Origin of the sequence: Rhizobium sp. BK512 (assembly GCF_014194915.1) — a bacterium.
Lineage (GTDB): Bacteria > Pseudomonadota > Alphaproteobacteria > Rhizobiales > Rhizobiaceae > Rhizobium.
In genome coordinates this window covers 169,698-351,918 of sequence record NZ_JACIAS010000008.1, presented here as the reverse complement: position 1 = coordinate 351,918, position 182,221 = coordinate 169,698, and the positions used below count along the sequence as shown (strand labels likewise).

Sequence of the window (182,221 nt, the reverse complement as noted above, 5' to 3'; positions counted from 1 at the left end):
CGCTGCCGTCAGAGACGTCTTGCCGTGGTCAACGTGGCCGATCGTGCCAATGTTGACGTGCGGCTTGTTGCGCTCAAACTTACTCTTTGCCATTTGAATGCTTCCTGTGGACGTAAAATGGGTGACCCCGGCGAACCGGTTTAGTGCCGCCGTTTAAGGCTTTCGGCGAAATTGCGCAAGACTTAATTGCAGACGCCATTCTTGGCGTGCCAGCGCATATGGGAGATAATTCGCAACCCGCAAGGCGATTCGCCCGCACTCTCCCGAAAACGCCTGAAATCCAAGGCAAAATCGAGAGGTATTGCCGCTTCCGGCTTTATTGAGGCAGGTGCCGACCGGTGCTTCCGCGAGCGATGCCCGGATGCCTTTCAATACCGGCGGCGCAATGCCTGCCAACAAGATTAGCTTACATTTTACCAATTGATTTCACGGAACGGGAAAACTTTCATGATATCCCTCTAATATACGGAGGAACACTCAATGCAATCGGAGAGCTATAGCAACCACTATTCGGCATTCACGGAAGATCATCGTGCGTTCGGCTATCCGCGTGACGACGACGATACGGATACGAACACGAGCATCAAAAGGAACACGGGCCAGTCGTCGGTCTTCATCGCCGGCATTGCCATAGGGGTGCTCGGCTACTGGATGATCGGCAATTTCATGAACCTCGTTTTCGAGTTCTGAAAGCCGGCGCGATCCTGCGATGGTATCAGAGAAGTTGGAGCGGGTAGCGGGAATCGAACCCGCGTATTCAGCTTGGAAGGCTGCTGCTCTACCATTGAGCTATACCCGCGGGGTTGGTCCGATCCAATGACGAATGGTGGAGAGAGTTGGATTTGAACCAACGTAGGCTGAGCCAACGGATTTACAGTCCGTCCCCTTTAACCACTCGGGCATCTCTCCAGTTTTTCGTCCGGATCTTGAAGACCAAGTTTGTCAGACGTTGAAGCGTTGCCGCCCCGTCGTCTGCGCCGCGTATATGACCGGACGATTTCAGTCTGTCAACACGATGACAATGGAAAAGACAGGAAAAATTTCATCGCCTGTTGAAAGCCGGCACATGAAAGAAAGCCTATGCGGCAACAGGCGCCATCGTTATAAAGCCGCATGAGCAAAGATAACAAATCCGGCGACAAGCCCGCCAACGACAAGTCCGCAAAGGACACGCATTACGCAACCTTGCGACGCGCGCATCGCGACGGCAAGCGCGAACGCGGTGAAATCCCGACACCCGCGCCACAGAAACGCAAGCGTGGTGGAGACGACTGGAAACCGCCCGCATTGGCTCCCGACCAGGTCTTCCTCTACGGCCTTCATACCGTTCGCGCCGCGCTCGAAAACCCTGAACGCAAGAACATCAAGCTGTCGGTGACACAGAATGCTCTGGCACGGCTGGAGATCGATCCGGATACGATCGGCATCCCGCTCGAAATGGTTTCTCCTCAAGATATCGACAAGGTGCTCGGCCCGGAGGCGATCCATCAGGGGGTAATGCTCGAAACACGCCCCCTGCCCGTCCGACGATTGGAAGCACTGAAAAACAGCCCATTGCTTCTCGTGCTCGATCAGGTGACCGATCCGCACAATGTCGGCGCCATCATGCGTTCGGCCGTCGCCTTCAATGCAGGTGCCGTTATCACCACCCAGAGACACAGCCCCACCGAATCGGGCGTGCTCGCCAAATCGGCTTCCGGCGCGCTGGAGCTCATACCTTATATACAGATCACCAATCTCTCGGATGCGCTCGGCGAGTTGCACAAGCTCGGCTTCTTCACGATCGGGCTCGATTCGGAAGGACCGGCAGCGCTAGAAGGCACTTTTTCGGGCGACAGAATCGCGCTGGTTCTCGGCTCGGAAGGTAAGGGCCTGCGGCAGAAGACGCGGGAGACGGTCAACGCGCTCGCACGGCTCGATATGCCCGGCGCCATCAAATCGCTGAACGTATCGAATGCCGCGGCGATTGCCCTTTATGCGGCAAGGCTGCACGTGAAAGCGTAGGCGGCAGCCGACGGGTTTCCGTTGTATCACGCGCAGTCAATTGAGAGCGGAGGCCTGCTTGGCGGCCATCGCGGTTGAACACCTGCCCTCATGGTCCATATTGGGCCTTGGAAAGAGCGCGCCGGTCGCTAAGATCGGCGACGCATTTTACCCTCGGGGCGTCGGTAAAAAGGAAATCCGCATTATGGCATTTCGACCGCTGATCTTCGGCGTTCTCTTCATCGCGGTCTTCGTCATGGTCATTTTGAGCATCATCTGGGTGGACAAGTCGCACCCTATCCGCCAGCCCGATCCCCTGGCACCATCGACGACGCCATCCAATCCTCCTCCATCCGTGCAATAGCAGATCCGGAACCGGTAAAGCGGTCAGACGTTAATCCCCGCAGACAAACAGGGATTCAATGTCCATGCGCCTGATGATTGCCGTCGTTGTCGTCATGATTGCCTCCGTTCTCAGCATCGCAATGATGTCACCGTCCGGTGCGGGGCAGACCGGCAACGGGACGAAGATCGAATCGAGCGTGAACGAACCCGCGCAAAAGTGACTGCGCATCGCCTCATCGGACAAGGCGCAGACAATGCGTCTGAACCGATCAAGCAAAAATCCCGCCGCGAGAAATTGCGGCGGGATTTTTCTGGAGCTGGAATTACTTTCTCGGTTAGCGATCAGCTCCGGTAGAGCCAATAGGGTCCACCATGGTGGCGCCGCCACTCGTGACGCTCGCGCCAACGCTCTTCCCGCCATGGGTTCCAGCGGCGTTCATAGCCCCAGGCCGGGCGCCAGTAGCGACGCTCACGCCACTCACGGCGCTCTCGCCAGTCACGGCGATCGCCCCAATCGCGATCACCCCGATCGCGGTCACCCCAATCCCGATCGCCGCCGCGGACCTGGATAATATCGCCCTGTTGAGCGACTTCCGAACGGTCGAGAGGGATGGCCGCAGCCGGGGCTACAGCGGAAAACAAAGTACCGGCCGAAAGGGCGGCTGCTAGGAGAAGACTGGAGATCCTCATGGCTCACTTCCTCGTTTCTGATGAAGCGAGAATGGCCTGATGCCCCTGAATTGCTGCTGAAGCGAGCCTTCAGTCTCCGTTCATGTAGTGGAATGGCCTTTTAAAGCCGGTGCCCCCGCGCTTGTTTGTTGATAGGCCGCCGTTAGAAGCTGTTGAAGCGAAATGGAGCGGTCAATTGTGCGCCACGCCCCTTGCCTATGTCCGGTATAGCGACATTTTCCATTCCGGTGCGTTGTCAGGGAAGGTGATCATGAAGAGTAGGCTCCGGACACTCATAGTTAGCGCCGCACTGATCGGCGTGAGCATACTCGCTTCGTCCTGCACGACACACCCGGCTACAAATCGCCCCGATTTCCAATATCAGCCCAGGACTTCCGTCAATCCCGCCTGCGGACACGGGTTCAGGCCCACCAACGCGCTGTCTTGCAGCTACTGAAGTGTTCAAGTCGCATCGCGAAACTTGACGCCAGTACCGTTTCCGTTCGAATCGATAAAGCAGGGCCACCTGCGACCACATCCCTCGTTCCTGAGGAATCACAGCTGCATCGGCGAAAGCCCGGAAAACACGGTAACCCTCGAAATAATTTGCGCACAAAAAAACCGCCTCAGACGGGCGGGTTCTGATTAAGCGCTTGATATCGCTTGCGATTGTATGGTGCCCCCGGCAGGGTTCGAACCCGCGACCCCCTGATTACAAATCAGGTGCTCTACCAACTGAGCTACAAGGGCAATGCGTGCGAAGTAGCAGATTCTGATCTTTTGTAAAGAAAATTTGCCCTTTCCGGCTGTCCATTGACGCTATCCACAGCGGCTGCCGATCAATGCACTGGTTGGGAAAAGCCTGCGAGGCTTGGATATGGACCTGTTGGTCCTTCGAATCGTCCGGCGATTTACGGGAGCCCAAGATCATCCGAACTTCGCCCGCAACGCAAAACGTCTTGTCGTACAAGCCCTTTATCCTTTAGCTAGAGCAGCATAACAAAGGGCATTGCATGGGCCGTTCATTTCAGACGCTTTCTTTTATCGCCTCGCCGACCACGGAAGCACTCGCCGCGCGAGACGAATTGATTCGCCTTTATGGCGACGTGCCTGCGAACGAGGCCGATGTCATCGTTGCGCTCGGCGGCGACGGCTTCATGCTTCAGACGCTGCACAGCACGATGAACAGCGGCAAACTCGTCTACGGCATGAATTGCGGCTCGGTCGGCTTTCTTATGAACGACTACAAGACTTCCGACCTGCATGACCGCATCTGTGCCGCTGTCGAGAATGCCTTTCATCCGCTGAAGATGACGACATCCAATGCCGACGGCAGCAAGTCCTCGGCGCTTGCAATCAACGAGGTCTATCTTTTCCGGCAATCCTATCAGGCAGCGAAGCTCAGGGTGGAAATCGACGGACACGTGCGATTGGAGGAATTAATCTGCGATGGGTTGATGGTGGCAACGCCCGCGGGCTCGACGGCCTACAATCTTTCTGCCCACGGCCCGATCCTGCCGCTTGACGCGCCTCTTCTCGCCATGACGCCCGTGAGCGCCTTTCGGCCGCGGCGCTGGCGCGGAGCGCTGCTTCCCAACCGGGTAACCGTCGACATCCATATTTTGGAAGCCGAGAAGCGGCCGGTGAACGCGGTCGCAGACAATACGGAGATCAAATCCATACTCCAGGTGCGCATCGCCCAGTCCGAAGATATGACGGCACGCATCCTTTCCGATCCTGACCGCTCTTGGTCCGACCGGATTCTGGCAGAACAGTTCGAGGATTGAAATGATGGCGATGCGGCAAGCAGTGATAATGGCACTCCTCGTTTCGGGATGGTCGGTCGCCGCCGAGGCGGAGACCGTTCATGACGATATCCTACCGGCCTCGATCATCTTCGCGACCAGTACCGGCTATTGGGAAGATGACGGCAATTCGCTGCCGGTGGAACGTGCCCCGACAACCACGCAAAGCGTCAGCGCACAAAATGTGAGCGGCGAGGCTGCCAAGCCGGAGCAGCGGCACGGCTATTACAAGCTTTTTGCCGTGCGTCAGGCGGACAAGACCTCAAGGGTCTTTCTGCAGCAGATCGCGCAGATAGACGACGGACCTGCCATTCTCTCGACGGTCGAACTGCAGGAAATCAGCGATCTCAAGCCCTATATCACTGACATCCGGCCCGAAAATTCGAGCGGCTTCATCAAGGAACCTGGCCTTTTCGCCACCGTCTATCTGAAGACCGATCCGGCTGCCGAGCCCGACGGCTGGACAGTGGTGATCGACGAGTTTGGGGACATTACCGTGGAGAAGGCGACCAACTGAGCGCCAGGGGCCTATTCATCGGGGCTAAGCCATGAAACTCGGCTTTCGCGAAGGTGTTCTCTACGACGAGACGCGGCCGGACTGGGACGAGACGGGCCCAAGACCTGTTCGCTGGTCTCTCTGGTATCCGGCAGCCGCGGGGTCGATCGAAACCGAAATCTCGGGACGAAGCTGGTTCCGAAGGACCGCGGTCGCCCGCGATGCACCCGTTCAGCCGACGACCAAGCCCTACCCGCTGGTCCTGCTGTCGCATGGCACCGGCGGCTCGGCCGCAGGGTTGGAATGGCTCGCTCGCCGCCTGGTCAATCGTGGATTTATCGCTGTCGGTGTCAACCACCACGGCAATACCGGCGGCGAAGCCTATCGCGCCGAGGGCTTCGCCTGCCTTTGGGAGCGCGCGCCCGATCTGAGCCTCATGCTCGATCGCCGAAAAGACTGGCAGGGTGATCTTGCCGGGCATATCGATAGCAGGAGCGTATTCGCCGCCGGCTTTTCAGCAGGAGCCTATACGGTGATGCTGCTCCTCGGCGCAGTCGCGCAATTCTCACAATTCGAACAATCCAGATTGAAGCCTGGGGGCCCGCGTGGGCCGAGGGAATTTCCTGACCTCGCCGATCATATTCCGTCGCTGCTTCGCACGAGTAAGGCATTTCGCGATTCATGGTCGCGGATGTCGCGATCCTATCGCGATGACAGGATCAAGGCCGCGCTGATCTGCGCGCCCGGTCGATCTATCCGCGGCTTCAGCGAACAGAGCCTGAAAGCCATCGATAAGCCTGCCCTCATTCTGGTTGGTGATGCCGACAACACGGCCCCAGTCGAAGAATGTTCGTCATGGCTGCATGCGCAGCTTGATCGCAGCACCTTCAAGATACTCCAGGGCGGTCTTGGGCATTATATCTTCGTGCCCGAGGGGACGGCATTGGGGCTTTCCTTCGCAGAGCATCTCTTCACCGACCCGGCGGGCGTAGAACGTGCTGACGTCCACGAGGAGATTGCCGAACTATCGGGTGTGTTCTTTCACGCAATAGACATTCCAGTGGACACCTGAAAAAGAAAAGCCCCGTTTCCGGGGCTTCTATCCAAGGTCTGTCTTCACCGCTCAGTCGACGTCGTCGACGACCGCATCGGCTGCCCCGCTGATGCGGTGAGCGAGTGCTGCTTCCATGAACTCGTTCAGATCGCCATCGAGCACGTCATCGGGAGCGGTGCTCGCAACGCCGGTGCGCAAGTCCTTGACGAGCTGGTAGGGCTGCAGAACGTAGGAGCGGATCTGGTGGCCCCAGCCGATATCCGTCTTGGAAGCGGCTTCGGCGTTGGCGGCGTCCTCGCGTTTCTTCAGCTCCGCTTCGTACATGCGGGCGCGCAGCATGTCCCAGGCCTTGGCGCGATTCTTGTGCTGCGAACGCTCCTGCTGGCACTGCACGACGATGCCTGTCGGTATATGCGTGATACGCACGGCCGAGTCTGTCGTGTTGACGTGCTGGCCGCCAGCGCCGGACGAACGGTAGGTGTCGATACGGCAATCACTTTCGTTGATCTCGATCTGGATCGAGTCATCAACGACGGGGTAGACCCAAATCGACGAGAAGGAGGTGTGGCGACGCGCATTGCTGTCGTAAGGCGAGATGCGCACCAGACGGTGCACGCCCGATTCGGTCTTCAGCCAGCCATAGGCGTTGTGGCCCTTTACGAGCAGCGTTGCGGACTTGATGCCGGCCTCTTCGCCGTCATGCACTTCCAAAAGCTCGACCTTGAAGCGCTGGCGCTCGGCCCAGCGAGTGTACATGCGCAGAAGCATGTTCGCCCAGTCCTGGCTTTCCGTGCCGCCTGCGCCGGAATGGACTTCCAGATAGGTGTCGTTGCCATCGGCCTCGCCTGACAGCATGGCTTCGACCTGTCGGCGGGCCGCCTCGGCCTGCAAGCTTTTCAGCGCGGCCTCAGCTTCCTTGACGATGCTTTCGTCGCCTTCTTCTTCCCCGAGATCGATGAGCTCGACATTGTCGGAAAGCTGCTGTTCCAGCGCCTTGACGCCATTGATGCCGTCATCGAGCTGCTGACGCTCGCGCATCAGCTTCTGGGCTTCCTGCGCATCGTTCCAGAGGTTGGGATCCTCTGCCTTGTTATTCAACCAGTCCAGTCGTCTTACCGCCTGGTCCCAGTCAAAGATGCCTCCTCAGCAGGGTGATAGCCTGCTTGGTTTCATCGACTACGTTCTGGATTTCCGCTCGCATTTTCCTGCTTCTTTGCTTCGGTATTCTGTGAGTGCCGGGGTATTCTGCAAGGCCCGTGACATAGAGACGCCCGCCGCGGATGTAAAGAGCCGTGGCGGGCGCAAAGGCAATCGGTCTCGATCAGAACAGGCCGGGTGTGTTGGTCTGGACCGCCTGGTTTGCCTGGGGCGACGTGCGCAGGATTTCTTCCGGCGCCATCGTGCCGTCCATGCCGATGACGGAGAAGCTGTCGGCCGGCCCGGTGCCCGGCTTGAAGGCTTCGATGATGGTGCCCGGCTCGCCATCGGCAGCAGCCATGCCGGTCTTGCGGTTGATCGCGATCATGTTCATGCCGGCCGGGACCACGAATTTGGATTCCGGCATGTCCTTGACTGCCGCCTGCATGAATTCATTGAAGATCGGTGCCGAGAGAACGCCACCCGTACCGCCGCGTCCGAGCGGTGCCGGCGTATCGAAGCCGAGATAGAGGCCCGCCACCAGATCCGGCGTGAAGCCGACGAACCAGGCGTCCTTTTCATCGTTGGTCGTACCGGTCTTGCCGGCGACGTCACGGCCGGAGAGATCGACCTTGCCAGCAGCCGTACCGCGCTGGATGACGCCCTGCATCATCGAGGTGATCTGGTAGGAGGTCATCGGATCGAGAACTTGCTCGCGGTTGTCGACGATGTTGGGTTCTTCCTGGTTCTGCCAGTCGCCGGCATTGCAGCCTTCGCAGAGACGCTCTTCATGCTTGAAGATCGTCTTGCCGTAACGGTCCTGGATGCGGTCGATCAGGGTCGGCTTGATCTGCTTGCCGCCATTGGCAATGACCGAGTAAGCCGAGACCATGCGCAGCACCGTCGTTTCGCCCGAGCCGAGCGACATGGCGAGCAGCGGCGGCATCTTGTCGTAGACGCCGAAGCGTTCGGCATATTCGGCAACGATATTCATGCCGAGGTCATTGGCGAGGCGCACCGTCATCAGGTTGCGCGAATTCTCGATACCGGAGCGCAGCGTCGAGGGGCCGCCGACTTCGCCGCCGTAGTTTTCCGGCTTCCAGACCTGACCGCCCGAAACGATCTCGATCGGCGCGTCCATGATGACCGAGGCCGGCGTGTAGCCGTTGTCCATGGCAGCGGCATAAACGAAGGGCTTGAAGGAGGACCCCGGCTGGCGCATCGCCTGCGTGGCGCGGTTGAATTCCGACTGCGCATAGGAGAAGCCGCCGACCATGGCAAGAACGCGGCCGGTCTTCGGATCCATGGCGACAAGACCACCCTGCACCTTTGGCGGCTGGCGCAGACGATAGGAGGTCGAATTGTCGCCGCCGAGGCGCTCGACGTAGACGACATCTCCGGCCGAGACGGCGCCGACCGGCGACTTCGTCGTCTTGCGGTCGCCGGCGGCGGAGCGGAATGCCCACTGCATATCCTTGGCTGCAATCGAACCACGCTCGCGTTGGGCTGCGACCTTGCCGCCGCCGTCCTTGGGCGGCTGAAGGCCGATATCGACGCTGTCACTGGAAACAGCGAGCACGACTGCCAGGCGCCATTCCGGCACGTCCGAGAGAGCGGGCACTTCGGCGAGCGCCGGACCCCAATCACCCGATATGCTGATCTGTTTGACCGGTCCATGGAAACCGCGACGCTCGTCGTAATTGGTCAGGCCGTCCTGCAGCGCCTTGCGCGCAAAGAGCTGCATCTGCGGATCGAGCGACGTGCGCACCGAGAGGCCGCCCTCGTAGAGCGACTTCTCGCCGTACTGGTCGATGAGCTGGCGACGGACAGCCTCGGCGAAATAATCGGAAGCAAAAAGAGACGGTCCGCTATTGCGGGCGGTGACGCCGAGCGGCTGCTTCTTGGCATCCTCGCCGTCGCTCTGGCTCACATAACCATTCTCGACCATGCGATCGATGACCCAGTTGCGGCGCTCAAGTGCTGCATCCGGATGGCGGAAGGGATGATAATTTGCCGGGCCCTTCGGCAGCGATGCAAGATAGGCAGATTCGGCGATCGTCAGTTCGGTGACGGACTTGTTGAAATAGGTGAGCGAGGCACTGCCGATACCGTAGGAGTTCAGACCGAAAAAGATCTCGTTGAGGTAAAGCTCGAGGATCTTGTCCTTGCTGTAGGCCTGCTCGATGCGGAAGGACAGGATCGCTTCCTTGATCTTGCGGTCGATCGTCTGATCGGAGGTCAGAAGGAAGTTCTTTGCGACCTGCTGGGTAATCGTCGATGCACCGACCGGGCGGCGGCCAGAGCCGAAATTCTGAAGGTTGACGAGGATGGCACGGCCAAGACCGGTCAGATCGACGCCGGGATGGTTGTAGAAGTTCTTGTCTTCGGCCGACAGGAAAGCAGCCTTGACGCGGTCCGGGATAGCCTGGATCGGCAGGAAGAGGCGCTTTTCCTTGGCGTATTCGGCCATGAGCGCACCGTTACCCGCGTGGACGCGGGTGGTGACCGGCGGGGCATAGCTGTTGAGCACAGCATAGTCAGGAAGATCCTTCGCGACATTCGCAATGTAGACGGCAACAACCGCCGCAGCGCCCAGGAACAGGACGCATGCTATCCCGAAGAAATATCCAAGAAGTCTAACCATATTTTTCAGCTACCGGTATTTCTAATCATTAGATCGGCGCAGCCGCACAATCGCACAGATCATGTCTCTTTGCACGTTGCGCGGCTTACTCCATGCGCGCTGGCGCTACAAGCCGATTTCGTCTCACTTGCGCGAAACATATAGATCGGAGTAACGGCGCGAATGTGAGCAAAATAGGGCCCGTCCTGCCACTTTCCGCTCCCCTTTCCGCAAGGGCTCCGGTTTAGGCGCGAGTGTCACTTCCAGGCAACGCCCGGTTTACCCGCCATTCGCCATCAGGCCCGTGCGGTAGCGCTTCACCGCATCGGCCAAGAGATCGGCCATCTTCAACCGCCAGGCATCATCGAGCAGACGTTTTTCGTCCTCAACATTGGAGAGGAAGCCGAGCTCGAGCAGGATCGACGGAACGTCCGGCGCCTGCAGCACCCGAAAGCCCGCGTGACGGTGCGGATTGTTGATCGTGCCAACCTGATCCTTGAAAGAGGCAAGCACGCTTTCGGCGAGCGAAATCGAAAAGGCCTGCGTCTCACGCCGCGTCAGGTCCAGCAGAATATCGGCGACCTCAGGCGGTTCGGTGGTCGTTTCCTTGCCGGCGATCTGGTCCGACAGGTTTTCGCGTTCGGCAAGATCGGCGGCGAGCTTATCCGAAGCCTTGTCTGAAATCGTGTAGACCGTCGCGCCGCGAATATCCTTCTGCTTCAGCGTATCTGCGTGCAGCGAAATGAAAAGGCCCGCATGGTTCTGCCGGGCAATCAGCACACGCTGCGAGAGCGACAGGAATTCGTCGTCGTCGCGCGTCAGGAAAGCCTTGATGCCCGGCTCCTTGTTCAGGCGATCAGCCAGCGCCTTGGCGAAGGCAAGCGTCACCTGCTTTTCCTCTGTCTTCGTATCGACGCCGATGGCGCCGGTGTCGATGCCGCCGTGGCCGGCATCGACGGCGATGACGAAATCACCGGGTGCAGCCTTTTCCGGCTGGGGAATGGCACTCGTCGTCTCCGCCCCATCCGCCTTGTCACTCCAGGACTGGGTCTTCACAAGCTCGGCGAATTTCTGCTTGTCGATCATCTCGGCATCGAGAACGAGCCTGTGACCATTGCCGCTCTCATCCGTCTGCACCTTGGCAAGGGCGAGTTGGACCGGGCGTGCCGCCGTCAACACGATGCGGGCGCTGCCTTCATCCATAGCGCCATAACGGATGTCCTTGAAGAGGCCGCGCGCCTCGAGATCTTTGGCCGGAAAGCCGAAAGCGGTTGCCGGCAGGTCGACGACGATGCGCTCAGGATTGGCAATATAATGGACGGAAAAACGGGGCTCGCGGTCGAAATCGATGACGATGCGGGTTCTGGCATCGTCGCCGACGATACGCGCTCCGTAGGCCAGCAAGGGATTCTTCGCGTCGGCGGCACTTCCAGGAACCGCGCAAAGCACTGCGAAGCCGAAAAGCCCCGCTGCAAAACCCAATTTTCGCCCTGCGGACAACTTCGCCGCGATCCGAAACCTCTTAAACAATAGCCCGCCACACCCTATTTACTCTGCGATGGACCTTACACCGTCCCCGCTGACGCCCGCTAGAGGCGAGCGCATACGCACCGACCCATGAATCGGGATCGTTTATCCCCGACAAGTTTATGCGATACGAAATCCATCAATATTATGGCACATTTGGCTTTTCCCTTGCTATTGTGACAGAGAAAACATACAACGAATTTTAGGGTAGAAGTGTTGACGGGATAGAGTCGCCGCAAGGCAGCCAGCCGGCCCCCGGACCTGGCGCCACAACCGGTAATCGTCCGCCGTCTAACGCATTTCCACTCGAGAACTGGATCCTGATTTTCCGGCTTCGCGCTGGGATTTCATCGGTGGATCAGCCACCACGCTCTCAGGGAGCAAACTCATCGGACCCGAAACGGGTCTTTGTCATTGTCGATCACGCTTGGTTGTTGATGGTTTCGCAGCAGGTTTTATCTGAAGTGTACAGGCCCCGGAACGAAATCGTTCCGGCTGCGGTCTGGCTGCTGCCTTCTCCCTCGCACCAATCGCGACTTTCATTATCCGGCGCGGCCACGGCGGACCGCATTCTTCCTGTGTCAACAGCAGTCGGGAATGCGCTCTCGCGGCCTCGCCGAGGAGCTCAGCTTACATGGCAGACAAAATGCTTATCGATGCGTCTCACGAGGAAGAGACGCGCGTCGTTGTCGTTCGCGGGAACCGCATAGAAGAATTTGACTTCGAGTCCCAGCACAAGAAGCAAATTCGCGGCAACATCTATCTTGCAAAGGTAACGAGGGTCGAACCCTCGCTGCAGGCAGCCTTCGTCGATTACGGCGGCAACCGGCACGGCTTCCTGGCCTTCGCCGAAATCCACCCTGATTATTACCAGATACCGCTGGCAGATCGCCAGGCCCTGCTTCGCGCCGAAGCGGAGGAGCATCGCCGCGACGAAGATGTCGAGCATGTCGAGACTGCCCCGCTCGTCGATCTCTCGACGCAGGATCAGCCCGATATCGGCATCGTTCCGGTCGAGCAGCCCGAGGCAGTTGCTGCAGAAGAAGTAGCTGCACCCGCCGAAGAGGCTGCACCCGTCGCCGAAGAAGCGCCGGCCAAGAAGCCCCGCGCCCGCCGCAGCCGCAAGAAGGCAGCCGAGCCGGTTACAGAAGAAGCAGCGGCGCCGGAAGCATCGGTCGTCGACAACGATGACGAAGGTTCGACCGGCGGCGAGATGGCTGCGATGGTTGAAACGGACACCATCTCCGAGGATGTCGACGTTTCCAAGCGTCGTCATGACGACGACGATGATGACGACGATCATGGCGAAGAGGAAGTCATCGAATCCGTCGGCGCCGAAGACGCGATGGAAGAGGTTCCGGATCGTGTTCAGCGCAAGCCGCGCAAGCAATACCGCATCCAGGAAGTCATCAAGCGCCGCCAGATCCTGCTGGTGCAGGTCGCCAAGGAAGAGCGCGGCAACAAGGGTGCTGCCCTCACCACCTATCTCTCGCTCGCAGGCCGCTATTCGGTTCTGATGCCGAACACGGCGCGCGGCGGCGGCATTTCCCGCAAGATCACCAACCCGCAGGACCGCAAGCGGCTGAAGGAAATCGCCCGCATGCTGGAAGTGCCGCAGGGCATGGGCGTGATCCTGCGCACGGCCGGTGCCAACCGTACCAAGGTCGAGGTCAAGCGCGACTTCGAATATCTGATGCGCCTGTGGGAGAACGTCCGCACGCTGACGCTCGCCTCGACGGCTCCCTGCCTCGTCTACGAGGAAGGTTCGCTCATCAAGCGCTCGATCCGTGACCTCTACAACAAGGATATCGGCGAGATCATCGTCTCCGGCGAAGAAGGCTATCGCGAAGCGAAAGACTTCATGAAGATGCTGATGCCGAGCCACGCCAAGGTGGTTCAGCCTTATCGCGATCTCCACCCGATTTTCTCGCGCTCCGGCATCGAGGCGCAGCTCGACCGCATGCTGCAGCCGCAGGTGACGCTGAAGTCCGGCGGCTACCTGATCATGAACCAGACGGAAGCGCTGGTTTCGATCGACGTCAACTCCGGCCGTTCGACCCGCGAACACTCGATCGAGGACACCGCCCTCCAGACGAACCTCGAAGCAGCGGACGAAGTCGCCCGCCAGCTTCGTCTGCGCGACCTTGCCGGTCTCATCGTCATCGACTTCATCGACATGGAAGAGAAGCGCAACAACCGCGCTGTCGAGAAGAAGCTGAAGGAATGCCTGAAGAACGACCGCGCCCGCATCCAGGTCGGCCGTATCTCGCATTTCGGCCTTCTGGAAATGTCGCGCCAGCGCATCCGCGCTTCCGTTCTTGAATCCACGACGCAGGTCTGCTCGCATTGCGGCGGCACCGGCCACGTTCGTTCGCAGTCTTCCGTTGCGCTTCATGTGCTGCGCGGCGTCGAGGAGTATCTGCTCAAGAACACGACGCACAATATCACCGTTCGCACGACGCCCGATATCGCGCTCTACCTGCTCAACCACAAGCGCCAGACGATCGTCGATTATGAAGCCCGCTTCGGTGTGGCGATCATCATCGATGCTGACGGTTCGGTCGGCGCGCAGCATTTCGCGATCGATCGCGGCGAGCCGGTCGAAAACCCTGTCAAGATCGAAAGCCTCTTCAACTTCGCAGCCATCCCCGATGACGATGATGACGATGTCGTTATCGAGCACGACGAGGAGGAAGACGAAGAGTTGGAAGAAAAGCCTGCCGCCGCCGAACGTCCTGCTGCCCGTGCAGAGGCCGAAGGCGAAGGTGGACGCAAGCGCAAGCGCCGCCGCCGTCGTCGCGGCCGCAACGGCAATGCCGAGCAGCAGGTTGCTGCAGATGCAGTTTCCGGCGAAGCTGACGATGGCGATGAGGGCGAGGACGAGGGCAGCGAGGGCGACAGTGATGCCGCCGAAGGTGCTGCGGAGGACCGCGCCGAAGGTGATGACTCCCAGCGCCGCAAGCGCCGCCGTCGCGGCAAGCGTGGCGGTCGTCGCAACCGTGGTGAGGAAGGCGCCGAGACGAGCGCTGCTTCCGAGGGCGGCGATGCCGACGAAGGCGATGATACCGCAGCCGAGGAAAGCGCGGAGACCGAAGCCGAAGTAATCGAAGTCGCCACGGTCGACGTTGTCGATGCTCAGCCGGCCATGGCGGCTATCGAAGGCAGCGAGAGCGTTGCCGAAGAGGTCAAGCCGGCACGTGGCCGTGGCCGCGGTCGCCGCAAGGCTGCTGCCGCGCCTTCGCCGGTCGAGGAGCCTGTGATCGAAGCGCCGGCTGTGGAAGCAGAAGCCGAGCCGGAAGTGACAGAAGCGTCTGCAGATCTTGCCGAGCCTGTTCAGGAAGAGGCCAAGCCGGCTCGCGCTAACCGCGGATCCAATATCTCGTCTTCCGAGCCGACGGTCACCTCGAACCGCACCGATAACGGTGAAGCCGAAGGTGAAGGCAAGCCGAAGAAGGCAGGCTGGTGGCAGCGCCGCGGCTTCTTCTGAAAGATGATTTTTGGCGATAAGTGACATGATCCGGCTGTGGCGACGCAGCCGGATTTTTTGTGCCACAGATGACGAATACTCAGCCTGTGGCCAAAGGGAAAAGGCTTAGAGTGTGCGGCCGAGCCAGACAGAGGCTTCCGATGCCGGGATGAGCGGCGGGATCAGACGCTCGAAGCCGCGGGAGGACCAGAAGCGCAGGCCGCTCTGGTTGTCGGCGTTGACGCCGAGGTGAATGCCGCGCACGCCTGCCTGACGCGCTTCAGATATCCACTGCTCCAGAAGACGGCTTCCGCCCCCCTGCCCCTGCAGGCGTGGCATCAGGTTCATATGGATATGAGCCGGGTAGGCCGTGACGATCTCAGCCCACATGGTGCGCGGATGATGGATCGCAAAGCTGCGGCGCTCGTCGGCCATCCATCCAGAGGGATCGCCGGCCGGATCGGCATATTGATCGCGCAGGGCGGGCCACCAGTCACGTTCAAGGCGCGTTTCGAAGGCGGCTGTATCGTAGGTGCCGACGATGTAGCCGGCGATTCCGAACGCATCCTCCGCAACGAGGGTCGCTTGCGGGTTGAGCACGACATAGGGCGCAGAATAGATATGGCCGATCAGGCGGCCATCACGGTAGAGGTGGCTCGCATCCTGACCGCCATTGCCGGTCGCAAGCGAAATGCCGTAGATCTGATCGAGATCGTCCCGCCGTGCGTTCCGAAACACCTGCATCAGGCCGCTGGCGGGTAAAGCAGATCGACGATGTAGCTGGCGTCGAAACGGGAATCGAGCATGCCGTAGGTCGACCGCCAGCCGCCCGCCAGACGGGTCTCGATGAAAGCGTCGGCAATGCGCCCTGCCCCGAGCCGATAGAGCTCGGCGGCGCCGGCAACGAGCGCCAGCTGCTCGACGAGCAGGCGGGCAGCGCCCTCATCCTGTTCGCAAAGCGCGATTGCGGCGCGCAGCACATCGATCGTCTTCTTTCCGGCCGGTCCAAGATCGCGCGCAAAACCTGCAAACACCGTCTCGAACAGATCCTTGCCGCGGTTCAGCACACGCAGCACATCGAGCGCCATGACGTTGCCCGAACCTTCCCAGATCGCATTGACCGGCGCTTCGCGGTAGTGGCGGGCGATCGGGCGTTCTTCGATGTAACCGCTGCCGCCGATGCATTCCATCGCCTCGTAGATCAGCGACGGGGCAATCTTGCAGCACCAGTATTTGGCGACCGGTGTCATGACGCGGGCATAGGCGGCATCTTCGGCATTGCCGCGCGCCTTGTCGAAGGCGTCGGCCAGGCGGAAGGAAAGAGCCGTGGCGGCGGCAACATCGAGCGCCATGTCGGCGAGCACGCGCGTCATGATCGGCTGGTTGACCAGCATCTTGCCGAAAACGCTGCGGCCGCGGGTGTGATGAACGGCTTCGGCCAGCGATGCGCGCATGATGCCCGAGGAGGCAAGCGCGCAATCGAGCCGCGTCAGCGTCACCATATCGAGGATAGTCCGGATGCCGGCATCAGGACCGCCGAGCAGGAAACCGAACGTATCAGTGAACTCCACTTCGGACGAAGCATTCGAGCGGTTGCCGACCTTGTCCTTCAGGCGCTGGAATTGCAGGCCGTTGGCGGAACCATCTTCCAGCAGCCGCGGCACTAGGAAGCAGCCCATGCCTTCCTTGGTCTGCGCCAGCATGATGAAGGCGTCGCTCATCGGCGCGGACATGAACCATTTATGGCCGGAGAGCCGGTAAATGCCTTCGCTCACCTTTTCCGCGGCGGTCTTGTTGGCCCGAACATCCGTGCCGCCCTGTTTCTCCGTCATGCCCATGCCGATCGTCACGGCGGACTTCTGCATGGCCGGACGGTTCGACGAGTCATATTTGCGCGACAGGATCTTGGGCGCCCAGTCCTTCTGCACCGCAGGCGAGGCCGAGAGAGCGGCAACGGATGCGCTCGTCATCGTCAACGGGCAAAGATGGCCGGATTCAAGCTGCGCCGTCAGGTAGAAACGGGCTGCGCGAATATGGTGGGCCTGATCCTTGGCCTCCGTATCGGCCTGCGGATCCCAGACGGAAGAATGCAGGCCGGATGCCATGGAACGGCGCATCAGCGCATGCCAGGCGGGGTGGAATTCGACGATATCAAGACGTTCGCCGCGCGGGCCATGGGTGCGAAGCTGCGGCGTGCCCTGGTTTGCCATGCGCGCCAGCTCCTGCGCTTCCGGCGAGGTCACGAAACGACCCATGTTTTCAAGGTCTTCACGGATGGTGCGCGGCAGCGTGGCAGTCAGATCGACGATCAGCGGATCGGATCTATAGGCATTGATTCCCGACCAGAGGCTTGGCTGGTTGAGTTCGGCGAGTTTGTCTTCAGTCCGGTTTGCGGAGGTCATTGTTCGCTTCTATTTCATGGACCCGGAAAAAGGAAACCGGAAGTTCGTGATTCGCAGATTTCTGCTCTACAGCGCCGCGCCTCTTTTCAGACGCGCAAAGGACGCTGTAGCACCTTAAATTGCTGCATAATTTTATCCATAAATCGATTCCGATTTAAGGAATCATGCAGTAGCGGGATTCGACGGAAAATGCATGGGGAACATGGGATTTGCGCACAGCACGCGCTTGCCCCTTCCCCCCGCACTCTTTATAGACCCCGCGAAGACAAGAAGAGGCAGGGTCATGGTCTTTTTCCCCCACCGCCACCTCATTGGCATCAAGGGCCTCACCGAGCAGGATATTACCTATCTTCTCGACAAGGCTGACGAAGCCGTCAAGATCAGCCGACAGAGAGAAAAAAAGACGTCGACCCTTCGGGGACTGACGCAGATCAACCTCTTCTTCGAGGCATCGACACGAACGCAAGCCTCCTTCGAACTCGCAGGCAAGCGCCTCGGCGCCGACGTGATGAACATGTCGGTCGGCAATTCCTCGGTGAAGAAGGGCGAAACGCTGATCGACACGGCGATGACGCTGAACGCGATGCGGCCGGACGTCCTGATCATCCGCCACTCCAGCGCCGGTGCCGCAGCGCTTCTCGCCCAGAAGGTCTCCTGCTCCGTCGTCAACGCCGGCGATGGCCAGCACGAGCACCCGACACAGGCGCTGCTCGACGCGCTGACGATCCGCCGCGCCAAAGGCCGGCTGTCGCGTATCATCGTGGCAATCTGCGGCGACGTCCTGCATTCGCGCGTGGCGCGCTCCAACATCCTGCTTCTGAACGCCATGGGCGCCAGGGTGCGTGTTGTCGCTCCTGCCACGCTGCTTCCGGCCGGCATTGCCGAGATGGGCGTCGAGGTCTTCCATTCGATGAAGGAAGGGCTGAAGGACGCGGATGTGGTGATGATGCTGCGGCTGCAGCGCGAGCGCATGTCCGGCTCCTTCGTGCCGTCGGTGCGCGAATATTATCACTTCTACGGCCTCGACGCGGAAACGCTGAAGGCGGCGAAGGAAGATGCGCTCGTCATGCATCCAGGACCGATGAACCGCGGCGTGGAAATCGCCTCCGAAGTCGCGGACGGCCCGCAGAGCGTGATTGCCGAACAGGTGGAAATGGGGGTCGCAGTACGCATGGCCGTCATGGAGACGCTGCTGGTTTCCCAGAACCAGGGACCCCGCACCGATGGAGTGGGCGCATGAGCAATCTCGTCCTCAAGAATGTCCGCATCGTTGATCCCTCCCGAAATCTCGATGAAGTCGGCACCATCATCGTCAAGGACGGCCTGATCCTCGCAGCCGGCAAGGAGGCGCAGAACCAGGGTGCCTCCGAAGGTGCTACCGTTCGCGATTGCACCGGCCTCGTCGCCACGCCTGGCCTCGTCGATGCCCGCGTCCACATCGGCGAACCGGGCGGCGAGCATCGCGAGACGATCGCTTCGGCAAGCCGCGCTGCGGCAGCGGGCGGCGTGACATCCATCATCATGATGCCGGATACCCATCCCGTCATCGACGACATCGCGCTCGTCGAGTTCGTCAAGAAGACGGCGCGGGATACGGCCATAATCAACGTCTATCCGGCAGCGGCCATCACCAAGGGTCTTTCCGGCGAGGAGATGACGGAATTCGGTCTGCTGATGGAGGCAGGCGCCGTCGCCTTCACCGATGCGCATTCCAGTATCTCCGATACGCAGGTTCTGCGCCGGGTGATGACCTATGCCCGCGAATTCGGCGCCGTCATTTCCTGCGCCACGCGTGACAAATATCTTGGCGCCAACGGTGTCATGCATGAAGGCCTGCTTGCGAGCTGGCTCGGCCTCTCCGGCATTCCGAAGGAAGCGGAGGTGATCCCGCTCGAACGCGATCTGCGCATCGCCCAACTGACGCGCGGCAATTACCATGCGGCCATGATCTCCGTTCCGGAATCGGTCGAGGCGATCGAGCTTGCCCGCTCGCGCGGCGTCAAGGTCACATGCGGCGTCTCGATCAACAATCTGGCGCTGAACGAGAACGACATCGGCGAGTACCGCACCTTCTTCAAGCTCTATCCGCCGTTGCGCTCCGAGGACGACCGCGTTGCCATGGCAGACGCGCTGGCCAGGGGGGCGATCGATATCATCGTCTCCTCGCACGACCCGCAGGATGTCGACACCAAGCGTCTGCCCTTCGGCGAAGCGGAGGATGGCGCTGTCGGGCTCGAAACCATGCTCGCGGCGGCCTTGCGCCTGTATCACAGCGAGCAGGTCAGCCTGATGCGGCTGATCGATGCGATGTCGACGCGCCCGGCGCAGATCTTCGGTCTTGATGCCGGCACCCTGAAACCAGGCGCCAAGGCGGATATCGCTCTCATCGACATCGAGGAGCCTTGGCTTGTCGCCAAGGACATGCTTCTTTCCCGCTCGAAGAACACGCCTTTCGAGGATGCGCGATTCAGCGGACGGGCGATTGCGACCTACGTCGCGGGCAAGCTGGTTTACGAATTGCAGAACTGAGGGCGGCCTTTAAGGGCAGATTCTCGTCAGAAGATTGGGAAACAAAATGATATCTGATCTTGTCACCTGGCAGATTACGCTGCCTCTTGCACTTGCCGCCGTCGTGGTCGGCTACCTGCTCGGCTCCATCCCGTTCGGTCTCATCCTCACACGCGCTGCCGGCCTTGGCGACGTGCGCAGCATCGGCTCCGGCAACATCGGCGCCACGAATGTTCTGCGTACCGGCAACAAGAAGCTCGCGGCGGCGACCTTGCTGCTCGACGCGCTGAAGGCTGCCGCTGCGGCCTGGATCATGGCCTATTTCGCGGGAGAGGAAGCGGGCATCATCGCCGGTTTCTTTGCCTTCATAGGCCATCTCTTCCCGGTCTGGATCGGCTTCAAGGGCGGCAAGGGCGTCGCCACCTATATCGGCACATTGCTTGGCGTAGCACCGCTCATGGTTCTTCTCTTTGCCGCCGTCTGGCTGGGAACGGCCTTTATCAGCCGCTACTCCTCACTTTCCGCTCTGCTTGCGATGCTTGTCATTCCGGTTGCATTGTGGATATTGGGCGACGAAAAGGTTGCGGCGATCATGGCGATCATGAGCGTCATCTCCTACTGGAAGCACAAGGCCAATATCTCCCGCCTGATGAGCGGGACGGAAAGCAAGATCGGGGCTAAGGGGTAATGGACGCACTCAGCGCAAAGCCAAGAGGAATTGCGCTGACGGAGAGACAGAGGATCGCCTGGCTGCGGCTGATCCGTTCCGACAATGTCGGACCTGCAACCTTTCGCGATCTCATCAATCATTTCGGTTCGGCGGAAGCAGCACTTTCCATGCTGCCGGAACTGTCGGCACGCGGCGGCGCGACGCGCTCGATCCGTATTGCCGCTGAGGCTGAAGCATATCGCGAGCTTGAGGCGGCGCAGCGCTTCGGCGCCCGCTTCGTCGGCATCGGCGAACCTGATTATCCGCAGGCACTGCGCCAGATTGACGGCGCACCGCCGCTGCTCGCGGTCAAGGGTGATCTTTCCATATTGAACAGGCCTGCGGTCGGCATCGTCGGTTCGCGCAATGCCTCCATCAGCGGCGCAAAGTTCGCGGCGATGATTGCCAGAGACTGCGGCCGGGCCGGCTATACGGTCGTCTCCGGCCTTGCGCGTGGCATCGATACGGCCGCCCACCGGGCGAGCCTCAATACCGGCACCATCGCCGCAATGGCAGGAGGGCTGGACCAGCCCTACCCGCCTGAAAATGTTGGGCTGCTGGACGAGATATGGAATGGCTATGGGCTTGCCGTCAGCGAGATGCCTTTCGGCTGGGAGCCGCGTGCGCGTGATTTCCCTCGCCGCAACCGGCTGATTGCGGGCATTTCGCTCGGCGTCGCCGTCGTGGAGGCAGCATTCCGTTCAGGTTCGCTTATCACGGCGCGGATGGCCGGCGAATTCGGGCGGCTGGTCTTTGCCGTACCGGGTTCGCCGCTCGATCCGCGATGTCACGGCACGAATGGCCTTCTGAAGGACGGCGCGATGATCGTCACTTCGCCTGACGATGTCGTGGAAGCGCTGGCGCCACTCGCTCAGCCCGATCTCTTTTCGCTGCCGTCTGCCGAGGAACCGAAACGCGAAAGTGGCAGGATAGTGCTTCCGCCAGACGAGTCGGACCGCACGCTCGTCATCGATGCGCTCGGTCCGACGCCGGTGGAGGTCGACGATATCATTCGTCACACCGGTCTTTCGGCTTCTGCCGTCTATCTTGTTCTTCTGGAGCTGGATATGGCCGGTCGGCTGCATCGTCATGCAGGCGGACAGGTTTCAATTTCCATGACCGACTGAGTTGTCATCGATGCGTGACTGCAGGTCTCCGGCTTCCACATAGGCCATTTCGATGAGATAGCAGAGCATCTCCGCATTTTCATGTTCGGCCACCTTCTGCAATTCTCGGAGCATCTGGCGGATGAAAGCGATGTTTTCGAGCGATTTGGAGCGAGCGGTGTCTTTTCCTGCAACCTTGGGCGCCATAATTGTCTCTCTGAAAACGGAGAGGGCTGCCTTACCAAAGAGCCCGAACCACACTTCAAAAACGATAGCTCAATCATCTTGAATTGCAATAGTCTATAAATCTCGCAATGGTTGCGATGCCCGGCAAAGAGGTAAAATTGAAGCAAACCTCTTGACCGGAGCGAATTCCCTGTCCATGTCGGAGGGCCGGTATTCATGTTGCAGTGCGTGTTGCGCCTGCTTCTTCGCCGGATCGACATCTTTTTTAGAGAATCATCATGAATGTTGTAGTGGTGGAATCGCCTGCCAAGGCCAAGACGATCAATAAGTATCTGGGTCCAGGATACAAAGTGCTCGCCTCTTTCGGCCATGTGCGCGATCTGCCTGCCAAGGACGGCTCCGTCCTTCCGGATCAGGATTTCGAAATGCTGTGGGAGGTGGATGGCGCCTCTTCCAAGCGCATGAAGGATATTGCCGATGCGGTGAAATCCTCCGATGCCCTGTTTCTTGCAACCGACCCTGATCGCGAAGGTGAGGCTATCTCCTGGCACGTGCTGGACCTTCTGAACAAGAAGCGGGTCATCAACGGCAAGCCGGTCAAGCGCGTCGTCTTCAACGCCATTACCAAGAAGGCCGTGCTCGATGCGATGGCCGATCCGCGCGATATCGATGTTCCGCTGGTCGATGCCTATCTGGCACGCCGCGCACTCGACTATCTTGTCGGCTTCAACCTCTCGCCGGTTCTGTGGCGCAAGCTGCCCGGCGCACGTTCGGCCGGCCGCGTGCAGTCGGTCGCTCTCCGCCTTGTCTGCGACCGTGAATCCGAGATCGAACGTTTCATCTCGGAGGAATACTGGAATCTTTCGGCGCTCCTGAAGACGCCGCGCGGAGACGAGTTCGAAGCAAGGCTCGTTGCCGCCAATGGCAAGCGGCTGCAGCCGCGCTCGATCGGCAACGGCGAGGAGGCCGGCAAGCTGAAAGTGCTGCTGGAAGGCGCCAGCTATTTCGTCGAAAGCGTCGAGGCAAAGCCCGTCAAGCGTAATCCGGCACCGCCGTTTACGACTTCGACGCTGCAGCAGGCCGCCTCTTCCAAGCTCGGCTTCTCGGCCTCGCGCACCATGCAGATCGCGCAGAAGCTTTACGAGGGCGTCGACATTGGCGGCGAGACCGTCGGTCTGATCACCTATATGCGTACAGACGGCGTGCAGATGGCGCCGGAAGCGATCGATGCGGCGCGAAGCGCCATCGGTGAACAATTCGGCAACCGCTACCTGCCGGAAAAGGCACGTTTCTACTCGACCAAGGCGAAGAACGCCCAGGAAGCGCACGAAGCGATCCGCCCGACCGACTTCAACCGTTCGCCGGATCGCGTCCGCAAGTTCCTGGATGCCGACCAGATCCGTCTCTACGATCTGATCTGGAAGCGCGGCATTGCCAGCCAGATGGCATCGGCCGAAATCGAGCGTACGACAGCTGAAATCATTGCCGACAACAACGGGCAGAAGGCCGGCCTGCGCGCCGTCGGGTCCGTCATCCGCTTTGATGGCTTTATCGCCGCCTATACCGACCAGAAGGAAGATGGCGAGCAGAGCGACGACGCAGATGACGAGGATGGCCGCCTGCCGGAGATCAATGCACGCGAAAATCTCGCCAAGCAGAAGATCAACTCGACACAGCACTTTACCGAGCCGCCGCCGCGTTACTCCGAAGCCTCGCTCATCAAGAAGATGGAAGAGCTCGGCATCGGTCGCCCATCCACCTATGCCGCAACGCTCGCGACCTTGCGCGACCGCGACTATGTGACGATCGACAAGCGCAAGCTGATCCCGCAGGCGAAGGGACGTCTCGTTACCGCCTTCCTCGAAAGCTTCTTCACCAAGTATGTCGAATATGACTTCACGGCGGACCTCGAGGAGAAGCTCGACCGGATCTCCGCCGGGGAACTGAACTGGAAGCAGGTTCTTCGCGATTTCTGGAAGGATTTCTTCTCGCAGATCGAAGACACCAAGGAACTGCGCGTCACCAATGTTCTGGATTCGCTCAACGAAGCCCTGGCGCCGCTGGTCTTCCCGAAGCGCGAGGACGGCAGTGATCCGCGCATCTGCCAGGTCTGCGGCACCGGCAACCTGTCGCTGAAACTCGGCAAGTACGGCGCCTTCGTCGGCTGCTCGAACTATCCGGAATGCAATTACACCCGCCAGCTTTCCTCCGAAAATGGCGGCGAGGCTGAAGGCGCGGCGCTGAATGAGCCCAAGAACCTCGGCACCGACCCGACCACCGGCGAGGAACTGACGCTGCGTTCGGGCCGTTTCGGCCCCTATATCCAGCGTGGCGATGGCAAGGATGCCAAGCGCTCGTCGCTCCCCAAGGGCTGGAAGCCGGAAGATATCGACTACGAGAAGGCGATGGCGCTGATCTCGCTGCCGCGTGATATCGGTAAACATCCGGAAACCGGCAAGATGATCTCTTCCGGGCTCGGCCGCTACGGACCATTCCTGCTGCATGACGGCACCTATGCCAATCTGGAAAGCATTGAGGATGTTTTCTCGGTCGGTCTCAACCGCGCCGTGACGCTGATTGCCGAAAAGCAGGCCAAGGCGCCGGGAGGAGGCCGCGGCACACCGGCGGCGCTGAAGGAACTGGGCGATCATCCTGACGGTGGTGCGATCACCGTTCGCGACGGACGCTACGGCCCCTATGTCAACTGGGGCAAGGTCAATGCGACGCTGCCGAAGGGCAAGGATCCGCAGGCCATTACCGTCGAGGAAGCGCTGGCCCTGATTGCGGAAAAGGCCGGTAAGGCTCCCGCAGGCAAGACCAAGGCCAAAACAGCTGCGAAGGCTAAGCCAGCCGCGAAGCCGAAGGCCGCGGCGGCCGAAGCAAAGACGACAAAGACTGCCGCAAAGCCGAAAGCAACCAAGGCAAAGGCACCGGCGAAAACGAAAAAGAGCTGAGAGTGGCGAGAGAACCGCGCGAGACTACGAGAGCCATGGGCAAGCGCCCGGGAAAATTCGGACGCGCGAGCAAGGAACCTGCGCCTGAGCCGCTGAACATCGTGCACGGCATCCTGCCGCCGCGAGACGTCATCCTGCGTTTCATCGCCGAGCATCCGCAGAAAGCCTCCAAGCGCGAGCTCGCGAAGGCCTTCGGGCTGAAGGGCGAAAGCCGCGTCGAACTCAAGCGCCTGCTGCAGGAGCTGGAGCAGGAAGGCATGCTGCAGAAGACGCGCAAGTCGCTGATCCGGCCGGGTGCGCTGCCACCCGTCACCGTGCTCGACATCACCACGCGCGACAAGGATGGCGAGCTGATCGGCCGCCCGGCGGAATGGCCGGAAGACCAGGGCGTGGCGCCAGCCGTTGCCATTCGCCAGCAATCGCCGGCGGGCCGTCAGGGCAAGAGCAAGGCACCGGTTGCCGGCATGGGTGACCGCATCCTTGCCAAGATATTCCCGGCAGTCGATCGTGGCGGCCCGGCCTATACCGCACGCATCATCAAGGTGATCGACAAGCGTCGGGGCGCCACCATGGGTGTCTTCAAGGACGCGCCGGGTGGTGCCGGACGCCTTCTGCCGATCGACCGGCGCGGCGAGGAAATGGTTATCGACCCCGACTATAAGGGCGATGCCAAGGACGGGGATCTCGTCGAGGTGGAAGTTGCGCGTCTCGGCCGCTTCGGCCTGGCTCGTGCCAAGGTGCTTTCTGTCATCGGCTCCGTCGGTTCGGAAAAGGCGATCTCGATGATCGCAATCCACGCGCACGGCATTCCGCATGTCTTCCCGCCGGCAGCCGTCGCAGAGGCGGATGACGCCAAGCCCGCCACGATGTCGCATCGGGAAGACTGGCGTGACCTGCCGCTGATCACCATCGACCCGGCCGATGCCAAGGACCATGACGACGCCGTTTATGCCGAGGATGATCCATCGGAAGACAATGCGGGCGGCGTCATCGTCACGGTCGCGATTGCCGATGTCTCCTGGTATGTGCGGCCGAATTCGCCGCTCGACAGGGAAGCGTTGAAGCGGGGCAACTCCGTCTATTTTCCGGATCGGGTCGTGCCGATGCTGCCGGAACGAATTTCCAACGATCTCTGCTCGCTGAAGGAAGGCGTGGACCGCCCTGCCCTTGCCGTGCGCATGGTCTTCTCGAAGGACGGCCGCAAGATCGGCCATACCTTCCACCGCATCATGATGAAGAGTGCGGCGAAGCTCTCCTACCAGCAGGCACAGGCGGCAATCGACGGCAAGCCCGACGACAAGACCGGGCCGATGCTTGAGCCGATCCTCAAGCCACTCTGGCACGCCTACGAGACGATGAAGCGCGGCCGCGAACGTCGACAGCCGCTTGAGCTCGACATGCCCGAGCGCAAGATCCTGCTGAAGCCCGATGGTACCGTCGACCGGGTCCACGTGCCGCCTCGTCTCGACGCACACAAGCTGATCGAAGAGATGATGATCCAGGCGAACGTCTCGGCTGCAGAGACGCTGGAGAAAAAGCGCCAGCCGCTGATCTACCGCATCCACGATGGGCCGACGCTTGCCAAACAGGAAGTGCTGCGCGAATTCCTCGCCACGCTCGGCATATCACTTGCCAAGGGCGGCAACATGCGCGCCAACAACTTCAACGGCATCCTCGCCAAGGCAGATGGCACGCCGCACCAGACCATGGTCAACGAAATGGTGCTGCGCTCGCAGAGTCAGGCCATCTACAGTCCCGAGAATATCGGCCACTTCGGCCTGAACCTGATGAAATACGCGCACTTCACCTCGCCGATCCGGCGCTATGCCGACCTTATCGTGCATCGCGCGCTGGTTGGCTCACTCGGCTTCGGCGAAGGCGGCATCACGCCGGAAGAGGAAGCGACGCTCGACGACATCGCCGCCGAAATCTCCACTTTCGAGCGCCGCGCCATGGCTGCCGAACGCGAGACCGTCGATCGCCTCATCGCTCATCACCTTGCCGGACGTGTCGGCCAGGAATTTGAGGGGCGCGTTTCAGGCGTTACCAAGTCAGGCCTGTTTATCCTGCTGCCGGACTACGGTGCGGACGGCTTCATCCCTATATCTACGCTCGGCACCGACTACTTCATCTATGACGAGGCACATCAGGCGTTATCAGGTGAAAAGACAGGTCTCGGCTATCGTCTCGGCGACGATGTGACCGTGCGCCTGGCCGAGGCGATCCCGCTTGCGGGCGCCCTGCGCTTCGAGATGCTGAGCGAAGGACGCAAGATGCCGACGGCTGTGCGCTCCTTCCACAAGGCAGGGAAACGCGATGCAAATCGCGCCCGCAAGAAGATCGGAACGCGTCCGCCGCGCGGGCGGCGCTAGTTCCGGAAAGGAAAGATCGTGAGCACACCGACAAACGAGGTCGTCCGCTATGGGGATACGCCCGATGTCGAGCGCCCGCTCGGACGCTCCATCATGCGCGGCCTGCTGAACCGCTGTCCGGCCTGCGGCAGCGGCAAACTGTTCCGCGCATTCCTCAAGCCGGTCGACCATTGCGCCGCCTGCGGCGAGGCAATGTATCACCAGCGCGCCGACGACCTGCCCCCCTATCTCGTCATCCTGGTGCTCGGCCACGTCGTCATTGGGGGCTTCATGCTGACTGACATGGTCTTCGTGCTGCCGGTCTGGGTGCATCTTGCCATCTGGGCACCGATCACCGTCATCACGGCGCTTGTCTCGATCCAGCCTATCAAAGGCGGCGTCATAGGCTTGCAGTGGGCGTTGAAGATGCATGGTTTCGGCGGCCATGATGATGAACCCGACGATTACGACACGCCCGGCCGCCAAGCTTGAACACCTTCACCTTCCAGACATATTTCGCGTGTAGTGGCAGCGGCCAGAGCGTCAGGGCTTGTAGCCGACTATCTGCAGAGGAACGATACGCTCATCATTTCTTGTATGGGGAAAGCTTACACTCAAGAAATCGCCGGCGGATGCCAGAACTATTGTGAAACCCTGCCCGTCACTTGGATTTGGCATGCCTATGTCTTTCTATGTGGCACCAGACGGACGATTCGTCCGCACACTTCTCTAAGGATGGATAAATGTCTCAGCCGAGGAACGGCACACCGGGCGATGTCGAGGAAATCCATTGGCCTTCTCTGGTGGCAGCCGTCTCGTCCATCTCCGCCGTGGGCATCGCGATCGGCCTGGGACTTCCCCTGCTCAGCATCATCCTCGAAAAGCGCGGCATTTCCTCCACCCTCATCGGCCTCAACACCGCGATGGCCGGTATCGCGGCGATGGTAGCAGCGCCCATCACCACCAAGCTTGCCCACAAATACGGTGTAGCGCCGACAATGATGTGGGCGGTGCTGATCTCGGCGCTCAGCGCACTCGGTTTTTACTATGCGCAGGACTTCTGGATGTGGTTCCCGCTGCGCTTCGCCTTCCACGGCGCGACGACCACGCTCTTCATCCTCTCGGAATTCTGGATCAACGCCGCGTCACCGCCGTCCAAGCGCGGATTCGTGCTCGGCATCTATGCAACGGTCTTGTCCATCGGCTTTGCAGCAGGACCGCTGATCTTCTCGTTGCTCGGTAGTGACGGCATCCTCCCCTTCCTCGTCGGTGCCGGCGCGATCCTGCTTGCCGCCATCCCGATCTTCATCGCCCGCGATGAGAGCCCCGTTCTGGACGAGAAGCCGGAACTGCACTTCATGCGCTACGTCTTTCTGGTGCCAACCGCAACGGCCGCCGTCTTCATCTTCGGCGCGGTCGAGGCCGGCGGTCTCTCGCTCTTTCCGATCTTTGCGGTGCGCGCGCATTTCACCGAATCGCAAGCCGCCCTGCTCCTCACCATGATGGGTGTCGGCAATGTCATCTTCCAGATTCCGCTTGGCCTGCTTTCTGACCGCATAAAGGACAAGCGTCCCCTGCTGGCGCTGATGGCCCTGACCGGTTTCGTCGGCACGATGATGCTGCCGATCCTCGTCAACAACTGGCTTCTCATGGCCGGCATCCTGCTTTTCTGGGGCGGCTGCGTCTCCGGCCTCTACACTGTCGGTCTCAGCCATCTCGGTTCGCGGCTGACAGGTTCGGACCTTGCGGCGGCTAATGCGGCCTTCGTTTTCTGTTATGCAGTCGGTACCGTTGCAGGCCCGCAGGTGATCGGCGCTGCCATCGACGTTGCCGGAAACAACGGTTTTGCCTATGCAATTGCCGGTTTCTTCGGGCTTTACGCCCTGCTCGCAGGCATAAGACTGCTTTTCCTCGGAAAGCGGGCTTGACTTTTCGGGCTAGATTCGTAGTTTCGCGCCAGAATTTGCCGTGGAGCCTATCCGGCTTTCCACGGCTTTCATTTTCTTAAAGGCAGGACGACCATGGCCAAGGCTACCACTATCAAGATCAAGCTTCTGTCGACGGCCGACACCGGTTTCTTCTACGTCACGACGAAGAACAGCCGTACGATGACGGACAAGATGACGAAGACCAAGTATGACCCGATCGCTAAGAAGCACGTCGAGTTCAAGGAAACCAAGATCAAGTAATCACTGATCTTACGGGTTTTGGAAAAGCGCGCGCCTTCGGGTGCGCGCTTTTTTGTTTGTACTGGGTTCGCCTGACATCAATGTTAGCGCAAACACGAAAAACGCCGCCCTTCCATCTTCGGGAAGTGACGGCGTTTTTTCGAAAAGGGGGTCGGCCAGCATGCAAAACGGCACGAGGAACCGTTTAAGATTGCGTACCAGCCGACCGACCCCACGACCCAGGAGATGCGGCGGACCTGAGCATCATGGGGTATCGACAACTCCTCCACGGGAGCGTTTTCTGTTCTGAGCCGATAATTTGCTCAAAAACGAAAGAAAATCAACAAATTCTTAATGGTAAAATTTCCGAGTATGATTCTATGGTTAAAAGTCCAGTTTTGGAACGTGTAAAGAGGCACCCAATTCCGCTTTACCAAAAGGACAATATTTTAGCCTATCAAGAATATTAGAAATATATCTCAATAATACCACCGCCCCTCCCCTTACGTAAGGCGCCGGCGTTACGTTTTCTGAAATACGATTTACGGGAAGGGGTCATTCTGAAGGCAATTATAGTCCGCTCTTCTTGCCTCGTCCACGGCCTCTAGCTTTTTGGATCAGCTGGCACGTGTTATCGAAAGAAACACGCTTTAAAGTCCATTTTTGGGCTAGCGGGTTGAAAAACCAACCTCTTCATTGCAGCCATCAACATTAAATATCCGTAAGGTCCAGCCACTGCCGGTGGATAACCCAATGCGATGCATCTCGAAAAGCCGTGCCTTCAGGCGGCCGAGGCCACGACGCGGTTCCGCCCGGTATTTTTCGCCTGATAGAGAGCAAGGTCCGCCTGCTTCATCAGCTGGTCGGGCGTTATGACCGAGGATATGCGCGAGGATATGCCGAAAGAGGCCGTAATATTCAGCGTTTCGCCTGAGGACTTCAACAGGAACGGGGTGCTTTCGATGGCCGCGCGCAGGCGCTCGGCAACGGCCGCGGCAACCTCCGGCGAGGTGTCGGGCATGACGACGACAAATTCCTCCCCGCCGTAACGGCAGGCGAGATCAGCGCCGCGGACGGTCGAGCGCACCCGGGTCGCGAATTCCTTCAGCACCTGATCGCCACCGTCATGGCCATAGGTATCGTTGACCTGTTTGAAGCGGTCGATATCGGTGATCAGCACCGAGAGGGGCCGGCCGCGCGCCATCGATCGATTGAAGAGCACATTGAGATGGTTGTCGAGATAACGGCGGTTGTTCAGGCCGGTCAACGGATCGGTGACGGCAAGTTCGATCGTCTGCTTGACGCTGGCGCGCAGGCGATCGTTGTAGCGCTTGCGGCGGAGCTGCGTCAGGCTGCGCGCGACCAGTTCGTTCGGATCGACAGGGCGCACAATATAGTCGTTGACGCCGAGATCGAGTGCCCGGATGACCATGTCGTCTGCGCCCTGTTCCGTGATGATCAGGATCGGCAGAAAACGGGTTCGTTCTAGCGACCGGAACTGCGAGCAGAGCCGCAGCGGGTCGTAATCGTCGAAATTGGCGTTGACGATGACGAGTTCGAAGGCGTTCTCGGCGGCTTCGAAAAGAGCGGCCTGCGGATCGGAAAGGGCAACCACATCGGCAACAGGCTTCAGCGTCTTGATGATACGCTCCTGCGAGTTGGCACGGCCATCGACCAGCAACACCTGTCCCACCTCCTCGGTGCGTCCGTCGCCGATGCGCATCAACTCATCCATGCCCATCGTATGGGCGGTCTCGGCGCGCACGCGCAGTTCGTCGCTCAGGGTCTTCAGGCGCAGCAGGCTTTTTACGCGGGAAATCAGTTGCAGATCGTTGACGGGCTTCGTCAGGAAGTCATCGGCGCCGGCTTTGAGGCCACGCACCCGGTCGGCAGGCTGGTCGAGCGCGGTGACCATGACGACGGGAATATGGTTGGTCTTCGGATTGGCTTTCAGCCGCTCGCAGACTTCGAACCCGTCAATGCCAGGCATCATGATGTCGAGCAGGATGAGATCGACCTGGTTGCGATCGCAAATCGCCAGTGCCTCGTGGCCGTCGGCAGCTGTCAACACGTCGAAATATTCGGCGAGCAACCGCGCTTCGAGCAGCTTCACATTTGCCGGAATATCATCAACAACCAGTATTCGCGCAGTCATGAATCTTTTCCGATGCCTCAGGCGTCGCCCAAATAAGTCTTGATCGTCTCAATAAATTTCGGAACGGAGATCGGCTTGGAGACATAGGCTTCGCAACCGCCCTGTCTGATCCGCTCCTCGTCGCCCTTCATGGCAAAGGCAGTGACGGCGATGACCGGGATCACATGCAGATCGTCGTCTTCCTTCAGCCACTTGGTGACTTCGAGGCCGGAAACTTCCGGAAGCTGAATGTCCATCAGAATAAGATCGGGCCGATGTTTGCGCGCAAGATCAAGCGCTTCCATGCCATTGCGGGTCTGGATCGTGGTATAACCCGAGGCCTCGATAAGGTCTCGAAAGAGCTTCATGTTGAGCTCGTTATCTTCTACAATCATCACCTGTTTGGGCATGATCAGCTGTCCCTACGTCCGCTCTTGAAGCCAAATGTCCACAATAAAGACATTAGCTGACAAATGGCTCCATGAAACCGATAGTGCAAGCTACCGGTATTTGGTTGAAGAAAAGGTAACTCGACCACCGCAATGCAAAGCAATTTCAAGACTTCGAAACAACTTGCGGCGACAGCCGATCCGCAAGAAACGGCCATCGCCGTCCTTGGCTGGCTTGCAAACGACCCGGATCTCTTCGGTCGCTTCCTGGCATTGACAGGTGTCGAGCCGCAGCAAGTGCGCGACGCGATCAACGATCCCGGCTTCCTTGCCGGCATGCTCGATTTCCTCATGAACCATGAGCCGACGGCGGTCGCCTTCTGCGAGGCGACGAACACGACGCCGGAAGCGTTGACCGCGGCATGGCGCCACTTCTCGCCGCCCGGCCTCGACTCCGGGGAATACTGATCGTGAGCGCCGAACTCGACATTTCGCACATCCGCCTTGGCGACAGGCCGCTAATCGTCTGCGATGTCGATGATGTGGTGCTGCAATTCATCGATCCTTTTCAGCTCTACCTCAAAAGTCTCGGCCACGAATTCCTGCCGCGCTCCTTCCGCCTTCACGGCAACATCGTGTCGCTGGCGGATGGGCTCGCGCTTGACGATCAGCATGTCAGCCGGCTGATCCTTGATTTCTTCGAAGCCCAGGAAAGCTGGCAGACGCCTGTCGACCCGGTCGTTTCGACGCTCGAACGCCTGTCTGACGATGCTGACGTCCTCTTCCTCACCGCGATGCCGCCGCAGTTTTCCGCCCATCGCCGCCGCCTCCTCGACAGGACGGGCCTCACCTTCCCGCTGCTTGCCAGCGAACAGCCGAAGGGACCGATCGTGCAGGCGCTGCATGGCGGCCGCGACCTTCCCGTCGTCTTCATCGACGATATGGCGCGCAACCTGCATTCCGTGAAGGAGCACGTGGCAGATTGCCTGCTCATCCATCTCATGCCGGATTCGCCCGTTCACCGCTTCGCGCCGACGGCGGCCGCCGATATCGCGCGAGCGAGAGACTGGGGCCATGCCACCGAGCTCATCGACGAACATCTTACAGCGCACACGATCAGGCGTGCAAATCCAGCCGCATGAGCGGCCGGCCGTCCTTGCGCCGTGCAATCGTCTCGAAACCGGCTGTGTCGAAAATCGCCGTCGAGCCGATACAGAGCGTGACCGATTTCGACTGTTTCACCTGGTCGATCGGACAGGCTTCCAGCAATCGCGCACCCTGGCTGCGGGCGTAGTCGACGGCGCCGGCGAGCAGTCTGTGGCTCAAGCCTTTGCCGCGCAGTTTCGGCAGCAGGAAAAAGCAACTGACCGCCCAGATCGAGGGATCATGTGCATCACCCTCCTCCAACGGCCGCGAGACCGTTCGTGGTGAATTGAACTGCGGCACGTCGTGGCGCGGCCCCACCTGCACCCAGGCTACCGGCTCACCCTCGGCATAACAGAGAATACCCGGCGGCGGTCCGGCCGAAATGCGCTGCTGCATGTGGGCCTTGCGCTCCGAAGGTTCCATCTTCGTTCGGACAGCATGTGGAAGGCGCAGCGCCACGCACCAGCAATTGTAAAAGGCGCCCTGCGGGCCGAACAGCGTTTCGAAGTCTCCCCAGCGGCCGGCCGTGACAGGTTCGAAACGAAGATCGATATCCACGGCCAAGCTTTCCTCCCACTCTTGAGACTCAAGAGCTTAGGGCGTAGTGTTGCAATGTTCAACCTTTGTTCCAGCCATGACGCCTGCATCTGACAAGACACCCGGCTTCTGTCGCGACTGCCTTGCCGAGCAGAAGGCAGACCTGCGCCGCTGCCATGTTTGCGGCAGCCCTCGCCTCGCGCGCCACAAAGAGCTTTATGACCTGACGCTCGCGCATATCGACTGTGACGCCTTTTACGCCGCCGTGGAAAAACGCGACAATCCGGAGCTTGCCGACAAGCCCGTGATCATCGGCGGCGGCAAACGTGGCGTCGTCTCCACCGCCTGTTACATTGCCCGCATCCACGGCGTCCGCTCCGCCATGCCGATGTTCAAGGCGCTGGAAGCCTGCCCGCAGGCGGTCGTCATCCGCCCCGACATGGAAAAATATGTAAAGGTCGGGCGGCAGGTCCGCGCGCTGATGCAGGAACTGACGCCGCTTGTGCAGCCACTCTCCATCGATGAGGCCTTCCTGGAACTCGGCGGCACCGAACGGCTGCATCACGATCCTCCGGCCCGCACGCTGGCGAAGTTCGCCCGCCGCATCGAGAAGGAGATCGGTATCACCGTCTCGGTCGGGCTGTCCTATTGCAAGTTCCTCGCCAAAGTCGCGTCCGACCTGCAGAAGCCGCGCGGCTTTTCCGTCATCGGGCGCGAAGAGGCCGTGGAGTTTCTGGCGCCTCGTCCCGTGACGACCATTTGGGGCGTCGGCAAGGCTTTTGCCGCAACACTCGAAGCCGACGGTATCCGAACGATCGGCCAGCTGCAGCAGATGGAAGAGAACGATCTGATGCGCCGCTACGGCAGCATCGGCCAGCGGCTTTCCCGCCTGTCGCGTGGCGTCGACGACCGCCAAGTGCATATCAACGATGCCGCCAAGAGCGTGTCGGCCGAAACCACCTTCTTCGACGATATCTCGCGTTATGACGATCTGGTGCCGATCCTGCGCAATCTCTCGGAAAAGGTCTCGTGGCGGCTGAAGAAGAACGACATTGCGGGCCAGACCGTGGTGTTGAAAATGAAGACCGCCGATTTCAAGTCACGCACCCGCAACCGTCGCCTCGAAGACCCGACGCAGCTGGCCGACAAGATCTTCCGCACCGGACTCGACCTACTGGAAAAGGAAACGGACGGCACGAAATTCCGTCTGATCGGCATCGGCGTCACGGACCTCGGTGATGCCGGCCGCGCTGACCCGCCCGATCTCATCGACCAGCAGTCCGGCCGGCGCGCGGCGGCGGAGGCGGCCATGGACAAGTTGCGCGACAAATTCGGCAAGGGCACTGTTGAAACCGGCTATACTTTCGGCGGCAAGGGGAACCGATAGGCCTTGTTTGACGCATGTCGTGATCGCAAATCCCCGCATGCATGGCGCAACTGGCGTTAAGCCGGTACGGTCTCCATCTCTCGCAGTGCCGCATCGCGGTTTTTCACTGCCTGGGCATAGCCGGGCTCGGTCGCGACGGCCTTCTCGTAGCTTTCCAATGCCTCAGCGTGGCGTCCCAGGCGTCGCAGAACGTTGCCGCGATTGTTGAGGGCGATGGCATGGTGTGTATCAAGCGCAATCGCCCGGTCATAGCTTCTGAGAGCCTCTTCGAAATTCGACAGCTGCGCGAGAATATTACCGCGATTGCAATAGGCTGAGGCGGAAGCCGGTCTCACGTCGATCGCCCTGTCGACGCAGACCTTGGCGTCGTTGAAAGCGCCTTTCTGCAACAGCAATAGTGCCAGATGCTGAAGGGCGTCGAAGTGATCCGGCACGACGGCAATCACTTCGCGGTAGCCAGCCTCCGCGGTGGCAAGATTACCGGCACGGTGCCGTTCGGCAGCGGCGGCGAAATGAGCGGCAGGGTCGGCGATAGGCTTGGGCGGGTGCGTCGCCTCGATCTTCGCCAGCAAAGCGGTTGCCGGCCCGTAGGCGTTGTCGGCGGCAAGAATCTGCCGACAGCAGAGTTCGGCAGCATTCGGGTTGTCGTTTCTGACGAAATACACTGCCTGATGCATGGCTAGATCGAGCGAGTGCGGATCGAGCCGATCGCCGATATTTTGGCCCGAAAGCGTGGAGACCTGCAGCTTCTCAACGATGTGGTGCTCGGAACCGAAAAGATCCTTGTAGCCATAGTTGCCGGTACCGAGATCGTATATCCGGTATCCGTTCTCGATGCCCCAGCGCATATTGTAGCAATGGAGCATGAAGCCGGGGCTGATTGAGTGGCGAAAGCTCAGGTCACGGCTCCCGAGGAAGCACATCATCGACTTGCGATAGGGATCCAGGAACATGATGAAGGTAGCCACCGGCTTATCCCGGTGCCAAAGGATCGGCATGAAAACCGAACCGTCCTTGATACAGGCCGGCAACATATGCCGGCTGTTGTCGAGGATGAATTTGCCGTAGCGCGGCTGGCGTTCACCCCATTGGACGTTCCACATGTCGTAGAAGATGTCGAGGTCGCGCTCCATCGTCTCCGGGGTGACATGGGTAATGCGCAGCTCGTTTTCCGGTACGACCAGATCGCGCAGCGCCTTTCGCGCATTGCGCCGCGTCTTGGGGCCGATGCGCTCGTCCAGGAAGGTTTCGAAACTCTCGCCAAGCGGCACGTAGACATAGACATCATGATCGATGTTCTCACCATCAGCCGTGATATGCGGCCTGCGTGGAACCTTGCGCTTCGAGAATTCCGAGGCAGGAAAAGCCGCCAGAAAAGTCTTCAGCCTCTCGCTGGACACATAGACATCGTCGAGATCGAGATGTTTCCAATTGAATGTCATCAGGCAATCAGCGAAGGCGGCGAGTGCTGCCTCTGCATCGTCGGAGAATGTGAGAAGGCCGTTATAGCCGGCATAGGGGGTGCCCCCCAGCCGCACGATATTGCCGAGGCCCTGCCCTTCCTCGAAATCGACATGAAGTTGAATGGGCAGGAAAGCGACATAGCGGTCGTCCTCCTTCTGTCGCTTGGCGGCAAGAACGAACCATCGCGAGCGCTGCTCCAGCCACCGGACGATCCAGTGCCAGGACAGGAAATAATGCCCTTCCGGATCGGCGGCATAGACCTCGTTCCAATTATCCTTCAGGGCATGCAGATCATCGAACGCAGAAACAATATCGACATGCATTTCCAAGTCTCCCCCAAGACTTCCAGTATTTTAGATTTGCATAAAATTGAATATCCCACAATCTTGTGATCAAAGCGCGGCCGCGTATTCAAGCCTTCGTTAAACTTCGCATGCTTAAATCCCGTCGTTTTTGTGCATGTGGTGTATTGCGTCATGTCTGTGCGTGTAGGTGTTCTTATCGGGTTGCTGTCGGCGACCGCTCTCGTCGATCCGGCTTTTGCTGCCGATGCGCGCACGCTGCAGATATTCGTGTCCAAGGATAAGCAGTCGCTGGCGGTCTATGACGGTGCGGAGGTCGTGGCGACTTCAAAGATCTCGAGCGGCAAGGACGGGCACACGACGCCGAGCGGCATCTTCTCCGTCATCGAGAAGCAGAAGTACCACGAATCCAATATCTATTCGAACGCGCCGATGCCCTTCATGCAGCGGCTGACATGGTCCGGCATTGCGCTGCACGAGTCCAACTCCGTGCCGCGTTATCCGGCCTCGCACGGCTGCGTGCGCATGCCCGGCGCCTTTGCGAAATCGCTCTACAAGATGACCGAGATGGGCGTGCCGGTCGTTATCACCGACAGCGAGCTGACACCGGAGCCTATCGACCATCCGACCCTGTTCCGCCCCGACCGGCCCGAACCGGCGCCCCTGCTTACGGACGTGGAACTGCGGCCTGCCATCGGTGATGCGAAGACGCAGGTGCAGGTCGCCATGAACGAGACGACGGCTGCCCTGCCGATACCGCAGTTTCAGCTGCAGGCACCGGCTGCCGAAACCTCACCGATCAGCATCCTGATGACGCGCCGGACGCTGCGTGAAAATGTCGTCGATATCCAGACCCTGCTGAACCAACTCGGCTTTGCCGCCGGCGAGCCTGACGGGCTGGCCGGTTCCGCGACCGTTCAGGCCATCAATGCTTTCAAAGCGCTGCGGCCAAAGGAATTTGCCCGTGACAAGGGCCTGATCACGGATACTCTCCTCAGGGAAGTTTACGCAGCGGCAGGCCGGGGCGAACCACCGAATGGCGTCATCATGGTGCGGAAGGATTTCAAGCCGCTCTTCGAGGCACCCATTACCATCGCCGATCCGGCCCTTGCTCTCGGCACGCATTTCTTCTCGCTACATTCAGTCGATGAGGCAGCTGGCACGGCGGATTGGCTGGGCGTGACGCTGGAAAACAATCTTTCTCGCGAAACGGTGAAGCGGCTCGGCATCGCCAACCAGGAAAGCTCCATCATCAGCGGCCGTCCAATCGCCAGAGCACTCAGCCGCATCTCAATGTCTGAAGAGACCCGCCACCGGATCGATGCGCTGATCTCGCCCGGCTCGACGCTGACAATATCAGATACAGGGGTCGGTCCCGAAACCGGTAACGGTACGGAATTCATCACCATCACGCGCGAGAGCTGAGACCTACCAAGGCTTCTCGCTGGCACGCTCGTCGTAGCTTCGGCGGGCCGCGATGATCTTTGTCTGGTTCGTCTCGGTCCAGACGACAAGCGCCTTGATCGTGTCATGCAACGTGCAACCGAGCTCCGTCAGCGCATATTCGACCCTTGGCGGCACCACGGGATAGACCGTTCGCTCGATCAGACCGTCTCGCTCGAGCTGACGCAGTGTCGTCGTCAACATTCGCTGGCTGATGCCGTCGATGCTCCTGCGCAATTCGGTAAAGCGCAAGGTGCGCTTTTCCAGCAGGGCGATAACCAGAAGCGACCATTTATCGGCGATGCGATCCAGAATCTGCCGCACCTCGCACTCCTGTCGCGCATCCCATTGATGGATGTCGTAATCGCGGTCGGTGCTGCAGCAGTCACTCGGTGAGTTTGAAGTGCCTTCTTCCATGGGTTCGAACAATGCCCTACCTTTTCCTTGGTTACAATAGGGAACCGAGGATCAATATGTAACCATCTTCGCTCTTCCCTGCCCTCTACCGACAAGGAATCCATGATGTCTACAAGTCCTCCCCTGACAGCGGAGCGTGGAAGAATGAGCGCCGGTGCCGCCGGCATGCTCGCGGTACTCTGCGGAGCGATCTTCCTCGAAGGCGTCGATGCGGCCATGCTCAATGTCGCGCTGCCCTCGATCCGGGCCGATCTCGGTCTTTCGACCACGACGCTCAGCGCCGTGGTTTCTGCCTATGTGCTTGCCTATGCCGGGCTGATGCTGCTCGGCGGGCGCGTCGCGGATATGTACGGGAAGCGCAAGGTCTTCCTGACGGCGCTGACCGTCTTCCTGCTCTTCTCCGGCCTCGGAGGCTTTGCGAGCGAAGGATGGATGCTGCTGACGGCCCGCTTCGTGACGGGTGCCGCCGCCGCCTTCATGACACCTGCCGGCCTTGCACTCATCAATGGCAGCTTTCCCGAGGGACCGCAGCGCAACCGGGCGGTGCTGATCTATGCCGGCACGGCATCGGCCGGCTTCTCCCTCGGCCTCGTCATCGGCGGGCTTCTATCCGCAATCGGCTGGCGATGGGTGTTCTTCGCACCGGTGATCTTCTCCGCCATTCTGCTCGCTGCCGGTATCAAGCTGATCGCGGAGGACAAGGAGGTTACAGCCCCGCGCCAGAGGTTCGATGTTGCCGGCGCGGTCACCCTGACCGGCGCCATGCTGCTCGCCGCCTACGCGCTGACCCGGCTCGAGCATGCGACGAGCGACCTCACCTGGACACTTGCGGCAGCAGGGGCGAGCGCTGTGCTCTGGCTCGCCTTCATCCTCATCGAACGCAATTCACGGGCGCCGCTGGTCCGCCTCGGGATCTTCCGGTCATCGGCATTGCTGCAATCCAACCTAGGAGCGATGCTCTTCACCGGCGCCTTCTTCGGCTTCCAGTTCATCGTCTCGCTCTACCTGCAGGAATTGCTCGGCTGGTCCGCCTTCGAAACCAGCCTCGCCCTCATCGTCATCGGCATGGATGCCATCCTGGCACCGTTGCTGACGCCCTTGCTCGTGGAGCGCTTCGGCAATGGACGTGTCGTGCTCGGCGGCTTCGCCCTTGCCGTCGCAGGCTACGCGCTCTTCCTCGACATGGGGCTCGACTGGACCTACGCAGCGATGCTGCCCTCGACAATCCTGCTCGGCCTCGCCTTCTCGCTCGGCTATGGGCCGCTGACGATCATCGCAACCGACGGCATTGCCGAAAACGAACAGGGACTGGCGAGCGGGCTGGTGAATACGTCCTTCCAGTTCGGTGCGGCACTCGGCCTTTCCGCCGTCAGCGCCGTCGGCACTCTGGCGCTCGGCGACGGCGAAAGCCCATCCGAACGGCTGGACGCGCTGCGCACCGCACTTCTGGTGCCGGTCGGAGGCACGCTGATCGGTACGGCAATCATGGGCTTCGGCAGGTGGCGCTGCTCCGGTCTATCCGGCCGGCCGCAAACCGGCTGACAAACAAGGGCGGCCGGCGCATGCCGGTCGCCCTTTTCATTAGACGAGTTCGACGTCGACGATGCCGGGAGCGGCCCGCAATGCGGCGGCGATCTCAGGCGTGATGCGGTATTTGTCCTGCAGTACGACTTCGACCTCGCGCTTGCCCTCCTCCTTGATCACGATGAAGGAGACCAGGCCATCGCCCCTGGCGTTCAGATGCGCAGCAACGGCGCGCAGCGGGCCGGAATCGCGCACATAGACGCGCAGCGCCTTCTGCATCTGCAGCGATTTTTCCTCCAGCGACTGGACGGTCTGCAGACGCAGGCTGACGCCTTCCGGCCGCTCTTCGCCAATAGCGGTAATGACGAAGGATTTTCCGGGCTCCAGCACGTCACGATACTGGTTCAGCATTTCGGAGAAGAGGACGGCTTCGTACTGACCCGAGGAATCCGAAAAGACGATGATGCCCATCTTGTTGCCGGTGCGCGTCTTGCGCTCCTGCTTGGAAATCACCGTCCCTGCCAAGCGCCCGTTCGCAGCACCCTGCTTCACCGCCGTGGAGAAATCCGCGAAAGTCTGCACGCGCATCTTCTGCAGGATGTTGTTGTAGCTGTCGAGCGGATGGGCAGTCAGGTAGAAGCCCAGCACCTGGAATTCCTTGAGCAGCCGCTCGGAGGCGAGCCAGGGCGAGAACGGCGGCAAGGCGATCTTTTCCGGACCTGAAGAGAGCGCTCCGCCGAAGATATCGGACTGGCCGCTGAGCTTGTTTTCCTGGGCGCGCTGCGCATAGCCGAGCACACGGTCGAGACCAGCCGAAAGCTGGGCGCGATCCAGATTGAAGCAGTCGAAGGCGCCAGCATAGATCAGGCTTTCCAGCACGCGGCGGTTTACCTGACGCGGATCGATGCGCAAGCAGAAATCCTCGATGCTGGCAAAGGGCTTGTCACCGCGCATTTCGACGATGTGATCGACGGCGGATTCGCCGACGCCCTTGAGGGCCGCAAGCGCGTAGTAGATCCGGTTATCACCCGTCTCGAACTGGCGGAAGGACGTCTGGACAGAGGGCGCGATGACCTCGATGCCGAGGCGCTTGGCATCCTGGCGGAAGTCGTTGACCTTTTCGGTGTTCGACATATCGAGCGTCATCGAGGCGGCCAGGAACTCGACCGGATAATGCGCCTTCATATAGGCCGTCTGGTAGGAGACGATGGCGTAGGCGGCGGCGTGCGATTTGTTGAAGCCGTAGTTTGCGAACTTCGCCAAGAGTTCGAAGATATTGTCGGCCTGCGGCTTCGACACGCCGTTCTTGACCGCGCCGACGACGAAACGTTCGCGCTGCTGGTCCATTTCGGCCTTGATCTTCTTGCCCATGGCGCGACGCAGAAGATCGGCCTCGCCGAGCGAATAGCCCGATAGGACCTGGGCGATCTGCATCACCTGTTCCTGGTAGACGATAACGCCCTGCGTTTCCTTGAGCAGATGGTCGATCGTCGGATGGATCGATTCCAGCTCTTCGTCGCCATGCTTGCGGGCATTGTAGGTCGGGATGTTTTCCATCGGACCCGGACGATAGAGCGCGACCAGCGCGATGATATCCTCGATGCAGTCCGGCTTCATGCCGATCAGCGCCTTGCGCATGCCGGCGCTTTCCACCTGGAACACGCCGACCGTTTCACCGCGCGACAGCATCTCGTAGGTCTTCTTGTCGTCGAGCGGGATCTTGGCGAGATCGACCTCAATGCCGCGCTTCCTGCAGAAATCGACGGCGACCTTGAGCACGGTCAGCGTCTTCAGGCCGAGGAAGTCGAACTTCACGAGGCCGGCCTGCTCCACCCACTTCATGTTGAACTGCGTGACCGGCATGTCCGATCGCGGATCGCGATACATCGGCACGAGTTTCGACAGCGGGCGATCGCCGATCACGATACCGGCGGCGTGGGTCGAGGCGTGGCGATAGAGGCCTTCGATCTTCTGGGCGATATCGAGCAGTCGGGCGACGACAGGCTCCTTGGCGGCCTCTTCCTGCAGCTTCGGCTCTTCCTCGATCGCCTTGGAAAGCGGCGTGGGGTTTGCCGGATTGTTCGGCACGAGCTTGCAGATCTTGTCGACCTGGCCGTAGGGCATTTCCAACACGCGGCCGACGTCGCGAAGGGCGGCGCGTGCCTGCAGCGAACCGAAGGTGATGATCTGCGCCACCTGCTCGCGACCATACTTCTGCTGCACGTAGCGGATCACCTCTTCACGGCGATCCTGGCAGAAGTCGATATCGAAGTCCGGCATCGAAACGCGTTCCGGATTGAGGAAGCGTTCGAAGAGCAGTGAGAAGCGTAGCGGATCGACGTCGGTGATCGTCAGCGCATAGGCGACCAGCGAACCTGCACCCGAACCACGGCCCGGGCCGACCGGAATGTCATGCTGCTTGGCCCATTTGATGAAGTCAGCAACGATCAGGAAGTAGCCGGGGAATTTCATGCGCTCGATGACGCTCAATTCGAATTCCAGCCGCTCGCGGTAATCCTTCTCTTCGTAACCTGCCGACATGCCAAGCTCGGCGAGGCGCATGTCGAGCCCCTCTTCCGCCTGCCGGCGAAGCTCCAGCGCCTCGGCGCGTTCGGCCTCTTCAGGATCGGCGGTGGCGCCGGTGAAGCGCGGCAGGATCGGCTTGCGGGTCTTCAGAATGAAGGAGCAGCGTCGAGCGATCTCGACCGTATTCTCCAGCGCTTCCGGCAGATCGGCGAAGAGCTTTTCCATCTCCGCGCGGCTCTTCAGGTAGTGATCCGGGGAGAGTCGGAAACGGCTGTCGTCGGAGACAATGGCGTTGTGGGCGACCGCCATCAGCGCGTCGTGGGCATCATAATCGTCGCGCGTCGGGAAGAAGGCTTCATTGGTCGCGACCAGCGGAAGATCATGCTTGTAGGCAAGGCCGATGATCTTCTGTTCGTGCCGCTTGTCGTAAGTGCCGTGCCGCTGCAGCTCGACATAAAGCCGGTCCCCGAAGATGCGCTTCAGCGTCAGCAGCCGCGTCTCCGCCGCGGCGGCGTGGCCGTCCTTGAGCGGCATGTCGATCGGCCCGGTCGAGGCGCCCGTCAGCGCTATCAGGCCTTCCGTCCCGATCTCATCCAGCCATGAGGCACGGATATGTATTGTCGAATTGCCTTCGCCGCCGAGATAGGCACGGCTGACGAGATCGACCAGCCGTTCATAGCCCGCATCCGTCGCAGACAGAAGCACGATGGACGGCAGCTTGACCAGCGCCTGCTGGCCTCCCCGCTTTTCGGTTTCGAGGCCGTCTTCCATGTCGATCGACACCTGACAGCCGATGATCGGCTGCAACCCGTCATCCATCGCCTTCTGGGAAAACTCCAGGGCGACGAAGAGATTGTTGGTATCTGTGATGGCAATGGCCGGCTGGCTGTCGCCGGCCGCCTTGTAGAGGATCTTCTTGAGAGGCAATGCGCCTTCGAGAAGTGAATAGGCGGAATGCACCCTCAGATGGACGAAGCCCGGCGTTTCGCCGATCGCACCCTGTTCCGCATCCGCCATGACATGCCCTTCCAACTGCATCAATGAAGAATGCGCATTGTCGGCATTGAAGGCGATTCTGTCCAGAAAAAGTCCCGCTTCAGGACCGCATGGCAGCCATGCGGTCCCCTGAAATCTTACATTGCCATGACAATCAGCGAGAAGCTGGCAACGAACATTGCGATGGAGGTGAATGCTGCGATATCACGGATCATGTCAGTCATTTGGCTCTCCTTTGCTCTTATGTTTTTAATTTGTTCCATGTATGTTCTATTGTCAACAGGTTTACCCCCCGCTTCTGCGGGACATGGTTAACATCGGAGCAGAGGGACTATGGACGTTCTGGAACTCAATAGCTTCATTGTCGAAGCCAAATCGCAGACATATGTCGCCGGCGCCAAGTCGCAGCCGTCCTATCGGATCGGTGCCCACGATATCGGTTACAAGCGCGGCATCTGGCGTTATCTCGACAGCTATTTTGGCGGTACGGACTTTGCCGGCCAGGAAGTGGTGTGGCTGGAGGAAAAGCCGGTGTGGGCGATGAACTATTTCGGGCGCATCATCGAACCGGGAATCATCGACTCGACCATTGCCGGCACTGTCATCTGCGCCGCGCTGTCACAGCTCTACAGGCAAGGCCGCTTTCTCGGCGGAATGGTTCTCCATCACGCGCTGGGACACTATGTCGATAGTAGCGAAGGCGATTGCACACATTTCCGCGGCCACGAATTTATTCTCGTGGACGGCCTGAAGGCCTACGAGCTCGATTATCGCGGCGGGCTGATTATCCCCTGAGAATCAGAAATCCACGACCTTGCCGTCGGCGATCGTCACGCGTCGGTCCATGCGCCGGGCGAGCTCGTGGTTGTGGGTGGCGATCAGCGCGGCAAGGCCGGACTGTCGCACCAGCGCCTCAAGAGCGTCGAAGACATAGCTGGCGGTTTCCGGGTCGAGATTACCGGTCGGCTCGTCGGCCAGAAGCAGGCTCGGCGCATTGGCAACGGCGCGCGCGATTGCCACGCGCTGCTGCTCACCGCCGGAAAGCTCGCCCGGGCGATGCACGCCGCGATGGCCGATGCGCATGTAATCCAAAAGCATCTTTGCCCGTTCGCTCGCTTCCTTCCATGAGAGGCCGGCGATGAGCTGCGGCATCATGATGTTCTCCTGTGCCGAGAATTCCGGCAGCAGGTGATGGAACTGGTAAACAAAGCCGATCTCGCCGCGGCGGATGGCGGTGCGCTTGTCATCGGAAAGGCCATCACAGGGGCGGCCGTTGACCACTACCTCGCCGCCGTCTGGATGCTCCAGCAGCCCTGCGACATGCAAAAGCGTCGACTTGCCGGTGCCTGACGGCGCCACCAGCGCCACCATCTCACCGCTCGACAGGGTGAAATCCGCACCCTTGAGGATGGTCAGCAGCGTTTCGCCCTGTCCGTAATGGCGCTCAACGCCCGAAAGCTTGAGAACGACGTTGCGTTTCATGAATGCGGCATTCCTTGGATTGGGCCTTGGATCGTGCATGATCTTGACTCGGGCCTTATTCGTAGCGGAGGGCCTGGACGGGGTCGAGGCGGGAGGCGCGCCAGGCCGGGAAGATCGTCGCGATGAAAGAGAGCGTCAGCGCCATGACGACGACGGAGATCGTTTCACTCACATCCATTTCCGCCGGCAGCTGGCTGAGGAAATAGAGCTGCGGATCGAAGAGCACCGTGCCCGAAACCCAGGAGAAAAACTGACGGATGGATTCGATGTTGATGCAGACGAACACGCCGAGCAGCACGCCGGCGATCGTGCCGACAATGCCGATAGCAGCCCCCGTCATGAAGAAGATCCGCATGATGGCGCCTGAACTTGCGCCCATGGTGCGCAGGATCGCGATATCGCTGCCCTTGTCCTTCACCAGCATGATGAGACCGGAGATGATGTTGAGCGCAGCGACGAGCACGATCAGCGTCAGGATCATGAACATCACGTTCCGCTCTACCTGCAAGGCGGAGAAAAAGGTCTGGTTGCGCTGGCGCCAGTCGGTGATGGCGATCTGCCGGCCGGCTGCCTCCTCGACCTTCGGCCTCAGATTGTCGATATCGTCGGGATTGTTGACGAAGAGCTCGATCGACTGCACCAGCCCGTCGGCATTGAAATAAAGCTGCGATTCCTCGAGCGGCATGTAAATGATCGAAGCATCGTATTCCGACATGCCGATCTCGAAGATCCCGGAAATCTTGTAGGATTTGATCCGCGGATTGACGCCCATCGGCGTCACGTCACCTTCCGGTGACGTGAGTGTAATCAGGTCTCCGACTCGCAGCCCGAGCTGATCGGCCATACGGCTTCCGACGAGAACGCCATCGCCAGCGGCAAATCCCACCATGTCGCCGGACTTGATGTTGTCGGAAACCGTCTTCAGCTTGGTCAGATCTTCAGCCCGCGTTCCACGCACCAGCGCGCCTGTGCTGCCGCCGGTCTGCGAGGAAGCCAGCACCTGGCCTTCCACCAATGGCAGCGCCATCTTGACGCCGGGTACGGCTTCGAATTTCTTCACGAGATCGGCGTAGTCGGTGAAGGGACCGTCGACCGGCTGGATGATCATGTGGCCGTTGATGCCGAGGATGCGGGAGACCAGTTCCGTGCGGAACCCGTTCATGACGGCCATGACGATGATCAGCGTCGCAACGCCCAGCATGATGCCGACGAAGGAGAAGCCGGCAATGACTGAGATGAACGCCTCCTTGCGGCGGGCGCGCAGATAACGCCACGCCACAAGGCGTTCGAAGGTGGAGAATGGCTTGCCAGCCGGACCCAAGCCGGATTTGGAACTCCGGTCCACTGCTGCCTCTGCCATTTCGCCTCCGTCTTTCCTAGGCCACGAACCTGTTGATCGCCGCTTCGATGGTCATCGTTTCGCGGGCGCCGGTCTTGCGGTCCTTCACTTCCACCTCGCCGTTCGCGACCGCACGCGGACCGGCAATGATCTGGTACGGCACGCCGATCAGGTCGGCGGTCGCGAATTTGGTGCCGGCACGGTCATCCGTGTCGTCATAGAGCACGTCCTTGCCCGCCTTGGTCAGCGCCGCGTAGATCAGCTCGCAGGTGCCGTCACAGGCCTCGTCACCGGCCTTCATGTTGATGACCACGACATCGAAGGGTGCGACCGACTCCGGCCAGATGATTCCGTTCTCATCATGCGATGCTTCGATGATGGCGGGAACAAGGCGTGTCGGGCCAATACCGTAGGAACCCATGTGAACGAAGTGTTCCTTACCGTCAGGACCCTGCACCTTTGCACCCATCGGCTCGGAATACTTGGTACCGAAGTAGAAAATATGGCCGACCTCGATACCGCGAGCAGAAAGGCGCTCGCCTTCCGGAATGGCGTTGAAGGCCGCCTCGTCGTGCATTTCCGAGGTCGCGGCATAAAGCGACGTCCACTTGTCGAAAACTCCCTTCAGGCCTTCGACGCTGTCGAAATCGGTGCTTTCGGCGGGAATGTCGAAATTGACGAAATCCTTGTGGCAGAAAACTTCGGACTCGCCGGTATCAGCCAGAATGATGAATTCATGGCTGAGATTGCCGCCGATCGGGCCGGTATCGGCGCGCATCGGAATGGCGCGCAGGCCGAGACGATCGAAGGTGCGCAGATAGGCAGCGAACATCTTGTTGTAGGAATGTTCCGCACCTTCACGTGTCAGGTCGAAGGAATAGGCGTCCTTCATCATGAACTCGCGTGAACGCATCGTGCCGAAGCGCGGACGGATCTCGTCACGGAACTTCAGCTGGATGTGATAGAGATTAAGGGGCAAGTCCTTGTAGGACTTGACCGAAGACCGGAAAATATCCGTGACCATTTCTTCGTTCGTCGGGCCGTAGAGCATCGGACGGTCCTGGCGGTCCTTGATGCGCAGCATCTCCTTGCCATAGGCGTCGTAACGGCCACTCTCCTGCCAGAGCTCGGCCGACTGCAACGTCGGCATCGAAAGCTCTATGGCACCTGCGCGGTTCTGCTCTTCGCGGATGATGTTGTTGACCTTGTCCAGCACCTTCTTGCCCAGCGGCAGCCAGGAGTAGATGCCCTGCGATTGCTGGCGGATCATGCCGGCGCGCAACATCAGCCGATGGGAGACGATTTCCGCCTCCTTGGGATTTTCCTTGAGGATGGGTACGAAGAAGCGGGACAGACGCATGGCGGATTCCGGTACAGTTGAGACGCCGCTTACCCAAGCGGAATCGACGGTCTTTGTTAAAGATGGGAGCGTTCATAGCCGCTTCGAGGCAGGAAAGAAACCCGCGACCGACGTGAGCCGCCTCCCGCTGACGCATGTTAGCGCCTACAAATTCAGTAGACGTGAAAAAGCGCGTATTTATAAGGGCTTGAAGGTAAATCTTGTCAACAGAAAAATTTTGCGTGACTGTAGCAAAAATGCAAAAAAACCTAATGACAAAGCACAATCTTTGAGCTAGTTTTAGCTCACAAAACAGGCAGGAAGGTTAAATTCTTGCCGAACTCGCGGTCAAGTCTTGGGAGGATCAGATCTTAGGCGCGCTTGTCGCTGCCCCGGTAACGGTTAAGGATCACGCGATAATTAAAACAAGGCTTTTAGCCTTGTTTTTTTTTGCTTTTTCGGCTTCCCACAACTCACAAAAATCAGGCCTGACTTTCGTTAGGTAAGCCCGCCTTCCGTTACGCAAGCTCTTTGCCTCACTTGCATGACGTGCGTATGACAGATTTTTCGCGGTTGCATTTACATCTGCTCAAAGATTGAGCAAAAGCCATTCCTAATAGAAGCTAGGCCCTATTTGTGGAAGCGCATCGAAGCCGAAGCCGAAATAGGTCGAACAGATATACCAGAAGCCGTAAATTGCGCCGGAAACGAGCGTCGTCAGCGAAAAGACGAAGGCCGGGCGGAAACGGGTCGGTGCGCTTGGCACGGTGCCCAGCACAACATCATTGTCTTCCGCCTGGGTGCGCAGGCCGATCGGCAGCACGGCGAAAAGCGTGATCCACCAGATGATGAAATAAACTGCGAACCCCTGGAGGAAGGCCTGAAACATTTTGGTTCCCGTCGATATGGTGCCTTGGCGGCAGGTTTTGGCTGCTTATAAGCCGGAATGGCGGCCAGTTCAAAGGGAGCAGACTGCTTAGGTCACTCTGACGCAGAGCTTCAGACCTGTTCCAGCTCGATTAACGTACCGAAGAAGTCCTTCGGATGGAGGAAAAGCACCGGCTTGCCGTGAGCGCCGATCTTCGGCTCACCATTGCCAAGCACCCTGGCGCCGGATGCTTTGAGCCGGTCGCGGGCGGCAAGGATATCGTCTACCTCGTAGCAAATATGGTGCATGCCGCCGGAGGGGTTCTTTTCCAGGAAGGCTGCGATCGGCGAGGCTTCACCAAGCGGTTCCAGCAGTTCCACCTTGGTGTTCGGCAGTTCGACGAAAACCACAGTGACGCCATGCTCCGGCAGGGATTGCGGCTCGGAGATCGCCGCACCCAGCGTGTCGCGATAGCTTGCAGCGGCGGCAGCCAGGTCGGGCACGGCGATGGCGATATGGTTCACCCGGCCGAGCATCACTCAGACCCTGGTGATGAAGACGGTGACGACAGGCTTCTTGCCCCAGGCATTGTTGGCAGCGGCGCGCACGGCGCGGCGCGCGGCCTCCTGCACCATGTCGATATCCTTGCGGCGGGCGCGCGGAATACTCTCGATCGCGCTGATTGCCGCATCGAACAGGGTATCTTCCATATCCTCACCCTCGTCGTCATAGGCAGGCAGGCCAATCGCCACGAGATCGGGCTCGCCGATAATGTCGTAGCGATTGTCGAGCACGATGCTGACGGCGACATGGCCGACATAGGCGAGCTTCTTGCGCTCGCCGATGCCCATTTCGTCGAAGTCACCGATCAGTGACCCGTCCTTGTAGATGCGGCCATGCGGCGCTTCATCGATCACCTCGACCGGTCCTGGCGCAAGCCGCAGCACATCGCCGTTGCGCACGCGCGGCACAGTCGGAATGCCGGACTGTTCTGCCAGTTCCTTGTGCGCCGTCAGATGTGTTGCCTCGCCATGCACGGGCACGACGATCTTCGGCCGCGTCCACTCGTACATCTTCTGCAACTCGTTGCGGCGCGGATGGCCGGAGACATGCACCAGCGCCTCCGTGTCGGTGATGATATGGACCCCCTGCTCGACGAGACCATTCTTGATGTCCTGGATCGCCTTCTCATTGCCGGGAATGGCGCGCGAAGAGAAGACGACGATGTCGCCGGCGGCAAAGGCTACATTGCGCATCTCATCGCGGGAAAGTTTGGCGAGGGCAGCGCGGGGCTCGCCCTGGCTGCCGGTGAGAATGACCACGACCTTGTCACGCGGGATGAAGCCGTAATCCTCCTCCGAGATGAAGGGTTTTACGCCTTCCAGCAGACCGATATCCTGGGCAACATCGCACACGCGCTTCAGCGAGCTTCCGAGCAGCAGCACTTCACGGCCAGCGGCTTCGGCGGCTTCGGCGACGGTGCGGATACGGCCTACATTCGACGAGAAGGTGGTGATCGCCACACGTCCCTCGGCATTCTCGATGATCTTGCGCAGGCTTTCGGAGACATCCTTCTCCGAAGGCGAGACGCCGTCGCGCAGTGCATTGGTGGAGTCGCAGAGCAGCGCCAGCACGCCTTCATCACCCAATTGGCGGAAGCGCGTCTCGTCGGTCAGCGGCCCGAGCGAAGGTTCGTGGTCGATCTTCCAGTCGCCCGTGTGGATGACATTGCCGAGCGGCGTGCGGATCATCAGCGACATCGGCTCGGGGATCGAATGATTGACAGCCACGCCCTCGATGCTGAAGGGGCCGGCATTGATCTTATCGCCGGCCTTGAAAATGGTCACCGGCACCTCGCCGATCGCGTCCTTCTCGAAATTGCGCTTGGCTTCCAGCAGGCCCGCAGTGAAGGGCGAGGCATAGACCGGAACATTGAGGCCCGGCCAGAGATCGGCGAGCGCTCCGTAGTGATCCTCATGGGCGTGGGTGATGATGATCGCCTTGAGGTTCTTTCGCTCATTGGCGAGGAAGCGGATATCCGGCAGGACGAGATCGACACCCGGCAGATCCGGGCCCGGAAAGGTGACGCCGCAATCCACCATGATCCACTGGCGATGATCCGCCGGGCCGTAGCCGTACAGCGCGAGATTCATGCCAATCTCTCCAACGCCGCCCAGGGGCAGAAATACCAGTTCGTCCTGTTTCGCCATAATGTTTGTTTTTTCCACTATCCAAAGAATACATCGCCGGCCGCAATCGGCATCATCCTGCCCGTGCCGGTATCGAGCATCAACAGGCCATTATCATCTATTCCGGCGAAATATCCGGAAATCGACCTGTCCGGCAGATTAACGGTTATCTTTTCGCCAATACCGCAGGCGACAGCGCGCCATCGGGCCGTGACCTCGGCAATGCCTTGCCCTCCATCCCAGATATCCAGCGTCTCGGCCATGGATGCAAACAGATGGGCGAAGAGCTCCTCGGGCGAAGCAGCACTTCCCTGATCGCGCAGGCAGGTGACGGGATAGATGGGATTGTCGGGCATGACCGATACATTGATGCCGATGCCGATCACGACAGCATGGCGGCCGTCCGCCAGCCGTTCGCCTTCCACGAGGATGCCGCAGGTCTTCTTGCGTCCGATCAGGATATCATTCGGCCACTTCACCTCCAGCGGCTCCGCACCTGGCGGCAAGACGCTGCGGATCGCCTGATGCACGGCAACCGCGACTGCCAGCGGCAGGGAGGCAAGGCGCTCCATCGGCGCCGGATCGATAAGGAGAAGCGAGGCATAGAGATTGCCGCGCTCTGAAACCCAGGGACGGCCCCGGCGGCCCCGGCCGCCGGTCTGTCGTTCAGCGGTCACCCAGAGCAGACCGCTGTCCCCTGCCCGAGCCCGGGCAAGGCATTCCGTGTTGGTCGACGCAGTATCCGACAAGGCCTCGTGCCTGATATCGCCGAGCGATATCCGGCGCCGCTTGTCGGAAGCCATCAAAAGAGCGTCGCCGCAGCAAGCTCGGCCGCGCCGCCGATCGGACCACCGATGAGAACATAGGCTGCAACGAAGAGGCCGGAAAGACCGAAGACGAGACGCAGCGATCCGGAGACGCGAGCGAATTCACCGGTCGCCTCATCGAACCACATCAGCTTAATGACGCGCAGGTAGTAGTAAGCGCCGACGACAGACGCAAGAACACCGATGACGGCGAGCGCATAGAGCTTGGCCTCGATGGCGGCAACGAAGACGAAGTACTTCGCGAAGAAGCCGGCAAGCGGCGGGATACCGGCAAGCGAGAACATCAGCGCGGTCAGCACCACCGCCATGAAGGGGTTCGTTGCGGACAAGCCGGCGAGATCGCTGACGTTCTCGACGACGGTGCCATCCTTGCGGCGCATCGACATGATGATCGCGAAGGAGCCGAGGGTCATGACCATGTAGATCGCCATATAGAGCATGACGCCGGTGACGCCCGTCTGGTTTCCGGCTGCAAGGCCGACCAGCGCGTACCCCATGTGACCGATCGAGGAATAGGCCATCAGTCGCTTGATGTTCTTCTGGCCGATGGCAGCGAAGGAACCGAGCAGCATGGAGGCAATCGATATGAAGACGACGACCTGCTGCCAGTCGGTCAGCACCGGCTGGAAGGCGGTGATGACAATGCGGGTCATCATCGCCATCGCAGCGACCTTCGGTGCACTCGCCAGGAAGGCGGTGACCGGGGTCGGCGCGCCTTCATAAACGTCCGGCGTCCACATATGGAAGGGAACGGCCGAGATCTTGAAGGCGATGCCGGCGAGGATGAAGACGAGGCCGAAGACGAGGCCGAGCGACCGCGCGCCTTCCACCGTCAGCGCCTGGGCGACGTCAGCAAAATGCGTATGGCCGGTGAAGCCATAAACCAGCGACATGCCGTAGAGCAGCATGCCCGAGGAGAGCGCACCCAGAACGAAGTACTTCAAACCGGCTTCAGTCGACTTCAGGCTGTCGCGGTTGATCGCGGCGATGACGTAGATCGCGAGCGACTGCAGTTCGAGGCCGAGATAAAGCGCGATCAGATCGTTGGCCGAGATCATCAGCATGATGCCGAGCGTGCAGAGCACCAGGAGAACCGGGAACTCGAACTTGTCGAGCTGATTTTCCCGCGCATGACCCATCGACATGAACAGCGCCACGAGGGAGCCGATCAGTGCCAGAACCTTCATAAAGCGGGCGAAGCCGTCGGCGACATAGACCCCGCCATAGGCAAGGCCGTCACCAGGGATGAAGATCAGCCAAAGGCCAGAGATGGCAATCACGATCATTGCCAGCGTGCTGACAAGCCGACCGGACCGCTCACCCGCAAAGACGCCGATCATGAGCAGGACGAGAGCACCGATCGCGAGGATGATTTCCGGCGCGGACAGGTACAGGCTCAGGGAGATTGTTTCAGCAGTCATGTCCTAAAGTCCCGTCATTTCATGGACAGCGCAACATTCTGCGCTGCCTGCACTGCGGCCGAATAGCTGTTGATCAGATGGTCTACGGAAGCTGCGGTCGCATCGAAGACCGGAGCCGGATAGACACCGAAGAAGATGGTGAGCGCAATCATCGGGTAAAGGATGATCTGTTCACGCGGTGAAAGGTCGAGCAGAGCCTTCAGCTTTTCCTTCTCCAGCGCGCCAAAGATCACCCGGCGATAGAGCCAGAGCGCATAGGCGGCCGAAAGGATGACGCCGGTGGCGGCAAAGAGCGCAACCCAGGTATTGGCGCGGAAGACGCCGATCAGCGTCAGGAATTCGCCGATGAAGCCCGACGTGCCCGGAAGGCCGACGTTTGCCATGGTGAAGACCATGAGGGCGACGGCATATTTCGGCATGTTGTTGACCAGGCCGCCGTAGGCCGCGATCTCACGGGTGTGGGTGCGGTCATAGACGACGCCGACGCAGAGGAAGAGTGCACCAGAGACGATGCCGTGCGACAGCATCTGGAAGATCGAACCCTGCAGGCCCTGCGCGTTGGCAGCGAAGATGCCCATCGTCACGTAGCCCATGTGAGCAACCGAGGAATAGGCGATCAGCTTCTTGATGTCGTCCTGCATCATCGCGACCAGCGAAGTGTAGATGATGGCGATGACGGAGAGCGCGAAGACCAGCGGCGCGAAATGATCTGATGCGACCGGGAACATGCCAATCGAGAAGCGGATCAGGCCGTAGCCACCGAGCTTCAGGAGCACGCCTGCCAGGATGACGGAGCCGGCCGTCGGCGCCTGGACGTGTGCGTCGGGGAGCCAGGTGTGGACCGGCCACATCGGCATCTTCACCGCGAAGGAGGCGAAGAAGGCAAGCCACAGCCAGGTCTGCATCGCCGGCGGGAACTTGTAGTCCAGAAGCTGGGCGATATCGGTCGTGCCGGCCTGCCAGTACATGGCCATGATGGCGAGCAGCATCAGCACCGAGCCGAGCAGCGTGTAGAGGAAGAACTTGTAGCTCGCGTAGACGCGGTTCGCACCACCCCAGACGCCGATGATCAGGAACATCGGGATGAGGCCGCCTTCGAAGAAGACGTAGAAGAGAACGATATCAAGCGAGACGAAGACACCGACCATCATCACTTCGAGGATGAGGAAGGCGATCATGTATTCCTTCAATCGCTTCTCGATCGAGAGCCAGCTTGCGAGCACGCAGAAGGGCATCAGGAAGGTCGAGAGGATGATGAACAGCATGGAGATGCCGTCGACGCCGACATGGTAGCCGATGCCGGTGCCGAGCCAGCTATGCTGCTCGATCATCTGGAAGCCCGGATTGGCGTTATCGAAGCCGATCCAGATGAAGAGCGAGACGATGAAGGTGAAGACCGTGGTGATCAAGGAGATCCACAGCACGTTCTTGCGACCGTTCTCGGTTTCGCCGTTCATCAGCAACAGGAGCACCACGCCGACGAGCGGCAGGAAGGTGACCGTTGAAAGAATAGGCCAATCGGTCATCAGAAGGAACTCCCGAGCATCATCCAGGTAACGAGCGCCGCAATGCCGATCAGCATCGCGAAGGCATAGTGATAGAGGTAACCGGTCTGCAGGCGCACGACGCGATCAGTGACGTTGACCACGCGAGCAGCGACGCCGTTCGGACCGTAGGTATCGATGACACCGACGTCACCCTTCTTCCACAGGAAGTTGCCAAGCGCCTTGGCAGTGCGGACGAAGAGGAAGTCGTAGAGCTCGTCGAAGTACCATTTGTTGAGCAGGAACTGGTAAAGCACACGATGCTGCTCGGCGAGCTTGCGCGGCGTCGAGGGCGACCTGATGTACATGTACCAGGCGATCACGAAGCCGAGCAGCATGGCAATGAAGGGGCTGAGACCGACCCAGGCCGGGACGTGATGGAACTCTTCCACCAGTTCGTTCTCGGCGCCTGTGAAAAGCGCACCCTTCCAGAACTCGGCATATTCCTCACCGTAGAAGCGGCCTTCGAAGAGGAAGCCGGCAACAACCGCGCCGATGGCGAGGATGTAGAGCGGCACCAGCATGACCTGCGGCGATTCGTGAACGTGATGCATGACTTCGTGGGAAGCACGCGGCTTGCCGAAGAAGGTCATGAAGATCAGACGCCAGGAATAGAAGCTCGTGAAGAGAGCAGCGATGACCAGCAGTGTGAAGGCAAAGCCAGCGACCGGCGAGTGCGACGCGTAGGCGGCCTCGATAATGACGTCCTTCGAGAAGAAGCCGGCAAAGCCGATCGGGGTGAAGGGAATGCCGACACCGGTAATCGCCAGCGTGCCGATCATCATCATCCAGAACGTCACCTTGATGTGCGGACGCAGGCCACCCATGTAGCGCATGTCCTGCTCACCGTCGACGGCGTGGATGACCGAACCGGCGCAGAGGAAGAGCAGAGCCTTGAAGAAGGCATGCGTGAAGAGGTGGAAGATTGCCGCGCCATAGGCACCGACGCCGAGAGCGACGAACATGTAACCGAGCTGCGAGCAGGTCGAGTAAGCGATGACGCGCTTGATGTCGTTCTGCACGAGGCCGACGGTCGCCGCGAAGAATGCGGTGATCGCGCCGATGATCGTCACGACGACGAGCGCATCATGCGAGAGTTCGAAGATCGGCGACATGCGGGCGACGAGGAAGACGCCGGCGGTCACCATGGTTGCGGCATGGATGAGTGCGGAAACCGGCGTCGGGCCTTCCATGGCGTCCGGCAGCCAGGTGTGCAGCAGGAACTGCGCCGACTTACCCATCGCGCCCATGAAGAGCAGCAGGCAGGCGCCGGTCAGCGCATGAGCCTTGTCGAGATGCATGCCGAAGAGGTTCAGGATCACCTCGCCGGCTTCACCGCCGCCTTCAGCCGGAGCGAAGGTGGAAGCATTGGCGAAGATCGTGTCGAGGTTGATCGAGCCGAACAGCACAAAGACGGTGGCAATACCGAGCACGAAACCGAAGTCGCCGACGCGGTTGACGATGAAGGCCTTCATTGCAGCAGCCGATGCCGAAGGCTTCTTATACCAGAAGCCGATCAGCAGATACGAGGCCAGACCAACGCCTTCCCAGCCGAAGAACATCTGGGCGAGGTTGTCGGACGTCACCAGCATGAGCATGGCGAAGGTGAAGAGCGAGAGATAGGCGAAGAAACGCGGACGGTGCGGATCGGTATGCATGTAACCGATCGAGTAGATGTGCACGAGTGTCGAAACAGTATTGACGACGATCAGCATGACCGAGGTCAGCGTATCGACGCGCAGCGACCATGAGACGTCGATGCCACCAGACTGGATCCAGCGCAGAACCTCGACCTTGATCACGCCCTCGGGATGGCCGAGCGCAACCGTGAAGAAGACGACCCAGGACAGGATGGCGGCGATGATCATCAGGCCGCTGGTGACATATTCCGACGCCTTGGCACCGATCGCACGGCCGAAGAGGCCAGCGATGATCGCGCCGATCAGGGGAAGGAAGACGATAGCCTTATAGAGGAACATGAGCCGCTCAGCCCTTCATCATATTGACGTCTTCGACCGCGATCGAACCGCGGTTGCGGTAGAAGACAACGAGAATTGCAAGACCGATCGCCGCTTCAGCAGCAGCAACGGTCAGAATGAACAGTGCGAACACCTGGCCGACGATGTCGTTGAGGAACGACGAGAAGGCGACCATGTTGATGTTGACCGCCAGCAGGATCAATTCGACCGACATCAGGATGACGATGATGTTCTTCCGGTTAAGGAAGATGCCGAAGATGCCGATCGTGAAGAGGATGGCGCTGACCGTGAGATAATGGGAAAGTCCGATGACCATGTTCTTTGTTCCTTGACCTCTCGGCTCAGCTTACGCCCTGGCCCGGCTTGACCTTGATCACCTCGACGGCGGTGGCAGGCGTGCGGGCAACCTGGCGGGCGATATTCTGCCGCTTGATATTGGTGCGATGCTTCAGCGTCAGCACGATCGCGCCGATCATGGCGACCAGCAGGACCAGACCGGCGATCTCGAAGAAGTAGACGTAGTTCGTGTAGAGCACGTCGCCGAGTGCCGCCGTATTGGTGCGTTCGGTCAGCGCCGGGATCGGCATGGCGACGGTCTTGGCAATCTCAGGCGAGATCGCGCTGCCGCCGACGACGACGATGAGTTCGGCTGCGAGGATGAGACCGATCAGCGCGCCGATCGGCGCATATTCGAGAACACCGGCGCGAAGCTCGGTGAAGTCGATGTCAAGCATCATCACCACGAAGAGGAAGAGAACCGCGACCGCGCCCACATAGACGACGAGCAGGATCATCGCCAGGAATTCTGCACCCAGCAGCAGGAAGAGACCGGCTGCATTGAAGAACACCAGGATCAGGAACAGAACCGAGTGAACCGGGTTCTTCGCCCAGATGACCATGAACGCCGACGCTATCGCGACAAAGGCGAAAAGATAGAAAAATAGAGCCTGCAGACCCATGTTGGTGCCTTTTTCATCTTCCCCCGGGCAGCCGGGAGTTTCCCTGCCCGATAGGACTTCGCACAGCATTCGCCGGCAAAGCCCCGGTGCATGTTGACCGCGGCAGGCGTTGAGCACCCTTCCCGCGGCATTTCAAATTTCAATCAACGATAGGGCGCGTCGATCGCCATGTTGCGGGCGATTTCACGCTCCCACCGGTCGCCGTTTTCGAGAAGCCTCTGCTTGTCGAAGTAGAGCTCTTCGCGGGTCTCGGTGGCGAATTCGAAATTCGGGCCTTCGACGATCGCATCGACGGGGCAAGCCTCCTGGCAGAAGCCGCAATAGATGCACTTCACCATGTCGATGTCGTAGCGCACCGTACGGCGTGTGCCGTCATTGCGGCGCGGGCCGGCTTCGATGGTGATCGCCTGAGCGGGACAGATCGCTTCGCACAGCTTGCAGGCGATGCAGCGCTCTTCACCGTTCGGGTAACGGCGCAGAGCATGCTCGCCGCGGAAGCGCGGGCTGACCGGACCCTTTTCGAAGGGATAGTTGATCGTCGCCTTCTGCTTGAAGAAGTAGCGCATCGACAGGAAGAATGCGCCGACGAATTCCTTCAGGAAGAGCGAGTTGATGGAGGCGGACAGGCTTCCCATCTTATTCTCCAATTTTGCCGGAAACGAGGTTGGACATCAGCCTGCCCATCCCGTCAGTTTCAGCACGAATGCAACGATGATGACCATGGCGAGCGACAGCGGAAGGAAGACTTTCCAGCCGAGACGCATGAGCTGGTCGTAGCGGTAACGGGGCACGAAAGCCTTGACCATGGCGAACATGAAGAACACCAGGCACGCCTTCAGCATGAACCAGATGATGCCGGGCACCCAGTTGATGAGCCAGAAATCGACCGGCGGCAGCCAGCCCCCAAGGAAGAGGATGGTCGTCAGCGAGCACATCAGGACGACGGCCGCATATTCGCCGAGCATGAACATCATGTACGGAGCCGAGCCGTATTCGACCATGAAGCCGGCGACGAGTTCGGATTCTGCTTCCGGAAGATCGAAGGGCGGGCGGTTCGTCTCGGCAAGTGCGGAGATGAAGAAGACGACGAACATCGGGAACAGCGCCAGCCAGTGCCAGTCGAGGAACGAGTTCGGCAGGCCGATCATGGTGCCGAGACCGGTGCGCTGGGCATTGACGATGTCCGTCAGGTTCAGCGAACCGACGCAGAGAAGGACGGTGACGATGACGAAGCCGATCGAGACTTCGTAGGACACCATCTGCGCTGCGGAGCGCAGCGCACCGAGGAACGGGTACTTCGAGTTCGAAGCCCAGCCACCCATGATGATGCCGTACACTTCGAGCGAAGAGATCGCAAAGATATAGAGGATGCCGACATTGATGTTGGCAATGACCCAGCCATCTGCGAGCGGCACGACCGCCCAAGTCGACAGCGCCAGAAGCACGGTGACGAGCGGGGCAAGAAGGAAGACCGCCTTGTTGGCGCCGGCCGGAATGACCGGTTCCTTGAAGACGAACTTCAAGAGGTCGGCGAAGGACTGGAACAGACCGAAAGGACCGACGACGTTCGGGCCGCGGCGCAGCTGGACGGCGGCCCAGATCTTGCGATCGGCAAGAAGGACGTAAGCGATGAAGACCAGCAGGCAGACGAGCAGCAGCAGTGACTGACCGATCATGATGATCGCCGGCCAGACATAGGTCGAGAAGAAAGAATCCATGAGTTCCTGCCCTTACTCTGCCGCGACTTTGAAATTGTTGCGGGCCAACGCCGAGCACTCGGCCATGACAGCCGAGGCGCGCGCTATCGGGTTCGTCAAATAGAAGTCTTTGACCGGCGACGCAAACCCGGATTTGTTCATCTTACCGGCTTTTTTCGCCAGTGCGGCAATTTGGGCGCTATCGCCTTCGGCGATCTCGTCGATGGCCGCAAAATGCGGGAATGCCGCATAGAGCTTGCTGCGCAATTCGCCGAGAGAATCAAACGGAAGCTTCTTGCCGAGCACGTCAGAAAGGGCTCGGATGATCGCCCAGTCTTCGCGGGCGTCGCCCGGTGCGAAACCGGCGCGGTTGCCCATCTGGACGCGGCCTTCGGTGTTGACCCAGGTGCCGGACTTTTCTGTGTAGGCGGCGGCCGGCAGGATGACGTCGGCGCCATGCGCACCGTTGTCGCCATGCGAGCCGATATAGACGGTGAACTTCGCAGCCTTCGCCGAGACATCAAATTCGTCGGCGCCGAGCAGGAAGAGCACGTCCATGGTCTTCAGCATCTCGGCGGCATTGACGCCCTTGGCACCCGGCACGAAGCCGAGATCGAGGCCGCCGACGCGCGATGCTGCGGTATGGAGCACGGCAAAGCCGTTCCAGCCTTCGGCGATTGCGCCGACATTGACAGCGAGCTTGGCGGCGGTTGCGAGAACGCCAGCACCATCCGTGCGGGTCAGCGCACCCTGGCCGATGATGATCATCGGCTTGGAAGCCTTGGAGAGGACTTCGGCGAAGGCGTGGCCGCCGTCGAGAATGTCCTTCAGCGTATCGGGGCCAGCGCCGAGATAATCATAGTTGTAACGCATCTCGCCGCCCTCACCGATCACGCCGATCGGGAAACCGCCGCGACGGTAACGCTTGCGGATGCGGGCGTTGAGGATAGCCGCTTCGAAGCGCGGATTGGCGCCGATGATAAGCAGCGCGTCAGCCTGTTCGATGCCCGCGATGGTCGGGTTGAAAAGGTAGCTTGCGCGGCCGAGCGACGGATCAAGTGCCGCCCCATCCTGGCGACAGTCGAGGTTCTCGGAACCCAGCGACTTTACGAGTTCGGAGAGCGCATACATTTCTTCGACCGAGGCGAGATCTCCGGCAATCGCGCCGATCTTGTCGCCGGAGGTTGCCGAAACGGCCGACTTGATGGCGCCGAAGGCTTCGCCCCAGCTCGCCGGCTGTAGGCGACCGTCCTTGCGGACGTAGGGCCGGTCGAGGCGCTGCGTCTTCAGGCCGTCCCAGACATGACGGGTCTTGTCGGAGATCCACTCTTCATTCACCGCCTCATTGATTCGCGGCAGGATGCGCATGACTTCGCGGCCGCGGGTATCAACGCGGATCGCCGAGCCGACGGCGTCCATGACGTCGATCGATTCGGTCTTGTTCAGTTCCCACGGACGGGCCGTGAAGGCGAAGGGCTTGGAGGTCAGAGCGCCGACCGGGCAAAGATCAACGACGTTGCCCTGCAGCTCGGAGGTCATGGCCTGCTCGAGATAGGTGGTGATCTCGGCGTCCTCGCCACGGCCGATCAGGCCAAGCTCGGAAATGCCGGCCACTTCGGTCGTGAAGCGGACGCAACGCGTGCAGTGAATGCAGCGGTTCATGACCGTCTTGACGAGCGGGCCAATGTACTTGTCTTCGACGGCGCGCTTGTCTTCCTGATAGCGCGACGTGTCGATACCGAAGGCCATGGCCTGGTCCTGCAGGTCGCATTCGCCGCCCTGGTCGCAGATCGGGCAATCCAGCGGATGATTGATCAGCAGGAATTCCATAACGCCTTCACGAGCCTTCTTGACCATCGGCGTGTTGGTGAAGACTTCAGGCAGTTCGCCGTTCGGGCCGCCGCGGATATCGCGCACGCCCATGGCGCAGGAAGCCTGCGGCTTCGGCGGACCGCCCTTGACCTCGACGAGGCACATGCGGCAATTGCCGGCAACCGACAGACGCTCATGGAAGCAGAAGCGCGGAACTTCAGCGCCGGCTTCTTCGCACGCCTGAATCAGCGTGTAATGATCCGGAACTTCGATCTCGTTGCCGTCAATCTTCAGTTTTGCCATCGTCACTCAGTCCTGTTTCCCATTCGCCGGATACCGGCAAACAAACCTATTTTTGCAACATCCATATTGCCAAGGCAGACATTTCGTCCGTCCTGGCGCTGGTATTGCCCAAATTCTCTTTTCGCCGGCTCCGAGACCCGAAACCCGCCATCGGCATTGCGACCCGAGGCCCCTGCCCCGCCGATCGATATGCCATTCCGCCGGCCATTGCCCGGGGCCGGAAACCTACTTCTTCCTGCGGCCCCGTGTCGCCAGCACCTTGGCCTGGCCGACCCAGTCGTCACGCAGGATACGGCCGTCGACGCCGAGTTCGGCGTCCAGGCTCGCAACGTCCTGATCGTTCCATGCCGCGACATCGGCAAAGGTGCGGATGCCTCTCTTGTTCAGCACCTGCTCCAGTTTCGGGCCGATCCCGGCGATCAGTTTCAGATCGTCAGCCTTCCTGGACCTTGCGGCGGGCTTCGCCTTGGCAACCGTCGGCTTCGCCGCTTCCGTTGCCGGGGCCTTGCTGGAAACCACCGTCAGCTTCGGCTTTGCAGCCTTACGAACCGGTGCAGCCGTTTCTGCCGGGCGAATATTTTCCGGACGGATATCCATCTCGGGTGTTTCTTCGTCCGGCGGCGTTTCATCGAGCGCTGCGGCCGCGAGGTTCGCCGTCTCAAGCGCGCCCTTCAGCGCACCGAAGAAAACGCCGGCCATCTGGGTGGAAATGCCGAAGCCGATCGCCGTGGCAGCGGCAAATGCGGCAGCCGGATGCGCCATCAACGGATGAACGGGGAAAGCACGCGCATTTTCCAGCATGCCGGCAGCAAGACGGCCGAAGTCAGCCGCAAAATCGGCTGCCCCTTCATTCATCTTGCCGTCGGATGCCTCTGATGTCATGCGCTTACTCAGCCGCCTCCAGAACCGCACCGTGATCGAGAGCATTGGCCGTATACTGGTCGATGCGGGCTTCGATTTCCGGACGGAAGTTACGGATCAGACCCTGTACCGGCCATGCGGCGGCGTCGCCGAGCGCGCAGATGGTGTGGCCTTCGATCTGCTTGGTGACCTGGAACAGCATGTCGATCTCGCGCTTCTGGGCGTTGCCACGCGCCATGCGCTCCATCACGCGCCACATCCAGCCGGTGCCTTCGCGGCACGGCGTGCACTGGCCGCAGCTCTCATGCTTGAAGAAGGCCGAGATACGAGCGATCGCCTTGATGACGTCGGTGGACTTGTCCATGACGATCGAGGCGGCCGTACCGAAGGAGGAACCGACAGCGCGCAGGCCGTCGAAGTCCATCGGGCAGTCGATAATGTCCTTGGCCGGAACGATCGGGCACGATGCGCCGCCCGGGATGACGGCAAGCAGGTTGTCCCAGCCGCCGCGGATGCCGCCGGCATGCTTGTCGACGAGTTCGCGGAAGGTGATGCCCATGCTCTCTTCAACGGTGCACGGCTTGTTGACGTGACCGGAGAGCATGAAGAGCTTGGTGCCGACATTGTTGGGACGGCCGATCGCCGAGAACCAGCCGGCACCACGACGCAGGATGGTGGGAGCGACTGCGATCGATTCGACATTGTTGACCGTCGTCGGGCAGCCGTAGAGACCCATGTTTGCCGGGAATGGTGGCTTGAGGCGCGGCTGGCCCTTCTTGCCTTCAAGGCTTTCGAGCAGCGCGGTTTCTTCACCGCAGATGTAAGCACCAGCGCCATGATGGACATAGATGTCCATGTCCCAGCCGAGCTTGTTGTTCTTGCCGAGAAGGCCGGCATCGTAGCATTCGTCGATTGCCGCCTGCAGGGCTTCGCGCTCGCGGATATATTCGCCGCGAACATAGATATAGGCGGCATTGGCGCCCATGGCGAAGCTCGCGACCACACAGCCTTCGATCAGCGTATGCGGATCGTTGCGCATGATATCGCGGTCCTTGCAGGTGCCGGGCTCCGATTCGTCGGCATTGACGACGAGGTAGTGCGGACGGCCGTCGCTCTGCTTCGGCATGAAGGACCACTTGAGGCCGGTCGGGAAGCCTGCGCCACCACGGCCGCGAAGGCCGGAAGCCTTCATCTCTTCGATGATCCAGTCGCGGCCCTTTTCCAGGATCTGCTTGGTGCCATCCCAATGGCCGCGGCTCATCGCGCCTTTCAGGGATTTGTCCTTGAGGCCGTAGATGTTGGTAAAGATGCGGTCTTTATCTTCTAACATGTCTCACACCTCTTACCGCGGCTTCTTGCCGAAGACCTTGATATATTCCGCTTCACCGCCCTTGGCGAGCGCCTTGGCCTGCTTGACCCAGTCGTCACGCTCGATGCGGCCGCGGAAATTCAGGAAACCATCGACCCATTCACGTTCGGCTTTCTTCCAACCCGCGATCTGCGCGAAGGTGAAGATGCCGATTTCATGCAACGTTGCCTCGATCTTCGGACCGACGCCCGAGATCATCTTGAGATCGTCCGGCGCTGCCGGCTTTTCGATGCCGGCCGGACGATTCTTGTCGGTCAGCGAAGGCTTTACAACAGCTTCAGCAGCAGGTTTCGGCGCCGGCTCGGAAGCGGCTGTGCCGGAAAGCGGCTGAACTTCGGCAGCCTTGGCATTCTTGGCGGATGCCTTCGGTGCCGTTGCCGGCGTCTTCAGCGCCGCATTGGTCTCGGCATCGGTGCTCTTCGGACGCGCAGCCTCGGAGGGCGGAACGGTGGCGCCATCTGCCGGTGCGGTCGTTGCGGCCTTGTCAACCCAGGTGCGGGTGACGGTACCATCACTCAGCAGGGTCGTCGGGCCACCTTCGGGCGAGGACAGGTGACGGTCGATCTGCGGGCCAACCTTGACGCTCGCGCCATTGCCGGCCGCGAACGTATCAATGATCTCTTCGAGGCGCTCGGGCGTCAGGTCCTCATAGGTATCCTTGCCGATCATCACCATCGGTGCGTTGACGCAGGCCCCGAGACATTCGACCTCTTCCCACGAGAGCGTGCCTTCAGCATTGCGCTCGAACGGGTGCTGGTGGATCTTGCTGCGGCAGACGCCCATCAGCTTTTCCGAGCCGCGCAGCATGCAGGGCGTCGTGCCGCAGACCTGCACGTGAGCGCGCGTGCCGACCGGATGAAGCTGGAACTGGGTGTAGAAGGTCGCGACTTCGAGAACACGGATATAGGCCATGTCCAGCATGTCGGCGATCTTTTCGATCGCCGGGCGGGTGACCCAACCATCCTGTTCCTGCGCCCGCATCAACAGTGGAATGACCGCGGACTGCTGACGGCCTGCGGGATATTTCTGAATCGTCTTTTCCGCCCAGACCGCATTGTCATCGCTGAAAGCGAATGCGGACGGCTGGAATTGATCTTCGGCTAATCGACGAACGGACATTCTTCCTCACGCCTTGTCAGTTTAGCGTTCCACACCGCGAAGCAGTCAAAGACTGCATTTCACAGGCGTAGGCCGACTGGTCTTTTTGCATAAATACCACGAACTTGCCGCCGTTCGGCACGGCGGCCTTGATTTGATAGCCCTTGGACAAAAGCTCGCCCATGGACGACTGCTCTGCCGGCGACTGCGCCTCCTCGTGGCCCAGCGGTGTGCCGAGCTTTCCGGCATCCTGCGCAAAGGCAGCGGAGGCCGAAAGAAGAAATGCTGCTGCGAGCGGCAGAGCCTGCATTAGCGGTCTACCTCACCGAACACGATGTCGAGCGAGCCGAGAACAGCCGCTACGTCGGCAAGCTGGTGGCCACGGCACATGAAGTCCATCGCCTGCAGATGCGCATAACCCGGGGCGCGGATCTTGCAGCGATAGGGCTTGTTGGTGCCGTCGGAGACGAGATAGACGCCGAATTCGCCCTTCGGCGCTTCGACGGCAGCGTAAACCTCGCCGGCCGGCACGTGATAGCCTTCGGTATAGAGCTTGAAGTGGTGGATGAGCGCTTCCATCGAACGCTTCATCTCGCCGCGCTTCGGCGGAACGACCTTGCCGTCGATCGAGGAGAAGGGTCCCGCCTTGGCATCACCGAGCAGGCGATTGACGCACTGCTTCATGATCTTCACCGATTCGCGCATCTCGATCATGCGGATCAGGTAACGATCGTAGTTGTCGCCGTTCTTGCCGACCGGGATATCGAATTCGAGATCCGAATAGCATTCGTAGGGCTGCGCACGACGCAGATCCCAGGCAGCGCCCGAACCGCGTACCATGACGCCCGAGAAGCCCCAGGCCCAGCAATCTTCCAGCGAGACGACGCCGATATCGACGTTACGCTGCTTGAAGATGCGGTTGCCGGTGAGAAGATCGTCGATATCGTCGAGCTTGCCCGGGAACTCGTCGCACCACTTGCCGATATCCTGCACGAGCTGTTCCGGCAGGTCCTGGTGAACACCGCCCGGACGGAAATAAGCGGCATGCATGCGGGAGCCGCTGGCGCGCTCATAGAACACCATCAGCTTTTCGCGCTCTTCGAAACCCCAGAGCGGCGGCGTCAGCGCACCAACGTCCATGGCCTGAGTCGTGACGTTCAGGAGATGCGACAGGATACGGCCGATTTCCGAGTAGAGGACGCGGATGAGCTGGCCGCGAATCGGGATCTCGATGCCGAGCAGCCTTTCGACCGCCAGAGCATAGGCGTGTTCCTGGTTCATCGGCGCGACGTAATCGAGGCGATCGAAGTAGGGAACAGCCTGCAGGTAGGTCTTGGTTTCGATCAGCTTTTCGGTGCCGCGATGGAGAAGACCGATATGCGGGTCGACGCGCTCCACAATTTCGCCGTCAAGCTCCAGGACAAGACGAAGCACGCCGTGCGCCGCCGGATGCTGCGGTCCGAAATTGATGTTGAAGTTGCGGACATTATGTTCTGTCATGGCGATCAGGCTCGCGTTCTCAGGTAGTTGGTGAATGGCGGGAACAGGCCCACCAGCCGCCTTGAATTATTGCTTCGCTTTTTCATCGCCGGGCAGCACGTATTCGGTGCCTTCCCAGGGCGACAGAAAGTCAAAGTTTCGGAACTCCTGCTTCAGTTCCACCGGCTCGTAAACGACGCGCTTTGCCGCATCGTCGTAGCGAACTTCGACGAAACCTGTCGTCGGGAAGTCCTTGCGCAGCGGATGGCCTTCGAAACCGTAATCGGTCAGGATACGGCGCAGGTCCGGATGGCCGGTGAAGAGCACGCCGTACATGTCCCAGGTCTCGCGCTCGAACCAGTCGGCGCCCGGATAGACGGCGCAGGCGGACGGAACCGGCGTATCTTCGTCTGTTGCCACCTTCACGCGGATGCGCAAGTTCTTCTTGGGCGACAGAATATGATAGACGACATCGAAGCGCAGTTCGCGCTGCGGCCAGTCCACACCGCAGATGTCCGTCAGGTTGACGAAGCCGCACTTGGCATCGTCGCGCAGGAAAGTCAGCAGCGGAATCAGATTGTCGCCGGTCGTCGTCAGCGTCAGCTCACCATACTTGAGCTGAGAGGCGGCAATCAGGTTGCCGCGCGCTTCCGAAAGGTACGACGAAAGCTCAGTGAGGGCTTCGCTCATAATGTCCTGTCCTTGCCCTTAGCGTTCGATCGTGCCGGTGCGGCGGATCTTCTTCTGCAGCAGAAGCACGCCGTAAAGCAGCGCTTCGGCTGTGGGGGGACAGCCCGGCACATAGATGTCGATCGGCACGACGCGGTCGCAACCACGAACAACCGAATAGGAATAGTGATAGTAGCCGCCGCCGTTGGCGCAGGAGCCCATCGAGATGACGTAACGCGGCTCAGGCATCTGGTCATAGACCTTGCGAAGAGCAGGCGCCATCTTGTTGGTCAGCGTGCCGGCAACGATCATGACGTCCGACTGGCGCGGCGAAGCACGCGGTGCAAAGCCGAAGCGCTCGACGTCGTAACGCGGCATGGAGAGCTGCATCATCTCGACCGCGCAGCAGGCGAGACCGAAGGTCATCCACATCAGCGAGCCGGTACGAGCCCAGTTGATCAGCTCGTCGGTCGACGTGACGAGGAAACCCTTGTCGGCGAGCTCATTGTTGATCTCGCCAAAAAACGCGTCGTTGCTGCCGATCGGCTTGCCGGTCGAGGGATCGATGATCCCCTTCGGCTGCGGCGCTACGAGCGTCTGATTGCCAGCGGGGGCTACTCCCATTCCAGGGCTCCCTTCTTCCATTCATAGATAAAGCCAATGGTCAGCACGAAGAGGAAGACCATCATGGACCAGAAGCCGAACCAGCCGATGGCACCGAAGGAAACGGCCCACGGGAAGAGGAAGGCGACTTCAAGATCGAAGATGATGAAGAGAATCGACACGAGGTAGAAGCGGATGTCGAACTTCATGCGAGCGTCATCGAATGCGTTGAAGCCGCATTCGTAGGCCGAAAGCTTTTCCGAATCGGGCGCCTTGAATGCAACGGCAAACGGCGCAATGAGCAGCGCCAGGCCGATAACGAGCGCGATACCGATGAAAATAGCGATCGGAATATAGGAACTGAGCAGTTCAGTCATCATGTTCATCCCTGCTTGCGGGCGGCGCCGGGCGGCGCAACTGGGCAAATGCCCGGCAAGCGAACGTGCGTTGCAACAAGCCGTGGTTAGCGCAGCCGGAGCCCCGGCGCAAGACTTTTACAGAAGCTATTCGAACAGCGTGAGACGGACATTATCAAGCAGATGCAACGATGTCGCGACAAATCCGCAAATGTCGCGGAAGGCCGCATGGCTGACCCTCGGAAACTGCATGGCTTTTTGAAGATAAATGGCGCGAGTGACGGGGCTCGAACCCGCGACCTCCGGCGTGACAGGCCGGCACTCTAACCGACTGAGCTACACCCGCGCATTGGACCTTTCGGACCGTGAGGATATCACGAAACCGGACAGACAGCGTCAATTTGACGCCTGCTTGAAATGGCGCGAGTGACGGGGCTCGAACCCGCGACCTCCGGCGTGACAGGCCGGCACTCTAACCGACTGAGCTACACCCGCATTCTTTCAAGCAATCCGGTGCCTGAGCACCCTCTCCGAACGGGCTGGCCGTTGGGATGAGCGGCTAACTAAGGGGTTCGCCTTTTAGTGTCAAGCAGGTTTGGAGACAAAACCATGACAGTGCTGAAATTGTTTCGGAACCGCTTCGCCAATCTCCCGCAGAACCGGCAAATTCGCGTTCGTGACGCGGGCGCTCCCTGCCCCGCCTGCAGGCCATTGCATCGCCTTCGCGACCACTTACGCCTGTCGAGGAACTTTTCCACAGGCTGAGAAGCATAGGCGTGTCGTGAGCTGTTACCGGTCACACGCGACGGCACCCGCCCAATCTCCGAATCATGCTGCACGGCCACCGCTGCCCTCAGGCCTTGCCAGCATACTGCTCGTCACTGACCTGCTCCAGCCAGTCTGCCACGCTGCCGTTCAACGCTTCCTGGATGGCAATATGGCTCATGCCAGTCTCCTCACTCGCCCCATGCCAGTGCTTCTCGCCCGGCGCGAACCAGACCACATCGCCGGCACGGATTTCCCTGATGTCTCCACCCCAAGTCTGCGCAAGCCCCCTGCCTGACGTAACGATCAGCGTCTGCCCCAAGGGATGCGTGTGCCAGGTCGTGCGCGCGCCGGGTTCGAAGGTCACGTGCGTGGCCTGCACGCGGGCGGGATCCGGCGCATCAACAAGCGGATCCAGCCGTACGGAACCGGTAAAATAGTCGGCCCGGCCTTTGGTGGAGGGGCGTGCGCCCGCGGTCTTGATATCCATGTTCTTTCCGTTCTTCCGTCGTGCGCAGTTGAAGCCGTCTTGGGCAAGGGTATTTCATCGCAGCAGGTGATCCAAGCGGTATCGGCGATTGCCGCTCTATCCGGCAGCTGCTACTGCGAGGGCCTTTCATCACGAACGGAGGATTTTTCATGAAACATCATGCTTTCGGCCGCCTGCCCTTCACCGTTACCGATGTCGGCTTCGGCGCCTGGCAGATCGGCGGTTCCTGGGGCGATGTCAGCGAAGCGGACGGCCGCGCTGCGCTGAATGCCGCACTCGATGCCGGCATGACCTTCATCGATACCGCTGACGTCTACGGTGATGGCCGCTCCGAGAAGATCATCGCCGACGTGCTGAAGGCGCGTGGCGGCGAGCGCCCGATGGTCGCGACCAAGGCCGGCCGCCGTCTCAACCCGCATGTCGCTGAGGGCTACAACAAGGCCAATCTCGAAGGCTTCATCGACCGCAGCCTGAAGAATCTGCTGGTGGACAGCCTCGACCTCGTGCAGCTCCACTGCCCTCCGACGGAAGTGCTCTATCGCTCCGAGGTTTTCGCGGCCCTCGACGACCTGCAAAAGGCAGGCAAGATCAAGGGCTATGGCGTCAGTGTCGAAAAGGTCGAGGAAGCCTTGAAGGCGATCGAATACCCTGGCGTCGTCAGCATCCAGATCATCTACAATATCTTCCGCCAGCGTCCCGACCATCTGTTCTTCGGTGAGGCCCGCCGCAAGAACGTGGCGATCATCGCCCGTGTGCCGCTCGCAAGCGGCCTGCTCTCCGGCAAGATCACCCGCGACACCAAGTTCGCCAGCGACGATCACCGCAACTTCAACCGCAACGGCGAGGCCTTCGATGTCGGCGAAACCTTTGCGGGCGTGCCCTTCGAGGTCGGCCTGCAGGCGGGCGAGGAAGTGCGCAAGCTCGTTCCAGCAGGCGCCGGCATGGCAGCCTTTGCGCTGCGCTGGATCCTGATGGCAGAGGCTGTCACCGTCGTCATTCCCGGCGCGCGTAATGCCGAGCAGGCCAGCGCGAACGCTGCCGCCGCCGATCTGGCGCCGCTGTCGGCTGATGTCATGACGGCGACCCGGGAGATTTACGGGCGGCTGATCGCTCCGCACGTGCATCAGCGCTGGTAGGCCCTTCAGACCATCAATCCCGGCCAGCAACTTGCAGGCCGGGATTGAGACATGATCCCCAACAGGACCGCATCAGACGGTCACGACGACCTTGCCGAACTGCTCATTCGTTTCCAGGAACCGATGCGCTTCGGCGATCTGCTCGAAGGGGAACGTCTTTGCTATGAGAGGCTTCAGCGCGCCGGACGCGAGCCCATCGAAAATAAAGGTCTTTGCGGCCTGAAGTCGTATCGGATCGCGAATGATCTCATGGACGAGATAGCCGCGCAGCAGCAGGCATTTGCCGAGCACGGCAGGCAACGGAAACGGTGCTGGCTGCGGGCTTAATCCACCATATTCGATAAGAATGCCGCCCGAGGACATCGCCGCCGTCAACGGCTCGAAGATAGGTCCGGCCACGGCGTCGAGGACGACCCGAACACCTCCTTCTCCGGCGATCCCCCTTAGCCGCGCTTGCAAGTCCTCCTCCTGCGAGGCGATCACATGCGCGGCACCGGCCTCCTGCAATGCCCGACGCTTTGAAGAGGTTCTCGTAATCGCAATCGGCGTGGCGCCGATCACGTTGGCGATCTGGATTGCGGCAAGACCTACGCTGCTCGATGCAGCGGTAATAGCGACGAACTCCCCCCTTGATAGTCGGGCGATATCGATCAGGCCGCCGTAAGCAGTCAGATACGGCATCCAGAGAGCAGCAGCCTCCTCCCAGGAAAGTGTCGGCGGGTGCCTGACAACAGATGCGGCGGGAAATGTGACCAGTTCTCCATAAGCCGGCGAGCGGACCATCGAGATCGGCGGGATGACGCTGACAGCGTCGCCGGGCGCAAAGCCATCCACGCCCTCCCCTACCGCCTCGATGATGCCTGCCGCCTCGAGGCCAAGGCCCGACGGCAGCGGCGCGGTTTCGATATAGGTACCGGATCTCAGCAGGGCCTCAGCCCGATTGATCCCAAGAGCCTTGACGCGGATCTGAACCTGTCCCGGTCCAGGGGCTGGAATATCCATATCCTCAATGCGGAGAACGTCAGGACCGCCAAATTCATGAAAGCGGATTATGCGTGCCATTTCCCATCAACTCCAAAACAATCGGACTGAATGATCTATGCCAATTGGATTGGTGGAGATAAATTGGGCTCTGAGAAAGACAGAAGAAACTGTGAGTTTGCAATATGGATCGCCTTACCAGCATGACCGTCTTCGTGAAGGCCGTTGATCTGGGCTCGTTTGCGGCAGCGGCAGCAGCACTCGGCCTCTCCGGTCCGATGGTCGGCAAGCATATCCGCTTTCTTGAGGAGCGATTGGGAGTCAGCCTTATCACCCGGACAACGCGCCGCCAGAGCCTTACGGATTTTGGACGCGCCTATTACGAGCGCTGCCGGGTGATCCTCGCCGAGACCGAAGCCGCGGACGCGCTCGCGTTCGACCATCTTTCCGAACCATGTGGAAAGCTGCGCGTCACCATGCCCGCGCATTTCGGCCGGCATTGCGTGCTTCCGGTTCTGCTCGATCTTGCAAGGCGGTATCCGAGCCTCGAACTCGATCTATCGCTCAGCGACCCCATTACCGATCTCGCCGATGACGGCTACGATCTCGCGATCCGTACCGGGGAACTCGCTGACAGGTCAGGGATCATCGCGCGGCGGGTCTCGCGCCAGCGCATGGTGGTCTGCGCCTCGGCGAACTATCTCGATGCTCATGGCAGACCGGAGACTGTCGAAGATATCGGCAAGCACGATGCAATCATCTACGCGCGCTCCGCGCGCTTCAGCCCATGGCTCTTCCCGGATGGAGACCAGGCTCCAGTAGAAGTTCGGCCAAACGGCCGATTGCGGCTCGATGATCTCGATGCAATTGCAGATGCGGCGGCAGCCGGCATGGGGCTTGCCTGGCTACCCTACTGGCTCATCCGCGAGCGCGTGCAGGCCGGGACGCTCGAAGTGCTGCTGCCAGGTCAGCCGGAATTTCTCTACGACTGCCATGCGCTGTGGCTGCAGACGCCGCACCTGCCGCTCAGGATCCGTCTTGCGGTCGACGCATTGGCCGCCGCACTGCCCAAATTCATGGCCTAACCCGGTCACGCCGTCAGCGTTGTCGGGCCAAGGAAAAAGGCCGGGCAAAGCCCGGCCTCTCCATTTCGCGGAATGTGAACTCAGTTCGTTGCGGACAGGTTGACCGGGAAGAACAGGGTTTCGCCCGAAGAATCGCTGACACCGTCATTGTCGGTCACTGCAAAGGCCTTGCCCGACGCGTCGAAGGCGAAACCTTCCAGCTTGTCGAGAACGTAGCCGTTGGTGGCCGACTTCAGGTCGCCGATGAAGTCATGGGCTTCCGTCTTCTTGACGACAGGCAGTTCGCCGCCGAGCTTGCCCGGCTTCAGGTCGGAGATTGCGACCTTGTAGAGCTTCTTCAGCTTGGCCGCGTCGCCGACGAGATTGTCACGCTCGATAATGTAGACGCTGTCTCCCTGAGCCGTGATTTCGGAAAGACCGACCCAACCACTCTCGCTCTTGTCGAGCGGGTAGCGTACGCCGCCCCATTCCTTTTTCTTCGGGTTATAGGAAACGAGCTTCACAAAACCCTTCTCGTCATCGTTCCATTCGCGCTGAACGGCCATCCACAGCGTTGCGTCATCGCCGGTGCCGATGATCGTGACACCTTCGAAGCCATAGCGGATTTCGTTGGCGAGCAGTTCCTTCGGAAGGGCGATCTCGGCTTTGATGTCGCCCTTGGCGGTGACGTTATAGAGCGCGTGCGGCACCAGGCGCTCGGTATAACCTTCCGAAGCGAGCCAGAAAGAACCATCGGCAGCAACGGCGATGCCTTCGATGTCGAGTTTCTGGGCCGGAGCGCCGTCACGCTTGACGATGAGGGCATCGGTGATAACGGCCGGCTTCTTGGTGGCGTCGATCGTGTAAATCGTCGGCTGCGAACCGAGGACGCTGTCGCTGACGGCGTAGAGCATGCCCGGCTTGCCCGGAACGGCGGCGAGGCCCGAAAGCGCGGCAAAACCGATCGGATTGCCGTCCTTCTCTGCGGAGACGATATGCGGATAGGCCTTCTCGCCTTCGCCGCGCTCGTAGATCATGACGTGCGAACGCGCACCGCCGTCCTTGCCGAGGTCAAGCTCGTTGGCAGTAGCGAACAGGTTACGCTGGGGAATGGCGATTGCGCCTTCCGGAGAAATGCCCGACGGCAGGATCTGCAGCAGTTCCGGATCGGCACCCGTGTCCTTGTAGACACCGACGACGGAAGCGCGTTCGGCAAGAAGGAAGAACAGGTTGTCATCACCGAACTTGGCCGCTTCGAGACCTTCCGGCTCGACGCCCTTCGACGAAGAGCGGCTTTCCGGATAGTGGCCGAGAGCGGCAACGGCGCGTTCGAAAGAGGCGCCGGATTCGAAGAGAACCTTGCCGGTCTTGTCGAAGATGGTGAAGCCGCGCGAGCCGCCTTCGTAGTCGCCTTCGTTGGCAACGACGATACGGTTGTCGTCCAGCCACTTGACCGCGTCGGGCTCACGCGGGACGCCCTTCTTCTCGCCGGTGAATTTCAGGGCGCCGTCGCGCTTGGTGTCGATGCCGGTGAGGTCGACGCTGCCGGCGGTGAAATGCGTCTTCACCGTGCCGGTCGTACCGTCAAGGATAATGATCTCGTTATTTTCCTGCAGCGTCAGTGCGATCTCGTTCTGGCTGTTGAAGGCAACGAATTCAGGTTCCGGATCTTCAGGGGCGACACCAGCGAGGCCGGTGAGCGCAACGTGCTTGATCGTGCCGCAATCGACGGTGCCGTCGGTCTTGACCTGGAAGACGACGAGGTCGCCTGCCGGCATCTGCGGGATCTTGCCGTCGTTGACCTCTTCATCGCGTTCGTTTTCGATCGCGATTGTCCCGAGCGTCCTGTCCTTGTTGAGGGCGATCGAATCGGGCTGGCCGCCGAGATCGCAGGTCGCGTCGATCTTCTTCGAAGCGATATCGACAATTGCCAGACGGCCCGACGGCTTCTGCTTGCTTTCGCCGGTATTGACGGCGACGAGCGCCTTGCCGGCTGCCGTCGTAACCGAGGTCGGCTCACCGTCCATCATCAGCGCGCCACCGGCCTTGGGTGCCTTGGCATCGATGATGTCGATGAAGCCGATCGCGCCGAGCGGGCTGTCGCTGTAGATCAGCGTGTTGCCATCCTGCGAAGCGGTGATGATTTCGGCCGAGGTGGCCGAAAGCTTGTCCTTGTCGGCCGGCAGATTTGTTGCGACCGGGAAAGAGGCGATGCGGTTGAAAACCGGTTCCGCTGCTGCCGGGACCGCAACGGATGCAAGAAGCACGGCAGCGAGCGCTGCCTTGCGCGAAGACGATGTCATTGAAAAATCCCCCAATGCCGAAAAATCGAACAGAGGGTTTTTGCGGGACTGCCATGACAGAGACATGACAGGCTGCGACATTTTGTACAGTTTGCGTCAGGCTGCCTGCCGTTCGCGACGCATCTCACTGCGCATGATGAAGAGCGAGGCGGAGAGAATGAGCGCGGCGCCCAGCCACAGATAACCAGCCGGCGCATAGCCGAAGAAAAGCCAGCCGGCGAGTACGTTCAGCGGCAGTTTCAGGTCATCGAAGGGCTGCACATAGGCAGCATCGGCGCTGGCATAGGCGAGCGTCAGCAGATATTGCGCCACGACCGTCAGAAGGCCGGCCAGGAGAAAGAGCGCAAGCGTTGCGCCCGTCGGCACGGCAAGGCCCGACGCGAGTGCCAGGCTGCCATTGATCGGCGTGAGCAACACCAGCAGCCAGACGGTAATCGTCTCCGGTTTCTCGATGCCCGTCAGGCTCTTGGTGATGAGCGACGAAGCACCCCAGAGAAGCGCCGAGAGGACAGGCAGGAGGGCGGCCCAGGTGAAGCTGTCCGACCACGGCTGGAGGATGATCATCGCACCGACAAAGCCGATCCCCGTTGCTATCCAGCGAGCAGGCCCGACGCGCTCACCGAGGAACAGGCGCGCGCCGAGAATGATGAAGAAGGGCGAGGTCATCACAAGCGCGATCGCCTGCCAGATCGGCACCGAGGCGAGACCGGAGACCCAGGCTTCGACGCCAAGCGCGGCAAAGGCAACGCGCACGACATGCCGCCAGGGATAGCTGGTGCGCATCGCCGATAGGCCGGCCTTGCGCAGGAAGGGCAAGGAGAAGAGAAAGGCGAAGCCATATTGCCAGAAGGCTGCAGAAGCCGCCGGGAAGGCAAGCGTCATGGTCAGCCATTGGGTGACGACATTGAGAAGCGAGAAGGCAACGCCTCCGGCCACCATGAAGGCAGCGCCGGCGAAGGCGCGGGAATGCGAGAAGGCTAGGGAATTCTGATTCATGTCTTCCATCCAGTACAGGGACCAAACATAAATCAGGACGCATGAGGCGAAGGCACGCAGACGCGGCAGTCTCCTGCCCCGCACGGCCACGCTCATTCTCTTTCATCCGGACTTTAACCGTCGGCTCCGGAATCACACCGGATCTGCTGACCCTTCCTTGACCGAAGCTTCGAAAGGCGCTCGCGGGCTCGGGCCGAAACCCTTACCGCCGGTGGGGACTTTCACCCCGCCCTGAGAACACAGGTTTCGTAAGACAAAGCGCGGCCTGCGGCAAGCGCCCAAAACAAAAAGGGGTCCGGCAATGCCGAACCCCTCAAAATCCTGCGCGGCCGTTCTCGTTTACGGCCGGCGGACTATCTCGTATCAGCCGTTGACGGCGTCCTTCAGGCCCTTGCCGGGCGTGAACTTCGGCACGTTGCGTGCCGGGATGTCGACTTCGGCGCCGGTCGAAGGGTTACGGCCCTTCGTGGCAGCGCGATGGGAAACGGTGAAGCTGCCGAAGCCAGCGAGGCGAACGTCGCCCTTGCTCTTCAGTTCAGCCTGTACAACGTCGAAAACTGCGTCGACGGCAGATGCTGCATCAGACTTCGTCAGTCCAGCCTTTTCGGCTACTGCGGACACGAGTTCATTCTTGTTCATGTTTCCACCCCTTTCTAAATGGTTTGAAACAACTCAATCTGTAAGCTAGGCGCAGAAATCGCTTTCATCAGGCCCGCCGAGAACCCAAAAACCCTGCAAATCAAGGAAAAGCAAGCGTCTACATGACGTTTTCACAAAAAAGGCCGGCGTTTCCGCCGGCCTTTTTCACGATTTGCAACAATTGGGCTTAAATGTGGCCGCCAAAGCTCAATGAGCGATGGCTGCACCTGCATCATCGAGCCCTTCGACAGTCGCGATGACGGGCGTTTCAACCGTGCCATCCCATTCGATCGGCTCGGGACGACGGACCAGCGCGTGCTTGATCACCTCGCCCATACGGGAGACCGGAATGATCTCCATGCTGTTCTTCACGTTATCAGGAATCTCGGCCAAGTCCTTGGCGTTCTCTTCCGGAATCAGCACCTTCTTGATGCCGCCGCGCAGAGCCGCAAGCAGCTTTTCCTTCAGGCCACCGATCGGCAGGACGCGGCCGCGCAGGGTGATCTCACCCGTCATTGCCACATCCTTGTTGACCGGAATGCCCGTCATGATCGAGACGATCGCGGTTGCCATCGCGACACCGGCAGACGGACCATCCTTCGGCGTTGCACCTTCCGGCACGTGCACGTGGATGTCGCTCTTGTCGAAGCGCGGTGGTTCGATGCCGAAATCGACGGCGCGCGAGCGGACGTAAGAAGCCGCTGCCGAAATCGATTCCTTCATGACTTCCTTCAGGTTGCCGGTGACGGTCATGCGGCCCTTACCGGGCATCATGACGCCTTCGATCGTCAGCAACTCACCGCCGACTTCCGTCCAGGCAAGACCCGTGACGACACCGACCTGATCTTCGCGTTCAGCTTCGCCGTGGCGGAAGCGCGGAACGCCGAGATAGTCGTCGATATTCGCTGCCGTAACGTGAACCGACTTCGTCTTGCCCTTGATGATCTCGGTCACCGCCTTGCGGGCGAGCTTCATCAATTCGCGTTCGAAGTTACGCACGCCGGCTTCGCGGGTGTACTGCTGGCTGATCGCCATCAGGGCATCGTCGCTAACCGAGAATTCGTTCGGCTGCAGTGCATGTTCCTTGATGGCCTTCGGCAGCAGGTGCCGCTTGGCGATCTCGCGCTTTTCGTCTTCGGTATAGCCGGCGATACGGATGATCTCCATGCGGTCCATCAGCGGAGCCGGGATGTTCAGCGTATTCGCCGTCGTGATGAACATCACGTCCGACAGGTCGTATTCGACTTCCAGGTAGTGATCCATGAAGGTCGAGTTCTGCGCCGGGTCGAGCACTTCCAGCAGAGCCGAAGACGGATCACCGCGATAGTCCTGGCCGAGCTTGTCGATTTCGTCGAGCAGGAACAGCGGGTTGGACTTCTTCGCCTTCTTCATCGACTGGATGACCTTGCCGGGCATCGAGCCGATATAGGTGCGGCGGTGACCGCGGATTTCAGCTTCGTCACGAACGCCGCCAAGAGCCATACGGACATATTCACGGCCGGTTGCCTTGGCAATCGACTGGGCGAGCGAGGTCTTGCCGACGCCCGGAGGGCCGACGAGGCACAGGATCGGACCCTTGATCTTGGTGGCGCGGGCCTGAACAGCCAGATACTCGACGATGCGCTCCTTGACCTTCTCAAGACCGAAATGATCGGCTTCGAGGATCTTCTCGGCATTGTTGAGATCGGCCTTGATCTTCGACTTCTTGCCCCAGGGGATACCGAGCAGCCAGTCCAGATAATTGCGCACGACGGTGGCTTCAGCCGACATCGGGCTCATCTGGCGCAGCTTCTTCAGTTCCGCATCGGCCTTTTCACGGGCTTCCTTGGACAGCTTCGTCTTGGCGATGCGCTCTTCCAGTTCGCTCATCTCGTCGCGGCCTTCCTCGCCGTCGCCGAGTTCCTTCTGGATCGCCTTCATCTGCTCATTCAGGTAGTATTCGCGCTGGGTCTTCTCCATCTGGCGCTTGACGCGCGAACGGATGCGCTTTTCGACCTGCAGGACCGAGATCTCGCCTTCCATGAAGCCGAGCGCCTTTTCGAGGCGGGCCTTGACGCTGGTGGTCTCCAGCATCTCCTGCTTCTCGGTGATCTTGATCGAGAGGTGCGAGGCGACCGTATCGGCGAGCTTTGAATAGTCGTCGATCTGGCTTGCCGCACCGACAACCTCGGGCGAAATCTTCTTGTTGAGCTTCACGTAGCTCTCGAATTCCGACACGACCGAACGCGACAGGGCTTCCAGCTCTACCGGATCGTCATGCGGCTCTTCGAGCACATGGCCGAGGGCTTCGTAGAAATCTTCGCGGCTCGTATAGGTATCGATCTCGGCGCGTGCGCGGCCTTCGACCAGAACCTTCACGGTGCCGTCGGGAAGCTTCAGGAGCTGCAGCACGTTGGCAACCGTACCGACGCGGTGGATCGCAGACGGATCCGGATCGTCATCGCTGGCGTTGATCTGGGTGACCAGCATGATCTGCTTGTCGGAACCCATGACCTCTTCGAGCGCGCGGATCGACTTTTCCCGCCCGACGAACAGCGGCACGATCATATGGGGGAAAACCACGATGTCGCGCAGGGGGAGAACAGGATAAGCGGTGCTGCTCGCTACAGACGTTTTCTTCGTCATTTTTATTCCTTTCCATCGTCCCGTTACCGGGCTCTTTGGCGCGGCCGCTTGGGACCGGCCGGCACTCTCACTTGCTGTTACAAGTGGAGGTTCTGACTACGCTTTTCAAGCCACGTTAACGCCCGCGTTCCACGGTTGTGACAGCTTTATTACATGGAACGCCAACACAATGAAGCGCCTATCTGGAGCGACGCTGACCATTTCCGAACGGCCTAAAATAACAACACCAGCAACACGCTACGGAATCACAGCATCATTGCCAAGGGTCATCCTTTGCGCAATATCGGCCAAGGCTGTTTTCAACCTTGCCCGCAACTATTATCAGCGCCTGGCATAGGTTTTCAAATAGAAAGGGGCCTGCACAAGGCAAGCCCCTTAAAATAGCGGTTTTTAACCCAAGCTTCAGGCCGAGACGTTTGCCTTCTCGTCCTGGCGGTCGGCGTAGATATACAGCGGACGGGCCGAGCCGCGAGCGACCTCTTCCGAGATGACGACCTCGCGCACGCCTTCCAGCGCCGGCAGTTCGAACATCGTATCGAGCAGGATTTTTTCCATGATCGAACGCAGGCCGCGGGCGCCGGTCTTGCGGATGATCGCCTTGCGGGCGATTTCACGCAATGCGTCCTCGTGGAAGGTGAGTTCGACGTCTTCCATCTCGAACAGGCGCTGGTACTGCTTGATCAGCGCGTTCTTCGGCTCGGACAGGATCTGGATCAGCGCGTCCTCATCGAGGTCCTCAAGCGTTGCCAGAACCGGCAGACGACCGATGAATTCCGGGATGAGGCCGAACTTGACCAGATCTTCCGGCTCCAGCTCGCGCAGCACTTCGCCGACGCGGCGATCGTCCGGTGCCTTGACAGTTGCACCAAAGCCGATCGAGGTCTTCTCGCCACGGGCAGAGATGATCTTGTCGAGACCGGCGAAAGCGCCGCCGCAGATGAACAGGATGTTCGTCGTGTCGACCTGCAGGAATTCCTGCTGAGGATGCTTGCGGCCGCCCTGCGGCGGTACCGAGGCAACCGTGCCTTCCATGATCTTCAGAAGCGCCTGCTGCACGCCCTCGCCCGATACGTCACGGGTGATGGACGGGTTGTCGGACTTGCGGGAGATCTTGTCGACTTCGTCGATGTAGACGATGCCGCGCTGAGCGCGCTCGACATTATAGTCCGCAGCCTGCAGAAGCTTCAGGATGATGTTTTCGACGTCTTCACCGACATAGCCGGCTTCCGTCAGCGTGGTCGCGTCGGCCATCGTGAAGGGAACGTCGATGATGCGGGCGAGCGTCTGGGCAAGATAGGTCTTGCCGCAGCCGGTCGGGCCGACCAGCATGATGTTCGACTTCGCCAGCTCGACATCGCCATTCTTCGAGGCGTGTGCGAGACGTTTGTAGTGGTTGTGAACGGCGACCGACAGGATCTTCTTCGCCTGACGCTGGCCGATGACATATTCGTCGAGGACCTTGATGATGTCCTGGGGCGTGGGAACGCCGTCACGGGACTTGACCATCGAGGACTTGTTCTCCTCACGGATGATGTCCATGCACAATTCGACGCATTCATCGCAGATAAACACGGTCGGTCCGGCAATAAGCTTCCGGACTTCATGCTGGCTCTTTCCGCAGAAAGAACAATAGAGGGTGTTCTTACTGTCGCCGCCGTTGCTGCCGCTGACCTTGCTCATATCACTTTCCTTCCAGCACGCCGCATTTCGAACGCGAAATCGCGGTCCACTCAATCAGCTCCCTGACGGCGCTCCCTACCCGGAGTTTCTGCCGACAAGGGCTTCAGGGGGTACGAACCGGGCCCAATCAATCATGTCCGGGTACCGGCGGCAACGAATTCCCCTTCGAATGCCGAATGCTATGTCACAAAAATTCAACATAGCATTAATAGTTACTATTAGCGTCTCCGCCGCCAGATGAAACCCCTTGTTCAATCACAAATGGGATAGAACTGTGGCGGCGAAAATACCATCCCTATTAATTACTAGGCCTGATCGCCTTCCATTTCGATGCGCGAGGTCAGAACCTTGTCGATGACGCCCCAGGTCTGGGCCTCGTCAGCATCCATGAAATGATCGCGGTCGAGGGTCTTTTCGACCTCCTCGTACGTACGGCCCGTGTGCTTCACATAGACCTCGTTGAGGCGGCGCTTCATCTTGATGATGTCGCGGGCATGACGCTCGATATCCGATGCCTGACCCTGGAAACCACCCGAGGGCTGGTGAACCATGATGCGGGAATTCGGCGTGGCGAAACGCATGTCCTTGTGACCGGCGGCCAGAAGCAGCGAGCCCATGGAAGCGGCCTGGCCGACGCAGAGCGTCGATACGGCCGGCTTGATGAACTGCATCGTGTCGTAGATCGCCATACCGGCAGTGACGACACCACCCGGCGAATTGATGTAGAGCGCGATTTCCTTCTTCGGATTTTCGGCCTCGAGGAAGAGAAGCTGGGCGCAGACGAGTGTCGCCATATGGTCCTCGACAGGGCCCGTCAGGAAGATGATGCGTTCCTTGAGCAGGCGGGAATAGATGTCGTAGGAGCGTTCACCGCGATTGGTCTGTTCCACAACCATCGGCACGAGTGCCATAGCGGTATCGACTGGGTTTCTCATGTGCGTCCTTTTAACGTCTTTCCGGCGAAGGCCGGGAATCAAAGAAAAATGCCTTATCCCTACATAGAGTGTCCCCGCCCCCCTCTTCAAGACACGCATAAGGATAACGTTAAGAAGGGCGCGCGAGATATGGCTTTGACATTTCCCTATCCGGTTTCTCCCAAACGCCTGTTAACGGCGAGGCCAGCCCTTTCGCTCTCACAGCTTTTCTCTATGACAGGATGAAGGAAGGCTTACCGCGCTCGAGGAAAGTCGCGGTCATTTACCGGGCGGAAAGCTTACCGGCAGATATCGGCCAGATTGCCGACTCTAGCCTCACGTCATTAATCAAACAGCGAGCTTCTTCGGCAAGGATGCGGCCACTATTCAAGGGGTTGCTGCCGTGTTCAATGTCACTACAGGTCTGTCCATCTGGTGTTCCGAAGCCCTTACGCTGGCTCTGGTTCTGTTCGTGGCCTGGCGCCACAACCGGAAAAGCGCCGCCTACCTTTTTTGGGGGCTCGGCTTCCTGTTCAGCGGCATCGGTTTTGCACTCGTTGCAGCCCGCGGCGAAATCCCCAACCTGCTTTCCATCGAAATCGGCAATGCCATCGCCTTGCTCGGACAGAGCGCCTGGGTTGCCGGCTTCCTGGCCCTCGACCGCAAGAAAATGGAATGGTGGGCGCTGCTGCCGCCGGCGATCTGGCTCGCGGGCGTCTTCCTGCCTTGGATCAACGAAGATTATTCCAACCGGGTCATTCTTTACAATCTCGCTTCGGCGACCGGCGCCACTGCGCTCGGCATGGCGGTTGCCGCCGGCGATATCCGCCGTGAACGCACGCGCGTCTTCCTGATGGCCGTCTTCGTGCTGCAGGCCTTCCTGTGCTTCGGCGTGGCCATCGCAATGGCGCTGATCCTGCCTTCGGATGCGCAGGCAACGAATTTCAGCGGTGCGGCCGCCATGGCGAGCGCCTTCCTGCTCACCATCGCCTTCGCGCTTACCTGCCGCCTCATCATGGAACGGTCGGAACGCCATCTGCGCGTGCTGACGCTGACGGACGCGCTGACCGGCGTGCTGAACCGCCGCGGCCTGCTCGGCTATTTCGACAAAATCCGGGAAAAGGCACATGACGAGCAGCATCAGGTCGGTGTCATCCTTTTCGACCTCGACCATTTCAAGCGCGTCAACGACCGCTTCGGGCATCAATCCGGCGATGCCGTCCTGACCGCCTTTGCCCGCCTTGCCCGCCAGTATATCCCGAACAATATCTTCGGCCGCATGGGCGGCGAAGAATTCGCAGCCTTCGTAACCGTACGCGACCAAACAGAGGCGGAAGCGCTGGCGGAATCGATCCGCGCCGAATTCTGCCGCTTGCCCGTCAGCACAGGCGAGGCGCTGATCCCCGCCACCGTCAGCGTCGGCATCGCGCTTTCCTCGGCGATCGAGGCTAATATCGACCGGCTGGTCTCGGCTGCCGACCGAGCGCTCTATGCTGCAAAGGCCGCCGGCCGCAACTGCACGGTCGTCTTTGGCGAGGAAGAAACGGCAGCGCCCGCGCCAGGCGAGCCCAACTCCCATGCCGGCGAACTCGTGCCGACCGTCGACGATCAGGTGGAAGCGCTGCGCCGCATGGGCGTGCTCTCCCGCGCAGGCTAGAGCATTTGTTTTTACGCAATTCCGGACGCAAACCACTGCACTACATTACTGGAATAGCTCCAAGCGCCCATCTTTCCGAGGCACGGCAAATCCGCTAAGCCTCTGCCCATGATGATACCGCCCTTTCTCAAGATCGATCCCGCAACCCGCCATGTCTCGCTCGACGGCAGCGACCCGGCCTTCTACGGCAACCCGAACGCGGTCTATGCCGCGCTCCATGCCCATTGTCCCACCTTCTACTGGGAACAGCAGAAGCAGTGGTTCGTCACCGGCTATGATCATGTAAACGGGCTGCTGCGCGACCGCCGTTTCGGCCGGCAGATCCTGCATATTGCCAGCCGCGAGGAGCTCGGCCTTCCCGAGCCCGAACCGCATATCGCCGCCTTCGATCTCGCGGAGCGCTATTCTCTGCTGGAGCTGGAGCCGCCGGAACACACGCGGCTGCGTACGCTCGTCAACCGCGCCTTCGTCTCGCGCCATGTCGAGAAGATGAAGCCGGAGCTGGAAGAACTCGCCAACCGGCTGATCGACGGCTTTGCCGACAAGGGCGAGGTGGAGCTTCTTGCGGCCTTCGCCGATATCATCCCGGTGACGATGATCGCCCGCATGATCGGCATTCCCGAAGACATGGGGCCGCAGCTCCTCAAGTGGTCGCATTCCTATGTGCGCATGTACATGTTCGGGCGCACCCGCGCGGACGAAGATGCCGCCGAGCAAGCAGCGCGGGAATTTTCCGACTATGTGAAGACGGTCATTGCCGAGCGCCGGGCCGAACCGCGCGACGACCTGCTGACCCATATGATCCATACCGAGCACAAGGGCCAGTACCTGACGGAAGACGAACTCGTCTCGACGACCATCGTGCTCCTCAACGCCGGCCATGAGGCAACGGTCCATCAGATCGGCAATTCGGTGCGCGTCATTCTGGACAGCGACTACGATCCGGCCGAGCTTTTCCGTGATGAGACCGCCACCGAGCGTACCGTCGAGGAATCGCTGCGCATTTGCGCGCCGGTCCACATCTTCCAGCGATGGGCGCTGGAACCCGCCGAGATCGACGGCATAGAGTTCAAGCGCGGCGACAAGGTGAGCATGATCCTGGCCGCCGCCAATCTCGATCCGGCGAAATTCAGCGATCCCCTCGCCTTCAAGCCCGACCGCAACGAGGCGCCCAATCTTTCGTTCGGCGCCGGCATCCACTTCTGCATCGGCGCGCCGCTGGCGCGGCTGGAGCTCAATGTCGTGCTGCCGATCCTGTTCAAGCGCCTGCCGGGGCTCAAGCTTGCGAAGACGCCCGTCGTCAAGGACGTCTATCACTTCCACGGCCTCGACCGCCTGGATCTCGCCTGGTAAGCCATTTTCCGATATCAGGAAACGAAAGCGGCCGGCATGCTCATCGCATACCGGCCGTTTCTTTTCCGCGCAGGGAATGTCGTATCAGCCGTAGCGGCCGGTGATATAATCTTCCGTTCGCTTGATCTTCGGCGACTGGAAGATCTGCGCTGTCGGGCCGTATTCGATCAGCTCGCCGAGATACATGAAGGCGGTGTTGTCGGAGATGCGGCTTGCCTGCTGCATGTTGTGGGTAACGATGACGATCGTGAAATCGCCTTTCAGCTGCGCCACCAGCTCTTCCACCTTGGCAGTCGAGATCGGGTCAAGGGCCGAGGTCGGCTCGTCGAGCAGCAGAACTTCCGGACGCAGCGCTACCCCGCGGGCAATGCAAAGACGCTGCTGCTGGCCGCCGGAAAGGCCGAGACCGCTGCCCCTCAGCTTGTCCTTGACTTCATCCCAGAGGGCGGCCTGACGCAGCGCCTGTTCGACGCGGATATCCATGTCGGCCTTGTTGAGGCGCTCGTGGTGGCGAATGCCATAGGCGATGTTGTCATAGATCGACATCGGGAACGGCACCGGCTTCTGGAAGACCATGCCGACGCGGGCGCGCAGCTCGTTCATCGAGAAGCTCGGGTCGAGGATATTCTTGCCGTCGAGCTTGATCGAGCCGGTGGCGCGCATCTTCGGATACAGCATGTAGATACGGTTCAGGATGCGCAGCAGCGTGGACTTGCCGCATCCCGACGGACCGATCAGGGCCGAAACCTGGCGTTCAGGGAAGCTCAAGCTCACATCCTTGATCGCGTGGGCGTCGCCGTAATAGAAATTGACTTTCTCGAGAGCGATCTTGTCTTTGGCCATCGGCTTTTCCGATTTGCTGGCGGCGTCGAAAGTGTCTTGGGACTGAAGCATCATTTCCCACCTTTTCGGTTCAGGACGGAGCGCGATACGACGCTCAGGATTAGAACGACGGCCGTCATCACAAAGGCACCGGCCCACGCAAGATTCTGCCATTGCTCATACGGGCTCATGGCGAACTGGAAGATGACCACGGGGATGTTTGCCATCGGCTGCGACATATCGAGGCTCCAGTACTGATTGTTCAGAGCCGTGAACAGCAACGGCGCGGTCTCGCCGGAAATGCGGGCGATCGCCAGAAGGATACCGGTGAGGATGCCGGTCGACGCGGCGCGGTAGAGGACGTTGACCGTGACCTTCCAGCGCGGGATGCCGAGCGAAAGGGCTGCCTCGCGCATCACGTCAGGAACCAGCCGCAGCATCTCGTCGGTCGTGCGCACCACGACCGGCAGGAAGATGAAGGCCAGCGCGATGCCGCCGGCAAAGCCGGAGAAGCGTGCCGTCGGGCGAACAACCAGCTCATAGACGAACAGACCGATGATGATCGAGGGCGCCGAGAGCAGGATGTCGTTGACGAAGCGAATGACCTCACCGAGCTTCTTGCCGCGGGCGAATTCCGATAGGTAAGTGCCGGCGAGCACACCGATCGGCGTGCCGATAACAACAGCAAGCACGACCATCAGCAGGCTGCCCATGAAGGCGTTGGCGAGACCGCCGCCATCTTCACCAGGCGGCGGCGTCATTTCCGTCAAAAGCGTGGGGCTCAGGGCGGACAGGCCGTGGATCAGCGTTGTCCAGAGTATCCAGACAAGGAAGACGAGGCCAAGCACGGTGGCGATGCCGCAGAGCGTCAGAGCGATGGCGCTGCTGAGCTGGCGCCGACGGTAGAGCGAACCGGAATAGGTAGCCATGATTACTCTCCCCTCTGCTTTGCCATACGCACCAGCATCAGCTTGGCAGCAGCCAGGACAATGAAGGTGACAACGAAGAGGATCAGGCCGAGTGCTGCGAGCGACGACCGGTAGAGGTCATCCGAAGCCTCTGCAAACTCGTTGGCAAGCGTTGCGGCAATCGAGGTGCCAGGCTCCATCAGCGACACAGCGATATTGTGGGTGTTGCCGAGAACGAAGGTGACCGCCATGGTCTCGCCGAGCGCACGGCCGAGGCCGAGGAATATGCCGCCGACGACGGCTGTGCGGGTATGCGGAATGACGATGTCGCGCACCACTTCCCACTTGGTCGAGCCCAGCGCATAGGCCGATTCCTTCAGCTGTGCGGGGACGACGAGGAAGACGTCGCGCATGACGGAGGAGATGAAGGGGATGATCATGATCGCCAGCACGATGCCCGAGGTCAGCATGCCGATGCCGAGCGGAGCCCCCGAAAACAGCGCGCCGATCAGCGGGATCGGGCCAAGCCAGTCGATCAGCACCGGCTGGATGTAATCCGACATGAAGGGCGCGAAGGTGAAGAGACCCCACATGCCGTAGATGATCGAGGGGATACCGGCGAGAAGCTCGACAGCGCCGCCGATCGGGCCGCGAACGGAGCGCGGCGCAACTTCGGTGATGAACACCGCAATACCGAGGCTGACGGGAACACCGATGATCATGGCGAGCGCCGAGGTCACCAGCGTGCCGTAGATCGGCACGAGACCCGCGAACCGCTCGGCAACCGGGTCCCATTCAGTGCCGGTCAGAAAGCCGAAGCCGAACGTGCGGAAGGCAAGAAGCCCGCCCATGGCCATGGAGACCGCCGCTGCCAGCAGGGCAAAGAGAACAAACAGGCCGCAGCCCAAAACTATCCAAAAGAAAATACGATCGCCTGCGGCGCCGTCGCGGCGCTTCACGCCCGCGATGTCGGCGGGCAGCGATGCCAGTGCTTCGCTCATATCCGTACGCTCTGCTGCTTTGAGGGGGTGTCAAAGGCATTTGGGGCGGAAAGCAAAGCTTCCCGCCCCAACCGCAGTTTCGTCAGGATCAGCTCTTGAAAGAGGCCGTCCAGTAGTCTTCGATCTGCTTCACGAGCGTGTCCGGAAGCGGAACGTAGTCGAGCGAGGACGCTTCCTTCTGGCCCTTTTCGAGAGCCCACTTGAAGAAGGAGAAAGCAGCCTTGGAGCGCTCGGCGTCCTTCGGCTCCTTGTACATGATGGCCCAGGTGGTTGCCGTGATCGGCCAGGCCTTTTCGCCCGGAGCGTTTGTCATGATCAGGTAGAAGTCCTGGGCCTTGCCCCATTCTGCGCTTGCAGCGGCAGCCGAGAAGCTCTCGGCATTCGGCTTCGGATACTGACCGGCAGCGTTCTGAACGAGAACGAAGGGCAGCTTGTTCTGCAGGGCGTAGGCGTATTCGACGTAGCCGATGGAGTCCTTGACGCGGGTGACGTAAGCGGCAACGCCTTCGTTGCCCTTGCCGCCGATACCGACCGGCCAGTTGACCGCGGTGCCTTCACCAACCTTCGACTTCCAGTCCGGGTTTACCTTCGAGAAGAAGTTCGTCCAGTTGAAGGAGGTGCCCGAACCGTCCGAACGGTGAACGACAGCGATCTGGCTGTCGGGCAGCTTCAGGCCCGGGTTCAGGTCGGCGATTGCCTTGTCGTTCCACTTGGTGACGTTGCCGAGGTAGATGTCGGCGAGAACCTTGCCCGAAAGCTTCAATTCGCCTGATTTAATGCCCTTGACGTTGATGACGGGAACGATGCCGCCGACAACCAGCGGGAACTGGCCGAAGCCGCCAGCCGTCAGGTCTTCCGGCTTGAGCGGGGCATCGGAAGCGCCGAAGTCAACCGTGGCAGCCTTGATCTGGGCGATACCACCGCCCGAACCGATCGACTGGTAGTTCAGCTTGTCACCGGTTTCCTTGTTGTAGTCCGCGGACCACTTCGAAAGGACCGGATAGACGAAGGTGGAGCCAGCGCCGGTAATGTCAGCAGCGGAGGCCGAGACTGCCAGAGCGGCAACCAGGCCAGCGCCGAGGCAGGCCGAAAGAAGTTTCTTGGTGAGCATTTGCGACTCTTCCCTGATGGAACTAGAGGACGACGAGGTCCGGCGCCATGGAGGGGGTGTCCATTGTCGAGAGCGCTGAATTTCCTCGTCACGGGAAGGCGGGCTAGGCGTCTATTATTACAGTTTGATGACAGCCGGAGGCAGGCGCCGCGACATGCAAAGCTGTGCATAAGCCGCTGAAGGCACTGACCTTCCGAATGAATCGCGCGTTAACAGGGCCTTACCGAAGGAGGTGCGGCCCTATTGCCGCAGGGCTGCGGTCGATTGCCGCAGCAATGCCTGAAAATGTCGCTTTCAGAGGTCGAAATGCTCCCAAGCCGAACGGCAGCCAGAGCGCTAGCGCTATCTGTCTGGCATCACGCTGCATGCTCCCGGAGCTTGCTGGATATGTCGAGTGCCGACATCGGTTTTCCGATCAGATAGCCTTGCAATTGATCGCAGCCCGCCTCCCGCAGGATCTCAGCCTGGTGCGCATTTTCGATGCCTTCCGCGGTGACCGGAATCTGTAGCGCGGTCGCCAGGGAGATGGTTGCCCGAAGTACATCCGCACCATTCGAGCTTTGGTCGAGGGCGGATACGAGCGAACGGTCGATCTTCATTCGATCAAACCCGAACTGCCGCAACGCGCCGATGCTCGCATAGCCGCAGCCAAAGTCATCAAGCGCGAATTTTATGCCAACCTGTTTGAGATGATCTATCGACCGGCGGGCCTGGTCCGGATTTGTCATGAGAACTCCTTCGGTGATCTCCAATGTCAGGCGCTTCGGATCGAAATCGAGGCCCTGCAGGAGCGAGATCACTTCGGCGGCGAATTCCGGATTGCAGAGCTGGACCGGTGAAACGTTGACCGACAATGCCAGGCCGGGCCAGCTCTTGGCATGCTCGATCGATGTTTTCAGCATGAGGGTGCCTAGCGCATCGATGAGACCGCACCTTTCGGCGAGCGGGATGAAAATCTCCGGGCTTATGTTTCCTGTCGGGGTTCGCCAGCGCGCCAGTGCTTCAAGACCCGTGACAGCGCCTGTCGCAGCAGAGACGAGAGGCTGGAAAAAGGCTTCGATCGCACCATCGCTGATGGCGCTCTTCAACAGAGCTTCCATTTCGGCGACCTTCTGGCGTTCCCGATCTAGCTCCGGGTCGTATTCGATCGCCCGGCCCCTGCCATTTTCCTTGGCGCGGTAAAGCGCCATATCGGCCCTGCGGAGAAGCTCCAAAGGCGGCAGGTCTCCGTCACGCGCGGCAGCGCCGATGCTTGCGCCAACTTCGATCGTCCGCCCATCGATTTTAAAGGGCTCGGCGAACAGCGCCAGAATAGTCGCTTCTATCTCTCCAGGCGCGGCAGACCCAATCTGCACCAGCGCAAACTCGTCGCCTCCCAATCGGGCCGCAGCGACGACTTCAGGGTGGCAGGCGACCAGGGCGTTCGAAACGATCCGGATCAGGTCATCGCCGACCGCATGCCCCCATGCGTCGTTGACAGCCTTGAACCCATCGAGATCGACCAGATAGAGCCGGGGCTGCGCAAGATCAGTGCCCTGCACTTCTTCCAGCAGTGCGAGAAGCCCTTGCCTGTTCAACAGGCCGCTCAGGCTATCGTGGTTCGCTTCGAAAATCGCTGCTTGTGCCAATTGGCGCAGGCGCCGCGCCTCGGAAGCGCCCACCAGAAGAACGCCCCCCAAGAACATCACAAGGATAATGATGGCGGCCGATATGTAAGGATAGACCTGGTGAAACACGGCGCTGCCAGGCGCTTTGCTCGGCCACACAAGATGGCCGATGACACCGCCCTGCATGTCCGTGATGGGTGTGTTCAGCAGGCCTGGCTCCGGCGCGGTCGCAAGGTGCAATCCGTCGAGTTCGTGTTCGCCCGAAAGAATGTCGAGAACTTCCGGCGTGAGATCCTTGTAGAGGCTCAGCACACTCAGCTTCGGAAGTTCGCCTTCTGCGGTGAAAGGCTGGATTGCCTGCGATACGATTAGCGCGATGCCCGTTTCGGTCCGGATGAAATTGACCACCGGCGCCTGTCCGGCATCGGCAGCTTTGTTGATCTGCTGGAAAAAGCCCTCGCCGAAAAAGGCGCTCGGCTGGAAAGGCTTACCTTTGGCATATGCGGAGACGATCGAAGAATGATCGGGGCCGATTACGACCGCGCCGTCATAAAGCGGGTAATCCGCAGTGGTTTTACCCCAGTTTTCATAGGCCCAGTCCGCCGCGCTTGAAGATGAGATCGCCTTATAGGCATCATCCCATACGGCGTTATCCGTGGTTGTCGCGCTCAAGCGATTGACAAGAGCTGCGATCGCCGCGCTGGCGGCGCGCGTGGCCCTGGCATCGTCGATCTCGTTTGCAGATCGTGTCATCGCGACGACGACATGGGCCATGAGGCCCGTCAGCGCGAGAGCGACGACAAGGAAGCATACGGTTGTCGCAATGATGGAAGACGTCTGAGACCGACCGCGTCTACGCGCAAGATTCGACGACATGCAAATCCCAAAAAGATGAATTGCAAGGGCATGTCTTTGGTGACGGCAGGAGACATCATGTCCGCAATGCGCTGCAGATGAGCTTTAGCACTTGATGATGTAGGCACTCTTAATAAGAAGGATCAAAAACCTTCTATCCGGCCCGGCGCTCAAACCTTGATCACATAATCCTTGCGAGTCGTTTCAACGACTTCCCAGGTTCCTTTAAAGCCCGGCCTCAGGACAAGGCGGTCGCCGGCCCTGAGATGGACCGGCTCGCCGCCATCCTCGGTCACGACCGAATAGCCGGAAAGCAGGCTAAAATATTCCCACTCCTCATAGACGATCCGCCACTTGCCGGGTGTTGCCTCCCAGATGCCGGCGTAGAGGCCGCCCTCGGCCTCCTCGAGATTCCAGGTGCGAAATTGCGGACTACCCGAAATGATGCGTTCGGCCGCGGGAGCGCCGACTTCCGGTTCGACGCCGCCGATATCGAAGGAGATCGTGTTTGCCATGGTCAGCCTTTCCTTGAGTGTCCTTCGCGGCAAAGATTAAGCACAAAAAGGGCGACATCGGCAGAGTCAAAAACTCGCCGACCATCGCCCCGCCTCTATTCGAATCGCACGCTGATCCTATGGCTGTATCCCAACAAACGCAGGCTGCAAAATTGCAAACCTTTGCTGCGGAGGACACTCCGTCTTCTTCGCCTGGCGTGTCGCCCAGCTGACGTATTAGCACAAATTGATATATGTCCGAGAGCGTTGCTCTATGTGAAAATGCGTCCCCTAATCCTACAAGGGAGGCAACCATGAAGCCTTTTTGTGTCGCACTGACGATTTGCCTGTTGTTCGGGACGTCGGCAAGTCACTACGTCTCCCTTCCAGGTTATGCGTTCAGGACAGACCCGACTTGCCACCGCACCGTCTCTAAACTCCAGTTCGACAGGAGATGCGATTGGCCGAAAGTCGGAATAAAAGACTTTTCGCAGCCGAACCAGTTTGGCCTGGGGCTCTAAATGGTCCGCGATTTTCGTCCGATCGGACGAAAGCCGCGTCCGAGTCTATTCCACTCGGACGCTGATCCCATGGTTGTATCCCGACAAACGTAGTCTGCAAAAATACAAGCGTTGCGAGGGACGCTCAGATCTTCGACAGCGACTGCTCGAGGTCGGCGATGATGTCCTTCACGTCCTCGATGCCAACGGAGAGGCGCACCACGTCCGGTCCGGCGCCTGCGGCGACCCTCTGCTCGTCGGTCAGCTGCCGGTGCGTGGTGGAGGCCGGATGGATCACGAGGGAGCGTGTATCGCCAATATTGGCGAGATGCGAGAAGAGTTCCAACCCCTCGACCAGCGCCTTGCCAGCCTCGTAGCCGCCCTTGACGCCGAAGGTGAAGACCGAGCCGGCGCCCTTGGGTGAATAGCGCTGCTGCAGGGCGTGGTTCGGATCATCTTCGAGGCCGGAATAATTCACCCAGGCGATCTTGGAATGGGCCTTGAGCCATTTGGCAACATCAATCGCATTGTCGCTATGACGCTGCATGCGTAGCGGCAGCGTCTCGATGCCGGTCAGGATCAGGAAAGCGTTGAAAGGCGAGATGGCCGGGCCGAGGTCGCGCAGGCCGAGCACACGGCAGGCGATCGCGAAGGCAAAATTGCCGAAAGTCTGGTGCAGCACGACGCCGTTATATTCCGGCCGCGGGCTGGAGAGCATCGGGTAATTGCCGGTCTTCGACCAGTCGAAGGTGCCGCCATCGACGATGATGCCGCCCATGGAATTGCCGTGGCCGCCGAGGAACTTGGTCAGCGAATGCACGACAATATCCGCACCGTGCTCGATTGGTCGAATGAGATAGGGTGTCGCCATGGTGTTGTCGACGATCAGCGGCAGGTCGTGACGATGGGCGATTTCGGCAATCGCGGCGATATCGACGAAGGTACCGCCCGGATTGGCAAGGCTTTCGATGAAGATCGCTCGCGTCTTGTCGTCGATCCTGCTCTCGAAATCACTGGGGTTCTCAGGGTCGGCCCAGCGTACCTGCCAGCCGAAATTCTCGAAGGCATGGCCGAACTGATTGATCGATCCGCCATAGAGGCGGCGGGCGGCGACGAAATTTTCGCCGGGGCGCATCAGCGTGTGGAAAACGACCATCTGCGCTGCATGACCGGAGGCGACTGCGAGCGCTGCCGTGCCGCCTTCAAGGGCTGCGACGCGTTCTTCCAGGACCGCCTGCGTCGGATTCATGATGCGGGTGTAGATATTGCCGAATTGCTGCAGGCCGAAAAGGGCTGCGGCGTGGTCGGAATCGTTGAAGACGAAGGCCGTGGTCTGGTAGATCGGTGTAATCCGCGCGCCGGTCGCCGGATCGGGCTGCGCGCCCGCATGGATCGCCAGCGTGTTGAATCCCGGATCGTTTTTGGCCATGTCGTCCTCCCGTACAATTGTTGACGGGCGCGATCATAGCCGCTCGAACATGAAAGTTAACCGCGATCTTTTTCAACCGCGGCGCGTTCCGGAGAAAATCCGTTCTGCCTGACAGCGTCAGCCGAAAAGACGCGGATACTCGATTGCCGGGCAGCGGTTCATGACGACCTTGATACCGCCGGCTTCGGCCTTGGCGGCGGCTGCATCGTCGCTCACGCCAAGCTGTGCCCACACGACCTGCGGGCGGGGATCAAGTGCCAATGCCTCGTCCACCACCCCGTCAAGATATTCGGATGCGCGGAAGACCTCGACCATGTCGACCGGTTCGGGGATGTCGGCAAGACGTGCGTAAACAGTCTGCCCGTGGATCTGCTTGCCCGCCTGCCCCGGATTAACGGGAATGACCTTGTAGCCGCGCGACAGGAGATAGCCCATGACACCATTGCTCGGCCGGGCCGGATTGGGCGAAGCCCCCGTCAGCGCGATGGTTTTGACGGATTTCAGAATACCGGAGAGATAGTCGTCGGCGTAGGCATCATGGTTCATATCTGCTGTCTCCTGGAACTGGATCTCACAGTCGCGATTCATTGAAACCGGCGGCCCGTTTGCGCGTATATATAGGTGCCGGAAATCTAAGGGAGAAATTGTGCCATGAAAAAAATCGCCGTTACCCTCGCGCTTGTGCTCGCCGCCTCGCCGGCGCTTGCGATCTCGCGCTACAATCCGCTCACCATGAGCTGCCAGAGCGTGCGCGCAGCGATCCATAATCAAGGCGCAGTCATCTTTCGCTACACTTCACCCCGCGGCCTTCCTCTCTACGACCGCTATGTCCGAAACAGCAATTACTGTGATGCGACCGACTATGCGGAATGGACGAGCATTCCCTCAAAGGACAACCCCAAGTGCCGGGTGCTGAACTGCCAGAACATAGACAACCTGGACGGGATGTTCTTCATTCCACACTATAATCTCTAAGCGAGCATTCATTCGGAATTTTGAATATTATCGATCCTTTCGCATCTGCGAAAGGACTCGTCGTTCAATCTTTAGATACAAAATATCTCAAGAAACTCGCTTTGATTGTAAATTTATAACCATTTCAAAGTTATAGAATAATGTCTACATTTCAGCAGCATAGGATTGTCGACATTCTCTCGCCATGGCTGAACTTCACCTTTCATACATAATTTGATCACGATATGTTCATGTGTCCATTAGTAACATCTCATAGTTGTGTGAGATAAGCGGAATTGAACGTATTTCGAGCGCACGCAGAAATTGCCACATCAATGGGCAATTGTTCGCTTCATCGATCCATGCTATTGAATTTGGACCGTGTGGAGTACACCTTGCAGATCAAATCGCGCAAACACAGGTTGTTATTTCAAGGCGGACTCAAACGGGAAAGCTGTGATGGTTTCCCATATTTTGCTGCAGTGCTCCCGGATCATTCACCTTGCCCCTCGACGTTATTCTTCTTGTCCTTTTCGGTGCGCTTCTGCACGCGACATGGAATGCCATCATCAAAGCCGGCAAGGACAAGTCACTTGATGCGGCGCTGATCTCTGCAGGCGGCGCTGTTGCCTCGCTGCCTTTCCTTCCGTTGCTTCCCCTGCCGCAGCCCCAGGCCTGGCCCTTCATCGGCGCTTCCGCGATCCTGCAATTTGCCTATTTCCAGCTGGTGGCCGCCGCCTACAGGGCGGGCGATATCGGCCTCGTCTATCCGCTGATGCGCGGCGCAGCGCCCCTGCTCATCGTCGCCACCAGCGGCTTCATCCTCGGAGAGCATCTGACAGGCGGAGCGCTTGCCGGAACCATGACGATCTGCGCCGGCATCCTCACCCTGGCCTTCGAAGCCCGCCACGGCAGCCGTCACGCGATCATGCTGGCGCTGATCAACGCCTGCGTCATCGCCACCTATACCTATGTGGACGGCATCGGCGCCCGGCTTTCCGGCAATGCGATTTCCTACACGCTGTGGATGTCGCTTCTGCCGCCGGTTCTCCTCTTTGCCTGGGCGATTTCGCAGCGCGGCCTCATAACTGTCGCCACTCACGTCAGGCGAAACTGGTGGCGCGGGCTGATCGGCGGCGCGGGCTCGATCGCCTCCTACGGCCTGGCACTCTGGGCGATGACGAAGGCCCCGGTCGCGACGGTAGCGGCGCTGCGGGAAACCGCCATCCTGTTTGCGCTTGTCATCTCGGTTCTGGTGCTGAAGGAAAAGGCCAGCGTCTGGCGCTACCTCGCCGGCATCATCATCGCGCTCGGCGGTCTGATCCTGAAGCTTGCCTGATCAGTCGCCCTTCCATTCGGGCGTGCGCTTTGCAAGAAAGGCACCGATGCCTTCCTGCGCATCGCCGGTCAGCATGCTGTCGACCATCACGCTTGCGGTGTAGTCGTAGGCTTCCGCGATGGGCATTTCGAGCTGTCTGTAAAAGGCTTCCTTGCCGATCCTCAACGCCTCCGGCGACTTCGAGGCAATGACGGATGCGTATTTGCTGACCACCTGGGTGAGGTACTGCTTCGGTACAATGCGGTTGACCAGACCGAAATCCTTTGCCGTCGAGGCGTCGATCGTCTCGCCCGTCAGCAGCATCTCCATCGCCTGCTTGCGGTGGGCGGCGCGCGAAACGGCGACAGCCGGCGTCGAGCAGAAAAGGCCGATATTGACGCCTGGCGTGCAGAAGGTCGACGTATCCGTGCAGATCGCAAGATCGCAGCTTGCGACGAGCTGGCAGCCTGCTGCCGTCGCGAGCCCATCGATCTCGGCGATGACCGGCTTCGACAAACGACTGATCTCGAGCATCAGATCCGCGGCCAGCGCAAAGGTTTCTTCGAAGAAGGCGACGCCGTCGTCCTCGTCGGCGCGGTGCGCAGTCAATTCCTTCAGGTCATGACCGGCGGAAAAGACATTGCCGGTCGAGGCGATGACGACGATGCGCACGTCCTGGTCATCCGCCGCACCCTGCAGCTCGCCCATCAGCGTTTCCATGACTGAGATAGAGAGAGCATTGGCCGGTGGATTGTTGAGCGTCAGGCGCAATATGCCGCCGGAAAGCTGGCGAAGCACGAGGGCGCCCTCGCCCGAATTGTTGTTGTCCTTGCGGAAGGATACGATCTCGGCCATGGCATGTTCCTGTGCTGTCTGTATCCGTCCTTGTGCCACAAGGGTGGGGCGATTTCGAGCCGAATACGACAGTGCGGGACTTTGCGGATGCGAAACTTCCTGTTTTCGAGTGCACTAAAGTGAGGTATCATTGTACCTCACGATTAACCTGTTGTTTTTTCTATGCTATTTTTCCGACCGCCAGAATGGCTTGTATTGACCGGCTAATCGATTGCCGCTATAAGCCGCGCCGGAAATGCAGCCTTTCGGGGCTGTTTTCTTTTTTGGTCTGTCTTTCGAGCAGCCAAGCCAAGCAACAAGAAACGCCCCATCGCCTTCGGGCACGGGGATCCAAGAGAGAGTAACAACTATGGCAACCTTCTCCCAGAAGCCTGCAGAGGTGGAGAAGAAGTGGGTCGTCATCGACGCCGAAGGGCTCGTCGTTGGCCGTCTCGCTTCCGTTATCGCTATGCGTCTGCGTGGCAAGCACAAGGCAACTTTCACGCCTCACGTTGACGACGGCGACAATGTTATCGTCATCAACGCTGACAAGGTCGTTTTCACCGGCAAGAAGTATTCCGACAAGGTTTACTACTGGCACACCGGTTATGCCGGCGGCATCAAGGAGCGTACTGCTCGCCAGATCATCGAAGGCCGCTTCCCGGAGCGCGTCCTTGAGAAGGCTGTTGAGCGCATGGTTCCCCGCGGCCCGCTCGGCCGTCGCCAGATGAAGAACCTGCGTGTATACGCCGGCCCGAACCATCCCCACGAAGCACAGCAGCCGTCCGTCCTCGACGTCGCCTCGCTGAACAAGAAGAACGTAAGGAGCGCCTGATAAATGGCTGACCTTTCCTCCCTGAAGGATCTCGGCACGTCGACTGAAGTAGCAGCTGCTGCTCCGGCTCACGTCCGCAAGGTCGACTCGCTTGGCCGTTCCTACGCGACCGGTAAGCGCAAGAACGCCGTTGCCCGCGTATGGGTCAAGCCGGGCTCCGGCAAGATCATCGTCAACGGCAAGGAATTCGCGGAATATTTCGCACGTCCGGTTCTGCAGATGATCCTGCGCCAGCCGATCGTTGCTGCTGCCCGTGACGGCCAGTTCGACATCATTGCAACCGTCGCAGGCGGCGGTCTCTCCGGCCAGGCCGGCGCTGTTCGCCACGGTCTGTCCAAGGCCCTCACCTACTTCGAACCGGGCCTGCGCTCGGTCCTGAAGAAGGGTGGCTTCCTGACCCGCGACAGCCGCGTCGTCGAACGTAAGAAGTACGGTAAGGCCAAGGCCCGCCGTTCGTTCCAGTTCTCGAAGCGCTAATCGCTTTCGGACATGCTTTCATGGAAAGGCCGGGTTTTCGCCCGGCCTTTTCTTTATTCCGGCTTGTTGAAGAAGGCTTCCAGCCGATATACATCAGGATCGATGATGAAGGCGGCATAATAGAACTGGCTATAGTCCAGGCGGATGCCCGGTGCGCCATTGTCCTCGCCACCATTGGCAAGTGCTGCGGCATAGAAGGCGTTGACGGCCTCCTCACTCGTGGCGACGAAGCAGAAATGCAGCCCCGAGCCACGATCGGCCGGCACCGGGCGCTCCACTTCACTCACCCAGAAGGCAGGCCTCTCGGTGCCGTATCCCATCGTTCCGTCGAAATTCGACAGCCGTTCATAGCCGAGCGCCGCCAGTGCCGCATCGTAAAACTGGCGCGATCTATCGAGGCTTTTTACCCCGATTGAAATGTGGTCGAACATTGCTCGTGGCTCCTTCCTGGTTTAGTCGGCGCAGCTTCTTGGAAGCGGTTTGCGAAGTCAACGCGCTACTCGCCTATTGTCGCCGGTACTGCCGGCTGTTAAAGCCACGTCAGGTTTCAGACCGGACAAGACAGGACCTGACATGGGAGCCACCCCGTCCGCAGACAGATAGGCCGCAGCAACCTTTTGAAGTTGTTGCGGCATCTGTCCAATCAATCCAGACTGCGATGAGAAGGCAGATCGCCGCCGGATGAACTCATTCGAGCGGATGAATAGCTATGCCTTCCCAAAACAGGAACTGGACTTGCTCCTTGCCGGCAGCGCTGCTGCTTCTGGCGCCCTTCGATATCCTGGCCTCGCTTGCCATGGACATCTACCTCCCTGTCGTTCCGACGATGCCCGAAGCGCTCGGCACATCGGCGACACTCGTTCAACTGACCCTCAGTCTCTACATGCTCATTCTCGGCGCCGGACAGATGCTCTTCGGACCCCTGTCGGACCGGATCGGCAGGCGTCCGGTGCTGCTTGGCGGCGCGCTGCTGTTTGCGATCTCTTCGCTGTTGCTCGCAGCCACTTCGTCGGCCGCACTGTTCGTCGTGCTGCGCCTGCTTCAGGCGGCCGGCGCGTCGGCGGCGCTTGTAGCGACCTTCGCAACGGTGCGCGATGTCTACGCAGCACGGCCGGAAGGCGCCGTCATCTACAGCCTGCTTGGCGCGATCCTCTCCTTCGTGCCGGCGCTCGGACCGATCGCCGGCGCCGTGATTGCCGACCATGCCGGCTGGCGCGCCATCTTCCTGTTGCTCGGGGGACTGATGCTTGCGTCGGTCCTCAACGCTCTGAGAGGTTGGCACGAAACGAGGCCTGCGGCATCAGCCGCGACAACGATCAGCATGCGTTCAATCCTGACGAATGCGCATTTCTGGACCTACACGACAGGCTTCAGCGCGGCGATGGGCGCCTTCTTCGTGTTCTTTTCCATCGCACCTCGGGTGTTGATCGATCATGCCGGCTTTTCGGGTCTCGCCTTCAGCCTTTCCTTCGCCACGGCGGCAGCGGTGATGATCCTATCCGCACGCTTTGCCGGCCGCTTCGTCGCGCGATGGGGAATGGCCGGCAGCCTTGCCCGCGGCATGGGCCTGCTTCTTGTCGGCGCATTGCTTCTCGGCCTCGGCGAGGTGCTGCTTGCCCCCTCGTTCGCCAGCTTCGTCCTGCCGATGTGGGTGATCGCCGTCGGCATCGTGCTGACGACCGCGGTTACGGCAAACGGGGCGTTGGCGGCCTTTGGCCAAACAGCCGGAACGGCGGTTGCACTCTACTTCTGTGTCGAGAGCCTGATCGTCGGCTGCATTGGCACGCTCTTTGTGCTGCTGTTGGACGGCAATACGGCATGGCCACTCGCCGGCTATTGCACGGTGTTGGGTATTATCACCCTGTTTGCACTGTGGCGCATCCGCGCTCGCAGCTGATGCCAAAGGGCGGCGGAAAAGATCCGCCGCCCGGCTTGAAATGTGTTTCCTTGAAATCTGCAGGAAGCTCGCCTACCCCTTCCTTCAGAGACAAGGAATCCGATCATGCCCTCTGCCAAACCCTCACCCTTCGCCACCACGCCCGAACCGCCCTATTACGTCGTGACCTTCTCGTCCGTTCGCACCGAGGGCGACAATGGCTATGGCGCCATGGCAGACCGGATGGCGGAGCTCGCGCTGCAGCAGCCGGGCTGTCTTGGGGCCGAAAGCGCACGGGATGCCGATGGCTTCGGCATCACCAATTCCTACTGGGCCGACGAGGAAAGCCTGAAGGCCTGGAAGCAGGTCGCAAACCATCTCGCCGCCCAGCGCCTCGGCCGTGAGCGCTGGTACAAGCAATATAAGGTTCGCATTGCGCGGGTAGAACGCGCCTATGACTTTACCGCAGAGGAGCAAGCTTCCCATGGCGAATAAGACCATCGACCATGCCTTCACGGCGCAGAGCCTGACATCGGCCGCCTCCGACCCGACCTTTGCCGGCGCGCTCTCCTTCATGCGCCGCCGTTTCACCAAGGATCTGACAGGGGCTGATGCCGTCGTCTGGGGCATTCCCTTCGATGCCGCAACCTCCAACCGGCCGGGCACGCGTTTCGGGCCGCAGGCGATCCGCCGGGCGTCGGCGATCTTCGACAACGATCCGCAATATCCGTTTCAGCGCGATCTCTTCACCGAAATGGCCGTCATCGACTACGGCGACTGCCTGCTCGACTACGGCAATCATCAGGATACACCTGCAGCCATAGAGCGGCAGGCGAGCGCCATTCTCGACAGCGGCGCCTTCCTGCTCACCCTCGGCGGCGATCATTACGTCACCTGGCCGCTGCTGAAGGCGCATGTCGATCGCCACGGCCCACTGGCGCTCGTGCAGTTCGACGCGCATCAGGACACGTGGCTGGACGACGAGCGCCGTATCGACCACGGCTCCTTCGTGGCCCGTGCAGTCCGCGCCGGTCTCATCGATCCCGACCGCTCGATCCAGATCGGCATCCGTACGCATGCGCCAGAAGATTTCGGCATCCACCTGGTTTATGGCCATCAGGTCGAAGAGATGAGCGCATCGGATATCGCTTCGACGATCATCTCGCATACGAAGGGTTCGCCTGCCTATCTGACCTTCGATATCGACTGCCTGGACCCGGCCTTTGCACCCGGCACCGGCACGCCGGTTGCCGGCGGTCCTTCCAGTGCAAAGATCCTTTCTGTGCTGCAGCGGCTGAAACAGCTCGATATCCGCGGTGCCGACGTCGTCGAAGTCTCTCCGCCCTATGACCATGCCGACATCACCGCCATTGCGGGGGCGACGGTCGCAATGTATATGCTGGGCCTCCACGCCGAACGGCGCGCGACGGCAGGATGACTGCTGTTATCAAATTGATTCAACTTCATGGCAAACTGATTCCGGAAACAATCCGAACTCACTGAAAGTGCAGGATAATCATGGCAGCAAAGATCTTCATCGATGGCGAAGCTGGAACGACGGGTCTGCAGATCCGCGAGCGTCTGGCGGAGCGCCGCGATCTTGAGCTGCTGTCGATCCCGACCGAAAGCCGCAAGGACAAGGCTGTCCGTGCAGCGCTGCTCAACGAGGCCGATATTGCCATCCTCTGCCTGCCTGACGATGCCGCCAAGGAAAGCGTCAGCCTGATCGAGAACGATCGCACAAAGGTGATCGACGCCTCGACGGCGCACCGGGTCGCCGAAGGCTGGGCCTATGGCTTTCCGGAAATGAGCAAGGAGCAGGCGGGCGTCATCGCCTCGGCCAAGCGCGTCGCCAATCCCGGCTGCTGGCCGCAGGGGCCGATCGCCACGCTGCGCCCGCTGATCGAAGCCGGGCTCGTGCCTGCCGACTTCCCGGTCACGGTCAACGGCATTTCCGGTTATACCGGCGGCGGCCGTACGATGATCGAGGACTACGTCGCCAAGGGCGAGGATGCGCCCGAATACATGCCCTATGGCCTGAGCTTCAAGCACAAGCACCTTCCCGAGCTACAACGCTATGCGAAACTCGGACGCGTGCCGTTCTTCCAGCCGGTCGTCGGCAATTTCGCGCAGGGCATGGTGGTCACCGTTCCGCTGCAGTTGTCGCATCTGCCCAAGGTGCCGAAGGGTGCTGACCTGCATGCAGCGATCGCCGACTATTATGCCGGCATCAAGGGCTTCGTGGAGGTTGCCCCCTTGGAGACGTCAGAGCGCACCCCGGAACTCAACCCGGAAATCTACAACAACACCAACCGCATGCGCCTGCACGTCTTTGCCAATGACGATCTTGCGCAGGCGCTGCTCGTCGCGGTCTATGACAATCTTGGCAAGGGCGCTTCCGGCGCCGCCGTGCAGAACATGGACCTGATGCTGGGCGCCTGATATCAGGCATATCAGGCAGTTGCGTTAGACAGGGCCTCCTGCCCTGTCTCTCCCCCGAAATACGGAGCCTCATCGATGACGCTGGAAGCGCTGATGGCTGGCCTGCGCGCCTGGTTTGACGCCGCGCTGCCCGACCATGGCATCCCCGGGTTGATCATCTTCGCATTCGTTGCCGGCCTTGCGCGCGGGTTTTCCGGTTTCGGCGCCGCGCTCATCTTCATTCCGCTTGCCGGTGCCGTCATCGGGCCCAAGCTCACCTCTCCTGTGCTGCTGGTCATCGACGGGCTTGCGACGCTTGGCATGATCCCGGCTGCATGGCGCGGCGCGGATAGGCGCGAGGTCTTCACGATGGCAGCAGGCGCCGCTCTCGGTGTTCCCACGGGAACGGCAGTTTTGGCGCTCATGGACCCGCTTTTGCTGCGCTGGATCATCTCGGCGATCGCCATCTGCCTGCTCGCGCTGCTTGTCTCCGGCTGGCGCTATCATGGCAAGCCGATCGCTCCGCTCAGCGCAGCAATCGGCCTTGTTGCCGGTCTCTTCAGCGGCGCGGCAGAGCTCGGTGGGCCACCCGTCGTCGCCTACTGGCTTGGTGGCAAAAGCAACTTCACGCGTGTGCGCTCAAACGTCATCCTCTACTTTTCGATCTCCACGGTCTTCAGCTTCGTCAGCTACTATTTCGGCGGGCTGTTCGTCTCCACGGTTTTTGCGCTTACGATCGTCACGCTGCCTGCCTATGCCGTCGGCCTCTGGGGCGGTTCGAAACTGTTCGGCTTCGCCAAGGAGAGCACCTTCCGCGTGACCTGCTATATTCTGATCGCAGCCTCGGCGATCGGCGGCATGCCTGTGTTCGACAGTCTGCTTCGGTAGTCCCCGACATGATTGCCCGTCTGATATGAAAGCCTTACACTCTCCCATATGAGGGGAGCTAAATGGCGTCGGTTCTGATCGGCATTGCCATCATTGGAGGCACGACCGCAACGGTGCTTGCGGCCTATTACATCATGCATCTGGTTATGGGCGGTGACCCAGGCGGACGGGACAGGGAACTGGCCAGTTCGGTCATTACCCGCATCGCCAGCTTGCATGCACTCATCCTCGCCCTCGTTTTTGCGCAGGAAATGATCGAATACCAGGCCCTGCGAACAGAAAGTACGGTGGAAAGCAACGCGGTCGGCGATGTCTTCTATGATGCCGAGCGTTTTGGGCCGGAGGCGCAGGGACCAATCCAGAAGGCGCTGAAGGATTATGTCCGCATCGTCATCGAGCAGGAATGGCGTGAACTCGGGCGCACGGGCGAACTCTCTTCGGCGGCCTGGGACCAATGGAACAACGCTTATCTGAGGATTCTCGAACTGGTACCTGCCAATGCCAAGCAGGAGAGCCTGCGCAGCCACATGCTCGCGGAAATACATATGATCTCGGAATCCCGCGACCGAAGGGAAAACAGCGGCACCGACTCCATCAGTCTGATCTTCTGGTTTGCCGCGGTTTCGGGCGTGATCTTCACCGCGATCGGCTATTACCCGTACGCGCCCGATGGCCGCAACCTGTTGCTGCTATCGATCTTCGGCATCTTTACCGGCATCATCCTTTTCTTCATCTACGCCTTCTCCAATCCGTACAGCCCACCCGCGACGCTGTTTCCAACGGCTTTCGAGCGCTTGCAGGAGGAAATCAGCGGGCCTGATCCGTGAGCGGAAATGGCCCGAAGATCCGGCCCAAGCCTGCCGCTGTCACGCGTCAGAACAAAAAGACTGTCGCCTTTCGCAGCGTTTTGCGGTAAAAGCGGCACGCTGTCAGCAAGGCCGTGCCGCTTGAAAGGCGCACAGCCCCTGGTTTCACGCCGATGGGAGGCACTGATGAAAACGATCCTGAGCAACCAGAAAAACAAGATCAACACTCAGGATATCCGTCTTCATGTCCAGTTTGCTTTCACGCGCGAGGAAGAACCCGCGGCGTCATAACCACAACCTCTCATCAGCATCGCAAACCCACAACGGGCGCCAGTTGCGCCTGCGCAAATTCCTGTCCTATTTCCGGCCGCATCTTCCGCTGCTCATGGCCGATATTGCCTGTGCCGTCGTGGTTGCTGCCGCCGCAGTAGCCTTGCCGCTCTGCGCCAATATCGTGATGAGCCATCTCATCGCGCTCACCGATACCGCTTCGGCCTATTGGCAGATCCTCGGCATGGGTGGCGTCATGCTGGCCATCGTCGCGATCGAGACGGGCGCGATCTTCTTCGTCGACTATCGCGGCCACATGATGGGTGCGCATATCGAGGCGAATATCCGGCAGGAACTGTTCGACCACTGCCAGAAACTATCCTTCGGCTTCTACGACCGGCACCGCACCGGCCAATTGATGAGCCGCATCGTCGGCGACTCCTTCTGGTTGGGTGAGCTCTTTCATCACGGGCCGGAAGATCTGCTGATCGCCTTCCTGAAATATAGCGGGGCCATGACGGTCCTGTTCTTCATCGATCCGCAGCTTGCCTTTCTGATCCTTCTGCTGACGCCATTTGCAGTGGCCTATGCCCTGCACTTCAACAGGCGCATGAACCGCGCTCTCGAAGCGAGCAAGCAGGAGATCGCCGCCGTCAACGAAAGGGTCGAGGATGCACTGGCCGGCATCCGCGTCGTCCAGTCCTTCGCGAACGAGGATCTGGAACGGAGACGCTTTGCTGTCCTGAACCGGCGCTTCCTCGAAAGCCGCGCCGATGGCTACCGCAGCGAAGCATGGTTTTCCGCCGGCGCCGAGACCTTCGCCCAGATCATCACGCTTCTGGTCGTCATCCTCGGCGGATTGCGCATCCTTGCGGCGGAACTCACCATTGCCGATCTCCTCACCTTCCTGCTCTGCGTCGGCGTCCTCGTCGATCCGGTCAAGCGGATGGCCAACCTCGCCCGGCTCTGGCAGGAGGGTTACACCGGCTTCGTGCGGGCGATGGAGATCCTGGAGATCGATCCAGACGTGGTGGATCGTCCTTCGGCGCGCACGTTGCATACGCCGAGGGGAGAGATCAGGCTGTCAAATGTCGATTTCAGCTATGATGACGGGGCGGAGGTGCTCAGCAACCTGTCGCTGACCATCCGGCCGGGCGAATTCGTTGCGCTCGTCGGCCCGTCCGGTGTGGGGAAAAGCACGCTCTGCGCGCTGCTTCCCCGCTTTTACGACGTCACCGACGGCTCGATCGAAATCGACGGCACCGATATTCGCGATGTGACGCTCACCTCGCTGCGCCGGCACCTCGGCGTGGTGCAGCAGGATGTCTATCTCTTCGCCGGAACTGTGGCGGACAACCTCCGCTACGGTCGCCCGGATGCCACAGACGAAGAGGTGGAAGCTGCGGCCCGCGCGGCTCATGCGCATGAATTCATCATGGCTTTGCCGCAGGGCTATCAGACCGATATCGGCCAACGCGGCGTAAAGCTGTCGGGCGGTCAGCGTCAGCGGCTGACCATCGCTCGCGCCTTCCTCAAGAACCCTGCCATCCTCATCTTCGACGAGGCGACGAGCGCGCTCGACAATGAAAGCGAGCGGGCTGTCCAACAGGCGTTCCTGACGCTTGCCAAAGGGCGCACCACACTCGTGATCGCCCATAGGCTTTCGACGATCCGCCATGCCGACCGTATCCTGGTGCTTACCGGCGACGGTATCGCAGAAGAAGGCAATCATGACAGGCTAATGGAGTGCGGCGGCATTTATGCCAATCTCTATGGGCTGCAGGCGAGCATTTGAGGCCTGTGAATATGACATGCGGAATGGTTCGGCGGACAGGCCCGAACTGTTCCGCAGATCGACCAGGTGCTATTTCTCTTCACGCAGAGGGAGGAACAACATGACAGTGCTGCGCATCGTTCCGAATATCGCCGCCGCTTCCATCGAAGAAGTGCGCAACTTTTATTCCGAGCTGTTCGATCTCGACGTCGTGATGGATCATGGCTGGATCGTCACCCTTGCGTCTGAGAGGCGCGCAATCACCCAGATCGGCATCGCGACGGAGGGTGGGTCGGGAACCGCAGTGCCCGACATTTCGATCGAGGTCGATGATCTTGACGAAGTCCATCGGCGCGCGGTCACAGGCGGGCATCAGATCGTCTACGGTCCGGCCGACGAGCCCTGGGGCGTACGGCGCTTCTATATTCGCGACCCCAGCGGCAAGCTTTTGAATATCCTTTCTCACGCAGGCTGAATGGGTCGGTCTGACGCAGGGCCGATCATTGCAACGCCTGCGAAAACCTCTAGTCTGCAAAGGCCCGTCCAAGGCAGAAAATACCTGCTTTCATTGAGAATTTTCGAAAATATCCGGATCACGCCATGAACACGTCAAACCGCCCGGACTTGAGTGATATTCATCAGGGCGACTGGGTGGACCGGCTGTTGCCGGGCACATGGCGACCTTACACGAGGCTCGCGCGGCTCGATCGCCCGGTTGGAATCTGGCTGACGCTGTTTCCATGCTGGGCGGCTCTGTTTCAGGCCGCTCATGGCCTGCCCGATGTCCGGCAGCTTGCCGTCTTCACGCTCGGCGCCCTGCTGATGCGAAGCGCCGGCTCCACGATCAACGATATCGCCGACCGGAAATTTGACGGCCATGTCGAGCGCACCCGTTTCCGGCCTCTGGCAAGCGGGCAGATCGGCATTGGTCAGGCAGTGACCTTTCTCACTATCGAACTTGCCCTGGCTGCGTCCCTCCTGTTGTTCCTGACGCCCTATACACGGCTGGTTGCCCTTTGCGTTCTGCCGTTGGTGTTCGTCTATCCGTTATGCAAACGCTTTACCCATTGGCCGCAGGCAGTGCTCGGCGCAGCGTTCAACTGGGGCATGCTCATGGCCTGGGCGGAAATTGCCGGCGCGATTCCCGCCGGCCCCGTCCTCATGTGGGCGGGAGCCATCGCCTGGCAGATCGGCTACGACACCGTCTATGCCTATGTCGATGTGAAAGACGATACACGGCTCGGATTGAAATCGACGGCGATCCTGTTCGGCGAGCGCGGCAAGCGCATTATCGGTCTTTTCTATGTATCGACGATTGCTGCCTGGTCGGTCGGTGGCTGGTTATCCGGCATGTCCCTGCCCTACGCATTTGGAATGCTCGTCATAGCCGCACACCTTGCGTGGCAAGTCCGGCGGATCGACCTCGCCCGCCCGGATGTGAACTACCGCTTGTTCCTTGCGAATATTCTGACCGGGCTATTGCTGGCAGCTTCATCCCTTGTCGGAACCTGGTGAACCTGGCGGCTCAATACGAGCAGGGACGATTATCGCTGGGACGGAAACCGCCGGCGCAAGCCGGGTTGAAGGATGTATCCTCGCCGTAGCCATATTTCTCCGTCGATGTGCAGCCCGAGGCGACCGCTGAAAGCGTGATCAGCGCGCCTGCCACTATGAATGTGCGAAATCGGTTCATTCGAGCCCCCTACGTAGATCACACTTTGGCCAGTCTTCAGCTTAGCACGTCATGGCCTTGATCTCGTTCACTCTTCCGCGAGGCTGTCTGCCTGAGGGCGCACGTTGTGAACGCCAATTCCCAAGTTGAGATAAGCGCAGGAAGCGTGCATATTCAAAACGCAACGTGCGATAGAGGCGCCAATGGCGCCTGTTGTTTGAATGATCCAGCCGGGGACTTGCGATCATGCAATCGAATATTCTGGGACGTTTTGCAGCAATTGCGCTTATTGGCATTCAGGTGATGACGCCCTACCAGGCGAATGCCTGCACCCGCATGGTCTACCTCGGGGAAGGCGGCAATGTCATTACCGCCCGGTCGATGGACTGGAAATACGATATCGGCACAAACCTCTACATCCTGCCGCGCGGCATATCCCGCAGCGGAGAGGCCGGGCCGAATTCCATCAGCTGGACGGCGAAATACGGGTCGGTGGTGGCGACCGGCTATGACGTCTCGACCACGGACGGGGCGAACGAGGCCGGTCTCGTCGCCAATCTTCTCTGGCTGACGGAATCCGAATATCCGAAATTCGACGCCGGCAGCAAACCGGGCCTGACGATTGCCGCCTGGGCGCAATATACGCTCGACAATTTCGCGACAGTTGGTGAGGCGGTCGCGGCACTGGAGAAAGAGCCCTTCACGATCGTGACCGATAATGTGCCGGGGCAAAACAGGCTGACAACCCTGCATCTGTCGCTCTCCGATTCCAGCGGTGACAGCGCCATTGTCGAATATGTAAACGGAAAACAGATCATCCATCACGGGCGTCAGTACCAGGTGATGACCAATTCCCCGACCTACGACGAGCAACTGGCGCTCAACACCTACTGGGACGGTATCGGCGGCACGGTCTTCCTTCCGGGAACCAGCCGCGCGGCGGATCGCTTTGCCCGCGCCTCCTTCCTGATCAAGGCCATCCCCCAGAGCGGCGAACCCGACCGCACGCTGGCGAGCGTTTTCGGTGTCATCAGGAACGTCTCTGTTCCGCTCGGCATATCGGCGCAGGATCAGCCGGAATTGTCGTCGACGCGCTGGCGCACCGTCTTCGACCACAAGAGGGATCTCTATTTCTTCGAGTCCGCGATGACGCCGAACACGTTCTGGGTCGACCTGAAGAAGATCGATTTCTCCAAGGAAACGGGCAAGGTGAAGAGGCTCGATCTCGGTGCTGATCAGGCACATATTTTTGCAGGGGACGCGACAGTCGATTTCAAGGACGCCGAGCCCTTTCCTTTCCAGGGTCTCTGATGGCGCCCGTCTCAGGGCGGATGAATAGAGATCTCTGACTGCGGGAAAGGGCTGGTGGATGTTCAGACGGATGATAATTGCTGGCGTGCTGGTTTCGGGGGCAGCGGCGGACGCATGTGCGCAGGACACTTCCGAGCCGCCGGTACCCGTCGAGAGCAATACGCCCGGATGGGCGCTGCAAGTGACACCCTACCTCTGGGCAGCGGGAATTGACGGCGATATCTCTCCCTTCCGGCGTGCGCCGACCCTCTCGGTCGAAAAGTCCTTCTCCGACATCATGGAGGACCTGAACTTCGGAGGCTTTCTCGATGTCTGGGGCCGGTATGACCGCTTCGTGCTATCGGCGATCTCATGTACGTCGATACGACCGACAGCCACGCGATCGGAGCACTGCCCGTCGTCGGGGCGACACCGGGACTGACCGCCGATGTCGATACGGTAGAATTCCAGGCAACGATCAAGGGCGGCTACCGCGTCTATGACGGGCAGGACGTGACCTTCGACGTGCTTGCCGGGGTGCGGATATGGCACATTTCGAATGACCTGACCGTGAATTACGGCGCCTTCCGGCGCAGCTATGGCGAGGATTTCGGCTGGGTCGATCCGGTCATCGGCTTCCGCACCTTCTTCACCATCACGCCGAAACTTTCCATTCAGGCTCAGGCCGATTTCGGCGGCTTCGGCGCCGGATCAGACAGTACATGGCAGGCGCTCGCCACGGTCAATTACCTCTTCACCGATCGCCTGTCAGTTTCAGCGGGGTACAAAATCCTCGATGTGGACTATGAGTCCGACGGCCACGTGTTCGACACCACGCTGAAAGGCCCGGTGCTCGGCATGACTTACAGATTCTAGCTGGTGATCGTCGGCTCAGTCGCGCTCGGCGATCGCAGTAGCGCGGGGATATTCGCCGTAATAGCCGCGCCAGTTGGCGACGGCAAAACCGAAGACCACGAGGGCGCCTGCCTGATGTAGCAGGCCCCAGTGCAGCGGCACTTCCAGCAGCAGTGTGGTGACACCGATCGCGGCCTGGATCGTGATTAGCGAAAAGAGCACCACGGCACGGCGCGCATGGGTGGTCCAGGATGCCGCGCGCAGGACAATCACCATATTGATGAGAGCGATCGCAAAGAGCGTGTAGGCGCCGAGACGGTGAATGAACTGTACGGTCTTCGGGTTCTCGAAGAGGTTGATCCAGAAGGGCTGCTGGATGAAGAGATCGCCAGGCACCACGGCGCCGTCCATCAGCGGCCAGGTATTGTAGGTAAAGCCGGCATCGAGGCCGGCGACCAGCGCGCCGAGATAGATCTGGAAGAGCGAGAATATGGCAATCGCCGCCGCCCAGCGGTGGGAATTCGTCGTCGGAGCCGGATCGCTGGAATGCGGCGAGAGCCCGCGCATGATCCACATGCAGGAGGCGAAGATCAGGCAGGCCATGACCAGGTGAGTGGCCAGCCGGTACTGGCTGACATCCGTGCGCACCGAGAGGCCGGACGAGACCATCCACCAGCCGATGAAACCTTGCAGGCCGCCCAGCGCGAGGATGCCGGCAAGCGGCCAGCGCAGGCGCTTTTCGATGCGGCCGGTCGCCCAGAAGAAGATCAGAGGCAGCGCGAAGATGACGCCGATGCCGCGCGCGATCAGCCGGTGCGCCCATTCCCACCAGAAGATGCTCTTGAACTGGTCGACCGTCATATCGCTGTTGAGCTGCTGGAACTCGGGAATGCGCTGGTAGAGCTTGAATTCCTCTTCCCACTCGGCAGCGTTCAGCGGCGGGATGACGCCATGAATCGGCTTCCATTCGGTGATGGACAGGCCGGAATTGGTGAGCCGCGTCGCACCGCCCACGAGCACCAGACAGAAGAGTGCCAAGAGCACGAAGCCCAGCCAGATGCGCACGGCGCGGCGGTTATTGTCCTGCCTGCGCACTTCAGTGCGGATCGCCTGCTCCGGGTTCAGGTTCGCGACGGCCATGATCTCTCCTTTTATCCGGCAGTTGATTTGCCCCACCGGCTGATGCAAAACAAGCCCCGAACCTTTGCGGCATGCCGTCGCGCCGGCTCAATCCCATCCGTTCGAAAGTTATACGATGCCCATCCGCCTTCGCAAATTCATCGGCACGATCCTGATCATCATCCTCGTGCTTTTCTATGCGATTGTGGCGAATACGATCGCGGTCGCGACGCTCGGCAACGCGCCCTGGTGGGGACATCTGCTTTACTTCGCGCTCACCGGCCTGCTCTGGGTGTTGCCGGCCATGGTCATCATCAAGTGGATGGCCGGCCCGAAGCAGCAATAGCCGATTAACGGCAGAATAACCCTGATCTGCGGAAAAGCCCGGGCGCGGGCCTCGGTTAAACCAATTATACGTCTTGGCGCCCTAGCTTGCCCTCCAGCAACTTATTGACTGGAGAAGACCCGTGCAGACCCAGAGGCACGACGTTCCCGAGCAACCGTTCGACGCTGCAGCGCAGGCCGAAGCCGGCATTTCCCGGCTGCGGCAGCTGAGCATGAAACTCGCCATGGCCGAACTCGAGATCGAGCTTTTCGATACGATGGAGCCGCTTGAGGCGGAATGGCGCAGACTGGAACGCGATGATCTTTCCTCGCTGCATCAGAGCTATGACTGGTGCAGCTCCTGGGTGGCAGCCTTCCGCCGGCCGCTCGCTATCCTGCGCGGCAGGTGCGGCACCCATACCGCCTTCATCCTGCCGGTAGAGATCGTCAGCTCCCGCGGCATGCGGATCGCCAAATTCATCGGCGCCGACCACAGCAACATCAACACCGGCCTCGTCTCCGACGCCTTTGCCGAAGACAGCGGCTTGCTTGACAGTCACAAGCTTGCCGCTCGTCTTCGCACGGCACTCGCCGGCAAGGCCGACCTGCTTCTTTTGCAGAATATCCCGCTGGAATGGCGCAGCCGCCGCAACATGCTCGCCGGCCTGCCCATGGTGCAGAACCAGAATCACGCCTACCAGCTTCCGCTCCTCGATACGTTCGAAAAGACGCTGCAGCAGCTAAACGCGAAAAGCAGGCGCAAGAAATTCCGCGCGCAAAGCCGGCGGCTGGAGGCAATCGGCGGCTTCGACTACATCGCGCCGGAAGCGTCCTCGGAGCAACACGAACTGCTCGACATGTTCTTCCACCTGAAAAGCGCGCGCTTCGCGTCGCTCGGCCTGCCCGACGTGTTTGCCGATGCCCAGACCAAGGCCTTCCTGCACGGCCTCATCGACAAGCGGAATGGAGACGACTTCGGCCTAGAGATGCGCGCTCTGCGCCTAAAGGGCGACTATGAGGGACGTATTGCCGCCCTGTCAGGGATTTCCCGCAAGGGCGACCACGTCATCTGCCAGTTCGGCGCGATCGACGAGGATCTGATTGCCGATGCAAGCCCCGGCGAATTCCTCTTCTGGCAAATGATTTCAAGCCTGCACGGCGAGGGAGTCGCGCTCTTCGATTTCGGCCTCGGTGATCAGACCTACAAGCGCTCCTGGGCGCCGATCGAAACCGACCATCACGATGTTGTCCTGCCGATCTCCGGCATCGGCGTCGCTGCCGGCGCAGCGCACCGGGCGATCACCCGTGGCAAGGCCTTCATCAAGGCCCGCCCCGGTCTCTATAAATTCGCCCAGAACATCCGGGCCAAGTTCGGCTGAAGATCAGGCGGCGTGGCGCGCGGGGCTGCGCATGGCAGCCTCCTCGCCGCCCGACATCAGGACGACGCGCTCGTAACCGGCGCTCTGGAAATCCTGCATGAGGCCGACGAAAGCAGCCTCATCGATTTCGGGCAGCGACAGGATGATCTCGATTTCCTTGCTGCGCGTCAGCCGCGATACCCCGGCAACATCAGCCGCGCCGCATTCGACAATGACGACATCATAGGCCGAAGTCAGGGCATCGAGCAGCAGCGACAGCCTGTCGACGCCCCGCATGGCGCGGCGCACATCGCTCACACCCTGCGGGATCAGATGCGCGTCCGACATACGGTCGCCATGGATCGTCTCGCCGAAGGCAGCCTCACCGCAGAGAAGATCGGTAACGCCCAGTGCTTCGGGATTTTCCGCCATCAGTTCGCTCGGATAGCCGCTGCCGGTCATATCGACCAGGATCACGCGGCGTCCGGTATCGGCGAGCACACGCGCCAGGGCGACGGTTGCCGCCGAGCCATTGTCACCACTCGGAGATATGGAGACGGCAAGGGGGGCACGGCAGTCGGTCAGATAGCTCGCGACGGACGAAACGGAGAATTCGTTGTCGTCAGCAGGCGCTTCCTCTACGGGCTCCGCTTCCGGCTCCTCCTCATCATCCATGGCCGCCGTCAGCATGCTCGGCCTGACGAGCTTCGGGGCGGGAACAGGCGCTGTCTCGCCCTGCCCTTCCTCCTCGACCCTCTCCTGGATATTCGTGGCCTCGACGTCGGTGGCCCCGACATTGGCCTCGACAGGGCGCAGTGCACGACCGCTGAAGAGTTCGGAGAGCATGATGACGATTGCGCTCATGATGAGCGTTGCGACAGCGGCGACCACGACGATCGGCACCACTTTCGGGAAATAAGGATCGACCTGTTCGATCGCCTTGGAAACAATGCGCGCGTCGGCCGGGCTGGAATTGCGGTCGGCACGGGAAGCAGCCTCACGGTAACGAACGAGGTAGGTTTCGAGAAGCTGGCGCTGAGCATTCGCCTCTCGCTCCAGCGCGTTGAGACCCACTGCATCCTCGCCCGCCCTGGCACTGTTGGCCTGTAGCGTATCGGATTGCTGCTCCAGCTCCTTGGCGCGCAGATCGGCCACCTTGGTTTCGTTCTCGATGCTGGCGAGGATCTTCTGGGTTTCCTGCCGGATCTGCGTCCGTATATCGGCAAGCTGGGCGCGCAGGCTCTTCAGCCGCGGATGGTTGTTGAGCAGGCTCGTCTGCAAATCGGAAATCTGCGACTGCAGCCCGGATTCGGTCGCCTTCAGCCGCTGGATCGACTGCGACGACATGATGTCACTTAGCGTATCGGAGGGCTCGCCCGAAGACAGCGCGTTGCGCACGGCCTGCGCCCTCGCCTCTGCATTCGCCTTGTCGGTGCGCACGCGGGTCAGCTCGATGGAGATATCGTTGAGCTGCTGTGCAGTAAAGGTCGTGGTGCCGTTGGTCTGCAGCAGACCATGGGTGGTGCGGTAATCGGCGACCTTCTTCTCGGCCTCGCCCACCTTCTGGCGCAGGTTGTCGATCTCCGGCTCGAGCCAGCGCGTGGCCTCCGTGTTGGAAGCGAGCTTGGCACCGCTCTGGATTGCCAGGTAGACCTGCGCCATGGCGTTCGGAATGCTGGCGGCGAGCTTCGGATCCTTGGAGGTGAAAGTGATGCCGATGACGCGCGAGCCTGGCACCTGATAGACCTGCAGGCGCTGCGTGAAGGCGTCGATGACGCGCTCTTCCGGCGGGTTTTCCAGCGGGTTTTTCTTCAGGTGCAGCGCCACGAGTATATCAGTGAGCGCGGACCCGTTCGCAGCCGCATCGAATTCCGGCAGATTATAGAGCTTCAGATTGTTGATGACCTGCTTGATGAGGTCCGCCGACTGCAGGATCTGAACCTGGCTCGAGATATTCAACTCGTCGAGCAGTGGTCCGGCACTGGCGTCGTTGGTCTGTGTATTGGCGAATGCGGGAGCGCGCGGCTCGATAAGGACGCGCGTCTCGCTGCGATATTGCGGCGAAACTATCTTGGCGCCGGCAAATGCTACACCCGCACCCAATGCGGTGATCGTCAATATCTTCAGGCGACGGGCCCAGACCGCGCGCACAAGCTGGCCGAGGTCGATGTCCACATCCTGATCACTCGCTACGCGGGACATACTCATTACTCCAATACAAACTGCCGCAAGCGTAAACGACCATGGTAACTCAACGGTTAATGGCAAATCCCTCGCAGATGAGACGGATCTGATAAAGGATTTGCGGAAATCGGCGGATTTTTTACCGGGCATTAACCCTAATAGATCGATAACGGCTCGACCGATTTATCTTCCTGTGAGCAAGCGGATGCCCTTCGTCCAGCCCAAGACCTTGATGGCTATGAGCCTCGCCGCCATGACGGCTGCATTGGGCGGTTGCACCACCTATCGGCCTGCGCCGAAGGCCTTCAACCAGGCGACGATCCAGCCCTATTCGCTCGATAGTGGCGACCGCCTGCGCATCACCGTCTTCGATCAAGCGACGCTGACCAACACCTATACGGTGGATCAGGCCGGCTATATCGCCTTCCCGCTTATCGGCCAGGTCCCTGCCCGTGGCCGCACCCTGCAGCAGCTTTCCGGCCAGATCGCGCAGAAGCTGCAGCAGGGATATCTTCGCGACCCCGATGTCACCATCGATGTCGACCGCTATCGCTCCGTCTACATCATGGGCGAAGTCGGCCAGCCCGGCCAATATGCCTATGTTCCCGGCATGACCGTGCAGAACGCCATCGCCGTTGCCGGCGGCTTTTCCAGCCGTGCCAACCAGAGCATGGTCGACGTCACGCGCAAGATCAACGGACAGGTACTGACGGGCCGCGTCAATATTTCCGGCCCGATCATCGCCGGCGACACGATCTATGTTCGTGAACGGCTCTTCTAGCCGATGGCAGAACAGAGGCCCCTCCGCATTCTTCACTGCTTCCGGTCGCCGGTCGGCGGAATTTTCCGCCATGTCCGCGACCTGGTCGAAGAACACAGCCGGGCGGGGCACGAAATCGGCATCATCTGCGACAGTTCGACCGGCGGCGAATATGAGGATCGTCTCTTCGACGATATCCGCCCCTATCTCTCGCTCGGCCTGACACGTATTCCGATCAGGCGGTCCATCAGCCCGTCGGACATGATGGTTCTCTGGAACACGTTCAAGGAAATCAGGAGTTTGCGGCCGGATGTGCTGCATGGGCACGGCGCCAAGGGCGGTGTGCTTGCGCGGCTTGCCGGCTCAGCCTTGCGGGTCAACAGGTATCGCGTAGCCCGCCTCTATACTGCGCATGGCGGAAGCCTGCATTATTCCCGCGCCTCCATGCTCGGCCAGTTCGTGCTGCGCATGGAGCGGCTGCAGGAATATTTTACCGATGCACTGGTCTTCATCTGCGACTATGAACGCCAGACCTATGCGACCAAGGTGGGTCGGCCGCGGGTCACCAACCGTCTGATCTATAACGGTATCGGCGCGCGGGACTTTTCCGACATTCCGACCCGTTCGGATGCCGTGCACTTCATTTATGTCGGCATGCTGCGCGACCTCAAGGGACCGGATCTCTTCATCGATGCCTTCGCCAAGACCGAGCGCCTGCTCGGTCGACCGCTTTCGGCACTGATGATCGGTGACGGGCCGGAACGCGACCGCTATCGCGAAATGATGGTGGAGCGCGGTCTCGGCAAGCGCATCGGCATGCTGCCGGCCATGCGCGTGAAGGATGCCTTCTCCATGGCGCAGAACCTCGTCGTACCCTCCCGCGCCGAAGCCATGCCCTATATCGTGCTGGAAGGGCTCGGCGCCGGCAAGACCGTCATCGCCTCGCGCGTTGGCGGCATTCCGGAGGTGCTCGGGGCGAATAGTCCCGCACTGGTGACACCGGGAGATTCCGACGATCTGGCGCGTGTGATGGCGGAAGCACTGACGGTACCAGGCTGGCACGACAAGGTCATGCCCTCTCCTGATGCGGTCAAATCGATCTTCTCCGCGCCGGTCATGGCCCGCGAGGTGCTGAAACTCTACGGCGAACTCGTCAATCCCGCTGCGGCACAGGCAAGTCCGGCCGCCTCGTAAATGTTTCTTAGGGGCTTTCTGTTATCCCGCTCACATCAACGAGCGATGAAGCCCCATGAACAAGCTGGAAAAGAGCGGACAGTTCGACGTCGAAGCCCTGCGCAAGCAGGTTTCCGACATGGAGACACGCAGCGGCACCTCCGCGCACGCGGCCGGTGAGACACCTGGCATCAATCCCTACGCACGCCAGATTGCCGAGCAGTTCCGTGACGGAACCTATTCGCCGACAATCATTATCGGCCAGTTGCGACTGCTGGAATTCCTCACGCAATTCGTCATCGGCCTCGTCGCCTTTTATTTCGCCCCCGGGGACGGCAGCGACGGTATCCTGATGCGGGCCGTCATGGCGGCGATCGTTTCGGCATTGACCGTGGTAGCGCTTCAGCTTGCCGATACCTATTCCATTCCGGCTCTCAGAGCCCGTGTGCGATATCTGCCGCGTGCATTCGCGGCATTTGCCGTCGTCTTCGTGCTGACGTCAGGCGCTTTCTCGCTCATCCGCGGGCTTAGCGCGGCGACTGCGGAATCCTACGCCATCTGGCTCGCTGCAGGAGCGATTTTCCTGGTTGTCGAACGCTTCCTCGTGGCACAGGGCGTAGGTAACTGGGCGCGCAACGGCATCATGGAGCGCCGCGCCGTCATCGTCGGCGGCGGCGAGCCGGCCAAGGAACTGATCCGCATGCTGGAGCAGCAGGCGGATAACGATATTCGTATCTGCGGCATCTTCGACGACCGCGGCGAGAAGCGCTCGCCGATCATGGTCGCCGGCTATCCGAAGCTCGGCACGGTCAGCGAACTCGTGGAGTTCGTGCGGATGACGCGCATCGACATGCTGATCATTGCACTGCCGCTGTCTGCCGAAGCACGCATCTTCGAGCTCCTGAAGAAGCTTTGGGTGCTGCCGGTCGATATCCGCCTTGCGGCTCACGCCAATCGCCTGCGTTTCCGGCCGCGCGCCTATTCGCATGTCGGTGACGTGCCGATGCTCGACATCTTCAAGAAGCCGATCCGCGACTGGGATTCCGTTGCAAAGCGCGCTTTCGATATCTTCTTCACCATCATCGCCCTCTGCCTGCTGTGGCCGATCATGGTGGCAACGGCGATTGCCGTGAAGGCGACGTCGGAAGGACCTGTCTTCTTCATGCAGAAGCGCCATGGCTTCAACAATGAAGTCATCAACGTCTTCAAGTTTCGCTCCATGTACACCAGCATGAGCGACCCGAGTGCGAAGGCGGCCGTGACCAAGGGTGATCCCCGCGTCACCCGCGTCGGGCGCTTCATTCGCAAAACCTCGATCGACGAATTGCCGCAGCTCTTCAATGTGCTGAAGGGCGAGCTTTCGCTGGTCGGCCCGCGCCCGCATGCCGTGCTTGCCCAGGCGCACGACCGTGCCTTTGCCGATATCGTCGACGGCTATTTTGCCCGCCACCGCGTCAAGCCAGGCGTCACCGGCTGGGCGCAGATCAATGGCTGGCGCGGCGAGGTGGACAATGACGACAAGATCAAGTTCCGCACGGCTTACGACCTCTATTACATCGAGAACTGGTCGCTCTGGTTCGACCTCAAGATCCTGTTCCTGACGCCTATCCGGCTACTCAACACGGAAAATGCCTATTGAGCACGATCGACGCCTCCCTTGTGCGCGTAGCGCAGCCGCAACGGCTGACGCTGCGCCTCATCGGCTCGGCGGCGGTCGCTTTCGGCGTCTTCCTTTCGGGCTTCGTCATCGACGAGCCGGCACCTTATGAACTCTGGATGGCAGGATTGGTCGGTCTGTGGTTCATCCTCGGCCTGAAGATATCCCGCACCACCGCGCCGCTCCTGGCACTCCTACTCACTTTCAACATCGGCGGCATGCTGTCGCTCACCCAGATGCGGGACCTGGCGACCGGCCCGATGTATATTGCCGTCTCCACCTTCCTGGCGCTGACCTCGATCTTTTATGCCGCCATCATCGAGGATAGCCATAAGCGGCTGCCGCTGATCTTCAACGCCTGGAGCTTTGCGGCGGTGATCACCTCCATGCTCGGCATCCTCGGCTATTTCCATGCCTTTCCGGGCTCGGAAGTTTTCACCCTTTACGACCGCGCCAAGGGCGCCTTCCAGGATCCGAACGTTTTCGGTCCCTTTCTCGTGCCTCCGGCGCTCTACCTCGTCCACGGCATTCTCGCCGGGAATCTCAGAACTTTGCCGATCAAGGCGGGAGCGCTGCTCATCCTGGCGCTCGGCATCTTCCTCTCCTTCTCGCGTGCCGCCTGGGGTCTTTTCGCCGTCACCGTGTTGATACTGATCTTCATCATGCTGCTGAAGGAGCGCAGCGGCGCTTTCCGGCTCAGGGTGCTAATCCTGTCACTTGGTGCCATCATCCTGATGGCCGCCTCGCTGGTGGTGGCGCTACAGGTCCCCAAGGTCAGCGAGCTCTTCTCCGCCCGCGCCCAGCTCGTACAGCAATATGACGGCGAGCATCTCGGCCGTTTCGACCGCCATCGCATCGGTTTCCAGATGATGATGGAGCGGCCGCTCGGTATCGGGCCGCTTGTCTTCGGCACGATGTTTCCGGAAGACGAGCACAATATCTGGCTGAAATCGCTGACCACTTACGGCTGGCTGGGCTTCGTCAGCTATGTCGGCATGCTGTGCTGGACGCTCACTCTCGGCTTCCGCAACATGCTGCTCGACCGGCCATGGCAGCCTTTCCTCATGGTCGCGTGGATCTCCGTCCTTGGCCACGCGACAATCGGCAACGTCATCGACATCGACCACTGGCGCCACGTCTACCTGCTGTTCGGAATCGTATGGGGCTGTGCTGCGCTGGAAGTTCGCCACAGGCGTTCAGCCCGCTCGCAACCACTTGAGAAGTTCGGCAAAGGCGCTAAGTTTCGGGCATGATTACAGGAACACAGATACGCGGCGCTCGCGCCATGATCGGCATGAGCATCGAGGACCTCGCTGCACATGCAGGACTTTCCGTCGAAACGGTGACAGCGCTGGAAAACGGCGAATGGGCAGGAGAGACGCGCGCCATGATCGATGTGCGCAATGCGCTGGAGGCCCGCGGCATCATCTTCATCGCCAGCGGCAATCAGGACGAGGGAGGCCCCGGCATACGCCTGCGCGCCCGGACATCCAACGATGACGGCATCCGACCGGAAAACCTCAACGCAGCCAACGACGACTGACGGAACCAAGCGCTCTCTCGGGCGTTTCGGCTGTCCTGTCAACGTGTTGGGGGTAGCCTGTCTTGAATCGCAACAGCGGTCTTTATCTTGTCATCGGCGCGCTCGTCGTCCTGGTCGTCGGCCTCGGCGCCTACATCTATCACGAGGAGAGCAAGCCTCAGGGCATCGAGATGAACATCGGCAAGGACGGGGTCTCGATCGAGCAGAACTGAGCGTGGAGCCCTGCTGCTCAGCTTGAGGCATTCTGACAAGGACGCCTTAGAGATAGGTCTTGGCGAGGATGGTCAGCTTGCCGCTGTCCTTCACGCCTTGCTTGTAGAGCTGGATGAGGGCAGCGCCGATCCTGTCAGCTTCCGGTGTGCGGGGAGTAATGCCGCTGTCATCGCAAACCTGATTCAGAACCTGCGACAACAGGTCTATATCTTCCGAAAAGAGCGGTAAATCCTGGGGATGAACTGACGATTTCAACATCGCGCCGCATTTCCCTCAGAGGGCATGACGCATCATCCTGCGCAGCCGACGCCCTCCCTGCCAGCCTTATTTTTATTATGCGCGCGGCCAAAAACTTTAGCAACTATGCAAATTAAGATCGTCGGGAACAATCTCTTGTCTCGCGCGTTGCCGGGCCGTTTGGAATTCAAATGGAATGAGAAAGCCGTGAGCGAAAAACGCTTCCCCTCGCCCGTCAGGGTCATATCTCCAAGCAACAGCTTCATCGTTTCAACCGCCTGGGAAGCCGTCGAATATCTCAAGCGCTGGCCGGCCAAGCGCGGCCGCGAATACCGCATAGCACTCCAGCACTGCCTAGATGCAATGGATGGGCTGCGAAGCCCTCGCGCAGCGCAGGCGGCTTTCATGTCGGCGGCCAGGATAGCCGGCCTGCTGCTGTGAGATTTCAAAGGCCGCTCAGGATTCAGCGCGGAATTTTAGCCGTCTGCTCGCGGCATAGAGCCTGCGACTGGTAAAAGCCTTCGACGATCACCTTGGCGCCGACCTCGGCCACATGTGCTTCGGCAAGTTCGGCAAGCGCAAGAGCAACATCCTCTTCCGGCCAGCCCGCTTTCACGGCCTCGTCGGAGAGGGTTTTAAATGCAGCGGCAAGGGTCTGCCGGCAATCGTGTCTATTACTGTCGATCGTCATAAGCCCAGAACTATGCTTTTCTACGATTTCCCTTCTTTACACGCTCAGCAACAAAATTGCGAACAAATTTCATTTTCAAATAATCTAAAATTGGAAATATCACACTTGCCAGCCTCAATCGTAGGTAGATTCTGCTGCAGACGAAATAACTCACCTCTGTTAAGTAGGGATATTGGGCAGAAATATTAAGGAAATATTTTACTACCAATTTAGCGCCTTAAAAACTACAACCGAAAATCTATAATATTTCGGCAGAGTGCTAGCCCGGCTTGGCGCCGCATTGCTCATGAGCCGAAGGATTTCCATGCTGCGCCGGCGTATGCAAGGGTTATTGCCGCATTTGCGCAGACTTTTTTCGGCAGTCATCGGCGGATTACGAGCATGCCGGCCAGCACCGAAGGGCAGGAAAGAAGCTCGCCAGCAGACATTCCCTTGGACAAGTTCCGTTTTATGATCACGGCGGCATTTTTCCCTTGCGTCCAAAAACCGAAAAGTCTAACAGAAGCAAGCCGTTTCGGCAGGTCGGGGCGTAGCGCAGCCCGGTAGCGCACTTGACTGGGGGTCAAGGGGTCGCTGGTTCGAGTCCAGTCGCCCCGACCATTTAATCCCTTGAAATCTCAGTCAAAAAACCAACAGAACTTGAAAGCCGGACGGACGGCGCAAGCTGGCGGCTCCTGCCGCATATGCACTAGCGGTGTCCCTCTCAAATCTTTTAGGGCAACAAACCGCTCCACCTCCTCCTTGCGCCCGACAACCAATACATCATCGTCCAAGCAGAATGTATGTGCGCTAATCTCTCAGTGAATCGTACGGGGTAGCCCGTCCCAGGAAGACGTCAGGTCTTCGAGCAAGGCGAGAAGTTTTTCGAACTCGGAAAGAACGGAGTGAAACTCCTCGTTGCTCAACGAGGCGATCTGTGGGGCCTTGACCGAAAGCGATCCGATAAGTCGCTCGATCCACATGCACCGGTCTGCGGGCACATGCCCGAGAATATCGTCCCGGTATTCCTGCAGGTAGCTGTGGATGCGCGCCACAATCACACGGCGGTCGGTTGCTCCAAGCGTTGCAACATTGCTTCGCGCCGTCTGCAGTTCAGCGATGATCGATGTCTGCATCTCTTTTCCCTTGGTTCTCCAACCACTCCTGCTGCGGCGAATACCATAGTCGCTGAACTCCCGACACGGACCAAGGTCTGAAGTCGCTGACGGGTGCCTTGTGCCCTCAGCGCGATTCATCCGTCCATATGCGGCGCTCGCCGCGGTAGATGTATTGGCCGGAGCCCTGGCGGGTGTTGTCGCGGTAATAGTCGCGGCGATTGCGGTTGCGGTCGTCGCCGGCGCAGCGCTCGGGAAGGCGTCGGCAATCCTGGGAGTTCTGCCGGCTGACCCGCGGATTTGTCGGATCAACGGCCATTGCATTACCGGCGAGCATTGCTAAAGCTAAGGCAAGAACAACCCTGATCATTTCACTCTCTTCCATTTCCTGTCGACCATGCCCGGAGTTTATCACATGCTGCCAAGCCGCTCACTTCTCATCGGCATGATCATAACATTGGCCTCTTCGCATGTTGCATTGGCAGAAAAAGCCCGGTTTCGAAACGCCAGGGAAAACGAAATCCGTCAGCTTCTGAAGGGTGCCAGCGACTTGCGGAAAGCCTCGAATGGCTATGAATACCGTCGGGGCAACAAGAACGGCTATAAAATTTCAGACGGTCAGATCTGCATACTTTTCCCCAACAAGCAGACCGACTGCGTCTCGATCAAGACGGATGGTCAGGTATTGCAGATGCTCGACAACAAGGGCAATCGCGTCAAGCTCTGAGCCCTGCCGGTTGCTGTCTGTCGTCACGCCCGGCGCCTCCCCGGAACCTTTCCCCAAAGATCGCGTTAGAAACGCATGATTTTGCAGGTCGCTCGCCTGCAGCCGAGATGCGCCATGCGCCGGTTTCATCCGGGCAACCGGATCTTGAACGAGCTTTCAGCCGGGCTCTTCCCGGCAGGGGGAAATCATGAAACTCCGCTTCGTATCCGCCACAGTTGCCGGCTTCCTTGTTACCGGCCTCGCCGGCTCGGCCATGGCGGCTGATGCCATCGACGCTATTCCGGCCGCACCGGCAGCCGAGATCACACCGGTTTTCACATGGTCAGGTTTCTATGCCGGTGTCGGCGGCGGGCCGACCTGGGCCAACGGCGATTTCGACGTCTTTTCCGAAGACATGAACGGTGGGCTGATCACCGGCTTCGTCGGCTATAACTGGCAGTTCGACAATAATTTCGTCGTCGGCATCGAAGGCGACATTTCGTACAACTGGAACAAGTCCGATGTCGGCCCGTTCGAAATCGGCCTCGAAACTGCCGGCTCCGTCCGCGCCCGGCTCGGTTATGCGATCGATCGCGCGCTGATCTATGGTGCAGCAGGCTGGACGGGCGCACAGGCCCATATCGATGGTCCTGCCGGCAGCGACAGGGATACGCTGTCCGGCTGGACGATCGGCGCCGGCGTCGACTATGCCTTCACCAACAACGTCTTCGGCCGACTGGAATATCGCTACAATGACTACGGCAGCGCCGACCTGCTCGGGCTCGACGGCGACTTCGACCAGCATGTCGTGATGATCGGGGTCGGCTACAAATTTTGACGCCCTGCCCTCAGACCATTCTTGCCGCCGGATTACATTGCCGAGAGCGAGAGCTTGCCGTCGGCCGTCACACGCGATTGCCAGCCGGTATAGTTGGCGATCGTGAAATGCGGCGTCTCGAAAGGCGTCGCATGAGTCTCAGTGATGACGGCGACGTCAGCTCCGGCTGCCTCGCCGGCGAGAATACCTGCAACCGCATCCTCGAATACCAGGCAACGGGCGGGATCGACCCCGAGACGGCTCGCGCCCAGCAGATAACATTCCGGGCTCGGCTTGCCTGACGAGACTTCTTCGCCGCTGACGATCATCTTCGGCATGGGAATGCCTGCAGCCGCCATGCGGCGGAGGGCGAGTTCGATCGGCGCCGAAGTGACAATCCCCCAGCGATCCGAGGGCAGTGCATTCAGGAAACGGATGGAGCCCGGGATCTCGATGATGCCCTCGAAATCCTCCATCTCCTCTTTCAGAAGCAGTTTTGCCTCGGCGATCGGATCGACGCCGGGAAGACCGAGTTGGCGGATGACGTCGGACGCGCGAACACCATGGATGGTCTTCAAAAGGACCTCAGGTTCGAAACCGTGGCGAAGCGCCCACTCGCCCCAGACGCGCTCGACGACGGCGATGGAGTTCAGCAACGTGCCGTCCATATCAAAAAGGAAGGCATCGTAAGTCTTTTCGAGAACGCGATGGGAAGCGGACAAAGGGAGGTTCCTTGCGAAGCGGAAAGCCGGCGGCCCTCCGCGACTAGCCGAGCGCATGAGCGACGTCAACCGAAAGCATGTCGCGCAAAACTCTGCAACGGTGCATCAGACAAGGACCTGAAGCGTCGCAAGCGATCTGAATGACCGCGTAGGCTTTAGTCGTTGACCTCGGGATGGGTGATGCTCCTCACATCCGCGAGGCCGCGTGTAGCATCGCGATTGCCGGTGGCAGCCGCAGCCTCAAAAACTCGCGTGGCGTCACCATACATTTTCAGATTCATGTAGCTGTAGCCACGCAGAACCATGAGATCGACCCGCTCCTGCTGCAGTTGGGCACGCTGGTCGAGAAAAATGAGTGCCTCGCGATAGCGGCCGCCCTGGAAGGCGGCAAGGGCACGATCGGCAAGGATCGCTACCTGCAGTTCGGACGCGCGGTCGCGATTCTGCGGCGCCTTGGTAGCCGCGACTGCGGCACTATTGGAAAGGCCGGCGCGCAGGTAGGCAAGGCTCTGGCCGTAGGCGGCATCCTCACGATCCTTGCGCACTGGACTTGCCAGCGCCGCCTCGAAAGCCTTCACCGCTTCCATCGGCCTGTTGATATCCATCAGGCACCAGCCGCGTGCCAATGCATCGCCGGGCCGGAGGCGGGCGGGATCAATGGTGGTGGAGCATCCGCGAAGCTGGCGCGGACCACGCTCGACTGCAACCGTCTGCATGGCCCGCGTGGGCCTCGCGGGCACAACGGGCTGGGGCTGCACTTGCGGCTGCTGGGATTGAAATTGCGCCGGCGGCTGAGGCTCCGGCTGGAAGGCGGCACTGCGTTCGGTCGGCGCAGACTGGATCTGAGGGGCGGCAGGCTGAACAGCCGGCTGCGACCCAGCCGCAGAACCGGGGGCCGGCAACGGAGCGTTGCTGCGGGAAACGGCGGCTGTATCGTTCAACGTGGCAATACGGGCCGAACGATCCGCCCAGAGACGCTGGATCTCGGCAACTCCGGCCCGGTCGTTCAATTGCTGGCGGGTGACGGCAAGGCCATATGCGGACGGTTCGTCATCCGGCTTCCAACGCAATCCCGTCTCGAACCACCGGGCAGCCGTCTGGAACTGGTTCAACGATCGCGCGTACCAGCCGAACTGCTGGGCCGTCGGCACGTATTTCTGTTCGATGATAGCAGCGGCGATACGACCGAGCACGTCCTCGCTCAGATCGGCCGGCGGCTGCAAGGCCATCAGATTGGCGGTCGCGGCAAGATAGGTGGCGGTCGCATCCTTGGAATCGTCACGCCATTTGTACATGACGTCTTCGGCTTCCTGCGGCGACTTGCGGGCGATCAGAGCCAGCGCCAGCCCCTGGGAGGCCAAAGCGGAATCCTGCTTGTCGTGGGCGATGCGGAACCACTTTTCGGCATCCGCATCATTGTTGCGGCGAAGCTGATACCAGCCAAGCAGCAGCGCGTCCGAGGGCAGCCCCTGCTCTTCGGCAAGCTTCTCAACGCGGGAGATATAATTGGCAGCGACCTCGAGCTTGGCATCGTCATTGCCGTCGGCAACGAAGCGGCGGGCCAGATCGTCGCGCAGGCTGTCGAATTCTCTGACACCATTGGCATCGGCAGGTTTTTCAAGGGACAGCAGCGACTGCATCGCACCATAGGGCAGAAGAGCGGCTGCCTTCTGGATCGTCGCCACGCGCTCGGCCGGCTCGGTGCAGTTCTTCAGGATATAGGTATATGCATCCTGCCCTCGCTGCTGCCTGTTCGTATCGACGAATGCTTCGGCAACGCGCCAGAGCACATCTATTTCGGCGCAGGTCAGCAGACTCGGGGTTTCGGCTGCAATATCGACGACCGTCGCATATTGCTTGAGATCAGAAGCATTGACCAGCCGGGCACGGGATTCGGCGACATCGAGACGGTCGAGCAGGTCGGCTGGCGGCTGCCAACTTTCGGCGGCCTGACGATCGGCGATCGCCTTGCGCAGTTCGGCATAGCGACCCTCCGAATAAAGCCGCCACATATTTTCGAGCTGCCGGTCGCCGTTTTGTGGAATGGCGAGCGGATCAGCAGGTGGTACCCAGTTCGGATAGAGCGCCTGAAGGCGCGAGATTTCCGCCTGCAGGCGAAGCTTGTCGCCGCGGCTCGCAAAGTAACGAAGGGCGCTTACGTCGACAACCGGCTGCTGGCTTGCCGCCGTCCCTGAGGGCGGCGGATTGGCCGGCGCGGTGGCGGCACCCGAGGGAGCCGAGGGTGGTGCGGTCTGCGGGACGACCGGAACCGGAGCCGGCTGCTGGGCCTGATTTGTCTGTGGCTGATTTGCCGGGGCTTGGGCTGGCTGAGCTTGGCTCGGCTGCAATTGGCTTATCTGCGCTTGGCTTATCTGGGGCAGATCCGTCTGAGCCGCGCTTTGGGCCTGGCCGACAGAGTTATCCTGCGTCGCGGCCTGGATCCGCTCCGTCACCGTCTGCACATCGATCGGCTCACCAGAGGGGGTATCCGGCCCCTTGATACGGCCCATCATCATGAGTTCGGGAGTCTTGCCACCGAAGCCGAAACGTTCCTGCAATGCGTCGCGGTCCTTCAGCCCGGCGATGAGAGTCGCCACAAGGACCGCTGCCGTGACCGCCACGAAAGAAGATTTCACAGACACTCCGGATGCTTCTCCCCGACATAGGCCAGCCCCAGAAGCTGAAGCGTTGAAGGATAATAATAGGCGGGCGCAAATTGCAGCGCTTCGGCAGGTAGTTTGGTTCCGTCCAATACACAGGCCACAACGTGGTTAACAATTTCATAACCAGGGTCGGAAAGCGGCGTCTTCGACCGCCCGGTGGTGAGGTCGATTATAGCCGGCACCCCGTTTTCGGTCATGCCTTCCTTGAGGCGCGTCAGCAACGCCCTGTCGGTCACGCCGCCTCGCGCCAGATAGAGCGGGATACGGATCGCGTTGTAGCCGAACTCTGCCTCGAAACCGTCGGCCGGCTGCGGCTGTCGCTTCAGGCTCACCCATTCGGCGGGCAGCTTGCGCGGGCCAAATTGCATGGCCTTGAGCAGCGACAGACCATCATCGGCCAGTTTCTGCCACTGATCGGACGGTGCAAGTGCGGCCATGACAGGAAGCGCCTCATAGACCCAGTAGGATGGGTTGATAACGGGGCCATCGTCGCGATCCGTGCCGGAGAAGCCTTCCGCGCCAGGCATCAGCAGGGTGCGGCCGGAAAAATCGGCCACGGTCTCCGATAATGTCGACTGCGCCATGCGGGTGGCCGCGGTAATATAATCGGTACGGTTCCAGGCAGAGCCCGCCAGCGCAAGCGCATAGGCAATCAGTATATCGCCGTCGGACGCATTGTTGGTGTCGGTCACATGCGGGCTGGCAGACGGATCCCATTTCCAGACGGCAAGACCGTCATTGCGCAGCAGCAATTCGGTGCGGGTGAAGTACCAGATCTGCTCGAAATCGGAGGGGCTCGCGGCAAGAAAGGCGAGCAGCAGGCCGTAGCCTTGGCCCTCGCTATGGCTGATGTTGCCATTGCCGTTATCGATGATGCGGCCGCTCGGATCGAGGAATTTCGCCTTGTAGGCAGCCCATGCCTCGCCGCTGATTCGCGGCTGCTGCGCCAAGGCCGGCTCGCCGGCGAGTGCCAACATCATCGTGCCTGCCAGCAATGTCGCGATCCAGCCCCTCATTTCGACCTGCCGAGCCTTGAGAGCATTCTGGACGTGACCAGACCGATCAGCAGCGACAGTACGACCAAAAGGAAAGAATAGGAGAGAATATTCGTCGACAGCCAGTTGGCGGCGATCAGGCGATAGTTGGCGATCGACAGGCCTCCGGTAGGTACGAAATCGAAACGGGTGACCGGCACGCTCTCGATCTTGCCGGTGCGGCTGGAATAGGTGGTGACATGGCCCGCAATCTGCGGCCAGTTCATCTGGGCGGTCAGGGAACTCAGCCCCTCGCGCAGGTCCTTGGCCGAGGGCGCGGTCACGACAGTCCACGTACCACCACCATCCGGGCTCTTGCCCTGGGCGACCATCAGAGATGCCACATTCGACGGCGCGAATACCTGCTCTGCAGTGGGAACGAATTGCAGCGAGGCGCCGGTAATATCGAAGTTTCGATGCAGCCATTCGCGGAACGCGGCAATGCGACCCTGCAGCGCGCCACCGCTGATGCGTGAACGCCACTCTTCCAGCGCCTTGCCATTGTCGATCTCGATCGGCTGGGAATCCGTCACCGGACGCCAGGAAGCCTGGCTGGCTGTTGCGACATTGACCTGCGTGAGCGCCGTTGCCGGCATCTGCGAAATCGAGCCGATGAAAATCGCGTTGCGGTCACCGATCACGCCCGGCGAGGCGACCGTTTCGATCGCGATCGGGTGGCCCGCCATGATCGCGAGCTGGCCAAGCAGGGTCGCAGTGGCAGACAGCGTGTCGGCATCGGTGCGATCGATGAACAGCGGCGTCGGATCTGGACTGCGCCCATAGGGGTAGGATGTGCCGGCCATGGCCGCGAGGTTCGGTCGCTGCCCGACGCGTGCGAAATCCGGCATATGGAATTCGGACGTATCGAAAAGTGCAAATCGCGGCGTCGACGAGGCTGTCGCCCCGGGGACGCAAGCTGCATCATCATCCGTCATCAGAACTGCTTCGATGGCAATCGAATTCAGCCCTGGCTTGAAATGCCGCATGGTCACGCGGATAGGAAGCTGGCGGAAAATCCCGCCATTGGTCGTTGCAATCGGCACAGTGGAGGCAATGTTGCCGTTCACATAGACATCGATATGACTGCCGGGAAGCACCTTGCTGGAATAGGCAGCATCGAGCAGGATTTTTGCTTCGCCATAGGCATTGGCGTAAAAGTCAGCCGGCACGGCGATATTGAAGCCGGTGCGAAAGCGACGGCCGGAAAAGTCGATGGTCTTCAAGCCGAGCTGCGAAAGCGGAATACTCGTATCAGAAAAGAGAAGCGGCGCGTCAGGCGCGCTCCAGCGCTGGGTGGTCAGCACGTCGCGACGGACTTCAGGGGCGCGGTCGGTCGGAGACACGATAGTGTCGATCGCCGTGGAAACCGCCTGCCAGGATGGACCGCTGATCAGCAGGACGGGCGAACCACTGCGCGGGTCGATGACAAAGGCCGCAAGCGGCGCGCTTTCAGCGCCTTGGGGAAGATTGGGGAAGATCGGACGCAGCTCGGTGGCGGTACCGACGAAAACCGCCATCTTGCCGGGACCACCTGCTGGCGGAGTATCGGCACTAAAGGCAAAGACCTGGTTCGGCATGCCGCTCAGGAGCGACAGGCCCTGCGCCAGACGCAGGAGTGGCTTGGTGGTGCCGGGCTGTTCCATCGCCGGAACGACCAGATCGAATTCCGTCTTGCCTGCGCCATCGACACCGATGGCGCGGATCGCATCCGTGCCGGAAAGCTGACTGGCGTCGCGGCCGGCAAAGCTCAGATAGGTGCCGGCCGGATCGATGTTCGACCAGAGCTCATAGGTGGAGTCGATGCTGCAATCGGTGCGGTGGCGCTGATTGGCCTCGAAAGTGATGAGATTGGCACCGGGCTGGAGCAGACCTGGAGGAACATCGAAGCTGACTGCCGAAGGACTGTCGGGCGAACCGACCTGCTGCTGACCGATAATACGGTTGTTGATGAACACGGTCAGCTGCGATGCTTCGGGAGCGACGACGATGGCATTCTGATAGGTGAAGGTGAACCGCGCCTTCGCTGCTGCCTGCTCCGTCGTCAGATAGATCGACCATGACCTGCGGTCGTATTCACCACCAAGGCCTAGCTCGGAGAAAGGCACGATATAGCGCCTGAAATCGCCGGTCTGTGGAGCGGCCGCGGCAGGACGGACGACAGGGGTGGCCGGCTGCGGCTGAGCCTGAACAGGGGTGGATGGCACCGCCGGCGCCGATGGAGGTGCAGGCGCTGGTGCGGGGGTTGCGGGAATGACGCTAACCGGCGGCGCTGCGGGCGTGGGTGCCTGGCTCTGCGCAGGCGCGGAAGGCTGTACCGGCTGCGGGGCAACAGTCTGCGGAACGACGGGAACAGGGGCCGGTGCGGGCTGGGAAGGCTGCGCGGGCTGGGCCGGAAGCGTCAGGCGCGGCTTGACCGGTGGCGCACCCGCCGGGCGCTCACCGGACATGTCGAAGGGAGCGGTCTGCGCATAAGCGAGAACCGATGTGCCGATCAGGAGAAGGGAGGCGGCGAAGAATTTTCTCATCCGGCGTTCGCCTTTGCCGCCTGCTGCTGTCGATGCTCCTCACGTTCGGGGCGCATGCTGCGGAAGAAATAAACCAGGCCGCGGCTCGTCTGATAGAGCGAGAGGCCGAGGAACCAGATGGTGCCTCTGATGAGGCCGGGATTACGCCGGCGCGAGGCCTGGAACTGCGTCCATTGATCCGAATTGGCGAAGATCAGATCGGCGATGAGGCGATGGTCCAACGCGCTCTTCGGTTGATACTGGCAGCCGACATTGGTGATATCGCCCGACGGTTCGATGTTGCGGACAATGAGCGGCAGGGTTTCGAGATCGGCGCCGCTATAGGGGCGGAAGCGGATCTCGCCGAGCGCTCCAACCTGCACCGCATCGAAATGCTTGCTGAAGATGTGCAGGCGCGCGCCATGGACGGAGACGTCCTCGATTGAGGCGGTATACCACTGATCGCCGACGCCGAATTCGCAGCGCCGGTTGACGCGCACGCGGCGGGAGGACGCCCTCTCCCCGCGCTCCGAGACCACGCCGAGCGCGCAGCCGGCAAGGATGAGATTGATGATGTTCCAGCCGCCGACGACGAGCGTGACATCGGCCTTATAGGGTTCGGCATAAATCTTGTAGATGGTGATCGCGACGGCGATGATCTGCACCGCGAAGATGACGAAAAAGGGCCGGCTGATTTCCGACAGGCGGCTGACGGCGATGGATTCGTCCTTGGCGGTGACCTTGAAGGTCGGCTTGCGCGGATTGAGCATGACCGAGACGACAGCCGGCAACAGATGAACCGTCTGCACATATTCATAGAGTTCGGAAATCCACGGCCAACGGAACGACCCGTAGAGGTAGTTCTGCATCATCAGGTTCACGATCATGTAGGCGAGCGTATAGGCCAGGAACTCGCCGCCGGAGGCCGTGAAGATCTCGAGATCGAAAAAGAGATAGAAGAGCGGCGCGAAGAGGAAGATCGTGCGCGGGAACGGGAACAGCCAGAACAGCGATGAAGACATGTAGCAGAAGCGCTGCGGCAGCGTGAGGCCGCGCTTGAGCAGCGGAAAGCGGAAGCGCAGGATCTGCATCATGCCTTGCGCCCAGCGGCTGCGCTGACCGATGAAACTTGCGAAGGTGGCGGGCTGCAGCCCGGCGATCAAAGGCTTGTCGAGATAGAGGCTGTTCCAGCCGGAGCCGTGCAGGGCAAGCGCGGTCTCGCAATCCTCGGTGATGCTGATGCCGCTGAAACCGTTGGTGGACTGCAGCGCGCGGCGGCTCAGAACCGCTGCCGAGCCGCAGAAGAATGCGGCGTTCCACTTGTCGAGACCACGCTGGATGATGCCGTAGAACATTTCGTTCTCGCTCGGCATCTTTTCAAAGGTGCGAAGGTTACGCTCCAGCGGATCCGGATTGATGAAGAAGTGTGGCGTCTGGACAAGGAAGAGTTTCGGGTCATCGTCGAAATAACCGACCGTTTCCAGAAGGAAGTCACGCGCCGGCGCATGGTCGGCGTCGAAAACGGCAATCAATTCGCCGCTCGAATGCTGCATGCCGTTGTTGAGGTTGCCGGCCTTGGCGTGTTCGTTGCGGTCACGCGTCAGGTAATTGACGTCAAGATCGACGCAGAGCTGCTTGAGCTCGGCGTGGCGGGCCGCGGCTGTCTGCGCTTCGATCAGCTTGCCGGAATTGCGCTTCTGTAGCGTGCCGCCATCATCCAGCAGCCACACATGCAGCTTGTCGGCCGGATAATCCATCGCCTTTGCGGCGGCAAGCGTATTGGCAAGCAGGCCGGCATCTTCGTTGTAGGACGGCACGAAGACATCGACATGGGGGAAACGCTCGAGCTTCCCGGCGCGCGAGGGTCGCGGCGGCAGCGGGGTGGCGACAATGAAGAGCGACAGCGCCAGCATCATCACGCTATACATTTCAGCGAGATAGAGCAGCAGGCCAGGAATGAAGTTTGCGAGCTGGTTGACCGGCGGCAGCGTATTGGTCGTGCGCCAGTAGACATAGCGCAGCACGATGGCCGTACCGAAGGCGAGCGCCACGAGACGCCATGTGCCCTCTCCCTTCAGCACCTTGATGAGCGCCATGACCGTGACGACGGTAATGCTGGCGATGAGCTGGGTCTGCAGATTGACGGGCAGCGTGATCAGAGCAATCACGCAAAGCGACACCATAGCCCATATGAGAACACTGCCGGCCTTACGCATGAACGTTCCTTCGAAATGGCTCAACCGCTGCGCTCGGCGCATTGGGCGTATTTGCTATTTCCGGCAGGCGGCCGTCATGGCCGCATCGCCAATGCAATCAGGCGAAGGCACGGTCACACCGATCGGCCTTGCCGTTTGTTCGACTGCCGCCGGCGCCTCTGCCGGTGGCTCTATCGCATTCGTCTGCGTGTCGTCGTTCGGCAGCGGCACGCGAGGGCCGACAGGCGGCTGCAGGACCGGTGCAGCAGGTGCCGGTTGCGGCTGCACGCGGCGCACGGCCACGGCCCTTGTCTGGCGAACTGCGGCCGGAGCAGGTTCGTAACCGATCGGCATCGTGGTCGCACGATAGCCGCCCTCGTCAGGATAAATCGGCGCGCCGGTCTGGCCGAGCGCCGGATCGGCCGGCGGCGGAGCGCCATAGGGATTCCAGATATCGCCGTCGAAAGTGCCCGTGACGGTGTAACCGTAGACAATGCCGAGGAGCTGGCGCTCGCTAGCCCGGGCATCGCAAAGGCGCAAGCGGATCTGGATCATGCCAAAGTTGCGCGCCTGTGTGTGCGCCGACTGGCTGGAGCGGACCTGCTGCCAGGCGTAAAGACAGGTATCGCCTGCGCGGCTGTGGCCAGAGGCATAACCGAAGGGACCGTAGCTGTTCTGCAGGAACGTGGCTGAGGTCGCCATCGGGACGCCGGGAACCGATCGCGCCATCTCGCGCGCGATATCCCCTTCCCGGATCATCCGGTAGGAAGCGTTGCCGGCGCCGGGATTGGCCCCGGACGCGCCAAGAAACTGAACTTTGAGGAAATTCTGGCCTTGAACAGATGAGGACGTGAAGAGCGATATTGTCTGCTCCACACCGTTTCCACGCTTTTGCTCGACGACGCTGACGATCGACGGACCACCGGGGGGCGGCAGGACCAGCGCTTTTTCCGGCTCTACACTGTCAGGCCCAACAGGCTGACGCACTCCCCCTGTCGACGTACAGCCGGCTATCATGGCCGCGAGAGCCGCCATCGATATCGTCTTCGGAAAATGCATGTCCTGGCCGTTGCTATCGTATTTTTAATCTTTGTCTGAAGGGACAAAGCGCGGCGAATTTCCGAATCAACAACCCCTATGTCGTTCTTTAGGAATAAACGATGCTCATGGTTAACAAATGGTCAACACTTTTCTACAGGTGTGCCGGGTAAAATCGGCAGGCGCTCCACTTTCACGGGCGCAGCAAAGCGAGAGGAAATCAACGGCATCCGGCAAGAATGACCCGGAGTAGCAGAGCCACCGGCGGAACCATGAAGGACGGCTGACGTTTTCTCGATGGCTGGGTAGGAAAAGGAGAATATCCATGCGCAAGACCATGCTGGCCGCGGCCGCCCTCATGCTGACCGTAAGCTCCGCCGCCTTCGCGCAGAGCAGCGTCATCGTAACCGATCCGGCGCCGACCGGTTCGACCGTCGTGCTTCCAGGGGAAGTCCGCACCTATGTGATGGAGCAGAGCGTTCCCTCCGTCGTCTATGACGGCGACATTGCCGTCGGCACGACGCTTCCCGACACGGTAGAGATTCATACCGTTCCCAACGTGGACGGCTATGGCTACACCGTCGTCAACGAGCGCCGCGTAATCGTCGAGCCGCAGACACACCGCGTCATCCAGGTTCTGGAATAGGCTCCGGCACGGCGTGAGGCTCTACGCGAACCTCACGCCTGTTCCGCGGACGGCTTGCCGTTCAGCACTTCACGGACCTTGTGGGCGAGCTGTTCCAGGCTGAAGGGCTTGGCAAGCAGCGAGACGCCGTAGTCCAGCACACCATTATGAACAATGGCATTGCGGGTGTAGCCGGTCGTGTAGAGGATCCGGATGTCCGGCCACTTCTCCGTGACGGCATCAGCAAGCTGGCGACCGTTCATCTGCGGCATGACGATATCGGTGAAGATGAGATCGACCCGCTCATTCTGCAGCACATCCAGCGCCTCCGGACCGCTGGCGGCCTGTAGGACACTGTAGCCGAGTTCACGCAGGCTTTCCGCCGTCATCTCTCGCACACTCTGGTCATCCTCGACCACAAGGATAGTGTCGTCGACGCTCCCTTGCGGGATCGGCATCATCGACGGCGCCGAAAACCGTGTCTCACCGGAACCGACACGGCGCGGGAGATAGATCTTCACCGTCGTGCCGCGATCGATCTCCGAATAGATCTTGATGTGTCCCCTGCTCTGCTTGACGTAACCATAGACCTGGCTGAGGCCTAGACCCGTGCCCTTGCCGGCACCTTTCGTGGTGTAGAAAGGATCGAAGGCGCGTTCCAGAACCTCGGGCGACATGCCGATGCCGGTATCGGTGATACTGATCATCACGTACTGGCCGGCCTCCACTTCCTGGTGCATGCGCGCATAACGGTCGTCGAGTTCGGTATTGGCCGTCTCGATGGTCAGATGCCCGCCATCGGGCATGGCGTCGCGGGCATTGACCGAGAGATTGAGGATGGCATTTTCAAGCTGGCTCAAATCGGCGAAGGTCGGCCACAGGCCACCGGCCAGAACCGTTTCGATCCTGATCTGCTCGCCCAGCGTCCGACGCAACAGTTCCGACATGCCGCCGACAAGCTTGTTTAGGTCTATGGTTTCCGGCGCCAGCGGCTGCTGGCGTGAAAAGGCGAGCAGCCGCGCGGTCAGTACCGCTGCGCGCTGCGCCCCGTCCCTGGCGCTCTGGATCGAATTTAGAAGGCGTGGATCCTCCTTACCGTTCAGCCGTCGCTGGGCGAGATCGAGGCTGCCGATAATGATTGCCAGCATATTGTTGAAGTCATGAGCGACGCCGCCGGTCAGCTGGCCGATGGTTTCCATTTTCTGCAACTGGCGCACCTGGGCCTGGGCGCTCGCATGTTCCGCCATCTCGCGCTTGAGCTCGCCGGTGCGCTGGGCGACCGTCTCTTCCAATTTCCTGTTGAAATCGTTCAGCTCTCCGCGCAGGCGCAGCTGCCGGCCGTGGGAGACGACAATCGCCTGCATCAGTCCGACAATGATGAGTGCATTGGCAATGAACGTCGAAAGGCCGAGCCACTGGATGAACGTGACGGGCCAGAAGATATCGTGCGGCTCGACGAAGAACTGCTGGACGAGGAAGCCCGATAGAATGGCGGCGACCACGCCTGGCCCGGCACCGCCGATAAAACTTGCGATCAGCACGGCGGGCAAGAAGCTCAGAAACGGAAAACCGGAGAGATAGTCGCCAGCAGCAGTGCGCAACAGGAAGGTAAATGCAACAGCGGCGACAGCGAGCGGATAGGTCAAACCCGGCCTATGACGCAGCCAGTCCGTGGCGCTCAACAAATCCATTTCCCAGCCTCGTCCTTCCGTTACGAAAACGGCCCTCCAGCTTTTGCATATCGAATCCGGTCGGGCAATATGCCGTTTTTCGCACTGCCGCGATCCAACCTTGACGAGCAGCCTGCTCGGGGCAGATAAGCCATGTACCCGACAGGCCTGCCACAGGCCCGTGCGGGCAGAGAGTGGACGGAACCATGAAAGACATTTTCATCGTCGAAGACGATGCGCTGATCGCCATGCTGCTTGAAGAGATGCTTGAGGATCTCGGCTACCGTATCAGTGCCAGCGCTCCGGATCTGGAGCAGGCCCTCGATGCGGCTCAAAACAAGGAATTCGACGCCGCTATCCTCGACGTATCCTTGGCCGGAAAGAGTTCACTGCCGGTCGCAAAGCTGCTCGAGGCGCGCGGCAAGCCCTATGTCTTTGCAACAGGGTATGGCAGCGCGCCGGAAGGCAGCAATTCAAGCCAGCCTATCCTCAGAAAACCGTTCCAGCTTTCCGATCTCGAGAGAGCACTGAAAGGCATGGAGGCTTAAAGCCGCTAACGCACCTGATCGAGCAGGCGCTTGCATTCCAGGAGATCGTAGAGCGCTTCCTGCAGAAGCGCACGATCCTCCTTGCCGACACTCGACTTGCCGACCGAGATTTCCGGCTGATCATCGTCGCCGCTGACGAAGTTGAAAAAGCGGCGCGTGATCGGCGGCTTGGCGCGGCCAACGATCTGATCCTCTTCCGCCATTGCGACGCGCGGTTCGCCTGCGACCGTATCGTGCACGTTCGCAGAGAGTGCTTCAACGCTTGCGAGATCGCCATGGCCGACCGCGACGACAAACTTGTTGCCGTTGGTTTTCAAGAGCTTCTGCACGCCCTTGATCGTATAGCCGTGGTCATAGAGCAGATGGCGGATGCCTTTCAAAAGATCGACATCCTCAGGCCGGTAATAGCGCCGTCCACCGCCTCGCTTCATCGGCTTTATCTGCGGAAAGCGGGTTTCCCAGAAGCGCAGCACATGCTGCGGCAGGTCGAGATCATCAGCAACTTCGCTGATGGTGCGAAAGGCATCCGGGCTCTTGTCCAACGTCATACTGCTACGCGACCTCGCGGATCGATCCAAACGGCGACTCATCATATTTCAACGGTTTGGAGCCGCGAATTCAAGTCACGTCTTCGCGTTGCGCACAGCCGGAGGCACGACGCAGCAAAAAACCTTTGCGTTCGGCGGGAAAAAGATGATCAGGCAGCCGGATTTTGCGGCTTGGTCTTGCCCTTCCGGGCAACATGGGACTTCAGAATGCGCGTCTTGAGCACATTCGACGCCTTGAAGGTCATGACGCGGCGGGGGGAGATCGGAACTTCCTCGCCGGTCTTCGGATTGCGGCCGATACGCTCGTTCTTGTCGCGCACCTGGAAGGTTGCGAAAGAGGAAAGCTTGACGGTCTCGCCGCGCACGATCGCGTTGCAGATCTCGTCGATGACCGTTTCGACAAGCTCAGCAGATTCTGTCCGGGAGAGACCGACCTTCCGAAAAACGGATTCCGCCAGGTCTGCTCGCGTAACTGTCTTTCCGGTCATGGTTTCCCCGCCCAATAGAAAATATTTTGTGAAAGTGGACGAAGATTATTTGTCTTGTGCCTCACGGTCAAGCTCTTGTTCGCCGCCAGTTTTTTAGGATTTATGCCTACCAGCGCAGCAAAACCGCGCCCCAGGTGAAACCGCCGCCCATGGCCTCCAGCATCACAAGGTCGCCCTTCTTGATGCGTCCGTCGCCTGCAGCCGTCGCAAGTGCCAGCGGAATGGAGGCAGCAGACGTATTGCCATGCAGATCGACGGTAATGACGACCTTTTCCGGGGCAATGTTCAGCTTCTTGGCCGAGCCGTCGATGATGCGGCGATTGGCCTGGTGGGGGACCAGCCAGTCGAGATCCTCGGAGGTTGTTCCGGTTGAATCGAAAGCGGCCTGAATCACGTCAGTAATCATGCCCACGGCATATTTGAAGACCTCGCGGCCTTCCATGCGCAGCTTGCCGACCGTACCCGTCGAGGACGGACCGCCGTCGACGTAAAGCTTGTCCTTGTGCGAACCGTCCGAACGCAGATGCGCCGTCAAGACACCGCGGTCTGCCGTCGTCCCCTCGCCTTCGACTGCTTCCAGCACGATCGCGCCGGCGCCGTCGCCGAAAAGCACGCACGTGGTGCGGTCATTCCAGTCGAGGATGCGGGAGAAGGTCTCGGCACCGATGACAAGCACGCGCTTGGCAAGACCGCCACGAATATAGGCGTCAGCCGTCGTCACCGCATAGACGAAACCCGTGCAGACGGCCTGAACGTCGAAGGCGAAGCCATGCGTCATTCCGAGACGGTTCTGGATGTTGACGGATGTCGCCGGAAAAGTGTTGTCGGGCGTCGAGGTGGCACAGATGATCATATCGATATCATCAGGCGTCAGCCCGCCATTTGCGAGCGCGGCCCGCGCTGCAGCTTCACCGAGCGACGACGTCGTTTCGTCATCGCCGGCAATGTAACGCTGGCGGATGCCGGTACGCTGGACGATCCACTCGTCCGACGTGTCGACGACACCTTCCATTTCGCGGTTGGTCATCACGCGTTTCGGCAGTGCTGCCCCGAAACCACGAACCACTGATCGGATCATATTGCTTGAACCCCGTCGCTCACGCGGCCTCAGGCCCTATCGGGGGCAGCCGCTTGGCATGATATTTTTTGAGATCGTTTTCTATTTTCTGGGTCAGGCCATTCTTGGCCATGTCATAGCCGACTTCGATGGCCGCGGCTATGCCTTCGGCATTCGCCCCGCCATGGCTTTTGATCACGATGCCGTTCAGGCCGAGGAATACGCCGCCATTGACCTTGCTCGGATCGAGCTTCTCGCGCAGCATGTCGAAAGCGCTCTTGGCGAAGAGATAACCGATGCGGGCAAGCAGCGTGCGCGACATGGCGGCACGCAGATAGGTGCCGATCTGCCGTGCTGTGCCCTCGGCCGCCTTCAGCGCGATATTGCCTGAAAAGCCTTCCACCACCACGACATCGACGGTACCCTTGCCGAGATCGTCGCCTTCGACGAAGCCGGAATATTCGAGCGAATCAAGATTGGCTTCGCGCAACAGGCGACCAGCCTCCTTGACCTCTTCCTGGCCCTTGATTTCCTCGACGCCGACATTCAGCAGGCCGACCGTCGGGCGCTCAAGCTCGAAAAGTGCGCGCGCCATGGCGCCGCCCATGAGAGCGAAATCCATAAGTTGCTGCGAATCGGCCCCGATCGTGGCGCCGACATCGAGCACGATGCTTTCGCCCTTCACCGTCGGCCAGATGGCGGCAATCGCCGGGCGTTCGATATTGGCCATCGTGCGCAGGCAAAACTTTGCCATGGCCATGAGTGCGCCGGTGTTGCCGGCGGAAACGGCGACATCGGCCTCGCCCGACTTCACCGCTTCGATGGTGCGCCACATGGTGGAGACATAACGTCCGCGGCGAAGCGCCTGGCTCGGCTTTTCTTCCATGCTGACTGCGAGCTCGCAATCATGAAAGACAGACTTTTCCCTGACCTTGGGAAACTTCGCCAGAACCGGCTCGCACTGTTCCTTGATACCGTAGAAGACGAAGGAAATATCCGGATGCCTGTCCAGCGCCTTGGCAGCGCCGGGGATGACAACCTGGGGACCAAAGTCGCCACCCATGAGGTCGAGAGATATTTTGATCACGTGTCCCTGATCCTTTTTTTCGCCTGAGGGGGGCGAAATTTGGGCCAAAATACCGGTTTTGGCGTCGCTTACAACTGAATTATGTCAAATGCCGGGGAGGCTTCAGTCCTTTTTCCAGTCCTTGAGCGCTGCGAATGCAGAGGGCTTTCGGTCATTTTCGCCCGTGTCTTCGATATGGCCTTCGAACTCCACGCCTTGCTTGCGTGGATAGGGATCGATGGCGAGCGCTGCGAATTCCGCGACGATCTCACCGGCATCGATCGTATCACCGGTAAAGGTTTCCGGCAGGTCGGGACCGTCGGGGTCCAGCACCATCTCGCCGGCATCATTGGCGGGATGGCGGGCGAGCCTGGAATTTTCCGGCACGAAGATCTGTTCGAAGTTCTCGTCGATTGCAGATTCGACCGGCTCGAGGGTGACCACGCAGGCCTGAACGATCTTAGCCTGCACGCGTCCCTTGACACGTATGCCGTCACGCTTCCACCTGTTGATCTGCAGGTCGGCGCGGAGACTGTCTACCGAAACGACGTTCCAGCTTTCGGCCAGCGCCTTCAACTCGTCCTTGTCGGCAGTCACGCGCACTTCGACGGGATTGGCGGAAATGTGGCCAACCTTGACCGGATAGGAAAAGGGAACCTCGCTCAGATCTTTCTTCATGATTCTGCTCCTCAAGCGAACCCAGGAATCGTTGCCGAACCGGTGGCAATCGCCTCCTCGGGAATGGCAGACAGATGGGCTTCCGCCGCCATCATCCAGTGCGCCAGCCCGCTCATGTCGGCAGGTTCGGCGGCTTCGGGATAGATATTGCGCTGAAGTGCTGCGGAAAGAGCGGCGGCATCGCCTGCATCCATAGTTTTCGAATAGGCTTCGAGCCGGCCATAGAACATGCCTGCGAGCTTCTTCATGCGCTTCGGAACGCTGTTGTCGCCGATCCCGAGTTCCCGGATCGAATAGTCGATATCCTGAAAGAAGGCATCGACGATTTCCTGGGCAATCTCCTGGCCGCTCGTGTTGGACGTGCGGGTGCGACGGAAAAACAGGATCATGGCAATCGACAGCATCTCGAAGCGGCCCATGACGGTATCGGGGACATTCAGCCGCTCATAGAGCTCGGGCATGCGGGCGGCAGCCGTAAGAGCCGCGTACTGCCGCTCGACGATAGCCTGGTTACTGTTTCTCTTACCGAAGAGCCCGAGGATCATTTGTTTTTTCCGGAAATGCCGCATTCTTGGCGCCCAGCGGCACCGGGCCTTGTTGCATGATTTCGAAAGCTGGTTTACCGAAGCAGGCGCGAATTGCAATGCTGTTCGTGACCGGTTTCGGGACAGGGGCGCTCCGGTGCACAAAGAGGCGGGATCGAATGAATTCCACCCCGGAATGGCCACAATGGTTTTGCAGGAGGAAGCACGCAGTGTCCGGAATGGCTGCTATCGATACTCAAGGGAGTAGATGTCGTTGAAGAAACGGTATTTCAAGTCAGACATGAAATTCTTCAGTAATGCAGCCATTGCCGTCATAATCGCCTCCACCACCGCCCTATCGGGTTGCCAGACGAGCACAGTGCTTAACGGTGGCTATATCGTCGACCAGCAGTCGCTGGCGCTGGTTCCGGAGGGTTCCAGCCGCGAACAGGTGCTTCTGTCACTTGGCACACCGTCCACGACAGCAACCTTCGACGGCGAAGTCTTCTATTACATCTCCCAGCGCCGCCAGCGCTCGATGGCGTACCAGAAGCTGCGCGTCACCGAGCAGAGTATTCTTGCCATCTATTTCGACAAGGACGGCGTCGTTTCCCGCCGCGCCAATTACACCCTGCAGGACGGCAAGGTGTTCGACACGATTTCGCGCGTTACGCCGACCGGCGGTCGCGAACTCACCTTCCTGCAGCAGATGCTGTCCGGCGGCAGCGCGGCGAATGCGGCCAAGAGCCTGTTCGGTGGCGGCGCCGGCGGTACGCCGCAGAACCCGTCCAGCCTGCGATAAGGCAAGCTGTCTTCCATATGAAAAACCCGCCGGAGCGATCCGGCGGGTTTTTTGTTTTGTTGGCTTACGCGTCTTAGTGCGCAAGAATCGCCAGCAGCAGCAACGCCACGATGTTGGTGATCTTGATCGCAGGGTTGACGGCGGGACCGGCCGTATCCTTGTAGGGGTCGCCGACGGTATCACCCGTCACCGATGCCTTGTGCGCATCCGAGCCCTTCATGTGACGGACACCATCCTTGTCGACAAAGCCGTCTTCGAAGCTCTTCTTGGCATTGTCCCATGCGCCGCCGCCCGAGGTCATCGAGATTGCGACGAAAAGGCCATTGATGATGACGCCGAGCAGCGATGCGCCAAGTGCTGCAAAGGCAGACGCCTTGGAACCGGAGATGATGAGCACGCCGAAATAGACGACGACGGGCGCCAGCACCGGCAGCAGCGACGGAATGATCATTTCGCGGATCGCGGCCTTGGTCAGAAGATCAACGGCGCGGCCGTAATCCGGCTTTTCCGTGCCTTGCATGATGCCCGGCTTTTCACGGAACTGCTTGCGCACTTCCTCGACGATCGCGCCGGCGGCACGGCCGACAGCGGTCATGGCGATGCCGCCGAAAAGATAGGGAATAAGGCCGCCGAACAGGAGACCGGCGACGACATAGGGGTTCGACAGATCGAAGGAGATCGGACCGATATTCTGGAAATACGGGTACTGATCCGGATGCGCGGCAAAATACTGCAGGTCGTTCGCATAGGCCGCGAAGAGCACCAGCGCACCGAGGCCGGCCGAGCCGATCGCATAACCCTTGGTGACGGCCTTCGTCGTGTTGCCGACGGCATCGAGCGCGTCGGTGGACTTGCGCACTTCCGGCGGCAGATGGGACATTTCGGCGATGCCGCCGGCATTGTCCGTAACCGGGCCGAAGGCATCGAGCGCCACGATCATGCCGGCGAGGCCGAGCATGGCGGTAACCGCGATGCCGGTGCCGAACAGGCCTCCGAGCTGATAGGTGGCAAGAATGCCGCCGACGATGACGATTGCCGGCAGCGCCGTCGATTCCAGGGATACTGCGAGGCCCTGAATGACGTTGGTACCGTGGCCGGTCACCGATGCCTGGGCGATCGAGACGACCGGGCGCTTGCCTGTGCCGGTATAAAATTCGGTGATCACGACGATCAGCGCGGTAACCACGAGACCGACGAGACCGCACACGAAGAGCCTTGTGCCCGTCACGTCAAAGCCGGCGACCTGGCCGAGCGAACCCCAGCCAACGGTCAGCGAAGTCGCGGCACCGAGACCGATGATCGACAGAAGCCCTGTCACGATCAGGCCCTTGTACAGCGCGCCCATGATCGAGCCGTTCGGGCCGAGCTTGACGAAGAAGGTGCCGATGATCGAGGTGATGATGCAGGCGCCGCAGATTGCCAGCGGATAAATCATAGCCGACGGCAGGATGGGCGCGCCGGCAAAGAAGATTGCCGCCAGAACCATCGTTGCGACGACGGACACTGCGTAGGTTTCAAAGAGGTCGGCTGCCATGCCGGCGCAATCGCCGACATTGTCGCCGACGTTGTCGGCAATGGTTGCCGGGTTGCGCGGATCGTCTTCCGGAATGCCGGCCTCTACCTTGCCGACGAGATCGCCGCCGACATCGGCGCCCTTCGTAAAGATGCCGCCGCCGAGACGGGCGAAGATCGAGATCAGCGACGCGCCGAAGCCGAGCGCCACGAGCGAGTCGATCACCTCACGCGAGCCGGGCTCGTGTCCGAGCACGATCGTCAGCACGTAATAATAAATGGAGACGCCGAGCAGCGCGAGGCCGGCGACCAGCATGCCGGTGATCGCACCCGACTTGAAGGCAATGTCCAGGCCTGCCTTGAGGCTTGCGGATGCTGCCTGGGCGGTGCGCACATTGGCGCGGACGGAGACGTGCATACCGATGAAGCCGGCAGCACCTGAGAGGACGGCGCCGATCAGGAACCCGATCGCGGCCGTGGCGGAAAGGAGCAGCCATGCTGCAATGAAAACAACAATGCCTACGATGGCAATGGTTCTATACTGACGCGTCAGATAGGCCTGGGCGCCCTCGCGGATATAGCCCGCGATCTCCTGCATGCGGCTGTTGCCCTGATCGGCAGCAAGCACCGACCGGGTTGCCCAGATGGCATAAACCACCGAGAGCAGGCCACATGCGATTACCAATAAAAGAATGGTCATTCGCTCTTTCCTCCCATAAGCCGGAGCTCACTCCTTCTCCGGCGACGAATGCTGCTGAATCGACTCCTCTCCATAGAAACGCTCAACAGGCGAGCGGAGATTGCGTGGTCGATAACGTCGCGTCAAGACTGCAAAACTTCAAAAGCCTTGCAGTACCGCAGAAAGGATGGGAGGGGTTGTTTGGCGGCTAAGTGCCTACTTCTTCTGGTCGCCGCGCACTTGCTTGGCGATGCGGTCCAGAACGGCATTGACGAGCTTCGGCTCATCGTCGTCGAAGAAGGCACGGGCGATCTCGACATACTCGGTGACGATGACGGCGACCGGCACGTCCTTGCGGTCGACGAGTTCGAAAACGCCGGCGCGCAGGATGGCGCGGACGGTGCTGTCGAGACGCGACAGCGCCCAATCGTCCTGCAGGGCAGACGCGATCAGCGGGTCGAGGCGAAGCTGGTCGCGCACGACGCCTGAGACGATCGAGCGAAACCAGCCGGCATCGGCCTTCAGATAGGTTTCGCCGTCAAGTTCCTGGCCGAGACGATGCGCCTCGTATTCCGCCACGATTTCCAGAACGCCGGTGCCGCCGATATCCATCTGATAAAGCGCCTGCACAGCCGCGAGGCGCGCGGCGCCCCGCTGGTTGGCTGCCTTGACCGGTCGTTCGGTATTTTCGTCAGTCATTCTTTATGCACCCAGCTTCTTCTTCAGCTCGATCATCGTGAGAGCTGCACGGGCGGCAAAACCGCCCTTGTCCTTATCTGAACGGCGCGCACGCGCCCATGCTTGTTCATCGTTCTCGACGGTCAGGATGCCGTTGCCGATGGCCAGAGACTCGCTCACGGCGAGATCCATCAGGGCACGCGAGGACTCGTTCGAGACGATGTCGAAATGGTAGGTCTCGCCGCGGATGACCATGCCGAGGGCGACGAAACCGTCGTACTGCGTGCCGTCATTATCCGCGCCATCGAGCGCCATGGCAATCGCTGCCGGAATTTCCAGCGCGCCGGGCACGGTGACAACGTTGTAAGTGGCGCCAGCCTCTTCCAACGCGAAGGTCGCGCCTTCCAGAAGAGCATCGGCCATGTCGTCATAGAAGCGTGCTTCGACGATCAAAATATGGGGAGCGGTCTCTTTCGGCATGGGTCACCTTCAGTTGGCGGGGCATTTTCCACTCAGGCAGGCCGCGGTCAAAACATGCCTTCGAGCGAATGGCAAGCAAATTCGGGCGGCGCTCTCGGAGGAAAGACAAAATATCTGCAATGGGATAGCTGGACCCGTCTTTATCAGACGCTACGGCGCCAAACCCATGCTTAGCCAGGCAGCTGAAAAGTGGCAAAACCAAGGCAGGTTTCGTGAACAATTTGTAATTGCTTTTCAGTGGCTTAAGTCATTGAAAGATCAATGCTGCAACGCCAAATCTTAGTCGTAACCAGACGATCCCTGTAGACAGCCGACCGTCGCGGTAGACGAAAGGATACCATCATGAACCGCGTTGCTAAAATCGCCATTGCCGCAGCTTTCTCGTCCCTTGCATTCGCCGGCGTTAGCCGGGCTGAAAGCCTAGGGATGAATACTGCAGCGGGTATCGAGCAGACGCTTCGCAGCTTCCACGGCAATGACTTCAACGTCGAGCCCGTCTATAACTGGCACCACCTCGACGACGAAATGACCGGCCCGCGATCTGCCCCTCAGCGCTCGCAAAGCGCTGTCCACGCCATTCAGGCTTCCATCGACGCCAACAAGTCGCTGGCACACCAGCTCAACAATGATGGTGTCAATATCCGCAATGTCGTGAACGCCGAACAGGCAGCCGACGGCAGCATTACGTTCTACGTTCGCTGAGGCTGCCGACTTGGCAGGCGAGTATGGGCGGTTATCTCCTCGCCGCCCATACCGTCTTTGACGAAATCACTGTTGCATTTTCCGCCGGATAGGATTGTCTTCTCGCCAAAGCGGAGGACTCTATGGCGACGAATGCGAAACCGGTCATCAACACGGCCGATCTGTCCCTCGAACACTGGACGAGGGGAAGCCTCTTCGAAAGCCGCGATACGTCTTTCGGAAAGGATCTTGGGCTTGCCAATCTCGGCATCAGCTACAGTGAAGTACCATCAGGCAAATCCGGCTGCCCTTTCCACAACCACCATGTGGAAGACGAACTTTTCTACATCATCGAGGGCACAGGCGAATATCGCTTCGGCGACCAGCGCCACCCAATCAAAAAGGGCGATGTACTGGGCGCTCCCTCGGGCGGGCCGGAAACTGCCCATCAGATCATCAATACCGGATCAACGCCGCTTATCTATCTCGGCCTGTCGACCAAAGCGAAGACTGAGATCTGCGAATATCCCGACTCCGGCAAGTTCCTCGCCAAGACCAACCGCGACGGCAGCTCCTTCGACCATATCGGCAGGGGAGAGAACGCTCTGGACTATTGGGATGGAGAGCCCGGATTCTGATATCAGCTCCGTCATCGCAACTTCATTTCAGAGCAACATTTTCATGACTGATATTCCGACACTTGAAACCGGGCGGCTCATTCTGCGTCCGCATCGGCGCGACGATTTCGACGCGCATTTCGAACTCTGGCGCGACGAGGATGTGGTGCGCTTCATCAGCGGCGTGCCCTCCACCCGCGAGCAGAGCTGGGCGCGGCTGCTGCGGATTGCCGGCATGTGGCACTACATGGGATTCGGTTTCTTCGCGATCGAGGAAAAGGAAAGCAGCCGCTTCATCGGCGAAGCAGGTTTCCTGGAGGCCAAGCGAGAGATGCAGCCCTCGATCGAAGGGACGATGGAGGTGGGCTGGGCACTGATGCCCTCAGTCCACGGCAAGGGCTACGCCACCGAAGCTCTGAAGGCGATCATCAGCTGGGGCGAAGCACAATTTCCGGCACGGCCGATGACCTGCATCATCAGCCCGGACAATATATCATCGCTGAAGGTCGCCGAAAAACTCGGTTTCAAGGAAATGGCGCGGGCGGACTATAACGGCCCGATCATTCAGTTTTCGCGCTAGGAAACTCGGCAAGCCGGGCCGCATAACGGGCCATCGTATCGACCTCGAAATTGACGAAGTCACCAGCCCTGCGTTCGCCCCAGGTCGTGACCTCCAGGGTATGGCGGATCAGCAGCACATCAAAATCCGTGCCGTCGACGGCATTGACGGTCAGTGATGTGCCGTCGAGTGCAATCGAGCCCTTGGGCGCCACAAATTTCGCGAGATGGGCCGGCGCACGCAGGCGGAAGCGCGTCGCATCGCCCTCCTCCGTCACCGACAGGATTTCAGCCTTGCCATCGACATGGCCTGACACGATGTGGCCGCCAAGCTCGTCGCCGATCTTCAGCGAACGCTCGAGATTGATGTGGCTGCCCGCCTGCCAGCTGGATACGGTGGTCAGGCGCAGTGCCTCTTCCCATGCCTCCACCTCGAACCAGCGGCCGTTGCTGCCCTCCTGCGGCAGACCCGTTACCGTGAGGCAGATGCCCGAATGCGAGATCGATGCGCCCATATCGATGGTGGCCGGATCGTAATTCGTCGCGACACGCAGCTTAATGCCTTCCTTCAACGGCGAAACGGATTCGATCGTGCCGATATCAGTGACAATTCCGGTGAACATCAATTCTCTCTTTCGTATTCGTCCAGGCGGTCCGCGCCGAATATGTAAGTGCCCCTGTGGGCGAATCCGGATGGTATGTCGGTTGCCTGCAGCGGGGATTCAATACCGCCCTCGCCGATGACGACAGGCGCCTGATAGAGCTGGATGCGATCAACGAGACCGGCTTGGAGGAAAAGCTTCGCGGTCTTAGCGCCGCCTTCCACCAGAAGCGAGGAGATGCCGCGGGTGGCGAGGGCCGGCAAGAGGACCTCCGGGTGATAAGGATTGCAGTAGAGAACCTCGACGCCGGCTGCTTCGAGCGCACTACGGCGAGCATCCATGCCGGCGGCATCAGCGCTGTCGCCCTCTGGCTCGCCGGGCGTGAGAAGAGCGGCGATCGCTTGGGGCGCAGGGGGAATTCCTTCCGCATCCGCCTGCAGCGGCGACATGACTTCATTCGCTACCACAATGACCGGCACGTCGCGCGCCGTCTCGACCAGCTTGCTATCCAGCGGCAGTGCCAGAGTGGGATCGAGCACGATGCGGATAGGCGAATGTGCCTCAAGGCCCGGTGTGCGCACGGTCAGCAAGGGATCGTCAGCGACCGCCGTGCCGATACCGACGAGGATGGCATCGGTCTCGGCGCGCAGCGCCTGTACCTGGGCGCGCGCCTCCGGCCCGGTGATCGCCACCTGCCCTACCCCCTCACGGCCGATCATGCCATCGGCGGAAACCGCAAGTTTGAGAGTCACATAGGGGCGGTTCTTCGTCTGGCGGGTGAGATATCCAGCGAGCGATTGCCTTCCTTCTGCCTCCAGTACGCCTGTCGTCACCTCGATACCGGCATCGCGGAGGATGGAAATACCGCGGCCGGATACCCTGATATCGGGATCGGTCACGCTGATGACGACGCGCCCGACGCCATAGGCGATCAGCGCGTTGGCGCAAGGCGGCGTCTTGCCGTGATGCGAGCAGGGTTCGAGCGTGACATAGGCGGTTGCACCGCCGGCAAGTTCACCGGCTTCGGCGAGCGCCTGGGGCTCGGCATGCGGGCGACCGCCAAGTGCCGTCACGGCGCGGCCGACGATCGCGCCGTCGCGAACGATGACACAGCCGACGGATGGATTGGTGGACGTCTGGCCCGTGTGCCATCGCGACAGCCGGATCGCGGCTGCCATGAAGCGTTCGTCCTCAGGCCGCGCGATCCCCTCGCCCATGGTCATGCGTCCAGCGGATCGCGGGCGATCTTGGCGTTGAGCTCGGCGATCAGCTTTTCGAAATCCTCGGCATGCGAGAAATCACGATAGACCGAGGCGTAGCGCACGAAGCCGACATCATCGAGGCCCTTCAAGGCTTCCAGAACCTGCAGGCCGATCTGTTCGGAAGAGATTTCCGTCTCGCCCGAGCTTTCCAGCCGGCGCACGATACCGGAGACCGCACGCTCGATACGGTCGCGATCGACGGGGCGCTTGCGCAATGCCACATCGAAGGACCTAACCAGCTTATCACGGTCGAAGGGAACCTTTCGGCCGGTCTTCTTCGTGACCATGAGCTCGCGCAGCTGCACGCGCTCGAAGGTCGTGAAGCGGCCGCCGCAATCAGGACAGATACGGCGCCGGCGGATGGAGGTGTTATCCTCCGCCGGTCGTGAATCCTTTACCTGCGTATCTTCCGAACCGCAATAGGGGCAGCGCATGCCTTCTCCTTCAGCATCGGCCCGAAAATCGGAATCGATTTTCGGAGATCCTGATGCGTAGATTCAAAGAGTTAGAGCGTCCTGGAGCATTTCCGGCGAAAACGGAGCGCCTTCAATGCTCCAGCTTATTGTTTTCTCCGCAATTCCGAACGCAAAACCGGTTCCCACTTTTGCTGGACTTGCTCTAATGCGCCCGAACGGGCGCACGGCGCTCTAGCCCATGTAATCATACATGGGGAAGCGATCGGTCAGATTCACCACCTTGCCGCGGACGGCAGCCTCGACGGCAGCATTGCCCTCGTCGGAATTGGCGACCTTCAGGCCATCAAGAACCTCGACGATGAGGTTACCGATCTCGCGGAATTCCGCTTCCTTGAAGCCGCGCGTCGTGCCGGCCGGGGCGCCGAGGCGCACGCCAGAGGTGACGAAGGGCTTTTCAGGGTCGAACGGGATGCCGTTCTTGTTGCAGGTGATGTAGGCGCGTCCGAGTGCGGCTTCCGCACGCTTGCCGGTGGCATTCTTCTTGCGCAGGTCGACCAGCATCAGGTGGTTGTCGGTGCCGCCGGAGACAACGTCGAGGCCGCCGGCAACAAGCGTTTCGGCCAGCGCCTTGGCGTTCTTGACGATCTGCGCCGCATAATCCTTGAATTCCGGCTGCAGGGCTTCGCCGAAGGCAACAGCCTTGGCGGCGATGATGTGCATCAGCGGACCGCCCTGGAGACCCGGGAAGACGGCCGAATTGAACTTCTTGGCCAGATCCTCGTCATTCGTCAGGATGACGCCGCCGCGCGGGCCGCGGAGCGACTTGTGGGTCGTGGTCGTCGCAACATGGCAGTGCGGGAACGGCGACGGATGCACGCCACCGGCAACGAGACCGGCGATGTGGGCCATGTCAACCATCAGGTAGGCGCCAACCGAGTCGGCGATCTCGCGGAAACGCTTCCAGTCCCAGATGCGGGAATAGGCAGTGCCGCCGGCGATAATGAGCTTCGGCTTGTGTTCTTTCGCCTTGCGCTCGACGTCGTCCATATCGAGCAGGTTGTCGCCTTCGCGCACGCCGTAGGACACGACGTTGAACCACTTGCCGGACATGTTGACCGGCGAACCATGTGTCAGGTGACCGCCCGAGTTCAGGTCGAGGCCCATGAACGTATCACCCGGCTGCAGCAGCGCCAGGAATACCGCCTGGTTCATCTGCGAACCGGAATTCGGCTGAACGTTGGCGAAGTTCACGCCGAAAAGCTTCTTGGCGCGCTCAATCGCCAGTTCCTCGGCGATATCGACGAACTGGCAGCCACCGTAGTAGCGCTTGCCCGGATAACCCTCGGCATACTTGTTGGTCATGATGGAGCCCTGGGCTTCCAGAACGGCACGGGAAACGATGTTCTCGGATGCGATCAGTTCGATCTCATGCCGCTGACGACCGAGTTCCTTTCCGATCGCGCCGAAGATTTCCGGATCGACGTCTGCAAGCGAGCGATTGAAGAAGGATTCGGTGGAAGCATTGGTCATGAGCGGGCTCCTACGGTGGAATGCGGCAAGGTATTAGCGTTCCGCAGATGCGAGGGCAATACGAAGAACGACATTTGCTGGGCTAAGCGCGCGGGGCGAACATTTTACGTCGAATGCCGCCTCGCTGGAATGAAAAAAGCCGTGCACATGGCACGGCTTTTTTGAATTCCACAAGCCGGACTTACTGTACCGGCTGCTCCATGCCCGAAGTGGTGTCCAGCGCCAGTTCGGCATTGCCGTCCATCTCGTAGATGTCGTCGCGGAACTGGACGACGCCGTCGGGCATGCCCCAGGCCGAGATATAGACGAAGTAAACAGGTACTTCGGTCGCGAGCTTGATCGGCGTGTTGGTGCCGCTGGCGATGACCTGTTCCATCTGCTGGCGGTTCCAGCCGGGCGTTTCACGCAGCAGCCAGTTCGACAGGTCGCGGACGTTCTGGACGCGCACGCAGCCGGACGATTCAAAGCGCATGAGCTTGTTGAACAGGCCCTGCTGCGGCGTGTCGTGCATATACTCGCCGTTCTTGTTGTAGAAGTTGATCTTCGTGGACGCCATGGCGTTGATCTTGCCCGGGTCCTGACGGAACATCAGGTTCGGCGCCTCACCGTTCCAGTCGACGGTCTCGGGGGCGACTTCGTTGCCCTTGCCGTCGATCAGGCGGATGGCATTCTTTTCGAGATAGGTCGGATCCTTGCGCATCAGCGGCACGATGTCCTTCTCGACGATGGAGCGGGGTGCCGTCCAGTACGGATTGAGAATGACCTCGTAAACCTTCGAGTTGACGAGATGCGTCGGGCGGCTCAGGCGGCCGACAACCGCGGTATGGCGCGTCGCAACGCTGCCGTCTTCAACGGCTTCCACATAGGCGGCCGGAATGTTGACCATCAGGTGGCGGCGGCCGAGATCTTCCGGGAAGGTCTGCAGGCGGATGAGGTTGGTGTTCAACTGCTGCAGGCGCACATCAGCCGGGATGTTCATCGCCTTCAGCGTGAATTCGCCGAGCACGCCATCAGCCGGCAGGCCGTGGCGGGCCTGGAAGCGCTTGACGGCACCATCGACATAAGAGTCGAAAGCATTGGAAAGACCAGCCTCACGCGGCAGGTCGCCGGTGATCGCCAGACGCTGGCGCAGGGCCTGGACGGTGGGGGAGCTGACGCCGAGCTGCAGGCGTTGATCGCCCGGATTGACCTCGGGCCAGCCGCCGGCGGACGCGATCTGCTGATATTGCATGATCGCCTGCTGCGTGCTCGGCACCGACTGCGGGCTGAGGATCGGGGTATTGGAAAGGACGGCCGTCGCCGTGCGCGAGGCAGCCTTGGCGTCGAACTGGTCGTCCCAGTTGCCGCGCTTCGGGGCATTCAGGAGCCCATCGAGCGCCGATTGCGCGAATGCGGGTGCGGCCAGCGCGCCGGCGCCAACCGTTGCCGCCGAAGCCAGGAAGGCGCGGCGCGAGAGAGCTTCAATTCCGTTCTTTTTAGACATTCGTCCCAACCACTCAATGCCACGGTGGAGGAAGCCGCGGCCCTTTGCGATATCCTGCGCCTTAACGCAGATCCCTATCCGTTCGTTCTTCCGGCGCAGCAGGAAATTCCGCCAGTCCCATCACAAGATTGCGAGCAACCTGGATGGTGCCAATGGTCCGTCGAGGACGCCGACTATCGAATATTCCGCTGTCACATCAATATGGCCAATTCGTGTTGCCGGGCCGGAAGACAGACTGCCGGTTGCCGGAAACCGATGCAACGCACCACATGACGGGTAAACCGTGAGGGTTAATAACGACTAAAAAACGGCTTGAATACGGGGCGTTTCGGTTGGCTGGCGTGCGTTGCAAAGATGCCACGCAGAGGTGGGTGGATGCTTTTGGGCGTTGTCAAGGCGTCCGGCCGTGCGGAAGACCTGAACTACCTCCGCCTCATCAAGAGCAGGTCTGCGGCGCAGCGGCAGAAAAGCGTATCGCGGAGGAAATTTGCGGTTCTTCAAGAGGAAGAGCGCGCCGTCACCGGCGACCAGTCATATGTTCCGCAAGAGCCGTTGAAGCACCAACATATATCGGGCCATATGACGAACCCAGCCCGCGCCGGTCACTTTCGGAAGGGCCGCGCGTAGAGTAAGCCTTTGGCACGCGCCAACCCGCGAGCCCGCCAATGCTGGAATTTTTAGACGAACTCGTAAAAGCGACTGTAAAACTCCTGCCATCAGTAAAGTTCGACAAAAGCCGTCCCGTGCACCGGCTTTTGTCGAACTTTACGCGACCATCATCGAGGATGCGGACAGCGCCGTGGCATGTCAGGATGGACCAGACAGCCTTCCGTATATGCAAATTCAGCCGCGACCAGTTGAAACAGGCGCAACCAGTCAGGATCACCCTTGCCGTGCTTGTAGTCTTCGCCACGGTACAGGCTGAGGGCCTCGACCGCAGTGGCCCATGAGTGCTGGAGCCGCGTGCGTATCTGCAGTTCAACACGCCGTCCGTCAAATGGAGCAGATCGCCCTTTCCCACAGAACTCGAACACAGCGTGATGGCTGCGGTACCCGTCGAGTTTTGGCTCGTCTATGTACGGATATTGACGGCGCACGGTGTGCGGGAAGTCAGCCTGAATAGAGGCTAGAAGCGCACGCACGCCCTGAATATCGTCCATGATTGCGCGACACCCACCCAAGTCGTTCATTTGGTCAAGCTTCATCGTCCCGGACGACAGTTTGCGCCGAATAGAATGCATGCGCTTTGGCCGGGATGCCGTCAGCCCGCCCATCTGCAAGGCACGCATGCGGTGCTGAATCGAAAGCCGCACGCTGCGCATCGGATAGACATGGGAATCCCGCCAGCTGTTGGCGATCTTGAAGGTTTCAAGAACGTCAGCGCGGCTTAAATCGCTTTCGCTGTCGAATGAAAGATGACCCTTCAACAGTTCGCCAGCTCTGCGAACTTCATTCATGCTGAAAGATAGGTGAGGATATTTCGACATCGATTCGAGTATACTGCGTTTCGGCAGACCAAACCAATCAGACAAGCCATCGGCGCCCGCAATTCACAGGATTAGTGCTTCAGATTGAAGATTTTCGCTGACTTTGGCCCTTGTTCCAGTTTAAGCTCTCACCGCGGTCACGGGGATCGAACCACTCCCCGCCGTACTTGGCTATAAGGCTTCAGTTCCACCCTTGGTGGCGAAGCAATGCACGATGTAGTGATGGTCTTCATAGAAAACGGATGGTGGCGCACGCCCCGCATAGGCATTGCGCAAAACGCGTCTTGTTCGGCGCCGAGCTTGCCGAGCGATAGCTCGGCTAGCAACGCCACCTGATGGGGCCAGCCACGGTCTATCGCGGCCGGGGTCAGTTCGCCTTTGCGTCGCGACATCCGCGATGTGTTCTATTTTAGTTTATTTGTCTCAGCCTTTTCGAACAGGGTGAATTTCGCGAGCAAATTTTTACGCTCTTGCCACTTCGCGATCTCGATTTCGTTGCCGCGCTTCTCAGCCTCCTTGAGGTCGTCTTCAACGCCCTTTGCAGCGGTGTCGAAGGCTTTCGCGAGGGCATAAAGTGCACCGACTATTTTAAGCGCCAAGGTCAGAAACGCGATTGAAAGAAACGGGGGCTCCGGGGGTTTCTGAAAAGCCAGCACATCAGAAAATGCGGCAACGGCAAGACCTGCGGCGATCACGATTTCGAGCACGACGACCGAATACTTCTCAAAGCGCTTTGTCATAAAAAGCAGAAATCCGAGGCAAGCAAACATGACCACCGCGATGATGCCAATCTGGATTGGCGTGCTGCTCGCAGCAACTAGCAGCGCGGCCACACCGAGTATCAAAAGGGTCGTAAATGCTGCACCACTGAGACGAAGTTTTTGTTCCATGATTTGGCTCCTTGTTTTCATTCCTGCTAGAGCCGGACACGTTAAAATTGCGTCTCCTAAATCTGCTTCTCACGGCAAACGCGCTCACATGGATAATAGACGGTAAGCGCGAATTGTGCTTCTCGGCTACGCCGCCACCCCCAACTCCCTGCGACGAGTTTGTACCATCCGACGCTCACGCTCCTGATTCCTAAGCCGAATGGTATCGATACGTTCCTGAGAAGCTTTGAGATCATCAGGCGATGCTTCAGCCTTCACCGGCGATGAGGTCATTCCAGCCTTCGTGGTTGAGCCAGGTCATCGGGTGCGGAATTAACCACCCCCGTCCTTCGTCCAAGCTCGCAGCGGAAGCCGGATCGTGGCTGGCGCGAATAGCAGAAAAGCGCATCGCGGAGGGAAAGCCGCGTGCGCTTCAGGTGCCGATTGGAGGTCGGAAATCGTCGGCATTCATGCGGCGCGGATCCGCGCCACCTGTGCCATCTCGTGCCCTTTGATGCGGCCACTGCCGAACAGGGCATTCTGGTGTTCAAGCCTGGGGACAGATCGTCGCCATCCTTACAGACGATACAAAATCTGATCGTTCCAGAAGCGATCCAGCCGCTGCAGGAGCTTGTTCATCTGCGTAAACTCGTCGGTGCCGATGCCGCCGACCTTGTCGATCGAGGCGATGTGGCGTTCGTAGAGCCGGGCGACCGTTTCGGCGATGTCCTGGCCGGTTTCGGTCAGGCTGATACGGACCGAGCGGCGGTCGATGCGCGAGCGCTGGTGGTTGATGAAGCCGAGGTCGACCAGCTTCTTGACGTTGTAGGAAACGTTCGAGCCGAGATAGTAGCCGCGGGAGCGCAGCTCGCCGGCCGTCAGTTCGGAGTTGCCGATGTTGAAAAGGAGCAGCGCCTGGATGGCGTTGACGTCGCTGCGGCCCTGACGGTCGAACTCGTCCTTGATGACGTCGAGAAGACGGCGATGAAGACGTTCAACAAGATGAAGGGATTCCATGTAAAGATCACGGATGCCCTGCTCGTGTGCATGGAAAGTCGATGCCGCCTGCGGCTTGATTTTCGTGTTCATTTGACTGCCTCACTGTTTTGTTTGGCGGTGTCGTTTTCTTCCCGCCTTGAGTGAGACCCTATCGAATACATATAAAATTCGACTTAAACCGCAGGCTTAACAGAGGCTTACGAAAACCCCTTGATGTATCAGGGTAAATCAACGCTTACCTGACGACGCTGCCGGCGCCGCTCCAGCCACAGGGAAAGCCTGAAAATCCAGTAGATGACGGCCACGATCACATGAAGCAGGATGATCAGCCGGTTGGCCCCGAAGATCTGCGGCAGCAGGCCGTACATGAGGATCTGGCCGCCTGCGGCCAGCACCCAGATGACCGGCCCCCAGGAAACGGTGAGCCAGAGCCCGAGCGAGGCAACCGGGAAAAGAACGGCAAGGCTGGTGCTTGCGACCTTCCATGGCAGGCTCAACAGATCGAACCGGCCGGCGCCGACCAGCGAGTAACCGACGAGCATCGCCCAATACTGAAGACCGAACCAGAAGCAGGAAACGGCGACGAGCCGCAGGAAGAAGATGAAGAGGATATCCGTCAGCGTCCGTTTCGGCATCGTCGGAGAATCAGTTTCCATGGGCGAGACATCACACTCAATGTTACGGCTTCAGTTTCAGGCTTTCATCCGCCGCGGCCAATCGTCCGGTTTGGATTTTCCGGGGCGCATGATAATGAGCGCTCCAATAAATGGAATGGCCCAGGGACAGATATCATGCAGGACAAGACGCATCTCGTCGATGAAATCACCGGTCACCGCCGTATGCGGCGCAACCGCAAGGCCGACTGGACGCGGCGGCTGGTGCAGGAAAACCGCTTGACGGTCGACGATCTGATCTGGCCGATCTTTATCGTTCCGGGGACCGGCATCGTCGATCCGATCGCCGCCATGCCCGGTGTCAACCGCATGAGCGTCGACAAGGCGGTCGAGGCGGCGAAGGAAGCGGCCGATCTTGGTATCCCGGCCATCGCCACCTTCCCCGATATAGAGATGGAATTGCGCGATGAGACAGGGTCGAACAGTCTTGTCGCCAATAACCTCATCAATCAGACGACGGCTGCCATCAAAAAGGCAGTGCCCAATATCGGCATTATTACTGATGTGGCGCTCGACCCCTTCACCAGCCACGGGCATGACGGCATCCTGCGCGACGGCGAAATCGTCAATGACGAGACGGTCGACCAGGTCGTCAAGGCCGCGATCCTGCAGGCCGATGCCGGCGCCGACATCATTGCTCCCTCGGAAATGATGGACGGACGCATCGGCGCGATCCGCCGCGGGCTCGATGCCGCCGGGCATCAGAGCGTCGGCATCATGTCCTATGCAACGAAGTTTTCCTCCGGTTTCTACGGGCCCTATCGCGAGGCGATCAATACCAAGGGCCTGCTGAAGGGTGACAAGAACAGCTATTACATCAATCCGGCGAACGGTACGGAAGCGCTGCGCGATGCCGCCCTCGACGTCGAGGAAGGCGCCGACATGCTGATGGTGAAGCCGGGACTTGCCTATATCGACATATGCTGGCGCGTGAAGGAGGCTTTCGGCCTGCCGACTTTCGCCTATCAGGTGTCCGGCGAATATTCGCAGATCAAGGCTGCGGCGATGAATGGCTGGATAGACGGCGAGCGGATCATGATGGAGACGCTGCTTGCCTTCAAGCGCGCCGGTTGCGACGGCATCCTCACCTATTTTGCGCCGGAAGTGGCCAAAATCCTCGCAAAAAGGTGATTTTCGGTCGAATTATTGTATTTCCCCCTGACGATACCATATCAGCCGCATCGTCTTTCGAAGGGAGATATGGATGAGCTACAATCCCAATCCGCTTTATGCCGCACCGGAGGACTGGCGCGCCTATAGTGGTGTGCTCAGCCGTCGCGTCTTCGCATTCATCCTCGACTATGTCATCGTGGCCCTGCTCTGCATTCCGGCGGCGATCGTGGTGTTCTTCCTTGGGATCGTCACGCTGGGGCTCGGCTTCATCCTTTATCCGGCCCTGTTCGTCATCGTAGCAGGCCTGTACTTTGGCTTGACTGTCGGCGGTCCATCGCAGGCTTCGCTTGGCATGCGCGCGATGGGTATCGCGATCGTGCGCGTTGATGGAAGGCCGATGGACTTCATCCTGGCGGTTGCTCACCTGGCGCTCTTCTGGATCCTGAACTCTGTGTTGACGCCGCTGATTCTGCTGGTCGGCCTATTCACGGAACGCTCGCGCCTGCTGCACGATTTCCTCGTCGGCACGGCGACGATCCGCACCAACTGATTCCCTGTCGGCGGGGACGAAATAAAGTCTCCGCCCGCCCTTTGCCGGCCACAAAAAGGCGCCATATCCAAGAAATCGAATATTCGATTGCGCGGCACTGAATGCCGTGCTGTTGACGTTTTTTATTCTTGCGTCATGCTGTCTGGAATGACAGGCGCCCCGAAAGGAAATCTCCGCAAGAGATGAATACCCAGACTACGCCATCCCCGCAGTTTTATCTGACGGCTCCGGCTACGTGTCCGTATCTGCCGCATGAGATGGAGCGCAAGGTCTTCACTCACCTCGTCGGCCCGCGCGCTGCAGAGATGAACGACATTTTGACTCAGGGCGGCTTCCGCCGTTCCCAGAATATCGCCTACCGCCCCGCCTGCGAGGCCTGTCGGGCCTGCGTCTCGGTGCGGATCCTGGCACAGGAGTTTCAGCCTACCAAATCGATGAAGCGGGTGCTGGCGAACAATTCCGACATCATCGCGACGGAATTCCCTGCCCAGCCGTCGAGCGAGCAATACTCCCTCTTCCGCCGCTATCTCGATTATCGCCACCAGCAGGGCGGCATGTCCGACATGACCGTGCTCGATTATGCGATCATGGTGGAAGATACGCATGTGAATACGAAGATCATCGAATATCGTCGCCGCGAGGAAGGCTCCGGCCTGGAGACGCGTCCCAAGGGCGAGTTGCTTGCCGCCGCGCTGACCGACACGATGAGCGACGGCCTTTCCATGGTCTATTCCTACTTCAACCCGGACCTCGACCGGCGTTCGCTCGGCACTTTCATGATCCTCGACCATGTGCACCGCACCAGGGCGCTCGGCCTGCCACATGTCTATCTTGGCTACTGGGTTCAAGGATCGCGGAAGATGGATTACAAGACACGCTTCCAGCCGCAGGAACATCTGACGCCGCGCGGCTGGGAACGTTTCGATCCCTCTTCTCTCGAGGACGATCCGCAGGACTGATGCCCCTTCCCCACCTTTCCGATCATCGGAAGGGCCTGCTGCTGACGGCGATCGGCGGGCTGGCACTTTCCGTGGACATTCCGCTCGTTCGCCTCGCCGATGGCGATATCTGGTCGATCCTCAGCGCGCGAAGCCTGGCGACGGTTCTTGCCACATTCGTCATGCTGCTTGCGATGCGCCTGTTCTCCGGCAGGTGGCCGCCACTCGTGCCCGGTCGCCCCGGCCTGCTGGCCGGACTGCTTTACGGGCTCTCTTCGGTCACCTTCGTCTTGGCAGTCTTCAATACGTCCACGGCGAACGTCGTCTTCATCGTTGCCTTCAACCCGATGTTCGGAGCACTGCTGTCGTGGCTATTTCTCAAGGAGAAGCCGCAGCCGGTGACCTTGATCGCGATGCTGTTCATGATCTTCGGGGTCGGCCTGATCGTGCGCGAGGGACTTTCGAGCGGCCACGTCTTCGGTGACGCCATGGCGCTTTTAAGCGCGCTGGTGCTTGCCGCCGCCATCACAGTCGGTCGTGCCTCGCGCCGGGAGATGGGCTTCGTGCCGCTGCTTGCCGCAATCCTGCCGGCAGCACTCGGCCTGGCGCAGGTCCTGCCTTCGGGACTTTCGATCGCTCACCCCGGCTGGATCGTCTTCAACGGCGCCATCATGATGCCGGTCGCCTTCTGGTGCCTGGCGACGGGACCGCGATATCTTTCCGCGCCTGAAGTCGGGATGTTCTACCTGTTGGAAACGGTGCTTGCGCCGATTTGGGTCTGGCTGATCTTCGCCGAAACGCCAGCCGCGATGACGCTTGTCGGTGGTGCGATACTGGTCGCGGCGATCGCCGGCCATTCTGTCTGGATGGCGAGGGGCAGAAGCGTTCAACTCGCTTGATTGACAAATGATTATGACCTATCCATTGTTATAACTCTGTTATTACGGGAAGCGACTATGAACGTCACCATCCGCAAAATCGGCAATTCGGAAGGGGTCATCATTCCGAAGGAAATACTTCAACGTCTGGGGCTCAGCAGTGGCGATAGCCTTGAGTTGCGTGAAACGGACGGCACAATCCAGCTGGTCCCGGAATCCGCAGATCTCGCAGAGCAGATGCGCGCTGCACGCATCGGCATGGAAAAATATAGGGTTGCCCTTCGTGAACTCGCGAAATGAGTCGCTTGAAGTGGCTCAGTCGGGAAGCGATTGAAAAGATGCATGAAGAGCAGATCACCGAACACGGAGGTCTGCCAGGGCTTCGCTCTTTCGATTCATTGGAAATGGGCTTGGCACGACCGATTAACAAAGCCGCTTATGGCGAGCCGGATATTTTCGTGTTGGCAGCAGCATATCTGCATGGGATCATTCGAAACCATCCTTTCGCGGACGGCAACAAGCGCACCGGGTACCTCGCAGCTTTTACGTTTCTCTATATCAACGGCTACCTTGTCGACGCTGACAACGCGCAGATCATCACATTCGTGCAGGATGTCGCGGCAGGCGAAATAGACGAAGACGGCGCAACCCGCTTCCTGCGCGATCACACAGTTCCGCTCACGCCGTAGCGCCAGCAGACTGGCCGGCTTCTGGATTCGATCGTTTCGAACCTCCGGAAAGCTCCAGTTCCCGATCCAGCCCTTCGACGATATGCGTCCAGCCCTGACGGGTCTTTTCCTCGTATTCCGCCCATTCCGCGCACATTTCGTGCGTGAGGGTCAGGCGGCTGCCGCTGCCGAGTGGTTCGATGTCGATTTCCACGCGATCGCAATTGTGGTCGTGTTCCTCGACCGAGAAGCAGAACACGATGTGTCGGGGGCGCTTCAACTCCAGGAATAAGCCGTGATGAAAGGCGTCGCCGGTCGGGCGGCGGTCGACGATGATGAAGCGGCCGCCGACGCGCGGCTCGATATCGGCGCGCACGACATGGCCCTCATCGGTTGCGAATAAAAAGCGGCGGGCAATTTCGGGATTGAGCCAGGCATCATAGACCGTGGCAGGGGGCGCCCTGTAGCTGTGGGCGACATGCAGTTTGATGGTATTTGCGGCGGCCATCGGCATTCCTCCGTTGTGTTCGCACGCTCTTCCAAGCGCACGGCTTATGGCCATCCCGCCCGCCCGCGGAACGACGTTGCCCTTCTTGTTGGCCTTTCTTTTTGGTGACAGGACTGAGATAGAGGAATTGCTCCGCCCGCCAAGGGCGGAGCCTCAAAATTCCCGGATCAGCCGGCGAATTTGCCGCTGCGTGGGAAGCCCTTCGGCACAGTGCGCCCTGCGGTGGCGCGGTCCGCCAGCCACTCGGCAAGCTCGTCCTTGTTCTTGGTGAAGGTGCGGCCGGCACTGTCTTCCCAGCTCAGGCCATCGGTGATGGCAAAGCAGCGAACATCGGAAATGCCGCCATCCTTATAGCGCTGCAGGCGCACGCCCTTGCCGCGCGTCATTTCCGGCACCTGGCTCAGCGGGAAGACCAGCATCTTGCGGTTTTCACCGACGACGGCGATGTGATCGCCGGTCACGGGCACGAGAAGCTTGGTCTCATCCGGCATGGAGACGTTCATGATCTGCTTGCCCTTGCGGGTATTGGCGACCATTTCCGCTTCCGGCACGACGAAGCCGTTGCCGACCGTCGAGACGATCAGCATCTTGCGTGCCGCATCGTGGACGAAGGCAGTCAATACGTCCTGATCGTTTTCCATGTCGATCATGATGCGCAGCGGCTCGCCATGGCCGCGGCCGCCGGGCAGCTTGTCGCCGCCGAGCGTGAAGACCTTGCCGCCGGTCGTGACGATCAGGATCTTGTCGGTCGTCTGCGCCGGGAAGGCCACCTTCAAGCCGTCGCCTTCCTTGAAGGCCAATGTCGACGTATCGGAAATGTGACCCTTCAAAGCGCGGATCCAGCCCTTTTCGGAGACGACGACGGTGATCGGTTCCTTCTCGATCATCGCGTGCTGGACGGCTTCTTCGTCGGCATCGGGCGCTTCGGCAAACTGCGTGCGGCGGCGGCCGATCTCGGTCGCCTTGGCGAATTTCTTCTTCACCTCGCCGATTTCCCAGGAGACCGTCTGCCACTGCTTCTCGTCGGAAGCGAGCAGCGCCTCGATATCGGCCTTTTCCTTGGTGAGCTCGTCGTGCTCCTTGCGGATCTCGAATTCTTCGAGCTTGCGCAGGGCGCGCAGCCGCATGTTGAGGATCGCCTCGACCTGAACGTCGGTCAGGTCCCAGCGTTTCATCATGACAGGCTTCGGCTCATCCTCTTCGCGGATGATACGGATCACCTCATCGATGTTGAGGTAGGCAACGAGCAGGCCGCCGAGGATTTCGAGGCGTCTGTCGATAGCAGCAAGGCGGAAGCGCGAGCGGCGCTGGAGGACCTCGCGGCGGTGCGCCAGCCACTCCTTCAGCACTTCGTTCAGCGCCATCACGCGCGGGATGACGCCCATCGACAAGACGTTCATGTTCAGCGGAAAGCGGCTTTCCAGCTCCGTCAGCTTGAACATGGATTCCATGAGGATCGTCGGATCGACGGTGCGGCTCTTCGGCACCAGAACGACACGAATATCCTCGGCCGATTCGTCCCTGATATCTTCCAGGAGCGGCAGCTTGCGGGCGATCAGGAGTTCGGCGATCTTTTCGATCAGGCGCGACTTCTGCACCTGGAAGGGAATTTCGGTGATAACGATCTGATAGCCGCCGCGGCCGAGATCTTCCGTTTCCCATTTTGCGCGCACGCGAAAACCGCCACGACCGGTGCGGTAGCTCTCGATGATGCTTTCTCTGTTATCGATGATGATGCCCCCGGTCGGGAAATCGGGACCAGGGATGAATTCGACGAGCTTTTCGACCGTGGCATCGGGATGCTTGATCAGATGCAGTGCTGCGTCGCAGACCTCATGCACGTTGTGCGAAGGAATGGACGTCGCCATGCCGACGGCGATACCCGAGGAACCGTTCGCGAGAAGGTTCGGGAAAGCGCCGGGAAGAACGATCGGCTCCGAATTGGATTCGTCGTAAGTATCGCGGAAATCGACGGCATCCTGATCGATGCCTTCGAGCAGCAGTTCGGAGACCGCGGTCATCTTCGATTCGGTGTATCGCATGGCGGCGGGACTGTCGCCGTCGATATTGCCGAAATTGCCCTGGCCGTTCACCAGCGTATAGCGCTGCGAGAAATCCTGCGCCAAGCGCGCCAGCGCGTCATAGATCGACTGGTCGCCATGCGGGTGATAGTTACCCATCACTTCGCCGACGATCTTGGCGCATTTCCTGAAGGCCGCGTTGGGGCGCAGACCCATGTCGTTCATCGCGTAGACGATGCGGCGATGGACTGGCTTCAGGCCATCGCGCACATCAGGCAGGGCGCGGTGCATGATGGTCGACAAGGCATAACGAAGGTAGCGCTCTTCGAGCGCCGCCTTCAGGTCGACCGGTTGAATATTATCGTCGTCTCCGCCGGAAGGCGGTAAAATCTCTTGTCCCATGGAACCCTGACTAGCTCAGAAACCCCTGTGGGGCAAGGAATCCGGGCGCTCCGGCTGTGGATGACGTCTTCATGCTGACACGAAAGCTGTAAAAGGTGACAGCTGAATTTGGACTCTGTTTGCCTATCCTCTCAATAAAAATTTAGGGGTCTGCAAATATAAAGCCGGACCGTTCCGCAGTAGCTTCTTTGTAATAGTCAACGGCACTTGCCATCCAGGGGACTTTCTCATGACCTTTTACCGCACAACGCGGCTGATGCTGTCGAGCGCAGCCATTCTATCGTTCGCTGGTTCTGCGTTCGCGCTGGACGGCCAGGATCTCCTGAAAAAGATCAATGCCGCTTACAGCCAGCAGGGCGGAACAGTGACCGCCGATTCCGTCGATATCGACGGCACGACGATCACGCTGAAGAACACCAGCTTCAAGCCGAATGCCGGCGAACCGATCGCCATCGGCGACATCACCCTCTCGGGCGTCGAAGAGCAGGATGACGGCAGCTACTATATCGAAGAGGCAGCCTTCCCCGACATCAGTTCATCCAAGGAGGGCGTGACCGTGAGCGCCCAGGAAATGACGCTCGGCGACATCTCCGTTCCCGCCCAGCCGGGCGATACGATCGACTCCATGTTCTTTGCCGAGAGCGCCCATACCGGTCCGATCAAGGTCGTCAAGGATGGTGCCGAGGTCTTCTCGGTACTCGAAAGCGACATGAACGCAACGCTGCGCGAAGATGAATCCGGTTTCGATTTTGACGGCGCCTTCAAGAGCATGAAGGCCGATCTCAGCCAGGCCGGAGATAGCCCGGACAGCAAGGAAGCGATCGAGAAACTGGCGCTTCAGCACATCCAGGGCGACATCACCATGAAGGGCGCTTGGGATATCGAGCCCGGCACGATCGATCTCTCGGAGATATCTTTCGACATCACCAATGTCGGCAAGCTGAACTTCGGCTTCAAGATCTCCGGCTACACGATGGCCTTCATGAAATCGATGCAGGACGCGGTCAAGCAGTCCGAAGCCAACCCCAACAAGGAAGAAGCACAGCAGGCGCTCGGCCTCGCCATGCTCGGACTTGCCCAGCAGCTGACATTCGATTCCGCGCAGATCCGCTTCGAGGATGCATCGATCACCAAGCGCGCGCTGGACTATGCCGGTTCGAAGCAGAACGTCTCCGGCCAGCAGATGGCGGATTCGCTGAAGGCGATGACGCCGATCATGCTCGCGCAGCTCAACATTCCGGAGCTGCAGAACGCGATTTCGGCTGCGGTCAGCACCTTCCTCGACAATCCGAAGAGCCTGACCGTCAAGGCCACGCCTGAGAAGCCGGTCGCATTCCCGATGATTGTCGGCGCTGCCATGGGTGCACCGAACACGGTGCCGCAGATGCTTGGGGTGAAGGTTTCGGCGAACGACTGAGTTAGTCTCAACCCAACAAAAAAGCCCGGCGATATCTTCGCCGGGCTTTTTTGTTTTGTGAAGCCTGCCTTAGTCTTTCTTCTGCGGCGGGATCGGGCGGATCGCCAGTTCGCGCAGCTGGGCGGTCGTTGCCGGTGTCGGCGCGCCCATCAGCAGATCCTGGGCCTGCTGGTTCATCGGGAAGAGCGAGATTTCGCGCAGGTTCTTCGCGCCGACGAGCAGCATGACGATACGGTCGATACCGAAGGCAGCACCGCCATGCGGCGGCGCGCCGTACTGGAAGGCGCGGTAGAGGCCGCCGAAACGATCCTCGACGTCCTGCTGGCTCAGGCCCACCTTTTCGAAGGCGGCGACCATGGTTTCCGGCGACTGGTTACGGATCGAGCCAGAGGCGATTTCGAAGCCGTTGCAGACCGCGTCGTACTGGAAGGCCTTGATCGTCAGCGGGTCCTGATTGGTCAGCGCATCGAGGCCGCCCTGCGGCATAGAGAACGGATTGTGGGCGAAGTCGACCTTCTTCTCGTCTTCGTTCCATTCGAAGAACGGGAAATCGACGATCCAGCAGAGTTCGAAGCGGTCGCGGTCGATGAGGTTCAGCTCGTCGGCGGCACGGTTGCGGGCTTCGCCTGCGAACTTGTAGAACTTTTCCGGTTCGCCGGCGACGAAGAAGCAGGCGTCGCCGTCACCGAGGCCGAGCTGGTTGCGGATGGCATCCGTACGCTCTTCGCCGATGTTCTTGGCAAGCGGGCCGGCACCTTCGAGCTTTTCGCCTTCCTTGCGCCAGAAGATATAGCCGAGGCCGGGCTGGCCCTGGCTCTGCGCCCAGGCGTTCATGCGGTCGCAAAAGGCGCGCGAACCGCCGGTCTTGGCCGGGATCGCCCAGACCTGAACCTTCGGGTTGGAGGCGATCATGTTGGCGAAGACCTTGAAGCCGGAGCCGGCGAAATGGTCGGTTACGGCTTCCATAACGATCGGGTTGCGCAGATCAGGCTTGTCGGAGCCGTATTTGCGGATCGCTTCGTCATAAGGGATGCGCGGCCATTCCTTGGTGACCGGCTTGCCTTCGGCGAATTCCTCGAAAATGCCGGTCATCAGCGGACCCATCGTGTTCCAGACGTCTTCCTGGGTCACGAAGCTCATTTCGAGGTCGAGCTGGTAGAACTCGCCCGGCAGGCGGTCGGCACGCGGGTCTTCATCGCGGAAGCAGGGCGCGATCTGGAAGTAACGGTCGAAACCGGCAACCATCAGCAGCTGCTTGTACTGCTGCGGAGCCTGCGGCAGGGCGTAGAAAGTGCCGGGATGGATACGGCTCGGCACGAGGAAGTCGCGCGCGCCTTCCGGCGAGGAAGCCGTCAGGATCGGCGTCGTATATTCGGTGAAACCGACATTGGCCATTTCGCGGCGCATGGCGGAGATCACCTGCGTGCGCTTGACGATGTTCTTATGCAGCGTCTCGCGGCGCAGGTCGAGGAAGCGGTACTTGAGGCGAACGTCTTCCGGGTAGTCCGGCTCGCCGAAGACGGGCAGCGGCAGTTCCTTGGCCGCAGAGAGAACTTCGATCTCCTGCGCATAGAGCTCGATCTCGCCGGTCGGCATGTTCTTGTTGACGGTGTCTTCGGTACGCGCCTTGACGAGGCCGTCAATGCGGATCACCCATTCGCCGCGAACGGTTTCGGCCATCTTGAAGGCCGGGCTGTCCGGATCGGCAACCACCTGGGTGACGCCGTAGTGATCGCGAAGGTCGATAAAGAGCACGCCGCCATGATCTCGGACACGGTGGACCCAGCCGGAAATACGGACATTCGAGCCGACGTCCGACTTGCGGAGAGCGGCGCATGTGTGGCTGCGGTAGCGATGCATGATCTCAAATCCTGGCATTTGGCTTAAGACGGCGGCATGGCCCTCGGGACCTTCACGCCGACAAGAAAATCGGGCGGACAAGCGCATGGACGCTCTGATTTGTCAAGACTTGGCGCGGCCAGCGGGCCGTTTGCTCCCTCGTTTCCGAATGAGCCAGGACACTTGCGCTGCGGCAGTTTGGCTGAAGGCTGCGTATTGATGAAAAGGATAGTCAACTTTAAAAGGAGGCATCATTCAAGACGGAACCTGCCGATGCCCCTCCTCACCCGCCGCAATCTGCTCAAGGCTTCCGCCGTCGCCGGCGCCTATGGCGCGGGCATGGCGATTGCCGGGCGCTTCGGACTGGCGGAGGCCGCGCCCGAGCCGCGCATCCTGACGGCGCGCAGGACCGCGGCGCGGATCATGGACGCCGCACCGACGCGGGATATCATGACATGGGGCGACGAGGGCCTGCCGCCGGTGCTGCGCATGCCGCGCGGCAAAACCTATGCGGCGCGCCTGACGAACAGCCTGGACGAACCGACGACGATCCACTGGCACGGACTGCGCATCGACAACAAGATGGACGGCGTGCCCTTCATGACGCAGCCCTACGTCTATACGAACGACAGCTTCGATTATCTCTTCACGCCGCCGGATGCCGGAACTTTCTGGTATCACCCCCACTGCAACACCCTAACCCAGATGGGCCACGGCATGACCGGCGTGCTCGTCGTGGAAGATCCCGCCGATCCGGTCTTCGATGCCGAGATCGTGCTCAACCTGCGCGACTGGCGGCTTGGTGGCGATGGTCAGTTCATCGCGCCGTTCCGCCCGCGTGATGCAGCAAAGGCCGGCACCTATGGAACGGTGCGGACCGCCAATTGGCACCAGGAGCCGAAATATGATGCACCGGCGGGCGGGCTCGTGCGCCTGCGTATCGCCGTCACCGACGTGACCCGCATCTTCTCGCTCAAGATGGAAGGCGCAGACGCCACGGTTATCGCTATCGACGGCAATCCGGTGCCGAAGCGCTTCCCGCTCGATCTCCTGCAGATCGGACCGGGACAGCGGCTCGACCTTGCCGTTCGCATGCCGGATAGCGAGGGGGCGGTGGCCACGCTGGAAGATATTCGCGGTACGACGCCGAAGGTGATCACGCGCTTCAGCGCCACCGGGCAGTCACTGAAGCGCAATATCGGCGATCTCGGCGCGCTTGCAGAAAACCCGATGGCGAAGGCTGATCTTTCTTCGGCAGAGACAATTCCACTTGTCTTGTCCGCCACCGCAGAGAATGCCGCCGTCGAAAGCATCTGCGGCACGCTCGGCTACAGCTTCTGGGCCATCAACAAGGTGCCGTGGCCGGGCGATACACCCGATCCGACCGCACCGCTCGCTGAACTGAAGCTCGGCAAGAGCTACGTCTTCAACCTGGAAAACGTCACGCCGCATACGCATCCGATCCATCTGCACGGCATGAGCTTCACCGTCATCTCGTCCTCGACGCGGGAGGTGATGCCGCTCGTCTCCGACACCTATCTCATTCAGCCGGACGAAAAGGTGCAGCTCGCCTTCGTCGCTGACAATCCGGGTGACTGGCTGTTGCATTGCCATATCATCGAGCATCAGAAGACGGGCATGACGAGCTATCTTCGCGTGGTTTGATATTGCGCAGCGGTTATCACCTCGGCGACACAGCAGCCGCAGAAAACATCACCTGCATCATGGCGAATAAGACTTCGTAAAGGTGAAGCCCGCTGACCATATTGACATATCTCTTCGAAAGGGGAAGGAAGGTTTAACTGACCTCTTCCTTGCGAATGAATTGATATGATCGAAACCACCGCCGATCTGGCGGCCGCCTGCAAAGAGCTGGCCAAGTCCGATTTCATTACCATCGATACTGAATTCCTGCGTGAGACGACCTTCTGGCCGGAACTGTGTCTGATCCAGATGGCGAGCCCAACGGTGGAGGTGCTGGTCGATCCTCTGGCGAAAGACATCGATCTTTCGCCCTTCTTCGAGCTGATGGCCAATCCTGATGTGCTGAAGGTATTTCACGCGGCGCGGCAGGATATTGAAATCATTTTCAATCGTGGCAACCTGATCCCTCACCCGATCTTCGATACGCAGGTCGCCGCCATGGTCTGCGGCTTCGGTGACAGCGTTTCCTACGACCAGCTCATCAGCCGCACGAAGAACGTCCATATCGACAAGTCCTCGCGCTTTACCGACTGGAGCCGTCGGCCGCTCTCCGACAAGCAGCTCGAATATGCGCTGGCCGATGTCACCCATCTGCGCGACGCCTATCTCTACCTCAAGGCCGAACTGGAGCGCGAGGGCCGTGCCTCCTGGCTGCGCGAGGAAATGGACATTCTGGAATCGCGCGAGACCTACGATATCCACCCTGACGATGCGTGGCAGCGGCTGAAGCTTCGCCTGCGCAAGCCGCAGGAGCTGGCGATCCTGAAATATGTCGCCGCCTGGCGGGAGCGCGAGGCGCGGTCGCGCAACGTGCCGCGTTCGCGGGTGCTGAAGGACGATGCGATCTACGAGATCGCCCAGCAGCAGCCGAAGGACGCCGAGGCCCTCGGGCGCCTGCGCACAATTCCGAAGGGCTGGGAGCGCTCGGCCACGGGTGCTGCGGTGCTCGAAGCGGTCAATACAGCGCTTGCGCTGCCACGTTCCGAAATGCCGCATGTGCCGCGCCAGGCACAGCCGCCGGAAGGTGCGGCGGCGGCCGTCGAGCTTCTCAAGGTGCTGCTCAAGCTGATTTCCGAAAAGCACGGCGTGGCGCCGAAGGTAATCGCCAACAGCGACGACCTCGACAGGATCGCGGCTGAGGGCGAAACGGCAGATGTCGCGGCCATGCATGGATGGCGGCGCGATCTGTTCGGCGAGCCGGCGCTGCAGCTCATCCGTGGCGAAATTGCTCTGCGCTTCGTTGGCCGCAAGGTCGAAACCGTCGCGCTCCCAGCGTAGATCGTGGCAGGGGCCTTCGGCCCGGCTGTCGCGTTTCAACTCGTTGTTTGACGTGTGTCGTCAGCGCAAAAATCGCTTCGTACCTTTGTGCGCGCTGCCTTAAATTCGAAATATCTTGACCATAGCACTGCGCCGGAAACAATAGCCGAATGAAGTGCTTCGGCGAAAGGGCGGCATGAGAGAGATATCCCCGACGCAGAACTGGATCCTGATTGCGCTCGTCCTTGGACTCAGCGGCGTGGTCTACGATCTGTACTTCTTTGCCGGTCAGACGCCCATCATCGGAGCGATCTTCGCGCTTTTCATCGGCATGCCGATCCTCGCCTTCGAACGCAAGGCGCTGTTGCGCGGCCTCTATCGGCGCATACAAAGACTGCCGACCCTGCTCTTCATCATCTCCGAGCTCGTCATCTATGAAATCCTGATGAGCATCGGCTTTGCCGCTGCCGGTTTCCTCCTTACTCTGCTTGGCGCTCTGAAGCCGCCGAAGATGATCGACGTGCTGATCATGCCGTTCGACATCTTTCTCTATGCGCTTGCCGTCTGCGCAACATTGATCTTCCTGCTCCGGGTGCGGGAACTGCTCGGGCGCGAGGTCTTCATCAGCATGCTGATCAGCCGCTATCGCAGACCGATGAAGGAAGAGCGGGTCTTCCTGTTCATCGATCTCGCCGAATCCACGGCCTTTGCCGAAAAGCACGGGGACCTGCGCGCACAACAGCTTCTGAGCTCGCTGTTTGCCGCCTTCGCCGAGCCTGTGCGGCGCAACAAGGGCCTGATCAACGATTATGTCGGCGACGCGGCGATCATCACTTGGCCACTGGCGCGCGGCGTCAAGGATGCGCGTTGCGTGCGCTGCCTTTTCGATATCCTTGCCGATATCGAAGCCAATGCCGCAAGCTGGAAGAAGAGCTACGGCCATGTGCCGAAGCTCAGGGCCGCCCTTCACGGCGGCAGCGTCATTACGGCTGAGGTCGGCGTCGACCATCATAAGATCAGCTTCTTCGGTGATACGGTGAATACCACTTCGCGGCTGGAATCGCTCTGCCGAACATTGAACCGGCCGGTGCTGATTTCCGCCGAGCTCGCCAAGCGCATGACGTTGCCCGAGGAGATTGTCGGCGAGAATCTCGGCAATCACGCTGTGCGCGGCCGTGGCCAGGGGCTGGATGTCATCGCCCTTTCCTCGCGCGCCGTGACCGTCCTCAATCAGCCTGCGACCCTGCGGCGCGGTTGAGCCGTAGCTTTCCGCACACGTCACCAAAGCTTCACCCAACCGTCAATGTGCCGACATGAATGCCCTGCTAAGCGGATGGCGCTTTTGCACTCCGTTCTATGGGGACATCATGAAGAACGCTCTTTTCGCTTCCGTATCACTTTTCATGCTCGTCGCAGGCTCCGCCTCCGCCGACCAGCAACTCTTCCCGGCAAAGCTGACCAGCCAGGCGATCCTGCCTGCCAACACGGTCGTTCCGGCTCCCGCCGATGCGCCGGCTTTTCTCAAGACCTCGGGCAAGTTCACGACCCCTGACCGCAAGCGCACCGAGAAGCTCGGCACGATTGACGGCAAGGACGGCGCCCGCGTCACCGACGTCAAGCTGCCGCTCGACGGCCAGCCGATCCAGGGTTTTTCCGGCATCAAGACCATGGCCGACGGCACCTTCTGGACGCTCTCCGACAACGGCTTCGGCTCGAAGTTCACCTCGTCCGACTCCATGCTGTTCCTGCATCAGCTGAAGTTCGACTGGAACGCCAGCAAGGTTGACGTCGTCAAGAACCTCTTCCTGTCTGACCCGAACAAGATCGCTCCGTTCCCGATCGTCACGGAAGCCTCGGACACGCGTTACCTGACCGGTGCCGATTTCGACATCGAATCCGTACAGCCGGTTGCAGACGGCTTCTGGCTCGGCGACGAATTCGGCCCCTACCTCCTGAAATTCGACACCGAAGGCCGCCTGACGGACGTCATCCCGACGACGCTCGATGGCAAGCCGGTCCTGTCCCCCGACAACCCGTTGATCCAGCTGCCGGCCAACCCGGCGGCCAAGATGCCGGCCTTCAACCTGAAGCGTTCCGGCGGCTTCGAGGGCCTCGCCATGTCGAAGGACGGCTCCAAGCTCTACGGCCTGCTGGAAGGCGCAATCTATGTCGACGGCCAGATGGAAACCGCTGACGGCCACACCGCCATCCGCGTCATCGAGTTCGACGTCGCCTCCAAGAAGTGGACCGGCCGCAGCTGGCTCTACCCGTTCGAAGACAAGGGTGCTTCGATCGGCGACTTCAACATGCTCGACGAGACCACCGCTCTCGTGATCGAGCGCGACAATGGCGCCGGCACGAAGGACAAGGCATGCGCCGATCCCAAGCAGCCGAAGCCGGATTGCTTCGAAGCTCCGGCTGAGCTGAAGCGCGTCTACAAGATCGAGTTCAACGATGCCAACGTCGGCAAGTCTGTCCGCAAGATCGGCTATATCGATCTCCTGAACATCCAGGATCCGGACAACAAGAGGAAGGCCGGCGATATCCCCGGCGTCTACAACATGCCCTTCGTGACGATCGAAAACGTCGACCGCGTCGATGCCACGCACATCATCATCGGCAACGACAACAACCTGCCCTTCTCGGCCGGCCGCGCTGTCGACAAGGCTGACAATAACGAGTTCAGCATCCTCGAAGTCGGCGAGTTCCTGAACGCGAAGTAATCCGCAATTTAGTACGAGATTGAGAGGGCGGCGCGAAAGTGCCGCCCTTTTGCTTGGCCATTGGCGCTGGGGCTGAACGGTCAGGCAGCCTGCCCGACCTGTCTACTCGAAGCGGAAGGCCAGCCGCTTGTTCGTCAGCCGCGACAATTGCTGCAGACGGCCGTCCAGTCGTTCTCCGGCGAAATCGCGGTATTCGTGCGGAACCACGAATTCCAGATCGAGATCGGGGGTGGAAGCTTTGCGGAATCTCAGATTGCGCACAATGCCCGGCATGGAAGCCGAGAAGAGATAGACGACGCGCAACATGCCGCCGAGCAGCTTTGCGCGGTCGATGAAGGCAGGACCGGCGATCGTCGCAAGAGGTGCCGTGGAGCCGTCGTCATGCAGACCTTCGAAGCGGTAGTAGTTGGTCAGCGCGATGAAGGCGCGGCCGGGATGGCTGATGCCGACGAATGAGGAGTGAGCAATCACGTTCAGCGCCTGAGCGCCGCGATAATCAGGATGCGCGCGCCAGCTGATATCGGCCAGCAGGCAGGCGGCCTGACGATACCGGCTTTCCTCGTCGGTTTCCTGAACGCCGAAATACGGCATCATGCGGCCGGTCCAATCGGCCAGCTCGCGGGCATGTTCCGGCGAGCGGGCACGCAGGATCGCAAGCTCGCCGGCGGCAGCCAGCAGCGGATCGGCGCGGCGTTCGGATTCGGACAGCAGCGAAAAGAGATAACCTTCACGCACGCCCTGCGCGGAGAAGGAGATCACCGAAGGCTTCATGGCGTTCAGCACTTCCTTCATGGCAATGGCGCCGAAGGGAAGCAGTGAACGGCGGTGCTTGGAAACCGCCTGCAGAGCCGGCTCCTTGGAATCCTTGGCGGTGACGACCTGATCCAGGAACTGCGTCATGCCTTCGAGAGACACCTCGTAGCCCTGCATCATGTGCAGTGGATAACGAGTGATCTCCATGTGCAGCTTGGCAATGTTTCGCCAGGTGCCGCCAACGGCATAGAAGGTGCGCCCCTCCCCCTTGGAGAGAAGCTTGGCAGTCTTGACCTGCTTGCGGGCAAAGGCGCGCGCCTTGGCGAGCGACCCGCCGGCATATTCGGAGAGGCGCAGACCGCCGAGCGGCAGGGTAATACCGCCGCTGACATCCTTGCCCCTGATATCGATCAGTTCCAGAGAACCGCCGCCGAGGTCGCCGGCAATGCCATCGGGATTGTAGAAGCCGCTGATGATGCCGAGCGAGGCAAAGCGTGCCTCTTCCTCGCCCGACAATATACGGACGTGCCGCTGCAAGATCGTCTCGGCCTGATGGATGAAATCGGGGCCGTTGCTTGCCTCGCGCGCAGCGGCCGTGGCCAGCACATACATGGTGGCCGCGCGTGCCTGATCAGAAAGAGCCTTGAAACGATGAAGAGCCTGAAGCGCGCGTGCGACGCTTTCCTCGTCCATCTTGCCGGTCAGGGCTATGCCCTTGCCGAGGCCGCAGAGAACCTTTTCGTTGAAGAGGATGGTGGGCGAACGCGACAAGCCTTCGTAGACGACCAGACGGATAGAATTCGATCCGATATCGACAACGGAGACCGGGGCGATACCCGGAAGTCGCCCCTGGGCTTCAGATTCAACCATTAGGTCCAGTTTACTTGTTGTTCCGGCCGGCAAGCAGACCGGCGATCAGCTTCGGCGCACTCGATTTCAGAGCTTCACCGCGGCCCGACAGGCTGGGATTGGTCATGAAATACTGCTGCGCATTGAACGGTTCCTCGCCCTTGCGCACTTCCATGCGCCGTGACGTACCGTCGGGCAATATCTCGTAGCTTTGTTGATTGTCAATCACGTTGCCGAGCATAATCTGTGACAAAACCTGCTCGTGAACGGTCGGATTTGTCAGCGGAACCATCGTTTCGACGCGGCGATCGAGGTTTCTCGGCATCATGTCGGCGGAGCCGATATAGACGAGCGCCTTGTCGGACGGCAGGCCGTAACCATTGCCGAAGCAGAAGATGCGGCTGTGTTCCAGGAAACGTCCGACGATCGATTTGACGCGGATATTGTCCGACAAGCCCGGCACCTGCGGACGCAAGCAGCAGATGCCGCGTACGACGAGATCGATCTCGACGCCGGCGCGGCTCGCCGTATAGAGCGCGTCAATGATGTCGGGGTCGACCAACGAATTCATCTTCATCCAGATCGCTGCCGGGCGGCCTGCCCGAGCATGCTCGATCTCTTCATTGATGTGGCGAATGATGCGCGGACGCAGCGTATAAGGCGAAACGGCGAGCTGCATCCCCTCTTCCGGCTCACCGTATCCGGTGATGAAGTTGAAGATGTTCGCCATGTCGTGGGCAATCACGGGGTTGCAGGTGAAGAAGGAGAGGTCCGTATAGATCTTCGCCGTGATCGGATGGTAGTTGCCGGTGCCGAGATGGCAGTAGGTGCGCAGCTTGCCTTCCTCGCGGCGAACGACGAGCGACATCTTGGCGTGGGTCTTGAGTTCGATGAAACCGAAGACGACCTGCACGCCGGCGCGCTCCAGGTCGCGCGCCCAGCGGATATTGGCCTCTTCGTCGAAGCGGGCCTTGAGTTCGACCAGCGCCGTCACCGACTTGCCGGCTTCGGCGGCATCCACCAGAGCGCGAACGATCGGGCTGTCATTGGATGTACGGTAGAGCGTCTGCTTTATCGCCAGAACGTCAGGATCATGCGCAGCCTGGATAAGGAATTGGACCACCACGTCGAAAGATTCATATGGGTGGTGAACCACCATGTCCTTTTCTCGGATGGCGGCGAAGCAATCACCGGCGTGTTCACGGACACGTTCGGGAAATCGCGCATTGTAGGGCGGAAAGCGTAGGTCGTCGCGCGGCGCCTTGGTGATTTCGGAGAGCGTGTTGAGCGCCAGCAGGCCCGGCAGAACGGCAACGCGATTCTCGGGAATACTGAGTGCCTGGACCACGAACTGGCGCAGCGAGGCCGGCATCTCGGAATCCGTTTCGATGCGGATGACCTTGCCGCGGCGGCGGCGCTTCAGCGCGGTTTCGAAGAAGCGCACGAGATCCTCGGCTTCTTCCTCGACTTCGATATCACTGTCTCGGATGACGCGGAATGTACCCGAGCCCTGTACCTCGTAGCCGGGATAGAGCCGGTGGATGAAGATGTTGGCGACGTCTTCCAGGGTGATGTAGCGGATCGTGTTGCGATCGTCGGGCAGGCGGACGAAACGGTCGAGAGCCGGCGGGAGGCGCAGCAACGCCGTCATCGGCTCGCGGCCGCTGCGGCTGACGAGCTGCAGGCCGATCGAGAACCCGAGGTTCGGAATGAACGGGAACGGATGAGCCGGATCGATCGACAGCGGCGTCAGAACCGGGAAGATCGCCTGCTCGAACTCGTTTGCCAGCCACTGCCGATCGGCGTCGCTCAGCGCACCCGGACGCACGATCAGGATGTCTTCCTTGGCGAGGTACTGCTGCAGGACGGCGAGCGAGGCCTGCTGCTCCATCTGCAGATGATCGATCTCGCTCAGGATCGAATCGAGCTGTTCGGCGGGTGTGCGGCCATCGGGGCTCTTGACGACGATGCTCTGCCGTACCTGGCCTTCGAGGCCGGCGACGCGCACCATGAAGAATTCGTCGAGGTTGGCGGCCGAGATCGACAGGAAGCGCACGCGTTCCAGCAACGGATGCTCGGTGTTCAGCGTCTCCTCGAGGACACGACGATTGAACTGCAGCCAGGAGAATTCGCGGTTGATGAAGCGCTCGGGGCTCGACAGCAGCTGCTCCAGCGGCGGCAGGTCTGTGCTGTTGTTCGGGGTGGATTCCTGATGTTCCTGATATGCACTATCCATGGTCCACTCACCCTGCTCTTATCCGCTTCGGCGAATATATCAGTTTCACGACGGAACTGTGACAGTCAATCGCCCGAGCCGGAATTGCCCAATTCATTCAATACTTCAGCGGCAAGCGAACGGGTAATGCCCGTGCCTCTGGAAAGCGCCAGCCGATCGAGCCTTTCGACAATCGTCTGGGCGGCGTTGAGCGACCGCTCCATGCGATTGACGATATAAAGGACGAGTTTGTCATCTATATAAAGCTGCCGGTCGGCAAAGAGCTTGACGATGACCTGCGACAGCAGTTCCTCATCCGGCTCGCCGATCTCCACGACGGTCGCGGCCTTCAGGCGGGAACGCAGATCAGGCAGCGTGACCGGCCAGGACATGGGCCAGAGGCGGCTGGTCATCAAAAGGCTCGTGCCGTTTTCCCGCACGCTGTTGATGACGTGAAAGAGCTTGACGTCATCAAAGCCCACGCGGTCGGCATCCTCAAAAAGCACGGGGCCATTGACGGCCGTGATCGCGGCATCGGAATCAACGTTGGGGTGGATGATCTTCGCTCCGCTCAGTTCCTTCCAGATGCCGGCGAGATGCGATTTGCCGGAACCGACCGGACCGGCAAGGATGACGACCGGTGACGGCCAGTTCGGCCAGGCATCGACGATCGAAACCGCCGCGGCGAGACGCTCCGAGACAAGGAGGTCGTCGCGCCCGGCAGCGGCGTCGTGCGAAAAGGCCAAGGGAAGCTGCTCTCCGGCCTTGCGCTTCGGATCAGCGTTCTTCACGTCATTCATCGGAAACAGATTTCGTCTTCCGGGCCCGGCCGCCCGGCGACCCGCCATAGTAGAGATCGCTTTGAAGGTAGCGCGAAAGCGCAAAGCGGACAAGGACGCCGACGGCGGCAGCGGCCGGCACCGCGACCAGCAGGCCGACGAAACCGAACAGTGCACCGAAGGCAAAGAGCGCAAACATCAGCCAGACGGGATGCAGGCCGACACTGGAGCCGACGAGCTTCGGCTGCAGGATATTGCCTTCCAGGAACTGGCCGGAGAAGAAGACCGCCAGGACGGCGATAATCCAGATATAATCGGGCCAGAACTGGACGATCGCCACGCCAATGGCAATGACGAGGCCAACCAGCGACCCGACATAGGGAATGAAGCTGATCATGCCGGCGAAAAGCCCGATGAGCAGGCCGAAGTTCAGGCCGACGATCGAGAGGCCCAGGGCGTAGTAGATGCCCAGGATGAGGCAGAGCGAGCCCTGCCCGCGGATGAAGCCGGCAATCGCCTGATCCACTTCCGTTGCAATCTGGCGCACGTCGCTCACATAGTCGCGCGGCACCCACTGATCGACCTTGGCGATCATGCGATCCCAATCAAGGAGAATGTAGAAGGCGACGACCGGCGTGACGACGAGAAGCGAGATGACATCGACGATCGCCTTGCCGGAATTCCAGATCTGCGCGAAGAGACCCGTCAGAAAGCCCATGCCTTCCGAAAGGATACCGGATAGATTGTCCTTGATGGTCCCGAGCTGGCTTCTGATCCAGCCAGGCAGCACGGAATCCTGATAGTTGGCGATGAATTGCTGCAGCTGGCTGATATAGCCCGGCACGCGCTGGGCAAAATCGTTGAACTGGTTGATGAGGACGGGGATCAGGATCACCAGTGCCAGCGCGAAGACGATGACGAAGGCCACTAGAATAACAATGGTCGCCATCAGGCGGCTCAAGCCCAGCCGCTCCAGCCTGTCTGCGACAGGATCGAGGAAATAGGCGATCGACATGCCGGCAATGAAGGGCAACAGGATCGAACTGAAAATATAGAGGAAGGCGATGAAGATGAGCAGAACCGCCACCCAGAAGATGATCTGGCGCTTCAGTATCGTTCCGCTGACTTGTTGTGGCATCGCTTCCCCGCTGATTGCACGCCCCGCCCGCACCGCTTTCCAACGGCCCCAGCCGTTTGAGCACATAGGATGGAGGCGCAAAGATGGTCAACCCTGTTGCACCAAATCCGGAAAGCGCACAGGGATTAGCTGGAAAATGGGGGCTTTTCCCTTGCAACGCTTGCATAAAGCGCACTCTCATGCAATTGCGACCGGCATGTGACGCGGTCCCCTGTCCGCAGCTTTAAATCCTCCGGAGATCACCATGAGCCAGTCTGGAAAAAACGGTCTGACCTATAGCGATGCAGGCGTCGACATCGATGCCGGCAACCTGATGGTGGAGAAGATCAAGCCGGCCGTGCGTTCCACGCGCCGTCCGGGCGCCGACGGCGAGATCGGCGGCTTCGGCGGCCTGTTCGACCTCAAGGCCGCAGGTTTCACCGATCCGGTCCTGGTTGCCGCCAATGACGGCGTCGGCACCAAGCTGAAGATCGCGATCGACGCGGACTATCACGAGACCGTCGGCATCGACCTCGTCGCCATGTGCGTCAACGATCTCGTCGTCCAGGGTGCCGAGCCCCTCTTCTTTCTCGACTATTTCGCGACCGGCAAGCTCGACCCCGACCAGGGCGCGGCAATTGTGGGCGGCATTGCTGCCGGCTGCCGCGAGGCTGGCTGCGCGCTGATCGGCGGCGAAACGGCCGAAATGCCGGGCATGTATTCCTCGGGCGATTATGATCTGGCCGGTTTTGCCGTCGGCGCCGCCGAACGCGGCAAGCTGCTGCCGGCTGGCGATATTGCCGAAGGCGACGTCATTCTTGGCCTCTCCTCATCAGGCGTCCATTCCAACGGCTTCTCGCTGGTGCGCAAGATCGTTTCGCTTTCCGGCCTCGACTGGGATGCGCCTGCACCCTTTGCCGAGGGCAAGAAGCTCGGCGAGGCGCTGCTGACCCCAACCCGCATCTATGTGAAGCCGCTCCTGAAAGCGATCCGCGAGACGGGCGCGCTGAAGGCGCTCGCGCATATTACCGGCGGTGGTTTCCCTGAAAATATTCCGCGCGTGCTGCCGAAGCATCTCGCTGCCGAAATCGACCTCGCCGCCGTCAAGGTGCCCCCGGTCTTCTCGTGGCTTGCCAAGACGGGTGGCGTCGAAGCCAAGGAAATGCTGCGCACCTTCAATTGCGGCATCGGCATGATCGTCGTCGTTGCACAGGAGAATGTTGCCGCCGTTTCCAAGGTGCTCGAAGCCGAAGGCGAGAAGGTGATCACGCTCGGCCGTATGGTCGCCAGGGCGGAAGGCGAAGCCGGCACGATCTACAAGGGTACGCTCGCCCTATGAGCTCACCGCGCAAACGCATCGTCGTCTTTATTTCCGGCGGCGGCTCCAACATGATGGCCTTGGTGCAGGCGGCAAAATCGACTGACTATCCGGCAGAGATCGTCGGCGTGATCTCCGACAAGGCCGATGCCGGCGGGCTTGCCAAGGCGGCCGCCGAGGGCATTGCGACCTTTGCCTTCGTGCGCAAGGACTATGCGAGCAAGGACGCGCACGAGGCGGCGATCCTTGCCGCACTTGACGAGCTTTCGCCTGACATCATCTGCCTTGCCGGCTATATGCGGTTGCTTTCGGGCGCGTTCATCCAGCGCCATGAGGGCCGGATCATCAATATTCATCCTTCTCTTCTGCCGCTCTTTCCGGGACTGCATACGCATCAGCGGGCGATTGATGCCGGCATGCGCATTGCCGGCTGCACGGTGCATTTCGTTACCGAAGGCATGGATGAGGGGCCGGTCATCGGCCAGGCCGCCGTGCCTGTGCTTGCGGGCGACACTGCCGAAGCGTTAGCCGGACGCGTGCTGACCATCGAGCACCAGCTTTACCCGCAGGCTCTCCGTCTCTTTGCGGAGGGCAAGGTGAAGATGGAAGGCGGGAAAGCGGTTGGGGCAACAGCTTCCGCCACCGCTCCGAAATCCCAGCTTATTTCGTTGATCGGCGACTGAAGCAATTCCCGCAAAAGTGCCGAGAGGTCTTGCGTCCTCGGGCATTCCGAGGTCCGGCGAAAAATGGGAATACCTGCCTTCAGGCGGCAAGAGCCTGAGGCGGGTGCAAGGCGGCTGGCAATCCTGCCGCTATCCATAAAGCCAGCAGGACTGGCGGCGTTCGACGTGGCCATCGCCACGGACGCGAAGACGACCTTCCACCATTTTTGACAGCGTGACCGTTCTCGACCCGCCGACCTTGCCCACCACTTCGTTGGACAAGACGTTGGAAAATGGTCGCATGCCTCGCTCGCTCATCAATGGTCACCAATGCGGCCCGGCATTTGCCGAGGCATCAGCAGGCCCGAATCGTCACGTTGACTAGTCATAATCTTACTAGTAATACTATGACTATGACATCGATCAAACGCTCTCCAATCGCCCTCGCCGTCCTTGCAATGCTCATGGAAGAGCCGCTGCATCCTTATCGAATGCAGCAACTCATCAAGGAGCGCGGTAAGGACGAGGTGATCAACGTCACGCAGAGGGCGAGCCTTTATCAGACGATCCAGCGGCTTGAGCGCGAAGCCTTGATCACCCCACGCAAAACAATCCGGGATGACAAGCGTCCCGAGCGGACGGTGTACGAGATAACCAGGAAAGGCCGCGACGTCGCGGTGGACTGGATGCGGGCGATCTTGTCGACCCCGACGCGAGAATATCCGGAATTCCCTGCAGCCATATCATTTCTTCCGCTGCTTTCGCCTGACGATGTGGCAAGCCAGCTTGAGCTCAGAGCAAAAGCCATTGAGGCGGAGCTTCGTCGGATCGACGAAACTCTGCACGAAGCGCAGGCCGTTCCAAGGCTCTTCCTGCTCGAGATGGAATATCTCCGAGCGCTTCACGCAACCGAATTGTCCTGGGTCACCAGCGTTGTCGCGGACCTGCGCGCCCAGCGCATTACCTGGACGGAAGAGTGGCTGAGGCAGATCGCCACCCAATTCACCATCGACCCCAAACTCGACCAGGACTAGGACCATGAAGGTTTTGATTATCGGCGCCGGGACTGGCGGTCTGGCACTCGCTCATCTGCTCAAGGGGGCCGGCATCAGCGTTGCGGTGTACGAGCGCGACCGCGCGCCGAACGCGGACACCGGCGGATATCGCGTCGGCATCAGCCCGGCTGGAAGCCGCGCGCTGAAAGCCTGTGTCCCCGACGAACTCTACGACCTCTATGTCGCCACCTGCGCCAGGTCGCCGCGCTATTTCAACATGCTGACCGAACATTTCGGCGAAGTGCTGAGCTTCGATATCGAAGATGCAGGCCCGAATGCTCTGGATGGCGAACGGAACGTCATTCGAAAGACGCTGCGACGGGTTCTGCTCAGGGGACTTGAAGCAGAGGTATTCTTCGGGAAGACGTTTCAAGCTTACACAAATAATGCCGACGGATCGGTTACCGCTCGTTTTCAGGATGGAAGCCTCGCGACAGGTGATGTCCTTGTGGGCGCGGACGGCACGAGTTCGACTCTGCGCAAGCAACGTCTGCCGGAAGCGCGCCTCGAAGACACGGGGATCGTCTCGCTCGGGGGCAAAATTCCTATGACAGCCGAAACGAAGGCTCTGCTGTCGGACAAAATGTTCAAGGGCATGTCGCTGATTATGGCGCCGATGGGCTTTGGCGCCATCATTCATTCGCTCGAGTTCGCCCACAGCAGAAGCGACCCTGATTTTGCTGCCCGTTGGCCGGATTTCGTCGAGGCGCTCGACGAGGATAGTATCGGCTGGGGCTTATGGGGCGCTCGGCAGAACTTTCCGCAGGTTCCGGCCGGCCTGAGCGGCGAACAATTGCGCGAGCTCGGCCTGGAGATCGCCAGGGACTGGCATCCGCACCTGCAGGCGCTTATCCGCATGACGGAACCAGCGACGATCCACGATGTCATGATGAGGACTTCCGTACCACCGACGCCCTGGACGAGCTCGAATGTCACTCTGCTCGGCGACGCCGTGCATACGATGACACCGGGACGTGGAGCAGGTGCCAATACGGCGCTTCGCGATGCCGCTCTGCTCGGACGCATGCTGGTCGAAGCGGACCAGGGCCGACAGCCCCTCCTCGAAGCCATACGAGCCTACGAAATCGAGATGCTTCGCTACAGTAAGGAAGCAGTCCAGGAATCGAAAAAGCAGATGGATGCCCGCGATCTGGCCCATCGGCCGATTGTCGGCAGGCTTCAGCTCGGCGTCACACGCGGCGTCATGCGCACCATAAACGCGATACCTGCGCTAAGGCGGCGCGCCTTTCGGCAAATGATGCGCGTACGCGGGGAAAACTGACCTCGCCGCGGATTATCTTGATCCCGCCCCGGGCAAAATCGACGGATCGGATATCGATCA

At 60.1% G+C, this 182,221-nt stretch carries 168 protein-coding genes, 6 tRNA genes, 2 pseudogenes and 1 riboswitch; of the genes and pseudogenes, 77 read left to right on the top strand and 99 right to left on the bottom strand.

Translation table 11 applies throughout. From position 1 onward, the window contains the following. Positions 1 to 93 (bottom strand): GTP-binding protein (locus FHX06_RS27485; RefSeq protein ID WP_018010120.1); only part of this gene is annotated, 93 nt, incomplete at its 3' end. 387 nt (positions 94 to 480) lie between these two features. On the opposite strand from FHX06_RS27485, the gene FHX06_RS27480 reads away from it, so the two are divergent. Next, entirely contained in the window at positions 481 to 690 is a 210-nt protein-coding gene (locus FHX06_RS27480) for a hypothetical protein (RefSeq protein ID WP_112544490.1), read from the top strand. A 35-nt stretch (positions 691 to 725) separates the two neighbouring features. Here FHX06_RS27480 and FHX06_RS27475 read toward each other — a convergent pair. After that, positions 726 to 799: transfer RNA gene (locus FHX06_RS27475), tRNA-Gly, on the bottom strand. Between the two features lie 25 nt (positions 800 to 824). Beyond that, positions 825 to 909 (bottom strand) — tRNA-Tyr (locus FHX06_RS27470). 204 nt (positions 910 to 1,113) lie between these two features. On the opposite strand from FHX06_RS27470, the gene rlmB reads away from it, so the two are divergent. The 3 genes from rlmB (at position 1,114) to FHX06_RS27455 (ending at position 2,549) form a co-directional block, all read left to right on the top strand. After that, the gene (rlmB, locus tag FHX06_RS27465) at positions 1,114 to 2,004 is read left to right on the top strand and encodes a 23S rRNA (guanosine(2251)-2'-O)-methyltransferase RlmB (protein ID WP_113212521.1); all 891 of its coding nucleotides are present in this window, start codon (positions 1,114 to 1,116) and stop codon (positions 2,002 to 2,004) included. Positions 2,005 to 2,062: 58 nt separating this feature from the next. Continuing rightward, positions 2,063 to 2,347, top strand: a complete 285-nt coding sequence (locus tag FHX06_RS27460) for a hypothetical protein (RefSeq protein ID WP_113146238.1) — start codon at positions 2,063 to 2,065, stop codon at positions 2,345 to 2,347. 64 nt (positions 2,348 to 2,411) lie between these two features. Then, positions 2,412 to 2,549 carry a hypothetical protein gene (locus FHX06_RS27455; protein WP_183881469.1) on the top strand — a complete coding sequence of 46 codons (138 nt, stop codon included), beginning with the start codon at positions 2,412 to 2,414 and terminating at the stop codon, positions 2,547 to 2,549. 121 nt (positions 2,550 to 2,670) lie between these two features. Here the strand turns inward: FHX06_RS27455 and FHX06_RS27450 are convergent, their stop codons facing one another. Both FHX06_RS27450 and FHX06_RS27445 read right to left on the bottom strand, forming a co-directional pair. Continuing rightward, positions 2,671 to 3,018 carry a hypothetical protein gene (locus FHX06_RS27450; protein ID WP_113212520.1) on the bottom strand — a complete coding sequence of 116 codons (348 nt, stop codon included), beginning with the start codon at positions 3,016 to 3,018 and terminating at the stop codon, positions 2,671 to 2,673. 653 nt (positions 3,019 to 3,671) lie between these two features. Next, positions 3,672 to 3,747: transfer RNA gene (locus FHX06_RS27445), tRNA-Thr, on the bottom strand. A gap of 263 nt (positions 3,748 to 4,010) precedes the next feature. Between FHX06_RS27445 and FHX06_RS27440 the strand changes: the two genes are divergently transcribed. The 3 genes from FHX06_RS27440 to FHX06_RS27430 are packed head-to-tail and all read left to right on the top strand — an operon-like array spanning position 4,011 to position 6,370. Beyond that, positions 4,011 to 4,784: an NAD kinase gene (locus FHX06_RS27440; RefSeq protein ID WP_112544494.1), complete on the top strand. Its 774-nt coding sequence runs from the start codon at positions 4,011 to 4,013 to the stop codon at positions 4,782 to 4,784. A gap of 4 nt (positions 4,785 to 4,788) precedes the next feature. Beyond that, a complete protein-coding gene (locus FHX06_RS27435; protein WP_113212539.1) occupies positions 4,789 to 5,319 on the top strand; it encodes a hypothetical protein in 531 nt (176 codons plus the stop codon). A gap of 31 nt (positions 5,320 to 5,350) precedes the next feature. Then, positions 5,351 to 6,370, top strand: coding sequence for an alpha/beta hydrolase family protein (locus FHX06_RS27430; RefSeq protein ID WP_113212518.1), 1,020 nt, complete (start codon positions 5,351 to 5,353; stop codon positions 6,368 to 6,370). A 51-nt stretch (positions 6,371 to 6,421) separates the two neighbouring features. Here the strand turns inward: FHX06_RS27430 and prfB are convergent. From prfB to FHX06_RS27415, 3 genes are all read right to left on the bottom strand, one after another. Then, a protein-coding gene (gene prfB, locus FHX06_RS27425) for a peptide chain release factor 2 (protein ID WP_162710085.1) occupies positions 6,422 to 7,553 on the bottom strand; the annotation gives its coding sequence in 2 pieces (ribosomal slippage) (positions 6,422 to 7,483 and positions 7,485 to 7,553; 1,131 coding nt in all). 120 nt (positions 7,554 to 7,673) lie between these two features. Beyond that, positions 7,674 to 10,133 carry a penicillin-binding protein 1A gene (locus FHX06_RS27420; RefSeq protein WP_113212517.1) on the bottom strand — a complete coding sequence of 820 codons (2,460 nt, stop codon included), beginning with the start codon at positions 10,131 to 10,133 and terminating at the stop codon, positions 7,674 to 7,676. Positions 10,134 to 10,391: 258 nt separating this feature from the next. Continuing rightward, positions 10,392 to 11,642, bottom strand: coding sequence for an N-acetylmuramoyl-L-alanine amidase (locus tag FHX06_RS27415; RefSeq protein ID WP_113212516.1), 1,251 nt, complete (start codon positions 11,640 to 11,642; stop codon positions 10,392 to 10,394). A 631-nt stretch (positions 11,643 to 12,273) separates the two neighbouring features. Here FHX06_RS27415 and FHX06_RS27410 point away from each other — a divergent pair. After that, on the top strand, positions 12,274 to 15,126 hold the full coding sequence (locus FHX06_RS27410) for a ribonuclease E/G (protein WP_113212515.1): 2,853 nt from the start codon (positions 12,274 to 12,276) through the stop codon (positions 15,124 to 15,126). Between the two features lie 105 nt (positions 15,127 to 15,231). Here FHX06_RS27410 and FHX06_RS27405 read toward each other — a convergent pair whose 3' ends face one another. Both FHX06_RS27405 and FHX06_RS27400 read right to left on the bottom strand, forming a co-directional pair. After that, complete coding sequence (locus tag FHX06_RS27405; RefSeq protein WP_183881467.1) at positions 15,232 to 15,849, bottom strand: GNAT family N-acetyltransferase; 618 nt, start codon at positions 15,847 to 15,849, stop codon at positions 15,232 to 15,234. Continuing rightward, entirely contained in the window at positions 15,849 to 17,507 is a 1,659-nt protein-coding gene (locus FHX06_RS27400) for an acyl-CoA dehydrogenase family protein (protein WP_112544500.1), read from the bottom strand. Before FHX06_RS27400 ends, FHX06_RS27405 begins: the two co-directional genes overlap by 1 nt. Positions 17,508 to 17,790: 283 nt before the next feature. Between FHX06_RS27400 and FHX06_RS27395 the strand changes: the two genes are divergently transcribed. The 4 genes from FHX06_RS27395 to dprA are packed head-to-tail and all read left to right on the top strand — an operon-like array spanning position 17,791 to position 21,851. Beyond that, the gene (locus tag FHX06_RS27395; protein ID WP_183881464.1) at positions 17,791 to 18,747 is read left to right on the top strand and encodes an aspartate carbamoyltransferase catalytic subunit; all 957 of its coding nucleotides are present in this window, start codon (positions 17,791 to 17,793) and stop codon (positions 18,745 to 18,747) included. Next, a complete protein-coding gene (locus FHX06_RS27390) occupies positions 18,744 to 20,036 on the top strand; it encodes a dihydroorotase (protein WP_183881462.1) in 1,293 nt (430 codons plus the stop codon). The genes FHX06_RS27395 and FHX06_RS27390 overlap by 4 nt, the downstream gene beginning before the upstream one ends. Before the next feature lie 46 nt (positions 20,037 to 20,082). Then, positions 20,083 to 20,703, top strand: coding sequence for a glycerol-3-phosphate 1-O-acyltransferase PlsY (gene plsY / locus FHX06_RS27385; protein WP_112544510.1), 621 nt, complete (start codon positions 20,083 to 20,085; stop codon positions 20,701 to 20,703). Continuing rightward, on the top strand, positions 20,703 to 21,851 hold the full coding sequence (gene dprA / locus FHX06_RS27380) for a DNA-processing protein DprA (RefSeq protein ID WP_183881460.1): 1,149 nt from the start codon (positions 20,703 to 20,705) through the stop codon (positions 21,849 to 21,851). Before plsY ends, dprA begins: the two co-directional genes overlap by 1 nt. Here the strand turns inward: dprA and FHX06_RS27375 are convergent. Next, complete coding sequence (locus FHX06_RS27375; protein WP_112544513.1) at positions 21,831 to 22,037, bottom strand: hypothetical protein; 207 nt, start codon at positions 22,035 to 22,037, stop codon at positions 21,831 to 21,833. The two genes, dprA and FHX06_RS27375, sit on opposite strands and share 21 nt — an antisense overlap. Before the next feature lie 257 nt (positions 22,038 to 22,294). On the opposite strand from FHX06_RS27375, the gene topA reads away from it, so the two are divergent. From topA to rpmG, 5 genes are all read left to right on the top strand, one after another. Next, the gene (gene topA, locus FHX06_RS27370) at positions 22,295 to 24,970 is read left to right on the top strand and encodes a type I DNA topoisomerase (RefSeq protein WP_183881458.1); all 2,676 of its coding nucleotides are present in this window, start codon (positions 22,295 to 22,297) and stop codon (positions 24,968 to 24,970) included. Between the two features lie 2 nt (positions 24,971 to 24,972). Further along, the gene (gene rnr, locus FHX06_RS27365; RefSeq protein ID WP_113014070.1) at positions 24,973 to 27,342 is read left to right on the top strand and encodes a ribonuclease R; all 2,370 of its coding nucleotides are present in this window, start codon (positions 24,973 to 24,975) and stop codon (positions 27,340 to 27,342) included. Positions 27,343 to 27,360: 18 nt separating this feature from the next. Beyond that, the gene (locus tag FHX06_RS27360; RefSeq protein WP_112544519.1) at positions 27,361 to 27,813 is read left to right on the top strand and encodes a DUF983 domain-containing protein; all 453 of its coding nucleotides are present in this window, start codon (positions 27,361 to 27,363) and stop codon (positions 27,811 to 27,813) included. 251 nt (positions 27,814 to 28,064) lie between these two features. Next, positions 28,065 to 29,249, top strand: a complete 1,185-nt coding sequence (locus FHX06_RS27355) for an MFS transporter (protein WP_112544521.1) — start codon at positions 28,065 to 28,067, stop codon at positions 29,247 to 29,249. A 93-nt stretch (positions 29,250 to 29,342) separates the two neighbouring features. Further along, on the top strand, positions 29,343 to 29,510 hold the full coding sequence (gene rpmG, locus FHX06_RS27350; protein ID WP_003587245.1) for a 50S ribosomal protein L33: 168 nt from the start codon (positions 29,343 to 29,345) through the stop codon (positions 29,508 to 29,510). Positions 29,511 to 30,270: 760 nt separating this feature from the next. On the opposite strand, the gene FHX06_RS27345 is transcribed toward rpmG, so the two are convergent. After that, positions 30,271 to 31,644: a PleD family two-component system response regulator gene (locus tag FHX06_RS27345; protein WP_112544523.1), complete on the bottom strand. Its 1,374-nt coding sequence runs from the start codon at positions 31,642 to 31,644 to the stop codon at positions 30,271 to 30,273. A 17-nt stretch (positions 31,645 to 31,661) separates the two neighbouring features. Continuing rightward, the gene (locus FHX06_RS27340) at positions 31,662 to 32,033 is read right to left on the bottom strand and encodes a response regulator (RefSeq protein ID WP_028754034.1); all 372 of its coding nucleotides are present in this window, start codon (positions 32,031 to 32,033) and stop codon (positions 31,662 to 31,664) included. A 132-nt stretch (positions 32,034 to 32,165) separates the two neighbouring features. Here FHX06_RS27340 and FHX06_RS27335 point away from each other — a divergent pair, with 132 nt between their 5' ends. Both FHX06_RS27335 and FHX06_RS27330 read left to right on the top strand, forming a co-directional pair. Next, entirely contained in the window at positions 32,166 to 32,480 is a 315-nt protein-coding gene (locus FHX06_RS27335) for a DUF3572 domain-containing protein (RefSeq protein ID WP_183881456.1), read from the top strand. Further along, a complete protein-coding gene (locus FHX06_RS27330) occupies positions 32,480 to 33,154 on the top strand; it encodes a hypothetical protein (RefSeq protein WP_183881483.1) in 675 nt (224 codons plus the stop codon). Before FHX06_RS27335 ends, FHX06_RS27330 begins: the two co-directional genes overlap by 1 nt. Here FHX06_RS27330 and FHX06_RS27325 read toward each other — a convergent pair. After that, positions 33,129 to 33,716: a GNAT family N-acetyltransferase gene (locus tag FHX06_RS27325; RefSeq protein WP_183881454.1), complete on the bottom strand. Its 588-nt coding sequence runs from the start codon at positions 33,714 to 33,716 to the stop codon at positions 33,129 to 33,131. The two genes, FHX06_RS27330 and FHX06_RS27325, sit on opposite strands and share 26 nt — an antisense overlap. A gap of 76 nt (positions 33,717 to 33,792) precedes the next feature. Between FHX06_RS27325 and FHX06_RS27320 the strand changes: the two genes are divergently transcribed. Then, the gene (locus tag FHX06_RS27320; RefSeq protein ID WP_183881452.1) at positions 33,793 to 35,082 is read left to right on the top strand and encodes a DNA polymerase IV; all 1,290 of its coding nucleotides are present in this window, start codon (positions 33,793 to 33,795) and stop codon (positions 35,080 to 35,082) included. A 56-nt stretch (positions 35,083 to 35,138) separates the two neighbouring features. On the opposite strand, the gene FHX06_RS27315 is transcribed toward FHX06_RS27320, so the two are convergent. Further along, positions 35,139 to 36,869 carry a GNAT family N-acetyltransferase gene (locus FHX06_RS27315; RefSeq protein ID WP_113212506.1) on the bottom strand — a complete coding sequence of 577 codons (1,731 nt, stop codon included), beginning with the start codon at positions 36,867 to 36,869 and terminating at the stop codon, positions 35,139 to 35,141. Positions 36,870 to 37,022: 153 nt separating this feature from the next. Between FHX06_RS27315 and FHX06_RS27310 the strand changes: the two genes are divergently transcribed. After that, positions 37,023 to 38,273, top strand: coding sequence for a L,D-transpeptidase family protein (locus tag FHX06_RS27310; protein ID WP_113212505.1), 1,251 nt, complete (start codon positions 37,023 to 37,025; stop codon positions 38,271 to 38,273). A gap of 3 nt (positions 38,274 to 38,276) precedes the next feature. Here FHX06_RS27310 and FHX06_RS27305 read toward each other — a convergent pair whose 3' ends face one another. Next, positions 38,277 to 38,708 carry a winged helix-turn-helix transcriptional regulator gene (locus FHX06_RS27305; RefSeq protein ID WP_112544532.1) on the bottom strand — a complete coding sequence of 144 codons (432 nt, stop codon included), beginning with the start codon at positions 38,706 to 38,708 and terminating at the stop codon, positions 38,277 to 38,279. Positions 38,709 to 38,852: 144 nt separating this feature from the next. On the opposite strand from FHX06_RS27305, the gene FHX06_RS27300 reads away from it, so the two are divergent. Then, positions 38,853 to 40,250: an MFS transporter gene (locus tag FHX06_RS27300; protein ID WP_246715646.1), complete on the top strand. Its 1,398-nt coding sequence runs from the start codon at positions 38,853 to 38,855 to the stop codon at positions 40,248 to 40,250. A 39-nt stretch (positions 40,251 to 40,289) separates the two neighbouring features. On the opposite strand, the gene dnaE is transcribed toward FHX06_RS27300, so the two are convergent. Next, entirely contained in the window at positions 40,290 to 43,775 is a 3,486-nt protein-coding gene (gene dnaE / locus FHX06_RS27295) for a DNA polymerase III subunit alpha (protein ID WP_113212503.1), read from the bottom strand. A gap of 312 nt (positions 43,776 to 44,087) precedes the next feature. On the opposite strand from dnaE, the gene FHX06_RS27290 reads away from it, so the two are divergent. Further along, entirely contained in the window at positions 44,088 to 44,549 is a 462-nt protein-coding gene (locus tag FHX06_RS27290; RefSeq protein ID WP_113116147.1) for a DUF5680 domain-containing protein, read from the top strand. Between the two features lie 3 nt (positions 44,550 to 44,552). On the opposite strand, the gene FHX06_RS27285 is transcribed toward FHX06_RS27290, so the two are convergent. From FHX06_RS27285 to proS, 3 genes are read right to left on the bottom strand one after another with little or no spacing between them, the layout of a single operon-like run. Further along, positions 44,553 to 45,236 carry an ABC transporter ATP-binding protein gene (locus FHX06_RS27285; RefSeq protein ID WP_112544537.1) on the bottom strand — a complete coding sequence of 228 codons (684 nt, stop codon included), beginning with the start codon at positions 45,234 to 45,236 and terminating at the stop codon, positions 44,553 to 44,555. Between the two features lie 55 nt (positions 45,237 to 45,291). Further along, positions 45,292 to 46,596: a lipoprotein-releasing ABC transporter permease subunit gene (locus FHX06_RS27280; protein WP_112968079.1), complete on the bottom strand. Its 1,305-nt coding sequence runs from the start codon at positions 46,594 to 46,596 to the stop codon at positions 45,292 to 45,294. Between the two features lie 16 nt (positions 46,597 to 46,612). Then, positions 46,613 to 47,935, bottom strand: a complete 1,323-nt coding sequence (gene proS, locus FHX06_RS27275) for a proline--tRNA ligase (protein ID WP_112544539.1) — start codon at positions 47,933 to 47,935, stop codon at positions 46,613 to 46,615. Between proS and FHX06_RS27270 the strand changes: the two genes are divergently transcribed. After that, a complete protein-coding gene (locus tag FHX06_RS27270) occupies positions 47,934 to 48,212 on the top strand; it encodes a hypothetical protein (protein ID WP_162738563.1) in 279 nt (92 codons plus the stop codon). The two genes, proS and FHX06_RS27270, sit on opposite strands and share 2 nt — an antisense overlap. A gap of 315 nt (positions 48,213 to 48,527) precedes the next feature. Here the strand turns inward: FHX06_RS27270 and FHX06_RS27265 are convergent, their stop codons facing one another. From FHX06_RS27265 to FHX06_RS27155, 23 genes are all read right to left on the bottom strand, one after another. After that, the gene (locus tag FHX06_RS27265) at positions 48,528 to 48,803 is read right to left on the bottom strand and encodes a DUF1467 family protein (protein ID WP_112544541.1); all 276 of its coding nucleotides are present in this window, start codon (positions 48,801 to 48,803) and stop codon (positions 48,528 to 48,530) included. A gap of 110 nt (positions 48,804 to 48,913) precedes the next feature. Next, positions 48,914 to 49,318 carry a methylmalonyl-CoA epimerase gene (mce, locus tag FHX06_RS27260; protein WP_183881450.1) on the bottom strand — a complete coding sequence of 135 codons (405 nt, stop codon included), beginning with the start codon at positions 49,316 to 49,318 and terminating at the stop codon, positions 48,914 to 48,916. Between the two features lie 3 nt (positions 49,319 to 49,321). Beyond that, positions 49,322 to 50,992, bottom strand: a complete 1,671-nt coding sequence (locus FHX06_RS27255; protein ID WP_113212502.1) for a ribonuclease J — start codon at positions 50,990 to 50,992, stop codon at positions 49,322 to 49,324. Between the two features lie 17 nt (positions 50,993 to 51,009). Next, entirely contained in the window at positions 51,010 to 51,774 is a 765-nt protein-coding gene (locus tag FHX06_RS27250) for a biotin--[acetyl-CoA-carboxylase] ligase (RefSeq protein WP_183881448.1), read from the bottom strand. Next, positions 51,774 to 53,219, bottom strand: coding sequence for an NADH-quinone oxidoreductase subunit NuoN (gene nuoN, locus FHX06_RS27245; RefSeq protein WP_183881446.1), 1,446 nt, complete (start codon positions 53,217 to 53,219; stop codon positions 51,774 to 51,776). Before nuoN ends, FHX06_RS27250 begins: the two co-directional genes overlap by 1 nt. A 14-nt stretch (positions 53,220 to 53,233) precedes the next feature. Next, on the bottom strand, positions 53,234 to 54,745 hold the full coding sequence (locus FHX06_RS27240) for an NADH-quinone oxidoreductase subunit M (protein ID WP_112544545.1): 1,512 nt from the start codon (positions 54,743 to 54,745) through the stop codon (positions 53,234 to 53,236). Next, positions 54,745 to 56,742 (bottom strand): NADH-quinone oxidoreductase subunit L, encoded by a 1,998-nt coding sequence (gene nuoL / locus FHX06_RS27235; protein ID WP_112544546.1) that lies wholly within the window; start codon positions 56,740 to 56,742, stop codon positions 54,745 to 54,747. Before nuoL ends, FHX06_RS27240 begins: the two co-directional genes overlap by 1 nt. Positions 56,743 to 56,749: 7 nt before the next feature. Further along, positions 56,750 to 57,058 (bottom strand): NADH-quinone oxidoreductase subunit NuoK, encoded by a 309-nt coding sequence (nuoK, locus tag FHX06_RS27230; protein WP_112544547.1) that lies wholly within the window; start codon positions 57,056 to 57,058, stop codon positions 56,750 to 56,752. A gap of 25 nt (positions 57,059 to 57,083) precedes the next feature. Then, positions 57,084 to 57,701, bottom strand: a complete 618-nt coding sequence (locus tag FHX06_RS27225; RefSeq protein ID WP_112544548.1) for an NADH-quinone oxidoreductase subunit J — start codon at positions 57,699 to 57,701, stop codon at positions 57,084 to 57,086. 143 nt (positions 57,702 to 57,844) lie between these two features. After that, positions 57,845 to 58,336, bottom strand: coding sequence for an NADH-quinone oxidoreductase subunit NuoI (nuoI, locus tag FHX06_RS27220; protein WP_037096244.1), 492 nt, complete (start codon positions 58,334 to 58,336; stop codon positions 57,845 to 57,847). A gap of 36 nt (positions 58,337 to 58,372) precedes the next feature. Further along, entirely contained in the window at positions 58,373 to 59,419 is a 1,047-nt protein-coding gene (gene nuoH, locus FHX06_RS27215; protein WP_112544549.1) for an NADH-quinone oxidoreductase subunit NuoH, read from the bottom strand. Positions 59,420 to 59,431: 12 nt separating this feature from the next. Next, on the bottom strand, positions 59,432 to 61,513 hold the full coding sequence (gene nuoG, locus FHX06_RS27210; RefSeq protein WP_113212500.1) for an NADH-quinone oxidoreductase subunit NuoG: 2,082 nt from the start codon (positions 61,511 to 61,513) through the stop codon (positions 59,432 to 59,434). A gap of 225 nt (positions 61,514 to 61,738) precedes the next feature. Continuing rightward, positions 61,739 to 62,395, bottom strand: coding sequence for a 5' DNA nuclease (locus tag FHX06_RS27205; protein WP_113014051.1), 657 nt, complete (start codon positions 62,393 to 62,395; stop codon positions 61,739 to 61,741). Between the two features lie 4 nt (positions 62,396 to 62,399). Beyond that, complete coding sequence (nuoF, locus tag FHX06_RS27200) at positions 62,400 to 63,704, bottom strand: NADH-quinone oxidoreductase subunit NuoF (RefSeq protein WP_112544552.1); 1,305 nt, start codon at positions 63,702 to 63,704, stop codon at positions 62,400 to 62,402. Between the two features lie 12 nt (positions 63,705 to 63,716). Continuing rightward, positions 63,717 to 64,862: an NADH-quinone oxidoreductase subunit E gene (locus tag FHX06_RS27195; protein WP_113014049.1), complete on the bottom strand. Its 1,146-nt coding sequence runs from the start codon at positions 64,860 to 64,862 to the stop codon at positions 63,717 to 63,719. Between the two features lie 16 nt (positions 64,863 to 64,878). Then, positions 64,879 to 65,151 (bottom strand): hypothetical protein, encoded by a 273-nt coding sequence (locus FHX06_RS27190; protein ID WP_112544554.1) that lies wholly within the window; start codon positions 65,149 to 65,151, stop codon positions 64,879 to 64,881. Beyond that, positions 65,151 to 66,341 (bottom strand): NADH-quinone oxidoreductase subunit D, encoded by a 1,191-nt coding sequence (locus FHX06_RS27185; RefSeq protein ID WP_112544556.1) that lies wholly within the window; start codon positions 66,339 to 66,341, stop codon positions 65,151 to 65,153. Before FHX06_RS27185 ends, FHX06_RS27190 begins: the two co-directional genes overlap by 1 nt. A 66-nt stretch (positions 66,342 to 66,407) precedes the next feature. Beyond that, on the bottom strand, positions 66,408 to 67,010 hold the full coding sequence (locus FHX06_RS27180) for an NADH-quinone oxidoreductase subunit C (RefSeq protein ID WP_112544558.1): 603 nt from the start codon (positions 67,008 to 67,010) through the stop codon (positions 66,408 to 66,410). 18 nt (positions 67,011 to 67,028) lie between these two features. Continuing rightward, the gene (locus FHX06_RS27175) at positions 67,029 to 67,613 is read right to left on the bottom strand and encodes a NuoB/complex I 20 kDa subunit family protein (RefSeq protein WP_112544560.1); all 585 of its coding nucleotides are present in this window, start codon (positions 67,611 to 67,613) and stop codon (positions 67,029 to 67,031) included. Continuing rightward, complete coding sequence (locus tag FHX06_RS27170; protein ID WP_097611397.1) at positions 67,604 to 67,969, bottom strand: NADH-quinone oxidoreductase subunit A; 366 nt, start codon at positions 67,967 to 67,969, stop codon at positions 67,604 to 67,606. The genes FHX06_RS27175 and FHX06_RS27170 overlap by 10 nt, the downstream gene beginning before the upstream one ends. A 248-nt stretch (positions 67,970 to 68,217) precedes the next feature. After that, a tRNA-Asp gene (locus tag FHX06_RS27165) sits at positions 68,218 to 68,294 on the bottom strand. 72 nt (positions 68,295 to 68,366) lie between these two features. Further along, positions 68,367 to 68,443: transfer RNA gene (locus FHX06_RS27160), tRNA-Asp, on the bottom strand. Positions 68,444 to 68,801: 358 nt separating this feature from the next. After that, positions 68,802 to 69,203 (bottom strand): cupin domain-containing protein, encoded by a 402-nt coding sequence (locus FHX06_RS27155; RefSeq protein WP_113212498.1) that lies wholly within the window; start codon positions 69,201 to 69,203, stop codon positions 68,802 to 68,804. 149 nt (positions 69,204 to 69,352) lie between these two features. Between FHX06_RS27155 and FHX06_RS27150 the strand changes: the two genes are divergently transcribed. Next, positions 69,353 to 70,339, top strand: a complete 987-nt coding sequence (locus FHX06_RS27150; protein WP_113212497.1) for an aldo/keto reductase — start codon at positions 69,353 to 69,355, stop codon at positions 70,337 to 70,339. A 72-nt stretch (positions 70,340 to 70,411) separates the two neighbouring features. On the opposite strand, the gene FHX06_RS27145 is transcribed toward FHX06_RS27150, so the two are convergent. Next, entirely contained in the window at positions 70,412 to 71,401 is a 990-nt protein-coding gene (locus FHX06_RS27145) for a zinc-dependent alcohol dehydrogenase family protein (RefSeq protein WP_113212496.1), read from the bottom strand. Between the two features lie 104 nt (positions 71,402 to 71,505). Here FHX06_RS27145 and FHX06_RS27140 point away from each other — a divergent pair, with 104 nt between their 5' ends. Further along, on the top strand, positions 71,506 to 72,405 hold the full coding sequence (locus FHX06_RS27140; RefSeq protein WP_113208781.1) for a LysR family transcriptional regulator: 900 nt from the start codon (positions 71,506 to 71,508) through the stop codon (positions 72,403 to 72,405). An 80-nt stretch (positions 72,406 to 72,485) separates the two neighbouring features. Here the strand turns inward: FHX06_RS27140 and FHX06_RS27135 are convergent, their stop codons facing one another. The 4 genes from FHX06_RS27135 to lon all read right to left on the bottom strand — a co-directional run bounded on the left by FHX06_RS27135 (position 72,486) and on the right by lon (position 78,947). After that, entirely contained in the window at positions 72,486 to 74,687 is a 2,202-nt protein-coding gene (locus FHX06_RS27135; RefSeq protein WP_113212536.1) for an esterase-like activity of phytase family protein, read from the bottom strand. Positions 74,688 to 74,783: 96 nt separating this feature from the next. Beyond that, on the bottom strand, positions 74,784 to 75,683 hold the full coding sequence (locus tag FHX06_RS27130) for a DMT family transporter (RefSeq protein WP_113212535.1): 900 nt from the start codon (positions 75,681 to 75,683) through the stop codon (positions 74,784 to 74,786). Positions 75,684 to 75,773: 90 nt separating this feature from the next. Continuing rightward, positions 75,774 to 75,926: riboswitch (FMN riboswitch) on the bottom strand. A gap of 120 nt (positions 75,927 to 76,046) precedes the next feature. Further along, on the bottom strand, positions 76,047 to 76,322 hold the full coding sequence (locus FHX06_RS27125; protein WP_018114459.1) for an HU family DNA-binding protein: 276 nt from the start codon (positions 76,320 to 76,322) through the stop codon (positions 76,047 to 76,049). A gap of 207 nt (positions 76,323 to 76,529) precedes the next feature. Beyond that, positions 76,530 to 78,947, bottom strand: coding sequence for an endopeptidase La (lon, locus tag FHX06_RS27120; protein ID WP_018114460.1), 2,418 nt, complete (start codon positions 78,945 to 78,947; stop codon positions 76,530 to 76,532). Here lon and FHX06_RS27115 point away from each other — a divergent pair. Then, positions 78,916 to 79,284 (top strand): hypothetical protein, encoded by a 369-nt coding sequence (locus tag FHX06_RS27115; protein WP_162710086.1) that lies wholly within the window; start codon positions 78,916 to 78,918, stop codon positions 79,282 to 79,284. The genes lon and FHX06_RS27115 overlap by 32 nt on opposite strands. Before the next feature lie 65 nt (positions 79,285 to 79,349). On the opposite strand, the gene clpX is transcribed toward FHX06_RS27115, so the two are convergent. Both clpX and clpP read right to left on the bottom strand, forming a co-directional pair. Then, the gene (gene clpX, locus FHX06_RS27110; protein WP_018114461.1) at positions 79,350 to 80,627 is read right to left on the bottom strand and encodes an ATP-dependent Clp protease ATP-binding subunit ClpX; all 1,278 of its coding nucleotides are present in this window, start codon (positions 80,625 to 80,627) and stop codon (positions 79,350 to 79,352) included. A 305-nt stretch (positions 80,628 to 80,932) separates the two neighbouring features. Further along, positions 80,933 to 81,562: an ATP-dependent Clp endopeptidase proteolytic subunit ClpP gene (clpP, locus tag FHX06_RS27105; protein ID WP_029616352.1), complete on the bottom strand. Its 630-nt coding sequence runs from the start codon at positions 81,560 to 81,562 to the stop codon at positions 80,933 to 80,935. Positions 81,563 to 81,944: 382 nt separating this feature from the next. Between clpP and FHX06_RS27100 the strand changes: the two genes are divergently transcribed. Together FHX06_RS27100 and FHX06_RS27095 are read left to right on the top strand one after the other, a co-directional pair. Beyond that, positions 81,945 to 83,198, top strand: coding sequence for a diguanylate cyclase (locus tag FHX06_RS27100; protein ID WP_113212495.1), 1,254 nt, complete (start codon positions 81,945 to 81,947; stop codon positions 83,196 to 83,198). Positions 83,199 to 83,306: 108 nt separating this feature from the next. After that, positions 83,307 to 84,551, top strand: coding sequence for a cytochrome P450 (locus FHX06_RS27095; RefSeq protein ID WP_113146208.1), 1,245 nt, complete (start codon positions 83,307 to 83,309; stop codon positions 84,549 to 84,551). A gap of 84 nt (positions 84,552 to 84,635) precedes the next feature. Here FHX06_RS27095 and pstB read toward each other — a convergent pair whose 3' ends face one another. The 8 genes from pstB to FHX06_RS27055 form a co-directional block, all read right to left on the bottom strand. Then, on the bottom strand, positions 84,636 to 85,394 hold the full coding sequence (pstB, locus tag FHX06_RS27090; RefSeq protein ID WP_246715645.1) for a phosphate ABC transporter ATP-binding protein PstB: 759 nt from the start codon (positions 85,392 to 85,394) through the stop codon (positions 84,636 to 84,638). Positions 85,395 to 85,444: 50 nt separating this feature from the next. Next, entirely contained in the window at positions 85,445 to 86,302 is an 858-nt protein-coding gene (pstA, locus tag FHX06_RS27085; RefSeq protein ID WP_018114589.1) for a phosphate ABC transporter permease PstA, read from the bottom strand. Positions 86,303 to 86,304: 2 nt separating this feature from the next. After that, positions 86,305 to 87,282, bottom strand: coding sequence for a phosphate ABC transporter permease subunit PstC (pstC, locus tag FHX06_RS27080; RefSeq protein ID WP_018114588.1), 978 nt, complete (start codon positions 87,280 to 87,282; stop codon positions 86,305 to 86,307). An 88-nt stretch (positions 87,283 to 87,370) separates the two neighbouring features. Beyond that, positions 87,371 to 88,393, bottom strand: coding sequence for a phosphate ABC transporter substrate-binding protein PstS (gene pstS / locus FHX06_RS27075; protein WP_018114587.1), 1,023 nt, complete (start codon positions 88,391 to 88,393; stop codon positions 87,371 to 87,373). 356 nt (positions 88,394 to 88,749) lie between these two features. Next, positions 88,750 to 90,876, bottom strand: coding sequence for a bifunctional diguanylate cyclase/phosphodiesterase (locus FHX06_RS27070; protein WP_112968066.1), 2,127 nt, complete (start codon positions 90,874 to 90,876; stop codon positions 88,750 to 88,752). 149 nt (positions 90,877 to 91,025) lie between these two features. Beyond that, positions 91,026 to 91,370, bottom strand: coding sequence for a cupin domain-containing protein (locus FHX06_RS27065; RefSeq protein ID WP_112968065.1), 345 nt, complete (start codon positions 91,368 to 91,370; stop codon positions 91,026 to 91,028). A gap of 624 nt (positions 91,371 to 91,994) precedes the next feature. Continuing rightward, positions 91,995 to 93,278, bottom strand: a complete 1,284-nt coding sequence (locus tag FHX06_RS27060) for an O-acetylhomoserine aminocarboxypropyltransferase (RefSeq protein ID WP_018114584.1) — start codon at positions 93,276 to 93,278, stop codon at positions 91,995 to 91,997. Between the two features lie 117 nt (positions 93,279 to 93,395). Next, complete coding sequence (locus FHX06_RS27055) at positions 93,396 to 93,824, bottom strand: CoA-binding protein (RefSeq protein ID WP_018114583.1); 429 nt, start codon at positions 93,822 to 93,824, stop codon at positions 93,396 to 93,398. Positions 93,825 to 93,929: 105 nt separating this feature from the next. On the opposite strand from FHX06_RS27055, the gene FHX06_RS27050 reads away from it, so the two are divergent. Next, positions 93,930 to 94,253, top strand: a complete 324-nt coding sequence (locus tag FHX06_RS27050) for a hypothetical protein (protein WP_183850943.1) — start codon at positions 93,930 to 93,932, stop codon at positions 94,251 to 94,253. A gap of 481 nt (positions 94,254 to 94,734) precedes the next feature. Further along, positions 94,735 to 95,571 (top strand): EamA family transporter, encoded by an 837-nt coding sequence (locus FHX06_RS27045; RefSeq protein ID WP_183881442.1) that lies wholly within the window; start codon positions 94,735 to 94,737, stop codon positions 95,569 to 95,571. Here FHX06_RS27045 and FHX06_RS27040 read toward each other — a convergent pair whose 3' ends face one another. Further along, positions 95,572 to 96,405, bottom strand: coding sequence for an enoyl-CoA hydratase (locus FHX06_RS27040; protein ID WP_183881440.1), 834 nt, complete (start codon positions 96,403 to 96,405; stop codon positions 95,572 to 95,574). It abuts the gene before it with no gap. 349 nt (positions 96,406 to 96,754) lie between these two features. Between FHX06_RS27040 and rplM the strand changes: the two genes are divergently transcribed. Continuing rightward, positions 96,755 to 97,219, top strand: coding sequence for a 50S ribosomal protein L13 (gene rplM, locus FHX06_RS27035; RefSeq protein ID WP_018114579.1), 465 nt, complete (start codon positions 96,755 to 96,757; stop codon positions 97,217 to 97,219). Positions 97,220 to 97,222: 3 nt separating this feature from the next. Next, positions 97,223 to 97,696, top strand: coding sequence for a 30S ribosomal protein S9 (gene rpsI, locus FHX06_RS27030; protein ID WP_018114578.1), 474 nt, complete (start codon positions 97,223 to 97,225; stop codon positions 97,694 to 97,696). Between the two features lie 53 nt (positions 97,697 to 97,749). Here the strand turns inward: rpsI and FHX06_RS27025 are convergent, their stop codons facing one another. Continuing rightward, positions 97,750 to 98,127 carry a VOC family protein gene (locus FHX06_RS27025; protein WP_183881438.1) on the bottom strand — a complete coding sequence of 126 codons (378 nt, stop codon included), beginning with the start codon at positions 98,125 to 98,127 and terminating at the stop codon, positions 97,750 to 97,752. Positions 98,128 to 98,405: 278 nt separating this feature from the next. Between FHX06_RS27025 and cml the strand changes: the two genes are divergently transcribed. The 9 genes from cml to ubiA all read left to right on the top strand — a co-directional run bounded on the left by cml (position 98,406) and on the right by ubiA (position 107,246). Further along, on the top strand, positions 98,406 to 99,593 hold the full coding sequence (cml, locus tag FHX06_RS27020; RefSeq protein ID WP_210300633.1) for a CmlA/FloR family chloramphenicol efflux MFS transporter: 1,188 nt from the start codon (positions 98,406 to 98,408) through the stop codon (positions 99,591 to 99,593). A gap of 105 nt (positions 99,594 to 99,698) precedes the next feature. Then, on the top strand, positions 99,699 to 100,067 hold the full coding sequence (locus FHX06_RS27015; RefSeq protein ID WP_112544587.1) for an antibiotic biosynthesis monooxygenase family protein: 369 nt from the start codon (positions 99,699 to 99,701) through the stop codon (positions 100,065 to 100,067). After that, positions 100,057 to 101,010: an agmatinase gene (gene speB / locus FHX06_RS27010; protein WP_183881436.1), complete on the top strand. Its 954-nt coding sequence runs from the start codon at positions 100,057 to 100,059 to the stop codon at positions 101,008 to 101,010. The genes FHX06_RS27015 and speB overlap by 11 nt, the downstream gene beginning before the upstream one ends. Before the next feature lie 80 nt (positions 101,011 to 101,090). Continuing rightward, positions 101,091 to 102,014: an N-acetyl-gamma-glutamyl-phosphate reductase gene (gene argC / locus FHX06_RS27005; protein WP_113118060.1), complete on the top strand. Its 924-nt coding sequence runs from the start codon at positions 101,091 to 101,093 to the stop codon at positions 102,012 to 102,014. A gap of 75 nt (positions 102,015 to 102,089) precedes the next feature. Continuing rightward, positions 102,090 to 102,881 carry a sulfite exporter TauE/SafE family protein gene (locus tag FHX06_RS27000; protein WP_183881434.1) on the top strand — a complete coding sequence of 264 codons (792 nt, stop codon included), beginning with the start codon at positions 102,090 to 102,092 and terminating at the stop codon, positions 102,879 to 102,881. A gap of 62 nt (positions 102,882 to 102,943) precedes the next feature. Beyond that, on the top strand, positions 102,944 to 103,708 hold the full coding sequence (locus FHX06_RS26995; protein WP_112544595.1) for a DUF4239 domain-containing protein: 765 nt from the start codon (positions 102,944 to 102,946) through the stop codon (positions 103,706 to 103,708). A gap of 223 nt (positions 103,709 to 103,931) precedes the next feature. Next, a complete protein-coding gene (locus tag FHX06_RS26990) occupies positions 103,932 to 105,752 on the top strand; it encodes an ABC transporter ATP-binding protein (RefSeq protein WP_183881432.1) in 1,821 nt (606 codons plus the stop codon). 100 nt (positions 105,753 to 105,852) lie between these two features. After that, complete coding sequence (locus FHX06_RS26985; RefSeq protein WP_113118057.1) at positions 105,853 to 106,206, top strand: VOC family protein; 354 nt, start codon at positions 105,853 to 105,855, stop codon at positions 106,204 to 106,206. 125 nt (positions 106,207 to 106,331) lie between these two features. After that, positions 106,332 to 107,246, top strand: coding sequence for a 4-hydroxybenzoate octaprenyltransferase (gene ubiA, locus FHX06_RS26980; protein ID WP_183881430.1), 915 nt, complete (start codon positions 106,332 to 106,334; stop codon positions 107,244 to 107,246). 10 nt (positions 107,247 to 107,256) lie between these two features. On the opposite strand, the gene FHX06_RS26975 is transcribed toward ubiA, so the two are convergent. Continuing rightward, entirely contained in the window at positions 107,257 to 107,424 is a 168-nt protein-coding gene (locus tag FHX06_RS26975) for a hypothetical protein (RefSeq protein WP_183881428.1), read from the bottom strand. Between the two features lie 225 nt (positions 107,425 to 107,649). Here FHX06_RS26975 and FHX06_RS26970 point away from each other — a divergent pair, with 225 nt between their 5' ends. Both FHX06_RS26970 and FHX06_RS36325 read left to right on the top strand, forming a co-directional pair. Beyond that, entirely contained in the window at positions 107,650 to 108,714 is a 1,065-nt protein-coding gene (locus tag FHX06_RS26970) for a linear amide C-N hydrolase (RefSeq protein ID WP_183881426.1), read from the top strand. 58 nt (positions 108,715 to 108,772) lie between these two features. Next, positions 108,773 to 109,569, top strand: a pseudogene (locus FHX06_RS36325) (hypothetical protein). A 15-nt stretch (positions 109,570 to 109,584) separates the two neighbouring features. Here FHX06_RS36325 and FHX06_RS26960 read toward each other — a convergent pair. Beyond that, on the bottom strand, positions 109,585 to 110,688 hold the full coding sequence (locus tag FHX06_RS26960) for a COX15/CtaA family protein (RefSeq protein ID WP_183881424.1): 1,104 nt from the start codon (positions 110,686 to 110,688) through the stop codon (positions 109,585 to 109,587). A gap of 115 nt (positions 110,689 to 110,803) precedes the next feature. Here FHX06_RS26960 and FHX06_RS26955 point away from each other — a divergent pair, with 115 nt between their 5' ends. Both FHX06_RS26955 and FHX06_RS26950 read left to right on the top strand, forming a co-directional pair. Then, positions 110,804 to 111,013, top strand: coding sequence for a DUF2842 domain-containing protein (locus FHX06_RS26955; RefSeq protein ID WP_029616260.1), 210 nt, complete (start codon positions 110,804 to 110,806; stop codon positions 111,011 to 111,013). 121 nt (positions 111,014 to 111,134) lie between these two features. Next, on the top strand, positions 111,135 to 112,370 hold the full coding sequence (locus tag FHX06_RS26950; protein WP_183881422.1) for a GNAT family N-acetyltransferase: 1,236 nt from the start codon (positions 111,135 to 111,137) through the stop codon (positions 112,368 to 112,370). Between the two features lie 3 nt (positions 112,371 to 112,373). On the opposite strand, the gene FHX06_RS26945 is transcribed toward FHX06_RS26950, so the two are convergent. Further along, on the bottom strand, positions 112,374 to 114,551 hold the full coding sequence (locus FHX06_RS26945) for a GumC family protein (RefSeq protein WP_183881420.1): 2,178 nt from the start codon (positions 114,549 to 114,551) through the stop codon (positions 112,374 to 112,376). Positions 114,552 to 114,738: 187 nt separating this feature from the next. On the opposite strand from FHX06_RS26945, the gene FHX06_RS26940 reads away from it, so the two are divergent. From FHX06_RS26940 to FHX06_RS26915, 6 genes are all read left to right on the top strand, one after another. Beyond that, positions 114,739 to 115,314, top strand: coding sequence for a polysaccharide biosynthesis/export family protein (locus FHX06_RS26940; protein WP_029869137.1), 576 nt, complete (start codon positions 114,739 to 114,741; stop codon positions 115,312 to 115,314). Positions 115,315 to 115,317: 3 nt separating this feature from the next. After that, a complete protein-coding gene (locus FHX06_RS26935; RefSeq protein ID WP_112544610.1) occupies positions 115,318 to 116,487 on the top strand; it encodes a glycosyltransferase in 1,170 nt (389 codons plus the stop codon). Between the two features lie 55 nt (positions 116,488 to 116,542). Then, on the top strand, positions 116,543 to 118,105 hold the full coding sequence (locus tag FHX06_RS26930; protein WP_183881418.1) for an undecaprenyl-phosphate glucose phosphotransferase: 1,563 nt from the start codon (positions 116,543 to 116,545) through the stop codon (positions 118,103 to 118,105). Further along, on the top strand, positions 118,102 to 119,376 hold the full coding sequence (locus tag FHX06_RS26925; protein ID WP_113208797.1) for an O-antigen ligase family protein: 1,275 nt from the start codon (positions 118,102 to 118,104) through the stop codon (positions 119,374 to 119,376). Before FHX06_RS26930 ends, FHX06_RS26925 begins: the two co-directional genes overlap by 4 nt. Beyond that, a complete protein-coding gene (locus tag FHX06_RS26920) occupies positions 119,373 to 119,666 on the top strand; it encodes a multiprotein-bridging factor 1 family protein (RefSeq protein ID WP_029869180.1) in 294 nt (97 codons plus the stop codon). The genes FHX06_RS26925 and FHX06_RS26920 overlap by 4 nt, the downstream gene beginning before the upstream one ends. Before the next feature lie 62 nt (positions 119,667 to 119,728). After that, positions 119,729 to 119,878, top strand: coding sequence for a hypothetical protein (locus tag FHX06_RS26915; protein ID WP_029869179.1), 150 nt, complete (start codon positions 119,729 to 119,731; stop codon positions 119,876 to 119,878). 46 nt (positions 119,879 to 119,924) lie between these two features. On the opposite strand, the gene FHX06_RS26910 is transcribed toward FHX06_RS26915, so the two are convergent. Further along, complete coding sequence (locus FHX06_RS26910; RefSeq protein ID WP_029869178.1) at positions 119,925 to 120,137, bottom strand: hypothetical protein; 213 nt, start codon at positions 120,135 to 120,137, stop codon at positions 119,925 to 119,927. 186 nt (positions 120,138 to 120,323) lie between these two features. Between FHX06_RS26910 and FHX06_RS26905 the strand changes: the two genes are divergently transcribed. Next, on the top strand, positions 120,324 to 120,557 hold the full coding sequence (locus FHX06_RS26905) for a DUF982 domain-containing protein (protein WP_312866595.1): 234 nt from the start codon (positions 120,324 to 120,326) through the stop codon (positions 120,555 to 120,557). A gap of 22 nt (positions 120,558 to 120,579) precedes the next feature. On the opposite strand, the gene FHX06_RS26900 is transcribed toward FHX06_RS26905, so the two are convergent. Then, complete coding sequence (locus FHX06_RS26900; protein WP_112544616.1) at positions 120,580 to 120,807, bottom strand: hypothetical protein; 228 nt, start codon at positions 120,805 to 120,807, stop codon at positions 120,580 to 120,582. A gap of 523 nt (positions 120,808 to 121,330) precedes the next feature. Between FHX06_RS26900 and FHX06_RS26895 the strand changes: the two genes are divergently transcribed. Continuing rightward, positions 121,331 to 121,407, top strand: a tRNA-Pro gene (locus tag FHX06_RS26895). Positions 121,408 to 121,604: 197 nt separating this feature from the next. On the opposite strand, the gene FHX06_RS26890 is transcribed toward FHX06_RS26895, so the two are convergent. Together FHX06_RS26890 and FHX06_RS26885 are read right to left on the bottom strand one after the other, a co-directional pair. Next, positions 121,605 to 121,922, bottom strand: a complete 318-nt coding sequence (locus FHX06_RS26890) for a hypothetical protein (RefSeq protein ID WP_112544618.1) — start codon at positions 121,920 to 121,922, stop codon at positions 121,605 to 121,607. A 106-nt stretch (positions 121,923 to 122,028) separates the two neighbouring features. Beyond that, a complete protein-coding gene (locus FHX06_RS26885) occupies positions 122,029 to 122,286 on the bottom strand; it encodes a hypothetical protein (RefSeq protein WP_162710087.1) in 258 nt (85 codons plus the stop codon). A 30-nt stretch (positions 122,287 to 122,316) separates the two neighbouring features. Here FHX06_RS26885 and FHX06_RS26880 point away from each other — a divergent pair, with 30 nt between their 5' ends. Both FHX06_RS26880 and FHX06_RS26875 read left to right on the top strand, forming a co-directional pair. Continuing rightward, on the top strand, positions 122,317 to 122,628 hold the full coding sequence (locus FHX06_RS26880; protein WP_112544622.1) for a hypothetical protein: 312 nt from the start codon (positions 122,317 to 122,319) through the stop codon (positions 122,626 to 122,628). Between the two features lie 187 nt (positions 122,629 to 122,815). Further along, the gene (locus FHX06_RS26875; RefSeq protein ID WP_113212480.1) at positions 122,816 to 123,445 is read left to right on the top strand and encodes an outer membrane protein; all 630 of its coding nucleotides are present in this window, start codon (positions 122,816 to 122,818) and stop codon (positions 123,443 to 123,445) included. 32 nt (positions 123,446 to 123,477) lie between these two features. Here the strand turns inward: FHX06_RS26875 and FHX06_RS26870 are convergent, their stop codons facing one another. The 6 genes from FHX06_RS26870 to bcsN all read right to left on the bottom strand — a co-directional run bounded on the left by FHX06_RS26870 (position 123,478) and on the right by bcsN (position 133,601). Further along, positions 123,478 to 124,146 carry an HAD family hydrolase gene (locus FHX06_RS26870; RefSeq protein ID WP_113212479.1) on the bottom strand — a complete coding sequence of 223 codons (669 nt, stop codon included), beginning with the start codon at positions 124,144 to 124,146 and terminating at the stop codon, positions 123,478 to 123,480. Positions 124,147 to 124,301: 155 nt separating this feature from the next. Beyond that, positions 124,302 to 126,782, bottom strand: coding sequence for a cellulose synthase (locus FHX06_RS26865; RefSeq protein ID WP_113212478.1), 2,481 nt, complete (start codon positions 126,780 to 126,782; stop codon positions 124,302 to 124,304). Further along, positions 126,779 to 127,825 carry a glycosyl hydrolase family 8 gene (locus FHX06_RS26860; protein WP_112968038.1) on the bottom strand — a complete coding sequence of 349 codons (1,047 nt, stop codon included), beginning with the start codon at positions 127,823 to 127,825 and terminating at the stop codon, positions 126,779 to 126,781. Before FHX06_RS26860 ends, FHX06_RS26865 begins: the two co-directional genes overlap by 4 nt. Next, a complete protein-coding gene (locus tag FHX06_RS26855) occupies positions 127,822 to 130,368 on the bottom strand; it encodes a cellulose biosynthesis cyclic di-GMP-binding regulatory protein BcsB (RefSeq protein WP_113212477.1) in 2,547 nt (848 codons plus the stop codon). The genes FHX06_RS26860 and FHX06_RS26855 overlap by 4 nt, the downstream gene beginning before the upstream one ends. Continuing rightward, on the bottom strand, positions 130,365 to 132,563 hold the full coding sequence (bcsA, locus tag FHX06_RS26850) for a UDP-forming cellulose synthase catalytic subunit (RefSeq protein WP_112544796.1): 2,199 nt from the start codon (positions 132,561 to 132,563) through the stop codon (positions 130,365 to 130,367). The genes FHX06_RS26855 and bcsA overlap by 4 nt, the downstream gene beginning before the upstream one ends. Positions 132,564 to 132,617: 54 nt before the next feature. Further along, a complete protein-coding gene (gene bcsN / locus FHX06_RS26845) occupies positions 132,618 to 133,601 on the bottom strand; it encodes a cellulose biosynthesis protein BcsN (RefSeq protein WP_112968036.1) in 984 nt (327 codons plus the stop codon). Positions 133,602 to 133,905: 304 nt separating this feature from the next. On the opposite strand from bcsN, the gene FHX06_RS26840 reads away from it, so the two are divergent. Then, complete coding sequence (locus FHX06_RS26840) at positions 133,906 to 134,226, top strand: DUF1236 domain-containing protein (RefSeq protein ID WP_112544635.1); 321 nt, start codon at positions 133,906 to 133,908, stop codon at positions 134,224 to 134,226. 32 nt (positions 134,227 to 134,258) lie between these two features. Here FHX06_RS26840 and FHX06_RS26835 read toward each other — a convergent pair whose 3' ends face one another. Further along, positions 134,259 to 135,896 (bottom strand): response regulator, encoded by a 1,638-nt coding sequence (locus tag FHX06_RS26835; RefSeq protein WP_113212476.1) that lies wholly within the window; start codon positions 135,894 to 135,896, stop codon positions 134,259 to 134,261. A gap of 185 nt (positions 135,897 to 136,081) precedes the next feature. Between FHX06_RS26835 and FHX06_RS26830 the strand changes: the two genes are divergently transcribed. Then, complete coding sequence (locus FHX06_RS26830; protein WP_113146183.1) at positions 136,082 to 136,423, top strand: response regulator; 342 nt, start codon at positions 136,082 to 136,084, stop codon at positions 136,421 to 136,423. A 5-nt stretch (positions 136,424 to 136,428) separates the two neighbouring features. Here FHX06_RS26830 and FHX06_RS26825 read toward each other — a convergent pair whose 3' ends face one another. From FHX06_RS26825 to FHX06_RS26800, 6 genes and pseudogenes are all read right to left on the bottom strand, one after another. Beyond that, positions 136,429 to 136,971 (bottom strand): MerR family transcriptional regulator, encoded by a 543-nt coding sequence (locus FHX06_RS26825; RefSeq protein ID WP_112544640.1) that lies wholly within the window; start codon positions 136,969 to 136,971, stop codon positions 136,429 to 136,431. Positions 136,972 to 137,120: 149 nt separating this feature from the next. Beyond that, entirely contained in the window at positions 137,121 to 137,459 is a 339-nt protein-coding gene (locus tag FHX06_RS26820; RefSeq protein ID WP_007819963.1) for an integration host factor subunit alpha, read from the bottom strand. A 106-nt stretch (positions 137,460 to 137,565) separates the two neighbouring features. Further along, a complete protein-coding gene (locus FHX06_RS26815) occupies positions 137,566 to 138,537 on the bottom strand; it encodes a beta-ketoacyl-ACP synthase III (protein ID WP_112544642.1) in 972 nt (323 codons plus the stop codon). A 19-nt stretch (positions 138,538 to 138,556) separates the two neighbouring features. After that, complete coding sequence (plsX, locus tag FHX06_RS26810; RefSeq protein WP_112544644.1) at positions 138,557 to 139,603, bottom strand: phosphate acyltransferase PlsX; 1,047 nt, start codon at positions 139,601 to 139,603, stop codon at positions 138,557 to 138,559. A 102-nt stretch (positions 139,604 to 139,705) separates the two neighbouring features. Next, the gene (locus FHX06_RS26805) at positions 139,706 to 140,260 is read right to left on the bottom strand and encodes a YceD family protein (protein ID WP_112544646.1); all 555 of its coding nucleotides are present in this window, start codon (positions 140,258 to 140,260) and stop codon (positions 139,706 to 139,708) included. An 11-nt stretch (positions 140,261 to 140,271) separates the two neighbouring features. Then, positions 140,272 to 140,863, bottom strand: a pseudogene (locus FHX06_RS26800) (ubiquinol-cytochrome C chaperone family protein). Positions 140,864 to 141,052: 189 nt separating this feature from the next. On the opposite strand from FHX06_RS26800, the gene FHX06_RS26795 reads away from it, so the two are divergent. Further along, a complete protein-coding gene (locus FHX06_RS26795) occupies positions 141,053 to 141,586 on the top strand; it encodes an outer membrane protein assembly factor BamE (protein WP_112544650.1) in 534 nt (177 codons plus the stop codon). 73 nt (positions 141,587 to 141,659) lie between these two features. Here FHX06_RS26795 and FHX06_RS26790 read toward each other — a convergent pair whose 3' ends face one another. From FHX06_RS26790 to FHX06_RS26780, 3 genes are all read right to left on the bottom strand, one after another. Continuing rightward, positions 141,660 to 143,798, bottom strand: a complete 2,139-nt coding sequence (locus FHX06_RS26790) for a sodium-translocating pyrophosphatase (protein ID WP_112544652.1) — start codon at positions 143,796 to 143,798, stop codon at positions 141,660 to 141,662. 195 nt (positions 143,799 to 143,993) lie between these two features. Further along, a complete protein-coding gene (gene nusB, locus FHX06_RS26785; protein ID WP_007819976.1) occupies positions 143,994 to 144,476 on the bottom strand; it encodes a transcription antitermination factor NusB in 483 nt (160 codons plus the stop codon). A 3-nt stretch (positions 144,477 to 144,479) separates the two neighbouring features. After that, complete coding sequence (locus tag FHX06_RS26780) at positions 144,480 to 144,935, bottom strand: 6,7-dimethyl-8-ribityllumazine synthase (protein WP_112544653.1); 456 nt, start codon at positions 144,933 to 144,935, stop codon at positions 144,480 to 144,482. A 342-nt stretch (positions 144,936 to 145,277) separates the two neighbouring features. On the opposite strand from FHX06_RS26780, the gene FHX06_RS26775 reads away from it, so the two are divergent. From FHX06_RS26775 to FHX06_RS26765, 3 genes are all read left to right on the top strand, one after another. Beyond that, positions 145,278 to 145,637, top strand: a complete 360-nt coding sequence (locus FHX06_RS26775; protein WP_112544657.1) for a hypothetical protein — start codon at positions 145,278 to 145,280, stop codon at positions 145,635 to 145,637. A gap of 122 nt (positions 145,638 to 145,759) precedes the next feature. Then, the gene (locus FHX06_RS26770) at positions 145,760 to 146,254 is read left to right on the top strand and encodes a cupin domain-containing protein (protein WP_112544659.1); all 495 of its coding nucleotides are present in this window, start codon (positions 145,760 to 145,762) and stop codon (positions 146,252 to 146,254) included. A gap of 43 nt (positions 146,255 to 146,297) precedes the next feature. Then, positions 146,298 to 146,813, top strand: coding sequence for a GNAT family N-acetyltransferase (locus FHX06_RS26765; protein ID WP_113212532.1), 516 nt, complete (start codon positions 146,298 to 146,300; stop codon positions 146,811 to 146,813). Here FHX06_RS26765 and FHX06_RS26760 read toward each other — a convergent pair. The 9 genes from FHX06_RS26760 to FHX06_RS26720 all read right to left on the bottom strand — a co-directional run bounded on the left by FHX06_RS26760 (position 146,794) and on the right by FHX06_RS26720 (position 156,095). After that, the gene (locus FHX06_RS26760) at positions 146,794 to 147,414 is read right to left on the bottom strand and encodes a riboflavin synthase (RefSeq protein WP_113013988.1); all 621 of its coding nucleotides are present in this window, start codon (positions 147,412 to 147,414) and stop codon (positions 146,794 to 146,796) included. The genes FHX06_RS26765 and FHX06_RS26760 overlap by 20 nt on opposite strands. Then, positions 147,414 to 148,610 carry a bifunctional diaminohydroxyphosphoribosylaminopyrimidine deaminase/5-amino-6-(5-phosphoribosylamino)uracil reductase RibD gene (gene ribD, locus FHX06_RS26755; protein ID WP_183881416.1) on the bottom strand — a complete coding sequence of 399 codons (1,197 nt, stop codon included), beginning with the start codon at positions 148,608 to 148,610 and terminating at the stop codon, positions 147,414 to 147,416. Before ribD ends, FHX06_RS26760 begins: the two co-directional genes overlap by 1 nt. Before the next feature lie 2 nt (positions 148,611 to 148,612). After that, the gene (gene nrdR, locus FHX06_RS26750) at positions 148,613 to 149,089 is read right to left on the bottom strand and encodes a transcriptional regulator NrdR (RefSeq protein ID WP_112544665.1); all 477 of its coding nucleotides are present in this window, start codon (positions 149,087 to 149,089) and stop codon (positions 148,613 to 148,615) included. Between the two features lie 213 nt (positions 149,090 to 149,302). Next, positions 149,303 to 150,601: a serine hydroxymethyltransferase gene (gene glyA / locus FHX06_RS26745; protein WP_112544667.1), complete on the bottom strand. Its 1,299-nt coding sequence runs from the start codon at positions 150,599 to 150,601 to the stop codon at positions 149,303 to 149,305. Positions 150,602 to 150,782: 181 nt separating this feature from the next. Next, positions 150,783 to 152,084 carry a murein L,D-transpeptidase gene (locus FHX06_RS26740; RefSeq protein WP_112544668.1) on the bottom strand — a complete coding sequence of 434 codons (1,302 nt, stop codon included), beginning with the start codon at positions 152,082 to 152,084 and terminating at the stop codon, positions 150,783 to 150,785. 776 nt (positions 152,085 to 152,860) lie between these two features. Continuing rightward, entirely contained in the window at positions 152,861 to 153,616 is a 756-nt protein-coding gene (locus FHX06_RS26735) for a RelA/SpoT domain-containing protein (RefSeq protein ID WP_246715643.1), read from the bottom strand. A gap of 359 nt (positions 153,617 to 153,975) precedes the next feature. Continuing rightward, entirely contained in the window at positions 153,976 to 154,461 is a 486-nt protein-coding gene (locus FHX06_RS26730) for a hypothetical protein (RefSeq protein WP_162738562.1), read from the bottom strand. Between the two features lie 555 nt (positions 154,462 to 155,016). Beyond that, positions 155,017 to 155,529: a transcriptional regulator LdtR gene (ldtR, locus tag FHX06_RS26725; protein ID WP_112544669.1), complete on the bottom strand. Its 513-nt coding sequence runs from the start codon at positions 155,527 to 155,529 to the stop codon at positions 155,017 to 155,019. A 128-nt stretch (positions 155,530 to 155,657) separates the two neighbouring features. Beyond that, positions 155,658 to 156,095, bottom strand: a complete 438-nt coding sequence (locus tag FHX06_RS26720; RefSeq protein ID WP_112544670.1) for a DUF6163 family protein — start codon at positions 156,093 to 156,095, stop codon at positions 155,658 to 155,660. A gap of 135 nt (positions 156,096 to 156,230) precedes the next feature. Here FHX06_RS26720 and hemB point away from each other — a divergent pair, with 135 nt between their 5' ends. The 6 genes from hemB (at position 156,231) to FHX06_RS26690 (ending at position 160,281) form a co-directional block, all read left to right on the top strand. Continuing rightward, positions 156,231 to 157,244 (top strand): porphobilinogen synthase, encoded by a 1,014-nt coding sequence (gene hemB, locus FHX06_RS26715; protein WP_113212471.1) that lies wholly within the window; start codon positions 156,231 to 156,233, stop codon positions 157,242 to 157,244. Between the two features lie 73 nt (positions 157,245 to 157,317). Continuing rightward, positions 157,318 to 157,776 carry an RDD family protein gene (locus FHX06_RS26710; protein ID WP_112544671.1) on the top strand — a complete coding sequence of 153 codons (459 nt, stop codon included), beginning with the start codon at positions 157,318 to 157,320 and terminating at the stop codon, positions 157,774 to 157,776. A gap of 182 nt (positions 157,777 to 157,958) precedes the next feature. Further along, positions 157,959 to 158,735, top strand: coding sequence for an arginyltransferase (locus FHX06_RS26705; protein ID WP_113114914.1), 777 nt, complete (start codon positions 157,959 to 157,961; stop codon positions 158,733 to 158,735). Continuing rightward, positions 158,735 to 159,613 (top strand): DMT family transporter, encoded by an 879-nt coding sequence (locus FHX06_RS26700; protein WP_113212470.1) that lies wholly within the window; start codon positions 158,735 to 158,737, stop codon positions 159,611 to 159,613. The genes FHX06_RS26705 and FHX06_RS26700 overlap by 1 nt, the downstream gene beginning before the upstream one ends. A 57-nt stretch (positions 159,614 to 159,670) precedes the next feature. Beyond that, positions 159,671 to 159,892 carry an AbrB/MazE/SpoVT family DNA-binding domain-containing protein gene (locus FHX06_RS26695; protein WP_112544673.1) on the top strand — a complete coding sequence of 74 codons (222 nt, stop codon included), beginning with the start codon at positions 159,671 to 159,673 and terminating at the stop codon, positions 159,890 to 159,892. Beyond that, positions 159,889 to 160,281: a type II toxin-antitoxin system death-on-curing family toxin gene (locus tag FHX06_RS26690; RefSeq protein ID WP_113212469.1), complete on the top strand. Its 393-nt coding sequence runs from the start codon at positions 159,889 to 159,891 to the stop codon at positions 160,279 to 160,281. The genes FHX06_RS26695 and FHX06_RS26690 overlap by 4 nt, the downstream gene beginning before the upstream one ends. Here FHX06_RS26690 and FHX06_RS26685 read toward each other — a convergent pair. Beyond that, positions 160,271 to 160,768: an SRPBCC family protein gene (locus FHX06_RS26685; RefSeq protein WP_113212468.1), complete on the bottom strand. Its 498-nt coding sequence runs from the start codon at positions 160,766 to 160,768 to the stop codon at positions 160,271 to 160,273. The two genes, FHX06_RS26690 and FHX06_RS26685, sit on opposite strands and share 11 nt — an antisense overlap. Positions 160,769 to 160,935: 167 nt before the next feature. Further along, on the bottom strand, positions 160,936 to 163,191 hold the full coding sequence (parC, locus tag FHX06_RS26680) for a DNA topoisomerase IV subunit A (protein WP_112544676.1): 2,256 nt from the start codon (positions 163,189 to 163,191) through the stop codon (positions 160,936 to 160,938). Between the two features lie 229 nt (positions 163,192 to 163,420). Here parC and FHX06_RS26675 point away from each other — a divergent pair, with 229 nt between their 5' ends. Further along, positions 163,421 to 164,608 carry a hypothetical protein gene (locus tag FHX06_RS26675; RefSeq protein ID WP_183881414.1) on the top strand — a complete coding sequence of 396 codons (1,188 nt, stop codon included), beginning with the start codon at positions 163,421 to 163,423 and terminating at the stop codon, positions 164,606 to 164,608. Between the two features lie 69 nt (positions 164,609 to 164,677). On the opposite strand, the gene aspS is transcribed toward FHX06_RS26675, so the two are convergent. Next, positions 164,678 to 166,468, bottom strand: a complete 1,791-nt coding sequence (aspS, locus tag FHX06_RS26670) for an aspartate--tRNA ligase (protein WP_183881412.1) — start codon at positions 166,466 to 166,468, stop codon at positions 164,678 to 164,680. Positions 166,469 to 166,720: 252 nt separating this feature from the next. Here aspS and FHX06_RS26665 point away from each other — a divergent pair, with 252 nt between their 5' ends. The 4 genes from FHX06_RS26665 to FHX06_RS26650 all read left to right on the top strand — a co-directional run bounded on the left by FHX06_RS26665 (position 166,721) and on the right by FHX06_RS26650 (position 172,131). Next, positions 166,721 to 168,112, top strand: a complete 1,392-nt coding sequence (locus tag FHX06_RS26665; protein ID WP_183881410.1) for a multicopper oxidase family protein — start codon at positions 166,721 to 166,723, stop codon at positions 168,110 to 168,112. A gap of 165 nt (positions 168,113 to 168,277) precedes the next feature. After that, positions 168,278 to 169,429, top strand: a complete 1,152-nt coding sequence (gene rnd / locus FHX06_RS26660) for a ribonuclease D (protein WP_112544680.1) — start codon at positions 168,278 to 168,280, stop codon at positions 169,427 to 169,429. Between the two features lie 175 nt (positions 169,430 to 169,604). Further along, positions 169,605 to 170,666, top strand: coding sequence for an adenylate/guanylate cyclase domain-containing protein (locus FHX06_RS35475; RefSeq protein ID WP_210300632.1), 1,062 nt, complete (start codon positions 169,605 to 169,607; stop codon positions 170,664 to 170,666). A 109-nt stretch (positions 170,667 to 170,775) separates the two neighbouring features. Next, a complete protein-coding gene (locus FHX06_RS26650; RefSeq protein WP_183881408.1) occupies positions 170,776 to 172,131 on the top strand; it encodes an esterase-like activity of phytase family protein in 1,356 nt (451 codons plus the stop codon). A gap of 102 nt (positions 172,132 to 172,233) precedes the next feature. On the opposite strand, the gene ppx is transcribed toward FHX06_RS26650, so the two are convergent. The 4 genes from ppx to FHX06_RS26630 all read right to left on the bottom strand — a co-directional run bounded on the left by ppx (position 172,234) and on the right by FHX06_RS26630 (position 177,865). Continuing rightward, complete coding sequence (ppx, locus tag FHX06_RS26645; RefSeq protein WP_112968016.1) at positions 172,234 to 173,754, bottom strand: exopolyphosphatase; 1,521 nt, start codon at positions 173,752 to 173,754, stop codon at positions 172,234 to 172,236. Positions 173,755 to 173,764: 10 nt separating this feature from the next. Then, a complete protein-coding gene (locus FHX06_RS26640; protein WP_112544684.1) occupies positions 173,765 to 175,969 on the bottom strand; it encodes an RNA degradosome polyphosphate kinase in 2,205 nt (734 codons plus the stop codon). A gap of 65 nt (positions 175,970 to 176,034) precedes the next feature. Further along, positions 176,035 to 176,748: a DnaA regulatory inactivator HdaA gene (gene hdaA / locus FHX06_RS26635; protein ID WP_183881406.1), complete on the bottom strand. Its 714-nt coding sequence runs from the start codon at positions 176,746 to 176,748 to the stop codon at positions 176,035 to 176,037. Further along, entirely contained in the window at positions 176,741 to 177,865 is a 1,125-nt protein-coding gene (locus tag FHX06_RS26630) for an AI-2E family transporter (RefSeq protein ID WP_113146175.1), read from the bottom strand. Before FHX06_RS26630 ends, hdaA begins: the two co-directional genes overlap by 8 nt. 244 nt (positions 177,866 to 178,109) lie before the next feature. Between FHX06_RS26630 and purM the strand changes: the two genes are divergently transcribed. The 4 genes from purM (at position 178,110) to FHX06_RS26610 (ending at position 182,161) form a co-directional block, all read left to right on the top strand. After that, positions 178,110 to 179,183, top strand: a complete 1,074-nt coding sequence (purM, locus tag FHX06_RS26625) for a phosphoribosylformylglycinamidine cyclo-ligase (RefSeq protein ID WP_113212462.1) — start codon at positions 178,110 to 178,112, stop codon at positions 179,181 to 179,183. After that, positions 179,180 to 179,845 (top strand): phosphoribosylglycinamide formyltransferase, encoded by a 666-nt coding sequence (purN, locus tag FHX06_RS26620; RefSeq protein ID WP_112968014.1) that lies wholly within the window; start codon positions 179,180 to 179,182, stop codon positions 179,843 to 179,845. The genes purM and purN overlap by 4 nt, the downstream gene beginning before the upstream one ends. A gap of 392 nt (positions 179,846 to 180,237) precedes the next feature. Then, positions 180,238 to 180,858, top strand: coding sequence for a PadR family transcriptional regulator (locus FHX06_RS26615; protein ID WP_183881475.1), 621 nt, complete (start codon positions 180,238 to 180,240; stop codon positions 180,856 to 180,858). A gap of 4 nt (positions 180,859 to 180,862) precedes the next feature. After that, positions 180,863 to 182,161: an FAD-dependent oxidoreductase gene (locus tag FHX06_RS26610; protein WP_113212461.1), complete on the top strand. Its 1,299-nt coding sequence runs from the start codon at positions 180,863 to 180,865 to the stop codon at positions 182,159 to 182,161. Positions 182,162 to 182,221: the final 60 nt, after the last annotated feature.

Bases quoted from the DNA above. Each gene is read 5' to 3' on its own strand.
- FHX06_RS27285 (WP_112544537.1), bottom strand. From the start codon at position 45,236: ATGAAACGCAACGTCGTTCTCAAGCTTTCGGGCGTTGAGCGCCATTAC.
- FHX06_RS26910 (WP_029869178.1), bottom strand. From the start codon at position 120,137: ATGTTGAAATCGTCAGTTCATCCCCAGGATTTACCGCTCTTTTCGGAA.
- FHX06_RS26825 (WP_112544640.1), bottom strand. From the start codon at position 136,971: ATGACGTTGGACAAGAGCCCGGATGCCTTTCGCACCATCAGCGAAGTT.
- FHX06_RS27175 (WP_112544560.1), bottom strand. From the start codon at position 67,613: ATGGGAGTAGCCCCCGCTGGCAATCAGACGCTCGTAGCGCCGCAGCCG.
- FHX06_RS27155 (WP_113212498.1), bottom strand. From the start codon at position 69,203: ATGGATATCAAGACCGCGGGCGCACGCCCCTCCACCAAAGGCCGGGCC.
- FHX06_RS26685 (WP_113212468.1), bottom strand. From the start codon at position 160,768: ATGGCCGCCGCAAATACCATCAAACTGCATGTCGCCCACAGCTACAGG.
- nrdR (WP_112544665.1), bottom strand. From the start codon at position 149,089: ATGCGCTGCCCCTATTGCGGTTCGGAAGATACGCAGGTAAAGGATTCA.
- FHX06_RS26640 (WP_112544684.1), bottom strand. From the start codon at position 175,969: ATGGATAGTGCATATCAGGAACATCAGGAATCCACCCCGAACAACAGC.
- pstS (WP_018114587.1), bottom strand. From the start codon at position 88,393: ATGCTCACCAAGAAACTTCTTTCGGCCTGCCTCGGCGCTGGCCTGGTT.
- FHX06_RS26675 (WP_183881414.1), top strand. From the start codon at position 163,421: ATGACCTTTTACCGCACAACGCGGCTGATGCTGTCGAGCGCAGCCATT.
- FHX06_RS26955 (WP_029616260.1), top strand. From the start codon at position 110,804: ATGCCCATCCGCCTTCGCAAATTCATCGGCACGATCCTGATCATCATC.
- FHX06_RS27070 (WP_112968066.1), bottom strand. From the start codon at position 90,876: ATGTCGTCGAATCTTGCGCGTAGACGCGGTCGGTCTCAGACGTCTTCC.
- FHX06_RS27060 (WP_018114584.1), bottom strand. From the start codon at position 93,278: ATGGCCAAAAACGATCCGGGATTCAACACGCTGGCGATCCATGCGGGC.
- glyA (WP_112544667.1), bottom strand. From the start codon at position 150,601: ATGACCAATGCTTCCACCGAATCCTTCTTCAATCGCTCGCTTGCAGAC.
- FHX06_RS27400 (WP_112544500.1), bottom strand. From the start codon at position 17,507: ATGACCTCCGCAAACCGGACTGAAGACAAACTCGCCGAACTCAACCAG.
- FHX06_RS26900 (WP_112544616.1), bottom strand. From the start codon at position 120,807: ATGACGATCGACAGTAATAGACACGATTGCCGGCAGACCCTTGCCGCT.
- FHX06_RS27310 (WP_113212505.1), top strand. From the start codon at position 37,023: ATGTCTGTGCGTGTAGGTGTTCTTATCGGGTTGCTGTCGGCGACCGCT.
- ubiA (WP_183881430.1), top strand. From the start codon at position 106,332: ATGAACACGTCAAACCGCCCGGACTTGAGTGATATTCATCAGGGCGAC.
- nuoG (WP_113212500.1), bottom strand. From the start codon at position 61,513: ATGGCAAAACTGAAGATTGACGGCAACGAGATCGAAGTTCCGGATCAT.
- aspS (WP_183881412.1), bottom strand. From the start codon at position 166,468: ATGCATCGCTACCGCAGCCACACATGCGCCGCTCTCCGCAAGTCGGAC.
- ppx (WP_112968016.1), bottom strand. From the start codon at position 173,754: ATGGTTGAATCTGAAGCCCAGGGGCGACTTCCGGGTATCGCCCCGGTC.
- nuoL (WP_112544546.1), bottom strand. From the start codon at position 56,742: ATGTTCCTCTATAAGGCTATCGTCTTCCTTCCCCTGATCGGCGCGATC.
- FHX06_RS27015 (WP_112544587.1), top strand. From the start codon at position 99,699: ATGCCCTCTGCCAAACCCTCACCCTTCGCCACCACGCCCGAACCGCCC.
- nuoK (WP_112544547.1), bottom strand. From the start codon at position 57,058: ATGGTCATCGGACTTTCCCATTATCTCACGGTCAGCGCCATCCTCTTC.
- FHX06_RS27435 (WP_113212539.1), top strand. From the start codon at position 4,789: ATGGCGATGCGGCAAGCAGTGATAATGGCACTCCTCGTTTCGGGATGG.
- pstC (WP_018114588.1), bottom strand. From the start codon at position 87,282: ATGAGCGAAGCACTGGCATCGCTGCCCGCCGACATCGCGGGCGTGAAG.
- FHX06_RS26975 (WP_183881428.1), bottom strand. From the start codon at position 107,424: ATGAACCGATTTCGCACATTCATAGTGGCAGGCGCGCTGATCACGCTT.
- FHX06_RS26765 (WP_113212532.1), top strand. From the start codon at position 146,298: ATGACTGATATTCCGACACTTGAAACCGGGCGGCTCATTCTGCGTCCG.
- FHX06_RS35475 (WP_210300632.1), top strand. From the start codon at position 169,605: ATGAGAGAGATATCCCCGACGCAGAACTGGATCCTGATTGCGCTCGTC.
- FHX06_RS27265 (WP_112544541.1), bottom strand. From the start codon at position 48,803: ATGTTTCAGGCCTTCCTCCAGGGGTTCGCAGTTTATTTCATCATCTGG.
- FHX06_RS26855 (WP_113212477.1), bottom strand. From the start codon at position 130,368: ATGAGAAAATTCTTCGCCGCCTCCCTTCTCCTGATCGGCACATCGGTT.
- FHX06_RS27190 (WP_112544554.1), bottom strand. From the start codon at position 65,151: ATGCAGGCTCTGCCGCTCGCAGCAGCATTTCTTCTTTCGGCCTCCGCT.
- hdaA (WP_183881406.1), bottom strand. From the start codon at position 176,748: ATGAATGACGTGAAGAACGCTGATCCGAAGCGCAAGGCCGGAGAGCAG.
- FHX06_RS27195 (WP_113014049.1), bottom strand. From the start codon at position 64,862: ATGTCCGTTCGTCGATTAGCCGAAGATCAATTCCAGCCGTCCGCATTC.
- FHX06_RS27255 (WP_113212502.1), bottom strand. From the start codon at position 50,992: ATGGCGAAACAGGACGAACTGGTATTTCTGCCCCTGGGCGGCGTTGGA.
- FHX06_RS26920 (WP_029869180.1), top strand. From the start codon at position 119,373: ATGATTACAGGAACACAGATACGCGGCGCTCGCGCCATGATCGGCATG.
- FHX06_RS27345 (WP_112544523.1), bottom strand. From the start codon at position 31,644: ATGACTGCGCGAATACTGGTTGTTGATGATATTCCGGCAAATGTGAAG.
- FHX06_RS26885 (WP_162710087.1), bottom strand. From the start codon at position 122,286: ATGGAAGAGAGTGAAATGATCAGGGTTGTTCTTGCCTTAGCTTTAGCA.
- purN (WP_112968014.1), top strand. From the start codon at position 179,180: ATGAGCTCACCGCGCAAACGCATCGTCGTCTTTATTTCCGGCGGCGGC.
- FHX06_RS27480 (WP_112544490.1), top strand. From the start codon at position 481: ATGCAATCGGAGAGCTATAGCAACCACTATTCGGCATTCACGGAAGAT.
- FHX06_RS26795 (WP_112544650.1), top strand. From the start codon at position 141,053: ATGTCGTTGAAGAAACGGTATTTCAAGTCAGACATGAAATTCTTCAGT.
- FHX06_RS26665 (WP_183881410.1), top strand. From the start codon at position 166,721: ATGCCCCTCCTCACCCGCCGCAATCTGCTCAAGGCTTCCGCCGTCGCC.
- FHX06_RS27305 (WP_112544532.1), bottom strand. From the start codon at position 38,708: ATGGAAGAAGGCACTTCAAACTCACCGAGTGACTGCTGCAGCACCGAC.
- purM (WP_113212462.1), top strand. From the start codon at position 178,110: ATGAGCCAGTCTGGAAAAAACGGTCTGACCTATAGCGATGCAGGCGTC.
- FHX06_RS27225 (WP_112544548.1), bottom strand. From the start codon at position 57,701: ATGGGTCTGCAGGCTCTATTTTTCTATCTTTTCGCCTTTGTCGCGATA.
- FHX06_RS26690 (WP_113212469.1), top strand. From the start codon at position 159,889: ATGAGTCGCTTGAAGTGGCTCAGTCGGGAAGCGATTGAAAAGATGCAT.
- FHX06_RS27340 (WP_028754034.1), bottom strand. From the start codon at position 32,033: ATGCCCAAACAGGTGATGATTGTAGAAGATAACGAGCTCAACATGAAG.
- proS (WP_112544539.1), bottom strand. From the start codon at position 47,935: ATGCGTCTGTCCCGCTTCTTCGTACCCATCCTCAAGGAAAATCCCAAG.
- nusB (WP_007819976.1), bottom strand. From the start codon at position 144,476: ATGACTGACGAAAATACCGAACGACCGGTCAAGGCAGCCAACCAGCGG.
- FHX06_RS26700 (WP_113212470.1), top strand. From the start codon at position 158,735: ATGCCCCTTCCCCACCTTTCCGATCATCGGAAGGGCCTGCTGCTGACG.
- FHX06_RS27065 (WP_112968065.1), bottom strand. From the start codon at position 91,370: ATGGCAAACACGATCTCCTTCGATATCGGCGGCGTCGAACCGGAAGTC.
- FHX06_RS26930 (WP_183881418.1), top strand. From the start codon at position 116,543: ATGAACAAGCTGGAAAAGAGCGGACAGTTCGACGTCGAAGCCCTGCGC.
- FHX06_RS27335 (WP_183881456.1), top strand. From the start codon at position 32,166: ATGCAAAGCAATTTCAAGACTTCGAAACAACTTGCGGCGACAGCCGAT.
- nuoH (WP_112544549.1), bottom strand. From the start codon at position 59,419: ATGGATTCTTTCTTCTCGACCTATGTCTGGCCGGCGATCATCATGATC.
- FHX06_RS26805 (WP_112544646.1), bottom strand. From the start codon at position 140,260: ATGAAGAAAGATCTGAGCGAGGTTCCCTTTTCCTATCCGGTCAAGGTT.
- FHX06_RS26990 (WP_183881432.1), top strand. From the start codon at position 103,932: ATGTCCAGTTTGCTTTCACGCGCGAGGAAGAACCCGCGGCGTCATAAC.
- FHX06_RS26610 (WP_113212461.1), top strand. From the start codon at position 180,863: ATGAAGGTTTTGATTATCGGCGCCGGGACTGGCGGTCTGGCACTCGCT.
- cml (WP_210300633.1), top strand. From the start codon at position 98,406: ATGCCTTCCCAAAACAGGAACTGGACTTGCTCCTTGCCGGCAGCGCTG.
- hemB (WP_113212471.1), top strand. From the start codon at position 156,231: ATGCAGGACAAGACGCATCTCGTCGATGAAATCACCGGTCACCGCCGT.
- FHX06_RS26760 (WP_113013988.1), bottom strand. From the start codon at position 147,414: ATGTTCACCGGAATTGTCACTGATATCGGCACGATCGAATCCGTTTCG.
- FHX06_RS26775 (WP_112544657.1), top strand. From the start codon at position 145,278: ATGAACCGCGTTGCTAAAATCGCCATTGCCGCAGCTTTCTCGTCCCTT.
- FHX06_RS26710 (WP_112544671.1), top strand. From the start codon at position 157,318: ATGAGCTACAATCCCAATCCGCTTTATGCCGCACCGGAGGACTGGCGC.
- rlmB (WP_113212521.1), top strand. From the start codon at position 1,114: ATGAGCAAAGATAACAAATCCGGCGACAAGCCCGCCAACGACAAGTCC.
- bcsA (WP_112544796.1), bottom strand. From the start codon at position 132,563: ATGCGTAAGGCCGGCAGTGTTCTCATATGGGCTATGGTGTCGCTTTGC.
- bcsN (WP_112968036.1), bottom strand. From the start codon at position 133,601: ATGCATTTTCCGAAGACGATATCGATGGCGGCTCTCGCGGCCATGATA.
- topA (WP_183881458.1), top strand. From the start codon at position 22,295: ATGAATGTTGTAGTGGTGGAATCGCCTGCCAAGGCCAAGACGATCAAT.
- FHX06_RS27180 (WP_112544558.1), bottom strand. From the start codon at position 67,010: ATGAGCGAAGCCCTCACTGAGCTTTCGTCGTACCTTTCGGAAGCGCGC.
- FHX06_RS26650 (WP_183881408.1), top strand. From the start codon at position 170,776: ATGAAGAACGCTCTTTTCGCTTCCGTATCACTTTTCATGCTCGTCGCA.
- FHX06_RS26815 (WP_112544642.1), bottom strand. From the start codon at position 138,537: ATGATCCGATCAGTGGTTCGTGGTTTCGGGGCAGCACTGCCGAAACGC.
- FHX06_RS27185 (WP_112544556.1), bottom strand. From the start codon at position 66,341: ATGACAGAACATAATGTCCGCAACTTCAACATCAATTTCGGACCGCAG.
- dnaE (WP_113212503.1), bottom strand. From the start codon at position 43,775: ATGGCGGATGCGGAACAGGGTGCGATCGGCGAAACGCCGGGCTTCGTC.
- FHX06_RS27170 (WP_097611397.1), bottom strand. From the start codon at position 67,969: ATGACTGAACTGCTCAGTTCCTATATTCCGATCGCTATTTTCATCGGT.
- rplM (WP_018114579.1), top strand. From the start codon at position 96,755: ATGGCAACCTTCTCCCAGAAGCCTGCAGAGGTGGAGAAGAAGTGGGTC.
- FHX06_RS26630 (WP_113146175.1), bottom strand. From the start codon at position 177,865: ATGCCACAACAAGTCAGCGGAACGATACTGAAGCGCCAGATCATCTTC.
- nuoI (WP_037096244.1), bottom strand. From the start codon at position 58,336: ATGGGAAGCCTGTCCGCCTCCATCAACTCGCTCTTCCTGAAGGAATTC.
- FHX06_RS26770 (WP_112544659.1), top strand. From the start codon at position 145,760: ATGGCGACGAATGCGAAACCGGTCATCAACACGGCCGATCTGTCCCTC.
- ribD (WP_183881416.1), bottom strand. From the start codon at position 148,610: ATGGGCGAGGGGATCGCGCGGCCTGAGGACGAACGCTTCATGGCAGCC.
- FHX06_RS26720 (WP_112544670.1), bottom strand. From the start codon at position 156,095: ATGGAAACTGATTCTCCGACGATGCCGAAACGGACGCTGACGGATATC.
- FHX06_RS27440 (WP_112544494.1), top strand. From the start codon at position 4,011: ATGGGCCGTTCATTTCAGACGCTTTCTTTTATCGCCTCGCCGACCACG.
- FHX06_RS27420 (WP_113212517.1), bottom strand. From the start codon at position 10,133: ATGGTTAGACTTCTTGGATATTTCTTCGGGATAGCATGCGTCCTGTTC.
- FHX06_RS27130 (WP_113212535.1), bottom strand. From the start codon at position 75,683: ATGAATCAGAATTCCCTAGCCTTCTCGCATTCCCGCGCCTTCGCCGGC.
- FHX06_RS27050 (WP_183850943.1), top strand. From the start codon at position 93,930: ATGAAAAAAATCGCCGTTACCCTCGCGCTTGTGCTCGCCGCCTCGCCG.
- FHX06_RS26780 (WP_112544653.1), bottom strand. From the start codon at position 144,935: ATGCCGAAAGAGACCGCTCCCCATATTTTGATCGTCGAAGCACGCTTC.
- pstA (WP_018114589.1), bottom strand. From the start codon at position 86,302: ATGGCTACCTATTCCGGTTCGCTCTACCGTCGGCGCCAGCTCAGCAGC.
- FHX06_RS27395 (WP_183881464.1), top strand. From the start codon at position 17,791: ATGGTCTTTTTCCCCCACCGCCACCTCATTGGCATCAAGGGCCTCACC.
- argC (WP_113118060.1), top strand. From the start codon at position 101,091: ATGGCAGCAAAGATCTTCATCGATGGCGAAGCTGGAACGACGGGTCTG.
- FHX06_RS26705 (WP_113114914.1), top strand. From the start codon at position 157,959: ATGAATACCCAGACTACGCCATCCCCGCAGTTTTATCTGACGGCTCCG.
- FHX06_RS27355 (WP_112544521.1), top strand. From the start codon at position 28,065: ATGTCTCAGCCGAGGAACGGCACACCGGGCGATGTCGAGGAAATCCAT.
- FHX06_RS26940 (WP_029869137.1), top strand. From the start codon at position 114,739: ATGCCCTTCGTCCAGCCCAAGACCTTGATGGCTATGAGCCTCGCCGCC.
- FHX06_RS27390 (WP_183881462.1), top strand. From the start codon at position 18,744: ATGAGCAATCTCGTCCTCAAGAATGTCCGCATCGTTGATCCCTCCCGA.
- dprA (WP_183881460.1), top strand. From the start codon at position 20,703: ATGGACGCACTCAGCGCAAAGCCAAGAGGAATTGCGCTGACGGAGAGA.
- lon (WP_018114460.1), bottom strand. From the start codon at position 78,947: ATGACGAAGAAAACGTCTGTAGCGAGCAGCACCGCTTATCCTGTTCTC.
- FHX06_RS27450 (WP_113212520.1), bottom strand. From the start codon at position 3,018: ATGAGGATCTCCAGTCTTCTCCTAGCAGCCGCCCTTTCGGCCGGTACT.
- FHX06_RS26945 (WP_183881420.1), bottom strand. From the start codon at position 114,551: ATGTCCCGCGTAGCGAGTGATCAGGATGTGGACATCGACCTCGGCCAG.
- FHX06_RS27040 (WP_183881440.1), bottom strand. From the start codon at position 96,405: ATGGCCGAGATCGTATCCTTCCGCAAGGACAACAACAATTCGGGCGAG.
- FHX06_RS27250 (WP_183881448.1), bottom strand. From the start codon at position 51,774: ATGGCTTCCGACAAGCGGCGCCGGATATCGCTCGGCGATATCAGGCAC.
- FHX06_RS27140 (WP_113208781.1), top strand. From the start codon at position 71,506: ATGGATCGCCTTACCAGCATGACCGTCTTCGTGAAGGCCGTTGATCTG.
- rnd (WP_112544680.1), top strand. From the start codon at position 168,278: ATGATCGAAACCACCGCCGATCTGGCGGCCGCCTGCAAAGAGCTGGCC.
- FHX06_RS27240 (WP_112544545.1), bottom strand. From the start codon at position 54,745: ATGACCGATTGGCCTATTCTTTCAACGGTCACCTTCCTGCCGCTCGTC.
- nuoN (WP_183881446.1), bottom strand. From the start codon at position 53,219: ATGACTGCTGAAACAATCTCCCTGAGCCTGTACCTGTCCGCGCCGGAA.
- FHX06_RS26615 (WP_183881475.1), top strand. From the start codon at position 180,238: ATGACATCGATCAAACGCTCTCCAATCGCCCTCGCCGTCCTTGCAATG.
- FHX06_RS26820 (WP_007819963.1), bottom strand. From the start codon at position 137,459: ATGACCGGAAAGACAGTTACGCGAGCAGACCTGGCGGAATCCGTTTTT.
- rpsI (WP_018114578.1), top strand. From the start codon at position 97,223: ATGGCTGACCTTTCCTCCCTGAAGGATCTCGGCACGTCGACTGAAGTA.
- FHX06_RS26830 (WP_113146183.1), top strand. From the start codon at position 136,082: ATGAAAGACATTTTCATCGTCGAAGACGATGCGCTGATCGCCATGCTG.
- speB (WP_183881436.1), top strand. From the start codon at position 100,057: ATGGCGAATAAGACCATCGACCATGCCTTCACGGCGCAGAGCCTGACA.
- FHX06_RS26790 (WP_112544652.1), bottom strand. From the start codon at position 143,798: ATGACCATTCTTTTATTGGTAATCGCATGTGGCCTGCTCTCGGTGGTT.
- FHX06_RS27300 (WP_246715646.1), top strand. From the start codon at position 38,853: ATGAGCGCCGGTGCCGCCGGCATGCTCGCGGTACTCTGCGGAGCGATC.
- rpmG (WP_003587245.1), top strand. From the start codon at position 29,343: ATGGCCAAGGCTACCACTATCAAGATCAAGCTTCTGTCGACGGCCGAC.
- FHX06_RS26960 (WP_183881424.1), bottom strand. From the start codon at position 110,688: ATGGCCGTCGCGAACCTGAACCCGGAGCAGGCGATCCGCACTGAAGTG.
- FHX06_RS26860 (WP_112968038.1), bottom strand. From the start codon at position 127,825: ATGAGGGGCTGGATCGCGACATTGCTGGCAGGCACGATGATGTTGGCA.
- clpX (WP_018114461.1), bottom strand. From the start codon at position 80,627: ATGAGCAAGGTCAGCGGCAGCAACGGCGGCGACAGTAAGAACACCCTC.
- FHX06_RS26970 (WP_183881426.1), top strand. From the start codon at position 107,650: ATGCAATCGAATATTCTGGGACGTTTTGCAGCAATTGCGCTTATTGGC.
- plsY (WP_112544510.1), top strand. From the start codon at position 20,083: ATGATATCTGATCTTGTCACCTGGCAGATTACGCTGCCTCTTGCACTT.
- mce (WP_183881450.1), bottom strand. From the start codon at position 49,318: ATGCTCGGCCGGGTGAACCATATCGCCATCGCCGTGCCCGACCTGGCT.
- FHX06_RS27000 (WP_183881434.1), top strand. From the start codon at position 102,090: ATGACGCTGGAAGCGCTGATGGCTGGCCTGCGCGCCTGGTTTGACGCC.
- FHX06_RS26740 (WP_112544668.1), bottom strand. From the start codon at position 152,084: ATGTCTAAAAAGAACGGAATTGAAGCTCTCTCGCGCCGCGCCTTCCTG.
- clpP (WP_029616352.1), bottom strand. From the start codon at position 81,562: ATGAGAAACCCAGTCGATACCGCTATGGCACTCGTGCCGATGGTTGTG.
- FHX06_RS27270 (WP_162738563.1), top strand. From the start codon at position 47,934: ATGGCGGATTCCGGTACAGTTGAGACGCCGCTTACCCAAGCGGAATCG.
- FHX06_RS27095 (WP_113146208.1), top strand. From the start codon at position 83,307: ATGATGATACCGCCCTTTCTCAAGATCGATCCCGCAACCCGCCATGTC.
- FHX06_RS27150 (WP_113212497.1), top strand. From the start codon at position 69,353: ATGAAACATCATGCTTTCGGCCGCCTGCCCTTCACCGTTACCGATGTC.
- parC (WP_112544676.1), bottom strand. From the start codon at position 163,191: ATGGGACAAGAGATTTTACCGCCTTCCGGCGGAGACGACGATAATATT.
- nuoF (WP_112544552.1), bottom strand. From the start codon at position 63,704: ATGTTAGAAGATAAAGACCGCATCTTTACCAACATCTACGGCCTCAAG.
- FHX06_RS27430 (WP_113212518.1), top strand. From the start codon at position 5,351: ATGAAACTCGGCTTTCGCGAAGGTGTTCTCTACGACGAGACGCGGCCG.
- FHX06_RS27145 (WP_113212496.1), bottom strand. From the start codon at position 71,401: ATGGCACGCATAATCCGCTTTCATGAATTTGGCGGTCCTGACGTTCTC.
- FHX06_RS26840 (WP_112544635.1), top strand. From the start codon at position 133,906: ATGCGCAAGACCATGCTGGCCGCGGCCGCCCTCATGCTGACCGTAAGC.
- pstB (WP_246715645.1), bottom strand. From the start codon at position 85,394: ATGGCCAAAGACAAGATCGCTCTCGAGAAAGTCAATTTCTATTACGGC.
- FHX06_RS27375 (WP_112544513.1), bottom strand. From the start codon at position 22,037: ATGGCGCCCAAGGTTGCAGGAAAAGACACCGCTCGCTCCAAATCGCTC.
- FHX06_RS26935 (WP_112544610.1), top strand. From the start codon at position 115,318: ATGGCAGAACAGAGGCCCCTCCGCATTCTTCACTGCTTCCGGTCGCCG.
- ldtR (WP_112544669.1), bottom strand. From the start codon at position 155,529: ATGAACACGAAAATCAAGCCGCAGGCGGCATCGACTTTCCATGCACAC.
- FHX06_RS26730 (WP_162738562.1), bottom strand. From the start codon at position 154,461: ATGGAACAAAAACTTCGTCTCAGTGGTGCAGCATTTACGACCCTTTTG.
- FHX06_RS27455 (WP_183881469.1), top strand. From the start codon at position 2,412: ATGCGCCTGATGATTGCCGTCGTTGTCGTCATGATTGCCTCCGTTCTC.
- FHX06_RS27135 (WP_113212536.1), bottom strand. From the start codon at position 74,687: ATGACATCGTCTTCGCGCAAGGCAGCGCTCGCTGCCGTGCTTCTTGCA.
- FHX06_RS27410 (WP_113212515.1), top strand. From the start codon at position 12,274: ATGGCAGACAAAATGCTTATCGATGCGTCTCACGAGGAAGAGACGCGC.
- FHX06_RS27125 (WP_018114459.1), bottom strand. From the start codon at position 76,322: ATGAACAAGAATGAACTCGTGTCCGCAGTAGCCGAAAAGGCTGGACTG.
- FHX06_RS27290 (WP_113116147.1), top strand. From the start codon at position 44,088: ATGGACGTTCTGGAACTCAATAGCTTCATTGTCGAAGCCAAATCGCAG.
- FHX06_RS27320 (WP_183881452.1), top strand. From the start codon at position 33,793: ATGACGCCTGCATCTGACAAGACACCCGGCTTCTGTCGCGACTGCCTT.
- FHX06_RS26875 (WP_113212480.1), top strand. From the start codon at position 122,816: ATGAAACTCCGCTTCGTATCCGCCACAGTTGCCGGCTTCCTTGTTACC.
- FHX06_RS26995 (WP_112544595.1), top strand. From the start codon at position 102,944: ATGGCGTCGGTTCTGATCGGCATTGCCATCATTGGAGGCACGACCGCA.
- FHX06_RS27055 (WP_018114583.1), bottom strand. From the start codon at position 93,824: ATGAACCATGATGCCTACGCCGACGACTATCTCTCCGGTATTCTGAAA.
- FHX06_RS27405 (WP_183881467.1), bottom strand. From the start codon at position 15,849: ATGCAGGTGTTTCGGAACGCACGGCGGGACGATCTCGATCAGATCTAC.
- FHX06_RS27205 (WP_113014051.1), bottom strand. From the start codon at position 62,395: ATGACATCAGAGGCATCCGACGGCAAGATGAATGAAGGGGCAGCCGAT.
- FHX06_RS26985 (WP_113118057.1), top strand. From the start codon at position 105,853: ATGACAGTGCTGCGCATCGTTCCGAATATCGCCGCCGCTTCCATCGAA.
- FHX06_RS26695 (WP_112544673.1), top strand. From the start codon at position 159,671: ATGAACGTCACCATCCGCAAAATCGGCAATTCGGAAGGGGTCATCATT.
- FHX06_RS27315 (WP_113212506.1), bottom strand. From the start codon at position 36,869: ATGCATGTCGATATTGTTTCTGCGTTCGATGATCTGCATGCCCTGAAG.
- FHX06_RS27280 (WP_112968079.1), bottom strand. From the start codon at position 46,596: ATGGCAGAGGCAGCAGTGGACCGGAGTTCCAAATCCGGCTTGGGTCCG.
- FHX06_RS26890 (WP_112544618.1), bottom strand. From the start codon at position 121,922: ATGCAGACATCGATCATCGCTGAACTGCAGACGGCGCGAAGCAATGTT.
- FHX06_RS27025 (WP_183881438.1), bottom strand. From the start codon at position 98,127: ATGTTCGACCACATTTCAATCGGGGTAAAAAGCCTCGATAGATCGCGC.
- FHX06_RS26880 (WP_112544622.1), top strand. From the start codon at position 122,317: ATGCTGCCAAGCCGCTCACTTCTCATCGGCATGATCATAACATTGGCC.
- FHX06_RS26835 (WP_113212476.1), bottom strand. From the start codon at position 135,896: ATGGATTTGTTGAGCGCCACGGACTGGCTGCGTCATAGGCCGGGTTTG.